Origin of the sequence: Shewanella loihica PV-4 (genome assembly GCF_000016065.1) — a bacterium.
Classification (GTDB): domain Bacteria; phylum Pseudomonadota; class Gammaproteobacteria; order Enterobacterales; family Shewanellaceae; genus Shewanella; species Shewanella loihica.
The window spans coordinates 3,629,787-3,860,472 of sequence record NC_009092.1; the positions used below are offsets into that span (position 1 = coordinate 3,629,787).

Consider the following 230,686-nt stretch of genomic DNA (forward strand, 5'->3'; position numbering starts at 1 on the left):
GGAGGCATGACAGTCTTGCAACTCTTGATGGAAGACAGCAGTGCGCTGCCTTTCTCACAACTGATGCAACAATTGATACTCAAGCCTTTAAATATGAGCCAAAGCTCATTCGAACTGGCACTGCCAAATGAACTCCAGAGCCAAATTGCAAAAGGATACGATAGCAAGCAATCCATGATTGAAGGGGGCTACCATCTCTACCCAGAGAAGGCGGCAGCAGGTCTATGGAGCACACCCACCGATTTAGCAAAATTTATGATAGCCCTGGGTAAAGCCTACCGCGGCGAGGATGAAACTTTGCTATCACAACAATCAGCCAAAACCATGTTAACCAGAGTGCCCGGCGCGGGTGGAACAGGCATAGGAATAGATGGTGAAGCAGACGCTTTTCGCTTTAGGCATAGCGGCGGAAACGCCGGATACACCTGCTATGCAGTTTCCTTTGCAAATTCGGGACGAGGCTTCGTTGTGATGACCAACTCGGACAACGGCTTTCAATTAATCCACGAAATATCCAGAGCCGTATCGGAGGCTTATGGTTGGCCTCCAATGTGGATGCGTGAATAGTACCCTTAACGTCTCGCTCCTTTTAACCAAGACCACTAAAGCCAGCTACTCCACAATTACGTCACTGGCGATGATAAGACAATGAAGATTGGGGTTTTCGCCACGGAGTTAACAAAGGTCAATGAGCAGTGAAAATCTCGAACTGAGGCAGTATTATCAAGCCTAAGCAGCAATTAGCGCGATGAGGCCGTGCTGCTGTCCTATTAAATTAGCAACAGCCACCAACCGGCTTTTTATCTCTAGTTCTATGCCTGTGCCACGCTCAAGCAAGTCATCAACGGCGATGAAGGCGATAGTCATCAGGCGGCTGTTCTCATAGTGGTAGGCGTAACCCGGTTCGACGATCCAGCTCTCTGAGATTAGCTGCTCGGCCTTTTCATCCAAGGTTCTGACCAGGTTGAAATCGAAGGTTAAGACATGGTCTTCTTTACCATACCAGTCTGCCTTAAGCGCCTGAAAGTTAATCCACATCTCAAGCTTGGCCAGTAAAGGCTTAAGTGAACTCGAAAATCTGTCATCGGCTGTGATGGTGATGGTGATGGGGAATCCTTGCTGCATGGCCCTCTTTACCTCTTGCGTAAGCTTTTCGCTTACTTTACCCGCCAGCTTGCTCTTATTCTTGGCTGCCGGAAATGACCTCGGTCTGTCGATAGGGTTTGATTGTGCTGGTGAACCGCCTCATATGCAATGGTAAAGACCAAAACCCAGAGCGCAATCTCCCACCACACCTTGTTGAAATTTAATGGTTAAGTTACTCTTGCAACGCTAATAAACCATGGGGATGGATAGGGTTTGCAAGGGATTCTGAGCTACTACAAACAGTGCTTTGCGCACGACAGCGCCGAGATCAACCTCTGGTCGTGTCATAAGCTGGCCGAGCAAGATCAGCTGCTGCTACAGGGTGAAGATGAGCTTGCCAGTGGCTTCCTCCCCCGTCTCCCCTTGCCCCACACCTTAGCCTCGACGTTAATGAACCGCAGCGCCCTCTATCTGCGTGAGCGGGTATTGCTGCATTGCAGCCTGTTCTTTAGCGGCACCTTAGAGCTCAATGGCGAGAGGCGTAAGGTGGTTACACCGCTGCTCTATCGCGAGTGCCAGATACAGGCCGATGGCGATGAGATCTTTCTGCAGGCCAGCGAGTCATTAACCGGCCAAAACCCATTTACCATCAACGAGGCGCTACTGGAAAAACTCGTGGTGGAAGGCCATAGCCTGACCCAGGATCTGCGCGATAACCCCACCGACGTGAGCGGCTGGATAGCCTGGCTGCGCGCCGGACAAGCCGATGTGGATGCCACCCAGCTACTGCATTTTCCCAAGCTGATTGATGAAGAGGTATTTGAAGGCTTAAGGCGCAAACGCAAAGGCTTTCTGGTAAGTCGCAGCCAGCTGGTGCTGGCCGAGCGATCCCTGGCCAGTCGCGGCATACTGCATGAACTCGACCTATTGATGGCGACACCAGATCTTTCCCCGCCGCTACAGGCCCTGTTTGCCGAGCAACAGCCATCGCCCCAAAGCAAACGACAGGTCACAACCCAGCAAGATTGCCTGCCGGGACTGCTGAGTAATGCCCAGATGCAGGCGCTGAATATCGCCGCCAACCACACCCTAGGGCAGATCTCAGGCCCACCCGGCACGGGCAAAAGCTACACCATAGCCACCATAGCTGCCGAGCAGATATTGCGCGGCAAGTCGGTGCTGATCGCCGCCCACACAGATGTTGCCGTGGACGTGATAGCCGATAAGTTGCAGCAACAGTTTCAGCTGGGCAGCAGCCTGATCCGCGCCGGTTCGCCGCAATTTATCAAGCAGCTCAAGTCCCAGGTGGACGACATGCTCAACGGCATTCATCCCGTCGCCAACAAGAAGGTAACTGACATCGCGCTGCAGAAGGCCTACAAGCAGCTCGAAATAGTGACCAGACAGCAAGCCAAGCTGGAACAGAGCTTTACCCGCCATTGCAAACGCGCCATAGGTCGCGGCCAGAAGCTGGCGAGGCTCGAGCAGCAAAAATCCCGCTGGCGCCTGCCCTGCTATAACTGGTTCTATCGCGGCGGCATTAGGCGCTTCTCCCGCCAGTGGGAGGTGCTCGACAGCTTAAATGGCCTGATAGCGCAGAAAGAGAAACTCAGCCTTGAGTATCTACAGCTGGCCACAAGCCACAGACAAAGCCGCCTGCTGCAAAACAAGCGCAGCTCCCTGGTTAACTTTGCCAAGGCGATACGGGCGCGTCAGTCGGCGAAACAGCTGGAGGCCTTCTACAACACGGACTTCTCGGCGCTGCAGCAGACCTTTCCCATCTGGTTATCCAGCCTCGCCAACCTGCACAGGGTAATGCCCCTGCAGCAGGAGATGTTCGATCTGGTGATCATCGACGAGGCCACCCAGGCCAATATTGCCGAGTGTCTGCCCGCCCTGCAGCGCGCCAAGGCGGCGCTTGTGGTGGGCGACAGCAAACAGCTGAGACACTTCTCATTTCTGTCTCGCGAGAAACAAGCCAGCATTCAAACCCAGCTCGGTATAGCACCGGACAGACGCGGACTGCTGAGCTATCGCGATGCCAGCATGCTCGACCTAGTATCTGGCTCGTTGAGCGGCCAGGCCCAGGTTGCCTTTCTGGACGAGCACTTTCGCAGCAAGCCAGAGCTTATCCAGTTCAGTAATCAGGCCTTCTATCAAAATGCCCTCAAGGTGATGCAGCACAGGCCCTGCACCAGCTCGGGACACTTGCACAGAATTCAGGTTGATGGGATGCGCGACGCCAAGGGAGTAAACCTCCTCGAGGCCGAGGCCTTGATGGACAAGCTAGCCAAGCTTATCGAGGAACAGGCCGATGCCTTGGTGCCCTCTAGCATCGGGGTGCTCTCCTGTTTTCGACATCAGACAGAGTATCTGTCGAAGCAGATCATAGCCCGGTTCAGCCTGGCACAGATAGAACGTCATCAGCTGCGGATCGCCACGCCTTTTGGCTTTCAAGGCGAGGAACGCGACATCATGCTGCTCTCCTTCAGCGTGACTGCACAAGACAGTCGCGCCGCGGCCTACCTTAACCGCGCCGATATGTTTAACGTGGCTATCACCCGCGCCAAACAGGCCCAGTGGCTATTTTTGTCATTGGATGAAACGGCGCTGCCTAACAATAATCTGCTGGCCAAATACCTCACCTCGGCGACCCAGTTTGAGGCCAAACACAACTATGTCGATGCGTTAGATGAGTTTGGTCAGTCGGTGACCCAGGCGCTGGAGGCAAAAGGCATCACAGTGTGGCGTGCCTACCATATGGCGGGGCTGGAGCTGGATATCCTCTGCCGTTACGGCGACCAGTATCTGGCGATAGACTTAATCGGCTATCCCGGCCCCTGGGAGGACTTCTTCGAGGTTAACCTCTACAAGCTACTGCAGCGCGCCGGCGTCAGCCTGATGCCGCTAAGCTACGGCCTGTGGAGCCAACAGCAAGCCCTGTGTATCGACCACATCTGTAAGCAGTTCGGTATAGCGCCAACCCAAGAGGTCGCTTGAAGAAAATTCAATTGCCCACAGCCAGTTAATACCGCAAGGTTAGGTTTTTAGATCAAATGGATAGTAAGTATGTCAAAGGGAATGACACAGCTTAACCGGATACCTCTACCGTTTTTATTATCGGCGTTATTGCTGACTCTATCACTGACCTCCACACTCGTTTTAGGGCTGCCAGAGGGTGCGGCAAACCTAGCCATCCCCTGCTTGGAAAATACCTACTTACAGGATCCCCATATGGAGGCTCCCTGCACAAAGGACGTGATCGATAACACGGCAAACCTCACCGATCAGAATGATGCCATGCTGGAGAGCGGGCAAGAGGTCCATATGGTGAGCGAAATCGAGCTCACCTTAGCTAGCAACGGAATTGATAGACAAGCCACACCGCAAATCAGCGCCGTCAAATTCCTCTCCGCCACCATGACACTTAGTTGTGATAGCGACTGTGACACCATGGACGGCCTGAACCGTCACGGCGGGCAGCTATTTACCGCCTTTAACCGTTACCTCGCCTACCTGCCTCAGCTTAATCTGGTGAGTGCCAAGGACTACAAGCTAGAAGACTCTAAGCTAAAAGGCTTTGAGCTAGAAGGCGATAGCGAGTCGCTGCTTATCCGCATCGGGCAAAGCAAGACAGAAATATCTAACTTATTAGCGGCGAACATTCAGAGCGAAATTAACGAAGGAAACCAACCCAGAGTTTACGTCAAACTCCTTGGCGAACATGACTTAGTACTCCACCTCAAACTCATGCTTACAGGCAAAACCTGGTTAATCGCAGAGACCATTGAAGAGGGCTTGAGAAGCACAGAAACAGTTGAAGACGGCTTGAGCCTAGCAGAGCAACTGCCCTTGATTAACTTCAGTCAGAGCGAGTATGAGGTCTTTCATCAAAACAGGCCTTGGGCGGAGCATTTTGTAATGAATCAAATCCGCCTAAACCAATGCTGGCACAGAACAATCGCCGCGACACGACTCGCCCCCGACGGCACCACCACAACCCAGGACAGAGACGTCGTCACCTGCAACTATCAATACCGATAACGGCTCAGTCGCGCACAGCTATAACGAAGCCGCACAGCGCTAACGAATATAAAAAAAGCGAACCACGTGGGTTCGCTTTTTTATTTTGGTCAGTGTTAAGACACATCCCAAATGACGTTACTGCCGAAGATAAGACAAGGAAGCCTGCTGTTTTCGCCGCGCAGTTGACTCTAGTCAATGAGCAGCGAAAACAACGGGATGACGCCGTGCTATATAAACTGATTAGCCAACAAAAAGCGAACCACAAGGGTTCGCTTTTTTATCAGTTAGTCGATCACATAATTGCGTCGCTGACGAAGCTAAAGCAAGGCGGATTGAGAGCTTTCGCGCGCAGTTGACTCTAGTCAATGAGCAGCGAAAACAACGGGATGACGCCGTGCTATATAAACTGATTAGCCAACAAAAAGCGAACCACAAGGGTTCGCTTTTTTATCAGTTAGCTAATCACATAATTGCGTCGCTGACGAAGCTAATGCAAGGCGGATTGAGAGCTTTCGCGCGGAGTTGACTTGTGTCAATGAGCACGAAAGCTGAGATTCAACGCCGCAGTAGCGAGTCCAAGCAGCAATTATTTGTAATCGTCAATCGGTGCACATGAGCACATTAGATTACGGTCACCGTACACGTCATCGATACGATTCACAGTCGGCCAGAACTTGTTAGCCTTAACCGCAGCCGTTGGGAACACGGCCGTTTCACGGCTGTATGGACGTGAGTCGAACTCGCTGTCCATGATATCGGCCATGGTGTGTGGTGCGTTGTGCAGCGGATTGTTGTCCGCTGGCCACTCACCGGCTTCAACCTTAGCGATCTCGCCGCGAATAGCGACCATGGCTTCGATGAAGCGATCCAGCTCAGCCTTAGACTCAGATTCTGTTGGCTCGATCATCAGGGTACCGGCAACCGGGAAGCTCATGGTCGGCGCGTGGAAACCGTAGTCGTTCAGACGCTTAGCGATATCCATCTCGGTGACGCCAGAGGCTTCTTTCAGCGGACGCAGGTCGATGATGCACTCGTGCGCTACGCGGTCATTACGGCCTGTGTAGAGCACAGGGTAATGGGCAGACAGCTTCTTCATCACATAGTTAGCGTTTAGCAGTGCCATCTGAGTAGACTGTCTCAGGCCCTGGTAACCCAGTAGCTTGATGTACATCCAGGTGATAGGCAGGATGCTGGCGCTGCCGTATGGCGCTGCCGATACCGCACCGTTGTTGTCTGACTCACGACCATGCTTAACCACGGCGTGACCGGCAACGAATGGCGCAAGGTGTGCTTTAACGCCGATTGGGCCCATACCTGGTCCGCCGCCGCCGTGTGGAATGGCGAAGGTCTTGTGCAGGTTAAGGTGCGACACGTCTGCGCCGATTGAACCAGGTGAAGTCAGACCTACCTGAGCGTTCATGTTGGCACCGTCCAGGTATACCTGGCCACCGTGCTGATGGATCACTTCACAGATCTCGCTGATGGTCTCTTCGTACACACCGTGAGTCGATGGGTAGGTCACCATGATACAAGAGAGGTTTTCGGCCACTTCGGCAGCCTTAGCCTTAAGATCTTCCATGTCCACGTTACCCTGTTTGTCACAGGCGGTAACTACGATCTTCATGCCAGCAAGCTGGGCAGATGCAGGGTTAGTACCGTGGGCAGACTGAGGGATCAGACAGACGTTTCTGTGGCCTTCACCGCGAGACTCGTGGTACTTCTTGATAGCCAGCAGACCGGCGTATTCGCCCGAAGCGCCCGAGTTAGGCTGCATGCACATGGCGTCATAACCTGTGATGTCGACCAACCAGTTTGATAGCTCTTCGATAAGCTCGGCATACCCCTGGGCTTGATCTTGCGGGCAGAAAGGATGCATATTGCCAAATTCTGGCCAGCTCACAGGCATCATCTCGGTTGCAGCGTTCAGCTTCATGGTGCAAGAACCCAGTGAGATCATCGAGTGGTTCAGTGCTAAATCTTTGTTTTCCAGACGCTTGATGTAACGCATCATCTCAGTTTCGCTGTGGTAGCGATTGAACGTTGGATGCTCAAGGATAGCGTCTTGGCGTACCAGCTCGGCTGGAATTGAGTTGCTGCCATTAGCGATGATGTCGGCATCGATTGCCGCCACATCCAGCCCATGACCTTCGCCCAGTACGATATCAAACAGCTGCGCCACATCTTCACGCGTGGTGGTCTCAGCCATGGCGACACCTAAAATGCCGTCGCTGTCTATACGCAGGTTAACTTCACCGGCAATGGCGCGAGCCTGCGCGGCGGCGCTGTCGGCAACCTTGAAGGAAACGGTATCGAACCAAGTATTATTAACCAGCTCAACGCCTTTCGCTTTCAAGCCAGCGGCAAAGATGTCGGCCAGACGGTGGATACGATCGGCGATGATCTTCAGGCCTTGTGGGCCATGGAATACGGCGTAGAAAGAGGCCATGTTGGCCAGCAGCACCTGTGCGGTACAGATGTTTGAGTTAGCCTTTTCGCGGCGGATATGCTGCTCACGAGTCTGCATCGCCATACGCAGTGCGCGGTTGCCGCGGGTATCTTGAGACACACCGATAATTCGGCCTGGCAGTGAACGCTTGTGTTGGTCGCGAGTCACGAAGAAGGCGGCGTGTGGACCACCAAAGCCCATTGGTACGCCGAAACGCTGAGCGCTACCGAAGACCACATCGGCGCCCATTGAGCCAGGCGACTTGAGCGATACCAACGACATGATGTCGGCGGCAACAGTCACGACGGCTTTCTTCTCTTGCAGCGCGGCAAACAGCTCGGTGAAGTCGGTGATTTGACCATAGTGGTTGGTGTATTGGAACAAGGCACCAAACAGCTCATAGTTAACCGCTTCGCTGGCTGGGCCAACCACGATTTCGAAACCGAAACATTCGGCGCGGGTCTTCACCACGTCGATAGTCTGTGGGAACACATCGTCGGCGATGAAGAAGATGTTAGCTTTCTTCGCCTTAGAGACACGCTTGGCCAGCGCCATGGCTTCGGCGGCTGCGGTGGCTTCGTCCAGCAAAGAGGCTGAAGCCAGGTCAAGACCGGTAAGATCCATCGACAGCTGTTGGAAGTTAAGGATGGCTTCCAGACGGCCCTGGGCGATCTCTGGCTGGTATGGGGTATACGCCGTGTACCAACCTGGATTTTCGAATACGTTACGCTGAATCACGCTTGGCACGATAGTGCCGTAGTAACCCATGCCGATGTAGCTCTTGAACACCTTGTTCTTATCCGCGTACTTGCGAATTGAGGCAAGGCCTTCGGCTTCGCCACAGGCGCTGCCAACGGCAAGATCGCGTCCAAGACGAATCGACTCAGGGACTATCTGCTGTGTCAAATCTTCTAAAGATTCTGCACCAACGAAGTTCAGCATCTCTTGCTGATCTGCGCTGTCCGGGCCGATATGACGACGGATAAATAGTTCGTGCTGCTCTAACTGAGTGAGGGTTTCAGTGGTCATGATTAACCTAGTTCCATATTTGCCAGTATCCTAGCTGTAGGGGGCTGGTGTTACCGGTCTCGTTGTTTGATGTGGTTCTACTTCTCGTTATCGGCCTGCATATTGCGCGGGCTTATAACGAACGAAGCCCCATCTCTTTGCGATATGGGGCTTCGTAGGCATCGACAATTACTCTTCGTCGATAACCGCTTGATAGCCTTCGGCATCAAGCAAATTGTCTAGTTCGCTCAGGTCGCTTGGCATGATGCGGAAGAACCAGCCATCACCGTATGCGTCGCTGTTAACCAGCTCAGGAGAATCTTCTAGCGCTTCGTTAACCGCTACCACTTCACCTGAAACGGGTGCGTAGATGTCTGAAGCGGCTTTAACCGACTCGGCTACCGCGCAGTCATCGCCGGCGCTAACACTGTCGCCCACTTCTGGCAGCTCAACGAATACCATGTCGCCTAGCAACTCTTGGGCGTGCTCACTGATACCAACAGTGTATGAACCGTCTTCTTCTCTGCGGATCCATTCGTGTGAAGAAGCGTATTTCAATTCAGTCGGAATATTGCTCATTATTTTTGTTCCTTGTTCCGTAGTGCTAAATTTTAAAAACTAAGACTGTATAACCACTCAAGCGCCTGTCATTCGACTGGGTCAGCCGATATTTTAGCAGCTTTGGCCCGAGTTGCTTAGGTAGAGCAACCCGGCCCCGCTATTGCCCTTTTGGCAGCCTGACGGCTAAACAGGGATAACCCTTATCAAACAGTTAGAAAGCCTGCTTACCGTTGCGCACGAAGCTAGGTGCGATCACTTTAACAGGGACGCGCTTCTTACGCATCTCTACTTCTGCGACATCGCCAACAGAATTTGGCACCCGGGCCATGGCGATTGAGTAGCCCAGAGTAGGAGAGAAGGTGCCGCTGGTGATAGCGCCCTGCTGCTCAACGCCGTCTGCGTCGGTGAAGAAGACTGGCATGCCGGTGCGCAGTACGCCCTTGGCTTCCATCACCAGACCAACTAGCTTATCTGTGCCGGCGGCCTTGATAGCGGCTAGCGCTTCGCGGCCGATGAAGTCACGGTCTTCAGGTTCCCAGGCGATGGTCCAGCCCATGTTGGCCGCTAGCGGGTTAACGCTCTCGTCCATATCTTGGCCGTACAGGTTCATGCCTGCTTCTAAACGTAGGGTGTCGCGGGCGCCCAGACCGCATGGCTTAACGCCATTGTCTAGCAGGGCTTGCCACAGGGCTTCGGCTTCAGCCTCGGGTACGATGATCTCGTAACCGGCTTCGCCTGTGTAACCTGTGGTTGCGATGAAGAGAGAGCCAGACTGCACACCGAAGAAAGGCTTCATGCCTTCAACCGCTGCGTTTTGCTCGTCGGTAAATACCGCCGCCGCTTTCGCCTTAGCGTTAGGACCTTGAACGGCGATCATCGCCAGCTCAGGACGCTCAGTGACAGTCACGTCATAGCCTTTAACTTGCTCGGTGATCCAGGCGAGATCTTTCTCGCGAGTGGCCGAGTTCACTACGATACGGTAATGGGTGTCGCTGAGATAATAGGTGATCAGGTCGTCGATAACGCCTGCATTGTGGTCTAACATGCCACCGTAGAGTGCCTTACCCGGCACCTTGAGTTTGGCGACGTCGTTGGCCAGTAGCTTACGAAGAAAATCACAGGCCTCAGCACCCGTAACATCAACTACTGTCATGTGAGACACGTCAAACATACCTGCGTCTTGACGCACAACATGGTGTTCTTCGATTTGAGAGCCGTAGTTTAGCGGCATGTCCCAACCGTGAAAGTCGACCATTTTGGCGTTAGCTTCTAGGTGCTTGTTAAAGAGTACAGTTTTATTAGCCATTATTATCTCTTCTTTTTTTGCCCTTTTCGGGTCTTACCTGGCGGTGCCTCAGCGCTAGGGCATGATTGATGAAATGGGGCAAAGGCCGAAAGGGTCGGTCAAGCACTATCTTGTCATCAATAGGCGGTAGCGAAGCAGACGGTCATGGTGAACCGTCTCGAACTGACACACCTGAACCTAGGGTACGTAGGGCCAGGATGTGATTGCAAAGATGAGTTTTTGCATCAATTGCGTCGAATAAGATGCATCAACAAATTCTGTTTTAAGATACGCGCTTGGTATCAAAATGCGGCGAAATTATACCTTGCGTCACAGTTTTGTATACAAGAGAATTTTCTAATCCGAACCATTTTCCCATTACTTTTTCTCATGTTTAAAATGTAGTTTTTTTACATGAGAATCCGTATATCAAATCAAATGATGTCAACCACTTGTATTTAAAAACAAAATGATAAGGTGCCGCATTTTTCCCGAGCTTATTTACACAACTCAGGCAAGCGGGTTTTGTTACCCATAGCCTGTTGCATAAACAGTGTTTTCACAGGAGAAAGGTTATCCACCAGATTGAGACCCAGATCCCGCAGGGCTTTTTTCACCGGATTACTGCCTTCGAACAGCCGCTTGAAGCCCTCCATCGCCGCGATCATCTCCAGCGCGTCCGCCTTACGCCAACGCTCTAACGGACGAAGATTGGCATAATCGCCGAGATCCTTGCCCTTGGCCTTGAGTTCGCTCAGGGTCTCGATAATGGCGGCGGCGTCCAAGAAGCCCAAGTTAACCCCCTGGCCTGCCAGCGGATGTATGGTGTGGGCCGCATCCCCCGCAAGCACCAGACGGTGACGGGCAAAGTGACGGGCATAACGCATCCGCAGCGGGAAGGCCTGGGGCTCACTCTCCAGCGTACACATGCCCAGCTTACCGTCGAAGGCGGCGGTCAGGCTGCGTTCGAACTGCACCTTGTCCCCCTCCAGCAGCGACTGCGCCTTGGCAGGAGGCACGGACCAGACGATAGAGCAGAGACTTGGCTCAAACAGCGGCAGAAACGCCAATGGGCCATCACTTAAGAACACCTGTCTGGCGGTGGCATTGTGCGGCAGCTCGGTGCGGATCGAGGCGACAATGGCGTGATGACCATAGTCCCAGAAGGTCATAGGGATCTTGCACTGCTCGCGCACCCAGGAATTGGCACCATCGGCGCCAATCACCAGTGCCGCCGACAGGTTGTCGCCGTTATCCAGGGTCAGCCAGGCCTCACGCTCGCCAAAGGCTATCTTCTCCAGACGGTGATTTTCCAGGTGGGTGATTTCACTTAGCTCACCGGCACGGGTCGCCAAGGCATGGCTGATGTTGTCATTTTCTATGATGCTGCCCAGGGTCTGCTCGCTGATCGAATGAGCATCGAAACCTATCTTGCCCAAGCTATCCTTATCCCACACCGCCATCTTCTGATAGGGGCCGACGCGAGACTCGTCGATATAGGCCCAGGCCCCCAGATGGGTAAGTAATCGCTGACTCGCCTTGTTGATGGCGCTGACTCTTAATCTGGCCTCACCGGATACCGCCTGGGTTTCGCCGGCATCGATCACCACGACTCTCAGCCCTTCCTGCCCAAGGCCGATGGCGGTTGCCAGCCCGACCATGCCTCCGCCGATGATGGCAACGTCATAGGTTTGTGTACTGAACATATAGCGATCCTTTATCCAAGTTGGCTGGCTGATTGAGGCGATTTCCACCCCATGGCTTTGCGGGCAATGGGCGTCTTGAGCGGCGGACACCAGGAAAGCAGACGCAACCCCAGGTTACGACCGGCCACCAGGGGCCAGTGCTGATTCGAGAAGCCGCGCACTAAGAATTCGACATTGGTGATGGTGGTGTCACGGTCTTGCCGGCGACGGCTAAGGTATTCATGGGTCAGCTTGGCGCCGCCGATATCCTCGCCGCGTTCGAGCGCCTCATCGACCACCTCGAGCAGACAGACGAGATCCCTCAGCCCCAGGTTAAAGCCCTGGCCTGCGATGGGGTGCAGCGTCTGCGCCGCGTTGCCGATAAATACGGTGCGCTGATAGATGGGGCGCGCCATGTAAGAGAGCTTAAGCGGATAGGCGTAACGCTCACCCACATCGATAAAACGCCCGGCGCGGTGACCAAAGGCATCTTGCAGCGCATCTAAAAACGCAGGTTTCTCGGCGCCCAGCATCAGCTCGGCATGCTCTGGCGCCAGCGCCCATACCAGGGAGACTCTGGATTGCCCATCCACATTGGCCATGGGCAGAATCGCCAGCGGGCCGCTGTCGGTGAAGCGCTCATAGGCCCACTCTTGATGGGGCTTGTCGGTGAGCACGTTGGCCACCACGGCCACCTGCTCAAAGTCCACCTGCTCCAGCGGCAGCTTAAAGTCCTGCCTGACCTTAGAATGTAGACCGTCGGCAGCCACCACCAGCTTGGCGCTGAGGGCAGTGCCATCGTCTAGCATCAATTGCTGGGCATCGACGCCGGCGACAATACTGGCCACCTTGGAGGGACAAAACAGGCTGACATCCTGTTGCTCCAGCAGGCTAAATAGCTTGGCACCGACACGCTCGAGTTCCACCACCTGACCCAGGTAGGGCAGATGAAAATCTTTGGCGTTGAGGGTCGTCATGCCGAAATGGCCGCGATCCGAGACATGGATATTCTCGATGGCCGTGCCCAGGTGGGCCAGCTTAGGCCAGATGCCGAGACGGGTCAGCTCGAAGATGGAGCCCTGGGCGATAGCGATGGAACGGGCGTCGAAACCCGGATGGCCGTCGCCGGGACGGTTGGCCTCGATAAGGGCGATGCGCAGCACTTGCTGGCGTTTCTGTGCCAGGTTGGCCAGGCCCAGGGCCAGGGTGGCACCGGCCATGGCGCCGCCAACGATGGCGATATCAAACTGCTTAGGGTCAGACGAAGTGGTCATTCACTTTCTCTTTCTGTGGCAAGCAGTTAAATCTGCTCGCCCCGATAAATGCAGACAATATTAATGAATCATGGGGTCTTGATCTTTGATCTCACTCGGCTCGGGGCCAAATTCGGCGTAACAGAGTAGCGCCGCCATGCGAGCAAACTCCATCAGCTCTATGTAGGCCGCCTCGGACTCTTCATCTTCGGCCACATCGAACTCCACCTGAGCGATCTCGGCGAGATCTTTAATCACCTCTTTTACGTCGCTCGAGGCGCGATTGAGCTTAGGCTGCGCCATGGCGATGCCCGTCAGGAAGCTCTGCACCCAGAGAGAGAGCGCCTCGACCCGCTTGCTCAGGGTCTCCTCCTCTTCCGGCGCCATAGGCGTGAAGCCGAAATCGGCATCTGTGATGCGCGCCAGGGTGTCTTGATAAAGCTCTTCCAGCAGCTGCACCAGAGAAGGCGGCGGCAACTGACCATCGTTGATCAGTTCGAGCAAGGGCTTGATCCACTCGCTCTTGGCCTGACCCACGCCACCGCAGATAAGGCCCACCAGGGAACCATGGACTTCAACGGGATGTTGGGCGATATCGGCGGCATTGAGCTCGGCCAACAGAATTTCGATGCGTAAAGAGGGAGGGGTTGCCATAAGGTGTTCCAATCATAATTTCACTGTGGACATGCTAGCAGATCTGGCCTGCGCGACCAAGCCAAAAGCTTTGTTCTACCACCAAGTTAGGCCTTGGATGACTATGGCCTGAGCCAGTAACTGCGCACAATTCATCCAGGGCAAAGCATTCAGCGCTAAGCTATTGGTTATCTAAACAACATTTAATCTAACAAAGCGTTATTAAGGCCCCAGTGTTATTGCACTTTCTAGGGCAGCCCGATATAGTCCGCTCAACGACAGGATAAAAGGATCTACATCGCAAATGAGTAGCCATGCTATCGAAATTAGCTTATTGGGCCGCACCTACTCCATCGCTTGTCCGATAGGACAGGAAGATGCCTTGCGCCATGTGGCCAACAAGCTGGAAAAGCAGCTGAGTTCCCTGCGTGCTCGAACCAACAACCTTAGCCGGGAAGAAATTGCCATCATGGCGGCACTAAATATTGGCTATGAATTGTTGGAAGAACAGAAGAAGAATCAAGATTATATTAAGCAGATGGATGACAAGATCGGTCTGCTGCAATCGACCTTGGAGAGTGCGCTGGTTGAGCGTGCCACAAAAGACGATTAAACTGTAATTACGCGTGAGGCGAAGCGATTTATCACGAATATCGCCGCCCGACCGCTAAGGTCGATACGCAACAATTTTGCTCCCTGTGGTGTGCGTGAGTCGGTTATGTCCCTGTGCCGATATTTACAAACTCAGGGTGAATGTTTTGATGACATTGCGCAAGCTCGGCGCGAACCGAGAAGCCTTAGGATTTGATCATTTACCCGCCTTGAACCTACGGTTCAAGGGCTACACCGGTAACGGCATCTTGGGGAGCAATTCAAATTAGAGAGGCTGAAAGGTATAACACTTTTCGGCCTTTTTTATATCCTCATCAAACTCGCGCCAACCCGTTAGCTAAATTGCCAAGCAGTTGAAAGTGTAATGACAACAGAGATAGACTGCCCACATCAAAGCAAACTCGATAATACCAATCACGGTAAGTAAGTGATCAGAAGTAGCGTGGGAAAAACGGTAGAGAACAAGGCAAAATTTTTCGATAAGTTGTTATTCTACAATCAAAAATAATAACGCCGTTATCGGGCGTTTTAACAAGCTAGCATGATCAGTTATTTACTACGATTGGTATAACTGCCTTCACTGGAGTAGGGACATTGAAACCAGCCTTCGCGCCGAGCACCGCCAATCAAGAAAATCGTCAGGCGATTAGAAATCAGATCCGCAGTGCGAGACGGGCGATCCCCGAGCAGACCCAGCAGCAATTTGCCCAGGAGGCGGCCAGCAGACTGATGGCGGTGATTAGTCAGCGTCAGGCCAAGCATGTGGCGCTTTATCTGACCAGTGATGGCGAGCTGGATACCCAGCCGCTGATTGAAACCCTGTGGCAGGCAGGGGGGAATGTCTATTTGCCGCGTCTGCACCCCTTCTCACGGGGCAACCTGCTGTTTTTTAAATACCATCCCACCAGCCACCTGATCCAGAATCGCCTCAAGATCTGGGAGCCCAAGCTCAACATCACAGAGATGATCTTGCCCCAGCATCTGGATGTGATCATCACTCCCCTGGTGGCCTTCGATGAGCAGGGAAATCGTATGGGAATGGGCGGCGGCTATTACGACCGTTGCCTGAGCGACTGGCAGCTTAGGGGGAAACCCTACCCCATTGGCTATGCCCATGATTGCCAGCGAGTCGAATCACTGCCCACCGAGCATTGGGATGTGCCCCTGCCCATGATAGTGACTCCATCGGCTACTCACACAAGTTAAGGTAAAATTGGCAAGCGGGCTATTGGCTGCTCTGCGACTTTTGCTGCCAATAGGCGTTGTGCTCGAAACCATGGCTGGCCAGAATCTTGGTCAGCTCGCCGCTGCGATGCAGCTCAGCCAGGCTCTGGTTAAAGTCGGCTAAAATCTGCCGGGCATTAGGAAGATGCTTGGCCACCCCGATATGAAACAGCTCCACGCTCAAAGGGTCTCCCACCGGCTCAAGCTTACCGTTATATTCGCTGCCGGGGCGTTCGATAAGGTAGCGGGCGACATCCTCACAGATCAGCACCAGATCCACCCGACCGGCCAGCAGTTTCCTTAGGTTCACCGCATCTGAGCTGGCGGCCTCGGTATTCAGGTTAGCTTGACCGAAGGCCACAGGGTTGGCATAGCCGCGGCCGATACCGATAAGATAGGGCTTGAGATCCTTGATATCGCGAAAGACAATCTTGCTGTCGCTGCGCTTATACAGGCGAATTGAGACAGATAACAAGGGGTCGGAAAAGTCGATCCACTGCTCCCGTTCGGGCCGATACCATACGCCTATGATGAGATCCGCCAGCTCCCGCTTAATAAGCGTTTGGGCGCGAATAAAAGGGTAAAACTCATGGGACAGCGGATATCCCGCATGTTCAAATACCGCCTCCACCAGGTGGTACACCACGCCCCACTCGGACATCTGCGGCGAGTAGAAGGGCGGATAATCGTTAGACACGCTAATCAGTGGCGTTTTCGCCATCGCCGGCAGTTGATGCAGCTCGCTATGTCGCTCTCCGTCGCTGGCCATGGCCTGGGCGCAGAGCAACATCTGCCACAAGGCTAGCCCCACGACTAGGCTCATTACTCGCCAGATTTGTTTCAGCCAGCCCAGACGAGACATAAGTAGCCTAAGTGCACTGATGCCCGGCGCCAATCGAAGCGAACCAAAGTCTTTGCTCGGGCGAACTTGAGCAGAATGACAAGCTGTAACCATCTAAGCTTTTCCAGCGAATTAACAAAAGGATAGTTCACATTTTAGTCTAGTTTTTACCGGCTCGTGATGCTGCAGGCCCTAAGTGATGGCAAACTCAAGTTAACTCAGCAAATTAATCAGGCTATCCACTCGGTCCACTTTGAAAGCCTTAGGTTTACGGGCTAAAGTGTGCAGAGACTTTTTGCACTGGCGGCCAAAGGTTTTCTAAGCCACAAGGCTCTTCGCCATTTGCCGCCAGGCGCTTCACCATTAAAGGATGAAACAATGAAGATTAGCGCGCGACTCCTCCCCCTTGTTCTGCTCACCCTAGGCGCCTGCGCCCAACAGACCAGTCAGGCACCCGAACCTCAGACAGAAGCGCAGGCCTCACAAGCGTCAGAGCCTCAAGCCGCTCAGACTATGCCCCTTGGCGACACCAGCCGTAACGCGCTGGATTGGCCGGGCCTCTATAAAGGCACCCTGCCCTGCGTCGACTGTCAGGGGATCGCCATGAGCCTCAAGCTTAATGGTGACAACAGCTATCAACTCTCTCAACAATATCTTGGCAAGCAAAACCTTGGTGAGCAAAACCTTGGTGAGCAAAATCAAGCAACCGATGTCGTCCTTGAGGGGCAGTTTAGCTGGAATGAGATGGGCAGCAAGATCACCCTAGATAGCAAGGCCAGAGGCATGAAGCTTCAGGTGGGCGAGAATATTCTCTTTATGCTGGACGATAAGGGGGAGCGGATTAAGGGGGCGCTGGCCCAGCAATATCAATTGTTGAAAGCCAATTGATATTGCCTGTCAGACTTAATTTGATTTACACCAGAGATTGACGCAGGGGGTATCGCCCACATTGACCTCAAATCCGGGGCAATGGTTGGCGAAGTATTTGGCCTCCTGACAGGAGGTCATCTGCAGACACTGCTGGCGGGCATCGCAGCTAAACACCACATTCTGCAGCTTCTGCTTACCCACGTAATACTCAGACCCAGGGGGGAACAGCCCCTCCGGCGGTTTGATATCCACATCGGCCGAGTAGTCATAGTTGACCATAAACAGATAGAGCAGATTACCAAAGGCGATCGCCAGGGCCACCAGACCAACCTTGACGCGCCAGCTGATGGCATCTTCGCTGTCAAACTTATCATGGGACTCGAAAGGAGAGGTCAAGGTGATAGGATTACCTAGGTCTATCTCGCCCTTGGTGACCTTAGTGCCGCGCAGCGCGTCTTTCCACTGACGATACACCACAGATTCACCCTCTTTAGGCATGTGTTCATAGGGGAGTAAATTGATGCCAAAAATTCTGAGTTCGTCCGATCCGTCGTCCGGGGCGATGAAACCTACCCTCTGCTCCTGATTCCAACGAACAAGCGTTCCTCGCTTAGCTCTAATATCCATATTCCTGTCCGCCTTGAAAGCCTTTCCTGGGAGGCGGCTACCTTCCCAAGCCGCTGTAACCTGTTTAAACCATTCAGGGTATCCAACCCAAAACCGTTAACAGTTACGTTACACTTCTCTATCAATATAATTAGCTTTTCATGGTACGGCAAGTATGATTTTGTAGCATCTTTGTCTGGTTTTTATACCTGCCAGTCGATAGGCGCCTCGCCAGAGGCCTTTAACAACTCGTTGATTTTTGAGAAGTGTTTACAGCCAAAGAAACCTCGGTAGGCAGAGAGCGGTGAAGGGTGAGGCCCGCTCACCAGATGGTGCTGCTCCGCCTGGATAAGCTTGCTCTTCTTCATGGCGTGGCCGCCCCACAGCACGAAAATAATCGGGCGCTCCTGCTCATTAAGCTGCCTCAAGGCGTTGTCGGTAAAGGTCTCCCACCCCGCCTTGGCATGGGAGTGCGCCTTACCCTGCTCTACCGTGAGTACAGTATTGAGCATCAAGACGCCCTGCTCTGCCCACTTCGCCAGATAGCCATGATCTGGGATCTCAAAGCCATCGATATCACTGGCCAGCTCCTTATACATGTTCACCAAAGATGGCGGCACCTTCACCCCGGGCTGCACCGAGAAGCAGAGGCCGTGCGCCTGGCCCTCGCCGTGATAAGGGTCTTGACCAATCAACACCACCCTAACCTTATCCAGCGGCGTTAGCTCGAAGGCGCTAAACACCTGATCCTTTTCCGGATAGATCGCCTTACCGGCATCGCGCTCACCTTGCACGAAAGCCTGCAACTGGCCAAAATAGGCTTGCTTGGCCTCCTGGTCAATAAAATCTTGCCATTGGCTGATCTCTGTCATAGCTATCTCTTTATATTTTTTCGAAAAAAACTTAGAATCGAGTGATATTTACGGTGTTATCCGGCTCATGCAGAGCAAAACGCCACATTCAAGCTTACCGAGAGTAGTCTCTGCATACCCAAGAGGTTTTACGATGTCCTTGGCGCATAAACGCGGTTTTACCCTTATCGAACTCGTGGTCGTTATCATAGTGCTGGGGATCCTGGCGGTGACCGCCCTGCCAAAATTTATCAATCTCTCCCAGGACGCTCAAGTCGCCAGCGTCAAGGCGACCGGCGGCGCCTTCAAGTCCGGTATCGACATGGCCCGCGCCGTCTGGGCCGTTCGCGTCGGCTCAGGCCCGGCGGAAAACCTCAAGACCTTCGGTGACGACGAAGCCGGCGAGATGGATTTTAACGCCAATGGCTGGCCGGCGCAGCACTACTTTACCGATAACGAGGCCTCGCCGCAGCTGGACAACGTAGAAGATTGTATCTCGGTGTGGGAGACAGTGTTTCAGGGCGACGAGCCCAGCGTCTCACGCAGCGATGCCCAGACGAGCACAGATTATAAAGCCAACTATATCAGCGTGAACCAGTGTCGCTACAACCTGAGCGACAATCAAAACCTCGGCATCTACTATGACTCACGGGATGGCCGGGTGCTGGTCGACAGCGATCCCGCCAGTTAACCCTGCGGCGCGCATTGGGATTGGCGATACAGATCCCATTACCTCTAAATCTATGCTTCATTAACGGCTAATTTACGTTACTATGCCAGCATACTATTGACCTACCTGTGAGCATGCGCATGTCAGAACAGCAAAAAGAAACCACTATTTTTCAGTTAGCCGACAAGTTTATCGCCTTAGCCAACGAGCTTAGCGCCGAGGAGCAGGATATCGCCAAGGTAGGCACCGCCCTGCGTTTCGCCGCCGCCCGCTTCAACGCCTTCGAGGCCGCGCTGAAATCTGCCGACCTTAAGGCAGAAAAAGCCAACGCACTGGAGTGGTTTACCAAAGAATACAAGGATATGTTGAACGATAACCTAGACGATCATATCGACAATCCCCCATCGGCTCAGCAAGAGCCAGCCAAAGATGACGCCGTTCAGGTCTTTAACGGCTAGTCTGCTAATCGACATAGCCAGATAAAACAATGCGGCTAAGGAATATTCCTTAGCCGCATTTTTATGACTTCTTCAAAGCTTATGCGAATTAAGCAAAGCCTATTGCCGCTAGAGGGTCACCAGCACCCGCACCGCCAGCAGAATCAACACCACGCCAGAGAGCTTGTCGATCAGCGCCGCCTTCTCCCTTAGCTTAGGCAGTACGGATTTGTGCGACAGCAAGAACGCAATCAAGGTATACCAGAGGCCATCGACCACCAGCGGCGTCAACACGATAAGCGACTTGCCCCACAGCTCGTCGGCCACCATCACAAACTGGCTGAAGAGCGCCAGAAAGAACAGCATGATCTTAGGGTTAAACAGCGAGATGGCAATGCCATCGCGGGCCGCCGTCAACCAATCTGTCGACTTACCCGCCGCCAGCTTGTCCGACATACCGCCCTTGGAGCGCAGCGCCTGCACGCCGATATAGGCAAGATAGAGGGCGCCGAGGATCGCTATGCCATTGAACACCAGTGGGGCCTGTTTAAGCAGCACCGCCAGCCCCAGCAGGGTCACCAAAGCGTAGACACCTATGCCAATGGAGTGCGCCCAGGCGCAGACGATGCCGTTGGCCCGGCCACCGCCCAGGGTATGACGCACCACCATGGCCAGACTCGGCCCGGGCGACATGGCGCCCAAACAACAGATGGCCAACAACCCCAGCCACGCACTAAAACTCATCTTATCTCCTCGCTCTCCTGATTAGTCCGCCTGATAGAACTGGCGAATATCCTTAGCCAGCGCCTTTAGCGACGAGGGCTCAATATACATCATATGGCCCGCCTCGTAGTAGTGCATCTCCACGCGGCTATTGTCTATGCCGTTATCGGCCAGGGTGTTTTCGGTGGCGAAGAAGGGGGTGGCAAAATCATAGTAACCATTGGCCACCAGGATTCTGAAATCCTTGTTCTCACGCTGGGCGCGACCGAGATAGGGGGCGACATTCACATAGTGCATCTGCTTACCGCTGATGTTCCAGTTCCAGCCACGGTTAACGTCGACCGAGAGCACGTTAAAGGGACGGGTGATCTTCACCCCGAGATCCTGATACAGATATTGATGAATCGCCGCCGTGTAGGCGCCATCTATGCCATAGCCAGATGGGTCGGCATCGGTACGCTCGCCGCCGCTGTCATAGTCTACGCCCAGATAACGACTGTCCAAACGCCCCACGGTGCGATCTTCATCCCTGAGCAACTGCTTGGTATAACGGCTGGCGCTGACTCTCAGATTCACCCTGTCCAGGTAATCCTCTGTTAGTCCGGTAAAGCGTGCCAGCTGTTGGCGCACCGCCTGGTATTGAGCTTGGGGCAAACGAGTACCCTTAAGCAGCGCCAGGGCATAATCGTTCATCGCAAACTGACGCGCCGCCTCGACGAAGGCGCTCAGCCCCATCGCCTTATCGGTCGCAGCAACCCTGTCATGGTAGAAGGCGGTGGCCGCCATGGTCGGCAGGAAGCCAATGTAAGGCTGATTGTTGCCGGGCTGATAGCGGGCATGGCTAAAATCGAGAATCGATGAGATCAGCATGACGCCATTGACCGAAATATCTGTCCAGCCAGATTGCAGCTCGTCCACCAATGCCGCGGCGCGGGTGGTGCCATAACTCTCACCGGCGATATACTTGGGCGAGTTCCAGCGGCCATGTTCAATGAGCCAGCGACGAATAAACTCGGCAATCGATTGGGCGTCCTCTTTCACCCCCCAGAAGTCCTGGCCCTTGTGTTCACCCAGCGCGCGGCTAAAGCCTGTGCCCACGGGATCGATAAACACCAGATCCGACTTATCCAGCATGGAAAATTCGTTATCCACTAAGTGATAAGGCGCGGCGCCATCGTCCTGGGCATCACCCGGCACCACCACACGCTTAGGCCCAAACAGTCCCATGTGTAGCCAGAGCGAGGCCGAGCCAGGGCCGCCGTTAAACACGAAGGTCACGGGGCGTGGCTGACTGGCCTCGATTTTGGTGCGCAGATAGGTGACCGAGAAGATACTGGCCAGCGGCTTGTCCTTGTCATCTTCTAAGATGGTTTCCGAGGCGATGGTCTCATAGTGCACCCGCTCGCCATTGATCTTTACCTGACCCGTGGTTTGATAGACCTTGGCCTCTGGCGCCTGTGCCTCTGTCTTGGCAGGCTTGCCGTTAGACTTCTCCTGAGCCGCCTGACCGGGAAGGCTCAGAAGCAGCAGCGACAGGCCAGCCGCCCCCAGCAATTGCTTGGAGAGCTTGAGTCGCGATAGGGAATGAGTCAAATGATTGTACAGATTTAGACCTGAGTGTCGCCGCGTAAAAATATCAGCCATGGAGCGCGTCCTATTATTGTTATTGTCGATTTTGGCCGGTCAGCTTACAAAGAATCCCAAAGCGTCGCAAAGCATCAATTGCAAACAAATTTTTCACGTTCAGTGAAGGGCCGCTAGTGAATCGACGGCCCTTGTCGTGCCCCGCTTAACTCTCCAGCCTCAGGCTAAGGCCCAGCTCGCGCATATGCTTCTTCTCCCGCTTGAGATCCTTAAGTAGCAGGTCCACCCGCGCACTCTGCTCGGGCAGCAGCGCCAGTTCATTGGTGTCCAGCGGCGCGCAGCTTAGGCGCAGGCTCTGAGCGACCCGGCCGAGATTAACCAAGATGGCGAGGCGCAGCAGACACAACAAGCGCACCATCAGCTGGCGCCGTCCATCCGGCAGGGCGTTGAGCTGCTCGAACTGCGGCTTCTTTCGCTGATTGCCAATAAGCAGCGCCAGATCCTGCTGCAGATCCTGGCTAAAGCCCGGCAGATCGCTGTTGGCTATGATATAGCCGCCATGCTTATGGTGGGAGCGGGAGTTGATGTGTATGCCTATCTCATGCAGGGTCGCGGCATAGGCCAGCAGCCTCGCCTGGGGACGGATCTCCCAGGCATCGGCCACCGACTCGAACAGCGCCATGGCGCTTTTACACACCCTGGCGCCTTGAGCCATATCCACATGATAGAGCTGAGCAATACTGTCTACGGTGCGATGGCGCACATCATGATACTGACCTATCTGCGCCAGCTCGTAGAGCACGCCTTCACGCAGGGCCGCCGGGGTAAAGCTAAGCTGCTGGATCTCCAGACGGCGAAAGAAGCTGAGCAGAATGGCCAGCCCCGCCGGCACCAGTATGATGCGCTTGCGATCGATATTGGCAAAATCTAGCCTGTCCACATGACCCGCCTCTATCAGGAAGCGCTTGAGACGCTTGAGCTGACTCAGGGTCACGAGGGCATAGTGGCCGGGCTCGATATCGCTCTCTTGTGTCTCTTCACTGGCACCCTCACCAGCCAGCCTCTCCCACCGCGCCAGTTCCGCCAAGGCCTCGCAGATCGCCTTGACCGAGCCAGAGCTACCCAGCACCAGCTCCCAGTCAGCCTCGAAATATTCCTTGGAAAGCGAGGAGAACTGCCTGTCGGCAGCGGCCTGAGCGGCACGAAAGGCCGCCGTGGTCAATGTGCCATCTTCGAAGAAGCGCTCGTTAAAGCTGACGCAGCCGCAGCGCAGGCTGGAGAGTTTCACCGGCTGGTGTTTCTCGCCAATCACCACCTCGGTGGAACCGCCGCCAATATCGATTACCAAATTATTGCGCGCCAACACCTGACTCTGGGCGATACCCGAATAGATAAGCCTGGCCTCTTCGTGGCCGGAGATCACCTCGATGGGAAAGGGGATGATCTTCAGCGCCGCCTTGAGAAACTTGTCGCGATTCTTGGCGACTCTCAGGGTATGGGTCGCCACCAGACGGATCTGAGTCTCAAGGAGATCGGAAAAACGCTGACCGAAGTTTCTCAGGCATTCTAGGCCGCGGGCCATCGCCTCGTCAGACAGGTAGCCCTCGGCGTTGAGCCCCTGAGCCAGACGGACCTGCTCCTTCTCCCTGTGGAGGATCTGCAGACTGCCGTCCTGCTCCCTGGCAATCATGAGATGAAAACTGTTTGAGCCCATGTCGATAGCGACAAAATGGCGTTGTGTGACTAAGGCCAAAGTTCCTCCAATAGGGGCTAGCTGGCGGCCAGCAGTGGATAGTTGGGCTTAGGCTCGCTCGATGTCTCTTCGGCTTTGATGCGCGCCTTGGCCTGTTTCTCATACTGGCTAAGATATTGATGTATGGCGATTTGAGATCTTACCTTACGCTTATTGCCGCGGCCGCGATAGGGGTTACTCTGATCTTGGTTGATGATCCTCGCCTTGGTGTTGTCCCCCAGCTGCAGCTGCAGTATGTCGATGATCATCTGCTTCAGATCAGGATCATAGATGGGGGTACTCACCTCGATGCGGCTGTCGATGTTGCGGCTCATCCAGTCGGCGGAGCAGAGGAACACCAGATTCTCGCCGCCGGCGTGGAATACCATGACGCGAGAGTGCTCCAGGAAGCGATCCACTATGCTGATCACCTGAATGTTATCGCTGATCCCCGGGATCTGCGGCACCAGTGAACACATGCCGCGAATGATCAGCTTAACGCCGACCCCTGCCATGGAGGCCTCATATAGCTTGTTGATCAGCTGCTCGTCCACCAGGTTGTTGAGCTTGAGGGTGATGGCCGCCTTGCCGCCACAACGTGCGTTAAGGATCTCGCGATCGATAAGCGCCGTCAGCTTCTGCCTGGCATCGAAGGGGCTGACCAGCAGGTGCTGGAAGTTGTCGCGTCGATACGGATGCTCAATCAGGTCGAACACCTGCTCCACCTCCCGCGCTATCTCCTGATTGGCGGTAAACAGCGACAGATCCGTGTAAACCTTGGCGGTGCCCTCGTTGAAGTTGCCCGAGCCGATATGACAGTAGAGGCGGGTCTCACCCTGCTCTTCCCGGCCGATGAGGCACAGCTTGGAGTGCACCTTGAGGCTAGGGATACCATGATGCACCTTGACCCCGGCCTCGGCCAGGATCCGGGTCCATTCTATGTTGTGCTCCTCGTCGAAGCGCGCCCTAAGCTCGATCACCGCGGTCACCTGCTTGCCGTTCTTCACCGCGTCCATCAGCGAGTGCATCACCCGCGACTTCTTGGCCACCCGGTAGAGGTTGATCTTGATAAACTTCACCGCCGGGTCGTAAGCCGCCTGACGCACCATCTCGGTAAAATGAGAAAACTTATGGTAGGGATAGTTGAGCATGATGTCGCCGCGGGCGATGGCATCGAAGCTATTGCTGCAACGCTGGAAACCTGCGCTGTCCAGTGCCGGCAGCTTAGCATTCTCCAGATACTTGCGCCCTGGGTTGGGGAAGGCGATGAAGTCCTTGAAGCTGTGATAACGCCCGCCGGGCACCAGACACTCGGTGGAACTGATCCCCAGCTGCTCCTTAATCATCGCCAGCATATGCTCCGGCATCTGTCTGTCATACACAAGGCGCACCGGCTCGGCGGTGAGGCGCTGCTTGAGGCCGCGGGTCATCTTTTCCAGCTGGCTCTGGTCCAACTCGTCGGCAATATCGAACTCGGCATCGCGGGTCAGCTTCATCGAATAGGCGTCGATAGACTCATACTCGAAGAAGGGCGAGAGCAGGTCATCCAGGCAGTGACGTATGATGTTATCTAATAAGATCAGATACTTCTTACTCATAGGCTTGCCGGTAGGCAGCTCGACAAAACGGGGCACGTTCTTGGTCGGCACCTCCACCAGGGCGTATTGGCGTCTGTCCTTGCTGTGCAGACAGACCGCCAGGTAGGTGGCGTTGTCGGTGAGGTGTTTCACCATAGACCTGTTATTGCCTATGATCAGCGGCGCAATATGACGCTTGAGGTGGTCACGAAAATAGACCCTCAGCCACTGGCTGTGAAAATCACTCAGCTGCCCCTCGTTGATAAGCAAAATGTTGCGGCGGATAAGCTCGCGCATCAACTCGGTATAGATGCTATCGAAGCGCTCCTGCAATGCCAGCACCCGGGTCTGGATCTTGGCCATCAGGTGACGGCTATTGCTACGGCCATCTTGCAGGCTCGACAGCATGATGCTGCGGCGCACCTGGGCGACCCTGACCCTGAAAAACTCATCCATGTTGCTGGAAAATATCCCCAGAAAACGCACCCGCTCTACCAGCGGTACCTCGCTGTCGCAGGCTTCTTGCAACACGCGTTCATTAAACGACAACCAGGACAGTTCCTTGTCGATAAACATCTTGTCGGAATTGGGAGACACTCGACTACTCCTTTGAGCGCAGGGAAACGGCGGCTTCATTGCATCTTTGCCACACCACAGGCCAGCGCGAGGCGATTAGCGTCGGGCGCAAGCTATCGGCAGGGCGTAAAAAGAATTTCCATTAGCAGCAGATTACTTCAGTAGGATGTCATATTTATGACAAGCTCCCTTTAGCCTATGTGCTATCGCGATCGGGATAAGCTTTTGAACTTAAGAGGGTTGCATAGAGTCAGAAGGGGTATCATGATGGCGCGGCAAATCCTCTGCTACACCCGGATAGCAAGCTGTGCCCAAAGACCTAGCAAACCTAGGCAAAACCCATCATCAACCACTCATCACAAACCATAGGACACCAGGCATCACAATGAACAACATCTTACTGGTCAGCGCCCTCACCCTAAGCCTGCTACTCGGGCTATTTGTCTGGCTCAGCTACAAGAAGCTCAAGGGCAGCCAGATCCCAACGGGTGTCTTGGCAGTGCTGCTGGTGTTTGCGCTAATCAACGGCGCCGTGAGTTATTTTATTGCCCCCAAGGCCGGCGATGATGCCTATAAGCAGCTGGTGTGGCAGTCGCTAAGCCCAAATGCTATCCCAGACCAACTGGCCCAGGGCAAGACGGTGTTTGTGGATGTCAGCGCCGACTGGTGCAACATCTGTAAGGCCAACAAAGACAGGGTGCTACATCAGGCCGTGGTGGTTGAGCGGCTAAAGGATAAGGATATGGTGTTGATGCGCGGCGACCTCACCCAGAGCGATGCCAGGATAGAGGCCTACCTGGCTCAGTATCAGGCCTATGGCGTGCCCTTTAACATCGTCTACAGTCAGGCTCACCCCGATGGCTTAGTCCTGCCAAGAGTGCTGTCAATCGATGATCTGTTAAGCGCCCTGCCTCCGCGCGACTAGCCTGATGCTTGATAAAGTTGCGGAATTTCCGCAGGTTTATGCTCAGCGCCCTGCCTCCGCGCGGCTAGTCGCCAGCCAGACTCAAACAAAAGCAAAAAAAGAAGGCTGCAAGGCAGCCTTCTTATCATTTCAATTGCTAGCGCCTAGTGATTTTAATCACTAACGCCTAGGACGCCGAGATTAGAAGCGGTAGTTCACGCGACCATAGTAGTAGCCACCGTTGTAATCGAACGGGCCACTCTCATAGTAGATCGCACCTAGCTCACCACGGGTACCGTCTTTGAGCTTCTGCGCCTCCTGATCGAACAGGTTGTTGGCACCGATAGAGACAGTCAGGCTATCGAGGAACTGATAGCTTAGCTCCAGATCCACGGTCACCGCAGAATCGGCCATCTCAGAGCCCCAATCCGAGGTATCGTCGGCGTGGGTCGCATAGTACTCACCGAAGTAGTTACCACGCAGCGACATGCTGAATCTGTCCCAAGACTGCGCCCAGGTCAGAGTCGCACGGTGAGCCGGAATACCATCTTCTAGACGACGCACCTTACCCTCATCTGTGGTATTTGGGTTGTACTTGTCGACGCTAGTATCAGTCCAGCCATAGGCCAGGCTGAACTTGGTATCGCCCGACAATAGCTGAGTGTCGTATGAGGCCACCAGATCGATACCCTGAGTCGTGGTATCGAAGTCGTTGGTGTAGTAAGTCACCGCAGAAATAAGCTCAGGGAACTCGACACCGGCGGCGCGCAGCGCGTCATAGTCTTTCGCCTCAACTTCAATCTGGCTTGACTGCGCGATACGGCCTGTCACCTCGATGTTGTAGTAATCCAGAGTCACGAAAAGATTTTCGTGCTCGAACACGGCGCCGAGGGCGTAACTGACAGACTCCTCAGGCTTAAGCACCTTACCGCCATAGAAGGCCGACAGCGGATCGGTTGGCGGCGCGATAAAGGTCTGGATCAGGTCACCGTTAACGATGGAGGTCTGAGTGTTGACCACGTTCTCCTGACCCACGGTCGGCGCACGGAAACCTGTGCTGTGTGACGCGCGGAAAGAGAGATCGTCGGTAGCCGTGAACTGAGCAGTCAGCTTGTAGTTCAGGGTGTCACCGAAGGTAGAGAAGTCCTCGTAACGCAGCGCGGCGCCAAGCAACCAGCGCTCGCCCAAATAGGCTTCCATGTCGGCATAGACGCCTATGTTGTTACGTGAGTTCTTACCAGCAGACTCTGGGCCGAAACCCTTGAAGCCGTGAGAGCCGATGTTGAAGCCCTGGTCGGCGTATGGGCCGGCAATCCAAGAGGCTTCTTCGCCCTGAGTGATCTCGAACGACTCTTCGCGCCACTCGAAACCTGTCGCGAAGCTGATATCTTCGACGCTGCCCAGGGTGAGCATGCGCGAGAAGTCCAGGTTAACCGTGGTCTCGGCCTGCTCATAGGCACCGGTTTCAAAGTCGGTCGGTGTGTCTAAGCCCAGTGACGGGTTAAGCGAATTCTTCAGGCTGAAGGTCGACTTGTTGTTACCCATACCCGCGCTGAAATCATAGTTCCAGGCACCGAGCTCGCCTTTAACGCCGGCGAAGAAAGAGGTGTCTTCCACAGTACCGGCAAACTGCGGCGTATAACCGCCAGGACGCAGCTGGTTCATAGCGAAACAGTTAGGATCGGCCAGCATCGCCTTGTAGGCATCTGTCTCGAGCACGTTACCGTCGCTACCATCTGCATTCTTTGGAATTGGCACCACGGCACAGGTAGAAGGATCGCCATTGACCGCACCCACCAACAGGGTTTCACCGCCATCTAACGAGTAGACGTTGCCGCGATTGTGGGGGTTACGATAGTAGAAACCACCGACCACATCGCGCGAAGAGAGGTTACCAAAGGCGTACAGACGCGCATTGTCGTTGATGTCGTAGCCAGAGTTAAGGAAGAAGCTGTAGTCATCCTTGATCTCAGGGTTACCCCATACCTGGGCAGGGTCTTGGACGAAGGTGTTGCCCTGCTCAATCAGGTTGGCCGCATCCGGACGCTGCATGCTGCGGCTGGTCGCATCGGCATTCTTATATTGCAGACTGAGGTTCACAAACCCAGCGTCTGACAGAGGGAGTCCCACGTTGGCATCGATAGTGGTAGTGGCACCGTCGCCCTCATAGTATTCGCCTTGGCCGACCGTGATAGAGCCACCTTCGGCATCATCTTTAAGCACAAAGTTCATCACACCCGCGATGGCATCTGAACCATATTGCGCCGCCGCACCGTCACGTAGCACCTCTACTTGTTTCAGCGCCGCACTCGGAATGACCGAGATATCCGGGCCCTGGGCACCATCGTTGATGCCACCGCCCTGGAAGGCGATCACCGAGGCGCGGTGACGACGTTTGCCGTTGACCAATACCAAGGTGCTGTCTGACGGCAGACCACGTAGGTTGACCGGACGGATCAGGGTTGCCGCATCACTGATGGGCTGGGCACGGGAGTTGAAAGAAGGCACAGTGGTGACCAGCATGTCGATCATGTCGGTAGAACCATTCTTCTTCAGATCATCGCTGCTAATGATATCGATAGGTACCGGCGAATCGCCGATAGAGCGTGGCGCAGAACGTGTTCCCACCACGGCAATTTTTTCAATATTCTGAGACGCTTCTGCCTGCTGATCATCGGCCAACGCCTGTGTACTCGCTAACGACCCTGTCAATGCCAAAGAGATGGCAAAACTCAGCGCACTGACGCCGAAACCTTTATTTTTATGTGTTGTCATCATTTTTCCCGCATAGTTTTTTTTATATTTCGCCATCATTCGCGTCTTTCTCACACGAACCACCACAGGCATACCCCAGAGTGAAATGAATACATTTCATTTACACTTTTATAACAAACAAAAAATAATTGCTAATACTAATTGGTCTAATTTAGACGAGAGCAGAAGACACTAGCAGACTAAAAATCGAACAAATACGTGGCGTTCACGATAAAACTCCAAAAAGATTAATCATTAAAGCTCAAACAGTTTCGATTAAAGCAAATATTCAAAAGATGCGAAAAACGTTAACCGACGATTAACATCTACCTCTAAGGAGATAGCAAAGTGGTCTTCTAGACAGGCGCTCTAGCATTAGTGCCAGAGCAGCTAAGATAGATTAGCGAAATATCGTGGAAAGGCTTGATGACGCCATTCAAGAAAACGGGCTAATATAGGGGCTAAGTGAGAGGTTAGTTTAAATGCTCATTTAAAGGCTGAGCGACATTTAGTGAATGACTTTTCTAAAGACTTACTAAGAGTCACTGTTAGAGAATGGCTCTCCACGCCTAGCATACGGGCCTCATATTCAGAGTGAGATAGCACGACAATCATTGCCAGCAAGGAGCGGCGAACATGGCTTGTAAACATCCAAGGGTCGATGATGCCCATGTGGACTTTCTACCCGAGAACAAACTGCTGCTCAACGCGGTAGGCGAAGGGATCTACGGCTTCGACCTAGAGGGCAACGCCGTCTTTATCAACCCTGCCGCCGAGCGGATGACGGGCTGGAAGGCCGAGGAGCTGCTGGGTAAGAACATCCACGACTGTCACCACCACAGCCACGCCGATGGCAACCCCTATCCCCAGGAAGAGTGCCCCATCTACAACACGCTGCACGACGGCATTGCCCGGGAGATCAGCCATGATCTCTTCTGGCGCAAGGACGGCAGCAGCTTTCCGGTGCACTACACCTCGACCCCCGTCTACAAAAACGACCGTCTTATCGGCGTGGTCGCGATATTTCGCGATATTAGCATTCAGAAGCAGACAGAAGCCTCCCTCAGGGAGGCACTGAAACAGGTACAGGCCCTGTCGGAGAAGCTGGCCAACGAGAATGACTACCTGCTCACCGAGCTGGCCAGCCATCGTCAGGAGGTCAATATCTCGGGCGAGAGCGAGACGATACAGTCGCTGATCCAGCAGATAAAACTGGTGGCCAACACCAGCAGTACCGTGCTGATTAACGGCGAGAACGGCACAGGTAAAGAGTTAGTGGCCCGCAACATACATGCGCTCAGCGATCGCAGCGATCAGCCCCTGGTGAGCGTCAACTGCGCCGCCTTCTCCCCCACCCTGCTAGAAAGCGAGCTCTTCGGCCATGAGAAGGGCGCCTTCACCGGCGCCACCAGCCGCCGCAAGGGTCGATTCGAGCTGGCCCACCAGGGCACGCTATTTCTCGATGAGGTGGCCGAGCTTTCCCTCGAGGCCCAGTCTAAGCTGCTCAGGGTGATCCAGGAACAGGAGTTCGAGCGAGTGGGCAGCAGCACTCCCATCAAGGTGGATATCCGCCTGGTTACCGCCACCCATCACGATCTGCTTAAGCGGGTTGAACAGGGGCTGTTCCGCATGGATCTCTACTATCGCCTCAATGTGTTCCCCCTGCATGTGCCGCCCCTGAGGGAGCGGCTGCAAGATATTCCACTACTGGTCAGCGATATCCTGCTCAACCTAAACCATAAGCTGGGCAAGAAGATCAAAGGGGTCAGCAAGCAAGGCATGCAGCACCTGATGGCCTATCACTGGCCCGGCAACGTGCGTGAGCTGCAGAACGTTATCGAGCGTCAGACTATTCTCTGTCACGGTCAGATCCTGCAGATCCCGGCGCTACAGGCCGAGCCGCAGCCCCAAGACAAGGGGGAGTTTCAGACTCTGCAGCAGGTGGAGGCCGCCCATATCCGCCGCACCCTGAAGCGGCTCAACTGGCGTATCTCTGGCCCCAACGGCGCCGCCAACCTGCTCGGGCTGCCCGCCAGCACCCTAAGATCCCGCATGCTCAAGCTGGGGATCAAGCGTCCGGCCTAATTCAATCTTGAGTGATCGCATACAAATTAGCGATATATCGCCAAAGCACGATATATCGCCAATCACAAATAGGTCAATTTGATTAAACTCACATAGTTTCAAACACTTATTAAACGACAAAACTTGGTTCCCAACTTGCATTGGCTGTCGGCAATTCCCCTAGCAAGAGTTTGGAAAGCCAATGAGTCAAGATCTCAGCAGTACAGAGAACCCAATCGCCACCAAGGCCGCCCTGGGCCAGGCCATCCCCGTGACCAACCTGCCGGTGCAGCGCGGTAAGATACACATAAAAGAACAGAAGGGGCGCTTTCAGCGTCTGCGCACCGGCCTCAATAGCCTGCTGATCCTCTTCTTTTTCCTGTTACCCTTCATCCCCTATCAGGGACGCCAGGCGATCCTCTTGGATGTGGAGCGCCAGGAATTTCACTTCTTCAACCTGACCCTGTGGCCGCAGGATTTCACCCTGCTGGCCTGGCTGTTTATCATCGCCGCCTTCGCCCTCTTCTTCGTCACCGTCTTCTGGGGACGCGTCTGGTGTGGCTACCTCTGCCCTCAGACCAGCTGGAGCTTCGCCTTCGTCTGGATAGAGCGGCAGATTGAGGGCAACAGCAACAAGCGTCACGCCCTGGATAAGGCTCCCTGGAGTCTTGAGAAGGTGCTTAAACGCGGCGCCAAGCATCTGGCCTGGGCACTAGCGGGGCTGATCACCGGCTGTGGTTTCATCGCCTACTTCATCCCGGCCAGCGAGCTCTATCCACAGATCTTTACCCTAAGCGCCAGCTTCTGGGTCACCGCCTGGGTCTGGTTCTTCGCCCTGTGTACCTACCTCAACGCAGGCTGGATGCGTGAGCAGATGTGTCTGCACTGCTGTCCCTACGCCCGCTTTCAGTCGGCCATGTTCGACGCCAATACCCTGACCGTCTCCTATGACGCCGCCCGCGGCGAGTCTCGCGGCCCGCGAAAACGCAAACAGGCTACCGATCTCGGCGACTGCGTCGACTGTAATCTGTGTGTCGATGTCTGCCCCACAGGGATAGATATTCGTAACGGCCTGCAATATGAGTGCATCAACTGCGGTGCCTGTGTCGATGCCTGCGACCAGACCATGGATAAATTCGGCTATGACAAGGGCTTGATCCGCTACGCCAGCGAGAACGAGCTGCAGAAGAAGGAAGTAAAACGTTTTACCTCCTTCAAGTTTGTCGGTTATGGCATCGCGGTGATCATCATGCTCAGCGTGTTCGCCCTGGATCTCTATCGTCACCAAAGCATAGATCTCAACGTCATCCGCGACCGCCAGAGCCTCTACCGCGAGGTGGGTGACGGCCGCATCGAAAACAGCTACACCCTGAAGATCCGCAACAAGACCCAGCAGGATCATCAGTACCTTATCAGCCTAAAAGACACAGGCAACCACGGCTTCGCCAAGGAGACCTCACAGCAGGTGTTGATCAAGGCTGGTGAGCAGCTGAGCTATCCGGTAACGGTGTTCGAGCAGAAGCAGGCGGACTTTGTCGGCGCCAAGCTGCAGAAACAGACCATCGCCTTTACGGTCACCAACCTGAGTAACCCCAAGGAGAAGGTCTCCCAGGCCAGCCCCTTCTTTAGCCTGAGCGCCTTCTAAGGGTGCAAGTCTGCCTCGGTGGTGTTACTTGCCACCGGGGCCGACACTTATATGCACGTTTCCCCAATCGCATTCACGCCTCACTCTTAATCCCTCTCCCAATACCCGATAATAACGGCCCCATCAGGTCAGACCAGCACGGTTTTGTCACGCTATAAAAATAGCGATATTAAACAGACAGATAAGTGTTAAACGATTGTTTTATTTTAGGCCGACAGAGGTTGACCTTGGACGCGTTTTAGCACAGTCTAAACACCTGTTTGATTTTTAGCTGCGCCCAAGAATACCGACAATAATAAGCAAAGGAGACGCGTCCATGGCCTATGACTCACATGCCCATGTAGATCTGCAAAAATATGCATCACTGATCGATCTGATCGAAACGGCCGCCGAGCGCTATGGCGACAAGACAGCCTATGTGTGTCTGGGCAAGGCCAGCAGTTTTGCCGATATAGAACGCGACTCCCGCTACTTTGCCGCCTACCTGCAGCAACACACTCAGCTGGAAGTGGGCGATAAGGTCGCCATCCAGCTGCCCAACATCACCCAGTTTGTTATCGCCGCCTATGGCGCGCTCAGGGCCGGCATGATACTGGTCAACACTAATCCCTTGTATACCCAGCGAGAACTGATCCACCAATACAGAGACTCGGATGCCAAGGCCTTGGTGGTGCTGAGCGATCTGCTGCCCACGCTGGAAACTGTGATCCCCGAGACCCAGATAGAGACGGTTATTTCTACCCACCCGCTGGATCTGATAGCAACCCAACCCCAGGCCGACAGCCAGCTCGCCCACATAGGTTTTAACCAGGTATTGGCCCTGGGCAGCCAGGCCGAGTACCGCCCGGTAGAGGTCGCGCAGCAGAGCCTGGCGGCGCTGCAATACACGGGCGGCACCACGGGCCTCTCCAAGGGCGCCATGCTGAGTCACAGCAACCTGCTGGCCAACATGCTGCAGGTGCAGTCGCGCCTGGCCAGCAAGTTTGTCGAGGGCGAAGAGATCTTTATCGCGCCCCTGCCCATCTACCATATCTATGCCTTCATGGTGAACTTCGTCTACTTCGAGCAGGGCGGATGCAGCGTACTCATCCCCAACCCGAGAGACATCAGCGCACTGATTCAGACCATGTCCCAGCATCCCTTCACCGGCTTTGCTGGCCTCAACACCCTGTTTGTCGGTCTGTGCCATCAGCAGTCCTTCCAGGCGCTGGACTTTAGTCACCTCAAGATCACCATCTCTGGTGGCACGGCGCTCACTCAGGCGGCGGCCAGCATCTGGCAATCTACTACGGGCTGCACCATCTCCGAAGGTTATGGCCTATCGGAAACCTCGCCCGTGGTCTCCCTCAACGCGCCGGGGCTCGAGTGTCTTGGCACCATAGGTCGCCCGGTGATCGACACTCAGGTGAAGATCCTCGACGCCAGCGAGCAGGAGGTGCCTCAGGGTGAGATAGGCGAGCTGGCGGTCAAGGGGCCACAGGTGATGAGCGGCTACTGGCAGAAGCCAGAGGAGACCGCCAAGGTGATGACCAGCGATGGATTCTTCAAGACAGGGGATATCGCCCTCGCCACTGAAGATGGCATGCACAAGATAGTGGATCGCAAGAAGGATATGATCATCGTCTCCGGCTTCAACGTCTATCCTAACGAGGTGGAAGATGTGCTGGCCGCCCATGAGAGCGTGCTGGAATGCGCCGTAATTGGCGTCGACGACAGCCGTAGCGGCGAGGCCGTCAAGGCCGCCATAGTGCTGCGAGAACCTGAGCTGGCAAACGATGCCACTAAGCAGGCCCTGCTCGAACATTGCCGCGCTCAGCTGGCCGCCTATAAGCTCCCCAAGATAATCGAGTTCATGCCCGCACTGCCGAAATCGACCGTGGGTAAGATACTGAGACGTGAGTTGAGGAAGTAGTCGGCTAAATCAGCGGCTTTGAGTCGAAAGGCCTAAAAAGGGCGCCTTCTCGGGCGCCCTTTTTTATTCAACCCATCATTCCCATTCCTAGATCTTGATTAAAGAGCCCTATCTATTACTCCCAGCTTTCTATTACTCCCAGCTATCTATTACTCCCAAATGAGCGCCTGGGTATCGAACCCCAGCTTCTCTGCTTGGGTGATAAAGGCTTGTCTTACCGACTCATCCACCTCGGGCGTGCGCGCCAGCAGCCAGAGATAGTCGCGATTAAAGCTGGTGATGAAGGCGTACTGATAATCTGCATCCAGACGGTAGATCACATAGGCGCCATAGAAGGGACCGAAGAAGGAGACCTTGAGGTGGCCAATATCGGGCGACTCGACAAAGTAGGCCTTACCCTCGGCGGTTTTCCAGCTTTGTGATTGCGCATCGAAGCCGCGATTGACCACACTCACGCCACCATCGCCCCGCAGTTGATACTCGGCGGTTACCTGGCTCAGGCCGCGCTCGAAGCTGTGATCGAGCCGGGCGATCTCATGCCAGGTGCCCAGGTATCTGGAGAGCTCGAACTCCTCCACCGGCGCTATCCCCTTGGGCGCGCTGGTACAGGCCGTTAGCAGGGTTAACAGACAAATAAGACAAAAGGTGACAGGCCATCTCATCGCGATACTCCACTCATTGAGGTGTATTGGAAAATCAATTCGTTAAATTAATTCGTTAAACTAATTCGTTAAATTAATTCGTCAAATCAATACGCAGGGATCTCGCCTTAGGTTCACAAGCACTAACGCTCTCCTGTGATAATGCTCTCCTGTAATAAAGCTCTCATGTGATACAGCTCTCCTGTGATAAAGCCCGCCTCCCTATCGCACTTTATTTAGGCCATCAAGGGCTGAACCTCCTAAGCGTTAGCCCACTCACAAAGTACAAATTTTAACCAACAAATCCCTGCATTCTGTGCGAGCACTCCTTAGAATAAATAAAACCATTAGAAAAAACTCATTAAAAGGTTTACTCAAGATGCGACCCTTAACTCTACCCTTAGCTTTTTTACCCTTCACCCTCGTTGGCCTTATGCTCAGCGGCTGCGGCGGCTCCGATGACACCAGTCCACCAGAGCCACTCGCCACAGGTACAGTGAGTATCGCCCTGTCCGACTCTCCAATGAGTCAGGTCAGCCGGGTCGAGCTGGTGCTCGATAAACTGGTGATGACAGATGCTCATGGTCAGGTACACACTCAGGATATGGCCCAGCACAGGTTTAACCTGCTGGACTACCAAGGCATGGATAGCCACAGGGTGATCGACGGCCTGGAACTCCCCGCAGGCCAATATCACGACGTACACTTCACCTTGGTTAATGGCGATCAGGCCCAAGGCTGCCTCATCGAAAACGGCCAGGGCCAGCACCCGCTGATGATACAAGATGGCCGCCTGCCCATGGCAAACTTCACCCTGGGCGAACATCAGCACCTTAACCTGACCATGGAGATCGACCTCTACCAGTCAATGCACCTCTTAGACGGCCAATATCAGCTGTCTCATCACGGCATCTACTCCATCGACGACGCCACCATGGGGCACATCTTCGGCGAGATGGACCCTCAATGGATCGCCGATTGTGAGACGCAATACGCAGCGAGTGCCCCCGAGGGCGGCCAGTTCTACCACATGGCCTACCTCTACCCGAGCGAGGTGACCAGCCTGGCACAGATGGGCGATATAGCACAGAGCCGAGACGACGGCCTCTTCTCACCGGTGGCCATCTCCCCCATACGCCAAGACATTAATGGCAACTGGTTCTTTGCCATGGGCTATCTACCTGCCGGCAACTACCGAGTGGGTTACACCTGCCTCGGGCACCTGGACGATCCTGCCCAAAACGATATGACTCAGGGAGCATTTAAGCTGTTTGAAGATGGCGGTGAGATCGCTGTGGAAGATGGCGGCAGAGAAACCCGCCATCAGTGCGGTGGTGGCCACGGCGGCCATAGAGGCTAGCTCATTTTAGGAGTTAAAAAGGGCAGATTAAGCCAGTCTGCCCTTATCTCGCTCTCTTGTCCTAGGCTTCTTCCGAGAGTAGCTGCAGGCTGGCGAACTCGCGGTAGAGGCTGTTGCTCTGCATCAGCTCGCCATGGGTACCGCTGGCGATCAGCTCCCCCTTATCCATCACTAGGATGCGATCGGCGTTGAGCACGGTTGCCAGGCGATGGGCGATGATCAGTGTGGTGCGCCCCTGCATCAGCACATCCAGCGCCTGCTTCACCTTCTGTTCGCTGACCGCGTCCAGGGCACTGGTGGCCTCATCCAGCAGCAATACCGGCCTATCGGCCAATATCGCCCGCGCGATGGCGATACGCTGCTTCTGCCCACCAGATAGACGCACGCCGCGCTCACCCAGATAGGTCTGATAGCCCTCGCTAAAATCAGCAATAAATTCATCGGCGCGGGCGGCGACGCAGGCGGCCTGCACCTCTTCTAAACTGGCGTCGGGGCGGCCGTAACGCACATTTTCCAGCACGCTAGTGGCGAAGATCACCGATTCCTGGGGCACCAGGGCATATTGCTGGCGCAGATCCTGTGGTCGCAGGCTGGCGATGTCGATACCGTCCAGGGCGATCACCCCGCTGTCCAGCACATAGAAGCGCTGCAACAGCTCAAACAGGGTACTCTTGCCGGCGCCGCTCGCCCCCACCAGGGCCACCCGCTCGCCGGGGGCGATATGCAGGCTCAGGCCACGGATCACTTCGACGCCAGCCTGCGCTTCCATCTCCTCAGCACTATCGGCACTGGCCTGAACAGGATAGCTGAAACGCACCTGCTCTAGGCTCAGCTCGCCGCGCACCTTTGCTGGCAAGCTGACTGGTTTTGGCGCCAGAGGAATATCGATAGGCGTCTCCACCAGCTCGATAAGCCGCTCCGTCGCACCGGCGGCGCGCTGGATCTCACCAATCACCTCGCTGATGGTCGCCACGGCGCCCGCCACCATCACGGCATAGAACATGAAGGCGGAGAGCTCGCCCGGGGTTATCGCCTCGCTCATCACATCCTTGGCGCCCACCCAGGTGATCAGGGCGATGGCGAGTATGCTGAGAAACATCACCAGGGAGATGAGGATGGCGCGATACTTGATGCGCCCCCTGGCCGCCTCCATCACGGCCTCGACCCGCTCGGAAAACAGCTGTCTGTCGCGGTCTTCATGGCAATAGGCCTGCACAGTGTGGATCTCGTGCAGCGACTCATCCACATAGGCCCCCAGGTCACCCACCCTGTCCTGGCTTTTACGCGACAACTCGCGCACCTTACGGCCAAAGAAGAAGATAGGCCCCAGCACCAAAGGCACGGCCAGCAACACCAGGGCGGTGAGTTTAAGGCTGGTGATCGCCATCATCACCAGGCCACCCACTACGGTAACGCTGGCGCGCAGCGCCATGGAGAGGCTGGAGCCCACCACAGATTGCAACAGTGTGGCATCGGCGGTGAAGCGGGAGATCACCTCGCCGGTGCGCAGCCTGGCGTAGAAACCGGGCGACAGCTTGAGCAGATGGTCATAGACCTTGAGGCGGATATCGGCGCTTACCCGCTCCCCAAGCCAGGTCATGAGGTAGAAGCGGCAGAAGATGGCGGAGCTGCTCAGGGCGGTGATGCCAATCACCAGCAAGATGATCTCGTTGAGCCGCTCGCCATTTTCCCGCAGGAAGCCCTCATCCACCATGAGGCGCACCCCCTGCCCCAGAGACAGCCAGGCCAGCGAGCCGATAAACAGAAACACAATGGCGGCGATCACTTTGCCGCGATAGGGACGCAGGAAACCACCTATCCAGGGCAAAACGGCTTGCTTAGCTCCTGGTCGCTTAGGTTGGGGGGCTGACCGCTTAGGGCCGGAAGCTGCGTCATGAGAGGCGGATGAGAGAGGTTGAGACAAGCTGGCATTCCTTTTCGGCAGCGGTATCAGGCTTGGCTAACAGAATAACAAAACCCGCCGGGAAAAGCGGGTTTTGTTTGTTTGCGGAGATTAATCGGTGGGGATCTGACTAGAACCAGGTCAGACCGATACTGATCACTATGCCTGTGATGATCAGCTGCATCAGGCAGAAGCCCATAATATCCCGCGCCTTAAGACCTGCGATCGCCAGCACGGGCAGGGCCCAGAAGGGCTGGATCAGATTGGTCCAGGCATCGCCCCAGGCCACCGCCATGGCGACCCTTGCCACATCTGCGCCCAGCGCCTCGGCGGCGGGCAACATGATAGGTGCCTGCACCGCCCACTGGCCACCACCGGACGGCACGAAGATGTTAACGATACCGGCGCTGATGAAACTCCAGAACGGCAGGCTGTCGGCGCTGGCGATGGCCACGAACCCCGACGAAATACTCTGAGCCAGACCCGACTGCACCATGAGCGCCATGATCCCCGCATAGAAGGGGAACTGGATCACTATGCCGGCGCCGCCCTTGATCGCCTCATTAAGACTGGTCAGCAGGCTGCGAGGCGTCTGATGCAGGATGATGGCGAGGAACAGAAACAGGTAGTTGACGATATTCAGGTTGAGTTTACCACCGGCAGCGAAGAAGTATTGCCCCAGGTAGACCAGGCCTGCCCCACCCACGGCCCAGGCCAGCAGGCGGCTATTTTCCAGATAATCCGCCGGGCGGGTGATCGCCTCGGTCTCGACCTCGGGCTCAGCTAGCTTGTCCCTGTCGACATAGATGCTCTCATCATCGCTTGGCAACATGAAGCGGTTAACCAGGGGGATCAGCACGAACAGAACAGCCACCAGCGCCAGGTTAAAGCCGGCGAAAATGGTATTGTCTGTGGCTATGATGCCTATCTTGTCCTCGGCGAAATGCCCCTTGGTGGCTATGGTCAGGGGAATCGAACCCGCCAGGCCGCCGTGCCAGACCACGAAGCCCGAATAGGCACTGGCCACCAGCAGGCGATAATCCACCTTCACCTGACGCGCCAGCGCCTTGGCAAACAGGGCGCCGACCACCAGGCCGAAGCCCCAGTTGATCCAGCTGGCGAGCAGCGACACCAGAGTCACTAGTATGATCGCCTGGGGCGCACTCTTGGCCAGGGCGGCGATACTATCTAGCAGGCGTTTAATGGGCGGCGAGCTGGCCAGCATGTAACCGGCCACCAGCACCAGCAACATCTGCATCGAGAAGCTGAGCAGCGCCCAGAAGCCTTGGCCCCAGTAGGTCACCAGTTGCAGCGGGCTCTGTTGCTCCACCATCATGGCGGCGACAAACACCAGCAGAGTGAGGAGTAAGACGAAAATATAGGGGTCGGGCAGATAGCGGTCGACCAACTTGACCAGAGGTTTTGCGGCCTTATTAAGCATGATCTTGTCCTTGATAGCAGGGTATTATTATTGATTGAATTTGCCACAGACAGGTTAAGCGATATCTTAACAAAATCATACTCATACTATGGTATAGGGGCAGAGGCCGTACCAGAGGCTAAGCCTGTGTCACCCTATGGCGCGACTCATGTTATAGTGGGGCCAACATTCATCAGCTTAAGACCTTATGGCGCAGCAGATCTCCAACGAAACCAAAGATGAGGCGATGAAAATTGCCAAGGCCACCCAGAAACCGGGACAAACCAAGGAGCAGACCAAGCTTATCGCTCAGGGGATAGAAAAGGGGATTGCCGAATACAAGAAGCGCCAGAAGAGCAAGGCCAGAGACAGGGACAAGCAGCGCAAGCAGGTCCTCAAGGAGAAGCAGCGTCAATCGACAGAGCCAATGGACGACGGGTTACAGGCCGCGCCAAAAGCCAGCAAGCTGCCCTGGCTACTGCTAGCCCTGAGTTGGCTTGGCTTCATCGGCCTCTACCTGCTGAATCACTAGTTTCATCAATCCAGTAGGTATCAGCGATCAATCTGGCCTCGGCGATCAATTTAGCTGCAGCGATCAGTCCTGCTTCAACGATTGGGTGATGGTTTCGATGTTATTAGCCACCCAGGCCTTGTCGATAGGCCCCCAGTCGCTGAGGCGATAATAACCGGCATTATGACGCTCGCCATCTTGCACAAAAGTGCAGCCGATACCTATATCGCCCATGGCGGCAATGGCATCTTGCAGGGTGCGCCTCGGCATGCTGGTGGCCTTGTTCAGCGACAACAGGTTATGCTGCTCACTATCGATCAGATGGGCCAGATAGAGCTTTCTCAGGAAGGCGATTTTTTGCTTAGATAACTCGGCGCTCAAGGCATCCTCTCTCAACATGGTTTTTATTATCTTGTAACATAAAACAAGCGTCACAAACAGGTGCAACTGGCTGACAACCAAAGGAAAGATGTTATAGTCAGCCAATAGCCAACTTTCGCAGGATAACAAATGGAAGATGTGACTCCTCAAATTTCGGCATCAATGCAGGCCAGGCGCCGGCTGGAGCAGCCAGACTGGATCGCCATAGATGAAGTGCCACTGACACCACTGGAACAGGCCTATCTGCATCAGGTGCAGATAGAAAACCTGCTGATCTTCACGCCGCTGCTGATCATAGCGCCCCTGGCCGCGATACTGCTCAACCTGCCGGGCAGCCTGATCATCGCCCTGGTGACGGGCATACTTATCTTGGCTGGCATCGTCAGCTATTGCCGCTATCGCTACGCCCTCTCTATCGCCTACGGCGTGTTCGATCACGAGTTCATCATGCAGAAGGGATTGATTTGGCATAAGAAGATCGCCCTACCCTATACCCGCCTGCAGCATGTCAGCTTGTCTCAGGGCCCGCTGGAGCGCTATTTTCATCAGCACACCCTAAAGTGCTTCAGCGCAGGTAGCGGCAGCGCCGAGATTAGCCTTCCAGGCCTGGGGGACGACACGGCCGAGCCACTGCGTAAGCATCTGCTGGCCAAAGCTTCCCAAAAACAGGCCTCCCAGAAGCAAGCTGCCCAAGAACAAAACTCACTGAAACAGGCATCGCAGAATCAAGCCCCCGACGGGCGCGAGGATTAACCCATGAGCACACGCTTCGCCCAGTGGGCGAGCCTGTCTCCCTGGTCGATCGTCAGCTTCAGTGTCGGCAGCCTACGCCAGCTACTCACCAATGGTTACGCGCTGATCCCCCTGGTCTACACCGGCTGGCAGCGGGGATTCAACTCCCCCTGGCTGCTGCTGGTCGCCGCGGGTCTGGTCATGATCACCCTGACCTATGCCAGTCTGCAATGGGCCAAGTATCGCTATCGACTCAGCGACGCCAAGCTGGGGATCCGCCAGGGATTGGTGTTTAAACGCGCCCAGGAGATCCCGCTGAACAAGATTCAAAATGTGCGACTGGAGCAGCCCCTCTACTTCCGCCCGCTCGGTCTCTACAGCCTGGTGGTGGAGACGGCCGGTTCCAAGCAAGATGAGGCTGTGCTGGCCGCGGTCAACTATCGCCAGGCCATGCAACTCAAGAAACACCTGTTTGCCTCCCAGTCCCAACTGCAAGGTACAGAGACTATCTATCCCGATGGCGAGACCATGGCGCCTGCCAGTGAGCCGCAGCAAGCGGGCATGACGGCCACTACGGCAAGCGCGCAATCCCGGCGTCAGGGCGAAGGCCTAGTGGTGGCCAAAGATCTTAAGGATCTGCTGATCTTCGGCTTCTATCAGAACAACCTCATCTGGCTCTCGATAATCTCAGGCTCCATCATAGGCCAGGTAGACTGGGAATCACTTGGACAAACCAGCATGGTGCAGGGAGCCTGGCACTGGTATCAGGCCAATATCGCCACCGGACTTATCTATCAGATCCTGGCGGTAGCGGCCGCGCTAATACTCCTCTACCTACTGCTCTCGCTCATCTCTATCGCCTCGGCCGTGCTTAAGTATTACCCCTATCGCCTCAGCCTGCGTCAGGGAACGCTGCATCGAACCGGCGGCATACTGGCAAAACAGCAAGATGCGCTGCGCCTGCATAGGGTGCAGATGGTTCGATTCGAGCAGCCCGTCATCGGCAGGCTTATCGGGCGCTGGACGGTACATTTCGAGCAGGTAAAAGGCAATGAAGTGGAGCAGCTCGCCAAGCGCCACCTGCTGATCCCCAGCATGCGCCGTGAAGATATCCCTCAGGCCTTCGGCCGATTCGATAGCCTGGCGGCCAAGGCCAACACCCTGCCCGCCAGTTATCAGGGGATAAACAGCGGCTGGCTTTGGCGCCGCGCCATCCCGCTGGCACTGCTTCCCGTGGTGATGACCCTTATCCTTGGCCTCAACCCCTTTACCGAACTGGTCGCCGGCTTCACCCTGGTGGCGCTTGTTGGCCTCTATCTCAACTATCGTCAATGGGGCTATCGCCTGGAGGGGGATGACTGCTGGATCCATACGGGTGCGCTGGGGCAGACCTGGCGACTGGTCCCCCTGAGTAAGACCCAGGATGTCTGTATCTCACAGACGCCGGGCCAACGGCGTAACGCCTTGGCCACCTTGCACTTAGGCCTGGCATCAGGCCCCCTGGTGATCCCCTATATTCCCCTCAAAGAGGCTAGATTGATTGCCGAAACCGCGTTAAGTTTGACCAGAGAAGATCCGAAAAACTGGATATAGCTAAAGCTGGATATAACATAACTGGCTATAAGGCTGGAAAGAAGGAGCAGAGATGAACAGGATAGCCCACACGCCAGACGACATCATTCGCTTCTGGTTCGAGGAGATTGAACCTAAAGCTTGGTTTGTCAAAGACCTCGCCTTCGACAAGGTGCTTCAGACCCGCTTCGGCGAGCTGCTCACCCAGGCCAAACAGGGCGAACTCTACCACTGGCGCACCACGCCACAGGGGCGCCTGGCCGAGATTATCGTGCTGGACCAGTTTAGCCGTAACATCTACCGGGATACGCCAGAAGCCTTCGCCGCCGATCCCATGGCGCTAACCCTGGCCCAGGAAGCCGTGGCCGCCGGCACAGACAAGGCGCTGCAGCCTAAACAGGTTCCCTTTCTCTACATGCCCTACATGCACAGCGAGTCGCAGGCAATTCACGAGGTCGCCCTGATCCTGTTTAATCGTGAGGGCGCCGAGAACAACCTGGCGTTTGAGCTGCGCCACAAGGCGATTATCGACCGCTTTGGACGCTATCCCCATCGCAATGCCATCTTGGGACGCGAGTCCACCCAAGAGGAGCTGGCGTTTCTCGCCGAGCCTGGCTCAAGTTTCTAACTTATCCAGCGAGTCATTCCCCATTCGGGCGTAAGGAGTACCCATGGAGATCACCCTCACCCACGGCCTGTTACTGGTCGTCACCGGCTTTCTGGCTGGCATAATCAATACCCTGGCCGGCGGCGGCTCCAACCTCACCCTGCCCGCACTCATGGTGATGGGCTTGCCCGCCGAGGTCGCCAACGCTACCAACCGGGTCGGGGTCACGGTGCAATCGATCACCGCCCTGTTAGGCTTTCACAAGCATGGCAAGTTAGATACCCAGGACAAGGGGCCGATACTGCTGCCCACTATACTTGGCGGCTTTATAGGCGCGGGCCTGGCCGCCTACGCCCCCAGCACACTGATTAAACCCCTGCTGCTAGGCACCATGCTGCTGATGGCGCTCATCATCTTAGTGCGCCCCGCCATCATAGCGCCCGAGCTGGGCACGCCGGTCAACCGGGTCAAGAACACGCCCAGCTCCTGGTTCTGGCTGACTCTGGCCGGGATCTATGGCGGCTTCGTGCAGGCGGGGGTAGGCTTCGTCTTGCTGGCGGCCCTGGCGGGCAGCCTGAGATATGATCTGGTGAGGGCCAACGCCCTCAAGGTGTTCTGTACGCTGTTCTTTACCCTGGCTTCCCTGCTGGTCTTCATCAAGGAAGATCTGATCCTCTGGCTGCCAGGGCTCATCCTAGCAGCAGGCACCATGGTGGGCGCCCATCTGGCGGTCAAGCTGGCAATCAAGGTTAGCCCCAAGGTACTCAAGTGGTTTCTGTTTTTGATGACACTCTGCGGCAGCGTCGCCGCTATGCTTAGTGACTAAGAGCTTAGCGATTAAGGGCTCTTGCTGGATCACTCCAGCCAGTCGATCATGAAGCTGATGGCGCCGGCGTTATCGCAGCGCCATACCCTCACCCGCACCGAGGGTTTGAGTACGCCGGGAGAAACCTCGAGCCGTTTCCAGTCTGGTAGGGTAAACAGCCCGCCATTGAGCCGCATCTGCTCAAGCGCGTAGGCGATATCCAAGCGCTCCAGGGTACCGTCTACGGTGCGAATGCCGAAGGCTATTTGGGTCTCGCTCCTATGATAGTTAAAGACTTCGCCCTGCCATGAGGTCAGCTGGTCACGGCCACAGGGCACGAAGTCGGGGGCACTCAGTCGCTCCGCCAAACAAGGACTCCCCCACAAACAAAGGCCTATGGCGAAACACCATAGGCCCTGTTTCAAAAGTGATTTTTCCATGAGACTAGTTAGACGGCCAGCGATAGGCGCCACTTAAGGTATCGGCGCGCTCAGACTGGCCCTGGGTGAACTCGACCATGCAGCTATCGTCTGTGTAGTCCATGAAGTTGTAGATGGGGTCGTCCCCACTGTCACGCCGACAGGTGTCACGTCCCGAGGGACAACCATAGGCCGCCGAACGCTCGGCCGGGGTATCGGAAACCTGGTCACCGCCATTACAGCCACCCTGGAAGGTATGATACAGGCCCAGCCAGTGGCCGACCTCGTGGGTCGCGGTATCGCCTTCGTTATAGGGCGAAGCCGCGCCGCCCGGCAGCGATTGATTGAGGATCACCACGCCATCGTCGCTAGGATTGCTGGCATAGTCCGTGGGAAAGGTCGCCCAGCCCAGCAGGCCACCACCAGGATTAGAGACATAGATGTTGAGGGTATCGGCGCCGCCCTGGCGAAGGGATTGTTTCATCGCACGCTCGGCGCTGGTGCCCGGCCCCGCAGTGTACCAGGCATCGTTTTCTGTTTTTGTTGTCCCCATCAAGGTGAAGCTGAACTTGGTATCGAAGCCGCTACCGCCACCTGCGCCGGCGAAGGCGTCATTAAGTACATTCATCTGCTCCGTAACCAGACCAGACACATCGCCGTCGCCGCTACTGCTCAGGATCAGATGGACATAGACGGGAATATTATAACCCACGGCCGTGTAGTTACCGCCCGTGCCACCATCACCACCGCCGCCACCGCCGCCGTTGCCATTACCCACACCACTCGGCTTCTTGAGGGCCTTGAGATGCTCATTCAACATCTTCACCTCGAGATCCGAGGGGGTACGGGTGCCGCAGCGCAGGAAGGCGGCGTTACTGTTGGCATGCTCGAAGGCCGGGGTTGAACTCGTCTTAGCCTGCTCTTGACCAGCAACAGCTTGACCCGCGAAGGCCAGGGCGCCTGCCGACATCAGCAGCAAGCCAGATACTCCAATTACGCTTTTTCTCATGGGTGCCTCACCTTAAAAATCTGATCCAGTTCACACCTCTGAGTATAGAAAAAGCCGACGAACTTGCTAATGCAAAGGCCGAAGCGGCCGCCAGGCATGAAAAATCAGTCTTTTTCTTTACATTCGACACAAAAGTAAATGATAACCATTCCCATTTAAAATCCTGCTTTTTTTGTATATCCTTTGTTGCGTAAATTTGGTTGGCGTGCCAAGTCCCCAGCGGTCTTGCACCGCTCCTCACTATTCTTCTTTTGCTAAGATGACGACAGATCATGAAACTTAAGCCTATTTCGCTCGCTATCTTCTGCGCCCTGAGCATGGCGACTATGCCAGGCCACGCAGAGAATCAAACTGCTCCACTAGACAATGACAGCCAACAGGACAACCTGAACATCGAGAAGATCGAGGTTCGCGGCCGTTATGTGCAGGGCTACAATGCCCACTCGGTCGGCGGCGCCTCGCGCCTGGATCTGGCCATCATAGATATTCCACAGTCGGTGTCTGTGATCACAGATGCTCAGCTGGACGACTTCCAGCTCAACGACATCAACAGCGCCCTGGACAGCGCCACCGGCATCAATGTCGAGCGCATCGAGACGGACCGCACCTACTACACGGCCCGCGGCTTCGACATCACCAACTTCCAGATCGACGGTGTCGGCCTGCCACTGACCTCAGGCAACAACCACGCCGACGAAGACACCGCCATCTATGATCGCATCGAGGTGATCCGTGGCGCCAACGGCCTGATGACAGGTGTGGGTAACCCCTCGGCCACGGTCAATTTCATTCGTAAGCGTCCGACCTCTGACAATCAACTCAAGCTCCAGGCCAGCTATGGTAGCTTCAACAACGCCAGAGTCGAGGCCGATGCCAGTGGCCGCCTCAACGACAACTTCGCCGCCCGCGTGGTGGCGGTAAAACAGCAGAAAGACTCCTACCTCGATCGCTACGAGACAGACAAGAGCGTGCTCTACGCCTTCATCGAGGCCAACCTGAGTGACGACACCAGCCTGTCGGTCAGCCACAGCTACATCAACAACGATGCCACAGGTAACAACTGGGGCGCCCTGCCGCTCTACTACACAGACGGCAGCCCAACCAACTACGACAGATCCACCAACACCTCGGCCAACTGGTCGAACTGGCAGGTGATCAAGAACAACACAGTGGTAGAGCTGAGCCACTACTTCGCCGACGATTGGCGCCTGCGTGCCACCTACTCCCACAAGAGCACGGATGAAGATACCGAGCTCTTCTACGTCTATGGCACCCCCGACAGAGAAACCGGCCTTGGCCTCACCGGCTATGGCAGCGAATACGATCTGGATGAGAGCCATGATCTGGTGGATCTCTATGTCGACGGCGAGTTCAGCCTGTTTGGCCGCGACCATCAACTGGTGGCCGGGGTGAACTACGCCAAGGTAGACTATATCGACACCTCGCTATACGACTACACCACGGGCAACGGCTTCCCGGCCATGCCAGATCTCAACGACTGGGATGGCAACACGCCTAAGCCAGTTTTTGCCGACAGCCCACGAGGCAGTGACGTTAGCGCCAAGCAGCAGGCCGCCTACTTCACGGGTCGCTTTAACCTGTTCGACGGTTTCCACTTCATCGCCGGCGGCCGCTTCAACAAGTGGCAGGCCGAAGGCGTCTCCTACGACAAGGTGCAAGACGTGGAAGACAGCCAGTTTATTCCATACCTGGGCGCCGTCTATCGTATCACCCCTGAGCTTGTGGCCTACGCCAGCTATACCGAGACCTTCAAGTCGCAAACCGAGATGGATATCGACGACAACCTGCTGGCCCCCGTGACGGGTGAGAGCAAGGAGATAGGCTTCAAGAGCGAGCTGTTCGACGGCCGCCTGATCGCCAGCCTGGCCTACTTCGACATCCAGCAGGTCAACCTGGCGGTGCCCGATCCCCGCACCGCCGATCTGCCGCCGACCGACCAGCGCTACATAGGTGCCGATGGCATCAACAGCAAGGGCTATGAGTTTGAGGTAGCCGGTGAGGTGTTCGACGGCCTCAACCTGAGCCTGGGCTTCACCGACTTCGACATCGATGGCAATGACGACAACGCCAAGATTGTCGCCGCCTACACCCCGAGTCGCCTGCTGAAGTTTGCCGCCACCTATGACGTGGCCGCCATCGAAGGCCTCTCTGTGGGGATGAACATGCGCTGGCAGGATGATATCTACCGCGATCAGGGCGTGGTCGGCGACGGCTTTGCCAATGCGGGCGAGGCGATCATCACCCGCCAGGGCGCCTATGCCATCGTCGATCTCATGGCCCGCTATCAGTTTAATGACAATCTGCAGCTGAGCCTCAACGCCAACAATGTGACCGACGAGAAATACCTCAACAGTCTCTATTGGGCCCAGGCTTTCTACGGCGCCCCGGCGAACTACAGCGCCACCATTACCTGGAAGCTCTAGACTTGAGTTAAAAGCTAACAGGCACTAAAAAGGGCATATCGCCGACGCGATATGCCCTTTTTATTTGTCTCAATTATTTGTCTCATCCTAAGCAAAGGCTTGAAAGGCTAGGCTTGAAGGCCAATGCTAAAAACGAGCATTGCGATTATACCAGCTCGGCCAGCATCTCATCTGAGTAAGTCACCAGCGGCTGTCTGTCGCGCACCCTGACCACATAGTCTGGGTTAGCGATGAAGGGGCGACCAATTGCCAGCAGATCGAAGCGACCATCTGCGATGGCCTGCGCCCCTGTCTCGGCGCTGTAACTGCCTACCCCCACCAAGGTCTGGCTGTAATGGCCGCGCACATAGTCCGACACTCGCCCGCCGAGATACTCGAAGGTCAGGGCATCATCGAAGATCCCCACATGCAGGTAGGCCAGCTGGCGAGACTCCAGCTGATTTAAGAAATAATCGAACACGGCGCGATCCCGGCTGTCGCCCTGCATGTTGACATAGGCGCCCGGCGACACTCGCAGTGCGGTGCGCTCATTACCGATACGATTAACGATGGCGTCCACCACGGCCAGCGGGAAGCGCGCCATATTCTCCGGCGTACCGCCAAACTCATCATCGCGGCGGTTGCTGTCATGGTGCAGGAACTGATCGATGAGGTAGGCATTGGCACCATGGATCTCGACGCCATCGAAACCGGCGTCTATGGCATTGGCCGCCGCTTGGGAATAGTCGGCCACCAACTGCGCAATCTCATCTGTGGTCAACGCCTTAGGGGTCTCATAGGCCAGCTCACGCTGACGCGGCACTGTGCCTTCAATCTTCACCGCCGACGGCGCGACCGTCTGGCCACCGAAGAAGTGTGAGTGTGCCACCCGGCCCGTGTGCCACAGCTGGGCGAAGATCTTACCGCCCTTGGCATGCACGGCGCTGGTCACGCGCTGCCAGCCCTGGATCTGCTCTGGGGTAAACAGGCCCGGGGTATTGGGATAGCCCTGACCATCGGGGCGAATGATCACCGCCTCGGAGATGATAAGCCCGGCATCGGCGCGGCGAGCATAGTAGTCGGCCATCGCCTGGGTTGGCACCAGGTCATCGTCGGCCTGACAGCGAGTAAGTGGCGCCATCAGGATCTTGTTGTTAAGGGTAATACTGGCATTTAGCGCATAAGGCTGAAACAGATCGGCGGTCATAATCGGCTCTCTTTCTTGAATGAGCGTTCAAGATACTCTCAGTCAAAAAAGGATTCAAGATCTTTTTTGAACGTTCATTCAAAATTGAGTACAATCCCATTTATCGCCCCAACAAGCAGCCAAAGAGTAAGATGCGCAACGCCGAATTTGATCGCCAGCAGGTACTGAGACAGGCCATGAATGCCTTTATCGACAAGGGCTACGCCAAGACCAGCATGCAAGATCTCACCAAGGCCACTGGGTTACACCCTGGCTCCATCTACTGCGCCTTCGACAACAAGCGCGGCCTCCTGCTGGCGGTGATAGAACAATATGGGCAGGACAGAAAAGCCGAGCTAACGGCCTGTTTCGGCTCGGCGCTCCCCTTCCCCGAGCAGCTTAAGCAGTATCTGGCCGGCATAGTCGATGAGTGTCAGTGCAAGGATACGCCCAAGGCCTGCCTGCTGACCAAGGCGCTCAACGAGGTGGCCGAGCAAGATGAGATGATAAGAGATGCTGTGCAATCGCATCTAGAGAGTTGGCAGCAGGCGCTGACGACCCAGTTTGAACAAGCCGTCGACAGGGGAGAACTTAAGGGAGATGCCGCTCATCTGGCGCGCTATTTCGTTATGGGGATCTTTGGGCTCAGAACCTTTGCCCATACCAAGCCGGCGCCAGAGGTATTGCACGCCCTGGCGGACCAGCTCTATCGCGACACCTGCCGCGGCTAGACTATTTCACCACCATCACGGGGCACTTGGCTTTATTGGCCAGCTCCTCTGCCACGCTCGGATTCAACAGGTGGGCGAGCCCGGTATGACCATGGCTGGCGACCACTATCATGCCTACATCGTTCTCTTCGGCATCGAGCAATATCTGACCTAACACACCGCCGGTACGCACCTCGCTGCGCACCTTGAGATGGGGCGGCATTCTAATCTGCGCGTCCCTGACTATCTCACCTAGCTTGCCGTTGGCATAGGCATGCAGGTGCTGCTCCAGTTCCTCATTACTCTCCACCACTATCCCATAGTTATGGGCGCCGTAGGGTTCACTCACCACATGAACGATACGCAGATCCACGCCATACAGCGTCGCCATCTCGATGGCATAGCCCAGGGCGTGAGAGGCCGTCTCGGAAAAATCCGTTGGGCACAATATTTGACGGGTACGCATATTCACCTCCTCAGTTCAGGCGCTCGTATCCCTTTGTGACAAATGCAAAAACTAAGCTGCGTCGTCAGCTGTTCTCGATAGCCGTTCGCGACAACTAAACTCGACATACATTCTCGACAGGCATTCTCAAAAGCCATTCTCGACTAGCATTGACCGACGACGGGCTTATAAACCAGGACCTTCGCCCCGACTATTTGACCACCAGCACCGGGCACTTGGCGCGGTTCGCCACCGCCTCTGCCACATTGGTATGCAGAAAATGAGACAAGCCTTTACGGCCATGGCTCGCGATCACTATCATGCCGACATGGCTCTCTTCGGCCTCGGCTAAGATCTCGGTCACCGCGTCGCCGCGACGTATCATGGTCTCGATGGGCAGATTGCTATCGAGCTTGGCCAGCAGGGATTTCATCTTCTCGGCGGCGGCATCTTCCATGGACTGGGCGAGCTCCTCCGGCGTGATGGCGAGGATCTGAAAATTCTCATCCCCCATGGGCTGCTCGACCACATGAAGTAAGCGAAATCCCACCTGATACAGGTTGGCCATCTCGATGGCATAAGAGAGGGCATGGGAAGCCGTTTCAGAAAAATCTGTCGGGCATAAAATTTGACCATTTCTCATCTGTTACTCCTTACCATTCGCTTTCTTTAAGCATAGCGGATAAAAGTGACACCGGCTTGACAGAAATCGCTTGTCTGGCAGGACTTTCTCCGCTTTTCTCTGAGCTGATGCAGGCCCTTAGTTGCGCTGGTAAAAGCGGCTAAAAAAATCGTCACTAATATTAAAAACCACGGCTAATCCCCAAAAGCTCGCCAAATCCCCAAAACCGCGCCTAATACTCATAGCCAGTACTCAAAACCAGTGCTCAAAATCAGTACTCAAAACCGTTACTGGCGATAAACGAAGGGCTAGCCATTAACACAGCCAGTCGAGTGCATCGCGTTTATCCTCGAAGAACTTAAACTCGCCCGGGGTAAACCAGTTTGCCACCCGGGTCGCCCACTCCTGTAGCTCCCCCTGCCCTATGATGGCCACCCGCTTAAACTCCTTACCGTGTTTCAAGCCCAGCTTAAGGTCGTCCCAGGCCGCATGCAGCGACAGGCCATCGAGCTCTGTGATGTCGATAAGCGCCACGATTTCAGGCGTCTTTATGCCGGCCAGGGCTGACTCCAACAGCGGCGTCATCTGCTCATAGTCTTCGTGGGTCAACTTGCCAACGGCCTTGAAGGCGAGATAAAAATCATCCTGACTGCGCTCTATGCCTATGGCGATACCATGTAGATTGCTGCTCATATCAAGCTCCTGTAATCCAAGCTAAAAGGGCCTATTTCATTTTAGATTTCCAGCCCCGCCACCCACTTGATCCAGATCACATTTTTCACCGCTATCGGACAATATTTGACCTGGGCCGTTTTACCCCCTAACATTAGACCGACTAATCAGTCGGTTTTTTAAGGTTGGCCCACTGACCTAGCCTCATAGGCCAACTAACACAGGTGACTATGCGGCGTTAAACTGAGATAGACAGGCGCCCAAAACGAGTAAGGATAAGCACAATGAACATGCCCGCAAACCTAGATGTCGGCCAAGGCCTCAACCAACTGCTGGCGAGGCAGAAGGCCAGCTTCCGTGAGCAAGGCGCCCCTTCGAGGCTGCAACGCGAGGCCCAGCTTATCGCCCTCAAGCAGGCGCTGCTGAGCCATCAGCAGGCGATCGTCGAGGCCCTCAATGCCGACTATGGTCACAGATCTCCTGATGACAGCCGCATCTCAGACATCATGCCCTGCGTCAACAACATCAACTACACCCTGAAGAAGCTCAAGGGCTGGATGAAGCCGAGCCGTCGCCACGCGGGCATACTGCTGGCGCCCGCCAAGGTGGAGGTGCAGTATCAGCCTCTGGGCGTTGTCGGCATCATAGTGCCGTGGAACTTCCCCGTGATGCTCTCCATCGGTCCCTTGATCACCGCCCTGGCCGCTGGCAACCGCGCCATGATCAAGTTGTCTGAATTCACCCCAGAGACCAACAGGGTGCTGAGGCAAATGCTGGCTGGCCTGTTCGATGAGACCCAGGTGGCTGTCGTCGAAGGCGAGGCCGAGGTCGCCGCCGCTTTCTCGGCGCTCCCCTTCGACCATCTGCTGTTTACCGGCTCAACCACGGTTGGCCGCTATGTGATGCGCGCCGCCGCCGACAACCTTACCCCAGTCACCCTGGAGCTGGGCGGCAAGTCGCCGGTGATCATAGCGCCAGACATGCCGCTGGATACCGCCGTGGAGCGAATGATCTACGGCAAGTGCCTCAACGCCGGGCAGATCTGCGTCGCCCCCGACTATGTGCTGCTGCCCAAGGGCCAGAGCCAGGCCTTCGTGCAGGCCTTCATTAACAGATTCAAGCAGATGTACGGCGAGATAGGCCAGAACCCCGACTACGGCGCCATCATCAATCAGCGTCAGTTCGATCGCCTACAGGCTGTGCTGCAAGACGCCATCGACCTAGGCGCCCAGGTAACCCCCACCAGCACAGAAACCATGACGCCAGGCAGCCGCAAGCTGCCGGTGCAGCTGATAACCGGAGTTAACGAGCAGATGAAGGTGATGCAGGAGGAGATCTTCGGCCCACTGCTGCCCATCGTCGAATATGACAGCCTGGAGCAGGCGATCGACTATGTGAACGACCGCCCTCGCCCGCTGGCCCTCTATATCATGAGCTTCGATAGCGATACTCAGCAGCGACTGCTCAACCAGACCCACTCGGGTGGTGTGTGCATCAACGAAACCGTGTTCCATGTGGCTGCGGACGATGCCCCCTTCGGCGGCATTGGCCCTTCAGGCATGGGCCACTACCATGGCAAGGAAGGCTTCCTCACCATGAGCCACGCCAAGACCATATTAAGCCGCGGCAAGCTCAACACGGGCAAGCTGGTGCATCCTCCCTATGGCAATGCCATTCAGCAGCTGCTGATGAAGCTGTTTTTACGCTAACGGGCAGGCGCAGATGACAGCAAGCAGCAAACGCACCAAGAAACAGGCCATCCTAGAGACCGCCCTGCAGTTGTTCGTCAGTCAGGGCTTTCATGGCACCAGCACGGCCACCATCGCCCGCGAGGCGGGGGTCGCGACAGGTACCCTGTTTCACCATTTCCCCTCCAAGGAGCAGCTGCTCGAGCAGCTGTTTCTAGGCGTAAAACAGGAATTTGCCGACGCCATACAAGCGAGCGTCAGCAGCCGAGGCGACCTCAAGCAAGATGCCGAGCAGCTCTGGTTTGCGGCGCTGACCTGGGCCATGGCCAATCCGCTCAAGCAGGCGTTTTTTCAGCTCTACTCCATGTCACCCACCGTCGAACAGTCGGTGCGGGATCAGGCGATGCACGGCATCCTAGGCTTTATTGCCGAGTTGATCCGCCAGGGCCAGGCAAGCGGCGAGCTGGCCGAGTATCCCATTGAGCTGATGCAGGACAACTGCCACGGCCAATACCTGGCCGCCACCCGCTACTTTGTCGACCACCCGGAGCGTTGGCAGCAAGCCCATGAGCGCAGCGCCAGCTTCGCCCTGTTTTGGAATGCGATGGCGGTGCGGTGAATCACTCCAGCCAATCGGCAAAGTGTGCTAACAGATGGTCTATAGCCATTCGCGCCCGCATAGGCAAGAAACGACGATTTTGATAGACAATCCAGCTGGTGATCCCCCGATTCCAGTATGAGGACAATACAGGTACCAGACTGCCCTTGGCTAGCGGCGCAATAAAGCTACTCTTAGGCAGGTAGGCAATACCCAGGTGTTGCTCTGCCGCCGCAATCACGGCAGGCACATTATTACTGCGCCAGCGTCCCTCGACCTTAATGCTCAGCTCGCCGTCCCCTTGCTGGAACAGCCAGTGATCATTGTTCGAGATGATGCAGCTATGCAGTCTAAGATCCTGCGGCGTCTTGGGAATGCCAAACTCAGCCAGATACTGAGGACTGGCCACGGCCATCATGTCTCGATTCGCCAGCTTACGCGCCACGAGCCCCGAATCTTTAAGCGCCCCAAAACGAATGGCGAAATCGATACCCTCTTCGACAAAATTGACCATACGACTATTGAAGTCCATCTCTATCGTCAACGCTGGATGCTGCCTTGCAAAGTCAATCAATACCGGCGCAATATACTGCTCAGCAAAGGCACCTGCGGCACTGACTCTCAGCGTGCCGCTCAACTGCAACTGCTGCTGGGTCACCTCCTCATTCGCTTGCCTAAGTCCCACCAACAGATTCTGACACTGACGATAATAGCCCTGCCCGGCCTGAGTCAGACTGACACTGCGCGTAGTACGCGCAAACAGGGCGCAGCCCAAACGCACCTCGAGTCTTGCCACCTGACGACTGACATGACTGGTAGAAAGTCCCAGTTGACGAGCCGCCGCAGAGAAACCGTTAGACTCGGCAACCGCTATAAATTCGACAATTCCCTCAAAGCTGTCCATGAACCACCATTATTGCTATATAACAATATTAATTTGCCACCTAGCAGGATTATCACCACTCAAGGGAAGAATTACAATGAGTCCACTTTCAGTAACAGAGACATTGCATCATGAAAAAAGTACTTATTTATTTGACGAACCACGCGACCCTAGGCGATACCGATGAGGCCAACGGCACCTTCGCCCCAGAACTCACCCACGCCCTGCATGAGCTATTAGCCGCAGGTTTGGATTATGATCTGGTGTCAATTAACGGCGGCAAGGCTCCCCTGTACGGCACAGATATCGAAGGCGATGAGATTAACGCCTCTATGCTGCAAGACGCCGCTTTCATCAGCCGGGTCAACAACACCATTCCAGCCTCACAGATCGACATCCAAGAATACAGCGCCATCTACTACCCCGGCGGATTTGGTCTATTGTCGGATTTAGCCCATAACCAGGAGGTTGCTCGTCTCAGTGCGGCGCACTACGAAAATGGCGGCGTCATAGGCGCGGTCTGTCATGGGCCTGCCGGCCTGCTCCCCATCACCTTGAGCACAGGGCAAAAACTCATTGCCGATAAGTCTGTCACCGGCTTTACCCGCGAAGAAGAGGTCGACTACGGTACTATCGATAAAATCCCCTTCCTGCTCGAAGAAGCCCTCACCCGCAGTGCCAAGCGCTATAACAAGGTGCAACCCTGGAATGCCTTTGTCATAGAAGATGAGCGAGTCATTACCGGGCAAAACCCTGCCAGTGCTGGCGCCGTTGGTAAGGCGATAGCCGCCCACTTAGCTTAAGCGCAAAGCGACACTCATGGTCGTTTCAATGGCCAATTCAATGGCTAATTCAATGGCCATGAGTGCCCGGCTTCGCTCCCCTGACAGATTATTTGATGTTAGTATCAGCAGCTTAATCCCATTGATTTGCCGCGATAATAACAACTATTGAGGAGCGCAATATGCCTGTGCAAATGCAACGACGTCAGCTACTAAAAGCCTTGGCCGCTGCCGGTCTGTTAACTCAGTTATCGCCCCTGAATGGCTGGGCAAAAACCGCAGGGAAGCCCCTCTATATCGATGGCCTCTCCTTTTTGCCGGAGGACTTAGCCGATCTCGGCGCGTCAAAGCTCGATGCCTACCTGTGCGACATATCCGCCATCGAGGCCATAGAACAGGCCGATGGCACCACCAACTACAAACGCACCTACAACGCCTGCGTCAAAAGCATCGGCGAGGCCCTAGCCAGGGTAAACGCCAACCCAGACAAGCTACTACTAGGGCGTAGCGCCAAGGATATACAAACGGCCCATGCCAGCGGCCGCACCGCCGTCTTCTTCCAGATCCAGGGGGCAGACTGCGTCGAACAGAGCATAAATCAAGATCTCAACCAGGTGGATGAGTTTTATGAGCGCGGCCTAAGGGTACTGCAGCTTACCCACCACTACGGTAACCGCTTCAGCGGCGGCGCCCTGGACAACGATGGCAAGCAGGGACTCGACCTGCCGCTCACCAAGGCCGGCCATCAGCTGATCCACAAGCTCAACAGCAAGCGGATGCTGATCGACGTCAGCCACTCCAGCCCTCAATCGGCGCTAGACAGCGCCAAGGCCAGCCGTGCGCCGATAGTGCAGAGCCATGGCGCCGTGCGCGCCATCGTTAACCATGCCCGCTGCTCACCCGACGAGGTAATCAAGGCAATTGCCGACACCGGCGGCCTGTTCGGCGTCTTCATGATGACCTTCTGGCTCACCACTGAGCAAACGCCCACCACAGACCACTACCTGGAACAGCTCAAACATGTGGCCAATGTCGGCGGCATAGACGCCGTGGCGATTGCCAACGACTACCCGCTGCGGGGCCACGAGAAGCTCTTGGAACTCAACAACGACAACGCCGAAGGCGTGAAACAATATGTCGAGTGGTGGCATAGCCTGCGAGCCCGCGGCGTACTAGGCTTCGACCACGACCCCAAACACGTGGTGATCCCAGCGCTTAACCATATCGAGCGCATGGAGCGTATCGACAACGCTCTGGCCCGCGCCGGATTCAGCAGCGGCGATCGCGCTAAAATAATGGGCGGGAATTGGCAGAGGGTGTTGACCGAGGTACTAGGCTAGTTCCTTTGACCCAGGCTGGTTACTCTAACCTAGGCTGGTTACTCTAACCTAGGCTGGTTAGCAGCCAGCCTAATGACGCTTTCTTAAAGTTTCCTTTTAGAACATCTACCCGATTTCGTATATGAAAGCCATCCTTTAACCAAGACAGCATGGTGTATCAATTGCCTGCGGCAGGTGCAGTGCATGGAGGCACCAATGTCGTGATCACATGGATGTGAATGAACGACCTACTGTGCAAACACGCTTTTGGCACGCAGCAAGTCCATCCTTGGATGCTCTGCGAAATCATCCCTGATTTCGAAGGCCAAAAGCCTGTTTACACCCAGTTATCCATCTCTTCGATTAAACGACTTGGGAAAATTCCGGACATTTCCAATGTTAGATTTTTTGTTCTAACCCACTTAGCTCGAATTTATAGGGGTAGCACCTCGCTACCGAGCTCAAAATTGTTGGCTAAATTTAGCGAAGAATGAGCGCAAGCCAACTGTTTTGCGTCCACTTTAAGCGCCTTAATTAGCTTTTCATATGTACCTCTGAAAACCATCGCAGTCTTTGAAATAACTCGGATTCTCCCAATTATTTCTGTCATTCACTTCTTTTTTAAGGCGATTCATATCTATTACCTCTGAATTTGGATACTGCTGATAAATATAGAAATATTCTTTTGTAACAGACCGATTTTTATCAGGACCATAAAAGCAAAAACTTAAACCACCTTTGTCAGCGCCTTTTGGAAAACTATGCCCATCAATAATAAGTTTATCAAAAAAAATAGAACCACCATTAATGGGAATACTATCCACTTTCGTCACACCATTAATGCTAACTGAAAGTAAGCTTTCCTTTTCTAGCCAAACTTTAATAGTTGCATTGTCTAATTCGCAAATACTTGTATCTATTACTCCTGGATATATAACACCTTTAGCTTCGAATTCTTTCCTGACAGCTATAGGCAAACCCTTTGTATCTTCGTCATATAATTGTTCTGGTTGATTAACATACTCAAATTTGAAAGTTACATAGTCTAATGATTTATAGCAGCTTTGAAATATAAAAGGCACGCCGTAATCGGCATAAGAAAAGCTAGGAATGATAGTAGTTATGCAAATAATTAGAAGTATAAACCTCATCATTAAACTCCTTTTATGTTGATGATGTCGTTTGAAAAGCCAACGTCACGTTAAGCAGACAAAAATTGTGGATTATATGTGTAACAAAGCGAATATAATACACTTTATTCTTAATTTAAAAATCTTGTCATATGTCACTAAACTTGGAGCTAATTTCACCCCATGCCTCTAAACTTTTACTTAAACATTCATAGGCATCAGACAAATATTCTTCATCTTGGCTTATTATGCTTGCTTTTACTTTAACGCAATCACCATTGGAAGGTGTTATAAAATACTGACCATCAAGTTTCTGAATCATAGAAACTGTTTCTTTATTTATTAATATAGTTTGGATTACTGATAGTTTTGCATATTTTTTACTACGACTTTTATTAAGAGTTTTATGTTTTAGCCCATTTGCCACATCTGAACATAAAAGCAAACTATGATAAGTATTTATTTCATCTTCAATAGTTTTCTTTTTTACTTTAGAGTTTGACGCTAGTAACTGCTCAATAAGATGATCCTTAATAGACCAACACCATAAAAATGCTGTTTCAATATCATCTTGAACATGCTGAAGCGGCTTAGAACCATCAACGATGAAAGTAGAACTTTCAAAGTCTACAACTCCAACGGGCCATTCCATATCCAATGATTTATTCATGAAACGAGAAACTTTTTGTCTAATATCAATACTCAATCAAACCTCCATAACACATAACTGCTTATTAGTGTGCGTGCGCGTTTACCTCATTAGGCCAGTGACAACGCGCAATGTTAACTGATTGTATTGTAAAGAAGTTATCACTTTTACTTCAAATACACCATCCAGAAAAACGCGCATGCGCTTTTCCAAACCTTCCGCATAACGAGCCTAAGGCTTTGAACTTTACAGTTTTTTACTCCTCAAGCTGCCACTTATAAATAACAAAGTGGCAAAGATGCACTGAGTTTTCCCCTCTATCGACGACAAATGAGGTCAAATCGAAGAGACGTTGAATACCGAGTGCAGATACGCCAGTGACCTTCGGTTTCAGGGATGAAACCGCAGAGCGGCCAGGGATGGCGAACAGCGTGTCACGGGTGTATCTGCACATCCCCCGCCGGGCAGGCGTTAGGTAGCAATGAAGGTTCAACCTTCAATTCACTCAATAAATTCACATACCGTGAAATGCCAAAGCATTAACCCCTTAACCACCGTGGCAAACAACCAATCCCACGATACACTGAAACTAATATCGCTAAGAGATTCAACGCAGAAGATTAACCATGCCCCAACAACCCTGGATACGCCTGCTGTTACTCACCTCGGTCACCATGCTGGCCTTTGCGGCCAACTCGCTGTTTTGCCGCGAGGCCCTGGCATCGGGCAGCATCGGCGCAGCCAGCTTCACCCTGATACGTATCGCTTCCGGCGCCCTGGTTCTGGGGATACTCGCATCACGTCATATTCGCGCCGGCGAGCTTGGTGGTAACTGGCTGTCGGCAACGGCGCTATTTGGTTACGCGGTCGCATTCTCTTTTGCCTACAACAGCCTAAGCGCCGGCACGGGTGCCTTGTTGCTGTTCGGTGCAGTGCAGATCACCATGATCCTCTACGGTTTATGGTCGGGCGAGCGGATAAATCGAAAACAGATGATAGGCGCCCTGCTAGCTGGAGCGGGATTGGTATGGTTAGTGCTGCCGGGCGTAAGCGCTCCGCCCTTAATAGGCGCCATGCTGATGATAATCGCCGGGGTTTCCTGGGGCGTCTACTCCCTGCTAGGTCGCGGCACAAAGCGTCCCACATTGGCCACGGCGGGGAATTTTATTCGCGCGGTGCCCATGGCCCTGGTGCCTTTTGCCCTGCTCTCTAATTCAGAGACGATCAGCGCCACCGGGATTGGCTACGCCGTGGCCTCAGGCGCCCTCGCCTCGGGGCTGGGCTACGCCCTATGGTATTTAGTCCTGCCATCTCTTTCTGCCGTCACCGCCGCGACCGTTCAGCTCAGCGTACCCATTATTGCCGCCTTCGGCGGCTTCATCTGGATCGGCGAGGCATTCACAAGCAGACTCCTGCTCGCCTCCATCGCCGTCCTCGGCGGCATTGCCCTGTTTGTCATGAGTAAACAATCCTCTCACGTAATAAAAGACAAGTAGCCAAGAAGACACAACCTTTAATTGCCCTAATAAAGTGGCTGCAGCGAATAAGAAAACCTCTTAGCCACAACTGATGAGATCAAATCGAAGAAACGTTAGATAAGATGGTGTAGATACGTCTGTGACCTTCGGTTTCAGGGATGAAACCGCAGAGCGGCCAGGGATGGCGTAAAGCGTGTCACAGAAGTATTTGCACACTCCCCGCCAGACAGGCGATAAATAGCAGCAAAGATTCGGGCTAAGGTTTCCTTTCCTTATCGTTTCTCAATACCTAAATAGATACAGTCAATGCATACAAGCTATCGGAAGACTGCACTAACCTCTTTCGCAGCCTAAACTCTTTATTAGCTGATTTTTCCTAAAGCGCTGCGCCTAAACCAGTAGAAACAATATATCCAGCCAACCGGCGGCATAAAAACATTTAGGATGCACGTATAAAAAACAACCAAAGAAAGATTGTTAGAAATGCCTTTTGCATATCTAATTGTCAGATAAATAACGATAAGAGCAAGAACCAAATACACTTGCCCCCAAACAGTTGCGTTTAAATCCATTCGACTTAACACTCCATTTTCTAAACTGCGCTTAATTATAAGATGCGAAATATCCTACTTAGACAAACTTAAGACTCTAGGTTCGAATCATACAAGCAATTTGTTTCTTTGCTAACTTTGACTTTTCATTGGTAGAACCTCGGCGCTTTCATTATCGAGCAAACTCAATACACTCTCATAACCATATTTGGGCTGCCAGCCGAGCTCATGCTGTGCCAGGCTTGAATCATACACACGATCGAGCGATTGTGGCATGCTCCAACCTCGAACCGCAAAGCTCTCGGCAAGCCCCGGTATCGCCTCTCGAATAACATCATTGGCATCTCGATAAAGCCTTTCACAACATGCTTTGCTAAAGGGGGTCTTACCGGAAATGATGTAACGCCTGAATCCCGACAACCTACGCTCCACGGCGCAGGCATGGGCACGGGCAACGTCTCGAGCATCTATGCCGCGGGTCAAACGATAGACAGCCATTAAGTTCACCGGTTCAGGAAAACAGCGCGACATCTGCAGAACCGTGACAGGTAAATCAAACGAGCTTGAGATATTTTCGAGTAACTGCTCAGCCTTAATCTTTGAATGATGATAGATCGTCTTAGGCCTTGGCATCACAGTTTCATCAACCCATCCAGCACGTCCTGCGGGAGTTGACGCAAAACCATAAAGGGCAGTAGTGCTGGTGAATACAAAGTGTTTGATCCCCTTTTTTACCCCCATCAGAGCCAACTGCTCTGTCGCTTTGATATTGATCTCTTCAAATTCATCACCTGGTACCAACCCAACATGGGGCGCATGCAGCGCCGCGGTATGAATGATCACCTCGACACCTTCTAACGCTTCTGCCAATAAGGCAGTGTCACGGATATCTCCGACAACATCAGCGGTCGAACATGGTGTCCTATCGATTCCAACAACTTCATGCTCTTTCATTAGGTGAATATAGATGGCCCGACCGACCCTACCCGCAGTACCTGTAACTAAAATTTTCAACTTTGCTGCCTATTTGAATACAGGAAACCATTCTAACAACGAAAAGCCTAATAGTACGAAATCCCAAACGCTTAACCCTTAAATGGCAGAGTTAAAGCCTGATCTAAGAGGTAAAACTTCCTGTATAGATGCATCTGCGAACGTCGATAGCAGGGCCACCGGGGATAAGTTCCCCATAAACGTAAGTCCCTATACAAACACCAAAGCCTTCCATCCCTGGGCTTTGGCATAAGTGTTCCAGACACAAATCCCCTCTTTGGCCTTCCTTGGCCACCGGGGATAAGCATATCCCTATACAAAAAAGCCACGGCGGTGGCCGTGGCTTTCAGCGGTGGCTTCCTAGCCACCTTTTGGAGTGTTAACTATGTTAGTAACCGGTTGATATTGATTAAGAAATATTAGTGTTTCTTAGCGTAATCAGCGGCTTGTTCACCGGCTAGGCGACCAAAGGTGATGATGTCAGAGATAGCGTTACCACCAAGACGGTTTGCACCGTGAACACCACCAGTCACTTCACCCGCGCCGTATAGGCCTGGAATCACCTGTTTCTTGGCATCCATTACCTCGGCCTTAGTATCGATCATCACGCCGCCCATGGTGTGGTGAACACCAGGAGTCACTTCGATGGCATAGTAGTTACCTTCGTTCAGTGCGCGTGGCAGGTTAGGACGCTCGAAATCGGCATCTTTACCACTGGTCACGAAGCTGTTGTAACGAGCGACAGTCTCGGTCAACGCCTTACCATCGATACCTTCCAGCTTGCCTAGTTTCTCCAGACTATCTGCGCTAGGTGCTACGCCCAGGCCGATATACTTGTCGATCTTCTTCAGTGACTTACGTACTGAATCATCGAAGATCAGGTAAGCAGACTTACCAGTTTGCTGAAGGATTGCCGCAGCCGCCTTGTCACGAGTAGTGATCTCGTTGACGAAGCGCTTACCTTCACGGTTAACCAGGATAGCGCCGTTACCACGAACCGCTTCGGTCACCATCACACCACCTTTAACAGATAGGGTTGGGTGAGCCTGGATGTATTCAAGGTCTTTCATCGCCGCGCCAGCGTTTGCTGCTACGTCGATACCGTCACCGACTGCACCTGGTTGGTTAGTCGATACGAAGCCTTTCAGCTTAGGATCCAGCTTAGACACGCGTTCGTTGTTCTTAGCGAAACCACCGGTAGCCAGAATCACTGCATCGGCTTTCACCCAGTAGTAACCCTTGTACATACCCTTAACCAGGATACCTTTCACCTTACCGCTGTCGTCTTTGAGGATCTCAACGCCGCGAGTGTTCATGCGGATATCGATGTTGCGCTTAACCGCGTTATCGTAAAGTACTTGTACCACGTGTGCGCCAACACCGGCACCACCTGTAGGACGGTGCGAACGGTTAACAGAAGCACCACCCATACGGCCTACGTCGCTTAAGTCGGCGCCCATGCCAGTCATCCAGTCGACAGAGCCTTTTGAGTGAGAAGAAAGGATCTTAACCAACTCAGGATCGTTGATGTTACGGCCACCTTTCATGGTGTCTTTAAACATGATCTCTGGGTCATCTTTGATGTTTTTCGCTTTTTGCTGATCGGTCCAAGCGGCGTTCATACCACCGGCTGCCAACTTGGCGTTACCGCCGATAACCGGCTCTTTCTCGATCAGAATCACTTTAGCGCCATTATCGTGGGCCGATACTGCGGCAGAGAAACCTGCGCCGCCTGAACCTACAACCACTACGTCAACGGTATCGCGAGGTGCGCTAGCAAGAGCCGCTTGACGTTCTGCCTTGTCTTTCGCCAGTTCGGCGATAGTTGGCTCGTGACGTTCCCACTTCTTGGCATAAGGCATGTTGAAATCGAAGCTATGGCAAGAGTCACAGTAGACCATAGATTTTTCGTGTGCGCTGTGGCAAGAAGTACAAGAAACATCACCAGGGAAGTGAGAATCGTGGGCGTTGTAGTGTTCATGCTTAGTGCTTTCAGCCACTTCCGCTAGGGTACCGTGACAAGAAACACACTGAGCATTTTCATAGGTCAGGCTGTCGTTTGATAGCTCACCATCTGCTTGGTGACAGCTATCACACTCTTGGTTTTGGGCGTGGAAATCAGCCAGGTTGTCGGCTGCCATGGCGTTGCCCATGAATCCGGCTGTGCCCATCAATGTGGCTAGACAAACCGCAAGTTTCATCTTTTTCATCTTTGCTCCCCCTTCTAAACTTACAGGTTTAACCCGCTGAATTTAGAAGCACTTACATTATATTTAGATTAAAGTGGTTCACACTTCACTTTAGAAGAAAGCCTTAACCGGTATTGATGAGTACCTCGGGCTTTCACTATCGCTCAACTAAATGATTAACCAGGAAAGAGAAGCCAGCAATCGCGCCACCGCTTTAGGCTTCAGAAATGACACCTCAATCACAGCCCTCAAGATCGCCTATGCAAGTATGCATAATCACAAAGAGGTATATGCAAAAATACATAGCCCTGTGAGATCCCGGTCACGCAGCATTTCTACTGGGATTGGGTTAGATAAGAAATCGCTAATTCGCGTAATACAGCACAGTTTATTGCTGCGGAAAATTGTAGTATTTCAGCATGAAACGCTTACTGCTCTGCCTTATCTTCTTCAGCTTTCCCGCACTATCGCAGGAGAGTATCGTCTTTGGCGTCCACTCGAAAACTGCGCCGCTGGAGTGGCGCAACAACGGTGTGGATCAGGGTTTCAACATAGAGTTGATGCACAGGATCGGCCAGCTGACCGATAAGCGGATCATCATTCGCCGAAAGAGCTTTCAACAGCTGGTGAAAGATGTGCACAATCCGGGCAGCGACATCGACGTGATCGCCGTGGTCAGCCCGGTAAACCTGGATCGCAAGCTCAGCCAGTCCGATCCCATCTACGCCACCCACGCCAAGGCCTATACCCTGCAAGGCAAGGCGCTGATCAACAGCTGGACAGATCTGGTGGGCAAGCGGGTCGCCATCAAGAAGGGCGCCTTCGTCGACGTCTACCTGTCGGGCTACCCACAGAAATTCAACCGTGTCGATGTCGACCTGTATGAGACCGGCTTTAAGCAGCTGATCGAGGGCGAGGTCGACGTCGTGATCGCCGAGAGCTTCGTGGCCCGCCGCCTGCTGCCCCTCTACCCCTCGGTGCGCAGCTCGAGCGATGCCCTCATCTATGGCGCCTTCAACTTCGTCTGCAACGGCAAGAAAGCCGCCTTGATGCAGGAGATCAACGACGCCCTGCGCCAGCTCAAGCTATCTGGAGAGTATGACCGCCTGGTCAACAAGTGGTTTGGTACCGGCCGCGAGAAGGTGGACCTGACCTCCACCGAGAAGCGCATGTTCTCCCTGGCTATCCTGGTGGCCATCGTCTCGGCCAGCGGCATGATCTATACCGGCTTCATCAGCGCCAGCCTGCGCAGACGTAAGAAGGCCCTGGACGCCGAGCTCATTCAACGTCGCCGGGTCGAGGCGGAGATCTCCAACATCTCCAAACAGTTTCAGTCGGTATTAGACGGTATTCCCCACGGCGTGACCATAGTCAACCGCGAGCTGCAACGCCTGTGGAGTAACGACAACAATGTGCATCTGCTAATCTCTGAGGACTTCCATTACATAGACGATCAAGCCTTCGATCTCAGGCCCGCCGTGCTGCAGGTGCTCAACGAGCAGAAGTCGCTGATTGCCGACATGATGTATCTGGAGCAATATTGGCAGCTACAGATCCACCCCATCGCCAATGATCAGGTGGTGGTGCTGCTCGAAGAATCCACCGAGCAGCACAAGCTACGTCAGGCCAACGAAGAGGCCAGCCGTTTAGCATCGCTTGGGGAGCTGTCTGCCGGCATCGCCCACGAGATCAACAACCCGACTGGGCTGATCCTGCACGCCATCTCGCTATTTTCGGCGGCCATCAAGGACCTAAATCCGGCGGCCAACTATTATCAGCAGCAGAACCCCTTCTGGCAGATCGCCGGGCTCGCGCCAAGCCAAGCCATGGAGGAGATGGCGGTGAGCAGCGACACCATAGAGGAGGCCGCCAAGCGCATCAGCCGTATCGTCAACGATCTCAAGCGCTACGCCCTGCCTAACCTCACCCAAGATCATACGCTGGTCTGCCTCAACGAGGTGGTCGAGGTGGCACTGCGGCTCACCGCTAACCAGACCAAGACCCGGCAGGTGACTAAGCTGCTGCACCTCCCCAGTCCGAGGATCATGGGGGATGCCCAGCAACTGCATCAGGTGTTGATCAACCTTATCCAAAACGCCTGTCATGCCTGTGCGGCCCACGAAGGCAGCATTCAGATCAGCACCCAGGTGAGTCAGGGGCGGGCCCTGATCAAGGTCAACGACAACGGCTGCGGCATGGACAGCGCCACCCTAAAGCGTATCACAGAGCCCTTCTTCACCACCCGACGCACCGAGGGAGGCAGCGGCCTGGGCCTGTCGGTCTGCAGCCGTATCATCAAAGAGCATCAGGGTCAGATGCAGATACACTCGGCGCCCGGTAAGGGCACCCGTATCCAACTTAGTTTTGCCTTGGTTCAGGAGTAGCAACAACAGATGAAACTTGCACGCAATATCCTATTGGTCGACGACGAGGCCTCCTGGCTGCGCACCCTGGCGGTGACCCTCAACCGTCTGGTGCCCGAGGCAGAGATAGACACCTGCGTCGACAGTCGCCAGGTACTCAATCGCCTGCAGGTGGGCGACTATGCTCTGGTGCTGCTGGACCTCACTATGCCCTTCCACTCAGGTGAAGAACTGCTAGGGATGATCCGCGCCGAACACCCCAACACCCGGGTGATCATAGTCACGGGCGTCAACGAGGTGGATACCGCGGTGCGCTGCATCAAGCATGGCGCCTACGACTACTTCATCAAGACAGACAATGTCAGCGACCTGGCCCATACGGTGCGCCGCGCGCTCGAGGTGGTGGGGCTTGAGCGCAACTATCTGCATATCAAGGAGCGCTTTCTCAGCCGCACCTTGGACAACCCCAAGGCCTTCAACAACATACTCACCTGTGAACCGGTGCTGCTGGATCAGTTTCGCTATCTCGAGGCCGTCGCCTTCAGCCCAGAGCCTCTGTTGATCCACGGCGAGAGCGGTACCGGCAAGAGCGAGTTTGCCCGCTCCTGCCATCAGCTCTTCAGCCCTGAGCAACCCTTCGTCAGCCTCAACCTTGCGGGCATCAACAGCGACACCTTCGAGCTTAAGCTGTGTGGCCGCCTTAGTCATAAGCCAAACGGTGAGGTCGATGCGGTTACCGGCATGCTCCATCAGGCAGGCAGTGGCGTGCTTTACCTGAGCGAGATAGGCGCCCTGCCCCTGAGCGCCCAGATCACCTTGCTGGAGCTAATCGAGAGCCGAAGCTACTCGCCCCAGGGCAGCGACAGCCGTTTCCCCATCAAGTGTAAGTTTGTGGTCTCGACCCAGGACGATCTGCTGACCCTCAACAAGGCGGGTGAGTTTCGCAGCGATCTCCTCTACCGCCTGCGCGCCCATAAGATAAGGCTGCCGCGCCTGGCCGAGCGGCCGCTGGACATCGCCATGCTGATCAACCACTTCATCGCCGAGGCCGCCGAGGAGATGTCCCTGAGCGCGCCGCAGCAACCCAGGGATCTGGCACCTAAGCTGCTGGATTACGACTTCCCCGGTAACCTCAACGAGCTCAAGGGGATGGTGTTCGATGCCGTCAGCCGCAGCGACGGCGTTACCCTCAATATCTCCCCCTTCATGGAGGCGATAAAGGAACATAAGTCGCTGGACGCCGCCCCCGGGGATCACATCATCTTCCCTAAGTCGCTGCCCACCCTGGCACAGATGAATCAGGCCTTGATCGACGAGGCCATGAGCCGCACCGCCAACAACCAGACCGCCGCCGCGCAGATACTGGGGATCAGTCAGAGCGCTCTCAGCCGGCGCCTGACCAAGGGGCAGGAACACTAGCCCAGCCCAATAGGCATAAAAAAAGCCTCTCATCATGAGAGGCTTTTTTCATTTAAAGGTCTTAGGCCGTCTGCTGCTGACGCGCTTCTTCTTGCGCCTCGTCATGGGCATTCTCTGTGGCGTCGACTATGGTGAGCACGGCGGCGTCACCCACGACGTTACAAGAGGTCAGTACCATGTCGATCAGTCTATCCAGCGCCGCGACAATCACGAAGGCCTCGACTGGCAGACCCATCTGGTGGATCAGCACGCCGATCATCACCATGCCACCGCCTGGCACGCCGCCGGCGCCAACAGACAACAGGAAGATGCTAAACAGCAGGGCGGGCAGCTGATCCATGGCGATAGGAGCGCCGAAGGAGTTAGCCACGAAGAAGATGGCGATGGTGATATAGATAGAGACGCCGCCCATGTTCATGGTCGCCCCCAGCGGCACGCCGAAACCGGCCACGGCGCGCTTCACGCCCAGCTTCTCGGTCAGGGTACGCATGGTGACAGGAATGGTGGCATTCGAGCTGGCGGTCGACAGAGAGAACAGAATCTGCTCCTGGGTCTTGGCGCGGAAGGTCTTAGCAGACACAGGGGTAAACAGGCTCACCGCCCAAGGGTAGACCACGAAGATCCACAGGAGTAGCAGGCTTAAGATCACCACCAGGTATTCGACCACGCTGAGAAACAGGCTCGCCTCCAGGGTCGCACCCAGCTTAAACATCAGCGCAAACACACCGATAGGCGCCAGCTGCATTACCACGCCGATAAGCTTCATCATCAGCTTGTTGCCTTCCATAAAGCCCTGTTGCAGTAGCGGCACGGCACCATTCATCGCCTTGATGACACCACCGACCAGCAGCGCCATGAAGATCACCTGCAGCATGTTGCCCGAGGTGAAGGCGGCTACCGGGTTACTCGGCACTATGTTGACGATCAGCTGCATCAGGTTAGGCAGCTCGGTAGCAGTGATCTCGGCGCCCGTGCCCCCCGTCATGTCGACCCCGAGTCCCGGCTTAAGCAGTAGGGCTACGGTCAGGGCGGCGAAGATGGCCACCAGGGTGTTGATGATGTAGAAACCGAAGGTCTTGCCGCCGAGGCGACCAAAGCTCTTGAGATCGTCGAGCTCCAGCACGCCGCAGACGATGCTGACGAAGACCAGGGGCACCACCATCATCATGATCATGTTGACGAACATGGTACCTAAGCCTGAAGCGACCTCGACCAGGGTGCCGGAGAAGAACCCGACATCGGCCAAGAAATATTGAATGATGCTCCCCAGAATCAGGCCAGAAAAGAGGCCGATAAAGATGCGCGTAGAAAGTGATTTAGTCATATGCTTGCCTTGTTTTGTTGCGCATCTATCGTGCGCTTTTTTCTTCTCCATCTGACGTGGAGATAGTGATGAGAGCCGTGGCTCTCCCGTTACTGGTCAGTGATAGTGGATCATGCTAGTGATAATTTCAATCACAATCTGGGCAAGTTAACAGACGCAAAACGGCAACCACAAAGCCATACAAAGAGCAAGGTAATGATTTTTATGATTAAAAAATTAGATAGGTGAATTTAGGCCAATCGGCAAGTTTTACTTGTTAGCACAAAAAGCCAACAATAGGTTCACAAAGACGGCACACAAGCCAGTGAAACACGCCAACAAGAGCAAATTCAACGAGATTAAAAACTGGTTGATAACGAATTTTTAGTGATAGTCATTACTCACAGGCAGGGACTAGTGAGATCCACTAGGCACAGGCGAAAACACAGCAGATAGCCAAGAAGGCAGATAAACAAAAACCGCTAAACCAGCATTTTTATAAGCTACTGATTTAACGGTTTTAAGTGATTTTTAGCATCAGATAGCAACCGGATAAGCAGTCACTACATTAGTTAACACCTGATCACGGCTAATGCTTAATCTTGAGCTTAGGCCAACCACAACTCCACGTCACGTATGATGAAGTTGCCGCTATACACAGGATGGCGCTCACCTATGGGCTCAAGTTCGAAATAGCGTCTATGCTCCTCGGGCAAGCCCTCGTAGCCGCAGATCACCTGATACAGCCAGCTCTCCGTATCCCAGCTGAGCGACTTGGCCTGATGATAGTCCAGCGCCGATTGTCTCAGCCCAGAGTCGATCACGGCGCAGAAATACTCATCCACCGCCAGCTTGAGCGGATTGTCGGGAATATCGAAGTCTTCCGCCTCCACCAAGGCGAAGGGCACGTCATGATCGCGCATCACAAGATCGCGACCGGCGCGGCTAATGCTCTTGATCTGTGACACCATGGCCAGCAGCTCGACCTCCTGCGCCGTGTTGGTCACGTCCACCGCCGCCGGTGCCAGAATCGCCTCGGCGCGGTTAAACAAGGTCGGCAGCTGCTTGTGACTCACATGATCCGCCACCTCATAATCTGGATGCATATCCGTGTAGAGCAACCAGCCCTTGAGCAGACGGGTACGTCCCTGGATCTGACGGAATCGTCCCAGCAGCTCCAGCAGACGCCCCTGCACCACGCTAAGCTCCTGGGTACAGTCGCTCAGGGTCTCCTGCAAGCGAGTCACCAGCAGCTTACGCAGCTCGCGGATATCGCCGGCGATCTCACCCAGCTCGCTAAACTGGAACATCTCCAGGCCGTTGAGCAGCTCGGTCACCTGACTCTGGGCCAGCTCGTTTTCACGTATCTTGGCGTTGATGGTACCCACATAGCCGAACTCGTTGTTGATACGGCTCCAGAGCACACGAATCGAGTATTTCAGCCCCTCGGTGAAGCTGTAGACCTGCTCGCTGAGATCCGCAAGATAGGCCTCGCTGGCGCTGTAGTCGGCGGCCTGACGGGCTTCCTTATAGTGATCGGCAAGGGTCTTGATGGTGGCCAGGGATGAGCCCACGTTGGCATCTATTTGACGATTGCGCTCATCACTCAGCACCTCTTCCAGCAGGGCGCGCACCGAGCGTTTCAGCCTCAGCCCCTGTTCGCCCTCGGGCTGCCACAGAATATCCGCCTTACGCAGCTTGTCGATGGCTCCGGCGCGCTCGCCCTCCTCGGTCACAGAGCCGGAGAGGTAGACATCCATGATGAGATCCGCATGGCGCCCCAGCTGCTTAAGTAGCGTGACCCCCGCCTGATGTAAGTTGCTACTCATATCAGATCAAGTCCCTCTGGGTTGCGGTTTCCGCCTGGGCCTCCAGGCTAAGTCCTTCGGTTTCATCGATGAAGCGGATCACCTCGTAGAGGTAATCCAGCTTGCCGGTGGCGATATAGATCTGCTTCTCCTGGTTGGGACGCAGCAGATATCCCAGCTCCACTAGACGCTTAAACACCAACTTTATCTGCGCATCTACCTGGGTAGAGCTGGAGCCAAACAGGCGATAGTGACTGATCTTGGCCAACTGTTCGCGAAACGCAGGAGTATCTTCGATGCGGGTCTGCAGCTCGTTGAGGCGCACCGCGGCTCCTTCGGACAGGGGCGCATCCTGGCCGCTGGCCTCCTGTACCAGCACCAACCACTCCACCAGAGGGATCAGCGCATGGCAGATATCGCGAAACTGACTGGAGATCACCTTACGCTCATCGTCACCCAGTTGCAGGTAACCGCAGAAGAACACCTCGCCCTCCCCGGCCGAGGCCAGGGTGCGATTGATCTGATTCAGGTATTGCTCGACATTATCACGAGTGGCCTGCGACTTGAGTGCGCGCCAGGCGTCTTCGTTACTGGTACGGCAGATAAACTCGCCACGCAGCAAGGCTTCGATCAGGGCGCCCTGGCCCACGAGTACGGTTTGTGTGCTACTGCTCATTTACACAGCCTCCTTGGCAAAACGCTGGCTCAGCTTATCGGCAATGGGGTTAACTTGTGGCTTAACCACTTGTAATTTCTTGGTTTGCTTGTTGATGATGTATCTGTTGGCAAACAGGTTAAGCACCTCAGACTCAGGGTTCGGGAAGGCGCCCAATACCGAGATATTGTTGTTCTCACAGGCATCGAAGATCTTCTTCACGTTGCCGTGGTGCAGGGTGCCCAGCTCGTCGATCGGCCAGTGAATGGTCACGTCGGCGCGGCCACGCAGCAGACGGGTGAAGGCCAACAGGAACTTACACAAGATCAGGTAGGCCATACCATGGCTCGAAGACTCGTTGAGCTGGCGGTCGGTGCGGATCACTAGATCACTGTTACCCTCCTTGAGGCGCAGTTCGATCTCCAGCAGCTTGGCGATACCGCCGGTCAGGGCGGCGCGGCCAATAATATCCAGGGCGCGGCGCATGCTGCTGGTGTAGTGCTCGTCCGGCAAGTCGGCGAAGCCCTCGGCCTTCCACTGTTTAAATGCCTTGACGAACTCCTCCAGCTCGGGCCAGAACTCCAGCTCGCTGATGCGCGAACGGATGCGCACCGCCGACTCGCTCACCCCGTCGAGGAACAGCTCTTCACCCACCTCGCGGGTGATGCGGGCACTCTGGGAGGCGATGCGGCGGTCGATATCCGCCAGCACGTCGTAGAATGCCGTCAGGTCGATACCGAAGTTACGCCCCTGCTCTCTCAGGCCCATGATCGCCTGAGGCACCATGACGTTGAGCAGCTGCTCCAGTTGCGGTACCAGCTTGCGATAGTCCAGCAGGCGAATGCCCTTGTCGTTGACGAAGCTAGACTCCTCGCGGGCGCGCTCCCAAGTCTCTGACAGACTGGAACCCGACTTGCTGGCGATCACCGAGTCGAAATGCTCGATATACTGCTTCACCGAGCCCATCAACTGGTCCCGGCGCAGCAATAACTCTTCGCCCTGACGCAGACGCTCGGTGAGACCACCTTGCATCTCATCCTGGCTCGATGGCAGTTTCAGCTCGGCCAGCTTGCGCATCACGGCGCGCAGCTTGGTCAGGTTCTCCGAGGCCTCCACCTGGATGGCGTCAGACTGTTTGCGCTCGCTATCATATTGCTGACGCTGATGTTTAATCTCGTTGGCCTTGGTGGTGAGCTGTTGACTCAGCTCGGTCACCGCCATCTTGACCTGGCTCAGTTCGGTCTGCAGCTTAGGCTTGCGCGCGAGCCAGGTGTGTTGATACCAGTCGTCGAAACGCAATACTTCGCTGCGGCGCTGCTCCGCCTTGCTGATGCTGCTCTCCAGATCGCGGATCTCCTGCTTGAGCTTGACTATCTTGGCTTCGTCGACGCCGCGGGATTTCAGCTCATCCTTATACCACTGCTCGCAGGCCTTCTGCTCCGTCTTGGCCGCATGACGGCGATCGTTAATATTCTGCTTCACCTGGGAGAGCTGAACATCCAATGCACCAACCACTTCCTGCCAGTAGGCCTTCTTCTCCATGCGCGCCTCGAGCGCCTGCTCGTTTTGCTCATCGATCCACTCCTGGTGCTGAGCCTTGAGCTGTTTCATCTCGCTGTCGAGACGGGCAAGACGCTTCTGCGAATCTGCCTTGCGAGCGCTCAGCGCCTGATTGATCTTCTCCTGCTCGGCACGCTTCTCGTCAAACAGGCGGCGCAGATCGTCGCGGCTATTTTTGTAGGCCGTCTTGGCGAAGGTGAGTTCGCGATTAAGCTTATCCAGCTCGGCGTTGATGGCTACCAGGGCCTCTTCTGCCTCGGCCTGTAGCTGCTTGGCATTGGCCAGCGCCTCCTCGGCCTCACTGTAACGGCCCCTGAGCTCCTGCTCCGAGGCGGCATATTCTGGGGTGGTCAGCGCCTTGAGATCCAGCTCGACGCCGCAGAAGCTGTCGCCGCCGGCCGACTTGGCAGGGTGCAGATCACTGCGATGTAGTAGTTCAGGGTTTATCAGCTTGCCTATGCTCTCCTCCCAGCCGTCGACCTCCTTGCGCAGGTACTCAAGCAGGGTATGAGACTGAGGGAAGAGCACCTGATGCAGCTCATCCAGCGCGCCCTGACGCTCGATGACCCTTAGCCCTGCCTGTCTCAGGCTCTCGTTGGCCTGATCCCGCTTGGCTCTGAGCTTGCGCTCCTCGCCTGCCAGGCGATCCACCATGGCGTTGCACGCCTCCTGCTCCTCGTCGGCGCGGGAGATGCGCTCATCAAACACCGCCAGGGTCAGCTTCTCTTCTTCGCTGTAGGTGACGCCGTTGACCTGCATCTGCAGCTCGGCCGCCGTCAGCTTGAGCTGGTATTCCTGCTCGTTGTGCTTGGCGCGGCCCGCCTCCATCTGCTCACGCCAGCTTTGCTCGAGGGCGGCCAGCTCCTCACGGCCCACCTCCTGCTGCTTGTCTCTGGCTTCACGATGCTTATCTTGTTCCTTATCTAGCTGCTCCAGCTCGCGGTTGAGGTTCTCGCCTATCTTGCTGCGACGGGCGTTGTAGGCCGCCTCGATATCCTGGTGCTTCTCGGTTTGCAGCTTATGACGCTCGGTCAGGTTCTCCAGGCTGGCACGCCAGCTGGGCAGCTGCTCAAGATCCAGTTTGGCCTGCTCGATATCGGCATCGAGAAAACCTGCGTGCTGATCTTCTATGATATCCAGCTCATGCTCTATCTTGGCCACGTCGCCCTTGGCGGCAGAGAGATCCAGGTTAAGCTCGTCGCGCAGCTCCTTCCACTCGTCGTCGAGCTGACGCAGCTTGTTGCCGAGATCTTTCGAGCGCTGCTGATTTAGCTCCTGACGCTCTATCTCCTGGGCCTCATCCTTGCCATAGCCGCGCTTCAGGCCGGCCAGACGCTGCTCCGCGCTCAGCAGTTGGTTAAACTCCTGCTCCAACTTGTCAAATTCGGGGCGGATCTGCTCGAAGCCCTGGATCAGCTGGCTCTCGCGGATCCAAGCCTCGACCCGCTGCGGGTTGAGGCGTGAGCTCGGCGGGTTAACCCCATCCTCCTCCAGGATGGCGGCGATCATCGACTTGATGGTCTCCATCTTGCCTTCTTTGGAGTGCACCGCCTTGGCCAACTTCTCTATGTGGCGCAGCGTGTGTTCGTGCTGACACAGGGAGAACTGGCGGGCGTAGGCCCTCAGCTCGCTGCGGTTGCTGCCGGTGCTTAGCAGGGTGCGATCGTTTTGGATGATGGCGCGATATTCGCGGGTATTTAGCAGGTTGGTTACCGCCACCCCGGCGCGTTTCATCTCACGTCCCAGCTCGGCCATGTTATGGCAGAGAATCGACTCCCCCTGCTGTGACTTCACATAGTCTTCCAGCTCAAAGCCTTTGCCGATGAAGCGATAGTTGACGCCCTTGCCATCACCGGCAGAGGCCAGCACCGCCTGGGTCAGCAGGCCATCGTCGCGGCGATACTCGTAGATAATGTAGCTGGAATCGTGGGGCAGATACCAACGCTCGAAGCTGTCACGGGTCGAGGGCACGACGCGGCTGGGGTATTCGCCGTAAAACACGGGCACCAGACGCTGCAAGGTGGTCTTGCCCGAGGCGTTGGTACCACAAATGTTGGTGTGTCCATCGAGGGCGAGTTCCACAACGCCGGGGAGGTGCGTATTGATCAGCACGATACGATTTAAGCTTGGCATCTCTTTCCTTATCCAAACGAGCTTGTCGGCCGCCCAGCGGGGCGAGCAGCAAAGGGGAATAGCAAAACAATCCCACTAAAGTAAAACAAAGCTATCGGCTTGGCAATCTGGCCCGGGACTTGGGTGGGATAGTCGTTTAAAAAGCGTGCGTAACGCCCGATTTCAGGCGGTTTTCACGGCAGGAATGAAGAAGACGGCAAGCATAAAGAGAACGAGTGATGTTCAGGATCCGCTCGTGGCGAATGCCAATGGCTAAATGCTTGGAACAGAAAATTGAGAGCTGGGAGCTGGGAACAGGAAATGGAGAACTGGGGCCACAATTCAGGCGTCGTGAGCAGAAATAGAAAGGGCCGACCAGCGTCGACCCTAACTTAGATTTTCAATTCAGTATTTCAATTCAGCATTTCTACTCTGCATTTAGCACAGATTAGTCGGCTTGCTGATAGCCGATGCGGCGCGCCTCGTAGCGAGCCACCATCTCATCCATGCTCTGGGCTTCCAGTGGACGCAGGCCGCTAAGCACCAGCGTCTTCTCGCCGGTACCCACTAGCTTATCGCCGCAGTGCAGCTCAAATTTCAGGGTCACGTCGCCGCGCTTACCGTCGATGGCCAGATTCTGCTCCACCAGGTTGAGGGCGATACTGTCAAAGTCTAAGGTATGGAGATCAAATGACATGCTCTCGTAGATCACCAGAGGACGGGCCGGGTTGATCATCATGCCGTGCTGCTTCATCAGCGGCACCAGCACATGGGTAAAGTTGAGCCCGGAGAAGGCCACATAGCTGCGCACGAAGGATTCTGTCTGCACCTCGCACAGGGTCGACTCGCCGCTGCGGCTCACGCTCAAGTATTGCTTATCCTTGTCATCCAGGATGGCGAAGCTGTCGCCTACCGCATCGGGAAACACCAGGTTGACGCCGCTACCGACCATGCCCTCGAAACGAAATGTCATCTTCTGGCTCAGCCCATATTGTCCCAGCACCAGGGCGAATAGCAGATCTCCGGGAACGCAGAACTTCTTGGCATCGACATCGTGGATGGGGTTAAAGTCCTGTGCGACACCCTTGGCGAATTCACTCGCCTGCTGGGCTGACACAGAGACTAGTTGCTGTGCTTTATTAAAATAAGGACTTAGAAACATATCGGCTCGTCAATCAGGGTTATGTTAAAGATGAGATAAAACATTCGTTATAAATTTAAGGAGGCACAGTCTATAGCAAAACCCGCGAAACACATCTCCGATGACTTGAAGAGCCCCAGGTTTTGCTACGAAGCTAGGCCAAAAGATCCGCTATTTCCCTGCTGCAGCGCTCCTATCCCTCTGACTCACACTGGCTTTTGCCCATCCACTCACTCCCCCAAACTGTGCCTCAAGCTGTACCTCAAACCATACCTCCAGCTGTGCCTCAAACCAGAGGCAAGACTGCTTGTCTATCCAAAAAAATCCACTAAAGCTGCAAAAAAGATAAATTTTTTAAAATTAACAATGTCAGTCAATGTCAAGGTAATAAACCCAGAGAAAATCACACCAAGCCATTGTTATAAAACACTTTTAAGTGGCAACCGCTCTGCACAGCTTGGGTGCAAACCCCTTTACCTTGACTTTACATTTGTTGATCTTAATCAAAAAACTTAATGATAATAGTTTGCATTACGATACCTAGTTGATAGAATCGCCAGCAATTAAATAACCCTGACAAAACAACTGGGAAGAGAAATGATGAAGAAAACGCTAATTGCCGCAGCACTGGTCAGCGCATTCGCTAGCCAAGCCGCTATCGCCTCTGATGAGACTCAAGAACTGCGTAAAGTGATCGAACAGCAACAGAAAGTGCTGAAAGATCTTGAGAAGCGTCTGGAGCAAACTGAGCAGCGTGTAGAGAAGACAGCCGACGCCGTTGAAGAGAGCAGCTCAGCCAAGAGCGCGACAACTATCGGTGGTTACGGTGAACTTCACTACAACAACATCACTGACAACAAATCAGGTAAAGACAAGAAAGAGTTCGACTTCCACCGCTTCGTGCTGTTCTTCGGCCACGAGTTCACCGAAAAGACACGTTTCTTCTCTGAGCTGGAAGTTGAGCACTCTATCTCTGGCGAAGGCCAAAACGGTGAAGTCGAGCTAGAGCAGGCTTACATCGAACACGATTTCAACGACATGCTGACTGCTAAGGCGGGTCTGTTCCTGATGCCAGTGGGTATCATCAACGAAACTCACGAGCCACCAGCATTCTACGGCGTTGAGCGTAACCCAGTTGAGAAAAACATCCTGCCTGCCACTTGGTGGGAAGCGGGTGCCAACCTGAACATCAAGGCAGCCCCAGGCCTGGCCTTCGACGCAGCGGTCACCTCTGGCCTGAACGTTGGCGACGACTACAAGATCCGTGGCGGTCGTCAGAAGGTTTCTGAAGCGAAAGCCGAAGATCTGGCTTACACGGCACGCGTTAAATACACCGCCGTTCCAGGTCTAGAGCTGGCTGCAACTGTGCAGTACCAATCTGACCTGACTCAAGGCCGTGGCGATGTCGATACCGCTTCTGCGACCCTGATGACAGCACACGCTATCTACACCATCGAAAACTTCACCATCAAGGCACTATACGCTCAGTGGGATATCGACGGTAAAGAAGCCGAAGCACTTGGCCGTGACAAGCAGAAAGGTTACTACATCGAGCCTTCATACCGCTTCAACGAAAGCTTCGGTGTGTTCGCACGTTACAATGCCTACGACAACGAAGCCGGTAACGGTGTTGACTCAGAGATCACCCAGACTAACGTCGGTGTGAACTACTGGTTGCATGAAAACGTTGTCTTCAAAGCCGACTACGAAAAAGTTGGCGGCGCGAAAGATGCCGACGGTTTCAACCTAGGCGTTGGCTACCAGTTCTAAGCCAATAGCCCATATCGCAGTGCTCAACGCTCCCTTTGAGCACTGCCTATGGCTAAGGTACTTCCCGAGGTGCCTTAGCCATAGTAAAAGGAATCAGTAAAAACAACGGATTATCCCACAGGCCTCATCCACTCTTGCTACCGGGTCAATCGATGAAAGCTCTCTCTGTTAAGCTCCTACTTGCCTCACTCTTCACCGCCTTCTGCGTGCAGGCCGCCAGCATCTATCAAAGTAACGAAGACTTTATCAGCCAAGCCTTTGCCGCCCCTATGCCCAAGGCCAAGGTCTACTGGCTAGAGGATAACGACAAGCAGGCGATCGAGGAGATCCTTGCCCACAAATTCAATAAGATGCGCCTGCGCTACTGGCAACAACAAGGCGAGACCGTCTGGATCCTCGAAGAGATAGGCAAAGAATCCCCCATCACGGTCGGCATACATGTCAAAGACAAGGCCATAGCGCAGACCAAGGTACTGGTCTATCGTGAGAGCCGCGGCGACGAGGTGCGTCACAAATTCTTCACCGACCAGTTTAAGCAGGCCAGGCTCACCGAAGATCACCAGCTGGATCGCAAGATAGACGGCATCACAGGCGCCACCCTGTCGGTGCGTGCCCTCACCAAGCTGTCACGCATCGCCCTCTACCTGGACGACAAGGTCAATCATTAAGCCCCCATCGAGCTGCTTAGTTGGTGTTATCCCTATGGCTGTTATATGATGGCCAGCGAGCAGGCGAGCCCTGCTCTTTTCGTATCCAACAGGCTGTCAGCGCCGGGCATCCATGAGTCTGCTTGCGGCCGCGCGCCAGATAAATAGTCAGAATAAAGAACGCCATAGATGACCAATAAGCCCCGCCATCCCCATCGTAAACCCCTGTGGCAGAAACTCGCCAAGATCTTCCGTCCCTGGCACAGACGCCTAGGGATCGCCAGCGCACTCCTGGTGGTCATGGTTGCCGTCAGCGGCGTCTTGATCAACCACAGCAACGACTTCAAGCTAGATACCGCCCACGTGCATCAGGGCTGGCTGCTGGATCACTATGGCATCAAGGCCCCTGGCCAGGTCGCCATCTATGCCAGCGAGCCGCTACTGGCCACCAGCGATAACCTGCTCTGGCTAAAGGACAAGCCGGTCCTGGAGGCTCAGGGGCCGCTGCTTGGCGCCCTCGCCTATGGCGAGCACTATGTGGCTATCGACGCCCAGCACCTCTACCTACTAGACCGAGATGGCGCCCTGCTGGAGCAGCAGAGCCGCGCCACCGGCCTGCCCCAAGACCTGCGCGCCCTGGCGCTGTTACACACGGGCGACGCTGGGCAGCTCTGGCTAAATACGGCGTCCGGCAGTTATCTTAGCGATAGCGATCTCATCGAGTGGCAAGAAGCGAAGCCTCTGGTGGCGCTTGACTGGCAGACCCCGCTTGCGGACGCCAGCAGTGAGGCGATTAGTAAAGAATTGTCACTCAAGGCACGCGCCATGCACCTCAGTTGGGAGCGCGTGCTGCTGGACCTGCACAGCGGCCGTATCGTCGGCCTGCCCGGCTCGCTGATGATGGATCTGGTGGCGCTATGCCTCATCTTCATGGCGATCTCCGGCCTCTATCTGTGGCAGCAGGCCAAGCCCCGCAAGCGCAAGGCATAAAGCAACACAAGGTATAAGGCAGTAGATAGAATAAGACGGCGGCTAACGCCAGTCCTTTAAAAGCCGCATCTTAACAATAAAAAAGCTCACCTAAGGTGAGCTTTTTTATTGAGGCGCTATGGCTAGGCGGCCTTAACCGCCCATCAACTTCTGCCACCAGGAGAGGGGCTCGCCGCAGTTCTTGGCCGGGCGATAGCTCTCAGCCAGGGCTGGCACCGCCACCACATTGCCGCAGTTGCCCTGTTTGGCGACACCCGTCTTGGCATCGAAATAGCCAGACACCACGCCATTGACCGGCGTGCGTCTCAGGCTGATAGGCGCGCGCTGCTTGAGGAAGGCCTGGTAGACGGCCATGGCGCCGCTGCTGCCATAGAGGCTGGTCTTGCCGTTATCGTCCAGCCCCACCCAGACGGCGGCCACGTTACGCTCGTCGAACCCGGCAAACCAGGAGTCGCGGGAATCGTTACTGGTGCCCGTCTTACCCGCCAGGGTTACCCCAGGGAAGGCCTGGCCCAGCTTAGTTGCCGTGCCCGACTGCACCACCTGAGTCATGGCGTGTTGCACCAGAAAATCGCTGGCAACAGAGATCGCCTGATCCGCGCCGCGTTGACTGGCCGATAGAGGCTGATTGTCGGCATCCAGCACATGGGTCACCGCATTTAGCTGACGGTAGCGGCCATTATCTGCCAGAGTCTGGTACACCTGCGCCACCATCAGCGGCGAGCCATTGACGGCCCCCAGCAACATGGACGGATACTCTGGGATGGTCTCGTCCCAGCCCGACTTGGCCAGGGTGGTCGCCACCGCGTCTGTACCTATCGCCATGCCGAGGTTCACCGTCGGCACGTTCATCGACTTCTTGAAGGCGGTCATCAGCGGCACCTCGCCGGAGAACTGCTTGTTGACGTTCTGTGGCGACCAGGTCTTGCCCTGGGAGTTGGTAAGGGTGATCGGCTCATCCTTCAGCGGCGTCGCCAAGGTGTACTTGTCACCGTGGGTCAGCGCCGTAGCATAGACAAAGGGCTTGATAAGCGAACCGATAGGACGACGGATCTCCACCGCGCGGTTAAAGCCCTGATAGCTTGGCACCTTGTCGCCCACCATGGCGGCGATACCCGCCGAGTACTTGTCGGTCACCACCATGCCCACCTGCAACGCCTTGTCACGCTGCTCCAGGTTTTTCATGGTCGAGCGCACCGCCTGCTCCGCCGCCTCCTGGGCCAGGGGATCTAAGGTGGTGTAGACCTTGATGCCCGACTGCTGGAGCAGGCTATCACCGAATCGACGCGACAGCTCACCGCGCACCACGGCGAAGAAGGCTGGCAGTTTCTGATGCACAGGCTTGCTCGCCTTACGCACCCCAAGGGGGGATTCGACCGCCGCCTTGTATTGTGCCACCGGCAGCTGGCCCGACTCCATCAAGAGGCGCAGCACCAGATCCCGTCGCTCCTGAGCCCGCTCGGGGAAACGCCAAGGGTTGTAGTAGGAAGGCCCCTTTATCGCCGCCACCAGGAAGGCCTGCTGCGGCAGAGTCAGCTCGGCGATCGGTCGGCCGAAATAGAACTGAGACGCCAGCCCCATGCCGTGCACGGCGCGGGACTTGTCCTGGCCCATGTAGACCTCGTTGAGGTAGGCCTCGAGGATCTCATCCTTGTCGTAGCGAAAATCAATAATGATCGCCATCAGGGCTTCCCTGAGCTTACGTATGATAGAGCGCTCGCTGGAGAGGAAGAAGTTTTTCGCCAGCTGCTGAGTCAGGGTCGAGCCGCCTTGTACCGTGCGTCCGGCGCTGATGTTGACCATGGCGGCGCGTATGATGGCAAAGGGATTGACGCCATGATGTTCATAGAAGCTCCTGTCTTCCACCAGGATCAGCGCATCGACGATCGCCTTGGGTATCTTGTCTGTGGCCACGAACAGCCTGTCTTCACCATCGCCGGTGATCATGCGATCCAGCAGCACGGGCTCGAGGTGGAACACCGCCAGCTCGCGATGGTCACTGCTGCGGGCCACCGAGGCAACCCCTTGGCTGTCGAAGCTGATCATCATCCGCTGGGCTTCCTGAGATCCCTGAGGATGGAGGAAGGGGCGGCGCCAGAGATCCACCTTGGTCTTGGAGGCGGAAAACTCGCCCACCTGACGGGGATTGGCCACCTTGCGATAACCCAGCAGCTTAAGCTCGGCGATCAGCTGATCGTGGCTCACGGCCGCGCCGGGATAGAGGGCCATGGAGCGGCTAAATACCTGCGCCGGCAGATGCCACTTCTGCCCCTCAAACTTGCGGGCGATGATCTGATCCAGGTAGATGCTATAGATGGTCATGGCGGCAAACAGGATAAGACCGAGCTTCCAGCTCAAAGACCAGATCCTACGGCCCCAACCCGGCCTCGCTGTCGCGGTACTCTTGCTCGCCGACTTACGCTTAGACGATTGGCTATTGCCCGCCTTACTATTAGTCGACTTGCGCGGTCTGCGTGGTGTTGGCGTCTCTTTATTCGTCATCGTGTTTCCAGTCAAACAGCTAAGGGGCTAGAGCCCCTTAGCTGACATCTTTTTCTTGGTTAATTTGGTCGGCAAGGTGTTGGCGGGATCGTCCGGCCACAGATGCTTAGGGTAGCGTCCCTTCATCTCTTTCTTCACCTCGACATAGGGGCCGGCCCAGAAGTTGGCCAGATCGGCAGTCAGCGCCAGCGGTCGCATCGCCGGCGACAGCAGCTCCATGGTCACCACAAGTTGCCCCTGGGCCAGCCTGGGGCTCTCGGCCATGCCCAGCGCCTCCTGCAAACGCACACTCAGCAGCGCCCGCCCCGACATCTCATATCGTATCGCCGCCCGAGTGCCCGTCTTCATGGGCCAATGGCTCGGCAGCGCCTCGTTTAATATCTGTTGTTGTCCCCACTCCATCTGGTTGTGGAGCAAGGTATAGAAATCCAGTCCCTTGAGCTGGTTCAGGCGGCGCACCCCGTCAAGATAGGGGCCAAGCCACTCAGGCAGCGTCGCGAGCAAGGCCTGATCACTCAGATCCGGCCAATCGCCTGCAAGAGCGAGCTTACTCGCCAGGGCAACGCGCAGGCGAAGCTGTTCCACCTTATCATCAAATCCCAGCAGGGAGAGCCCCTTGGTGCGGATAAGCTGATAGATGGCCTGCTTGATCGTCTCTTCATCAAGGGTCGCCAGCGGGCGCTCACCCAATATGATAGCGCCGATGCGCCGCTGAGTTAACCCGTAAAAACGCGCCTTCTCCTCATCCCATCCGGTCTCAACAACTGACTTCACCTGACTGGCCAGCGGTCCGTCAAACAGCGCGGCATCCAGCTTGGCCGCCAGCAGAATACGGCCGCTGCTCTGGCCTTCACTCTCCTGAAAATCGGCGACCACCAGCCAAGGTTCGCCCTGCAGGGCATCGTCATCATTGAGGGCAACACCTGCGCCGCAGGCAAGCTGATACCCCTTGGCGCCCCGGGCCTTGGCGATGCGATCGGGAAAGGCTAGCGCCAGCAGGGTTGCGATATCCTGGTCGCGACTCTCGCCGATGGCCTTGGCTATCTGATTGCCTCGAGCAGCATTCATCCTGGCCAGATATTGCTGCGCCAGCTTGGCAACTTCGCCGCCTCTGGCATCATTCAGATAACGGCTGATATCGGCGCCGCGTCTCGCCAGAGCGCGCGATTCCAGTAGCGCCGCCAGCACGGCGGCAAGGGGCAGGTAATAGGGAGCATCAATGCCGTCCAGCTCTTTGGCGGCCAGCAGCATGTGGGCCAGACGCGGATGACAGCCAAGCCGATAGGCGGCGCGGCCATGGGCCGTTATGCGTCTGTCGCTGTCCACCAGCGCCAAGGCTTGCAGCAGATCCGAGGCTACCGTCTCGTTAGCCTCGGAGGGGGGCGAGATCAACGGCAGCGCATCGAGGGTATTCACGCCCCAAAAAGCGGCATCCAGAACTGCGTTGGTTAAGTCCCCATGGAGGATCTCAGGTTCATCGGCCTTGAGCAGGCGCTCATGCTCCTGCTGCGGCCAGAGGCGGATACAGTGTCCCTCACTCAGACGACCGGCGCGGCCGCTACGCTGAGCCGCCGACGACTGGCTGATCCGTTTGAGCGACAAGCGACTCACCGCCGTCTTAGGATTGAAGCTGGCCTGACGCTTGTAGCCGGCATCCACCACCAGGCGGATATCTTGGATGGTCAGACTCGACTCGGCCACATTGGTAGAGAGCACCAGCTTACGCATCCCAGGCGGTGGCGGCGCGATGGCGCTGTCTTGCTGGCTCGGCGGCAGGGCGCCATAGAGAGGAGTAATTAAAAACTGTTTAGGGTCGAGCCGCTCGCTTAATAGCATCTGCAGTCTTGCAATCTCTCGCTGGCCTGGCAAGAAGGCCAGCAATGAGCCCTCTTGATGCTCGGCCACCGCCTCGACGATCACCTTGGCCATGTGCAGCAACCAATCCTGATGGGCAGGGCTTGGACGATAGCTCAGGCTCACGGGAAAACTGCGCCCCTCACTCACCAGGCTGGCCGCATCTGGCATCAGGGCCTGTAACGGCAGGCCGTCCAGGGTCGCCGACATGGCAAGGATCTTAAGATCCTCACGAAACGAGGCCTGCACCTCCAGCGCCAATGCCAGACCCAGATCTGTGGTGAGGTGGCGCTCATGGATCTCATCGAAGATGATCAGGCCATAGCCGCTAAGCTCAGGGTCCTGCTGGATCATCCGAGTTAATACGCCTTCGGTCACCACCTCGAGGCGGGTTTTGGCGCTCACGCTCGACTCGCCGCGCACCCGAAAACCTACCGACTGACCCACGGGTTCACCCCGCCTGGCCGCAATAAAGTGCGCCACGCTGCGCGCCGCAATGCGTCTGGGCTCCAGCATCAAGATCTTCCCCTCAATCTCAGGCCAGTCGAGCATGGCCAGGGGCAGCGCGGTCGACTTACCTGCGCCGGTCGGCGCCTGCAAGATCAGCTGGGCATTATCCGCCAGCGTCCGCTGGATCTCGGGCAAGAGTGTCTGGATAGGGACTTGGTTAAATTCTTGAGTAGCTACTTGGTTCAAAGGGCGCATTCAATCGGCAAAAACTGGCGACAGTTTACTAAAGATGGCGGCAAAGCTAAACAGACGAGTCCCCGCTGGGGGCTCGTCCCAGGTTAATATCTCTTAACCTTCCAGCACCCGATACCAGTGCAGGCCTTCACCCGAGGTCAGTGAAGTGAGCGACTCGGGACGCGCGATGCCGTAGCCCTGGCCAAACTCGACGCCCAGTTTCTGCAGATGTTTTGCCACCTCGACCGACTCGACAAACTCGGCCACTATCTCGAACGCCATGTCGCGGCCCAGCTGGCAGATGGCGGCGACGATCGCCTGATCGGCGCGATCCTCGCACAGGTGTTGGATAAACTGACCATCGATCTTCACATAATCCACGTCCAGCAGCTTAAGGTAGGCAAAGCTTGAGAAGCCAGAGCCGAAATCATCCAGCGCCAGCTTACAGCCCAGAGGCTTCACAGTGTTGATCAGCCCGGTGGCATGATCCAGCTGACTCACCGCCGCCGTCTCGGTGATCTCGAAGCAGAGCTTACTCACCAGTTCGGGCTCGCCCAGCAGGCGCATCTCCAGCCAGTTGATAAACTCGCTGTCGCTGATGGAGAGCGCCGACAGGTTCACCGACACCATGGAGAGAGATTGCCATAGCGCTAGGTTTTCACTGCCCCAGCGCAGCAGCTTGTCGATCACCCAGCGATCCAGCTTGGCCGCTAGGTTAAAGCGCTCGGCGGCGGGCAGGAAGATCCCCGGCGGAATCAGCTCGCCCTCGGTGGAGCGCATGCGCAGCAAGATCTCCAGATGCAAGCCGTCGTCACTAGCGTACAACGGCTCTATGGGCTGATAGAAGAGCTCGAACCTGTCGTTGGCCAGGGCGCCGACGATATCCACCGAGGCGCTCATCTCGGTATTGAGCTTCTCCACCACAGGATCCTGGGTGCTATAGAAGTACCAGGCGTTACCGCCCTTCTCCTTGGCGAGACGACAGGCGGCGCTGGCGCGGCGCAAGAGATCAGAGACAGAGTCGACCTCGCTCTCGCAGCGGGCCAGCCCCATGGAGACGCTCACGCTATGGCTACGCCCCTCCCAGCTAAATTCGTGGTTGGCCATCGCCTGACAGATACGCTCGGCCACCTGCTCGGCGATCTGCACATCGATATTGGGCATTAGTATGCCAAACTCGTCACCACTGAGGCGGGCGATCACATCCTCCTTGCGCACCAGCTGACTCAGGCGGGCGGCGAGCTGACACAAGAGTTGATCGCCGGCCCTGTGGCCGCTGACATTATTAACCACCTGGAATCTGTCCAGGTTGATGAACCCCACAAAGGTAGAGCGCTCGCACTGGCAGGGGTTGGCCAGGTCATACAGGGCCTCGAAATAGGCGCGATTGGGCAGCCCGGTGAGCGGGTCGAAATTGAGCGAAACACTGTGCGCCTCACTCTCCTGAACCGGCTCGCCCACAGGCTCCACCAGCATGAGGATGGGGCCGTCTTCACCGGACAGGCAGAGGAAGGTCACCTTGGCCTGGGCATCATCGGGGGCGTATTTCAGCGGTACCTCACAACTGGACTGCTCCAGCACCTGGTCTCGCACCAGCGCCATGGTGTCCAGCAGGTGTTTCTGCTCTCGCTTGGGTACCAAGGTCTCCACCTTCTGTAGCGTCTCCACATGCAGACTCTCGGCGGCGCTCTGGTTGTAACGTATCACCCTGTCATCCACGCCGATATGCACGCAGGGGATGGGCAGGCGATAGAGATGCTCGATACAGACCAGCTCGTTACTCTTGGCATTTAAGCGCTGGCGCGCCGCCTCCTGCGCCAGGCCCAGCAGGCTGCCGGCCAGCAGCAGGTTAAGACGAATCGCCTCTAGCCAAACACCGTCACAGTCGTAGCGATAGGCGCCGAAGATATAGTGCCTCTCTCCGCCCACGGGCAACAGCAGGACGCTGCGGATCTTGGCCTGATTCAGACGCAGGCGGCTGTCCTCGTCGTCGATAACGGAAGCGACATCTTCGACGATGGCAGGTTCACGCAGTGAGGTATAGGAGTGTAGATGACGGTTGTTAGCCACCCGGCTGAGCAGCATCTCGGCGTCGCGCTTGCTGAAGATAGAGGCATCGGACTGGTACATGGCTTCGATCTGCACCGGCAGACGGCCCTTGCCAATACGTAACAGAAACAGGCCATCACACTGATTGCTGGCGGCAAGTTGCTGCAGGATAAGTTGCAGCTCCTCTTCCAGATCGTGTTCGCATAAAAAAGCGAGCGTCTGCTCGAGCGATTGGGATCCCTGTTGCGTATCGGATGACATATACTATCTAGTCCTTAGATTGGCTAATCTGATACAAACACTGATTATAGTCAGAAATCATAGGATTACCCTATGGATTAAGTTGTAAAAGCTAGCTGAGAGTGACTATAGGTTATATTTCACTTTTTCGACGACATTAGCGAAATAAGTCGCTTTAAAATCAAGCCTGTAGAAAGCTTAACTCGTTGCATTTTTGTAACACACTTTAACCTTTTTCGGCAACCAGGGGATAGCCAATGAAACGACTCTTTCTCGCCATCGCCCCCGATGCGGCGCAGCTGGAGCAACTGACCCAGTTACAGGCGAGCTTAGACGGTGAGGGACGCCTTGTCCCCAGAGACAATCTGCACATGACGCTGGCCTTTCTCGGCCAGTGCAGCGAGGCCCAGCAGGAGGCGCTGAGCGAGTCCCTCGCCCGGCTCGCCCATCAACGCCGTCTGCCGACATTTGAGGTGACGCTCAACACTCTGGAGCATTGGGTTAAACCCAAGATCCTCTGCCTCAAGGGCGCGGCGCGGGATCCCGGGCTTATCAGCCTGTTCAATCAATGCCAACGTCTGGCCCAGCAGCTCGGGTTACACACCAGCGAGCACAGCTTCACGCCCCACATCACCCTGATGCGTAAGGCCAAGATGCTGCCCGAACTCAAGGCGCCCAGCCTCTCCCTCAGCGGCCATGCCCTGCATCTGTATCACTCTCAGAGTAGCGAGCAGGGGGTGCTGTATAAGGTATTGGCTTCCTGGCCGCTCACGGCCCCAAAAGCATAAAAAAACGCGCCAATTGGCGCGTTTTTCTCATTCACTACAGCTTAGTCCTGCAGCAGCTCGGCGATGGTCAACACGCCATGTGCAGTTGCCCCGGCGGCCCACAGGCCGTTAGCCGTATCGGCGAAGGCCGAGGCGAGATCCATATGCAACCACTGGGTGTCGTCAGACACGAAACGCCAGAGGAAACCGGCGGCATTTGAGGCGCCGCCCGCGCCGCCGCCTTTAACAGGACGGCTGTTGGCGGTATCGGCATAGGCAGATGGGCACATCTCTTTGTGCCAAGGCTCAAGTGGCAGCGGCCATACCTGCTCAGCTACGGAGGATGCCTTCTCCTGAGTGCGGCTGATCAGCTCACGGCTCGGCGAGAAGATGGCGTTGTAGGAGGTGCCTACCGCCATCACGGCGGCACCGGTCAGGGTCGCGGCATCGATCACCAGAGGCGCACCGGTTTCACAGGCGGCCTGCAGACCATCGGCCAGCACCAAACGTCCCTCGGCATCGGTATTAACCACCTCGACCGAGACACCATTCTTATAGGTGAGGATATCCCCCAGCTTGTAGGCGCGGCCGCTGATCAGGTTCTCGGCGCAGCAGAGGAACAGCTTGATACGCTTGTTCAGGCCAGACTTGATCGCCAGACCCAGAGCCGCGGTCACGGTCGCCGCGCCGCCCATGTCGCACTTCATCCCCAGCATGCCTTCGGAAGCCTTGATGCTGTAACCACCCGAATCGAAGGTGATCCCTTTACCAACCAAGGCCGCCGACACAGGAGCGTCTTCGCCCAGCGGGTTATAGTCCAGCTCCAGCAACGCAGGTGGACGCTCGCTGCCACGACCGACAGAGTGAATGCCGATCCACTTCTCTTCCAGCAGGGCTTCCCCTTCTATGATGCGGTAGCTCACCTTGTCGCCGCCTACTTTCGTCAACCACTGGGCCGCCTGGTTAGCCAGGGTCACTGGGGCGAGGTTTTCAGGAGTCTCGTTGATCAACTGTCTGGCGAAGGCCGCGCTGTCGCGTCTGTCGTCCAGCACCTTCTTGACGGCATCGTCGCCGGTCCAGGCGATCTTGCCGATCTGCTTGGCGGTAGCGAACCCCTGGGCGAAGGCCCACTGAGTGTGAAGATCCCAAAGCGCGCCCTCGAGCGCCACTTCGTTGATCCCCTGACCACGTAGCTTACGCCCCGCCTGCTGTACCTGGCGTAGCTGATCCCCCGCCTGCAGATGGATATTGGCCTGGCCCGCCGTAAAGGTCACATCTGCGCTGCCCCAATGGGCCGCAGGGGCGTCCTCGGTCAGATAAATCTTCATCACGTCGCTCATAATTGTTCCTTGTCAGTACAGAGAGTGGCGAGGCCTTAGGGCCCGCCTAATAATGCAGCCAAGTATAACGCCAATCCCCCTGCTTTATCTAACCCCCTCACGCTTATCCCTAAGGAAGGGGCATGGCAGGAGAAGGTTACAGGAACGACTTCAGGTCGCCGCGACAGCCCACCACCTAATAGGGTAGAATCTTTTCGCTCTAGATGGGCTCTCAAGCAGGTGACTCAAGATAGCCGCTCAGGGTGTGATCGCAGGCTCTGCCGCTAAAACCTAAGGCCCAATAACCTTGAGACGCAAAACCCTCGCATCAATATAAGTAGAACAACAAGGTCGACAAGATGATTTTTATCCCCCCATTCGAACAGGGAAAGTTACTCAGACGCTACAAGCGCTTCCTCGCCGACGTACTGCTAGATGACGGCACTGAGATCACCATCCACTGCCCTAACACGGGCTCGATGCGCAACTGCCTGTTTCCCGGCGAGCGGGTCTGGTTCTCTACCTCAGATAATCCCAAGCGCAAGTATGCCCACACCTGGGAACAGGCGGCCTCAGATGAGGGCCACATCATAGGGATCAACACTGGAAGGGCCAACGCCCTGGCGGCCGAGGCGATTGAGGCTGGGGTGATAAGCGAGCTGACCGGCTACGACCGCCTGCGCCGGGAGGTCAAATATGGCAGCGAGAACAGCCGTATCGATCTGCTGCTCGAGAGCGAGGATAAACCTGCCTGCTATATAGAAGTCAAAAGTTGTACCTTATTAGAGCAGGGCCAGGGATACTTCCCCGATGCGGTGACTACACGAGGCCAGAAACACCTGCGCGAACTGATGGAGATGGTCAAGCAGGGACACAGGGCCGTGCTTTTATTTGTGGTGCAACATACTGGGATAACCACTGTGGCAGCGGCCCGCCATATCGACCCAGAGTACGCCGAACTGCTGACTCAGGCACACCAGGCCGGGGTGGAAATTCTCGCCTACAGCTGCGAACTCTCCCCAAGCGCCGCCAAGCTGATTAAATCCTGCCCTGTCAAGTTGTAAATAGACGGTAAAAGTTGAATTAATGCGTAATAGAGGACATAGTCAAAAGATAAACTCATGGCAGCTTAAAAAATTTGCGTGGTATATCAGATTCTGATATAGATATCGGCCTTTAATAAAAGACGCCCTACAACGCAAATGATTAACAGGAGATGCGTTATGCCTGAAGGCACTAAAAAACTTGGCGTGCTCGCTATCGCAGGTGTAGATCCTTACCAGGAAAAACCGGGTGAGGAATATATGAATACCGCTCAACTGGGTCACTTCAAAAAGATTCTCGATGCTTGGCGTAGTCAGCTCCGTGAAGAAGTGGATCGCACCCTGAATCATATGCAAGATGAAGCGGCTAACTTCCCAGACCCTGTCGACCGTGCGGCTCAGGAAGAGGAGTTCAGTCTTGAACTACGCGCCCGTGACAGAGAGCGTAAGCTAATCAAGAAGATTGAAAAAACATTGCAGAAGATCGAAGACGACGATTTCGGTTTCTGTGATTCATGCGGTATCGAAATCGGTATCCGCCGTCTCGAAGCCCGTCCAACGGCCGACCTGTGTATCGACTGTAAGACGCTCGCCGAGATCAAAGAGAAACAGATGGCCGGTTAAGCTGGCGAGAAGCGGGGCTTAGCCCCGCTTTTTTGTATCCAGTCGCCCCGATGAGCGACATAGAAAGTGTGAACAAAGGTTTTGCCGTGATCCCCCAAGCAGACCCCTCCCTCTCCCCCGATAACCCAATGCAAATCGACAAGCCCTATGTCGGCCGTTTCGCGCCCTCGCCCTCCGGTCCACTGCACTTTGGCTCGCTCATCGCCGCGCTGGGCAGCTATCTGCGTGCCCGCGCCGAGCAGGGACAATGGCTGGTGCGCATCGAAGATATCGATCCCCCCAGAGAGGTAAAAGGTGCCAGCGACCTCATCCTCAAGACCCTGGAGGCCTACGGCCTGCATTGGGATGGCGCCGTGCTCTACCAAAGCAGCCGCCTGGATGACTATCAGGCTAGGCTTAACAGCCTGCTGGCAGAGGACAAGGCTTACTACTGCCAATGTACCCGCAAGCAGATCCAGGCGATGGGCGGCACCTACGATGGCCGCTGCGCGATCCGCACAGCTAAACATACAGCAGGCGCTATCCGCATCCGTAACACGCTTGCGATAGATCATTTCGATGATGAGCTGCTGGGCCCTATCCGGGTCGAGCCAGAGTTTGCCGCCGAGGACTTTATTATCAAGCGCCGCGACGGCCTCTACGCTTATCAACTGGCCGTGGTGATGGACGATGCCTTTCAGGGGATAACTGAGGTAGTGCGCGGCGCCGACCTGCTCACCTCCAGCGCCCGCCAGGCGACCCTGTTTAATTTATTCGATGACAACGCGCCTAAGTGGCTTCATCTGCCGCTGGCCTGCGCCGAGCCTGGGATGAAACTCTCGAAGCAGAATCACGCCCCGGCCATAGATCTTAAGGCGCCCCAGGCCAGCATCAACGCCGCGCTCGCCTTCCTGGGCCAGGCCCCCTGCGATATCGATAGTGTCAAGACCATGCTGGCCCAGGCCGTGAGCCAGTTCGAATTGAGCCGTATCCCGCGCCAGCAGGAGATCATACTTGCGCCGGGCGCTTAAGCACCGTAAAAGCATAAACCTAACCGCCGTCACGAAACCCGGCCAGACGAGCAGAGTCCGGGTATACTCTTTGACCCATAATTGAGTTATGATAGCGGCCTAATTTTAACCCTGACTCAAGATCCAAGTTCGAGGTGTCCTATTTTTCGCCGTATTAGTCAATTCTGTAAGCAGCTTTTTGAAGACAATCAAAACACCACAGAAACCACACCAGCGGGACTAAGCCTAGAGATAGTTGCACGTAAACATCATGCAATCTCTCGCCAGCACATTAGCGAAAACGCTATTAAGGTACTCTATCGTCTGCACAAATCTGGCTTTAAGGCCTATTTGGTGGGCGGCGGCGTGCGCGACATCCTCCTAGGACTCGAGCCCAAGGATTTCGACGTGGTCACCAATGCCACGCCGGAAGAGATCAAAAAGCTATTTCGTAACTGCCGCCTGGTAGGGCGCAGATTCCGTCTGGCCCATATCGTCTTCGGCCGCGACGTCATCGAAGTCGCCACCCTGAGGGGACACCATGTAGACAGCGGCGAGAAGATCTCTAAAGTCAACGCCGAGGGGCGCCTGCTGCGCGACAACGTCTACGGCACCATAGATGAAGACGCCGAGCGCCGCGACTTTACCGTCAACGCCCTCTACTACGACATCAGCGACTTTTCCATCCACAGCTATGGTGGCGGCCTGCAGGATCTCGAGTCTCGCACCCTGCGTCTGATCGGCGACCCGCAGAAACGCTACCGCGAAGATCCCGTGCGCATGCTGCGCGCCGTGCGCTTCGCCACTAAGCTGGGGATGAGCATAGACAAGGCCGCGGCGCAGCCGATCTCCGAGCTGGCCCCCCTGCTAAAAGATATTCCAGCCGCCCGTATGTATGAAGAGGTGCTTAAGCTCTTCTTCGCCGGTCAGGCCCAGAACAACTACGTCATGATGCGCGACTTTGGCCTGTTCGCCCCTCTCTTTCCCCTGGTGGATAACCTGCTGGAGGAAGATCCTAAGGGACCGAGCCACAAGATGGTCAAGGCGATCATGCGCAACACTGACGAGCGGGTTGAACAAGATAAGTCGGTCACTCCGGCCTTCTTCTACGCCGCCATGCTCTGGTACCCCCTCAGTCAGCGTGCCGATGATATCGCCCTGGAGAGTGGCCTGAGCCAATATGACGCCTTCTACGCCGCCATGGGTGATGTGATGGAGCAGCAATGCCGCACCATCAGTATTCCCCGTCGCTTCAGCACCCCGGCCAAGGATATCTGGCAACTGCAACTAAGGTTCGAACGCAACCAGGGCACACGTGCCTTCAAGTTCATCGAACATCCTAAGTTCCGCGCCGCCTATGATCTGCTGCTGCTGAGGGCCGAAGCCGAGGGTGGTAACCTGGCCAAGACGGCCGCCTGGTGGAAGAGCTTCGTCGAAGGTAGCGAAGAGCAGCGCAGCGTCATCGCCCGCAGCACCAACAAGGGTAGCCGCAGCCGCAACAATCGCCGTCGTCGCAGCCCGAAGAAGACACCTAAAGCCGAATAATGAACACCGTCTATGTCGCACTGGGGGCCAATCTCGCGTCCCCTAAAGCCCAACTGGATCAGGCCTGTCAGGCACTGAAGGCCTTGGCAAGCGACGGACAACTAAGCGTCTCCCCCTATTACCAAAGCGCCCCCATGGGTGATGTGCCGCAGCCCGACTACCTCAATGCCGTGGCTCGCTTTACCACCACCATCGCCCCACTGGCGCTGCTTGATGCCCTACAGGCGATCGAGAACGAACAGGGTCGGGTGCGTGAGGTACGCTGGGGCGCCAGAACCTTAGATCTGGACCTGCTCCTCTATGGCGACTGGCAACTGGATATCCCGCGTCTTCAGGTGCCGCACTACGGCATGAAGACCCGCAGCTTCGTGTTGCTGCCCCTATTGGATCTGGCCCCAGATCTCATTCTCCCCTGCGGCACCAAGCTGACTTCACTGATCACCGAGGAACTTAAGAGACAAGTTCAACAACTCGGCCCGGATCATTGAACTTAAGCCCCAGTTAGCTTATAAAGCACACTACTGCTAAAGCTCACTACAGCCCAAGCAGAACTCTTTTTTAAATCAAAGTTAAGACCAGCATTATGTCTAAGATAACCAGCTCTACCCTGCTGAAATTCAAGCAGGAAGGTAAGAAGTTCACTGCACTCACCGCCTATGATGCCAGCTTTGCGGGCGCCTTCGACAGCGAAGGGATCGACGTCCTACTGGTGGGCGACTCGTTAGGCATGGTATTGCAGGGACACGACGACACCCTGCCGGTCACAGTCGAAGATATCGTCTACCACACCCGTTGTGTGCGTCGTGGCATCAAGCGTTCACTGCTGATCGCCGACATGCCCTTCATGAGCTACGCCACACCAGAGCAGGCGATGACCAATGCCACCGCCCTGATGCAGGCTGGCGCCAACATGGTGAAACTCGAAGGCGGTCACTGGCTGCTGGAAACCGTCACTAAGCTGACCGAGCGCGGCATTCCCGTATGTGCCCACCTGGGACTCACCCCGCAATCTGTGCATGTCTTCGGCGGCTTCAAGGTACAGGGCCGTGACGCCGACAACGCCCAGCGCATCATAGATGAAGCCAAGGCGATCGAGGCGGCCGGTGCCCAGCTATTGGTGCTCGAGTGTATCCCGGCCGCGCTGGCCAAAAGCATCACAGAGGCCCTCACCATTCCCGTTATCGGCATTGGCGCAGGCGCCGACACCGACGGTCAGATCCTGGTGATGCACGACGTGCTGGGGATCTCCAGCGGTTACATCCCACGCTTCTCGAAGAACTATCTGGCCCAAACCGGCGAGATCCGCAGCGCCATTCGCGCCTATATCGAAGAGGTCGACACTGGCGTCTTCCCCGCCGCCGAGCATACATTTAGCTAAGAAAGGTTGCTGTAACATGTACACCACCCAAGATATCGCCGCGATCCGCACCCAGGTGCGTCAGTGGAAACGAGCCGGCGAGACAGTGGCATTCGTGCCCACCATGGGCAATCTACACCAGGGGCATATCACCCTGGTCACCGAGGCGCTTAAACGCGCCGATCACGTGGTGGTCTCCATCTTCGTAAACCCTATGCAGTTTGGACAGAACGAAGATCTGGATGCCTACCCCCGCACCCTGGCCGCCGATCAGGCCGCCCTCGAGGCCGCCGGTGCCGAGCTGTTGTTTACCCCGACACCGGCCATCATCTATCCCAAGGGGATGGATAAGCAGACCTTTGTCGAGGTGCCTGGCCTGTCTGAAGAGCTCTGCGGCGCCAGCCGTCCTGGGCACTTTCGCGGCGTCGCCACCATAGTCTGCAAGCTGTTCAATATCGTACAGCCGGATGTGGCTCTGTTCGGCAAGAAAGATTTTCAGCAGCTGATGGTGATCAAGGCCATGGTGGAAGATCTGTCTCTGCCTATCGAGATCGTCGGTGTCGATACCATACGTGAGAGCTCTGGCCTAGCCATGAGTTCACGCAATGGCTACCTGAGCGAGGCGCAGAAGCAACAGGCCGCTCAGCTTAAGCGCACCCTGGATGAGATGGCCGAGGCAATCGCCAAGGGTCAAGCAATCCCTAATGTAGTGCGGCACGCTCAGGAACAGTTGCACCAGGCTGGGTTTAAGCCAGATTATCTGTCGGTGCGTAACGCCGCCGATCTGCGTGAAGCCCAGGACAGCGATAAACAGCTGGTGATCCTGGCCGCCGCCTTTATGGGCAGCACCCGCCTGATCGATAACCTGAGTTTCGAACGCGCTTAAGCCCTGCACGTCCGAATTTAGGACGTCATTAAGCCTAGAAGGCTCTTAAACTTGGCGCATCTTTAACCTCTAATTTCGCTTCTCTGGCCCAATGCCTGGGAAGCGATTTTTCATTTTAGGCTCACTTTTTACTCAATTCTTTCTCCCAAAACTGCCCCAAAACAACTCAAAATGAGGTCAGCTTGATCATCTAAGTCCTTGGTCATGCACCAATTCTGATCGGCCAATCGGTCGAAAATGCCGCGAGTTTCAGAAATAAAATTACTTATTTGAGCGAAAGCCAATAAAGTGACCTGGATCCAGATCACCTGCATTTCATTTACATGCATTTCAAACGAATTGGCATCCATTCTGGCTAACTTACTGAAATTAATTGGTAATACCTATTTACCAAAAATAGCGAGCTCCTACAGGCGCTCAACAAGGTGATCTGGATCACCAAGGGCAATTTTCCATCGCTAACTGATTAGATTCTAAACTGAAATTATCCGATCAGATATTTCCACTTTTGAGACCTAATTAGAGTAATTACTCTTAGTAAAATCCCATTTCTAGCTAAAAATCGTCATATTTCTTTCAAATAGTTATAACGGCCCGCTCCGACCAGTGATAGAGATCACACTTTAGGTTTAACTGGTCAGACAAAGTTCACACCCATCTAACCCCATCTCACATAATCAGCACATAATGATCTAGATCATATTTGCATTTGGTGAATTAGCGTTTATTACGCATCAAGGATGAAACGATTCCATTTGGGAATAGCTTCCGACAACACAGGATGCTGCATCGGACGAGTCAGCATCGACAACAACTAAAATAACCAAGTAACGACAGTAAGAGGCAATCATGACCCTACTTCAACTACTCGCCAGTTTGACGCCTGTAATCAGCGTTATGCTATTTTTGGTGCTACTCAAGATGCCCGCATCTCGCGCCATGCCCATCTCTATGGTAATGACAGGTCTTGCCGCCGTCTTTATCTGGCAGATGGATACCACCATCTTAGGTGCCTCTGTGGTCGAAGGCCTACTCTCGGCCCTGACTCCACTGAGCATCATCTTCGGCGCCGTGTTCCTGCTGAACACCCTGAAGTATTCGGGTGCCATGGACACCATCCGCGCCGGCTTTACCAACATCAGTGGTGATGCCCGCGTGCAGGTGATCATCATCTGTTGGTTATTTGGTTCATTTATCGAAGGCTCTGCCGGTTTCGGTACCCCAGCCGCCATCGGCGCGCCGCTGCTGGTACTGCTAGGTGTGCCGCCTGTGGCTGCCGCAGTGGTTGCCCTGATCGCCGACTCTACCAGCGTCTCCTTCGGCGCCATCGGTCTGCCAGTTCTGTTCGGTATGGAGCAGGGTCTGATGCAAGGCGGTGTAAGTATGGCTGCCGACCAGATCGCCCAGCACGGCACCAGCTTCGCCGACTATGCCCAGTTTATCGCCCTGCACATGATCACTATCGATCTGGTGACAGGTACCCTGATCCCGCTGGTTCTCGTCTCTGTACTCACCGGCTTCTTCGGCCGCAACAAGTCGTTCAAAGAGGGTCTGGCGATCTGGAAATTTGCCCTGTTCGCCGGCTTAGCCTTTACCGTACCAGCCTGGCTTATCAACTACTTCGCCGGTCCAGAGTTCCCATCGGTTATCGGCTCTCTGGTTGGTATGGCGCTAGTGATTCCTGTGGCACGCAAAGGCTTGCTACTGCCTAAGACTCCTTGGAACGATTTCGCCGAAAACGACAACCAGACTCAGGCTAAGGTAGAGACCAAGGCGCAGTTCTCTCAGGTTGCCGCCTGGACCCCTTACATCATCATGGCTGGCCTGCTGGTACTGTCTCGCACCGTGGCGCCACTCAAGGCCTGGCTCACCAGCTTCAACATCAGCTGGACTAATCTGCTGGGCACTGAGCTGAAAGCCGGTTTCGCGACCCTGTACGCGCCTGGCGCCTTCTTCGTGCTGGTTTGTATCCTGGGCTTCGTGCTGTTTAAGATGAAATCGCCAGCGATCAAGGAGTCGATCACCGTCTCTTGCAAGTCTATGCTGCCGACCATCATCTCCCTGGGCGCCTCTGTGCCTATGGTGAAGATCTTCCTTAACTCTGGCACCAACGAGGCGGGCCTGCAGTCTATGCCGGTTGCCTTGGCCGACATGCTGGCTGGCTCTATGGGCGCCATCTGGGCCTGGATGTCACCGATTGTGGGTATCTTCGGTGCCTTCCTATCGGGCTCAGCCACCTTCTCTAACATGATGTTCTCTGGCCTGCAGTACAGCGTGGCCGACAACATCGGCATGAACCACGCGTTAGTCCTAGCCCTACAAGGCATTGGTGCCAACGCAGGTAACATGATGTGTGTCATGAACGTGGTCGCCGCCGCTACCGTGGTGGGTATGGCTGGCCGTGAATCAGAAATTATCCGTAAAACCATGCCCGTCGCTCTGGGTTATGCCTTGATTGCAGGTACTATCGCTACCCTTTGGGGCGGTCTATAACAGATAACTCGAGAAAGGCGGACGTGATGAACCCGCCTTTCTGTGGGTCGAATTAAAGAGTAATGTTATGTCGATTAATTATTCAGCAGTAGTCGCAGATTTACGCGCCAAACTCGGTGATGAAGCCGTCTCAGACGATGCAGTGCGTCGTTTCGCCTGGTCCACCGACGCCAGTTATTTCCGTATCGTGCCAGAGGTGGTGGTACACGCCGAGACTCTGGAAGATGCCCGTGACACACTCGAAGTCGCGCGCCAGCACAATGCTCCAGTGACCTTCCGCGCCGCCGGCACCAGTCTCTCAGGCCAGGCCATCGGCGAAGGTATCTTGTTGATCCTAGGTCACGACGGCTTCAGAAAGATCGCCGTCAGCGAGGATCACAACCAGATCTCACTCGGCGCGGCCGTTATCGGTGGCGACGCCAACCTGGCGCTTAAGCCATTCAACAAGAAGATTGGCCCGGATCCGGCCACCCTGGCCTCGGCCATGGTAGGCGGTATCGTCTCTAACAATGCCTCGGGCATGTGCTGTGGCACGGCCCAGAACAGCTACCAGACCATAGCCTCGGCCAAGCTACTCTTCGCCGACGGTACCCGTCTGGACACAGGCTGTGAGCGCTCAAAAGAAGCGTTTCGCGAGTCTCACCAGCAGCTGCTTAGCGAACTGACCGATCTCGCCAAGCTCACCGCCAGCAACCCGGTACTGGCCGATCGCATTCGCAAGAAATACTCCATCAAGAACACCACAGGCTACAGCATTAACGCCCTGGTGGACTTCGAGGATCCGTTCGAGCTGATCAACCACCTGATCGTCGGCGCCGAGGGCACCCTGGCCTTCGTCGAAGAGGTCACCTACAACACGGTCGATGAGGCCAAGTTCAAGGCCTCGGCCATGGCGGTATTCTTCAACATGGAAGATGCGGCCCGCGCCATTCCGCCAATCAAATGCGACAGCGTCGCGGCCGCCGAGCTGCTGGACTGGGCGTCGATCAAGGCGGTCACTGGCAAGAAGGGGATGCCAGACTGGCTGAGCGAGCTGCCAGAAGGCGCCGCCATCCTGCTTATCGAATCCCGAGCCAACGACGAGGCGACCCTGGATGCCTACACCCAGGATGTGATCGCCAAGCTGGCCCATATCGAAACCGAGCGTCCTATCAGCTTCAGCCGTGACCCCGAGGTCTACAGCAAGTACTGGGCGATGCGCTCTGGCCTCTTCCCTATCATAGGCGGCGAGCGTCCGAAGGGCACCTCGGTGATCATCGAAGACGTGGCCTTCGAGCTGGAACACCTGGCCAATGCAGCCACAGATTTGACCGCCCTGTTCCACAAGCATGGCTACCCTGAAGGGGTGATCTACGGCCATGCGCTGGCGGGTAACTTCCACTTCATCATCACGCCGACCTTTGCCTCACAGGAAGATATCGATCGCTTCCACGGCTTCATGCAAGACGTGGCCGAGATGGTGATCAACAAGTATGACGGCTCCATGAAAGCCGAGCACGGCACAGGCCGCGCGGTAGCACCATTCGTCGAGATGGAATGGGGCGCCGATGCCTACACCCTGATGAAGCGCATCAAGCAGATCTTCGATCCCCAAGGCCTGCTAAACCCTGGGGTGATCCTCAACGACGACGCCAACGTGCACGTCAAGAACATCAAGCCATGCCCTGTGGTCGACGACTTTGTGGACAGATGTATCGAGTGTGGCTTCTGTGAGAAGACCTGTCCGACCTCGGCGCTTAACTTCACTCCGCGTCAGCGTATCGCCACTCTGCGTGAAATCGCCCGCCTGGAGGCCTCTGGCGACAAACAGGCCGCCGAAGAGATGCGCGCCGCCGCCAAGTATGACGTGGTCGACACCTGCGCCGCCTGTCAGCTCTGTACCATCGCCTGTCCGGTAGACAACAGCATGGGTCAGCTGGTGCGTAAGCTGAGAACCCCATACATCACCACGACCGAACAGAAGGTGCTGGACTTCCAGGCCAAACACTTCGGCGCCGTCAACCAGGTGATCAGCACAGGTTTCGACGTGCTCAGCATCATCCACAAGGTCACAGGCGACAGCGTCACCAACGGCCTGATGAAGGTGGGCCGAATGGTGTCCAAAGAGGTGCCTTACTGGAACCCAGATTTCGCCAAGGGCGGCAAGCTGCCTAAGCCAAGCCCAGCCTCGCCAGACAAGGAGACTGTGGTCTACTTCCCGGCCTGTGGTGGTCGCACCTTCGGCCCGACCCCGAAAGATCCCGACAACCGCACCCTGCCAGAAGTCGTAGTCACCCTGCTGGAGCGCGCCGGTTACAACGTGGTCACCCCAGACAACACCCGTCACCTGTGCTGCGGCCAGATGTGGGAATCTAAGGGTGACTTCAAGAACGCCGACGCCAAGCGTGACGAGCTGATCGATGCCCTGAGCGCCCTGAGTGACAACGGCAAGGTGCCTGTGGTGGTGGATGCACTCTCCTGTACCTACCGTACCCTGACAGGCAACCCTAAGGTGGAAATTACCGATCTGGTCGAGTTCATGCATGACAAGATCTTGCCTAAGCTGACCTTTACCAAGAAGGTCAACGTGGCACTGCACCTTGGCTGTAGCGCCCGCAAGATGAAGCTTGAGCCTAAGATGCAGGCCCTGGCCGATGCCTGTAGTAACGGCGTTAAGCTGCCAGAGGGGATCGAGTGTTGTGGTTACGCCGGCGAGAAGGGCTTGTACAAGCCTGAGATCAACGCCAGCGCCCTGCGCAACATCAAGAAGCTGATCCCGGTCGATATCAAGGAGGGCTACTACGCCAACCGCATGTGTGAAGTGGGTCTGACCCAGCACAGCGGCATCTCCTATCGCCACCTGGCCTATCTGCTGGAAGAATGCAGCCGCTAGGCAACCGATTTAAGGTTTAGATAACCCCACCCAAGCAAACTCCGCGGTGTGACATCAGCTCACATCGCGGTTTTTTATCTCTGCCCTCCCCGCATTCGAGTACAAATCACCTTACTCATACAACCTAAGTCATGCAAAATACTGGTGTTATTCCAAGAGTTGCGCCATAGTAATAGCTGACCATACTGAGCTTAATATCCCAATAAGTTAGCGACCTAAGCTTGCCGGTATGGACGCCAAAATGAAGTAAAATGACATAAAGTTAGCTAAAGATTCGTTACACAAGAGAAAGGGACATGAGTCGTCGCGGCGACCGCTCAGCTTACGATGCCGCCTGGACTCGACGCAGATAGAGGAATTATCGCTCCATGGGAAAACTGCTCTTAGCCATCGCACTCCTGTTGCTTCCCGGCCTTAGCCACGCCAGCAGCATATACAAGTGCATCAAGGGCGACAAGGTGGTGTTCAGCCAGACCTCCTGCCCGAAAGAGTTTAAGCAGCACCATATCCAATACCAACTCGGCATCACCACGGAAACCGACAGCGACAAGCCCAAGGAGAAGGTCGACCCTCTGCAGGCGCTGCTCAACAAGCGCACCCTCTCCCAGGAGAAGCTGTTACAGCTGATCGACGCCGAAATCTACCGCCTCAAGCAGGAAAACAGCTATTATGAGATCCTAAGGGCCAGCGAGAAACAGAAACTGGATCGCAAGCGTTACTGGCAGAAACAGGCCAAGGATGACCCTGAGTTTCTCGCCAAGCTCGATGAGATGAACCGCTACTTCGACGGCCTGATTAAGCTCAACGACGACGCCATGCTCATGCTGCAGCAACACAAGCTGCGCATCACACAGGCGCCCGAGCAGGAAGAACAGAAAGAGCAGGAAGAGCAGCCCGACAGAGGCGCCCCTCAGGTAGTACAACACTAACTAGTAGTGCAAAATTCGCCGTACAAGATGAGTAGCGCGGCATCAGCCCGGCAAGATTAGTCGTACAAGATTCGCCGTGAAGCACTGGCTTTGACAGATTAGCCTTAAAACGTTAACACATTCTTAATTTGCGTAAGTCGCGAGGTCGCCATGAACAAGACCCAGTTGAGCCTGCTCGTTATCGGCCTGCTTCTGCTGGGATTCTATCTGCGCCAAACCTTCTTCACACCTGCCTATGACTCCCGCGAACTCAATATCGACAGCTTCGTCGACCATGCCCAATACCTGACGACCCAGAGCGAGGTGATCGCCCCCCTGCTGTGCGCCAAGCTCGCCATCGATATGGGCTTTTCCATGGACCAAGAGGAGGTCAACAGCGAGCTGCGACAGACCCTCAAGGCCTATGACGACGACAAAGACGCGGCGCTGTATCTGTTTATCTATGTCAAAGGCTATGCCTTCGGCCTGGCCCATGGCATAGAGGACAAGCCCGGCGCCTACTTCCACCTGGGCTGTAACCAAAACCATCCCGAGGTCGAGATGCCACCGGAGCAGACTCAGATATGACTCCCCACTGGCCACTACTGCTCAAGGTCGCCAGCGACAAGCAGCTGATGCTGTTAGAGAGCCTGGAAGAGTGGCTCGCCGAGCGCGATCACCTAGAGGCCGAGTTCCTGACCCTTATCGACAGCCAGGGCATCTGCTACCACTGCCAAGATGGCGCTCTACGCCCCTCGGACGAGAAGATAGCCCTTTCACAGATAGTCCAATGGGTCAGCGATTATGCCTGCCAGAATGGTCACTTCTGCAGCGCCAAGATAGGCGCCGACAGCCTGGCGCAGCTGTTTGAGATGGTGCGCTATTTGGAAGATAACTAGTCGAAGCACGCCATGCATTAAAGAATACAGCCATAAAAAAGCCCCACCAAGGTGGGGCTTTTTAGTTGGGTTTGTCTGTCATGAACCAACTAGGTTCTCAAGCCTATGCCACGGCTGATCAGGTAGTAGGCCACCAACCAGAGTCCGGCGCAGAAGCCGACCATGATAGCCACCGACAGGCCGATACTGATGTCGGCATACCCCAGGAAGCCATAGCGGAAAACGTTGATCATATAGACCACAGGGTTGAGCTGCGACACCCCCTGCCAGAAGCTCGGCAGCAGAGTCAGCGAGTAGAAGACGCCGCCCAGATAGGTCAGCGGCGTCAGTACGAAGGTGGGCACTATGCTGATGTCATCATAGCTCTTGGCAAACACGGCGTTGATAAGCCCGCCCAGGGCGAACAGGATAGAGGTCAGCAGCACCGTCAGGGCCACCAGCCCTGCGTGATGCAGGCTGATATCCACGAAGAACATGGCCACCAGAGTCACTATGGTGCCGACACACAGGCCACGGGCGACGCCACCGCCCACGTAACCGGCGATCATCACATAGTGAGGCACGGGCGCGACGATCAGCTCCTCCAGGTTACGCTGGAACTTGGCGCTGAAGAAGGATGATGCCACGTTGGAGTAGGAGGCGGTGATCACCGACATCATGATGAGGCCGGGGGCGATAAATTCCATATAGCTCACACCGCCCATCTCGCCGATGCGCTTACCCACCAGGTTACCGAAGATCAGAAAATAGAGGGTCATAGAGATCGCCGGCGGCACCAGGGTCTGCACCCAGATACGGGTGAAGCGGGTCACCTCCTTGATCAATATGCTCTTAAAGGCGGTAAAGTAAACGTGCTTCATGTTCATGCTCGAGCTCATACTTTGCTGCCTCCCTTACCTTGCTCCACCAGCTCCACAAACAGCTCCTCCAATCGGTTAGCCTTATTACGCATAGACAACACCTCTATCCCCTGCTCGGTGAGCTGGGCGAACACGCTGTTGATGCTATGGGCCTTCTCCACATCCACCTCTAATGTGTGTGGGTCGGTCAGGCGACAGCTGATCCCCTCGAGGGTCGGCGCCTCGTTGATGTCGGCCTTGAGGTCGAACACGAAGGTCTCCATGTTAAGGCGGCTGAGCAGGGACTTCATGCTGGTGCACTCCACCAGCTCGCCCTTGTCTATGATGCCTATGTTGCGGCACAGCATCTCGGCCTCTTCCAAGTAGTGGGTGGTCAAGATGATGGTCACCCCCTGGCGGTTAAGATCCGTCAAGAAGGTCCACATGGAGCGTCTGAGCTCGATATCCACCCCGGCGGTGGGCTCATCCAGAATCAGCAGCTTGGGCTCGTGCATCAGGGCGCGGGCGATCATCAGGCGGCGCTTCATGCCGCCCGAGAGGGCCCGTGACGGGCTGTTACGCTTGTCCCACAGGTCCAGCTGACTCAGGTACTTCTTGGCGCGCTCGAAAGCCACCTCGCGGGAGACGCCGAAATAGCCGGCCTGATTGACCACTATCTGCTGCACAGTCTCAAACTGGTTGAAGTTAAACTCCTGGGGCACCAGGCCGATGGACATCTTGGCCAGCTCCAGCTGGGTGTCGATATCGTGTTCGAACACCTTCACCTTGCCGGAACTCTTCTGCACCAGGGAGCAGATCACCCCGATCGTGGTGGACTTGCCGGCGCCGTTGGGGCCCAGCAGGGCAAAGAAATCCCCCGCCTCGACCTTAAGGCTGATCCCTTTTACCGCTTCGACACCGCCCTTGTAGGTTTTTCTGAGCGAGTCGATAACTAAAGCATATGGCTCTTTGGTCATTAGTGACTTCCGTTATCCTGATCTTGAAATTGGTATTGCTATTGATATGAAAAAACAAAAACTCCCGCACAAAGCAGGAGTTTAAAATCTTAACGACGGCGCGATTAATCTAGGGGTACGACTTTAGCGATGTAAGGCAGGTTGCGATACTGCTCGGCATAGTCGATACCATAGCCGACGATAAACTCATCGGGAATGGTGAAGCCGATAAAGTCTACCGGTACATCAACCTCGCGGCGCTCTGGCTTGTCCAGCAAGGTGCAGAGGGCCAGGCTCTTAGGTTCGCGCAGCAATAGCATCTCGCGCACCTTGTTCAGGGTATTACCCGAATCGATCAGGTCTTCGACGATCAACACGTCACGGCCTTCGATATCCGACTGCACATCCTTTAGGATCTTCACGTCGCGCGAACTGGTCATGGCGTTGCCGTAGCTGGATACCGACATGAAATCGATCTCAACGTGGCCCTTGATGCGGCGGCAGAGGTCGGCCATAAAGACCACAGACCCCTTCAGCAGGCCAACCATTAGCAGGCGTTCGCTATTGGCGTAATGGGCATTGATCTGCGCTGCCAGGATATCCAGTTGTTGTTCAATCTCATCTGCCGAGATCATCACTTCGGTAGTGTGTTTCATACTCTTCTCAAATTTGTGTTAATTGTCGCGGTTGTCGGCACTGTGCTTATCATAGCCCCAACGCTTGGTTAACCCGTGGTCGACACCCAGATGGTCTAAGATCCGAGCGACCATGAAGTCTACCAGATCTTCAACCGATTTGGGATCATGATAAAAGCCGGGAGCCGCCGGCATTATGGTGGCGCCGAGGCGCGACAGGGACAGCATATGCTCTAAGTGTATGCTGCTAAAGGGGGTTTCTCTGGGCACCAGGATCAGCTGACCCCGCTCTTTTATCACCACATCGGCGGCCCGCTCCAGCAGGCTATTGCTCATGCCGGTGGCCACCGCCGCCAGGGTGCCGGTACTGCAGGGGCAGATCACCATCTGCTTGGGCGCCGCCGAACCAGAGGCCGGTGGCGAGAACCACTCCTCCTTGCCCAGCACATGCAGCTCACCGGCCGCCTCATTGCCGCGCTCGGCAAACAGCGCCAGCAACTGGGCCTTGGCCTTGTCACCGTTAGCGCTGAGCTGCAGCCCATGTTCGGTCGCCAGCACCACGCGCGCCGCGCTGGAGATCATCAAAAACACCTGATAATCCGCCATCAACAGGCATTCCAGCAGCTTGAGTCCGTATGGCGCCCCGCTGGCGCCGGTCCAGGCCAGGCTGATCGCCTTGGCCCGCTTGGGATAATTCATATCACTCTCTATGTTGAAGACCCGAGTCTAACCCTTACTGGCTAGACTCAAGCCTTGATCTCTTCCAGCTTAGCCAGCAGCTTGCCGTGTAGGCCGCCGAATCCACCGTTGCTCATCACTATGATGGTGTCGCCGGGCCTTGCCGCCGCAGTCACGCTGTCCGCCAGCTCATCTATCTGGTATAGCACAGTCACAGGCAACTCGGCCTTGGCCATGGCCGCTTCCACGTCCCAGTCGATATTGTCAGCCTGATACAGGTAGGCGGCATCGGCCAGCGCCATAGAGCCCGCCAGGGTATCCTTGTGCACGCCGCGTTTCATGGTGTTAGAGCGCGGCTCCAGCACCACTATGATGCGACCTTCACCCACCTTGGCGCGGCAGCCCTGTAGCGTGGTGGCAATCGCCGTCGGGTGGTGAGCAAAGTCGTCATACACGGCGATATCATTGACAGTGCCAATCAGCTCCATGCGACGCTTTGGCGGTGCGAAGCGGGTCAGCGCCTCGATAGCCGCCGCAGGCTTGACGCCCACGTGACGGGCCGCGGCGATCGCCATGGTGGCGTTTTCCACGTTGTGCTGACCGATGAGTGACCAGTCGAGCACGCCCTGGGACTCACCATCGAAGAAGAGCTCGAAGCTGTGGCCATCCTCGCTCAGCAGCTCGCTATACCAGCCTGGGCTGCCCGCCATCAGGTTATAGGTCTCTTGCTCGCTCCAGCAGCCCATGTCGATCACCTCGCGCACCGCGTCGCTGGCGGATGGCCAGATCACCTTGCCCTGACCCGGTACCGTACGTATTACGTGATTAAACTGACGCTGGATCGCTTTCAAATCATCGAAGATATCGGCGTGATCGAACTCCAGGTTATTGATCACCAGAGTGCGCGGCTGATAGTGGACAAACTTGGAGCGCTTATCGAAGAAGGCGCTGTCATACTCGTCCGCCTCCACCACGAAGAAGGGGGAATCCCCCAACCGCGCCGACACACCGAAATTTTGCGGCACGCCGCCAATCAAGAAGCCTGGCGCATAGCCGCAATCTTCTAAGATCCACGCCAGCATGCTGGAGGTCGATGTCTTGCCATGGGTGCCCGACACCGCCAGTACCCAACGATTGGTCAGAATATGCTCGGCCAGAAACTGTGGCCCAGAGGTGTATTTCAGGCCACGATTGAGCACAGCCTCGACACAGGGATTACCGCGACTCATGGCATTACCTATCACCACCAGATCCGGCGCATCGTCCTCGTTTTGGCCCAGCTGGCTTGGGTCGAAGCCCTGGATCAGTTCTATCCCCTGCTCCTCGAGCTGAGTGCTCATGGGTGGATAGACGTTGGCATCGCTGCCCGTGACCTTGTGACCGTTAGCGCGAGCAAGGAGTGCGAGACCACCCATAAAGGTGCCGCAGATCCCTAAGATATGTACATGCATGGGGTTGGCTCTGGATAGGAATAATCTGGGGGTTATTCTAACGATTCGTGTCACCATTGTCAGTTAACAATGGTTTAAATAACGTTTTGATGACTAACGTCATGTTGATGGTTTATCCAAACTTCGTTTGGGATGGCAGGCGTCAAGAGTGCGGCCTTACGGCCGAATACTGATTTTCCAAACTCCGTTTGGAGATGAAAGTCGTGGAACTCCATTCCACACTAAGGTAGGTGTAGCCTTTCGGCCTGAATTACGTTTCCAAACTTCGTTTGGATTAATGTCGTGGGATTCCATCCCACACCTGCGGTGTGCGGCCTTACGGCCGAGGTAAGTCGTGGAACTCCGTTCCACACCAAGGGCAAGAGGGGGATCTCCAGCAATCCCCCTCTTGCATCTCCCCGTGCCGCCTCAGACGAAGTTGTGATCCCTACGCGGCTATTTGAAAATGACTGACGCTTCCGATGGGGCATCCAAGCCCCCCGAAAGCTAGCCTCACATCCATGTGAGTCTCACGCCATTTTCTGCTATCCACTCCGGCAACTTCGATGGGGACTTGTCGTAGCCTCTACCTGCAACCTCACTAACTAGAACAAACTTAACTCTGACCCAACTTTTCATTTATAAGTATCATTAGTGATCGGGCGAAACGCCGCATTAAGGTGTGAGCAGCGCTTGCTATACTTGAGCGAAGCGAAAACGCCAAGCGTTGCGAATCACTCTTAAATGCTTTGTTATAGCGTTCCAAAATGGACAGCGAACGAACTAGATGCTTTTATACAAGCATAAAGGAACACACCATAAGAAGACAAAACACTCCCAACACTCAAAACATTAACGAAATTACCTGTTTTTCGCCATTCTCTCGCATACGAAAATTGAGCTAGATAAGTGGTCCCAGTTGCGAATGCCGCCAAAAGCACACCAATGCAAAACAACAAAATTGAGTGGGTTAGAGCATTTGTAACTAGCTTGGTTGAACCTTCAGTCCATATTTTTCCAGTAAAGGCTAGCAACGCAGCCGCTGCACCACCATTTATGATCATGCTAGATTTTAAAGCAGCTTGTCCCGCAGTGATAACAGACTTAAACATTTCGATACTGTGGGAGGTCATATTCTGAGACGCCGCTATATTTCTAGCGTTATTCGCCTCAAATTCCTTCAATAAACGTTCATGCTCAAGTTTGTTAAACTCCCCAACTTGTTCGGCTCTCTTCTCTAGTTGAGCCATGAAGTTATCCATTGCTTCAATTGAAACCGATGTTTCGCCTGCTTGTTTTGTATTACCAAGAGCCTTTCTAACTTCCTGAATCACTTCTTTTGACTTCAACGATTAACCTCATAAATCAATGTAAGCTATAACGCCAAGCTAAGCGGCGCGCGATAGCGCGTCCTTGCTTGAGCGCCTTGTTAAGCGTTTTACAGCTAACGCAAAAAAGTAAATTGTCATTACATGAATGATCATTTCATAATGCGTCAAATCATACGATCCTTCACCATCAGAGCTAATGCACCAGTGCAAAACTGGGACAGGCCCTATAAAGCCTTGATACATCCACAGGCGCCACCAAAAAGCCGACACTACCAAGCATGTAACCATGCCGAAAGAGTAGATTGTAAATTGCTTAAGGACTTTACTCATATTCACTTTTGACGCTTAACGCCTTTAGCAGCGGCAGCGGAGGCTGTCCAGCCAGCGCGCTCTTTGCGCTGGCGATGCTGGCTAAACTTGTTATAACTTTTATTTTTACTTTCACTTAACTAAAGCACATATTTGAGCAGCTATATTAACAAGCTCTGTTTTGTGTTCAGAATTTTGGGGGTTATAGTTTAAGCCCATTTCCTGAGAAACAATACGTTCTAGCAATATAACTAATTTTTCCTTGTCAGCGATCAACTCGAAAATTCTTTCAACGTAACTAAGATACTCAACCCTAGCTATATCTTTTGGAACTTCAATCGGGTTCCATTCAGTTAATATATTATTTATTTCTTCGGCTATTTCCATATCGGCTTCAGGCTTCAGGCTTCAGAGTGAGTTATAACGCTTCAAGAAGGGGCGCCGGTTACGGCGTCCCGCTTGCTTGACTTGTTAGGTGCTGGTGGATTGAGGCTAAATACTCTACCACTTTCTTATAATTTTCAGGAAAACGACAGTAGCCCACTGAAACCACCTCGAACTCATGTGTTTTTATGTACATGTTATATGAGAGTCCATCGCAAATAAGACCAGACGCATCCTCTGGATATTGTTTCTTCCAGTTTTGTACGCCGTACATTTTTAGAGTTTCGACAATTTCCTGAGTCTTACCGTTGGTTAGCTGCATTGAGTAAAATTCAGGGACAAACGGAAGCACATTGTCTTTCTTTTCATCATATTTGTAATGAGCATCGATATGGATGTACTTTCCATTCTTGATATATGTCTGGTGGTCATATGCCCCGAAAAAATCTGACTCCTTGAAGTTCATTTGTAGGTCTTGAGCAGACGCAACCAAAGGAAGGAACATTAAGATCAAAGTTCGAATCATGTTTTACACCTAACGCTTTGCTAAGGGGCTGGCGCCACTCGCCAGTCCCACGGAGCCAGCCTTGGCTGGCAAAGTAAGCTTGAGCAACTGGTTAGGTGCTAGCATTGCCTTCCTCCAATAAAAACAATGTATTATCATAAATTTCATATTTTTTATAGAGGTAAGCATTCGCACCAGAATGATAAAACACTGTTACCAAATCATCTTGAACCTGAATCGTAATAGTGTGCCCATCTATACGGTCAATGATCACGGGTTCACCTAGATATAGAACCAAATAATGACTATAAGTAGGCATTTCATCTGCGTAGTCCGGACTGTTTGGCTTAAACATCAAACGAACACACTCAATCCTTCCTAAGCCAGCTATTTCAGCAGTGGCGGATGCTTCCGTAGCATAGAATCCGCTTGTAGGCACAGCTATCGAAATAGCACTAAACAATACACAAATTAGTAATAAGGTGATATTTCTCATTGAGCACCTAACGCCGCAATTTGCGGCTGACGAAAGTGGAGGCCGAAGGCCAGAGCTTTTGGCAGTCCACCAACATTGCTTTGTTAGCTTTAGGTTTTTGCCTGGCAATAATTGTCATGGATTTTTTGTAAGCTCAGCAATTAGTATCCACAAATCAGATACAGGTGAAATCACGTCAACATAAACCCAACAAAACAGTGATATAATCAGGCATGCCCAACCAATATGCACATGATATTTATAAGTTAAGTCACTAAACCCTTCTCCTGATAAAATTTGTGAGTAGGTATAGCGAAGTAGAAAAGTAAAGGCGAAGAGAAAGACAGGGATAATCACCCCCCAGTAATACTTGGCATTGCCTTCATACCCCAAAAATAGCATGGCCCCCAAAAACAATGAACTTGTAGCTAGCATGAGGTAAATCGGCTTCCCGGCAAGCCAACTTAACTTTGGTAAAAACGGTAAAACAGAAAAAAGATACCTTCTTGCTCTTTTATTCTTCCGTAGAAGAAAAAATTGCAAGCCAAATAATAGAAACATTGGTATACAGCCGCCCAAAAGCATTTCTAGCCACCAATCTTCAATAGATATGAATTTTTTAGCTAGTTCATCAATTGCTTCGTATCTTTCGACATATCTGTTTTCTATAGCTTTTTTACTAAACCAAAAGCCAGCGATTGTGAATGCGAGTGTTGTGAAAATCGTAATCAGCCAAAATTTTATTGTTCCTATAGTTTTTATTGCTTCGAATATTTTTTCTAAAATCTTCACTGGTGATTCCTACTTACTCGATTTCCGCTTTTGAAGCTAACGCCCAATTAAGGTGTGAAGCACGCTACCACGACACTTAATTTGACCACCGTAAACACTGAACTTAACCCAAACCTAAAATGCCAAGCGTGCTGAATCACTCTTAAATTGTTTGTTATATATCATTAACTCCGGACGTTTTTGTAATGAAGAAACTAAGTTTCCTCTGTAAATCTTCATTTACCGAAATTGATTCTTCGTATGCTGTTATGTGATCGACATCACATTCATGAACACCATGGTCTATGTTGTCGTTAAGACGCTTAGCTTCTTTCAGTGCATCGATTAACTCTTTATCCATTAGAGCTTTGTACACTTCCAGCGCATATTCTCGTTTTTGGTCAAACTCCTTGTAGACGTTAGGATCAGGTTTGTCCTTTGGATCTGGAGCATCATCTAAACGACGACTTGCGTACTCTTCTTGGAGGTAGAACTCAGAAGCTTTTATTACCATTGATAGAGATTTACTTAGCCCAAGTAAGATTGGTTTATTAATATCCCACAGCCTATCTTTCCTTTGCTGTCGAATCGAGCTGAAATGGATGATAGTTGCGACCACCGTCGCCGCAGCAATGATAAAATTTGTTACCACCGATAGATCAAACTTAACATCACTGACCAGAAATAATACGAATGATACGAAACCGACAAAGAAGCCGATAACACAACCAATTAAAAACTTAAACACCGATACTCCAAAAGATATATAACAGCTTATTAGTGCGCATGCGCGTTTATCTCGTTGGACCAGTGAAAACGCGCACAGTTAACTATCTGTATGTAATGAACTTATCAGCATATTGCCAAATATACCATCTGCAAAAACGCGCATGCGCGTTTTCCAAACCTATTATCTCAAGTAGTCAACACATAACTGATTGATAAAAATGAATTATACGGATTAGTACGTGTATAAACGCGCAAAATTATTTCACTATTTTCCTTGATATTCGGAAATACCAAATAACACTGTATAAATAAACAGCGCATTAGAAATGAGGTAATCATGAGTCTAAAAAGCCCATTTCTAATCGGTGTTCAAGAAACAATGCGTATGCGTGGTTACAGTATTAGGAATAGTCGGGTCAGAGTAAACTTTTACTTACTTGCTGCAAATGCCGGTTGTAGCTACAACAGATCCCCATCGAAGTTGCCGACGACTCCATGGATGCAGGAGTTAGAGCGAAGCAGGATGCCAGAGCCGGGATGCGTAAATGAAAATGCCGTATAGCCATCATGGACGATGGCTAAGACTCGGAGGGACAGGAGTCCCATCCGAGTCGTTAGGCGATTTTTATTGAAGCATGAGGATCACAACTTCGTCGGGGGCGTCAGGGTGGATGCAAGGGCGAAGGTCATGTCAATGACCGTTTTGAGCGCGAGGCACGGATGCCGAACTGGCTTTTTACAAGGAAGTACTTGGCGAGGACGAGCAGTCCTCCTTGCCCGCGTGTGGGATGGAATCCCACGACGTTAATCCAAACGAAGTTTGGAAAAAGAGCAAACAACCATAAGACTTTAATTCCCCTGGTGTGGAACGGAGTTCCACGACTTACCTCGGCCATCAGGCCGCACTCCGGCCCCGTTATAATTTCCGCTCTAGCTTCCTCAGGGTATCCAAGGTCACCTGCAGCGCCTCGGCATCGATCCCTTGGGCACAGGCTTCCGCCCAGGGAAGCTGTTTCTGCTCTAGCTGCTGCAGCACATCCACCCCCTTGTCGGTGAGTAGCAGTAGTTTGGCCTTCTTGTGTTGCGGGTTATCGGCCAGGGCAATGAAGCCTAACTCGACCATCTCATTAGCCAGGCGTTGCACGCCCTGACGACTCTGGCCCATAGAGTGGGCCACATCGGATACCGTCATGGGATTACCGGCGCGGCCGAGCGCCCCCAGCACCTTCCAACGGGCGCTGCTCATCTGCACATCCTGAGTGAGCTTGTCTCCTTCGGTCGTTAACTGGCCGCTAAGCTTGAACACCTCTAAGACAATTTCGGTAAATAATCGGCCTGCTGGCGATGCTTTCATGAAAAATCTCTCCAGAACAATTTGACAGCATAATGTCAAATATGACAATGTGCTGTCAAATATGACAATATGCTGTCAAATGTTGACAACTTGTTGTCATACTCTACCCCAAAAGACGACAAATAGCAGTCGAAAAAATTCGCCCGGAGGCATTATGAAAAAAACACTACATCTGTTTGGCGCCATCACGGCAACGACCTGCATAGCAAGCTTCTTCCTTGCCACAATTTTGGTTGAACTCTTCGGCAGCGTTGAGCAGATAATCACGGTCAAGCAGCTGATTCTCATGCCCGGCCTCTTCATCTTGATCCCCGCCATGATGGTTACGGGCGTGACGGGCAATATGCTAGGCAATAAGGGGAGAGTCTTAGGGGCTAAACAGCGTAGGATGAAACTGGCGGCAGCCAACGGCCTACTGATGTTGTTGCCCTTGGCAATAGTGCTCGCCCGCATGGCCAGTGCCCAGGAGTTCGACAGCCTCTTCTTCAGCCTGCAACTGCTTGAGCTATGCTGCGGCGCCGCCAACCTCTATCTACTGGGACTCAACGCCAGAGACGGCATGAAGCTCAGTGGCCGCCTTAAGCAGAAAAAACTCACCAGTAACGCACTTTAATGGAGGATCACACCATGTCTGCACCCGTCACACTCATCAACCCCTTCAAGGTTCCCGCCGACAAGCTGGAGGCCGCCATCGAATATTGGGAAGCCCACCGCGATTTCATGGCCCAGCAACCCGGCTACCTCTCCACTCAGCTGCACCAGTCCATAGACGAGGGCGCCACCTACCAGCTAATCAACGTCGCCATCTGGCAGAGCGAGGCCGACTTCTACCAGGCAGCGCAAAAGATGCGCCAGGCGCTAGGCCACGTCCAAGTAGAAGGCCTCTGCGGCAACCCGGCACTCTACCGCGTCATCAGAACCTAAACTGAATGAACCGAACTCAAGCCATAGCTCCAAACGCTGGTTGTGGCTACAACAGATCCCCATCGAAGTTGCCGAAATGCGTAGATGAAAATGCCGTATAGCCATCATGGACGATGGCTAAGACTCGGAGGGACAGGAGTCCCATCCGAGTCGTTAGGCGATTTTCATTGAAGCATGAGGAACAACAACTTCGTCGGGGGCGTCTGGGTGGATGCAAGGAGGGCGAGGACGAGCAGCCCTCCTTGCCCGGGTGTGGAATGGAATCCCACGACGTTAATCCAAACGAAGTTTGGAAAAGAGCAAACAACCATTCCCTTGGTGTGGAACAGAGTTCCACGACTTTCTCGGCCGTAAGGCCGTATCCATCCCAACGAGGGAAGCTCCCCTCGACGCTAATCCAAACAGAGTTTGGAAAACAAGTGAACGTCTGCATTCATAAAAATATCAACCACTTCCCTAAGTGCCTATACTGCAAGTACAATGATAACTCTTAGGATAAGTTGGCAAGACCAAAGGAAAGGCGATGACACTGAAGGAAGATGTCAACAAGCTCACTCAGGCCCTGGAGGCGATGCAATCACAGCAGGCATCGGACCGCGCGGCGCTCACGAGTCAGTTAGCGGAGTTTAGCCAGCAGCTGGCCGAGCTCAACGCGCGGGTAAATGCCCTTGAAGGCTACGACCAGGCCGAACATCCAGAGCAGACGCAATCGACGACTGCGCACACAAATTCTATAGATTCAACCTCTGCATCGGCGCCTAGCCACTCAAGCCAATACTTGCCATGGCAGACTCAGCCAGAGCAGTTAAAACCAGAGCCGTTACAGTCTGCGCAGCTAGAGTTAGAGCAGACACCGTCACCCCAGCAAGGCGAACTCAGCCAGCAGGCCGATACCAGCTATCGCCACGACGCCTGGCAGCGCCAGCCCCCTCAAGCAGAGAAACAGGCTAAAACTCAGCCTTCGGCTCGCTCAACGATAACCACAAAACAGAAGGCCGCCACTCCAGGTATTGGCAAACAGCTGGCTAACTCGGTGGCCCAGCTACAGGGCTCTTTGGGCCAGCTGGTTAATTTGCTACTCGGCCCCTTCGGCGGACTCGGCGAGCAGGCCAAGGCCTTCTATCAACACTATCAGGCCAAGGGACAGGGCGCGGTATTTCTGATGACCCTCGCGGGCATTATCACCCTGACCCTGGGCTTTGGCTACCTGCTGCAATACTCCATCAACCACTGGTTCTCCGAGCTTGGCAAGGCCATGCTAGGGCTTATCACGGCCAACAGCGTGATCGCCGGCGGCCTGTTTATCCGGCGGGCCAGGCCCGGTATGGAGGACTATGCCTCGGGCATAGTCGGACTCGGCGTCATCTTAAATTACCTCTGTATCTATTTCCTCGGCCCCTATTTTGAGCTGATCCCCGAGAGCGCCGCCTTCTCGCTGATGCTGGTCAACACCCTCTTGGGTTACGGCCTGGCGATGAAGCAGGAGACTAAGGTGGTGGCCATCATCGCCCTGTGCGGCGGCTCGCTGGCGCCGCTTATGCTGCTCGATGCCAGCCAGGCGCCACTGCTCTATCTGCCCTATTTGCTTATCATAGGCGCCTGCTCCCTGGTGCAGAGTCACAGGCTAAACTGGCCCGTGCTGATAGAGATCACCGCGCTGCTGCATATCGCCTGCGTGCAGCTACTGAGCTTCTTTCTGTTTCTGCCGCTGGCGCCCATCGACCCCATGGCCATGCTGGCGCTGGGGTGCATCAATGCCCTCTTCTATCTCTATGGCCTGGGTAGCCTCTGGCTCCAGACCAAGCGGGAGCCCAGTGCGCGCCTGCTCATGGTGCCCGTGGCCATGCTCTGTTTCACCCTCTATACCCTGGGGGAGTTCACCCACTACGCCGGCGAGCTGTTCGCGATCAACGGCGCCATCTGCACCCTGCTCTATTGGAAGATACGGCGCGATAGCCTGATCGCACCGCTGATGCTGGCCGCGGCCGGGGTGTTCGCCGGGGTGGCGGCGCTCTACCTCATCAGCGCCGATCTCCTTGGCTTGGTGCTGTTGATCGAGGCACTGCTGCTACTCTGGCTCGGCGCTAAACATGATTTTATCGCGATTCGCACCGAGGCCTATATCCTGTTGGCGATGGGCCTTGGCAGCAACCTGCTGACCCTGTTCGACAGCCTGGCAGTGAGTCACCGCAAGCTGGGTGGCGCCGCGGGAATGACAGATAACCTTATCCTCATTCTCACACTTTGCATCACTATGGCACTAAGCTGCGCAGCCTGTTATCAGGCGATACGCCTGATTGATGCCCTGGGGGATAGGCTTGCCGGGATGGAGCGACTGCTGCGCCGCGCCCTGCAGGGCGTTTTGGGTCAGCTGCTGGCGATCACCGCCCTATTTATCGGCTACTGCTTGAGCCCAGACTTCTATCTCAACGGCCTGCCACTGATCGCCTTGATGCTGCTCTACCTGGGTAAGCGAGACGGGCTGCGCTTTACCGAGATCATGGCCTGGTTCTGGCTACTGCCGCTAGGCGGCCTCATCATGCTGGGCATGCTAGAGGCGGGCAGCGTCAACTTTGCCCAGCAGCCTCTCAACGCCAAGCTGGCGCGTATCGAGCTGTTCGGCAGCCTGCTGCTGGCCTACAACTGGTATAAGCGATACACACCTCAGTCGCCGCTGCTAAGTCTGGCCTACTATGCTCAGCTCATCTGTTACCTGGCGCTGCCACTCCTGCTGCTGCCTAAGGTGCTGCGCAGCTATCTGGAGCTGCTCCCCATCTACCTCTGGCTGGCCAGCGCCATGGCCCTTGGCCTCGCGAGGTTCGTGCGCCACCGGAGTCTGGTGATCGAGACGCAAGTGTTATGTGCCACGGCCATGCTGTTCACCGCCATTAGCTGTCTGGACAATCAGTGGCAGGGGTTAATCGCCCTCGCCATAGGCGCGCTGGCCCTAGGCACAGTGCACGGCCGCTATGAGCAAATGAACCGGCACTGGCGCATATTACTGCGCTTCCCCTGGCAGTTGAGTCCCTTCTATTTTGCCTTGGTCCTGGCCGTTGCCGTGCAGACCCTGTCTGGGCTTATCGCCCCGGGTTGGTCCCTGGTATTCCTGGCGTTGACCGGCTACTTTGCCCTGCTGGTCGAGCGTGACAACGCCCTGGGCAGACGTTTCGCCAAGGCGCTGAGACCCGGCTACGATCTCGCCTATGGCCTGCTACTCTTGCTGCCGCTGGCGCCCATCATATTGCACGGCGATCGCCCCCTGGGGCTGGACATGAGCAGCCTGCTGTTTAGCCTCAGCGAGCTGGGCATATTGGTGGTGCTCGCCTGGTATCTCAGGGGCAAGCGACTCGGCATAGCGTCCCACAAGAAGCTGCTGCCCAAGCCCGCCCTGCTGTGGGGCTGGCACAGCCTGTTGGCGGTGAGCTATTTCCTCTGGAGTTATCAGCTGGGGGATCAGGTAGCCGCGCCTGTCAGCAGCATCCTGTTGGTGAGCCACGGCAGCGCGCTCATGTTCCTCAGCCTGCGACCGCAACAGACCAGCCTGATACGCATGGCGGGGATCCTCTTCGGCCTCGCCTGTCTCAAGATATTGTTTATCGACATGGCCTCCTTCGTGCTGGTGCAGAAGGTGGTCGCCTTCATCGTTATCGGCATTATGCTGCTGACGGTGGCCTACTTCTATCAGAAGCAGAAGAACCGGCTGCAGGCTCTAGGCTAGAGGTTAAAGGTTAAGGAGTTAGGTCGATGCCAAGATTACTGGCATAAAAAAGAGGAGCCTAGGCTCCTCTTTTTCACTTTAGCTTCAAGCATCTTGGGTCATACCCGAAATGCTTGTTTGGCCATACTTTTGACCTTTTTAATTAGCCATCTTATGCAGCCATATTAGCTCAGACGCGCCATGGCCTTACGGCGACGCAGCAGTGCCAGCGGCAGCAGGCCAAGCAGACCCAAGCCTAAGGCACCACCCGAGCTCGACTCAGGCTGCACAACCTCAGGCTGAGGCGGCGGTGTCGGCTCGACGCCATCAGATTCTACCGTCAGCATGAAGCTGGTGCTGGCGGCATCGCCACTGTGCTCGTTATCGCGCACGGTCACAGTGACAAGGGTGTCACCGTGGAAGTTGGCCTCTGGGATCAGGGTAAAGCTGTTGCCCTGCACCTCGGCCGTGATGTGCTCGCCTGTTACCTCTACCGTGTTCGGCACCTTGTTGGCATCGATATAGCTTACCGTCAGCCCTTCCAGCGGCGTGTTCTCGGCCACGACCTGATCGGCAATCTCGGCGATCTGTATGTTGCCTTGGACGCTGATGGCGTGGGTGAGCTGAATCGACGGTGCGCCTTCCAGGTCATAATCCAGCACTATGTCTTGCACCGTACCTGTCGCCTCAGGCTTGATCACCGCCTTGAAGTTGACCTCCATACGGCTCTGCTCAGGTCCCACATAGTCGAAACAGACCACGAGATCGTCGGCTAGCACCTCATCTAAGTTATCGAAGCCCAGCACCTCATAGAGACCGCCGCCCTTGGCGCCCGCCTTGGTCGACCACTGAGTATCGAAACCTTCGAGGAACACGGCACCCTTGGCCAGATCGGCACCCAGGTTGTCGTAGGCATAGATGATCTCGAACTGACCCGGACGGTCGTCGATGCCGCTACGCAGAATCGTTTCGAAATCATACTCTTCGCCTGTGTTCTTATCGGTCACGTTATCGAACTCGAGGAAGAGTAGATCTCCAAGGTCTGGACGCTCCTCGGCATACTGAGAGGCAATGGTCAGTCCCCACGGATCTTCCCAGTGACGACGATACTTACCTTCGAAGCTGCCACGCCAGAATGGCGCCAGCGCCTCGACCAGGAAGCCTGGACCACGGTGCAGCATCATGTACCAGTAACCCGTGTTGAGCTGCATAGCTCCTACGGTATGCATGCGCAGATAACCGGCGTTCGGCTGGTTGTACAGCTCGAACTTGGCGCCTTCCTTGTAGAACAACCAGTCGATAGGCACATCGAAGGCGCTGCGATAGTCGCCCACAAACCAGTCGGCCAGCGGCTGCATCTTAAACTCACCGAACAGGTCGATATAGCCACCGGTCGAGTACTCGTCGATCATCGGCGTGCGACACATCTTGTCGGTCAGGTTAGTGGTCATCTTGTACTCGCGCTGTACGTCGCGGGTGGATGCCTGCATGCCTGTCAGGGTAAAGCCGCGCTCATCGGCGGTCACCGCCTGAGTCACCTGATCGTTGTTGGTGGTCAGGGTCGCAGGTGCCAGACGCATCCCCTCAGGCAGTTGCAGGGCAAACTGGTACTGACGGTCCTGAGTCTCCATGTTGGCGGCGATCTTCAGGCTGATATCCACCACATCCATGCTACGTGCCTTGTCCTGGCTCACTTCCCAGGTCACCGCATCGTCGGCGCGGCGGATATCCAGGGCGGTGAAGCCCAGGGTGCCCTCGGCGCCCGGCATGTTGCCGAGGTCGAAACCACCATAGTAGATATCACCGGCCTGGGTCTGTGGCAGGTTCCAGTTGATGCCGATCTCATAGTTACCGTTGCCATCGTGCGAGGCTGGACCCGTGATGCTCAGGTTACCGCGATCGTCATCTTCCATGATGATGGCGTAGCCTGTATCCACGTCCACTTCACCCTGACCATAGGCCATGGCGGTAGCAACCCAGTAAGTGCCGGGCGCCGGGTTTTCCAGGCTACAGTAGTTATGCTCCGCCTGACTGGTTGAGAGACAAACGGTTTCCGCCGAGTATTCCGCCTTGATGGCGCTGCTGTCGGCTTCGCTGTCTGGCACGAAGGTGCCGTTGTCGTTCTCATCCAGACCCACAATCACAAACGGATGAGGCGTGGTGTAGCGAGGGTTGAGATCCTCGAGGGTGCTCACCACTCCTGCCTTCTGCACCTCGACCACCAGACGCTTGGCGCCCTCGGGTACCGTGATGGTGCGGATATCCCAGCCCTTCTCGATATAATCCTGACGCAGGAAAGGCCCCACGGCGGTCAGACGATTGCTATACACCTCTGGCTTCACCGGGCCGTAGAAGCGCGGCGTCAGCTGGCTGTAGGCATCGGTATTCACCGTCAGGGTTTCTGTGCCTTGATCCCTGGTGATCTCGAAATGATGTGACACGGGCAGCTGCTCGCCACTGGTGGCCACCACTACGGGCATGTGCACCTCTGGCGATCTGTCACCCTGCTCCTTCAACACCACCTGGCCGTTGAAGAAGGTGTCCTTGTTGAGCACAGCATCCCACGGGCCGTCGGCCTCTTCGGGATCTACCTTGATCTCTATCTTGCTCGGCGGTGTCGCCGTCACGATAATGCTCTGGGTCTCACCCGCCTTGAGGGAGAACTGCGCCGGCGATACCGTCAGCTCGAAGCCCTCCTCCTTGCCGATACCCTCAACCGTCCAGGTACCGTCACGGGTCGCCTTGACCGTACGCATCCAGCTGCAGGTGTCGGTGCACTCCATCTCCACCATAGAGGGGATGTTAAGCCAATTCACCAGGCCGCCGTTGCTCGGGTCGGCATTGCGGTAGTTTTCGACAGTCTCATCCATCAACAGGCCGGTGTCTGCGGCGCGCGCCACGTTGATCGCCCCTGCCCCGGCCATGAAGTTGTAGTAAGGCTCGATCAGCTGATAGCCGGTGTTGAGCATCACTGGGCCCGCCGTTAGCATCAGCGCCGATTGGATCTCAGCCGGCGTCCAGTCTGGATGGATCTGACTCAGCAGCGTCATGGCGCCGGTCACATGAGGCGTCGCCATCGAGGTGCCGCTCATGAAGGTCCAGTCGGAGGCCGTCGGCGAGTAGGTGAAGGGTTGATCGTCGGCGTTGGCCGCATAGATGTCGACACCCGGCGCCGTCAGATCCGGTACCAGAGTGTTGTTGGTGCGGCTCGGCCCCATGGAGCTGAAGGTCGCCAGGTTGTTGCCCAGCTCAGCGTCCAAGTAATAGTCGTTGCTATAGTCTGAGATGGTCGCGCGGGCGGCTTCGCCGTTACGGTTTACCCAGTTACGCAGCTTGTAGCGCTCGGCGGCCTTGATCTGAATGCCGGGCAGCACGAAGTTGTCCGCCACCAGGTTGTCCGCCGAGTAGCTGATGTTTTGCAGGATGAAACCACCTGCGCCACCGGCCGCCACGTTCTTGGCCTTGTCGACGCGAGCGATGTCGCCGCGCTCACACACCACGATCTGATCGCTGGTGAAGGTACCGGCAGGGAAAGGCGCATTACAGCTGGCGGCGTTATAGCCATCGTTAAGATCCGGGTCGGCATATTTCTCGGCCATCACCACCTGGCCCGTAATACCACCGGAGAAGCTCTTACCCTGCATAGGCGCGGTTGGCGCGCTTACCCCTTCGAACTCACCTAGGGTCTTCACCCCGGCGTCGAGCTGACGATCATGGGTGCTGGCACCTACGGTAGTCACCCAAGGCGAGCTGTGATCCGACGACCAGTAGGCGCCGTTGTTACCCGCCGCCACGGCGACAGAGATCCCCGCCTCACGGGCCGCCAGGAAGGCAAGCTCCATGGGATCGGCCCAAGGCAGAGACTCGGCGCCGCCGATAGAGAAGTTGATGGCATCGACGCCATCGGCTATCGCATCTTCAAATGCAGACAGGATCGCCGACTCGGGACAACCCGCATAGGGGTCGCCACTGCCACCTGGCCAACAGACCTGATAGGCGATGATATGGGCGCGGGGCGCCACACCACTGGTTTGTGGGAAGTTAAAGGGCACATTGATGCCGTCGCTGGTCGCCTCGCCGCTAAAGGTTTGCAGCGGGGTGTCGGTCAGAGTATTACCCGCGACCGTGCTGGCGGTGTGAGAGCCGTGGCCGTTATAGTCTTCGCCATTGGCCGGGCGGATCATCACGGGGCGGCCGCCGGTTTGAAACTCGGGCGCCGCATAGATATCGGTGATCTCAGGATAGGAGTGCAGACCGATAAGCTTGTTGTTACACAGCTCTGGCGAGTCGACACAATCGCCCACGCCGTTGTCGGCGCCGAAGGGGTTAGTCGTGGCGTAGGCCTCATCGTCGGCAAACGCCGGGTGATCTGTGTTGATCCCCGTGTCTATGATACCCACGACCATACCCTCACCCTTGGCGGCCAGGCTGCCCGAGGTTGCCGTGCCCTGCCACACCTTGTCGGCGCCGATGAACTCGGGGCCACGGTCGGTGCGCAGCTGGAACACGCGGTTAGGCGAGATGCGGGTGACGCCACGCTGATGAGACATCTTGATGGCATCTTCCTGGGTCATCTCCACCACCATGGCATTGCTCGCCAGGGTGAACTGCTTAGTCACCTTCACCGAGGCGCCGGCCTGACGGGCGCTGGCGATAAACTTATCCTGCTTGGACACCAGGTATTGCTTGTAGGATTGAGCCGAGGCGGTATTGACCGCGACTCGGCCCTTGGCGATCACTGAGCGGTTTTTGGGCGCCGTGGTGGCGGCGTAGCCCGGCACGTCACCGGCATAGGTGGCGAGCGGCTCGGCATCGAGCTGAACGATATAGGTCTGCACCCCGCTGGCTTTTTCCGATGGCGTGAAGATCTCCTCAGGCGTGCGCGCCTTCTTGACGCGGTTGATCTGCCCAGGTGTGCCCAGGTAGACCTCGCCACTCAACTCGAGTTGACGTTCCTCGTTGACCCGCTGAATATCTTCGGCGGTAAAGGTCGGGGTGTAGAAGCTGGTGCCAGGCACCTTCTCCATCCCCGGCTGAGCGATGGCAATCGAGCCCGCCCCGGCGAGATAGAGCGCGGTCAGGCTGGCGACGGCGCTTCGCTTAAACATTTGTTGGGTACGCATTGATATTCCTTTGAAATCATAAGCTTATTATTTTTCATGCATTTACATGCGCATTAGGTATATCAAACGACGGCAAAGAAAAACGTACCTTTATGTAACATTTGGGCTACATCTGTGCGGGTATATAGCCTTCAATTTCCCCGCAACATTTGGCCTTGGAAACCCCTAACCTTCTCCCAGAAATAGTCACTCAAGCTAGGCGAGGCTCACCGCGCAACAGCTCCGACTAACAAGCCTGCTGCCGGCTAAACAGATCCTCTAGCCTCAGGGAATTCAGCTCACGGCGATCTGTCCCCTGCACCCGCGGCCCACAGTCACTCGCCCCTAGGTGTATCTTTTTGTTACAGAAACCCTGGCAAGGTGGCTAAAACTCTGTGTTGTCAGGCTTAGCTGGCGATTTAGCAAAAGGTTAACCACAAGTTAACTGTGATGTGATCCGCAGAATTTTTAACCAACTTGTGCTACAAGGATCGTTCAGCAAATGGTTAATTTTTAAATATAAGATCTATTACTTTTGCCTGTTAACGCCATCGAAAACTGCCGATAGAGGGATATTGTCATGCTGAAGAAAGTGAGCCGACTCGATTACTATACCCTGCAGGTATTTATCGGACTGGTTGAGCTGAAGAGCGGCAGTGCGGTGGCCGAGCGATTGCGTACCACTCAGTCTAAGGTGAGCCGCAGCCTGACCTGCCTGCGGGAGGTGCTGGAGGACGAGCTCTTTATCCGCCAGCAATATGGCTTCGAGCCCAATCAGGTCGCCCTCACCATCTATCCCATGGTCAAGACCATAGTGGAACAGTACGACAAGATAGTGGCCGCCACCATAGACAAGGGTGCCGAGCCCTATCAGCTCTGTGTCGCCACCTATGAGCAGTGGTCGCTGATGGCGATGAACTGTGTGCACAACACCTGCCACTGTATCGAGGGCGGCGTCAGCATCAATATTCAGCCCTGGACCGATAAGGTCAATCAGCGTCTGTGTCAGGGCAAGGTCGACTGCAGCATCTCCACCGAGCCGATTAATCACCCCATGGTGAACAACTTTAAGCTGGGGGATATCACCCATTTCTTCATCGTCGCCCGCCGTGACCACCCTATCTTAACCAGCGACGATCCCTTAGCGCAGATGTTTAACTACCATATCGCCCTAGTGAACACTCACCTGCAGGAGCAGGAGCCCCACCCCATAGAGCTGTATGCCAAGGCCAGGCAGATAGAGATCCGCGTGGCCCTCAAGAGCCCGAGCCTGAGGATGTTGGTGGATCATGTGAGTCACAGCGAGGATATCGCCCTGCTCTCCTCGGCCATGTCGATGAGCTATTTCGAGAATCGCGACGATGTGGACTATCTGGATATCTCCAGGATCTGGCTGCAGACCCGAGATCTCGAGACCGAGAGCTACTATCTGCATTGCCACAAGGGGATCAAACCAGAGCTAGCCAACTGCCTGCGCCGGGTACTGACGGAGAAGCTGATCGAGATGCAGGCCCACTGCGATCAGGTGGCTCAGGAGCGTACGCCCCTCGCCCAGCCGAGCATAGCGCCAGAGCCTTCAGCATAAGCCCTTAGCCAGAGCCCTTAGCATAAGCCTTTAGCCAGAGCCTTTAGTTAGCGCCGCAATAAGGCTGCGAATGAACCAGTAGGTTAGTTGCTGCCTGTGCTGGTACTTGTTGTAGTGCCTGTTATTAGTGCCTCGTATTAATGACAGTGTTAGTGCACGTTCTGACTGATCAGCTGACCTATCTCCTGCTTCAACCAATCCAGATGGGCGGCGCTGCGACCGCTACGACTCAACATGTAGAGCCTAGGATAGGGCTGATCTTGATAGAGGCGCGCGGTATCCATGCCCGACAGGCAGCACACATGCAAGCCGGGTAGCAGCTCGCTATGCTCATACACCCTGCTGTAAGGCAGCAGGCTCACCGTCTTGTCGTCGGATAGATAGCGATACAGCTGATTAAACTCCAGCCCCTCACGTCCCAGATCCACAGGTGCCAGATGACAGCTTAGGCGCTGCTGAGTGCAGTAGCGCTGGAAAGGATCCGGCGCCTGCCTGTCCAGCTGACCGAAGGCGCTCAGGTAGGGATAGTTGGCGATGTTGGCCAGGCTGATCTCCTGCTGCAACAGGGGATGCTTGAGGGAGCAGAGCAGATACAGGTGGGTCAACTGCTTGAGGGGCGTGATGGTGAGTCTGTCGTCCTGCAGCGCCTTGTCCGAGGACTCGCTGACGATCGCCAGATCGATCAGTCCCTGGGCCAGATCTTCTTGCAGATCCACAGAGCCGGTGCGCAGCTCATAGCTGATAGGCAGCTGCGCCTCGTTGATGGCGCCGCTCAGGCGTTGGGGCAGTTCGGCGATCAGGAGGTCACTCACATAGAGCACCATCATCTGGCTCGCGGCCAGATCGTGGCAGCTCTCCAGCTGATGCAGCTGTTCACCACACTGCACCAGGGCCTTGACCAGGGGATAGAGTTGACGGGTAAATTCGTTGGGTTCTAGGCCATGTTTCTTACGGATGAACAGGGGATCGTTAAAGATCATCCGCGCGTGTTGTAGACAGCGACTCACCTTGGGCGCGGGTATATTCATCTCCATCGCCACCGACGAAGCGGAATGCTTTTCATACAAATTAACTAATATATTGGCGCTCAGCATATCTAAACTATCTAGAGTCATATTTTTCATTTCAAAATACCTCTCCCGACATCGAATATACCCATTCAGAGTATAGTAAATATATTTAAGCTGACAATATCTTTATTCGATATTAATAAAACAAATAAAATAGATCTTGATCATATTTCTAAATTTCAAGCATTTACAAAAAACATTGCAATGGCTTAATTTTCATGCAAAATATCTTATAAACCCCGCCAACATTCAGATATTCAACAATTAAAAAACACATATCTAATTATTGATTATCTACAAAATGAAATAGCTAAATATAAGTATCTGACCAAGGGCTAAATTTTAATAATCCGATTTCAATAATTATTGTAAATAAATCCCATAGCGTAATAATTAAATCGAGAGTTAAAAATGAAAATAACCTTGGAGGTTTACTATGAACACCACCGCGACCGTTATTTTAAGCTATGCATTTATGTACTTTGTTTTGTTCATCATTTGTCCTCTCGTCATCGTGACCTTCGTCATGACGTGCATCAAGTTCTTTAGATCAAGCGAGAATCAGCTGGTCGATGCCGCCGTAAGCATCAAGCCTCACTTGCTCGACAAGGATTCAATGCACTTTTTGAAAGGCTTAAAGGCCATCGCCGCCAACCGCTACGATGTCCTTTACGGAGCGTCGCTGGTGAATGTAGTCGACTTAGATGACTCCCTCAGGAACCACGAGGAGGTGCAGGACTTCATGGAGCACTGTCACCTGGATTACGTGGTCGTCGACAACGAATCTTCTGCGGTCAAACTCGTGGTGAGCGACCCTGCGGCCAGCTCTCCAGAGCAGATGAAGTTTGTCGAAAAATGTTTGGATTACATAGGGGTGCAGCTGATTAAGCTGGACAAAGACAAGCATTGCGACGAAGCCTTGCTGCGCACCGCACTCGCCGCCTGATGAGTGTCTCTCACCGCAACGCCCAATGAGCGTCAAACCGACCACTTGACGCTCCTCTTCCCCACAACGTCATGCTCACTGAGGTGTAAGGATGCATTATGTGTCAAATTACCCCTTGTACTACTCTGCTGCTGGCCAGCGTCCTAACACTTGGCCTAGTGGGCCTAACGCCCAATGCCTTAGCCGCCGACGAGCAAGCCAGCCGCAGCTGTATCAAGTGTCATAAACGCAATGGCCAACTCGAGGGCATACACGCCAGCCCTGGCCTAGCCATTCTCTGTCAGGACTGTCACGGCCCCAAAGGCAGCCATCCCAAGAAGGGATCGACCATCATGACCTTTGGGCCCGATAGCCCCTTCTCGGCTCAGCAACGCGGCGCCGTCTGCCTGACCTGTCACGACCATCAGGCCTTGGGTGAAGTCGAATGGACCCACAATGTGCACGCCAATCGCCTTGGCTGCGATCAGTGCCATAAGCTTCATCCCGAGACGGACCCTATGTTGTCGCTCGATACGCAGCAGCATAGCCAGCTGTGTGTCGGCTGCCACAAAGTCGAACAATAGGAGGCCTGTGATGCAAGTTTCTAAACGCCAATTTCTCAAGGGGGTTGGGGCCCTACTGGCCGGTGTCTCTGTGTATGGTGCCACCCGCACGCCCCAGGCCGATTCCCTACTCCAGCCCGAGCAGGAAAGCGAGATCAAATACGCCATGGTGCATGATGAGAATGCCTGTATCGGCTGTAACGCCTGCGTCCAGGCCTGCCGTGAGGTCAATCATATTCCCGAGGGCGTCACCCGGGTGAAGATAGAACGTAAGGGGCCCTTCGGCGAGTACCCAGATCAGAGCTACCGCTTCAGCCGTGTCTCCTGTCAGCACTGCGAAGCCGCGCCCTGTGTAAGGGTCTGCCCCACAGGCGCCGCCTATATTGACAAAGAGACGGGCATAGTCGCGGTCAATAGCGACCGCTGCGTGGGCTGCCAGTATTGCATCGCCGCCTGCCCCTATCAGGTCAGGTATATCCACCCCGAGACCCGCACCGCCGACAAGTGCGATTTCTGTCAGAAGAGTCGCCTGGCTCAGGGGCTTCAGCCTGCCTGTGTCGAGGCCTGCCCTACCAAGGCACTGACCTTCGGCAACCTCAAGGATCCCGAGTCGGATCTGGTCAAGCTGCTTAAGCGCAAGCCCAGCTACCGCGCCAAGGTGGACCTGGGCACCCGGCCTAAGCTGTTCCATATTCAAACCATAGATGGGGAGATAATGCTATGAGTGCTTTTCATTTCGAAGGCCTGGTATGGCATTGGCCTATCGCCATATACCTCTTCCTCGCCGGACTGTCAGCTGGGGCGGTATTTTTCGCCATCATGCTGAAACATTTCAAGTTATCCCATGAGGCCTGGCATTCGCCCTTCGTGCAGGCGGCGGCCATCATAGCGCCTGTCGCCGTGTTTGGTGGCCTGGGGATCCTGGTATTCGACCTCACCCGGCCACTGGATTTCTGGAAGATCTTGGTGTTCTACAACACCAGCTCTGTGATGTCCATGGGGGTACTGGTGCTGATGGCCTATCAGCTGGTGCTGTTTGCCTGGATAGCCTGCGTCTTCCAGCGCCGCATCACTCAGCTGCTGGGCAAGCGTCTGCCTATCGCCAACCGGCTGCTGAACTGGCTGGTGAAACAGGAAGCGGCAATCACCGGCGTCTTGGTGATCCTCGCCATCTCGCTTGGGGCCTACACCGGCTTCCTGCTGTCGGCGCTGATCGGCTTCCCGCTGCTGAATAACCCGGTATTGCCGCTGCTATTCTTGATCTCCGGGCTCTCCTCCGGCGCCGCCGCGACCCTGCTGGGTGGTGTGCTGCTTCGAGGTAACCCCAATGGGGTCGAGGTGCGTTTCATCCATGGCATAGAGATCCCGTTGATTTTAGTGGAGATTGGCCTGCTGTTTACCTTCTTCGCCGGATTGATCCTCTCTGGCGGTCAGAGTCAGGTTGCGGCACTCAACGCCTTGGGCTTCGGCTTCTGGGGATGGATCTTCTGGGCCGGCGTGATCGGTATAGGCCTCACCCTGCCACTGGCCTTCAACCTATGGATGAAAGTGTCGGCAGATCGTAAGTTCGCCTATGTGGCGGTCACCGCCAGCTTCAGCCTGATAGGGGTGTTCTTGCTGCGCAACTTTATCCTCTATACCGGCCAGATGACGGGGATCTAATCCCCGCTGGCCATTCAATCACGGGCGTCGTCTGCGCTGATCAGGTGCAGCGGCGCCCCGTCACTCAGGTAAGCCTCATCCACCTGATCCAGACCGTTGTAGCGGATCATATGGCGTATGCCGTCGATATAGGCCTGACCTCGCTCGGAATATCGCTCCAGGGTACCCGCCAGCACCAGGCCTGTGATCGGTTTGTTATCTGCCCGCAGCTGCGCCCTCAGGCTTCTCAACGACTGATAGGCGGCGTTAGTATTAAGGTTAAGCAGATAACCCTCCACCGAGGCCAGCGGTGTGTCGAAACGCGCCAGGCCATAGTTGCCCAGCTCCTTACGTTGTTCCTTTGGCTTCATCCCCTTGCCACTATAGTCCCACTGGCCGAAGAAGGCGTTACCCTCGACGGTAAAGCGAGAGGTGGCCCAGCCACTTTCCTCCGCCGCCTGGGCCAGCACCAGAGAGGGCGGCATGATGTCGACCCTCACTAAGAGCTGCTGACGCTGCTCCTCGGTCAGGCTGCCGCTCTCATCGGTTAACAGGCGATACTTGCGGGCCAGGGCCAGCAGCTCGGGGGCATCCGGCGCCGCCTGGGCGATAGTCTGCCGCTCCAGCAATATCTGCTCATTGGCTACCAGGATCAGCGGCGCCATCAGACGGAAGAACACCATCTTCTTCAGCTGCACCGGGATCTGCGACGAGGTCTTCTGCCAGCGCTCACTCACCGCCTCGAAGGTGAGTCTGGGCACCTCACGATTGCCCGCCTGCCAACCGGCTTGGTTATACCCCAGACTATCGAACAGGGCAATCAGCTCATCGAGGGAGTTAAGCACCACATCCTTGGGCGCCTTGGTCGGCCTCGCCTTAGAGACAGTCTTGAAGCTGGTTTGGGTCTGCTGACTGTCAGCCGGGGTCGCCAGCTCGCCGGCGTTTGCCACCGGCGGCTCCATCCCGGCGGCGGCCAAGGCAGGAGACAGGGCGCCCGACTCATCGCTTGGGCGATACCAGAGCGCCCACAGTATCAGCAGCGAGGCAAGCAGGAGTAGCAGAGGCAAGGCAATCTTGAGACGGCTATCACTGGGCATATAGGCTCCTTTGGCAGATAAGACGAGAGACATTAATCATCAATGTTAATGCCTACTCTAATCCATCTTTCGATGCACGTCTTTAGCCAAGCTGTCGAGCAAGGCGCCGCTCCTTCACCTATACCGATACTCAAAATTACACTCACACCCACATTCCTAAACCTCAGTATCGACACAGAATTTATTCATACTAATCATTAAAAGATCATCTGCTTAATTAAATAAATCTTTTATTAACTAGAGCCAGAAAAATTAAATCCTGTACAATTAAGTTCTGCCATCAAATATTTAATGTTCAAAAACCCAAAACCACATCTTTAAAACCAGCTACAAAAAGATGCACAAACTTATATCACAAATTATTTCTAATTTAGAATCACCCGGAAGCTAACACCTAACGGTAAACAACTAGATAATAAAAAGTTAATAAACTTTACATTAAAGACCGCAATCGAAAAATGAATGTGACAAAGACCGCAATATTGAGGTTAATGTTATTTTCATATTGAATAAAAATTATCGGTTTCATACATTGAATATTCGTCTCGAATTTAAATGTATCACTTTGTATCAAGTTGGTGGTATATCAATTCTCACTTAGCTGGTTATATGTTGAAACAAGGATCTGTCACACTATCGAGCTTAAGCCTGTTACTTGGGCTACTGGTACTCACTCAGCTGAGCGGCGGCCTAATGGCAAAGCAACAAGCCAGCAGTACCAGTCAAAGCCTGAGCTGCAGCGCCATCCAGGGAGATCGCCTGGCCACCAAGGAGGTCGCCCCTGCAAGACAAAACGCAGGTTTATCTTCCTGTTGGCACCACACATATCAGCAGCTATTTCCCAGCATGCCACCGCTAAGTGGCGAGACCCACGAAAGTCAGGGCAACGGCATGACACTGACTGTTGTGATCTTCTGCCTGTTATTTCTCTCTGCCGGACTGCCTGGTTACGGGCAAACGAAATACCGTACCCCAAAATCTATTATCGAGTGCAGCTCTTTATTAATGAGCTGGATTAAACCTATTAAGGGCACTCCATCTTAGCCAACCAAAATACCATTTTGACTCGCGTAGACAGATAGCGCTGAGCCACTATTTATAACGCGATCAATTTTGACGGACAAACCTAGCCGCCAACCAAGCTATTTCTTTTAATTTATTTTAGATGAGGTTTATTTCATGCCTTATGCACACTCACGCCTGTCGAGTGCGAACCCTTGCGCGCCTATTTTCTTGCCCAAACCAACCATAGGGAAAATAGCCATGTGGAAAAAGACAATTTGGAAAAAAACCATGCGAGAAAAAACGGCGCAGCAAATAACAACATCTCTGTGCTTCATATTGGCTCTGCTGCTTTCGAATCAGGCATTCGCCGATAATGAAAACGTCGCCGCCGCCATAGACACCAAGCGCTCCCATTGGTCCGGTTATCTCAGTGCCAGCGTCGCCAGCAACACCTTCGAGCAGTCGGCCCCCAGCTCCTACCAGGCCCTCAGTGCCAGCGGCAGGATAGCCTACCGCGACACCTGGGGCAGCATACGTCTCTCCAGCGGTGGCGAGGTGGAGACGCGGCATAACCAGAGCTATTTCTACGACACCTTCTTAGAGTATCGCACCCCGTCCAAGGCTCTGGGCAATGACTGGAGCTATGTGGGCAGCGCCGGGATCTATCTGCCTACCGGCCATACCAGCAAAGAAAACAAGTTGAGGGCCGCCCCTAGGTTGGCTGGCTATCTCTTCTACCGCCCGAACCAAGACTGGAACTTCTATCTCTCACCCCGGCTTAAATATAACGCCTATGAACATGAGATAGGCCGTCACGGCGAGCACTTCATCGAGCACAGCATCAGCCTGCTGGCCGATGCCACCTGGCAGTTCATCGACAACTGGTACCTGGATGTCAACGCCTCCTACACCATGAACAAGCCCTTTAACACCAGTCGTTACGACAACCGTTTCACCATCAGCGAAGAGATCGGCTGGTCCTTTGCCCCCACTTGGGTGGCGGCCATAGGCCACAACAACAGCGGCTATTTCTTCGACCCGGATCGCGGCCCGTCCCACAGCTTTACGCTCTACGACGAACGCAACTCCGTGTTTTATCTATCGATCACTAAATATTTATAAAAAGCACTTATAAATTAAACAACTAGGAGAGGTTTCAATGTACAAGAGCACTGTCGCCATCGCCATATTGAGCGCGATAGGATTAAGCGCCTGCGGCACAGACGAGCCGTATCAGGAGGTCAAGAAAGATGAGCGGATGATCGCCGTCAAAGACTTCAAAGATGCCACCACCAGCGGCGCCGCGGGGGATCAACTTACCTCCTCGACCACCACCGGCGAACTGGCCAGCAAGCAACCCGAGCGACTCTTTCTCTACACCCGCAGCCTGGGTGAGGCACCCCGCTACTCGGCCCCCATCCATGGTTTCTCTCAGGGAGAAGCCAAGCTGGTAACCCTGCGGATGACGGAAAACGGCATCCAGCTGCGTCAGATCGACAGAGACAACATAGGTCTGGACCACGACTCGCGCTTCGATAACGAGTACAACAAGGCCCCTGTGCTGACCATTCCCGGCGACTACATCGACTTCCAGTGCCAAGAGGACAACTGGGGCGACTGTACCAACCGCGAAGAGGAAGTCACAGATCGCAACATCACCTGGGATCAGAAGAAGTTCTTCATTCCTAAGTTTGAAGGGGCGCAGATCGCCGAGGAGAACTACACGGATCTGGTCACCTTCAAGCAGTGCACCACAGAGACAGAGTCGGCCCACCTAGTAAAAGATGGCAACTGGGAAGGCTATGAGATGGACTTGGCCAAGGGGGTGCTCAACTTCGAGATCGAGCACACCTATCAGGCCAATCCCGCCTGTTTCGGCAAGTTCTTCAAGGGCAGCTTCGACAACCTCTCCTTCACCACCACGGAATATATCTCTGTCGTGGCCCTAGATCAGTTGGCCAGCAAGGACTTTGTCACCATCCCTTATAGTGAGGATGAGAACGGCACCTTCGGCTTCTTCCGCACCCAGCATGAATACCGTGACGGCAACAATGCCGATGGTAAAGATGGCTATGTGCGCCAGTACCTCAACCATTTCAACCCCAAGAAGGAGGCGATCACCTACTTCTTGAGTAACAACTTCTTCGAGCCGAAGAATCAGCCCTTCCTGGACGCGGCCAAACAGAGCATTACCGCCATCAACATCCAGAACAAGCTGTTCGAAACCGGCCTGCCGGAGCTCAAGCTGGCCCAGGCCAACGAACGCAGACACGGAGACTTGCGCTACAGCAACATCACCCTGTTCGACGAACCGTTAGATAACGGCCTGGCCGGTTATGGCCCCTCTGCCGCCAACCCGCTCACCGGCGAGATCGTCAGCGGCCGGGTAGACCAATACAGCGCCAACCTGCAACAGGGCTCGACCCGCTACTACCGCAGGGTGCAGCTGGACTACAACCGCGGCATGCTAGACCCTAACTCGGTCAAAGATCTTACCGGCGTTGACTACACCCCATCACAGGAAGCGGTCGATCGCGCCAATCAGGTAGCGGCCAACAAGCTCATTGCCGAGCAGAACAGTCAGAGCCAAGATCCTATGGTGCAGCAACCGCGCACCGAGGCCCAGCCCCAGACCATCATCCCGGATCTCTCCACAGATGATGCCAGCAACGCCCCCTTCGAGGAGCTGGTCAATCAGCAGAACAAGACCGAAGCCTTCTGGGCCGAGCATAATCTGATGAGTGTGGATCAGGCCTTCGGCCTCACAGGCGGCGCCCTGCGCGAACTGCCGCGCGGCATTCAGGGTTATGAGATTGACTGGAAAGACACTCAGTTCTGGGTCGATGGCATCGTAGGCGGCAAGCTGAAGGATATCGAAGCCATGCCCACCAGCTTCCAGGCGGATCTGGTAACTAAGCTGGCAGCTCAGGCCTTTGCCGGTACCCTCACCCATGAGCTGGGCCACACCCTTGGCCTGAGACACAACTTCGCCGGTAGCCGGGATCAAGCCAACTTCTTCAACGAAGAGGAGATCGCCAAGTTCAGCCAGGCCTTCAGCGAGGCGGGTTACCCGCATCTGACGGTCAAGGCCGATTTCTCCAGCCAGATGGACTATAACGCTGACCGTTTCGCCACCACCTTCCAGAAATACGATCTGGCGGCGCTGCGCTTCGGCTATGGTCGTCAGGTAGAGACCCAAGATGGCAGCCTGGTATCACTCGAAGCGGCCGATGCCAAGCGCCGCGAGGAGCTACGCCAGGGTAATATCACGGGCGAGATCCAATATGGTGCCCTGCATCAGATAGGCAAAGAGCACGACCTGCGTTACTTCGCCTTCTGTACCGACGGCCATGTGACCCTCAACTCCAACTGTAACCGCTTCGACGCCGGCACCAACAACGACGACATAGTGCAGTACTATATCGACAGCTACCACGACAGCTATGACACCATGAACGTGCGTCACAACCGTCAGACCCTGTTCGAAGATCATATCCTGCCTTACACCATCAATCGTCTGCGAGGCTTTAGCGACATACGTCAGTTCGTCGAAGACACGGCCACGGTTGAGGAGCTATTTGCCTTCGATCAGAACGAGCTGGCCGAGATCTGCCCAGGCCATGAGAACTACTGGTTCTGCGCCTCGCAAAGGGCGGTGGAAAAGGCGGCCGATACCTTCCTTACCGCGGCCGGTCTGAGCGACATCTACCTGCATGTCACCTATCGCATGAACAGCGATGACAGCCGCGCCCTGACCAAGGTGCACTCGCTGGAAGATATTCTGACTCGCCTCTATCGTCTCAATGCCGGCAAGCTGGATGAAGGCTTCGAGCTGGGTCAGATCATCACCGCCTACGAGCAAGCCCCTGAAAAACTGAAAGAGCTGCTGCTCAAGGCCGATATCGTCGAGGCCTACCAGGACCTGCTCTACGCCGATGTCAGCGCCAACAAGGGACGCCTGCTCAACGGCGTCAAGGCCCCGGCATCGAGCCCGAACCATCCCTATGTCAACGAGCGTGACGTACTGGGCATGTGGCCCGATAAACTGCTGGCGATGCGTCAGCTGCTGACCCGCAAGTCGCCTCGCAGCACCACGGGCCGCACCTACTACGCCCTGGCTGATTATCCTAAGGTGAAGGATCAGCTCGAAGGCATGCTGTGTCAGATGACGCTGGGCAACACGGTTCAGGAGATCAACCAGTACCTGACCAAGCCTGTGCTGAGCGACAGCTGTAAGGCAGTAGACGCCAAGTACTATGTCAACGACGTCGATTATGCCGACCAGCATATCGAGGCGCTTCCTAGCTACGCAACCTCTCTGGGACGCTACTTCGGCTTCCCCCAGAGCAGCTATGAGATGAAGGGTAAGAGCAACCTGCTGCAGATGATGCTCAAGCAGGTGGTGCTGGCATCACGCGACAGCGACTACCGCGGCGAAGAGAAGGCCAGAGTGTGGCGCGAGTATGTGGGCATTCATCTTGCCAGCGACGCCGTTGCCGCCAGCAAGCAGATCAGCCTGCAGGGCAAAAACTATGTGGCGACCGAAGAGAACCAGCTGGCTCTCATGCTGATCGACCAGATAGACACGCTCAAGGCACTCATCGCCAGCTCACCCGATCTGATGAAGCATCAGATGAACAGCAAGGGTGAGACCTTCCAGCAATTGGTGGTCGACCCCATCATCGCCCGCAATGAGCGAGTGATCACTTACCTGCCAGTGCTTTAAGCCAGCAGATATCGTTCAGCAATAGAAAAAGAAGCCGCTCGTCGGCTTCTTTTTTGCTTTAGGGCTAATGAGTTAGCCATGAACCTTAGCAAGTGAATTCTTGTTAAGTTTCGTAGCTCGCCTTCCAAATCTTTACCTAGCGGCCACCACGCCTGGGATGCAACATCTGTAGCAAAATGTATCATCTTGTTTAGACAGTTGTTTCACTACCCAATAATGGTTAACTTATGCCTGACAAACGTAAAGGAGAGCCCCTTCGATGGAGCCCGATGAGCAGCCATCTAATCAGTTAGCCAACACAGAGCCATCGGCAGAGACAAGTGCCGAGCCAACGGCCGATATAAGTGCCGAGCAAACGGCGGACCTGATCGCCAAGCTAAAAGCCGAAAATGCGGCGCTCAAACGCGAGAACGCCAAGTTAACGCTGCTCAACGATCGCGCCGAAGAGAAACTCTTTGCCGCACTCGATGGCAACCGTCTCTGCCTGTGGGAGCAACATCTTCCCAGTGGCAACCTGACCATCTTCAACATGCGGTGGGGCGAACTGCTGGGCTTTAGTCGCGAAGAGCTTGCGGCCCATGTGGACAGCTGGAAACAAAATCTGCATCCGGAGGATAAGGAGTGGGTGATAAAGGCCTTCGAAGATCATGTAGAGGGCAAGTCTGATTACTATCAGGCGGTGCACCGGATGATCCACAAGGATGGCTCGGTCACCTGGGTGTCCGATCGCGGCCGTATCGTCGAGCGCAAGCCGGATGGTACGCCGCTACGTATGATGGGCACTCACATGGATATCACCCAGGAGAAGCGCTACGAGCAGGAGCTGTCTGAGCTGGCCCACTGCGACCCTCTCACCAATCTGAGTAATCGTAAGGCGATCACCCTGGCATTTGAGGAGCTGTATCAGCGAGGCAGGGGCAGCATCTTCTTCATCGATCTCGATGGCTTTAAGGAACTCAACGACAAGCTGGGCCACAAGTTTGGCGACCACCTCTTGGTCCATGTGGCCCACACCCTCAGGGGCGTCATAGGCACTCAGGCCCAGATCGCCCGTCTCGGCGGCGATGAGTTTTTGATTCTGCACCCCAGCCAAGACCAGACCCTGCTCAGTGAGCGAGCCCAGTCGCTGTTGGATGTCTATCGTCAGGCGATCATCTTAGAAGGCACTGAGGTCAAACTCGGCCTGAGTATCGGCATCTACTGCTTCACCCCGAGCGATGACTTTGCCAGTGCCTGCGAGTTCGCCGACGCGGCGATGTACCGGGTCAAGGCCCAGGGCAAACACGACTACCTGTTCTGGCAGGCCGAGCAAGCGGCCGAGGGCTAATCGCTATACTCATCTGAAGATTTTTCTTACCCGAAGATTTAACTTACCTGAATATTTAACTTACCTGAGCACCTTGCTCAAGAACGCCTGAGTGCGCGGCTCCTGGGGCTGACCGAACAGCAGCGCCGGCACATTACTCTCCACCACATAGCCGCCATCCATGAAGATCACCCTGTCGGAAACGTCCTTGGCAAAGCCCATCTCGTGGGTGACAATCACCATGGTCATCCCCGCCTGAGCCAGCTGTTTCATCACATCCAGCACGTCGCCCACCATCTCGGGGTCCAGCGCCGAGGTGGGCTCGTCAAATAGCATTAGCTCAGGCTTCATCGCCAGGGCCCGGGCGATGGCGACCCTCTGTTTCTGTCCGCCAGACAGGCTGGCGGGATAGGCGCTCGCCTTGTCACTCAGTCCCACCTGGTCCAGCAGGCGCATCGCCTCGCTATCGGCCTCGGCCTGGGTCATCAAGCCCAATTTCACCGGTGCCAGGGTGATGTTTTGCTGCACCGTCTTATGGGGAAAGAGGTTAAAGTTTTGGAACACCATACCCACCTTCTGCCGCAGCTTGTCGATGCAGGCATCTGGCGCGGTGATCGACTGACCATCGATCACTATCTCCCCCTGGGTGGGTTGTTCCAGCAGATTGATGCAGCGCAGGAAGGTACTCTTGCCGCTACCACTGGGGCCAATGACGCTCACCACCTCACCCCGGGCGATCGACTCGTCGATCCCCTTGAGCACCTGGTTGTCGCCGAAATATTTATGCAGATTGCTAATCTTAATCACTTTGCTTAAGCCTCTTCTCAAACTTCGACAACATAAAGGTGAAGCTATAGGTCAACGCCAGGTAGATGAGTGCACAGGTAAACAGGGGCACGCTGTCTTCGAAGGTGCGGCTACGGATGATCTCGCCCGAGCGCATCAGATCCACGCCGCCGATGAAGCCTATCACCGCGGTCTCTTTCAAGAGCACGATAAACTCGTTACCCAGGGCGGGAAGAATGTTCTTGATCGCCTGAGGCAGGATCACCTCCTTCATGGTCACCGCCTGCGACAGGCCGAGGGAGCGCGCCGCCTCCGTCTGCCCCTTATCCACCGCCTGTATGCCGGCGCGGATGATCTCAGAGATGTAGGCACCGCTGTTGAGGCCGAAGGCAATGATGGCCGCGCTCACCTTGTCCACATCCCAGGTGGCCAGCACGATAAAGTAGAGGATCACCAGCTGCACCACCACTGGGGTGCCGCGTATCACGCCCACATAGAGGTTGGCCGGCCAGCGCAGATACCAGCGGCTCGACATCTTCATCAATGTGGTGGCTACGCCTAGTATGGCACCCAAGATCATGGCGAACAGGGTCACTATCAGTGTCACCTTTAAGCCATTGAGGATCAGGTAGATACCTATGAGTCCATCTTCACCTATGGGCGTAAACAGCGAGGAATTGATTGCATCTAACATGGCGGCCTACTTCATATGTTTGGCGAGCAGGGCGTCGTATTCACCATTCTGCTTCATGGTCGCCAGCGTCTTGTTAATGCTGGCCAGCAGCTCGGGCTGGCTCTTGGCCACGGCGAAACCATAAAACTCTGGGGGGAAGTCCAGGCTGATAAGCTTAAGCTCAGGGTTCTTGGCCAGGTAGTTGGCGGCCGGCTCGCTGTCGAACAGCACGAGATCCACCTTGCCGTTCTTAAGCTCCATGATCGCTTCGAAGCCGGTATTGAAGGCGGTCACCGACTGGGTGTACTTCTTGGCCATCATGTCGGCGGTTGAGCCCAGCTGCACCGCGAAGTGTTTACCGGTGAGATCCGCCAGGCTATGGATGCTGTCATCCTGCTTGTTGACCAAGACCACCTGGGTCGCCTCGTAGTAGGGCTCGGAGAAGTCGACGCTGGCCTGACGCTCTGGGGTGATGGTCATGCCCGAGGCGATCATATCTATCTTGCCGGCGTTGAGGGCCACGATCAGCGAGTCGAACTTCATGTTCTCCACCTTGAGCGTCTTGCCCGCATCCTCGGCCACCTTGCGGGCCAGATCGATATCAAACCCCATTACCTGATCGCCGCTGACACCGCCCACATATTCAAAGGGCGGAAAGGCCGCATTGGTGCCTACCACCAGATAATCTTGCTCTTTGCCACAGCCACTCAGCAGCAACAGGGCCGTAAAACCGGCTAACAGGATAGATTTGTTCATTATTTACTCTCTTACCAGGAATATTCGCTCAATTGGCCACGACTATAGGCAGCCCGACTCACACAGTCAATACTTATGCGATAAAAATGACTATTTAGTCATTTCGTTTGCTTTTTATTAACATAAACTTGCCTATTAGTCAGTGTAGCTCGGCCAGCCCAAAGCGGCGCCAAGCCAAACTTGCAGACTTGCACCAATGCAAGCCATGGCGGCACCAAGTTGGTGAGCCCTGTGCGCGATGTCACATTTGTCAGACGCAAACACAAACCACCAAAACCCATTTAAATCAATCGATTAATGATCTTTGAAAAAGTTGGCACAGAACTTACATATTACTTTTTAGGTAGTCGCTGGGGCGGGCAGAATTGCCAAAGGTAAATGAAGTACCACCCCATAAGGAGTTGTAGATGAAACCTTGGTTAATGGCGGTCAGCCGCTTCGAAGATTGGCAGTTTATCTTTCACCTCGGCATCAGCCAGTGGGATGTCGAATAGGCTAACACGCGGATTCATCCATAAGGAGTCACAGATGAGTACAGTATCTAAGAGTATCACCCCTAAGATGGCAGAGCGGATCGTCGCCGAAGTCAAAGGAAACAACTGCCTGCTATCGGATGTCGCCAAACAGTTTGGCGTCTCCACCAAGACGGTCTACCAACTGGTTCGCCAGAGTGAGCAGCAAGGCGGGCGCGTGGGCGTGCTGCGCGCCGAGATCGACCGACTCACTATGCAACTCAATCAGCTCATGCGTGAACTCAAGCTTATCCAGGGATAAGCCTCTATTCACCAAGAGCTAAGTCGAATCACCAAGAATGAAATCGATTCGCTAAGGGCTTAATCGATTTGCTAAGGGATTAATCGAATCGCCAAGGGCTAGGGAAGGCAAGATAACAAGATGGAAACAGAATAAGTGGTCTGCAGGAAGCATGTGATTTCAGGTTAGAGGGCAGCAAACATAATAGCCTAAGTCGAGGGCCAGAGACCGACGACGGGCCTGAATCGCAAAACCATTTAAAAAGAGGTGTTTTACAGGTGGCACCTCTAGGGAAGATGCAAACGAGTCCCACAAGGACTTATTCGCAACTTCCCAAGCGCTCCCCCAAAGGCGCTTTCGCCTGGTGATAGGCAGGATGCTCTATCACCAGGTTTTTTCTTTTAAGTGAAGCCTCTCCGACAGCCCCAAAAAATTTTCAGTTTATTTAACCCCTTTTCAGAAATCCTGCGTCTATATGCTCAAACAACCGATTCTTATCTACTGATTTGTCACTATTACGTGCGTTTGGAGTATTCGATGAAAAAGACCCTGATTGCCACCCTATTTGGTTCATTGGTTTTCACCGGCAGCCTGCTTGCTTTACCTAACGCGGCCGCCGCAGAGCTAAACTTCCCCCATATCGAAACCGTCGGTACCAGCGAGCTGGTCGTCAAGGCCGACATGGCCGAGCTAACCGTCGAGGTGGTGACTAAGGCCGACAACCCGGCCAAGGCCAAGGCGGGATCAGACAAGGCGGTCAGCGACTTCCTGGCCAGATTAGCCAAGGCGGGGATCGCTCGAGACGATGTTCAGAGCGCCAACCTGAATCTACGTCCCGACTATCTGTACGACCCTGAGACGCGCACCAACAAGGAGATTGGCTACCTCGCCAGCCGCCAGGTGGTGGTCACCCTAAGGGCACTGGACAAGCTCAACGACCTGCTCGACAGCGCGTTGCAGCAAGGGATCAACCGCATCCATCAGATCAACTTCAAATCCAGCAAGGAGGCCGAGATGATTGAACAGGCCAGGCTGATGGCGATCAAGGACGCCAAGCAGAAGGCCGCCGCCCTGGCCGAAGGCTTCGGTGAGCGTCTGGATGGCGTATGGGAGATCCGCTATCAGGCTCAGGGAGCGGTGCGTCCCATGGTGTATAAGATGAGCGCCGCAGCCCGTGGTGATGTGGCCGAGAGTTATCAGGAGGCCCAGACCAGCATCAGCGATCGCGTCGAGGTGATCTACCGCCTCAAGTAATGGCTCATAAAAGGCTTAGTCGATACAAGACATGGCTCATATAAGACATGGCCATACAATCCATGGCTCATACAATCCATGGCTCATACAAGGCTTAGCCCTTCAGGCCCGCTGGCTGACACCGGCGGGCTTTTACATGTGTTATGCTCAGCTAAATCCCAGTAACTGAGCCTTATCCGCTATCCCCATGTCTACACTCAAACGCCTGTGCCATCTCTTAAGCCTAGCCCTGTTACTCGTCGTCCTCTCCGGCTGCTCAGATAAGCAGACAAGCCAGCCACCGCAGAGCCTCAAGCGTCTGGTGGAGGACAATCTGGTGGCTGGGCTACTGGCAGAGGATGCCAGCCTGGCCGTCACATTGAGTCGAAGTCGGGATCTCAGCGTCTGGAACCTCCCCGAGGGCAAGCAGCGCTTTCACTGGCCGGCTAACGCCTTCGAGCATCCGGGTTATCAGCTGGCCTTGTCGGGCAACAAGCGCTATCTGGCCTATGGCGGCAAACGCCAAATTACCCTGATAGATATCCAGCAGGGCAATATCCAGCTGACCTGGCAGGTCAACGGCTTTGACGACTACGCCAGCATCTCGACCCTAGCACTCAATCAGTCGGGCAGCCGCATCGCCATCGGCATGAACGAAGGCAGCGTGATCTTGGTGGATTTCAAGGCGCAGCAGTTTTCCCTGTTTAAGCAGCACGACGCCGAGGTGGCCTTCCTCGCCTTTGGCGCCTCGGATGAGCGCCTGTTATCCGCCGGCCATGATGGCAAGGTGCTCTGGTGGGTCAGTGGCAGCGGCGAGATAATAAAGCAATTATCCCTGCCCCAACGCATCACCAGCCTGGCGTTTGACGAGGCCGATAGGCGCCTCTTCTTCGCCGACAACCTGGACAATCATCAACTGCTGGCATTCGACACAGGTGAGGCGCTGAGTGAACTGAGCTACTTCGAGCGCTACCGCTATTTTCGCCGCGCCCGCTTCATTCACAGGGGCGATGAGTTGATCACCGCCACCTCGAAACAGACTATCTTTCGCTGGCAGGTCGCCACCGGCAAGGAGCTAGAACGCTGGCAGCTTACCCCCTTCTCCATGGGCACGACCGTCATGGATATGGTGAGCTATGGTGGGCAGCTCATCACCCTCAGCTCAGACGGCGCCTTAGAGTACTGGGAGTTAGGCTCTGGAAATTAAGCACTGGGAATTGAGTTAAGCACTAGCCCTTAGCTGTCGCTATTGAGCCCAAGCCGCTTGGCCAGGGGCTCTATGGCCGCGCCCTGCAACAGGATTGAGAAGAGCACGATGAAGAACACCAGGTGCACCATCTCAACCGCCCCCTCGACACCGGCCGCCGCTGGGATCAGCGAGAAGACGATAGGTGTCGCCCCCTTGAGACCTATGGAGGAGATAAACAGCCGCTTCTTCCAGCTCGCCTGACGAAACGGCAGATAACAAATCTGCACCGCCAGCGGCCTGGCCACCAGCATCAGCAACGCCGCCGGGATAAGCGACAGGAAGAAAACACTAAACAGGGTCTGGGGGAAGATCTGCAGCCCGAGTATGATGAACATCAGCGACTGCGCCAGCCAGGAGAGGCTGTTAAAGAAATGCCGCGTCACCTCCACGCCCCGACGTATGCCGTTGCCCATCACCACGCCACACACATAGGAGGCGATCAGGATATTGCCGCCGGCCAGCTCGCTGCCATAGGCCGCCAGCACGAAACTGGCGAGCACAAACACAGGGATCAGGCCATATTCCTCCAGATGTATGCTGTTCAGCGCCCACACCGCTAGCCTGGCCACCACGAAAGCGACGCCTATCCCTAAGGCGATCTGCAAGCCTAGCATCTGGCCTATTGCCCAAGGTGATACCGGCGCATCCGGCGCCAGAGCGATACCTGTGAGTATCATCACCATCACCAGGGCGACCGGGTCGTTGGTGGCCGACTCGAACTCCAGCACAGTATCCGTGCGCTCCTTGAGCTTGAGCTTCTTCGACTCCAGAATCGAGAACACGGCCGCGGCATCGGTCGAGGAGACCACGGCAGCAAACAACAGGCAGATCACCAGGCTCCATTCCGTCAGCGGATAGAGGAGCGCCCCCAGAATAAGCGTGGTCAGCAGTACCCCGAAGGTTGCCAGCACCCCACCCTCACGGTAGGCCAGCTTAATGCTCTCCGTCTTGGTATTGATGCCACCGACGAAGACGATCATGTTGAGAGCGACCGCCCCGACCGTGGAGGTCAGGGTGAGGTTATCGTAGACAAAATTAAACTCGCCATTGCCCAGGCTCAGGCCCACGCCCATGAAGATCAACAGACTGGGCAACCCCAGGGTCTTTGAGGGGTGATGCAACAGGATCCCCACGGCAATCAGCGCGGCGATCCCTAACAAGATAACCTGGTAGGACATAGGTCTCCTTCTGGCAGATGAATAGGCTGGGACAATCAGATTTGCCCCCCTATTTTAGCAGAGGATCTATTAATTGGAGATGAGTTAAATGATTGATTAACTGTTTTTAATTGAAAAAAAAGCCCGAACTGAGTCGGGCTTACTTATCGCTATTTGGCCTTGGATGCCAGATAGGGTTTCACCAGCAGGAAGACCCCCACCAGCAGGAAAGGAATACTCAGCATCTGACCGGCGCTCATGGTCCAGTCCTGGGCATACGCCGCCTGCTTCACCTTGACGAACTCTATGGCAAAACGGGCACTGAACACCCACACCAGGAAGAGGCCGAACAGGGCGCCCTGCTTCTGCTTCATCTCTGTGGTCTTGTAGATAGCCCAAAGGGCGATGAAGATGCTCAGGTAGGCCAGCGCCTCATACAGCTGGGCCGGATGGCGCGGCAACATGTCCACCCGCTCGAAGACGATGGCCCAGGGCTTGTCGCTCGGCACCCCGAGGATCTCAGAATTGACGAAGTTGGCCATGCGCACGAAGAAGCCGAAGATGGCCGTGGCGATCGCCAGCCGATCCAGCAGGAAGAGGAAAGGTAGCTTCATCTTGCGATGATAATAGTAGAGCGCCAGGATCGCCCCCAGGCCGCCGCCATGGCTGGCCAGGCCGCCTTCCCAGATCGCCAGAATCTTAGCCGGGTGCGCGAAGTAGTAGCTGGGATCGTAAAACAACACATGGGCCAGACGCGCGCCCACCACTATGCCGATAACGCAGTAGATCAAGAGGTTATCCAGTGACTCCACATCCAGGCCTTCGCGCACATAGATGCGTTTCATCACCTGAAAGCCCGCGAAGATCGCGCTAGCAAACAGGACGCCATACCAATGTATCGTCAGCCCCATGAAAGAGACCAACACAGGGTCCATATTCCAAATAAAGTGATCCAAAAACCTAAACTCCCTCGCCTGAGGCCGACTGGCCTAGTGAATAACGCTGCTGACAGGCAGTTTTACGCGCTTCGACTTGGTTATTCAAGGTCTTGTGGCGATTTTCAACATACAGATACAAAAAAGCCCGGGAGAAATCTCCCAGGCTTTTGGTGATGGTTCGCAAACCCGGGGAATTTAGTCCCCAGCTCGCAAACAGGAGCGAATTAGTCCACCAGGCTCTCGAACAGCGTCTTAAACTTGGCCAGCCCCTCGGCCATGATCTCATCGCTGATGGTCAACGCCGGCAGGAAGCGGATCACGTTGCCATAGAAGCCACAGGCCAGCAGCACCAAGCCATGGGCCGCGGCGTTGGCGATGATCGCCTGGGTCAATGCCGTGTTGGGCTGCTCAATGTCACCGTCGATCACCAACTCCATGGCGATCATGGCGCCTTGATTGCGCACCTCGCCAATCAGCTGTGGATATTGCTCCTTGAGGGCAGAGAGCGCCTGATTGAAGCTGTCGCCTATCTTAACGGCGCGCTCCACCAGCTGCTCCTCTTGCATCACCTCGAGCACCGCCAGCGCCGCCACGCAGCCCACGGGTGAGCCGCCATAAGTGCCGCCAAGGCCTCCCGGCAACGGCGCGTCCATGATCTCGCTCTTACCCACCACGGCCGCGAGTGGGAAGCCACCGGCGATCCCCTTGGCCATGGTCATCAGATCCGGCTCGACGCCCGCGTGTTCACAGCTGAACATCTTGCCGGTACGGCCAAAGCCGGTCTGGATCTCATCCATCACCAGCACGATACCATGCTGATCGCACAGTGCCCTGAGGGCCTGTAAGAATTCTGGCGGCGCGGCGTAAAAACCGCCCTCGCCCTGCACAGGCTCGACCACGATCGCCGCCACATCACAAGGAGCGATATCCACCTTAAACAGATGCTCGATCGCCTTGAGGGAGTCTTTCACGCTCACGCCATGGAACGCCACCGGATAAGGCGCGTGGAAGATATCCCCGGCGAAGGGGCCAAACTGATGCTTGTAGGGGGTGATCTTACCCGTCAGCGCCATGGTCAGGTTGGTGCGGCCATGGAAGCCACCGTTGAAGGCGATAACGCCGCGACGCCCTGTGTGGGCCCTAGCGATCTTGACGCAATTTTCCACCGCCTCGGCGCCCGTGGTCACGAAGATCGCCTTCTTGTCGCTACCGCCGGGGGCGATGCGATTAAGCTGCTCCGCCAGCGCCACCGCCGACTCGTAAGGGTTCACCATCACACAGGTGTGGCTGAAGTTATCCAGCTGCGCCTTGACCGCCGCCACCACCTTGGGATGGCTATGACCCGTGTTACACACGGCGATCCCTGTACCGAAGTCGATGTAGCGCTTGCCTTCGACATCCCACAGCTCGGCGTTTAACGCCCGCTCCACATAGACGGGATAGGCGTTCCCCTGTCCCCTGGCGATCGCCTGTACCTTACGCGCCTGTAATTCTGCGTTGCTCATCGTCTCTATCCTTATTTCTACTTATCCAGGCCACCGAGGCACAGGTATTTAATTTCCAGATAATCGTCCAGGCCATACTTGGAGCCTTCACGGCCGTTGCCCGACTGCTTCACCCCGCCAAAAGGTGCGGCGGCGTTGGAGATGATCCCCTCGTTGACGCCCACCATGCCATACTCCAGCCCCTCGGCGACGCGGAAGATGCGGCCGATATCCCGGGCGTAGAAATAGGCGGCCAGGCCATATTCGGTATCGTTGGCCATGGCCAGCGCCTCAGCCTCGCTATCGAAGCTGATGATAGGGGTCACGGGGCCGAAGATCTCGTTGCGTGCCAGCGGCATCTCGTTGGTCACATCTGTGACGATCACAGGTGCCAGGAAACTCTCGCCCAGCTCACTCGGCTGGCCGCCGGTTACCAGCTTGGCACCGCTTGCCACTGTGTCATCCACCAGCTTAAGCACATTCTGCACTGCATCCTTGGAGATCATGGGGCCGACGGTCACGCCATCGCCCAGGCCATCGCCCAACTTGAGATTGGCCACGGCGGCGGTAAATTTTTCGGTAAAGGCCGCGGCAACTCCCTTCTGCACAAAGATACGGTTGGTGCAGACACAGGTTTGCCCGGCGTTGCGATACTTGGAGATCAGGGCGCCCTGCACCGCGGCGTCGATATCGGCATCGTCGAACACGATAAAGGGCGCATTGCCCCCCAGCTCCATGGAGACCTTCTTCACGCTGGTCGCGCACTGAGCCAGCAAAATCTTGCCCACGGCGGTAGAGCCGGTGAAGGTGAACTTAGCCACGTCCGGATGCTGGGTCAGCACCTTGCCCATGCCCACGGCATCTTCGCCCACCACTATGTTGAACACCCCGGCAGGAATACCTGCGCGCTCTGCCAGCTCGGCCATCGCCAGGGCCGACAGCGGTGTCAGCGGAGAGGGACGTGCCACGAAGGTACAACCGGCCGCCAGCGCAGCCGCCGCCTTACGGGCGATCATGGCGTTGGGGAAGTTCCACGGAGTAATAGAGGCCACCACGCCCACAGGCTGCTTGATCACCAAAATACGCTTGTCGTTAGCAGGCGCCGGAATAGTGTCACCATAGACACGCTTGCCCTCCTCGGCGAACCAGTCGATAAAGGCGGCGCCATAGGCGATCTCCCCCTTGGCCTCGGCCAGGGGCTTACCCTGCTCCAGGGTCAGCAAGCGGCCCAGATCTTCCTGGTGCTCCATCATCAGGTTGAACCATTTACGCATCAGGGCGGCGCGCTCGTTAGCTGAACGCTTAGACCACTCAGGCAGTGCCCGCTTGGCGGCCAATATGGCCTCCTGGGTATCGTCGAGACTGGCGTCAACCACCTGGGCGATCACCTCCTGGCTGGCCGGATTCACCACGTCGAAGCGCTGCTCGCCCACCGTCCATCTGCCGTCGATATAGGAGGAAAGTTTGATTAACTGAGTGTCTTTAATTCCCTGCATAACAGTTCCCTGCATAAATAGTTTGAATCTAAAGGGCTACGCCTGAGCTTGAATCAAGACGGGCGCGCTAATTTCTCTATTGAATAGCAAAACTAACTCGGGTTAAATACCAAATATTCAACAAAAAGTTTGAAGCTTATAAAACTAATGAGCAAACAGTCCATCATCCCTAAGGCGATCACCGAATACGATCTCAGATTACTGCGCATCTTTCGCACCGTGGTCGAGAATGGTGGCTTCGCCGCCGCAGAGAATGAACTCGGGGTCACCCGCTCCACCATCAGCGTGCATATGTCCAACCTTGAGAGTCGCATGAAGCTCAAGCTGTGTAGCCGGGGACGGGGCGGATTTGCCCTCACGGAGGCGGGCCAGGCCGTGTATCACGCCTGCATCGAACTATTCGATTCCCTCAACGATTTCTCGATGTTTGTTAACAACTTGGGGGAAGAGTTGATCGGCGAACTGGTGATCCTCTGCGCCGATCAGCTGGACTACGGCATGCAGCAGAAGCTGGCCCAGGTGATCGCCTACATACACGAGCGTCAGCCCCAGCTGCACCTGATTCTTGATGGCGAGGCGCTGCACCAGATAGAGAAGTCGCTGCTACAGGACAAGGCCCATGTCGGCCTCTTACCCAGCTATCAACAGATCCAGGGCCTCAACTATCAGACCATCTTCAGCGAGCCCATCTACCTGTGTTGCAGCGCCAAGCATCCCTATTTTCATCTGAGCGACAAAGAAATCAGCGCCGAGATGCTGGCCAAGACCCCCTCTATCCACCCAGGTGTCGATATAGACCCCGAGGGCAGAGAGCAGCTCAAACGCCTCAACCTGTCGGCCAAGGCGTATCAGTTTGATACTCGTAAAACCTTAATTCTATCGGGTTGCTACATAGGTTACCTGCCCCTGAGCTACATTCAGGAGGAGCTGAAACAGCAGGAGATCAAGATCATTCACGGGGATGAGGCCTGTTACCAGTTCAACCTCTCCATGGTGGTCAAGCAGTCGGCGCGTGAGAGCGCCAAGGTAGAGCTGCTGACCCAGGCCTTCAATGAGGTGTTTGGCCTAGAGCCGGGCAGTGAATCAAAAAAGGCTGCGGCCACACCTTAGATCTCCCCAAGATATAGACCACAGCCAAGATGTCTTATGACCATCAACAGCAATATCTAATCAAACATTAAATATAATCAGCGGCCATCCCGGCCGCGCAAGCACAAACAATTTGATAAAGGGCCCCACGCCTCAAATGGTGCAGGGAGCGTGAGACGCAGGGCCAGGACTCGCTTTACGTTTTGATTAACCCATTAAATACCCAGGGTAAACTTATACTTGATATAGAAACGGGTATCGGTCAGATCCTCTCCATTGTCATAATCCACAATGGCGTGTCTTGCCCGCACACTTAAGCCTTTCATCAAACTATCCAGTGAATAGCTAACCGAGAAGTTGGTTTCGCGAAAGTCACTGCCCGAGGTCTCAGGCACATCGAAATCCCCATAGAAGACGTAGGCGCTCAGCCCTTTTGCCCCCAACTTATCGAAATCGTAGGCCACTCTCAGGGCATTGACCGTCTCGTTGGCACGGGCCGATTGATTAACCTGCTGGATCACCACCTTGTCATCACCCCAAGGGGTCAACACGGTATCGTCCCCTGTCTTGGCATACATATAGGTGAGGTTTAATCCGGCATATTTCACGCCGAGGTGCGCGCCATACTGATAGGTATCCAACTCACCGGCGGTCTCCTTGCCAGAGGACTGCTGGGTCAGATAAGAGGGAGTGACATAGAGGTTGGCATCCCCGACATTCATCGACAGATTCAGCTTCACAAAGGTCTGATTGAAGACATCTTCCATGCGGTAGTGCCAGAGATCGGCGGCCCCTTTCACGCCATCGAACTGCAACTTGTATTTACCGCCCAGGGCATAAACAGGGTTATCGGCGACTTCTACGACCCGACCTGTCGTGCGTCTCACCTCGCTGGCGACAGCCTCTGCCACTGTCACAAATTGATTGTCGAACCACCCCATAGAGTCAGTGATATAGAGGGCCGAGAGGGTGAGATTATCGACGCTATTGTTATAGGCGGTAAAGCCACGGAAGGTGCGGGGAATGGCGCGGATATCATGGGGGTTCATCATAGGGGTACGCAGCTCTTGCGCACCATATTTAAACTTAGTGTTCCACCACTCGCCCTGGATAAAATACTCCTGCAGGCGGTTTACGTTCTCGTGATTCGGTCCCACCAGGCCATAGAAGCTATCCGAGTCATTGGTCCACAAGGAGTTGGCCGAAGCAAAGCTGGTGCCTATGCTGATGCCATTGACGGCGGCGGTGTTGTAATAGAAGAGTCCACCCAGCGAGGTGTCATGCTTGGTATTGGTGTCTCCGTCGAAATCACGGGTAAAGTCGAAGAGTCTCAACTCGCCCCGCAAGCTGCCTTGACTGAACATCTGATCTAGAGTGGTGTCGGCGGCAGCCGGTAGCGCAATAGCTGACATCACCAATAGCGATAAATAGTTTTTTTTCATCATCTTATTTCCCTGTCTCTCGAATAAGTCCGACATCAAGCAGACCTTTGAGAGAATCATTCTTTTGTCGTTATTCGTCGCTGCGCAGCAACATCAAGCCTGAGGTCACCCTTATCCCTTAGGTGACACTCGATTACATAACGCCAATAATTCAACGTTATACGTTAAATGTACGACATTTGAATTTGACGGTATATTGCATCGATTGAGATATGAACAGTCGCTCACGGATTTATGTAAAGTGGGGAAAGGGTCACTTTTGTGATAATCAATTGTTAAAAATTGCTAACGCGACTATTGAATTTTTGCGGCCGGGGCTGCTAGGGGAAATAGTGGTAATTCAGCATGAACTACTCAGAAGATGGCTAGCTATGATATAATTTTCATCCACTTAATTTTATGGAATTTATCTTGAACACTTTTCAGCCAATCAAACAGGTCAAGGCCTCTGAAGAGGTGTCTAACCAGCTCAAGCAAGCCATTTTCCAGGGCAAGTTTAGTGTCGGCGATAAATTACCCTCAGAGCGGGAACTGATCGAAAGTTTCCAGGTGAGCCGCACCGTGGTGCGCGAAGCGATCAAGAGTCTTGAAGCGAAAGATCTGGTAGAGATCAAACAGGGAGCCACCGGCGGCGCCTTTGTAAAAGCCCTCACCTTCGAGCGCCTGAGCAACGACTGTAAGGATCTCTTCTTTCTCGGCCAGATGTCGTTTAACGAGATCTGCCAGGCAAGATTGGCCATCGAGCCCATAGTGGCCGGCCTCGCCGCAAAATACTGTACCCAAGAGCAGGCCACTCAGCTGCGTGAAGCCAATGCCCATGAGAGCGACAGCCTGGCCTACCCAGAAACGGTATTTCTGCGTAGCCGAGTCCATTATCTGTTGGCCGACATGTGCCAGAACCGATTCCTGATGGCGATAGACAAGTCACTGATCCAACTGGTTGCCTCTATCGTCCAGCAATTTCAGCCCGATACCGACAAGATACACCCGGCGGGCCTGCATAACTCTATCGTAGATGCCGTCATCGCCGGCGATGAAAAAGCGGCCGAAGAGGCGATGCGTAGCCATCTCACCGAATTTATCGGCCTGTTAGCGGGAATCGAAGAGGAATACCGCAACAGCCGCTAGTCAATGGTTTGAGCCTTGATGGCGTCTTTACTCAAGACGCCAGCCTAACGCTAAAACTTCTCCAGCAGCAACTCGTCGAAATCCTCTGGGCCGGTATTAAGCCCAAGCTCGGCGATACGCGCCTTAACTGCCTCTAATTCCTTATCGACCTGGCTCAGGGTCAATGTGTTGTCGTCCAGCAGATACACCAGTTTCTGGCTGCTGAAATAGAACACCTGTATGGTGAGGGCGTCGATGTCGTTGCGCTCGCCCGCCTGCTTAATCTGCTTAAACTTGCGGTAGATGCGGTTCTGCAGCGCCTTGAGCCGCGACACATAATAGATCTCGCGAAAGTACGCTTTGTGGCGCTGTTGGTAGAGCCCCAAGGCGCAGATGCCAAAGCCGATCAACACGCCGAAGAAATTCAGGTGCAGGTTGCCGGTCGACTCGCCGCTGACCACCTCCTGATTGCCAAACAAGGCGATCAACAGCTGCCCTGATACCAGAGACAGCAGGGCTAAACTGGCGAGAAACACCGCAATCACCCGATTTAAATGCTGGCGATAACGCGCCTTATCCACCTCGACTAACATCATTTTTTCGATTTCCAATCCGTTTTAGCCTAAGGAAGGTACGAATAAGTCCCGTGCTTGCTCTGCGTGTGCTTAGAGTGGATAGATGCAAGGCACAGTTTGTAGCGAATGGCCCTAGTCCTTCGCAAGAACTGTAACGCAGCAAATACCACTGTAATCCTCGCCCTGCGGGGCTTTGATAGCAACACCATTCCGGCGTTATTCAACTTCAGCAGGCCTCGGCATGCCCTCAGTTGAATGCCTTGAACTGTCGCTGCTATCAAAGCCAGAGCTGTGCGACGACTTGTTCGCACCTTCCCTAACATGAGGCGCAAGCCTAGCATGAGTAATAAGTTAAGTGACAGTTTTAACACGATAAAAAATTTGATCTCTCGGCTTAAGCTAGGCAAGTTAATAACTTGTTACCGCAAGATGTTAACAGGCTTGTCAGAGGATTTAACAGCAACCAAACATTTAGCAGTAAAAACATCTAGACGTCTAAATTGACAGACATCTTTCGATCTCATATCCTCTCACCTATTGAGATGTCCCATTTCGCAAAAAAGCGAGATGTTCCAGCTAGGAGGGCAAGGGAACGAGCATCCAGTTTTAATGACACGTCTCCACGGGGACGTTTAGCGAGAAGAGAGAGCGTTTTGACAACACCAACACAAACCACGGCCCCCAAGGCATCGTTTATCGCCCTACTGCCACTATTCCTGTTTCTGGCCCTGTTTATCGGTGCCGGCGTCTATTTCCAGAGCCAGGGCGTCGACTTTGCCTTCTATCAGCTGCCGAGCGTGGTCGCCATCCTGCCCGCCATCATACTGGCGCTGCTGATCTCGAAAGAGAAGCTGAACCAGAGCATAGAGACCTTCATCGGTGGCATAGGCCACTCCAACATCATCGCCATGTGTCTCATCTACCTGCTGGCAGGTGCCTTTGCCTCTGTGGCCAAGGCCACTGGCGGCGTAGATGCTACCGTGGCGCTGGGGCTGTCGCTTGTGCCCTCGAACCTACTGCTACCCGGTTTCTTCGTGATCGCCGCCTTCATCGCTACCGCCATGGGTACCTCTATGGGCACCATAGCCGCAGTCGCTCCCATCGCACTGGGCGTGGCCGAAGAGGCGCAGATCGATCTGGCGCTGATGGCCGGGGCCGTGATCTCGGGCGCCCTCTTTGGTGACAACCTGTCGATCATCTCTGACACCACCATTGCCGCGACCCGCACCCAGGGCTGTGAGATGAAAGACAAGTTCAGAGAAAACCTGATCTTCGCCATTCCCGCCTCGCTGATCACCCTGGTGGTGTTCACCCTCGCCGGACAAGGCCAGGCCGATGTGGCGCCGCAGCAGATAGATTTTCTTAAGGTTATCCCCTACCTCACCATCTTGGTACTGGCGGTCGCCGGGCTGAACGTGTTCGTGGTGCTGACCGTGGGCATCTTGCTGGCAGGCATCACCGGCTTTGCCACTCTGGACTACGGCCTGATCCAGTTTGGCAAAGATATCTACGCGGGCTTTAGCAACATGCAGGAGATCTTCATCCTCTCCATGCTGGTCGGTGGCCTGGCGGCCCTGATGCAGCAACAGGGTGGACTGGCTTTTGTGAGCAAGCAGATTGAGAAGCTTATCGTCCGCTTCTCCAGCGCCAAGGGCGAGGCCTCGACCCGTGCCTCTGAGCTGGGCATGGCAGGCATAGTCGCCCTGACCAACACCTGTGTGGCCAACAATACCGTCTCTATCGTGGTGACCGGCGATATCGCCAAAGATCTGGCCGAGAAGCATGAGGTTACCCCTAAGCGCGCCGCCAGTATCTTGGATATCTTCTCCTGTATCATTCAGGGCTTGATCCCATACGGTGCCCAGGCGCTGCTGATCGCCTCCACCTTCAGCATCAGCCCGCTGCAGGCGGTTGCCCACGCCTGGTACTGCATGATCCTCGCCATAGTCGCCATCGCCATAGTGGTGCTGCGCAAGCGTCACTAAGCTGAATTGGTGCGCCCTGACCATGGGCGCACGGATCAATTTGTGACAATCCTCACCTTAACAGTTCCACTCTATGGGGGTTTTCACTTAAACTAAAGCCATAGGGATATAATTGCGACGCAGTGAATTAGGTTAAGCATTTACTGAAATTAGCCATGCGTCGAAACGAAAGGAGTACCAAAAATGTACTCCTTTTTTATATTCAAAAAATAACAATAAATGGCATCGCTATGGCCCTACACCAACCCATAAACTATGACCTGCAGCGCATGGTGGTCTTCACCATTCTGACCGGTGCGCTCATCTCTGCCCTCGGCATCTCTATCTCCCTGTTCGCCAAGTTTCAGGTGATGGGACTGGAGGCCTTTAACCAAAGGCCGGATCTGCTGGGCAACTATGTGGACTCCCCCCTGGCCTATATCTTCAACATGGGGCTTATCCTGGCAGGCTCGTGCATACTGCTGGCCATGTATGGACTGTTGCAGCTCAAGCTGGGGCACTTTGGCAACTATATTGCCTTCGCTGGCTTTGTGGTGGGGGTGACCATCATCCTCATCGGCATCTACCCGATCAACTACCTCAAAGAGCACAGGCTGTTTTCCACCATCTTCCTGATCGCCACCATCATCCTCTATTTCCTGACCCTCTCGGCCAGGGTCAACCATAAGGCAATCTGTTCGACGCCGCTGTTTATCGTCAGCGCCCTGGGCCTGACGGCCGCCAGCAGCCTGGCCCTCATGGTAGATTGGGGGATACTCGACTTCGCCCCCTGCAGCCACCACGACGGCTCTATTTGCGGCGTCGCCTTTGCCATGTGGGCCCAGACCAATCTGGTGATGATCTGGTGTGTCACCCTGGCGCTAACCATCAAGAAGCTCGCCAGACACAGCTATCAGGACAACCTGATCAGCCAAGTCTCGGCCCACGGCTAGGCGCGTCGATGCGCCTCGCCCAGTATCTGGCCTTAACTGGCCGCTGCTCGCGCCGCGCCGCATCAAGACTGATCCGCAACGGGCGAGTCAGCCTGGGCGATCGGCTCGCCAAGCACACAGACAGCATCGAGCTGATAGAGACCCCCACAGGTACACAGGCATCACTCAGCGTCTGTGTCGATGGCGAGCCTCTGCCCCCCATCGCCGACAAGGCCTACTGGATATTCAACAAGGCGGTGGGGACAGACTGCCGCCTGCTGGCAGAGGATACAACCAGCTTGATCCATCTGCTGCCACGGCAGCCGCGTCTCTACCCCGTGGGACGGCTGGATAAAGACTCCAGGGGGCTGCTGCTACTCACTAACGATGGTGAGCTGACCCAGCGCCTGATGCACCCCAGTTTTGCCCACCACAAACGCTACCATGTCAGGCTAGACAGGCCCTTCGATGATGATTTTGTGGTTAAGATGGCAGCAGGGGTCAGCTATAAGGATGTCACCACACAGCCCTGTCAGGTGACTCGCCTAGGCCAGGACAGCTTCGAGATAGTCCTCACCCAGGGACTCAACCGCCAGATCCGCCGCATGAGTAAGACCCTCGGCCACAAGGTAATAGACCTTAAGCGCGTCGCCATCGAGTCCTTAACCCTGGGCGATCTGCCAGAAGGCGAGATGCGACCGCTAACCCAGGCCGAATTAGACGAGCTTTGGTGCGATCTTGCCTAACCGCCTATAGCCAACTCTTAGCTAACTCTTAGCCGAATGCCAACGCAATGTAGTCAGCCAGCTGTTAGCCAGCACTTCATCTAAGCTCCTCTCGCCTAAGCTCTCACCATTCGCCTTTCACCTTTCACCTTTCACCTTTCACCAAAGCCAAGCCAGAGCCCAAATCCAAGCCCAAACCCAAGCCAGCTCAAAATTTAAGCAATAACTAAAGTAATGGTTAGTGCACCAGCTTGCAGCATCCACTTGGCCACTCGCACTATTACCTCTGCTCACAACCAAAACATAAGCAACTGTTTTAATTGTAATAAGCTAACTATCTGTATAGTTGCGCTCAAAATCACACCGTTTTGTGAAGCACAGCAAAGATGTCACCTTTAAGGCTTTCGACCAATTATCATATGTCATACATTTAAAAGGCGGAGTTTGAATTTGGTTTCCCAAGTTCGCCGCTAAATTGAGTTAAAAAAATAAATATCATGGGGCAAAACCCAGTCTGGTGCCTTTCCCTAGCCAGTCAAAGCGCGCAAGACAAAGGCATCAAAGGAGTATGAGATGAGTAAAGAGTATCCACAGAAATCGAAAGAAATTGACCAATACACAGCCAATGTCCTGCAACATGGCATCTCACGCCGGAGCTTTCTGACCCGCGCCGCCATGGGCACGGGCGGGTTAGCCTTCGCGGGTATCGCCGGCACGGCAAGCGCCTCAGAGGCGCCTGGCCAAGAATACGCACAGATAGGCAATGCCTCGCTGGAGTTCATGCCTAAGCCCAAGCCAATCGCCGACAGCGAGATTGCCTCGACCCAGACCTTCGATGTGGTGGTGGTTGGCGCCGGCGCATCGGGCGTACCCGCCGCACTTTCAGCCAGAGAGAATGGTGCCAGCGTTGCTGTACTGCAAAAGCAAGCCATAGTCGTTTCTCAGGGCAACACAGGTTCAGGCCTAGACCTTAACAAGTGTGACAAAGCCGGTGTTGAAGCCCTGGTTAACCGTCTAATGGCGGATAACGCTCACCGCAGCCACCCTGAACTGCTCAGAAGCTGGGCTTATAACTCAGGTGAAGCGGTGAAGTGGGTACTTGACCGCGCCAACAAAGGTGGGGCTAAGGGTGTAGACCAAGGCACTAAGCCACAACACGGTATTCATGGTATTACTGAGCACTCGCTGGAATTCGTCACCTCATACTTCGGTCCTAAGCCATACACCGCGGGCGACGGTATGCGCGCCCTGGCGAAAACCGCTGAAAAAGCCGGTGTTAAGTTTTTCTTCAACACCCCTGCACAACAGCTGATCCAAGATGAAACCGGCAAAGTGATCGGCGTTATTGCGCAAAACCGTGATGGTAAGTACCACAAGTTTATGGCAAAGAAAGGTGTCATTCTTTCTGCCGGCGACTACCAGAACAATAAGGCGATGTGCGACTTCTTTATCCCTGATCTCAAGAACTTCGAACGCAAGCAGATGGATCGTACCGGCGACGGTTTCGCCATGGCCTACTGGGCGGGCGGCGTGATCGAGCCTGCGGGTCACACTAAGATGCTTCACGACTTCGACGCGGGTCCGGCGGCAATGTGTGATATGCCATTCCTGGTGGTTAACGGTAAAGGTGAGCGCTTCGTTAACGAGCAGGTAGAAATGTCATTAATGAACAACTACCTACGTGACGAAGTTAACCAAGGTCGTTACAACCAAATCTTCGACTCTAACTATATGGAACAGTCAAAAGACTGGCCTGGACATGCATACACGCCTGAAGAGTTAAAGCATTACATGCCAGAAGTTGAAGGCGAAAAGAAAGGCGTTTACCCATCTCAAATCAATACCTTTGTTGCTGACACGCTAGAAGAGTTGGCAGAGAAACTCGGTTGTGATCCTAAGACTTTCGTTAAAAACGTTAAGCGTTACAACGAGCTATGCAAAACAGGTAAAGATGACGACTTCGGCAAGGCCCCAAGCAAGATGGCGCCTGTACTAAAAGCGCCTTTCTACGGTATTCACCGCCGCATGCGTATCTCGGCTATCACCTCTGGCGTTCTGGTTGATGCGAATCATCAGGCATTGGATGCAGATGGTAAGCCAATCGGTGGCCTGTTCATCGTCGGCAACATGGGCGGCGGCTTCTACGGCGGGGTCGACTATCCATTGACAGTGTTTGGCCTCTCCTTGGGTCGCTGCTACACCTTCGGTTACCTGACCGGCAGACACGTGGCCAAGTTATAACAGGCTGAATCTATTACGGATGCCCGAACATAGGGCCATCTTGCAAATGATAGAATGGAATAGAAAATGAAAAACGTAAAATTAATCAATATGATACTAGCCGTTGCCTTGAGCTTATTTGCCAACGCAACATTTGCCAAAGAATTGCCACTACTGGATCAGACCCACCTGGAAGCCGGCATTAAGTGTGCGAGCTGTCATGGCAAGGCCGAGCCTCGTCAGGCCGTGACCATGATGAAGTGCGTCAAGTGCCACAACACCCAGAAACTGACGAAGAAAACGGAGAACTTCAAACCGACCAACCCCCATAAGAATCGCCACTTCGATACAGAAACGGATTGTACTAACTGCCACAAGGTTCACCAGAAATCTGAGAACTATTGCACCGGCTGCCACAATCGATTCGATTTCGTGGTGCCCTAGCAGGCTGGGTTAAACAAGCATCTCTGTAAGCAAAACCACCTTGCTAAGAGGTGGTTTTCCCCTCGAAAAAGGCGAGCCACTCCCCCAAACCCCATCATCTTCCCTATCCCTTAAGACCGGGTGAGTGACGCGCCTTTTATCAAGACACGCGCTTTATCAAAGTGTGTTTTATCAAAGTGCGCTTTATCAACTTTCGCATGGCAGCCAGTTGCCTGCAATTCACCAGCTGCCCATCACCATACTAGCCATATCCCAGTTGAATCCCCTGGATTAGTGACGGGTCACATTCCCTGTCATAAGCCAGCGCTATAGTGATTATTGCGCGAGAAAACGATATAAAAATAAAACTCACTAGGGGGTTACATGACATCGACAGAAACGAGCAAGCCATTCACAGAAAAGCAGCGCGGATTTTGGCTAAGCGCCTTCTTAGTGCTGATGTTTATCGCCAATCCGCTGACCGCCATCACCTACTTCGCCAATCCACAAGCCATCACAGAGATCTACCCCAGCGCCAGCACCGGCATACTCTATTTTCTCGGAGTGATGAGCCTGGTGAATGTCGTCCTGGCCGCCATGATCTGGCGATGGCAGAAGCTAGGCGTATATGGTTTCTACTGCGTCATCGCCATCGGATTTTTCATTAACCTCTATATCGGCATTGGCGTTATGGGCTCATTGACTGGGCTGCTCGGCGGCGTGCTCGTCTTCGTGACCACTAAGAAACGATGGGAACATTTTTCTTAAGCACTAGCCTGCTTAAGGGAGCTTAGCTGGGGGGCTTTGATGGGGGGCTTTGTTGGGTGGATAGTCGCTAGAGTAACTTCCGGCTTAATTCGTATTGGGTTGGTGATTGAAGGTCGAACCTTCATGGCTGTCTATCATCTGCGGTGGGCTTAGGTGCAAACACGTTTTTGGCACGGTGTGCACCTTTGACTTGCATCGATGCTAGAGAGGCTGTTGAAGGTCTTACCTTCATCGCCATCTAACGCCTGCCCGGCGGGTGCAGTACATGGAAGTACCAATGTCGTGATCACATGGTCGGTGATGCTCCCTGCATCAGGCCGACATTCTCCATATCCCTATGGGTCAGATATGAAAGAACGACGTATGTGCAGATACGCCTGTGACACGCTGTACGCCATCTGACCTCCAAGGATGGAGGAAATGCCAAAATATGTAGGGAACATATTTGGCCCTGGCCGCTCTGCGAAATCATCTGACCTACATGGATGTAGGGAATGCCGAAAAATGTCAGGAACATTTTCGGCCCTGAAACAGAAGCTCACCGGCGTATCTACACTCGGTATCCAACGCCTCTTCGATTTGGCTTTACTGGTATCTATGAGCTCTTTGTCTTTGTTTCTTGATGAGGTATTTGTTAGTGATGCAGTTCATGGACTCAGGCATGGAATAAAGCTAGGCTAATTTGGCGATTAATGGGTTAATTGAATAAGGCTCTGCGATGATAAAAAAGATAACACTTCTTACCTCTGCATTATTACTCACGGCTTGTAGCTCGACCTATCAACACTCGGCGCTACAGGCCCCCATTGCCAAGTTAGATCCCGCCAAAGGCGTATTAATCGCCATGCCCAAAGATGGCTGGTATGGCAACCAGGAATATCGTAACTCAGGCCGAATGACCGCCAATGCTGTGCGAAGCGCCTTCTCCAAATACACCAGTAAGGTCAATATAGCGGCCGATTGCCTGGATGATGACTGCCTAAAACAGCTCGATGCCAATCAGTTTGGCTACTTTGTCAAACCTATCATTCTTCACTGGGAAGACAGGGCAACCGAATGGTCAGGGATCCCTGACACCATAGAGATTCAGCTTATCGTCTTGGATGCGCAGACCAAGCAAGAGATCGCCAACGCGTCATACACTGGCAAGAGTAAATGGGCCAGTTTCGGCGGCGATCATCCGCAGGATCTCCTACCTGAGCCCACCAATGAGTTTGTGAGTAGCCTATATAAGTAGGCTGTTGATTGTGTGATTTATGACTTGGCGTCGGGCTGAATGCTTGTCTAAAGGTGTTTGAAGGTCATGCCTTCATGGCAATCTATCACCTGCGGTGGGCTTATGTGCAAACACGTTTTTGGCACGCTGTGAATATATCCCTATACGCTTCACGGCGGCGTCCATGCCGCCGAGAGCCAAAAACGTGTTTACACTCGGTATCTAACGTCTCTTCGATTTGGCGGTATTTCATGTGGAAACGGATCAAAAATCTAACTTAGTTTTGCCCCATAACGAATTTCACACTAAGCCGTCCTTCGAATTCCCTCGATCCTTGTTAAGCAAATTTTAGTAATAATACTGAGTGCCCATTGAACAAAGTCCATTCCATCTCTTATATGTATGGCAATCGTATTTTTCCAAAGTTATAAAATATGAATACCTTTTCTTTGGAAGAGTAATATCATTTTGTCCCGATAATATCTATAAGTGTCCATATAGCCACTTTTGTGGCTATATCCCCTTGCATAAAATGGCTCCACAAAAACAATTCTGGAGCAATAATATGAAAATCACTCAAATTCGTAACGCAACTCAAATTATCAACTATGCAGGGAAACGATTCCTTATTGATCCAATGCTGGCACCAAAAAACACTTATCCGGGGTTTGGCGGGACAGTGAACTCTGATTTGCGCAACCCAACGGTTGAGCTGCCACTCTCAATTGAAGAAATTATTAATGTTGATGCTGTGCTGCTGACCCACACTCACCCAGATCACTGGGATGCAACCGCTGTCAATGTGATCCCTAAAGACAAGCTGATTTTTGTACAACACGAAGGTGATGAGCAAATTCTGCGTTCTCAAGGTTTTACTAATCTCCAGATTTTCTCTGAAGAGACCGACTACAACGGCATTTCTTTCACTCGTACTGCATGTCAGCATGGCTCTGACGCTGCTTACGAAAATAAGGAACTGGGAGAAATGCTGGCTGAAGTAACCGGCGTCATACTATCTCATTCAGATGAAGAAAAGCTCTATCTGGCCGGAGATACCATCTGGACACAGACGGTAGAAGAAACAATGAAACGTGAACAGCCAGACGTGATCATTCTGAATACCGGCTGGGCTCACGTGATTGGCTATGGCCCGATCATCATGGGTAAAGAAGATGTATTAAAAACGCACGTTGTTCTTCCTCAGGCAAAAATTGTTGCTACTCATATGGGCGCAGTAAACCACGCACTCGTGACGAGACAGGAGCTTCGCGACTATGCAGAAATCAATTTACTGACTGATTTCGTGTATATCCCGGAAGATGGTGAGACTGTCATTCTGTAGTTTCCAATTGCAATATGTGGGGCTACCATCAGTGGTAGCTCTGCAATCAGGTTTAAGCAAATGTCTTCCAGAATTCTATCTCCTAAAACTCAATCTACCGAAGCAATGCAGCACGTACCTAATGTTTCGGTCATCGTTTTTAATGGATTCAGCCCGTTTCATATTTCTGTCCCAAGTATCGTGTTCGGGCGTGATACTCTGAATGAAGCCTTCTTCAACCTACAGTTTATTGCGGGAGAGGAAGGTTCAATTATGTCTGATATAGGGATGGAGATTCACGCCCGAGCCAAGCTCGATACACTGGAGAAGGCTGACATAATCATTGTTCCTTATTGGCGGACGGTTGATGAACGACCAAATGATCAGCTAATTGAGGCGTTACGTCTTGCTCATGAGAGAGGAACATTGATAGTCGGTTTGTGTCTTGGTGGCTATGTTCTGGCTTTCGCTGGGTTATTAGATGGAAAGCGTGCCGCAACTCACTGGGAACTAGAGCAAGATTTCACTCAACGTTTTCCGGAAACGTTACTCGATACCAATGCGTTATATGTAGAAGATGGTGGAGTGATTACATCCGCTGGCACCGCAGCAGGTATTGATTGTTGTTTGTTCGTTTTCCGTAAATATTACAGCAGTGCAATCGCGAACCGTATTGCCCGAAGAATGGTGGTTCCACCATATCGAGACGGAGGGCAAGCACAATTTATTGAACAACCCATACCGATAACAACATCCGATTTACGCATCAATGAGTTGATGGAGCGAATTAGAAACGATATTGGTCACAAGTATACTCTCGATGAACTCGCGGAGTCAGTGATGATGACTCGCCGTACCTTTACCCGTAAATTTCATAAGGCAACAGGGATGGCCTTTGGAGAATGGCTGGCTTCTGAGCGACTCAACCTAGCTCAGGAGCTGCTTGAGTCTACTGATCTAACCATTGAGCAAATAGTGACTAAAACCGGATTCAGTTCGGTGTTTATCTTCCGTGATAAATTCAAAGGACGTTATGCGGTCACTCCAAACCGTTGGAGAAAAACGTTTCATGAGCAGAAATAAGTATTGGCCTTAGTCAATATCATACGATTCGTACTGGATTGGTACTAATCTTGGGGAAAGATCACTAGCAATGTGTATTTTGCAATACCAAAAATAATTCATCTAAAGCTAATTTCCCCCCCATACGGAAATGTCCAAAAGTGATTTTTTTCTCACCTGATGATCCATTACGGCTAAATCGAAGAGATGGATAACTCAGTGTAAACATGCTTTTGGCCTTCGAAATCAGGGATGATTTCGCAGAGCATCCATGGATGGACTTGCTGCGAGCCAAAAGAATGTTTGCACATAAGGCCTGCGGCAGGCAATTAACCACAGTAACGGTTAACGCTAAAGCATGGCTAATTGAATTCAAACCACGTCAGGCCACGTCGAGCCAATAGGCACATTTCAATACATCACGAAGAAACCATCAGCACTAGATAACAAAAAAGGGCCTAGATTCTCATCTAAGCCCTTTTGACCTTAACGCTGACTAGATACTAAAAGCATCCCACCAGCGCCTCCACTAATCGCTGGAATTAGTGAACAATCTCCATTTCTGCCAGCAGGTTGTCGGCGTGATCCAGATACTTCATCACCCATAGCATGTAGCGGCTATCTACCTGGATAGAACGGTTGGTGTCGGTATCGTAACCCCAGTCGCCGATGATTGACTCATAGACGCCGTCAAACAGCAAGCCAACAAGCTCGGCGCGGCCGTTGAGGGTTGGTGAACCTGAGTTACCACCTGTGGTATCCAGGGTCGACAGGAAGTTCACCGGCACAGAGTCGATAGATTTCACATAGTAGTCACCATATTGCTTCTGCTTGATCAGCTCAAGCTGCTTCTTAGGCGCGTCGAACGGATCTTCACCCGTGTCTTTAGCCACTATGCCTTCCAGGCGAGTGAAAGGTACGGCAACCAGACCATCTTGTGGCGAGTAGCCCTTCACATGACCCACGGTCACACGCAGGCTAGAGTTGGCGTCGGCGTACACCGGCTTACCCAGCTCCTTGTTGTAGGCGATGATGGCATCCATATATTGAGGACGCACCTTCATCAACTTGCCATACAGCTCCTTCTCTTTCTTCTCCTGGGCCATATCAGTGTCATACATGGCGACGGCAAACTGAATGAAAGGATCTTTAGAGGCCTTGAAATCGGCTACCGACTTGTCCATCCAGGCAAGACGAGTCGCCTTGTCGCCCAACTCGGTCTTGGCGTACATCTTATCCAGTACCTTGCTCAGCTTGGCGGCGTCGAACTTCTTGCCGATGCCGAATGCCTTGTCCAGCTCAGGGATACGCTCTTCGCTAGGCAGCTTGGCGTAACGGCTCAGCAGATCCAGTACCACGGCCTTATCCACACTCGGTGCATAACGACGGTCGATACGCTCAAGGCCCGACTTGAAGCGGGTCATGTCGCGATCCTGATAACCAGGCTCACGCGCCATGTCGTCCAGCTGCTTCTCGTTAGCCAGACGGTAGAGGCTACGGGCAGTCGGCAGCATAGTGGTGTAACCGATATAACCTAAGATGATGTCGCGAGCCTGATGCTCCTGACTCTCTTTGATCAGCTTGTCTAGCTCGGCCATGGTTTGACCATACTGGGCCTGACGCTTGCTGTCTTTATTGATCCAGGCAGTCAGCGCCGCCTCGCGAGCCTTGCGATCGTCGAGCATGGTCGACTTGCCATAGAACTCGATCATCGAGGTGAAGTTTTTGGCGTAGTTGGCCAGACCGGCGATCAGGCTCTCATACTTGATGCGCTCGTCGCTGCCCTCAGGCGCGGTTTCCTTGATGATCTCGATGAAGCGTTCACGCAGCATCTTGCCTTCCGGATAGGCCCACTCAAACTGGTTTTCCACCTCGTTGGCGGTGCGGTAACGGTTGGTGCGACCCGGGTAGCCGGCAACCATGACGAAGTCGCCATCGCTCACGCCCTTGGCAGACACCTTAAGGAAGCTCTTAGGCTCGTAAGGCACGTTGTCTTTGCTGAAATCAGCAGGCTTGCCATCTTTTGACACATAGCCGCGATAGAAAGAGAAGTCACCGGTATGACGTGGCCACATCCAGTTGTCGATGTCGCCGCCGTATTTACCTACGCTAGCCGCCGGGTTATACACCAGACGCACGTCGCGGATCTCAAGCTGCTTAACCAGATAGTATTCCAGGCCGCCGTGGAAGCTGTAAACCTGACAGCGGTAGCCATCATCTGCCTCACACTGGGCAACCAGTTGCTTCTCTTTGGCTTCGATGCCCTGATAGAAGTCGTTGCCTACCTTGTTTTCCAGGCCGGCTTTCACCTCACCGGTCACATTGGTCACGGCTTCGGTGACATAGATGCGTGAACCTGGGGTAGCGGGTAGCTCTTCGCCGTAGTTCTTCGCCAGGAAGCCATCTTTTAGCAGGTTCTTCTCTGGAGTCGAGTTGTATTGAATCGAGCCGTAGGCACAGTGGTGGTTAGTCACTACCAGGCCCTTTGGCGACACGAACGACGCGGTACAGCCACCTAGGCTGATCACGGCGTTCATGGGGAATTCGGTGAGTTTAGAGATAGATTTGGCGTCGATTTCCAGCCCTTTGGCCTTCAGCTCATCTGCCATGGCAGGCAGTTGATAGGGCTGCCACATCCCCTCATCGGCGTGAGCGCCGAAGGCAGCGGCGAGCGCCACTGACACGAGTAACTTTTTCATTTGCTAAGTCCGTTTTATCGTTATAAAAATTTTTATAATACCCAATGGTCTTTTAAGTCCTCAGCGCATGAAGCCTTAAAAGCCCTACAAAAAAGTCGGGCAATGGCCCGACTTTATCATAAATTCTTGAGTAACAAACAGCTTAGCAAAATAGCGAAAAGGTAAGCAGGTATTTCCAGCAATCCCCTGCCCCTTCGCTTAGGCGCAAATTGTCAGCCTCTTTTTACAGCGCAACCCAGAGCTGGGCGGCGATAATCACCAGACCTACCAGCGCCGACGCGGCTAATGCAAACTGACCACCACTCACCTGGTAACCGCCCAGATTTTGCTTACGCTGTCCCAGCGCCATGGCGATAGGCAGGAAGATGATCATCACCACCAACGGCAGAGCCGCGAAACCTAATACCTTAATGAAACCATCAGGATAGTAGAGGGCGCACAGCAGTGGCGGCACAAAGGTTATCAACCAGGTCTGCAGGCGACCCAGCAGGTTGTCTCTGGCGCGGGTCAGCTCGGCAATATAGTCGAACAGGCTCATGGTCACCCCGAGGAAAGAGGTTATCAGCGCCAGGTTTGCAAACAAATCGATACATTGACGTAAAATGTCTGAGTGAGCGATACCCTGCAGCGCCGACACCAGCTTAGGCAGAGAGCCCTCGAAACCGTACACGGTCGCGCCGCCCACAGTGCCCAGGGTCACCATCAACCAGAGGATGTAGCACACCAAGGGGATGGTCGAGCCAATCATGAGTACCTTACGCAGCGACATGGCATCGCCATCCAGGTAGCGCACAATCGTTGCGATACAGACGTGGAAACCGAAAGAGGTAAACACCACAGGAATAGCCGCCAGCCAGAGGTTACCCAGCTCGCCCTTAGACACCAATTCGGTGGCCGATTCACGCAGGATATAGCTTGGGCTGACTTCGGGTAGCAGGAAGAGCACTACGATGACAAACAGGGCTACCATGGCGCTAAAGAGCACACGTGAGACCTTGTCGATCCAGGAGACGCCGATGGCGATGAAGCCACCGAACACCAAGGTAAAGATGAGTACCGCCGCCTCGTGGTTCACCTTTATCCCCAGCGGTTCGAAGCGAGACTCCAGCAGGGAGGAACCGCCCATCAGATAGACCATGGTCAGGGCAAACAGCAGACTCAAGAAGGAGCCGCCCTGGATCAGCTGGCCGACCTTGCCTAAGGTCTTGCCCGTGATGGCGTGGACGTTCAGCCCCACACCGGCACGTAAGTTAATCTCTAACATCAACAGAGAGGTATAGATAGATACCCCCCAGATCGCCACTAATAGTAGTAAGGCTGGAATCGTCCCCAGTGAAGCAGTTGCCAGAGGCAAGGCCAACATGCCTCCCCCAATTGCGGTCCCCGCAACGATGGCAATAGAGCCAAGCATTTTTAAGTTCACAAAATTGTCCTGTCTTTATTTATTATCTCTTTTTGGAAGGTCAGATTTAGAACGACTGCGAAGGCGGGAATTAGTCATGAAACACACTAAGCGATAGCCTCCTAACCGAACTATGGAACTCTGCCCTAGTACGTGTCGGGTTGGCCTCAACAGCTTAGCTTTTACTATCTTACGATCTAGCTAAGCCCCTGAGGCTGCCTAAATCGGTAACAATATCGATAGGTATGTTTCATCACTACCTTTACTCTATAAATTTGACTGTTTGGCACATTAACAGAGCCACAGGCGGCGCACAAGGTATGCCGCCTGATCGGATGCAAGTTTGTACAAAGGCGTAAAAACCACGAAACAAGCTGTCTACAGAGTGATCACCCAAGCGAGCAGGCACCTCCTTGCACCTCAAAAGGATTTGGGTATAATGGCCGCCACTGCTTCAGGGGAGTAGCTAACAAGGCAAAGCCATTTGCCTTGAGTGAGTGTCAACATACTTGGCCACATGCCATGGTACTCACGGTAAGGGGAACACCTCTTACTCTGCAAGACCTGAGCACGGTTACCGTTCATTCATTAGGGGGCGGCGGATCGTGCTTGGAATTTTTGCCCCCTTAGGAACTATGATGGAAGCATTACTCGCCTCAACCTTCACTGTCGCTATCGCCGAGATAGGTGACAAGACCCAGCTGCTGGCACTTATCCTCGCCGCAAGATTCAAGAATAAGACCGCGATTATCCTGGGGATACTACTATCTACCCTGGCAAACCATTTTGCCGCCGCCTGGGTTGGCCAGTGGGCTATCAACTGGATAAGCCCAGAGATGGCCACCTATATCGTCGCCTTCTCCTTCTTCGCCATCGCCCTCTGGGTTCTGGTGCCCGACAAGGTCGATGCCGAAGAGAGTCGCTTCTATCAGATGGGCCCCTTCATCGCCACCTTCATTCTCTTCTTCCTCGCCGAGATGGGCGACAAGACTCAGGTTGCCACAGTCGTGCTGGCTGCCAAGTATGACGCCCTGCCGCTAGTGGTACTGGGCACAACCCTGGGGATGATGATCGCCAACGTGCCTGTAGTGATCGCCGGTCACTTCAGCGCCGAGAAGCTGCCGATGAAGTGGATCCACCGTGGCTGCGCCGCCCTATTCGCCCTACTGGGCGTGGCCACCCTGCTCTATTAAGTTAAGGCTGCTCGGCGCAGGACGTTAGCCCTGCTGGATAGCAAAAAGCCAGTGATTCAGATCACTGGCTTTCTATTTTCAGGCTGTACACGCCTGGTTATCTACAAGCTTAACTTACAGACCTTACTTAAAGACCTAAGCCCTGCTTGATGCGTTGACCATAGTCTTCATCAGCCTTGAAGAAGTGAGCCAACATACGCTCCTGCACGTCCATGCTCGCCTGACTCAGAGAGCCTGAGATGGTCGCCGCCAGTCTAGCCTTCTCGTCTTCTGAGAAGATGCGATACAGGTTACCCGCCTGGGTGTAGTCATCCTGGTCATAACGGCTGTAACGGTCGGCTTCACCATCGAGTCTCAGCGCTGGTTCTGCAAACTGTGTCGGCTCCACCAGGGCAGACTGAGTGCTGTTCGGCCCATAGTTGGCGCTGGCATCGCCGCCCGTCTGACTGCCGCTGAAGGGGCACTGGGTTCCCGCCATGGCGCCGCCACGCTGATGATGGTTTGCCTGAGTCGCATGAGGGCAGTTTACCGGCAACTGGTTATAGTTGGCGCCGATACGGTAGCGCTGGGCATCGGCATAGGCAAACAGACGCGCCTGCAACATCTTGTCCGGCGAGGCGCCTACGCCTGGCACTAGGTTACTCGGGGCTAAGGCCACCTGCTCCACCTCGGCGAAGTAGTTCTGCGGCAGACGGTTAAGCTCTAGCACGCCTATCTCGATCAGCGGGTAGTCGCCATGTGGCCACACCTTGGTCAGATCGAACGGGTTGATGTGATAGGTGTTGGCATCGGCCTCAGGCATGATCTGCACATTCACCGTCCAGCGCGGGAAGTTAGCGTCCTGGATAGCCGCCACCATGTCACGCTGTGACGAGTCGGGATCGATCCCCTTAAGCTTGTCCGCCTGCTCGTTGGTCAGGTTAACCACGCCCTGCTGTGACTTGAAGTGGAACTTGACCCAGAAACGTTCTCCCTTGGCATTCCAGAAGGAGAAGGTGTGCGAGCCGTAGCCGTGCATCTGACGATAGTTAGCCGGAATACCACGGTCTGACATCAAGATGGTGACCTGATGCATCGCCTCAGGGTTAAGCGACCAGAAGTCCCACATCGCCTGTGGATCTTTCAGGTTAGTCATAGGGTTGCGCTTCTGGGTGTGGATGAAGTCCGGGAACTTGATGCCATCACGCAGGAAGAAGGTCGGGGTGTTGTTACCGACGATATCGTGGTTACCGCGCTTGGTGTAGAAACGCAGACCAAAACCACGGGGATCGCGCTCGGCGTCGGCCGAACCCATCTCGCCGCCCACGGTCGAGAAGCGCACGAAGGTCTCCGTCTGCTTGCCTTCGCCGTTGAAGTGGTCGGCGATGGTATAGTCGCTCAAATCTTTGGTCAGGGTGAAGGTGCCATACACCCCCGTGCCCTTGGCGTGGACGATACGCTCGGGAATACGCTCACGGTTAAAGTGCGCCAGCTTCTCGATAAGGTGCCAGTCCTGTAGCAGTAGCGGGCCGCGCTCGCCGGCAGAGAGAGAGTTTTGATCGTCCGCAATAGGTGCGCCATTTTGGCTGGTTAAGTAGTTGGTTGTCATAATTCGCTCCATCCTGTTTAGCTTGTTGGGCCCTCGGCTCGGGTCTTAGCCTGGGTAAAAATTTAGGTATTAGTTTAGGTATAAATTTAGCTTTTCGTTTACGCGGCCTGGTCAGCTCAACCAGTCTTCGATAACATCAAATATTGTGACCATAGCTCTGCTCCAAATTAGCTCTACTCCAAATTAGCTCTGTTCCTCTAAACGCTCATTTCAAGCACTCATTCCAAGCGCTCAGGTTAAGCGCTAGGCCATTGAGTTAAGTGACTCGCTTAGCGATTAACTTGTCGATGTAGCAAGATTAGTCGAGTCTCAGAGAAATATAAAACGATTAAAACTGATAACTTTAAACTGATTTTTAGATTAAGGTTTAGTTTCTAAATTAGATTCCTAATTAGATGCCTAATCTGTATGCGCTTTACGAGCCGAGCTAACTAATGAGTCAGCCTAAGAGTGATTGGTAGAAACGAGATAGAAATGAGAAAGAAACGAGATAGAAACGAGGTAGAAACGAGATAGAAACGATGCAGATACCAAGGCAAGGCGAGAGATAAACAGAGACACAAAGCCGGAAATCAGAAAAGAACAGTGAGCGGAGAGAGTTAGCTAAATAGATAGAAAATCAGATGACAGGGTTTTCGCCGCGATCTTAGCAGCGGGGAGTAAGCGTCAACACTCGCGCTTATCGCCCCGCTTAGCCTGAGTTGGCTCAGATCAGCTGTCTTTGTCCAGCTTGACCTTGGCGACCTGATACAGCTTCACCAGATAGAAGGCATCGATCAGCACGATGAAGAAGTTCACCAAGGCCACAGGCAGGGCGCCGATGGCCAGGCCGTAGGCGACAAACAGGGCGGCGCCGATCAGGTTCCACCAACGCAGCTTCTTGATATTTGACATCATGAGGGAGATGGCGACCACCACAGAGGCCAGATAGCCGACCCATTCCCAAATTGTTGCCGTTTCCATAGGCACTCCTTAACCCTTAAACATATCTTCCCTAATTATGGCACCGGGCTGCACAAGTGGCAGCCAATCTGACTAAATTATCTTACTAATTCAGGTGCATGTCAGATGCATGCGAGCTGTACGCCAGAGCCGTGCCGCTCCTGGCGTCCAGCCATCAGACCATCGCCTGACGCTTAACCACTGCCGCCGTCATACGTGAGATACAGCAGAGCTCACCGGCGCTGTTGTGGATCAACACCTCCCACACCGAACTGCGTTTGCCCAGGTGAACCGGCTTGGCGGTCGCCGTCAGGATGCCGTTGCGCGACGCCTTAAGATGGTTGGCGTTGATCTCCTGACCGACACAATAGTAGTTCTCAAAATCCACCACGAAGTTGGCCGCATAGCTGGCCACAGTCTCGGCCAGAGCCACATTGGCGCCGCCATGAACTATCCCCAAGGGGTTGTGCACCGCTGGCGAGGCCGGCATGGTCGCCTTCATGTAATCGTCGCCAATCTCGCTGATGGTGATCCCCAGGGTCTGCATCAAGGTGCCTTTGCCATGCATTCCTGCGTCCATCTTGGCGCAATCTTCCAGGGTAACGGGTCTAAACCAAATGCTCATGTCTCATTCCACAACGATCAAAAGTGACATTTAGTCTACTTCGTCACATGGCAATAAGAAATAGGACAATAAGAAATAGGGCATTAGGATATTGAAGCATAAGGAGCTGAAACCGCCTTGCGAGGCATGCTGCGTTGAACAGACGAGGGTGTTAAGGCGTCACCTGGAACACACTCTGGGGTTGGCCTTCATCCGCCCTGAATTGTTAGTCTCGTTTGCCGCCAAATTGGCCGCATCAAGTGGGTTTGTGTGACGAATGAAGGCCTAGGGTGACTGGTAACGCTGACGCCGAATCAAAGGCTCTTAATCAAAGGCGCCGTATCACGTTGTCGGCACATTGCTTGGGCACTTGGGCCTGGCCGATAACGCGCGACAGTTTATCCTGAAAATACAAATTAACAAGCCCGATGAGTGAGGGAAAAACAGAAAAATATCACAGCGTTATCTGAGCCGCAGAAATGGCGAGACGGCGCTACACAAAGCAAAACAGCCGCTAACAAGGCGCTAAACTTGTGGCTAAACAGATGAAACAGAACCGAGTGACATCAGCTACAGGCTTAAAGACTAAATGACACTAAGGCGAAACTGACTAGACGGTAAAATGCAGGCATAAAAAAAGCCAGCTGGGGAGAACAGCTGGCTTGGGAGAGACTTGGCAGACTAGTTGCGGCGACGCAATCCGGCCAGTCCAAGTAACATCAGTCCTAGATAACCCAGTGAACCGCCGTCATCCTTTTCTTCCGGCTCAGGCTTAGGCTCTGGCTTAGGCACTGGGTAGCTTAGCGCCACGATCACAGGGTCGTGATCCGATGCAGAGAAAGCATTCTCAGACTTGGCAAGCTCACCTGTGTATTTGCTGCCGTATTCGAACAGGTTCGATTCGACCGCGTTGATGTGCCAGTCTTGAATATCCAGTACGCGCTCGGCCAGGCTAGTGTTAGCCAAAGCGTGGTCCAGGTTACCCAACTCGCCGTTGTAGCTGTATGAGTAAGTATCTGGGCCATGAACCTTGGTATTTAGGTTGATCAGGCCATAGCCCTTCTCAATCTTGCTACCTTCACGCTCATATACCTTGCCATCTAGCGTTGTCCAAGAGGCGGTCATGATGTCACGATCGCTGTTTGCGGCATCGAAGTCGGTCAATACGCGGATAGGATCTTCTTTGCCGTAGGCGTTCATGTCGCCGATCACTAAGAGATCACCCTTCACGTCTTGCAGCGCATCACCAATGACCTTAGCGGCCGATACACGGAACTCGTTACACTTGCCCTGAAGATCCGCTGGATCGCTGTTGTCTTCATAGTTAGCCCAATCTTCGACACAACCTGAGCCCTTAGACTTGAGGTGGTTCACAACGACAGTTAACTGCTCGTCATGGATCTTGAAGGTTTGACCTAGGCTGTGACGTTGATACTTATCGAACGCTGGGCTGAGTTCCGCCTTGTCGCCTTCGCCGCGAGTCACTACGCCTGCGGTAGCGTGTTGCTCAGGTGTGGCGATCAAGAAGGCATCACCACTCGGTGTCACCTTAGCGGCGCGGTACAGCATGCCCACAGTGATAGCATCGCTACCGACAAACTTACCTTGGTATTTATCGGCATCGTTGATCTCGACGAAGCTATAGGCATCGGCATCGCTGAGTTCGGCATTTAATGCATCGAGTAGGTTTTGAATCGCACTCTTCTCGCCAAAGCCGTTGTTACCTATCTCCATCAGGCCAACGATGTCGGCGTTCATGGCGGTGATGGCATTCACTATCTTAGTGCGTTGCAGCAGCATCTCTTCTTCGGTGTTAGCACCACGGTTATCGGCAGGCGTATCGTCACCACCAACCGCATTGTTGAAGAAGTTCAGTACGTTGAAGCTGGCTACACGGATATCACCCTTAGTGGCAATGGCTGGTGCATCGCTGCGATCATCGCCGCGAATGAAGTCACCCGCCACGATCTCGTTGGTTGCCACCAAGCGGTATTCGTTATAGCTGTAGCTCACCACACCTTGAAGGTTAGTCAGTTGGTCGCCAACACGGATATAACCGTTCTCGGCATTGAAGGTTGGGAAGTAAGGGACTTCGCCATCTTTCGCCTTATAGTCTGACTCGATAAACAGCTGGTTAGCGCGGTTTTGTGCTTCCAGCGCAATCGCTTCATCGCTCATCGCTGGATAGAGCTGGGTCGCCTTCATCAGCGGCGCCTTGTGGGACAACATCATGTTGTTACGACGGGCGGCGTAATCATAGCTGAAGGTACGGCTGACTTTCATGTCGCTACCGGCATCGAGTACCACATGCATGCCTTCGAAACGCTCTAGCGCATCACCCAGGCTCTCGCCGTCGGCCACATAGAAAGGTTGAGCAGCAGGCGCGCCTACGTTCTCACCTACTTCGATCTTCTTGTCGGCCTTGATATCGACTTGGGTCAGGCCATAGTATTCTTTCACCAGACCTTGAACACAGACTTCAACGCCAGGCTGGATCTCTTCGCCGGCCGCTTCGCCTAAGAAGACAAAGATACCGTCAGAAGTGTAAGGCGAGTTGTCACCCTCAACTTCTTGCAGGTAGAAGCCCTTGAACAGGCTGTCGCCACGAGCGGTTACCACACCGCGAATCGTCACTTCCTCTTTAGAGGCATACTCGCCGTCGGCGATCAGTGGGCTAGACTTGCCTGCACCCTGAACGCTGTAAATTGGTGTGATCTTAGCGCCGGTGCAGGTGAAGGCTGGAGCTTCAGGTTCGGTTGGTGCGCTGGCACCATCTAGGTTACCCAGGCCGGTAAAAGTATCGACAGGCAATACTTTCCACTGGCTTTCGACGAAGACGTTTGATGCAACAAGGGCATCTGTGTTGCGCTGCATAGTGACGTTCATGCCCCAGCCACTAGGCGTAGGCACGGCACCTATGATGTCTACCACGGCACCGTCTTTGACCAGTGCTACGGCATCACCGCCGTTGAAATAGAGATTACCCGTGCTGCTGTCGACATCGCTATCCAGGGCGATTTCGGCACTTGGGTGTAAGATCACTTTGAGCTTTTTGGCATCTATGGTGAGACCGTCTAGGGCGACCATATCTAAGGCATTGGTATCGCCATCTTTGTAGCGCACCAGCTTGTAGCCGGTAAGATCTAAGGCGGCGTCGCCTGAATTGTACAGTTCGATCGCCTTATTGTTGCTGTTGCCTTCAACATACTCGCTGATCAGCAGGTCGGCTTTCGCAGAAACGGGCAAAGCCGCGGCTATTGACAGTGCAAGCACTGACAACTTTTTAACATTATCCATTGTTCAACCCCATTTTTATAATAATGCCGCTAATTTTTATTAACGTGCGGCGAGATTGTTACAGAAGTGCTCAAGCCGATTTGTGACGAAGATCACATTCCAAAATAGCGAACATTATGTTTATAAAATACGGTTAATATCTGTACAGCAAATGGCATACATATTAGTAAATTGTGATTAAGCGATTGGTTTCACGGCACAAAACATGAGGTCGCCAGGATTCATTCGTAATGGGATTAGATAATTTCAAGCAAAACAATAGATAAGTTTGAGCATTCAAACATCCAGCACCAAGCCTGATTAGTGCAAATGCTCAACGATTTTACAAACCATGGTTTTATTTTAAGGTCAATTTAACCTTTCTACTGGCAACAAGGTGAAATGTCGAAAGTGTGACAAGCCGCAACTTGGACTGGCGGGGAATCCGATGCAATTCAAACCAGATTCAGCCGCCTGACAAAGTTTGTAAGCTAAATCCAGGATTTAAAGCCAAGGCGTCAGGCAAATGCCAGCAGCTAATGCTACGAGCCGGTGCTACTAGTCGGTGCGACGAGCTAATGCCAAAAGCAGATGCCAAAGCGAACCTCAAAGCCTAGCCCAAAGCCTAGCTCCAAAGCCCAGCTCAGCAGACACTGAGCTTGCTTGGGTATGAAGGATTAATAGATTAACAAAACTCGAAGTGACAGGCGTTTGCCTGCGACCAGCGCAGCAGCTCGACCCGATTACGAGACTGAGTCTTGCGGAAGATAGAGGAAATATGGGCCTTGACCGTGTGCTCGCTGATACATAGGCGATCGGCGATCTCCTTGTTGCGGGCACCGCTGGAGACCAACTGTATGATGGTGCGCTCACGAGTGGTGAGCTTTTGCAGCATGGCGACCATATCCTGGGTCAGCTCTACGCCACTGTCCTGGCGACTCACCAGCTGACGAAACACCTTAGAGATCAAAGGTCTGTCATACCACAGCTCATCGTTGACCATCTTACGCAATCCGGTCAGCGAGAGATCCATACGCTGATCGGAAAACAGCAGGCCGCGCACCCCGAGCAGCAGGGCAGATTCCGGCTCCAGGCTACCGCGTTCGACCTGATAGAGGGCGATGGGCACATGGGGTAATAGACGCGCGACAATCAAGGGCACGCCCTTGCTGTCCAGCGCCGCGCCCTTCTGGGCAATGAGGTAGAAACTGTTACGATCCCGCTCCGGATCCAGGTCGCTGACCTGACGGGCGATACGTGTCTTTAGGCCTATCGATTCAGCCAGAACGGCCAGATGGCACGGTGTTGAATCTTGGTGTAGAAAAACCAGTTCATCAATTTTACTCATACGCTTCTCTCCCTGAAAAGCATCTCAATGCAGTTAACCATATGTGAGTAAGCTATCCCTGTTATTGATCTTTATGAACTTCATTCCTCCTAGTCATAGATACCACTTAATTTATCCATTTATGACTAGTAAAAAAGTATGTCAGCTATATTAACTAACTCTAGTGAGAATAGTTATCACTATTAGTTATATAAAGCTAACTCATCACATCATTAGCATATAATAATGCTTCTGATGTGATAGGCAAGCTACAGATTATTATTGCTTTTTCAGTTTAAGCAGCAGTCTGTCATGCCAGCGTGAAAGCAGCATCACGCTCGCTAGGGCGCCAATAAGCGCCATCCCCATGTCAGACTGGGTGTCCCACACATAGCCCTGGGTCCCCAGGAATGCCTCGGCATCTTCACCCGTTGCCAACGCGACCCACCACTCGATCAACTCATAAAATGCCGACAGCGCCAGGGCGAAACAGCAGACCAGGAAATTGCACCAGGCCCCCTGCTTCACCACTTCGAGGCGCAGAAACACCTCACGGGCCAGCAGCGCGGGAATAAAGCCCTGAGCGAAATGGCCCACCTTGTCATAGTTATTGCGCTCGCTGCCCATCCAGTCGGCTATGGTGTCGAACAGCGGCACCTCGGCATAGGTGTAGTGCCCACCCACCATGAGAATAATGGCGTGGATCAGAATCAGGCCGTAGGCCAGAGAGGTGAGTGGAAACTTCTTGCGGGTCACAAAGAGGATAGGCAGGGCGATCAGCGCGGGAGCAACCTCTAAAAACCAGGTAAAGCTATCTTTTGGTTCTATCCCTGACCAGATCAGCACGGCGAAGAAAATTGTGAGCCACACGGTGCTTTTATTCAAAATAAGAACTCCTTAGATGATATTGTTTTAATATCAGAATAATAACTTTAGCCATCTAGCCCTCCACACTGACCAAAAAAGGTGCTATTTTGTGGAGGCATTGACAGGCAACAGATAAAAATCACCACAAGAACAGGGCTTGTAGACCTTTCTGGGCGCATTTTTACCAAGGTTTAAAGGGCTTTGCGCTAAAACGCTTGCTCTGTGTAGTCATTCTACACAAGTCAGCCGGAAACCGTATAGCTTCCAAATAACCTTGCCCGACTGGGCTCGGCGTCCTGCCATCCGTAGAAGCTCATCGTCTCTGGCCCCAGGCCAATAGCGAGACGACGAAGATTCATTGGTATCAGGCCACAGAGCGAAAGCCGAGTAGAAATTGTCCCCGAGAGCGATACTCACCTAGCAACAATTGAGCAAGAGGGTACCTAAATCATGGCGAAACATTCGCTGGACAAGGATAAGATCAAGATCCTGCTGTTGGAAGGCGTCCACCAATCTGCGGTAGATGTATTCAAGCGTGCAGGTTACAACAACATCGAATATCACAAGGCATCACTGGGGGAAGAGGAGCTGTTAGCCTCGATTAAAGATGCTCACTTCGTTGGCATCCGATCCCGTACCCAACTCACCAAGGCCGTGCTGGACAAGGCTGAAAAGCTGGTCAGCATAGGTTGCTTCTGTATCGGCACCAACCAGGTTGATCTCGCCGCCGCCGAAAAACTGGGTATTCCGGTCTTCAACGCGCCGTTTTCCAATACCCGCTCCGTCGCCGAGTTGGTACTGGGTGAGATCATCATGCTACTGCGTGGTATTCCACAGCGCAACGCCCTGGCCCACCGTGGTGGCTGGCTCAAGAGCGCCAATGGCAGCTTCGAGGCCCGCGGCAAGACCCTTGGGGTGATTGGCTATGGCCACATTGGTACTCAGCTGGGGATCCTGGCCGAGACCTTAGGCATGCGCGTCATCTTCTTCGATATCGAAGACAAGCTGCCGCTAGGTAATGCCCAGCAGATCCACTCGCTGGAGCAACTGCTGTCCCTCGCCGACGTGGTGAGCCTGCACGTGCCAGAGACGCCGCAGACCAAGAACATGATCGGCAGCAAAGAGCTGGCGGCCATGCGTCAGGGCAGTATTCTGATCAACGCCTCACGCGGCACTGTGGTAGATATCGACGCCCTGGCCGAGGCGATCCGCGGCGATCATATCGTCGGCGCCGCCATCGACGTCTTCCCGGTCGAGCCTAAGTCGAACGACGACGAGTTTGTCAGCCCACTTCGCGGCCTGGATAACGTCCTGCTCACCCCACACGTGGGCGGAAGCACCCAGGAAGCTCAGGAAAATATCGGTATCGAGGTGGCAGGCAAGCTGGCGAAATACTCAGACAACGGCTCGACCATGACCGCCGTCAACTTCCCTGAGGTATCGCTGGCGCAGCATAAAGACACCTCGCGTCTGCTGCATATTCACCACAACCGTCCAGGTATTCTGATCAAGATTAACCAGGCCTTCGCCGAGAAAGGGATCAACATCGCCGCCCAATACCTGCAAACCACCGCAGAGATTGGTTACGTGGTAATGGAGGTCAACTCAGATCAGGCCGATGAGGCGCTGGAAGAGATGAAGGCGATCGACGGTACCATCAGGACCCGTCTGCTGCACTAAGACGGCCCCGTGTTTGGAAATAAGCGTCGCGAAAAAAGGCATCACTCTGTGGTGCCTTTTTCTTTTACAAGGCTTTCTTTCACGATTCAGTCTCTCGACCACTCGGCAGAATCTGGCACCTCAAGCAATACATAGGATATGATGCGCACAGTCGGCGGCCCTGCAACTTGGGCTCATCTTGGACTCATAAACGGAAATCGAGCAATCATGGATAAGCAACGCGTGTTAGTCTCACTGGTGATCACGGCGCTGATACTGTTTGGGGCGGCGCTCGCTATCCGCGGCGGACTTAACAGCTACCAGAGCCTGCTCAGCTACGGCTGGCAGGAGACTCAGGCCAAGGTGCTGACCAATCATATCGGCCGGTTTCGCCCCAGCGGCGCCCGTCACGGCACCGACTTCTACCTGGCCCAAGTCGGCTATGAATATATCTGGCAGGGGATAAAACACCGTGGCGAGTTACTCTATCCAGATTACAGCGGCGATCGCACCCGGGAAGACGCCGAGGTGCGTCTGGTGCCCTATGGCATCGGCCAGTGGGTCCCCGTGTATCTCGACCCGGACGATCCACGCCAGTCGCGACTGATTAGGGGCGTTAAGCTCGAGCAGCTTGGCGATATTATCCTTGGGCTGGCGATTGTCCTGTTTGGCCTGTGGAGCCTGAGAAGCTCGCGGCACCGTTAATCGCGAATCAGTTTGGCGTGCCATACCAAAAGCATTTAAGGATCATAATTTTAAAGATTGGCCTGCATCATTTGAAAGATTCCTCCCCTGGCCCCTTTAAATTTTTCCCCGCGCCCCTATATTGATGATAATGAGCCCTTAGCCGGGCAACCCCAAATCTGCCCATTCGCCCAGGAACATGATATGACGCTTACCGTTTCTCAACCTCAGTGGCCCCTCAATGAGGCGCAACCCGCCATCGTTTTCAGCCAACTCTCCCATCTCGGCCTTATCTCTGTAACCGGCGAGCAGGCACGGACTTTCATCCACGGTCAGGTGACCACAGATATCACCTCCCTGGAAGCAGATCAGTGGCGCTGGGGCGCCCACTGCGATCCTAAGGGCAAGATGCTAGCAAGCTTCAGAACCTTCGCCCATCAAGATGCCCTGCTGATGATGATGCCAAGAGAGACCCTGGCGCTCGACCTGCCGCAGCTACAGAAATATGCCGTGTTCAGCAAGGCAGAACTGGTCGATGCCAGCGACGACTGGTGTTTATTTGGCGTCAGCGGCGAGCAGGCCCTTGCCTGGATAGCCCAGGCCTTCGGCGAGATCGCAGCCGAGCTCACCGAGATCCCAGGCGGCGTCATCCTAAGAGACGGCGAACGCTACATCATTGCCGTCAAGTGCGATACGCAGGCTGAGCTGCTGGCCAAGATTGACCAGCCCATCTATGATTTCAGCGCCTGGCAGGCGATCGAGATCGCCGCCGGTCTGCCCAACCTCTATGCCCGTCATCAGAGCCAATTTGTGCCGCAGATGTGCAACGTGCAGGCGGTCGATGGCATCAGCTTCACCAAGGGCTGCTACATGGGTCAGGAGACCGTGGCCCGCATGAAGTATCGCGGCGGCAACAAGCGCGCCCTCTATATCGTCCAGGGCTCCGCCAGTGTGACGATCGATGACGACAGCCAGCTCGAGATGAAACTGGAAGATGATGAAGGTTATCGCCGCGCCGGCACCATTTTGGAAGCCGTGCAGCGTGACGGTCAGCTGCTGCTGAGCGCCGTGTTGCCCAACGATACGCCGTTAACGGCTCAGCTGAGAGTGGCGGGCGATGAGGCATCAGTTCTCACCCTAGCACCACTGCCCTACTCCCTGGATGAAGAGTAAGATCTGATTTCACCAAAAAGGCGCCAATGGCGCCTTTTTTAATGCACTTTCCTATTATCAATCACTCAGTGCCTAATGCTCAGTGCTTAATGCTCAGAGCCTAGTGCTCAGTGCAACTGACTACTGATCACTCCTTATCCTGATGGCTGTCGCGGATCTTGACCGCCTCATCGACGATCGCCTTGAAATGGCTCACCAGCTCGGGGTCGAAATGCTTACCCGCCTCGCGATCGATCAGCGCCAGGGTATCCTCCACGCTCCAGGCCTGTTTGTAGGGACGAATCGAGGTCAGGGCATCGAACACATCGGCAATGGCCACTATGCGCCCCTCGATGGGGATCTCTTCGCCGCTCAGCCCCTTAGGATAGCCCGAGCCATCCCATTTCTCATGGTGGGTCAGGGCTATGCGCCGCGCCATCTCCAGCATGGGATCCGGATGCTCGCCGATGATCTCGGCGCCTATCTCGGCGTGACGCTGCATCTCTCGCCACTCCTCATCGTCTAACTTGGCGGGCTTCTTCAAAATAGCGTCCGGCGTGCCTATCTTGCCGATGTCGTGCATGGGCGAGGCGTTATAGATAAGCTCACAGAAATGTTCCGACATCCCGGCCTCGCGGGCCAGCAGACGGGCGTAGTGGCTCATGCGGATAACATGCATCCCGGTCTCGTTGTCCTTATACTCGGCGGCGCGGCCCAGGCGGCGAATGATCTCGAGCCGGGTCACCTCCAGCTCACGGGTCCTGGCCTTCACCTCCTGCTCCAGCAGGCGTTTCTGATCGTACAGCGACAGATGAGTCTTCACCCTCGCCTTAACCACGGGGGCACTGACCGGCTTGGTGATATAGTCCACCGCCCCCAGCTCGAACCCTTGGGTCTCGTCGGCCACGTCGGTCAGGGCGGTGACGAAGATCACCGGAATGTGCGCCGTCAAAGGCTCTTGCTTGAGCCGCTTACACACCTCATAGCCATTCATGCCCGGCATCATCACGTCGAGCAAGATGATGTCAGGCGCGCTCTTGCCTGCGATCGCCAGCGCCTTAGGCCCGTCGATCGCCACCTTCACCTTATACTCATCCCCAAGAATACCCACTAAGATATCGATATTCTCCGGGGTATCGTCCACAACCAATACCGTGGCTTTCTCCATCAATCCCTTCTCCAGTTGCACCCTGTGATACTCAGCTGTTTGAGTATAGTTCCTTCACGCCTAAGGCCCCGCTATCCGCCGAGGCGGCGCGCGGCCAAATCTTGCTACCCTGCTTTGTCATACGCCCCAAACGACTATCACGATCAGCCAGCTCACTCACACTTAGTCACTGCTTAAAGCCTAGCCATGCGTAAAGCCTAGCCAATTCGTAAAGCCTAGCTAAAGATCTCCTCCACCAGCTCGATCGCCTCGTCAAACTGATAGGCGTTCACCATGTTGAGCACGGGCGCAATCTTGTTGGCCAGCGAGGTTGGCAGACGATCGCGGATCGCCTGTAGCTTCTCCACCGCCTCGGCGTCCGCCTCCTCCAGCATCTTGAGCAGCTCCTTAATGGCGGCATCCAGCTCCTGGGCCGACATGGGAGGCGCATCGGCAGTCGCCCCCGCCTCGGCGCCATCTTCTTGCGGCAGCGTCTCGGCCCCGGTCTGACTGAGCCAGTCACCTATGGTGGTGCACAGGCTGTCTAACAGCTCGCCCATCTGAGTCAGCGCCTCAGTCACATCGGCCTCGATCGAATCGCTGAGAGTCTGCTCCACCTGCTTGGCCAGGGCCACCAGCTCGGGGCAGCAGAGGTTACCGGCCACCCCTTTGAGGGTGTGGGCGTAACGCACCGCCTCCTCCTGCTTGCCCTCACGCTGTGCGGTGGCGATAAGCTCCGCGCAGCGGGACTGACCCGTATAGAAACGCTCGAATATCCGCCGGTAGAGACGCGCCGAGTTCTGCACCAGCTGCAGCCCCTTATCGATATCCAGCGCCGGGTGCTGTGGCCAATAGGCATCCTGACTGTGTTGATCAGTCTGCTCAGTGCTGGTCTCCTCTATGACCTGACTGTCATCCCCCAGGTATTCCAGCAGCGTCTTATAGAGCAGCGACACCTCGATAGGCTTGGCGATATGGTCGTTCATACCGGCGCGCAGGCACATCTCCTTATCCCCGGCCATGGCGTTGGCCGTCATGGCGATCACCGGCAGGTCTGCCAACTCGGGACGCTTACGCAGCTCGGCGGTGGCCTGATAGCCATCCATTACCGGCATCTGACAATCCATCAGCACCAGATCGAAGCTCTGCATGGCCAGCTTCTCCAGCGCCACCTGACCATTCTCGGCGATCGAGAGGATCACCCCCACCTGCTCGAGAAACTCGCTGGCCACTTCCTGGTTCATCTCGTTGTCTTCCACCAACAGGATGCGCTTGCCCTTGAGCTGCGCCAGCAGGGCAGGACTTACCTCACTGCCCTTGCGCCGCACCGGCATAGCGCCTTGCTTGCCCAGGGCCGACATGATGCCGTCCAGCAGGCGCGAGGCGCTGATCGGCTTAGTGATATAACCCGAGATCTCCGCCTGCTCCGCCTTGTCGATAAAATCACCGTCGGCATGGGCCGAGACGATCAGCGTCTTGGGCGGGTTAGTGCGCTCGCTCAGCAACCGCCGCGCCGTCTCCAGGCCGTCCATCTCAGGCATGCGCCAGTCGATCAGCGCCACCCCATAGTCGGTCTCCTGACAGCGACTCAGCGCCTCGGCACCGCTGCGCACCGTATCCACGGTAAAGCCCATGCTTTCGAGAGTGCTGCGCAGAATATCCCGGGCGGTGGCGTTGTCGTCGGCCACCAGAATCCGCATTCCTTCCAGCTCCTGGGCCACCTTGATCAGCTGATTGTCGGCGACCTTGAAGCGCACGCTGAAGAAGAAGGTGCTGCCGTTGCCGAACTGACTCTCGACGCCGATCTCGCCGCCCATGAGTTCCACCAGCTGCTTACAGATCGCCAGCCCAAGGCCGGTGCCGCCATACTTGCGGGTGGTGGAGCTGTCGGCCTGGCTAAAGGACTGGAACAGCTTGCCGCGCTGCTCCTCGGTGAGGCCTATGCCGTTATCGCGCACGCTGAACTTGAGCAGTATCTCCTCATCCTCGCGCACCAGTTGGCTGATCGACAGCATCACCTCGCCCTGCTCGGTAAACTTGATGGCGTTGTTCATCAAATTGATCAACACCTGACTGAGTCGCAGCGGATCTCCCACTAAGTGGCGGGGAATGTTAGGCGCCACGGCAAACAGCAGCTCGAGCTGCTTGTCGGCGGCCTTGACCGAAAACATGTCGCTGAGATCTTCCAGCATAGTGTCGAGCTGGAAAGGCACTGCCTCGATATCCAGCTTGCCCGCCTCTATCTTGGAGAAGTCCAGGATGTCGTTGATGATCCCCAGCAGCGACTTGGAGGCGCGGTCGATCTTCTCCACATAGTTCTGCTGCTTCTTATCCAAACTGGTCTGTAGACACAGCTGCGACATGCCGATAATGGCGTTCATCGGCGTGCGGATCTCGTGGGACATGTTCGCCAGGAAGTCGCTCTTGGCCTTGCTGGCGGCGTCGGCCACATCCTTGGCCTGGGTCAGCTCCTCGGAGAGCAGCTTGAGGGAGCTGATATCCGCCATGGAGAGCACGGCGGAGCGATATTCCCCCTGCTTGTCGGACAGGCCTGTCATGTTGACGTCCATCCACCTGGCCTCGCCAGCTTGGTTGAGCAGGCGGATCTCCAACTTGACGCTGTCGGCGCCGTCGCCCATCAGGTGTTTAAAGCTGTTCTTAGCCTCGAGCCCCTGCTCAGGATCCTGATAATCGAAGAAGAGACTGCCCTTGAGACGCTCGATCGGCAGCTGCAGGTATTGGCTGAACTGCTCGTTGCAATCTAAGATAACGCCGCGATCGTCGACATTGACTATGCCGATACCCGCGTTATCGAACAGGGCCCTGAAGTGCGCCTCGCGCTTGGCCAGCTCCCTGTCCATCTGCTTGCGCTCGCTGATATCCATCAGGTAACCGTTCCAGACTATGCTGCCATCGTCCTGACGGTCGCCCCTGGCCCCCGCTTGTAGCCAGCGCTGCTCGCCGGTGGGGTGTTGGTAGCGAAACTCTTCGATCCACTTGAGCCCAGAGGCGCTCTCGCCGGAGAGGGCGCGAATGATGCGGGCCCGCTCCGACTCTATGATGCAGTCGGCCACCAGGTCGAAGTTCGCCAGCAGCTGATCCCGGTGGAAGCCCAGGGTGGTGATGCAGGCGCGGGAGAGGAAGGTGAAGTAGCGCTGATCGTTGGCTATCCAACGCAGCTGATAGACGGTGTTGGGAATCGACTCAGTGATCGTCTCCAGCTGCTGCTGGGACTGGGCAATCTTCTCTTGGGCCAGTTTGCTCTGGGTGACATCCTGTATGCTGCCATCGAACCAGAGGGCGTTGCCCTCATCGTCATAGCTGGCCTTGCCCTTCTCGTGCACCCAGCGTAGGCTGCCATCCCTGTGCTGAATACGGTATTGCACTTCGAAGCTCTGCTGCTCGGCGATCCCCTTGTTGATCGCCGTGTCGGTGGCTTCCCTGTCCGCCTCCAGGATCAGGCTGGCAAAGACCCGTTTCTTGTTCTCGATAAAGTCGGCGGCGGGATAGCCGGTGATCTCGGCGATGTTGTCGCTGACATACTCCATCACCCACTGCTCGCCCAATCGGGTACGGTAGACGGCGCCGGGAATATTGCCCACCAGGCCACGGAAACGACTCTCGCTGTCCTTGATCCGCTTGGCGGTAGCCAACTCTTCTGTCATGTCCCGTATCGAGGCCGCCACCTGGCGCAAACCGTCGCTGTCGGCGGGTAGCAGCCCCAGGCTAATCTCCACCGGAAACAGGCTGCCGTCGGCCTTCTTTGCCTTGAGCGTCTTACCCAGCCCCAGGCCCATGCGACGATCCACCCCTTCGCCGATAAACTTGGCTCTTAGGGCCTCATGATGCTTGACGCTATCGGGCACCAGCTGGTCGACATTCAGCGCCAGCATCTGCTGGGCATCATAGCCAAACAGCTGCTGGCAGCGACTGTTGCTGAAGACGACTTGGCCCTGCTCGTCGACGATCAACATAGCCTCGGGCGCCGATTCCAGCACGGCGTTGGACCACGCCGCCGCCGAGAACTGTTCGGTCACATCGTTAAACAGCATCTCGATGGAAAGCAGCTCGCCGTTGTCCGACAATAGCGGCTGCATGAAGAGATCCAGGCGACGCACACTGCCGTTGGCGGCGATCATCTCCACCTGATGGGGCGGCACACTATTGCCCTGCAGGGCGCTGTCCATGTACTCCCAGTTCGCCTCGTTGATGGGGTTGTCGGAGAACATCCGCTGATATTTACGCTTGAGCAGATCCGGGCTGACCCCCAGCACCTTCTCGACACCCGCAGAAACCTGGGCTATCTGACCATCGGGCTCCAGCGAGCAGTAGAAGGACTTGTCGCTCATGCCATCGATCAGCTTGGCGAAACGGTTACCGCGTGAATCCAGCAGCGCTTGCTCGCGCTGGGCCAGCACCTCGGCCAGCTCGTTAAACTTGTCCGTTAGGGTCTCCACCTCGGTCACCGCGCCCCGGGTGCCTTCGATATGTTTGGTCTTACCGGCGCCGAAGGCCACTATGCCGGCGGCTAGGCGCTCGATGGGCAGTGACAGGCGTCTGGCGGTGAGATAACCCGTCAGGTAAAGCACGGCAGAGATAAGCAGCAGGGTCAGCACTAGGGAGGAGAGCCCCATGTAGAGCTGATGGGAGAGCTTGTCCTCCTGGGTCATGATCACCACCCGCCAGTTGAGCTTAGGCACCACGCCTACGCTGGCGAGATAGGCCTGACCATCGGCGGCCAACATGCGGCTGTTCCCGGATTTGGCCGACTGGAGTAGGGTGATGAAGTCGCCGTTGTCATTTGATGGGGCGAGCCACTTATCTGTGCCCTGAGACATCAGCAGCTGCGCATCCTTGTGGTAGATCAGCCGCCCCTTGTCATCCAATACCAGCATGCGATCGGCATCGATCCCCGCCATAGCTGGCAGGGCGTCCAGGGCCAGATCCACAGTCACCACGCCCCAATAGGGACTCGAGGGGCCGAAGGGGTGGGAGAAGGTGATCATCAAGATGTTACCGGCGCCCTCGTCGAAATAGGGCAGCGACCAGTAGCCCTGGGGCTTGTCTATCGCCTCGCTCCACCAGGCCCATTGGCCGTCGGTGTAGTCATAGCTGTCGGCGCCGATATCCAGGAACTTCACCCCGTCCTGATCCCGGTAGACATAGGGGGCATAGGGCTGTTGATTAGGTGTCAGGCTGGGGCGAAAGGCGATGGCGCTGGCATAGAAATCGCTCTGGCGCTCCAGGCGCCGGGTCAGCAATGCCTTGAGCTCACCATCTTGATGGACCAGCTGATCGCGACTCATCTGGCCTAAGAGATCGGCAAAGGTACGGGTATCCTCCTCGGCGAAGGAGAGAAAATGATGCACCCTGCTGGCCACCATCTCGGCCTGCTTCTCGAGATCGCCATAGAGGTAGCTCTCTTCGGCCCGGTAGTTAAACCAGGCGATCAGGCTCAATACCATGGCCATGATGGCGATAAGGGGTAAGGCAATCTGTACGATTATCCGGCTACGAAAGGTACGAAGTCTGCTCATGTCCATATTCCACAGTGCAATCGGCTTAGCGGCGCGCAGGCCTGCCACGGCTCACCCACTCAGCGCCAGTTTCATGACTGACTAAGTAACGGGTAAGCTCACCCACTTCCGTGTCTGCCTGGGGCCGTTTTCCGACACGAAAGACTCTGCTCTTCAAATAGTGAAAACTTGCTAACTTCATGATGAACCAGAAAAATACTTGCTCATTAAATCACCTTGCCCATCGACAATCAACCAGTTAGCGCGATCTTTACCTTTGGTCGAACACTCGATTAAACAGGTGAAAAATAAGCCGCTTTTCACCAGCCCCTGAGCCGCCATCTGAAAGTGAAAATCCAACATCAAGTGCACGAGGTTTCACCACCATAGATCCTTTGCTCGAGACGCTACGTAAGTAATAAGTATAACCCTGTGTTTAGGGGCTGGTTGGCAGTTGCAATCTGCTATCGATAGGGTTATCAATGGGTTTACTGGGCTATTGATTTAATGGGCTATTGATTTAATGGGCTGTGGCTTCAATGAACAATGCCTTTAAAGGAAAGCCTGCCGCAAGCCAACTTCAGCGCTTGGGCGATCAAAGAATAAGGACAGGCAATGACGAGTGTCGCGACCCTGAGCGAGATCTCAAAGGGCTTTAACGACGGCGATAAGTTTCATCTTGTGCTGGACAGGCTCGACCTAGAGCTCGCCCTCGGCGAGACGGTTGCCCTCACCGGCCCGAGCGGAAGCGGCAAGAGCACGCTACTCAATATCATCGCAGGATTCGAGCGCCCCAGCAGTGGCGCCCTCACCCTATTAACCCAAGATACCCGAACCTGGGACGACAGCCGCTGGAGCCAGTTCAGACACCACCAACTAGGCGTCGTCTTCCAGCAATTTAACCTGCTCACCCCGCTCAATGTCGAAGACAACATCGCCTTTCCCCTGCATCTGCAGGGAGACGGCTGGAACGCCTGGTGCGATCACCTGGTCGACGCACTCGGGCTAAGGCCCCTGCTCAAGCGTCACGTGGAGGCCTTGTCTGGCGGTCAACAGCAAAGGGTGGCCATCGCCCGGGCCCTGGCCCACAAGCCAGCATTATTGCTGGCGGACGAACCCACGGGCAACCTGGATCAGACCACTAGCCTGGAGGTGATGGCGCTTATCTGCGACTTGGCCGCCGAGCACGACACCAGCATCTTAATGGTGACCCACTCCATGGAGTGCGCCGCCTTCATGCAGCGCCGCTGGCACCTGGATCTTGGTCGGGTGCATGAGTAGCCTAGTTGTTAACAGTCAGGCGGGCGGCGTAAAGGCGCTGCTGCGCGCCACCCGTCTTACCCTCAGGGTATTCGCCGCCCACTATAAGAAGGCGCCGCTGCAGGCCGGAGCGATACTGATCGGCATAGTGCTGGCGGTCACCCTGCTGACCGGCGTCAGGGCCACCAACGAGAGCGCCATCGACAGCTATGGCCAGGCCAGCGAGCTGCTGAGTGGCCAGGCCAGCAATCTTGTCACCCCGTTGCCGGGTAAGGCACTCTCTGATTCCCTCTATTTTGACTTGCGAACCCAGGGGTTCCACCACAGCCTGGCGGTGCTTCAAGGCTCGGCCCTGGATAGCGCCCAGCACCGCTGGCAAGTCACCGGCAGCGATCTTATCGCCGCCCTCTCTGCTATAACGCCAAGTAATAGCGACAGGCCGCAAACAGTCGAGCCATCAGATAGCAAGATCCCCATGAGCGGCCCCCTACCCTTGGCGGCCATGCTGGCGGGCGAGCCAATTGTGGTGATGAGTGAGGCCAACGCAAAACGACTGCAAGAGCCCTGGCTCAGCCTCAACGACATGCGTCTGAAGGTGATGGCGGTCGATGAGAGTTACCAGCTAGGCGATCGCCTACTGATGGATATCTCCCTGGCCCAGCAGCTACTGGGCAAGCCGGGCGAGCTCAGCTACATCGCCCTGTTTGACCCGCCCGGCGAGCATCAACAGCAGCTTCTTACATCCTTACTCACCGGCCGGGGCGAGCTGGTAGAGAGCGATAACGGCGAGGCGATGAAGGCCCTCACCAACAGCTTTCATCTCAACCTCACCGCCATGAGCCTGCTGGCCTTTATCGTCGGCCTGTTTATCGCCTATAACGGCGTGCGCTACAGCCTGCTCAAACGTAAGCGGCTGATCATCCAGCTGCAGCAACAGGGCGTGCGCCGCGCCGCCATCATGTTCGCGCTGGGGCTGGAGCTCACCCTGCTGGTGCTGTTGGGCTCACTCATCGGCTTCATCCTCGGGCTACAGCTGAGCTTTTGGTTGCAGCCTATGGTGTCTGTCACCCTGGAGCAGCTCTATGGCGCTAACATACTGCCGGGAAGCTGGCGCTGGCAATGGCTAGCCCAGGCTAGCCTGCTGACCCTGATCGCCGCCCTGCTGGCCTGCGGATCCCTGTTGAGGGAGCTGCTCAATCAGCCCCTCGCCCAGAGCAGCGGCCAGCTCAGTCAGCAGCGCAGCAGCCAGCTGGCGCAGAATCGCCTCATGCTATTGGCCTGCCTGCTGGGCATCATGACCCTTATCCTGATGCCGCTCAGCCAAGACTATCGATTCACCATGACGCTGCTGGGTCTGGTGGTGATCGCCATCCCTCTGGCCCTGCCCTATCTGCTCAGGCAGCTCATCGGCCTGCTACAGAAAATCAGCCCCAAGGGGCTTATCGGCTATCAGATCAGCGAGACCCGTGAGCTGCTGGCGCCGCTGTCGCTCGCCATGATGGCTATGCTGCTGGCGCTTACCGCCAATATCGCCATGAACAGCCTGGTGGGGAGCTTCGAGATCACCCTCAAGCAGTGGCTGGATGCCAGGCTGCATGCACAGCTCTACCTGCGCCCACCCGCCAGCCAGATGGCCGAGGTGGAGAAGATGCTGAGCCAGGCCCCCGAGGTGACCGGCCTCTACAAGCAATGGCTGCTCAAGAGTCACTACCAACAGACGCCCATCTTCCTGCTGACCCGGGATCCCTACTCCATCGAGCACACCACCATCATCAAGCAGGCGAAGCCGGATCTGTGGCGAGATTTTTTCTCGGCCGATCCCGAGACTAAGCCACTCGCCCTGATCAGCGAGCCCTTCGCCATCAAGCAGGGTAAGCAGCTGGGGGATAAGATACGTATTGCGGCCCTGGGCGAGACCGAACTCACCATAGGTGCCATCTATTATGACTACGGAAATCCCTACGGCGAGGTGATCATCCCGCCATCTCTGTGGCGCAGGGCTAATCTTGGCGAGACGCCCTTGAGTCTGGCCCTCACCCTGAGCACTGACGTGACCCGGTTTAGCCAGCAGATCCAGACGCGCTTCCAACTGCCAGACGCGCTGGTCTACAGCCAGGAGAAGATCAAGGCCCAGGCCATCACCATGTTCAAGCGCACCTTCTCCATCACCCAGGTGCTTAACAGCCTGACCCTGATGGTGGCCGCCATCGGCCTGTTCAGCGCCTGTTATATGTTGACCCAGGCGCGCCTGGCGCCTATCGCGCGCCTCTACGCCCTGGGGGTCAATCGTCGTCAGCTGGTGTGGCTGGTAGTTGGCCAGATGCTGCTCATGGTGCTACTCACCTGTCTGGTTGCCCTGCCGACGGGCGCCCTGCTGGGGTACCTGCTGATCCATAAGGTGACCCTGCAGGCCTTCGGCTGGACCATCGCCATGGTGTGGGACTGGCTCGCCTACCTCGAGCTGGTAGGGCTGGCGCTGCTGGCCAGCACGCTGGCACTCGCCTTCCCCCTCTATCAACAAACCAGACGCCCCCTGGTGTCGAGCCTGCAACGGGAGGTCATATGACGCGCCGGCAACACCTTGGAATGATCGCGCTAATGCTAACGACCCTCTTGCTACCTAGCCTTATGCTACTGGGCTGCGACGCGCCCAAACCGGAGTCGAAAGGCATGGGGGATCTCATGGGCTCAGGAGAAGGAACAGACACAGACGCAGAGCAAAGCGGCTACACCAAGGTGATCCCGGGGAAACCACTTAGCTTTCCTAAAGATCATCTGGCCCACGACGACTTCCGGCAGGAGTGGTGGTATCTCACCGCCAACCTCACCACAGACACGGGCGAACCGCTTGGGCTGCAATGGACCCAATTTCGCATCGCACTCTCTCCTAGTGCACTCGAGTCACCAGAGTCTCCTGGCACAAAAGAGTCGCCGACTTCAGAAACGCCAAAACCAGAGAAACTAAAGCCAGAGAAACCAAAGCCAGAGAAACTAAAGCCAGAAACATCTTGGGCAACCAAGCAGCTCTACATGGCCCACAGCGCGGTCACCACCAGCGAGATCCATAAGGCAAGCGAGCGCTGGTCCAGGGCCCATCCCAAGCTGGCGGGGACAAAAGCCTCACCGCTCAGCATAGCCCTGGATGACTGGCGCTGGCAGAGCGAAGGAGACGATCTGTTTCCGGCGACACTAACGGTTAACAGCGACGACTTTAGCTATCAGTTAACGCTGAGTAGCCGCGCGCCGTATCAGCGACAGGGGGATGAGGGCTACAGCATCAAGAGCGCGGATGGCGAGGTGGCCTCCTACTACTACAGTCAGCCCTTCATCGCGATCACCGGCAGTGTCACCCTAAATGGCAAGGTTCACAGCGTCAGCGGGCAGGGTTGGCTGGACAGGGAGTGGAGCTCGCAGTTTCTCACCCGTCAGCAGCAGGGCTGGGACTGGTTCGCCCTGCGCCTCGACGATGCCTCTACTCTGATGCTGTTTCAGCTCAGATCACAGCCGCTCAGTTCCCAAGACAGGCCCTTTTTCAGTGCACGGCGCATGTTCGCCGACGGCAGCGGCCGCAACATAGCGAGCAGTGGCATCAGGATGAAAGCGACTGAGTGGCAGAAGATAGACGGGGCCAACTACCCCATCGCCTGGCAGATAGCCATTCCCGGCGAGCAGTTGAACCTCAACATCTCGCCCCTCAATCCAGACAGCCTGATGCCGCTGAGCGTGCGTTACTGGGAGGGCCCAATACAGGTAAGTGGCTCCCATCGAGGCCAAGGCTATATGGAGCTGACCGGCTACTAGCTCTAAGTGCGCCCTAGCGAAAAGGGGAAAATCTGACTAAGGCAGCGGCCTGCGCTTCTTGCCGGTCCACATGGCCCGCACCAGATTCTCCCTGTGGGCCAGGCTGCCGACAATCACCCCGGCGATATGCACCACAATCAGCGTCAGGCTAAAGTTGGCGAAAAACTCATGCACCTCCTCCAGCGCCCCATCGGGCCAGGTGGCCACAAAGGTGGCGGCCAACGGGCCATGGCCTGTGGTGGCGTAGAGCGCCATGCCGGTCAGCGCCGTCAGCGAGACGCAGACGATCAGCGCCACTATCATCAGGCCGCCGGCAGGATTATGTCCCAGATAGTCTTTAGCCCTGCCGGCGAAGAGCTGCTTAAGATACTCCATCGCCTGGGCCGGAGGTCTGACAAAACTGCTGAATCTGGCATATCGAGTTCCCACCAGCCCCCAGATAATACGTAGCGCCAATATACCTAAGATGATATAGCCGCCGTAGCTGTGCACCAGCATCCATTCATCCTCACCCTCGGTGAGATAAGTCAGGGTAAACAGCAGCACCAAGGACCAGTGAAACAGACGAATAAACAGATCCCATACGGGGATCTCCCGCATATTTTCCTGTGTCATAGCAAGCTCCCTCCCGGGCAAAACCCAAATCACTAAATTAGCGCCAGCCCAACTAAGCTTGGGTTTTCGCCGCAGGGGCAGATATCACCTTCGCCCCTCTTTTGGTTATACGCCCCGATGCCAAATTGAGCAAATTAACGACTGTTAAGGTGTTTAAAAACCTAAGTTGTCCAGCCCTAAAAACTGTTTAAATTTCGAACTGAGAGGCAGGTCACACGAAAAACTTTGATCTCGATCTACAAAAGCTCCAGTTACCTCTCAAGAGGTATACCCCTATCAAAAGCAAGGATTAGACTGAATCCTATCCTAATGCGGCCAAGTCCCTAAATATCGCCAATATCCCGGGAAGCAAGGCCGCCACAGAAGGGTTAACCCATGACACAGGAATATCATGTGACCAGCCTGGTGGTACACGCCGCCCCCGGCCAGGTCGCAAAAGTTACAGAGGATATCAACGCCCTTGCGGGTGCCGATATTCACGCCGTCACCGACGAGGGTAAGTTCATCATTACCCTGGAGGGGGCCACCCAAGGTGCGATCCTCGATAACGTCGAAGCCATCAACGCCCTTAGCGGGGTGTTATCAAGCAGTCTTGTCTATCACCAAGTTGAACCAATAGAAGAAAAGAGTGAGGAAACACCATGAGCATTAGCCGTCGCGAGTTTCTAAAAGCCAACGCCGCAGTTGCCGCTGCGACCACGGTTGGCGTCACTCTGCCAGTGAAGATCGTTGAAGCCGCTGAGCAGAATGACAACATCAAGTGGGATAAGGCCCCCTGCCGTTTCTGCGGCGTGGGCTGTAGCGTTTTGGTCGGCACCAATAACGGCAAAGTCGTTGCCACCAAGGGCGATCCAGAAAGTCCGGTCAACAAGGGCCTTAACTGTATTAAGGGCTACTTCCTGTCGAAAATCATGTACGGTAAAGACCGTCTTACCACGCCGCTGCTGCGCATGAAGGACGGCCAGTATGACAAAGAGGGTGAGTTCACCCCGGTCAGCTGGGACAAGGCCTTCGACACCATGGCCGAGAAGTGGAAAAACACCCTCAAGACCAAGGGCCCAACCGCCGTCGGCATGTTCGGCTCTGGCCAGTGGACAGTATGGGAAGGCTACGCCGCCTCTAAGCTACACAAGGCTGGTTTCCTCACCAACAACATAGATCCAAACGCCCGCCACTGTATGGCCTCTGCCGTGGGTGGCTTTATGCGTACCTTCGGTATCGACGAGCCCATGGGCTGTTACGATGACTTAGAAGCCGCCGATCAGTTTGTGCTCTGGGGCGCCAACATGGCCGAGATGCACCCGATCCTGTGGGCACGCCTGTCAGACAGCCGCCTAAGCAAGCCGAACAGCCGCGTGCATGTGCTGTCGACTTTCGAGAACCGCAGCTTCGATCTCGCCGACAACCCTATGGTGTTCCGCCCTCAGTCTGATCTGGTGATCCTCAACTTCATCGCCAACTACATCATACAGAATGGCGCGGTAAACAAAGAGTTCGTCAGCAAGCATACTAAGTTTGCCCTGGGCACCACAGATATCGGCTATGGACTGCGTCCAGACCATCCGCTGGAGAAGAAGGCCAAGAACCCAGGCAACGGCAAGTCGACCGCCATCAGCTTCGACGAGTACGCCAAGTTCGTCAGCACCTATACCCTGGAATATGCCGCCAAGATGAGTGGCGTCGAGCCTGAAAAACTCGAGACTCTGGCCAAGGCTTACGCCGATCCAAGCGTGAAGATCATGAGCCTTTGGACCATGGGCATCAACCAGCACGTACGTGGTGTGTGGGCCAACAACATGCTCTACAACATCCACCTGCTGACAGGTAAGATCGCCACCCCAGGTAACAGCCCATTCTCGCTGACGGGTCAACCATCAGCCTGTGGTACCGCCCGTGAAGTGGGTACCTTCGCCCACCGTCTACCGGCCGACATGGTTGTGGCCAATCCTAAGCACAGAGCCGTCACCGAGAAGCTGTGGCAGCTGCCGGAAGGCACGATCCCGCCTAAGCCCGGCTTCCACGCCGTGCTGCAGAGCCGTATGCTCAAAGATGGCAAGCTCAACTGTTACTGGACCATGTGTACCAACAACATGCAGGCCGGTCCTAACATCAACGATGAGATCTACCCTGGCTTCCGTAACCCAGACAACTTCATCGTGGTCTCGGATCCTTACCCAACGGTTACCGCCATGGCCGCCGACCTGATCCTGCCGACCGCCATGTGGGTCGAGAAGGAAGGTGCCTATGGTAACGCCGAGCGCCGCACCCATATGTGGCACCAGCAGGTGAAGGCACCCGAAGGCGCCAAGTCAGATCTGTGGCAGCTGGTGGAGTTCTCTAAGCGCTTCAAGGTGTCAGAAGTCTGGCCCGCCGAGCTGGTGGCCAAGAAGCCTGAATACGCCGACAAGACGCTCTTTGATGTGCTGTTTGCCAACGGAGTGATCAACAAGTTCCCCACCTCAGACTGCAAGGGCGAGCTGAACGACGAGTCGGAAGCCTTCGGCTTCTACCTGCAGAAGGGTATCTTCGAAGAGTACGCCCAGTTTGGTCGCGGCCATGCCCACGACTTAGCCGACTTCGACACCTACCATGAGACCCGCGGCCTGCGCTGGCCTGTGGTCGAAGGCAAGGAGACGCTGCGCCGCTTCGTCGAAGGTAGCGACCCCTATGTCAAAGCCGGCGAAGGCTATAATTTCTATGGTAAGCCAGACGGTAAGGCGGTGATCTTCGCCCTGCCTTACGAGCCTGCCGCGGAAGAGCCTAACGCAGAATACGATCTCTGGATGTCGACGGGCCGCGTGCTCGAGCATTGGCATACAGGGTCTATGACCGCCCGCGTACCCGAGCTGTACCGCGCCTACCCAGATGCACAAATCTTCATGCATCCGGACGACGCCAAGGCCCGTGGTCTTAAGCGTGGTGATGAAGTGGTCGTGGCCTCGCCTCGCGGTGAAGTCAAGACACGTGTTGAAACCAAAGGCCGGAACAAACCGCCACGAGGCGTGGTATTTATGCCATTCTTCGACGCGCGCCAACTGGTCAACAAGTTGTTACTGGACGCCACAGATCCCCTCTCGAAAGAGACGGATTTCAAGAAGTGTCCGGTAAAAGTGATGAAAGCCTAAAGCGGTTCATCGAACCCTTTAATCGCTTGAGTCAAACATCAGATATAAAGAGCTAGATATGAGCCAGGTCAATCGCAATAGCAAAGCCAAGGGGGTCAACCGCCGCCAGTTCTTAGCCACTACGGCTAAGGCGGGCTGCGCCATGGGCCTCTTGGGATTGGGCGTCAGTGGGGTTGCCAAGCAATCCTCGCACCTTGATCCTATGGCGATTCGACCGCCTGGCGCGTTAGATGAGCAAGATTTCTTGTCGGCCTGTGTACGCTGCGGACTCTGCGTACAGGCCTGCCCCTACGACACCCTGAAACTGGCGCGCTGGTTTGAGGGTGCGCCGACGGGCACGCCCTATTTCACGGCGCGCACTGTGCCCTGTGAGATGTGCGAAGATATCCCCTGTGTGAAAGCCTGCCCCTCTGGGTCGCTGGATCACGCCTTGACCAATATCGACGAGGCCAAGATGGGGATAGCGGTACTGATCGACGAGAAAAACTGCCTCAACTTCAAGGGCCTGCGCTGTGACGTCTGTTACCGCATCTGCCCCTTGATCGACAACGCCATCACGCTCGAGCGGCAGCACAACCAACGCAGCGACCACCACGCCATGTTCCTGCCCACGGTCAACAGCGACACCTGTACCGGCTGTGGCAAGTGTGAACATGCCTGCGTGTTGGAAGAGGCGGCCATTAAGGTATTGCCTGCCCATATCGCGCTCGGAAAGACGGCAACCCACGATACCTATATCAACACCGAAGAGACCACGCTTGAGATGTTAAACAAGGGGCTCACACTATGACAAACGGCATGAGTAATACGAAGATGAAGACGCCAGGTGCGGCTCAGACACGTTTCGCTCAGGCGGCGATAGACGAACTGGGCTGGTGGCGCGCCCACAAGTTCCTGTTCCTGCGCCGTGCCAGTCAGCTGTGTGTGCTGCTCACCTTTGCCATCGGCCCCTGGATGGGGCTCTGGGTACTCAAAGGTAATCTCTCCTCCAGCGAGCTGCTGGGCACTATCCCGCTGTCAGATCCCCTTGTGACCCTGCAAGTGCTGATGACGGGACACCTACCCGAGACCGCGCTGCTTGTCGGCGCGCTGCTGATCGCCCTCTTCTACCTGCTTGCGGGTGGACGAGTGTTCTGCAGCTGGGTCTGCCCGGTCAACCTGGTCACCGATGCTGCGAGCTGGCTAAGGCGCAAGCTACGTCTGCCCCGCACCGCCGAGATGCCTAGAAACCTGCGCTACTACCTGCTGGCCCTGGTGCTGTTACTGCCCCTGGTCACAGGGATCACTGTGTGGGAATGGGTCAACCCAGTGCCTATCCTCTATCGCGCCCTACTGTTTGGCGCCGGTAGCGGCCTGTGGATACTGGCGATGATCTTCTTGCTGGATCTCTTCATCAGTGAACGGGCCTGGTGTGGTCACCTGTGTCCCACAGGCGCCCTGTTTGCCCTGCTGGGCAAAGCGAGCCCGGTCAAGGTATCTGCGGTCAATGCCAGTGCATGCGACAACTGCATGGATTGTTTCGAGGTCTGCCCAGAGCGGCAGGTGTTGAAGCCCGCCCTCAAGGGCGACAATCCCATGATAGTCGACAGCGATTGCACCCAGTGCGGCCGATGTATCGATGTTTGCGCCCAACGCGTTTTCCAGTATCAAAATCGAATTGCCCTAAAGGCGGAGAACAACCAATGAAAAAAGTACTCACTTTAGTCGCGCTGATGGCGCTAGGTGCCTGTTCCGGTCAGCAAAGCAAACCTGCGGCCGAACCCGTGAACATCAGTTCACTCGGAAAAGGCGAGATCACCGCGGTTCGCGCGGCCGACGAGATGCCAACCTATCCTAAGAAGGGTCAGGCCATCGAGCGTGGCTTCGTCCACCAGCCACCGCTGATCCCCCACAAGGCGGACTATCAGATCAGCATCAAGAAGAATGGCTGCATGACCTGTCACAGCCCAGAGAAGGCCAAGCGCATGAAGGCGACGGAGATCCACTCGTCGCACATCCTGGCCGACAGCAAGCTCAACTATGAGTATTTCAACTGTACTCAGTGCCACGTGCCACAGGCGGAAAACAAGCAGAAGTTGGTTGAGAATAATTTCTCGAATCAATAGGAGTTTAAGTTCGGGTCTTGCATACTTGAATATTTGACGCTGCAAACAAAAAACCACCCGATAATGGGTGGTTTTTTATTGCCTGGCGGCAATAGGGGCACGATTATTTACGGTAGGCGGCATTGTGACTTACTTGGTCAGTTTCAGTTCATACCTTCATGGCAATCTAACGCCTGCCCGGCGAGGGATGTGTGACAACACCTCAAGGACTAATGTTCGCTATTTAGATTGGTATCACTGAGCGTCGCTATCATTGGCTTAGTAGATTTGAAGGTCGCACCTTCGCTGTTACCTAACGCCTGCCCGGCGGGGGTTGTGCAAGCACTCTTTTGGCACGCCGAGGTTCCGTCCCTGGAGGCTTCACGGCGGCGTCCATGCCGCCGAGAGCCAAAAGTGTGCTTACACCTGTATCTAACGTCTCTTCGATTTAACTTCATCTGTTGCTGTCTTTGCTTGGGTATTTAACCCGGTTGATTTTTCCCGCTTCGCACCCATTTAAATTGAGACAGTGAATTGATAGGTTAGGCAAATGGAATTTGTAGGGCGATTAGGTGGCTGGGAGCCGCTGTTATGCTATCTGCTGGCGGGCTTTATCTTTATCCTGCTTCTGTGGGGGCTGTCGAGGTTAATCGGCTGGGCCAAGGGGATGCCCGCCGGGGCCTACCTCGCCTTGGCGCTGTTTCCTTTAATTTCGCTGTTTCCCATCCGCCAAGTGAGATCAAGAAACTACAGCGTATCAAACAAGAAGAGGTTAAACGGGAACAGGAGTCTGGCGACCCGGCTGGCGATGATCCGCCCTCGGGTGCTTTGTAATTAGCAAGTTCAAAACAGCGTCTGTTTAGCAGGCGCGAATGGCATAAGGAGTATGTGTGAAAATCTACGGCGATCTGCAGTCTGGTAACTGCTACAAGGTGAAGTTGTTGTGCGCCCTGCTGGGCATTGAACATGAATGGATTCATGTGGATATTCTCGCGGGCGATACCGGCAATAGCGAGTTTCTGGCCAAGAATCCCAACGGCAAAATCCCCCTGCTCGAACTCGATGATGGCCGCTGCCTGTCAGAATCCAACGCCATCTTGAACTACCTCGCCGCCGGCAGCGAACTCCTCCCCCAAGACCGCTTTGCCCTCGCCAAGGTGCAGCAGTGGCAGTTCTTCGAGCAATACAGCCATGAACCCTATATCGCCGTGGCACGCTTTATCGCCAAATACCTCGGCTTGCCGGACGATCGCCGCGCCGACTATGAGTCGAAACAGCAAGGCGGCCACAAGGCGCTGGCGGTAATGGAAGCCCAGCTGCAAGAGACACCCTATTTAACCGGCGAGCAGCTGACCACGGCCGACGTCGCTCTGTATGGCTACACCCATGTAGCCCACGAAGGCGGATTCGACCTTACCCACTACCCGGCGATTCAAGCCTGGCTTAAGCGCATCGCGGCGCATCCCAAATATGTGGCGATGGCCTAATGTGGCTGTGGTCTAGTGTGGCTGTGGCATAAGCATGTAAGAATGGCCGAAACGGATAAGGGACAATAGATGACACATAAGGGAAAACTCTTCTTTTTCTGCGGCAAGATGGGCGCGGGTAAGTCGACCAAGGCGAGGCTCATCGCAAATAAAAACGGGGCGCAGCTATTGTCAGAAGATGAATGGTTAGCGGCCCACTTCCCCAATCAGATTGAGTCGTTTGATGACTATATTCACTACTCAAGCCTCATCAAGCCCTTCATCAGAAACCATGTGGCCCGCCTGATAAACCTAGGCACTAACGTGGTGATGGATTTTCCCGCCAATACCAGAAAGCAGCAGTGGTTTCTCTCGCTCTGCGGCGAGTTAGCTTGCGAGCATCAGCTCATCTATCTGGATCTTAGCGATCAGCAGTGCCTGGCTCAAATAGACAAACGGCGCCAGGAGCAGCCCGAGCGCGCCCGCTTCGATAACGAAGCCGTGTTCCATCAGGTGACGCAATATTTTGAGCCGCCGACTGACGATGAGGATCTGAATATTTTGCTGGTCGCAAAGGAAGATTAGATTTGAAGTAAAAGGGTGGCCCCCTTTATTTGCTTTAATCGAATTTGGCTGCATTTTAATTTATTGAAAGTATTTGAGGGTCGTACCTTCGCTGCAATCTGTCGCTGTCGCCTGCCCGGCGGGGGATGTGTGACAACACCTCAAGGGTTAGTATTCGCTATTTAGATTGGTATCACTGAGCGTCGCTATCATTGGCTTAGTGGATTTGAAGGTCGCACCTTCATGGCAATCTAACGCCTGCCCGGCGGGGGTTGTGCAAGCACTCTTTTGGCACGCCGAGGTTCCGTCCCTGGAGGCTTCACGGCGGCGTCCATGCCGCCGAGAGCCAAAAGTGTGCTTACACTCGTATCTAACGTCTCTTCGATTTGGCCTCATTGAGTGCCATTGAGACAAGTTATTCTTTTTAAGAAAAAACGTACAAACATGTGACAGAACTTGTTGATTGCTACCTAACCAATAGCTAATGTGTAACCAATCAAGGACAGAGCTAGGCCTACTCGACTCAAACATCGACCACGCCATTCAGGGAAGGAAAAGTCAACCACCATGCACCAACCGACGCCCTAAAAAGTTTACTCTGCCCCCATTTATTTCATGCTTGGTGCCCTACTTTACAAGGTAGCGTACCTTGCAAGGTCTCACGAATAAATTGTTATATGCTTTTGGTGCTTATAAAGAAATGGAAAATTCTAATATCTCAGAACATTGGTTTATTAATGCAATTTCGCTTTCAGTTGCATTGGGTATTACTCAGAGCATTTTCTGGTCGCTAGGCATAGATATTGAAGTCGGTTTTACTTTTGATTATTTGATTTCTTTTGTTGGTAAAGTTGCTTTAATTTCGGTGTTTTATTACCTTTTTCTAAAGTTGTTTAGTTGGCTTTATTCGTAGTCTTAAGTCACGCATCTAACAAGCGCTTCAACAGGACAAAACACTGGTTGGCTCCTACGCTGCGCTCCGGATTATAGCCAACCAGTATTTACCCATTAAGGCAGGCGTTATCCCACAGAAATTTTGATTCGATAGCCAAATTTGAGAGCGGTTAACCTAACGGGCCTGTGTTCATAACAAGCTAGCTTTGACAGGATGATAACTGCCAAATGCAGCTCAATCGAAGAGATTGATAACTTGGTGTAGGTACGGCTGTGACCTTCCGTGACAGGGATGTCACGGTAGAGCCTACAGGGAGTGTACTTGCGGCGTGTCACAGCAGTACCTGCACGAAAAGCCTGCTGCCAAGCAATTCAAAACAATGAAGCATTGGTCTTCAGCAGGCAAGATTCAATTCCAAAAGGCCTTGGCCTACCAACCTCACCTCAAATACTTAGCGTACCCAAACACAGCTAAATCGAAGAGATGGATAACTCAGTGTATGCGCGCTTTTGGCCCTCGGCGGCATGGATGCTGCCGTGGAGCGTATAGGGACATATCCACAGCGCGCCAAAAGAGTGCATGCACACTCCCCGCCGGACAGGCGATTGATAAACCATGAAGCTATGGTTTAAAGCTCCCATCCAAGTACCTAAGTCAGGTAGATGCAAAAACATCAAAATGAAGCAAGGGTTAACGCTACAACGCTTTGATGGACACCAAACCAAAGGTAAGGAACAGTCCCATAGAGAGCGACTAAGGCTCCCCTTTAGCCAACTTCAACTCCACCACATTCCCTTCGGGGTCGTTAATATAAAGGGAGCGCCCAAACCCTTGGGCCCCGTATCTTTTGGCAAACCCTTCGGTAGTAATGCCTTGCTCATTAAGATAATCCAGCAGGGTCTGCTCCTCCATGGCCTCGATGAGCAGGCAGATATGGTCGACGTTGCGGCCATCTTGCTGCGGCGGCCCACCACCGAGTCGCCCCAGGGGGCTGTCGCAGGTGACGATATCGATGAGCGCATTGCCCGCACGCAGTTGAGTCAGCCCCTCCTCGGGAAGTTCTCGCTCGATGACGCAACCGAGCACGCCCCGATAGAAGGCCAGCATGGCAGGCAGATCTGTAGTGCGAAACACCAGATGATCTATCCCCAAGATCGCTAACATAGTCCCTCTCCTCTGCTTATCTCCTGTGTTTATCTCCCCATGAGTATAGCCCGCCGCTAATTGTCACTGACAGTCGTGGCGAGCTAGTCTCGGCTAACCGTTTCGGCCAATAGTTGTAGCTAATATTTTTGGCCAAGCGCCCACTCCGGGTAATTGGCGGTAGGCTTAAACGCAAAATTGGCGTAGCTTGTCATTATCAGGTTCCATGGAGATAGGTGATGAAACACGGTAAGCACGACGCACAGCTGTTAAAACTGGCCCTGGAGATTGGCGTTGGCTACGCCAAGAAACGTGGCTTCGCCGATTTCGATAAGGGGATCTCCCCCAAAGACAAGGTGGAATGCATCTACCGCCTGCTGGTGCAGGATAAGCTGATCCAGCCCCTTGCGACCGACAAGGAGGATGGCCCCAACATGAAGCACAAGCTGATTTTGTGGATCCATCGCCAACTACCCGAGGAGCATCCCCTCAAAGAGTAAAGTATCTTACTAAGCTCGAAGCCATTGATCTCTATCAAGCCTTAGGCCGATTCCCGGCAGCGAGGGCCGAGATGAGCTATAGATCTAGCATCACCTCAGCCTAACTGCACAAGGAGTTTTCGTGGCCGTGCCAGGACTATCGCGTCAAGCGGCGGCCGAGCGGCTGGAACAATATGGGCCCAATTGCCTGCCCAAGCCGGCAAGACTCAGCTTCATCCGCCTGTTTATTCTGCAGTTTAAGAGCGCCTTCATCTATGTGCTGCTCGCAGCCTTCATCGCCTGTCTGCTGCTCGGCCAGATCCTCAACGCCATCTTCATCTTCGCCGTGCTCATGCTCAACGCCATCATAGGCACAGTGCAGGAATACTCGGCCCAGCAGGCCGCCGACGCCCTGAGCAAGATGGTGCCCTCCCAGACCAAAGTGATCCGCGACGGCCACCCCAAGATGGTGGACAGCCTGAGCCTGGTACCCGGCGACTATATTCTGCTGTCCAACGGCGATCGCATCGGCGCCGATATCAAAATCGAAAAGCATAACCAGTTTAAGGTGGACGAATCGGCCCTCACTGGCGAGTCTGTGGCGGTCAATAAGACAGATCTCGCCTTCGCCGGCACCCTGGTCACCCATGGACGGGCCGAGGGCGAGGTGATCGCCACCGGCGCCCGCACCCAGATAGGTCAGATAGCCGATCTGGTTCGCCAGGGCGGTAGCGCCAAGCCACCGCTGATGCAGCGTATCGAGCGCTTCACCCTGATCATCGCCATAGCCACCTTAATCATCATCGCCCTCATCTTCGGCCTGACATTGCTGCGGGGCGCGGATCTCTCCCAGGTGTTCCTGCTGGGGGTCGCCTTGGCGGTCTCAGCTATTCCCGAGGGGCTACCTGCGGCCATCACGGTGGCCCTGGCCATAGGTATGAAGCGGATGTCCCAGGCCAATGTGATAGTGCGCAAGCTGGTGGCGGTGGAGTCTCTCGGCTCCTGCACCTATATCGCCTCGGATAAGACGGGCACCTTGACGGTCAACGAGATGACCATCAGCCAGATCAGCCTGCTGTCGGGTGAGCGCTATCACGTGGCGGGCACAGGGCTGACGCCCACAGGCCTGGTGCACAAGCATGGCCATGGGGTGCCAGTATCAACCGCACGGGATCCCGAGCTGCACCGCCTTGCCCTCACCGGCGTGCTGGCCAACGAGGCCCACCTTAGCTTCGAGGCCAAGCAGAGCCATGGCGATCAGATGCATGCAGACGGCGACGGGGTCGATCTCGCCTTCCTAGCTTTGGGCTATAAGCTCAATCTCGAGATGGACAAAGCCAAGCAGCCACCGCAGGAGCAGCTGTTTGCCTACGAGTCGGAGAACCAGTTCAGCGCCAGCATCAACCAGATAGAGGGGCGCTCCGTCATCTCGGTCAAGGGCGCGGTGGAGAAGCTGCTCACCATGTGTCAGCTGGATGCGCAGCAGACTCAGGCTGTGTTGGATGAGACCCACTGGCTGGCGCGCCACGGCTACCGGGTGTTGGCGCTCGCCAGCGGCGAGGTCAGCGACCCACACCATCCATTGGCAGATCTGGATTTTCTGGGTTTAGTAGCCATGAGCGATCCCCTGCGGGAAGATGCCATCGAGGCAGTGGCCCTGTGTCAGCAGGCACAGATCAAGGTGGCGATGATCACCGGCGACCACCCTGTGACCGCCCTGGCGCTGGCGCGTCAGCTCAAGCTGGCCAACGACCAGGATGGGGTGATCACCGGCGAGCAGCTCACCCAGGTCCAGCAGCAGAGTCTGGCCGAGTTCGATCATCTCATCGCCAGCCACAGGGTATTTGCCCGGGTACAGCCCAGGCAGAAGATGGAGATCACCGAGTCCTTGATCCGCCAGGGCGAGTTTGTCGCCATGACGGGTGACGGGGTCAACGACGCCCCGGCGCTGAAGCATGCCCATGTGGGCATTGCCATGGGCCTCAAGGGCACGGATGTGGCCCGCGAGAGCGCCGATCTTGTGCTGACCGACGACAGGTTCAGCTCTATAGTCAAGGGGATCATCGAGGGGCGCATCGTCTACAACAATATCCGTAAGGTGATCTACCTGCTGATCAGTACCGGGGCCGCCGAGCTGCTGCTGTTTATCTTAAGCGTGCTGTTTGCTCAGCCTATCCCACTGTTTCCGCTGCAGATCCTCTGGCTTAACCTGGTCACCAACGGCGTGCAGGATGTGGCGCTGGCCTTCGAGCCCGGCGAAGGCCACGAGATAGACCAGCCACCGCGCCGCCCCAGCGAGCCCATCTTCGATCGCCTCATGCTGGAGCGGCTGATCGTCAGCGCCCTGTGGATGGGCATAGTCGCCTTCGGCCTCTTCTCCCTGGTGCTGGCCATTGGCAGCAGCGAGAACGACGCCCGTAACCTCACCCTGATGCTGATGGTGCTGTTCGAAAACGTGCATGCCCTCAACAGCCGCTCGGAGCGTAACTCGCTGCTGCGTATGCCCGTGCTGAGCAATCCGCTGCTGCTGTTTGGCATCATACTGGCTCAGGGAATCCATATAGGCGCCAGTTATACGCCCGGCTTGAGCCAGGCGCTGGGCATTAGCCCTATCGGGCTGGGACAATGGCTGATGCTGCTGAGCGCCGCCTCGACCCTGTTATTCATCGATGAATACCATAAGCGTCTCTGGCGTCAGCAGCACAAACCTAAGGTTAGGCAGGCAACAGCTGATCGTCAGCTGGAATAATCAACACATTGCTGCGGATGCGGGTCAACATGGCCTCGGCGGTATTGCCTATGACCATGCCCATCAGCCCCTTGCGTTGGCGAGCGCCCATCACCAGATAGGCGGCCTTGAGGCGACAGGAGAGCTCGTAGAGGCAAAGATCGGGATCGCCCGCCAGGAAATGTACATGCTCCTGATGCAGGTCAATCTCGTCCAGCTGAGGCTGATACCTGTGATAGGCGTCCTTCACTAGGGTGCGGGTGTCGATAAGGTCCATATCTCTTAAGATCTTAGGCACGCGTATGATGTAGGCCAGATGTAGCTGGCAGTCCATCGCCTCTGCCAGCTGGCGACCCTGTTGAATGACGCACTGGTTGAGTTTCTGTTTGATGGGGTTGTCGCTGCCCAGATCCACCGCCATCAACACGCTGCGGGCACGCTGCAAGGGGTTGTCGCACAGCATCATCAACGGGATGCGCACATGGCGGATCAGCTGCCAGTCCATCGGCAGATAGTGAGTCTTGTGATGCACCGCCTTAACCATGAGGTCGAACCCATGACGAATGGAGTGATGACAGGCATGTTCGAACAGATCTTTGGTCCACACGCTATGCACGGCCACGTCTTCCGCCTTGAGCGCCTTAAGCTTGGCGGCGATCTCCTCGCTGCGCTGATTCATCAGGGCCACCTTGGCCGCCGCACCCAGCCTGGGATTGTAGTACTCCTTACCCGCAAAGGATTCGTAGCTGTAGGCAAACACCTCTGCCTCCTTCTCCAATACCCTGGCCAAGGCGATCCCCGTCTCAATGGCATCGGCCTGCTGCTCGGCTTTCTGGGAAATAATAAACACCTTGTCCATGGTTACCTCCTGTCGGCAAGTTTCCATTTGAGCTTAGTCACACTCCATGGGTTACGCCTTGATCTCGGTCATCAAAATGATCAAGATCACATTATCACCACTCTCGGGGAGTCGCGCCTGTTATGGCCATAGATAACTTCGTCTTATCCCTGTGTTTGATCCTGCTCTTCGGCCGGGTGCTGGGAGAGGCCTTCAAACGGCTGCAACTCCCGGCCGTGGTCGGCGAGATCCTGGCGGGGATCCTCATCGGCCCCAGTCTGCTGGGCTGGATAGCCCCCCATGAAACCCTGGCGGTGATGGCCGAGCTGGGGGTGATCCTGTTGCTCTTCTCCATCGGCTGCGAAACCTCCATCAAGCACCTGTTTCAGGCGGGCAACAGCGCCGCCGGGGTGGCTCTGCTGGGTATCGCCCTACCCGCCGTGGTCATCGGCCTGGTGTGCCTGCTCTATCTGGATCTCCCCGGCTTTACCGCCCTCTACCTGGGCTGCGCCCTGACCGCCACCAGCATAGGCATATCGGTGCGGGTGATGGCCCAGGCCAAACAGTCCCAGAGCCAGGAAGGTCACATCATACTGGGCGCCGCAGTGATCGACGATATCGCCGGGGTGATCCTGCTCAGCCTATTGTTTAACTTTGCCAGCTCGGGTGAGGTGGGGCTTATCCCCAGCGGCCTGTTAATCCTCAAGATAGTCGGCTTCCTGCTGCTGGCACCGCCTATGGCGCGCCTGCTGCTGTATCTGTTTCGCGCCGTCAAACCCAAAGAGGAGGAGACAGGATACGAGGCGATCGTCACCATGATCCTCATCTGTCTGTTTGCCTGGCTGGCCCACGCCCTGCACGCCCCCGCCCTACTCGGTGGCTTCGCCGTCGGCCTGGCGCTCAGTCGCCAATTTATCTCGCCCCTCAATCGTTACCTGCAAAACCCCTTCGCCTTCACCCACGAGATGGAGGTCGAATCCAAGCCCCTGGTGGATATCTTCGCCCCCATCTTCTTCGTCTATGTGGGAATAAGCTTAGATCTCAGCCAAATAGATCTTGGCTGGAGCGGCCTGCTTACCCTGCTGATGCTCTCCTTGTTGGCGATTATCACTAAGATGATGGCGGGGCTGAGGGTGCCAGGTCACCTGCGCACCAAGGCGATTGTCGGCAGCGCCATGGTGCCCAGGGGCGAGGTAGGCTTAGTGTTTGCCGAGATGGGGCTGCAGATGGGGATCATCTCGCCAAAGCTGTTTACCGAGCTGGTGCTGATCATCGCCATCACCACAATTGCCGGCCCCCTGCTACTCAAGTGGACGCTGGCGAAAGACGATAAATAGACAGTAAGTAGAGGGTAAGCCTCAGGCAAAAAAATACCCGCCAGAAGGCGGGTATTTAGCAGCTAGCGTCTTAGGTTAGACAGGAGAGACCACGAAGAGTAGCTCGCCCTGTGAAACCTGCTGACCATTGCTGTTCAGGATACGCTCGATGCGGTACTGCTTATCCTCTGGATAGAGCACGGCACCCTGACGGTTGAAGCCAGCCAGTGTCACCTGAGAGAACATCTTCATCGCTTCGGTCAACGCCAGTGTCTGATCCACAGTCACTATGTCGCCTTCCTTAACGAAGTCGGCTTCACCCGGCGCTGGAGAGGTATAGAAGATACCTGCACCCTGAGCCAGAACCTTAAGCTCGTTACTCTCACCCACACGCAGCGACTCGGTATCGACGCCTACAGTCTCTGCGGCGGCTTCCATCTCGGCGATCAGCGCTGGAATATCCAGCTCAGCCATGAAGCGTGGCAGGTAGTTGGTGTCGTATACGCCTTCGTTGAAGGTGCCATCTTTCAGGATACGAGTCAGCAGTGGGATGTTGGTCGCGATGCCCTTGATCACTACTTGGTTTGCCAGGTAGTCATGCAGCTTGTTGATCACATCCTCACGGCTCTCACCACGGCAGATGATCTGAGCGATCAGGCTGTCGTAGTATGGTGAAACCTCTTTGCCTTCACCGGCGATAGAGATGATCTCGATATCGTCACGCTCTGGGATCACACACTCGGTGATCATGCCTGGATGTGGCAGCAGTTGCAGTACGCCGTTGCTGTCCAGTGCGGCCTTCTCGGCAGTCACACGAACCTCGATGGCGTAGCCGATCTCTTGTGGCTCAAGATCTTCTATTGAACGACCGGCGGCGATGTCGAAGCCTGCGCTCACGATATCGATACCTGAGGTCGCCTCGGTCACAGGGTGTTCAACCTGCAGACGCGTGTTCATCTCCATGAAGTAGACTTCGTTGGCATCCAGGTTGTAGATGAACTCTACGGTACCTGCGCCCATGTAGTCTGTGGCGTCACCGAGGGCGCGGGTGTATTCCATCACCTGCTGCTTCAGCTCTTCTGGCAGCATGGTAGAACCAGACTCTTCGATCACCTTCTGGTTGTTACGCTGTACCGAACAGTCACGCAAACCCAGTACCTTGGTGTTGCCAAACTTGTCACGCAGCAGCTGCACTTCGATGTGACGCAGTGAGGTCACATACTTCTCTAGGTAGAGGTCGCCGTTACCGAAGGCCGCAGCCGCTTCGGTAGAGGTCTTCTGGAACAGAGAGATCATATCTTCTGGACGTTGAACGACCTGGATACCCTTACCGCCACCACCTTGTACCGCCTTAAGCAGCACAGGGTAGCCGATTTCGTTGGCCACGTTCACCGCCTGCTCGGCATTGGTCAGAATACCGTGGCTGCCAGGTACTACTGGCACATTTTGCGACTGCGAGGTCTTAATCGCGTTCGACTTGTTACCCATAGTCGTCATTGAGTGCACACTTGGACCGACGAAGTTAACGCCGTTGTTCACACACAGGGCCGCAAACTGCGGGCTTTCCGACAGGAAGCCGATACCAGGGTGCAGCGCGTCGACTTGCTCATATTCGGCAACCTTCAATACCGAGTAGGCGTTTAGGTAACTCTCGTCTGAGGTGTTACCACCGATACAGACCAGCTTGTCGTTTTCGTTCAGCATGTCGGCCGGTACTGAGGTCATGTCAGGATCTGACGCCACCAGTACCACCTTGATGTTGTTGTCGTGTGCCTTGCGGATCAGTTTCACCGCAGTACAGCCACGGGCGTGCACCAGTACCTTATCGATCGGCTTCATCAGCTGACGTGGATCGTCCTGTACCAGCTCTTCCTCGGTGATCAACATCTCAGGCACCAGGGTCGAAATGGCGTTACCAATCACATCCACTACCTTAGCCGTTGGCTTAGGCATCAGCGGATCGATACTGCTGAGCTGATCGTCGATAGTGTCGCTAAATGGGTTGGTGACCAGGGCGTTCATGGCGCCAGGTACCTTAGACAGATAGTTCGACAGGGTCGAGGTAGACGGCAGATACGCAGGGACAACCATCTGACCGGCGAACGGCATGTTGGTGCCAGAGAAGTAGTAAGTCTGTACTAACGGGTGAGTCACGAAGCTCGCCTGTGCACCACCGGTACAGTCACCGAAACCAAACATCAATACCGGCAATTCGTTATCACGAACGAAACGGGTAATACGGTCGTTCACTACCGCCATAGAGAAGAGCGCCGCAGCACCTTCTTTGGTCTGCATACCGCCTGAGCTGATAAAGCAGATCACCGGCAGCTTACGCTTGGCACACTCGATCAAGAGCGCTGAGAACTTCTCGGCAGAAGCCATATCGAAGGCACCAGCCTGGAAGGCGGTGTTAGACACGGCCACACCAACGCGCATGGTTTGTCCATGGTGCTCGAAGTCCGCAGTACCTGTGATCAGGCCGCAAGGACGGATACCCTTGTCTAGCGCGTCTTCGATAGAGAGACGGAAGCCTGGGAAGTTCAGCAGGTTAGCCGACATCTTGTCGCCGTTTAGCTCTTCAAACTCGGTGAAGAACTTGGCAATCACATTTTCCCAGCTCATCTTACCGGCGCGCTTCTCGTCACGCAGTACCTTCTGGATCAGAAGATCCTGATAACCCATGGTCAGACGGTTCCAGAAGTCTTTACGACGACCGATACGCACTGGGTTGATGGCACCCGTGTACTCGCTGCTCTCCTCTTCGCTGGCGAAGTATTCAGGCAGCAGACGCTCGAAGAAGTAGGTCAGGATAACGAACAGAGAGTCGTTAAGCTGAGGGAAACCGACACTCTTCCACTGCTCAGTCTTGGTCAGCAGATCGGCGCGGTTAGACTGAGACATGAAGTACTTCAGCCACTTGTAGAACTTGTTCTTATCGTTAGCGGTATCTTGCTTAGAGATAGCGCGGTCAATAGAGTCATGTAGCAGGCCGTCAACCGAGGCGCGCGACAGGCTCTTAGACATCATGGCTTCTTTCGCGATAGAGGCAAGGTTACCCACGACGTTGTCGTACAGCGCGTTGAAGATCAGGATGTTATAACATTGCCAGATGAAGTCTTCGCGCAGCTCTTCGTGCACGATCACATCCAGAACCGTCAGCTGGTTCAGCTCAGGCCAATCTGCCTGAGTCACCTCGTCTGGAAGGCTCTCTAGATAATGGATTAGCCCCTTGAAGTTGTTCTCGGCGTTGCTCTTCCATCTGTGGTACAGCGACCAGCCGATGTTGAACAACAGCGCCTTACGGGCCTTCTTATAGTTTTGCTTCGGCTCACCCAGGATGAGACGAGTCAGCATGTTACGCTCTGTAGAGACTTCGTCACGCTTGGCGGTGAAGTTGCTCCACAGCTTGTTCAGCTCTTCGTCGTATACCAGTTTATCTGGGCTCGACAGCCAAGACTGGAACACCTTGTCCTGTTCCTGCTGAATACGCGCCAACAGATCACCCTCAGGCACACTCACCTTAGACAGGCGACCATATTGCTCCTGTGAGATCGAATGGATACGGCTACGCAGCGTCAGGTAACGCAGGTAACGGTATGAGCTACCAAACAGGTTGAGGTGCATGGTGGGGTTGTTAGCCACCGACAGTTCGGCGTGGTGCTCAAGCGCTTCGAGGTTCTTAGAAGGCTCAAGGAAACGGTGAAGACTGCGGTCGTAGTGCTCACGCAGATCCTTAGATTCGCGTACAAACTGTACCGCCGCATGCTCAACGGCCTCGATGCTGCTGATGATAGCGCGGCGTAGGTTGTGCTGACGCTCATCCTTGTCAGATGGCGAGAAGTCGATGATGCCATCGATACAACCTGAGGTGTACAGCTCCTCTGGTGACACACCTACCGACTTAGCACACTCCTGCCAAGAGAGGTTGTACTTACGCGCAATGCTCTGTAGACCCTGTGGCTGGATGGTGTTGAAGATACCGTCACGTAGCGACAATAGAATGTTAGCCGCAGCCAGTGGAATAGCACCACCAGAGTAACCGGCACCGATAACGATACCTACGGTAGGTACGTCGACGTTAGCACTCTCGGCAATCGCCTTAGAGATGGTGTGCGCCTGGTTTTGGCTGTTGGCTATCTCCCCCGCATCGGCACCCGGAGTGTCGATGAGGTAAACGATAGGCATTGAAAGCTCGGCAAAATGACGAATGGCCGTGCAGGCCGCCAGGTGATGCTCTGGCATCCAGGCACCATTACTTGTGCTACGTTCCTGGGCGATAAAACCTATGCGGCGAGTACGAGATCCAAAATTCAGTTCGATCTCGGCACTATAAAAAGGCCCCATATGTTTTTCGACAATTAACTTGCCTTTCAGATCCGCAATCACGCGCTTGGCGCCTGGGCGGCTCTTGTCTAAGGTAGGTTGAATGACTTTGGCCACGTAGCCGTCAACATCCAACTGTTCTAACTCTTTTAAGTTAGCTTGAATTTCATCGTCGCTGAGCAGACCCTTGATCTGCTGTGAAAGGCTCTGCTTACTATGCTTAGGAAACAGAGAAAAATCCTGTGCCAAATGTTCAGCTTGAAGAAAAAGCGGATCGGCTGTTTGAACCTGAGTCGTGTTTGTGGGCTGATTGTTGCTGGTCATCAATAGATCCTCTGCTTTAGCCTCTAAAATTTTTAGCCCATAAATATAGCTTTGTTATAGGGTCAAATGCTATTAAACTGGCTTAGACGCTTTGTTCCATATTTGAGACAGTGATAAATAATGCCAGATTTAAACGGTATGATGCTCTTTGCGGCCGTCGTTCGCGCCAAGGGTTTCTCCCAGGCTGCTCGCAATACGGGCATGCCAAAATCAACCATTAGTCGTAAGGTGGCTCAGCTCGAAGAGCAGCTAGGCGTGCGCCTGTTGCAACGCGATACCCGCAATCTCAGCCTGACTCAGGTTGGAGCGCTTTTTTACCAGCATTGCAGTAGTATTAGCGATGAAATCGAGGCTGCCAAGGCAACCATAGAAAATACGCATAATGATGTATTTGGTTCACTGCGCATCGCCATTCCGGTTTCCTTCAGTCAGGAGCTTATCGCCAGCCTCTGTAGCAGCTTCATGCGCCTCTACCCCAACGTGGATCTCGACGTCCAATTTACCGACAGTGATGTGGGCCTAGTGGGCGAAGGCTATGATATCGCCATCAAGTATGGGCCGCTGCAATCATCCGACTTAGTCGCCCGCCTGCTGTTTGAGCGTCAACCCATACTGGTGGCTAGCCCTGGTTATCTCAAGGCCAACGGCACCCCGGCGACACCTCAGGATCTCAAAGAGCACAGCGGCATACTGCTGGGGACCTCGCGCTCGGCCCCCATCTGGCCCCTGGGCAAGGGGGAGCGCAAGACCATGGTCAACTTCAAGCGTAAGGTGAGGGTGAACAGCGCCATCATGGTCAAACAACTGGTGCTGGACGATTTCGGCATCGCCATGCTCTCTAATTCAGTATGTAAGAACGAGCTGGCCGGTGGCAGCCTGGTGCCGCTACTGCAGGAGTGGCCGATGGAGCCCTTCAAGGTCTATGGCGTCTATTCCAGTCGCCGACAGCTGGCCACCAACATCAGCGTCTTCCTGGATTTCTTCACCAAGCGCTTCAACAGCCACGAGTCGCTTCAGTCTCTACTCATGTAGCTAACCTCTGCTGATATGGGCCATCTCCGCTGACATAGGTTCTCACATCCAGCCCTTGGCTTTTAAGAGATGCTTCACCACCCGCTTACGCAGCGCTAAGTCTTTATCTGAGGTGATATCCATATTCATGGCGAAGAAGTAAGTGTTCTCTTCGCGCTCGAGCCAGCCGACCCACCATCCCAGTTTCTGCCCCTTGCGCACACCATAACCCGTCTTGGCCCTTAGTACCCAATCGCCGTTGGCCTCGTTAAGCATCATGGTCTTAACGATGCGCTGACTGCGCTCTGACAGGGGAAGTCGATTGTGATACAGACGCCTAAGGAAGTGCACCTGCTCGAGAGCCGATATCGCCAAGTCACCGTCGAGCCAGAAGCTGTCCAGCCCGCCGCCGATATTTGCGTTACCATAATCGAGATTTTCCAGCCCACTGGCCATACGCTCGGCCCCCAGCTGCAACGCCAATTTTTGATAGATGGGTACCACGGAATACTTCATCGCACCAATAAAGTTATGGTCGCGATTCCAGGGGCTATATGTGCGTTTCACCCCGTCCCAGGCAAACCGGCTATGCTCATCTTCTACTATCCCCGCCTCTAGCAGCAATAGGCTGTGGGGGATCTTAAAGGTGGAGGCAGGAATATAAGGATGCTGGCTGCGGGCGGCGTCGTTAGTCAGCAGCTTCCCCCCTTTATCATCCAGCAACACCATGACGCCTTTCGCACCCACGGCATCGAATACCGCCTGTATCTCACCATCCAGCCTGAGCGCCCCGGCCGACTCTTGCTCTGCCGCCGGTTTATCAGGCCCAGTTTGAGGTACTGCCGCCGCGCCGCCAGCCCAACTTAACAAGGCCAGGCTGAGCAGCCCCAGATACCCCAGCGAACAGAGTAGCCGATAGCCTAAGCCAGCACTAATACCAGAACCTAGACCACAACTAAGACCGGAACGAAAGCCACAACTAAGACCAGACTCCGAGCTAACCCGCATTTTCATCTTCCCCCCCACTAATCCGCATAAAATCCCTGCCTCGAGTCTAGCAACTTGCCCCTGCGCCCGTGGGGGCAAACTCATGATGATTTGTGTCAAGAATCTGGCATTTTATCAAGCCATCTCAAGTCTTTATTTGCAGACTGTTGTCGTGCATACTCAGTTGTTGACTATAATAAATTCAAATTGATAACCACCCTGAGCCATCATTGCCCAACATCAGCCTTAGGCTGAGTGTAAGGTTAAGAGGTTTTTGCAAAGGAACCATGTCATGCGTAAAACAGCCATAGCCCTGGCGATGACCAGCTTGCTGAGTAGCAGCGCCTTCGCCGCTCTGGATCTCGAAGAACTGCGCCTCCCCAAGGCAACCCAGGCCATGCCCGACGTCGTCAACCGCTATCAAGCCCTGGTCGATAGCTTGGACGACAAGTATCGTCAGCAGAAAGATGAACTCATCATGACACAGATGGTGGCCCACCAAGGCGAGCGCCTCTGGCAACAGGCCGTGAGAGACGTGCAATCCGGCGGTCAGGACGACAGATCCCTCTACTGGAGTCGTCTGGCGATGAAGAAGACCCTTAAAGAGTCTAAGCCCGCCTTTAACATGGCCGACTGGCAGCGCAGCATATTACTCAAGGCGGTAGAGAAATCTTCCCGCGGCTTCAGCGACATCCACTTCGATGACGACAGCCAGATCCGTATTCTGCTCACCGGCTTCGATCCCTTCTTTCTGGATCGCAACATAGATCAGAGCAACCCATCTGGCTTAACCGCGCTGGCCCTGGACGGCTACAAGTTTAGCGTCGACGGCAAGAAGGCCCAGATAGAGACGGTAATGATCCCGGTGCGCTTCGCCGACTTCGATCAGGGGATCATCGAGTCCCTGCTCACCCCTGTCTATCGTGAAAACAGCGTCAATGCCATCTTCACCGTCAGCATGGGCCGTGACGACTTCGATCTGGAGCGCTTCCCCGGCCGCAACCGCAGCGCGGCAGCACCCGATAACCTCAATGTGCTGACCGGCGCCACGGCCCAGTCACCACAGGCGCCTATGTTCGATGGCAAGCCACTCTATGGCCCAGAATTCGTCGAGTTCTCGCTACCTGTCGGTGCCATGCAGTCGGTCAAGGGCAAGTGGAAGATCAATGACAACCACACAGTGACCACGCTATCGAGAGGCGAGTTCGACGCCAGCTCGCTGAGCGAGCTGCAAAACACGACTCAGGTCAATGGCTCGGTCAATGGCTCGGGCGGCGGTTACCTGTCCAACGAAATCTCCTACCGCGCGGTGCTTCTGGGACAGCGTTTCAACAGCGGCATCAAGGTCGGTCATATCCACACCCCAAGGGTGAAGGCCTATGAGGCAGAGACGGAGATGGCGATCGTTGATCAGGTCAAGGAGATGGTCAAAGCCGCAGCAACCCGGCTATAATCACTCCTCCTGAAAACGCCCGCTCTCTTGGCGGGCGTCTATCACCTAACGCCTAGGGCCTGTTGACCATTCATGTTTCGACGATTGCAATCCCTGTTTCACACGCCTCCGCCAGAATCATCCAGGCTTACCTCCAAAGCGTCTAAATCAAAAACGTCTAAGCCTCCAGCAAACAGTACCGAGCTTAACGCGCATCAGCAGCTTATTCTCGAGGCCGTTGAATCTTGCTATCAAACGGCAGAGGGGCAACTTAAGCGCGACTTTCAGCGCCCCGAGGTGAACTTCAAACTCAGGGGCAAGAGCGCCGGCACCGCCCATCTGCAGCTCAACAAGCTGAGGTTCAACCCTGTGTTGTTAGAGGAAAACCTAGATGAGTTTATCCGGCAGGTGGTGCCCCACGAGATCTGTCACCTGCTCGCCTATCAGCTCTATGGCCGGGTCAAACCCCACGGCAAGGAGTGGCAGGCCTTGATGGTGAAACTCTATGGCCTGACCCCCAGCACCACCCACAGCCTGAATACCGACTCTGTCGCCGGCCGAACCTTCGACTATCGCTGCCGCTGCGGCGTCGTGCCGCTGAGCATTCGCAGACACAACAAGGTGCAGCGCCAAGAGACCCAGTATCGCTGCCGCCGCTGCCATGAGACGCTAAGCCTCCTAGATGGCACAGACGGCGAGGCATGATGAATCCGGCTTAACTTGCCTGATCTGAGTCGATTCCCGTAGAATCGGCTTGAATTAGGGCGCCATATTCAGCGATACAAGATGAGTGGGCGCCATCATATAAGTTGCCACCAAGCCGGCCAAATAGAGAGCGCGGCAGAGATAGGCGACGAATTTTTATTTTTAGGGAATAGATGTGCTAACTACCTCATTGAGTTTGAGGCCGCTGCTGCGCGGCGCCTTGGCGTTGCTGGCGCTTGGCTTTACCACGGGCGCCCTCGCCTCCCATCCCACCAGTTTTAATCAGGCCAAGCAGGTCGCACGCAGCATCTACAGCGAGGCGCTACCGGCCAAGAGCTTCTACTGCGGCTGCGACATCAGCATCTCGGGCAAGTTGTGGCAGCCCGACTTCGAGCGCTGCGGCTATCAGGTGCGTAAACAAGAAAAGCGCGCCAAGCGTATCGAGTGGGAACACATAGTCCCCGCCTGGGAATTTGGCCACCAGCGCCAGTGCTGGCAAGAGGGCGGTCGCAAAAACTGCGGCAAGACAGACAAACAATTTAAGAAGATGGAGAGCGACCTGCATAACCTGGTACCCGCCATCGGCGAGGTCAATGGCGATCGCAGTAACTTCCGTTTCAGCCAGTGGAACGCCAAGGCTGAGCAATATGGCCAGTGTGCCATGGTGGTCGACTTCAAGGGCAGAAAGGTGGAGCCTCCCAGCCAGACCCGCGGTCAGATAGCCCGCACCTATCTCTATATGCAACAGGCCTATGGCCTCAAGATCGCCAAAAGTCAGCTAAAACTGTTTCAGGCATGGGATAAAAGCTATCCAGTTGATACTATTGAGTGCCAGAGAGACGCCGCCATCGCGGCCAAACAGGGCAACCACAACCCCTTTGTCCAGGCCCAGTGCCAAAAACGGACAGATACCCAGCGTATCGCGGAGTAATGCATGAGAATTCCAAGGATCTATCAGCTCGGCAACTATGACCTTAACCAGCAGTTGATGCTGGACGAGGAAGCCGCCGGCCACGTCGGGCGCGTATTGCGCATGGGCGCCGGCGAGCAGCTCGAGCTGTTCAACGGCGATGGCCACAACTACCTGACCGAGATCGTCACCGCCAGCAAGAAAAATGTCGAGGTGCGGGTCCTATCCAAGGAGGCGAACGACAACGAGTCGCCCCTCAACCTGCATCTGGGTCAGGTGATCTCCCGCGGCGATCGCATGGACTTCACCCTGCAAAAATCGGTCGAGCTGGGGGTCAATACTATTACCCCACTGTTTTCCGAACGCTGCGGCGTCAAGCTGACCGGCGAGCGTCTGGAGAAGAAGATCCAGCAGTGGCAGAAGATAGTGATCAGCGCCTGTGAACAGTCTGGCCGCAGCACGGTACCAGAGGTGAGACCGGCGATGCAGCTCGACGACTGGTGCGGTGAAGCCACCCAGGCCCTCAAGCTCAATCTGCACCCCAGGGCCGACCATGGTATCAATGGCCTGGTGATGGAGACTCCAAGGGTACGTCTGCTGATCGGCCCCGAAGGCGGACTGTCGCCCCAGGAGATCGCCATGACAGAGACCCATGCCTTCACCGACGTGCTGCTCGGCCCCCGCGTATTGCGCACCGAGACCGCCGCCCTGACGGCCATCAGCGCACTGCAACTTAAGTTTGGCGACCTGAGCTAAAAGGCTCGGCCCTTAGCATTAACAAAAGGAAAGATGAGATGATAAAGCTTGGCATAGTGATGGATCCCATCAGCGACATTAACATCAAGAAAGACTCCAGCTTCGCCATGTTGATGGCGGCGCAGTCGCGCGGCTATCAGCTCTATTATATGGAGATGCAAGATCTGGCCATGGTGAACGGCGTGGCCATGGGTAACATGCGTCGCCTCACGGTGAAGCAAGATCCCCAATCCTGGTACCAACTGGAAGAGGCCGTCGATACGCCGCTTGCAGATCTCGACGTGATCCTGATGCGTAAGGACCCGCCATTCGATACTGAGTTCGTCTACGCCACCTATATGTTGGAGCGCGCCGAGGAGCAAGGCACGCTGATTGTCAACAAGCCCCAGAGCCTGCGCGACGCCAACGAGAAACTGTTTACCGCCTGGTTCAGCGAATTTACTCCAGACACAATCGTGACCCGCGATGCCCAGCGCATCCGCGCCTTCTACCAGGAGAAGGGCGATATCATCCTCAAGCCGCTGGATGGCATGGGCGGCAGCTCTATCTTCCGCGTTAAGGCACAGGATCCTAACCTAGGGGTGATCATCGAGACCCTCACCAACCATGGTCAGCAATATGCCATGGCCCAGGCCTTCATTCCGGATATCACCGCCGGCGACAAGCGCATCCTGGTGGTAGATGGCGTCCCTGTGCCATACAGCCTGGCGCGTATTCCCCAGAAGGGCGAGACCCGGGGTAACCTGGCCGCCGGTGGTCGCGGCGTCGCTCAGCCCCTGTCTGAGAGCGACTGGGCCATCGCCAACGCCATCGGCCCAGAGCTGAAGAAGCGTGGCCTGATCTTCGTCGGCCTGGATGTGATCGGCGACAAGCTCACCGAGATCAACGTCACCAGCCCGACCTGTATCAGGGAGATCGAGGCCGCCTTCGACGTGGATATCACAGGCATGCTGATGGACGCCATCGAGGCCCGTGTCGGTCGTTAATCTGGAGCCAAGATGAAACTAACCCGCTTATGTTCCCTCCTCTGCCTGGGTGCCGCGCTGGTATCGGGCAGCCTCTGGGCCGACAACCTGCTCGGCCCGCAGACGGCGCCGAGTCGTCCCAAGAATATCGTTATCATGGTGGGCGATGGCATGGGCCCTGCCTACACCAGCGCCTATCGCTACTATCAGGACAACCCCAACACCCAGGAGATAGAGCAGACGGTATTTGACCGCCTCTTGGTGGGCAACGCCAGCACCTATCCTGCGCCCGTCAGCGGCTATGTCACCGACTCGGCGGCGGCCGCCACCGCCCTGGCCACAGGGGTGAAGACCTATAACGGCGCCGTGTCGGTAGATATCGATAAGCGCCCTGTCCCCACCCTGCTGGAGCTGGCCAAGAAACGCGGCATGAGCACAGGCGTGACAGTGACCAGCCAGATCAACCACGCCACCCCGGCCGCCTTCTTGAGTCACAACGAGAGCCGCCGTAACTATGAGGCTCTGGCCCAGAGCTACCTGAGCACAGATGCCGACGTCATGCTCGGCGGCGGTCAGAAATATTTTTCTGACAAGCTGATCAAGCAGTTCGAGGCCAAGGGGTATCGGGTACTCAAGGATTCAGCCCTGCTGGAGGGTGTAACCCAACCTAAGGTGATGGGTCTGTTCGCCGACGTACAGCTTCCCTGGGCGATCGATGAGCCGGAGGCCAGACGCCTGAGCACCATGACCGCCAAGGCGCTGGAACTACTCTCCCAGAACGACCAAGGCTTCGTGCTTCTGGTAGAAGGCAGCCTGATCGACTGGGCCGGTCACAACAACGATATCGCCACCGCCATGGCCGAGATGCATGAATTTGCCAGCGCCATCGAGGTGGTCGAGCAGTATGTGCGTCAGCATCAAGATACTCTCTTAGTCGTCACCGCCGACCATAACACCGGCGGTCTCTCAATCGGCAAACAAGGCGAGTACCGCTGGGACAGCCAGATGCTGCGCCAGATAAGCGCCAGCCCGACACAAATCGCTAAGCAGGCATTGGCCCTGGACGAGTGGCGAAGCGGCGTGAGCGGCGCCCTAGGTTTTACCCCGAGCGATGACGAGTTTAGCGCACTGGATAACGCCAGAATGCAGGGCGAGCAGGTGCTGACCACCCAGCTTAAGAAGCTAATTGACCAGCGCTCCAACACAGGCTGGACCACGGGCGGTCATACGGGAGTGGACGTGCAGGTGTTTGCTGCCGGCCCGGCCTCATCTCTGTTTGCCGGCCATCAGGACAATACGGATATCGCCCATAAGCTGATCAGTCTGCTACCTAAAGCGGCTAAAGCTAAGCCAGAAGCTAAACAGGCTCCTGCTAAGCCTCTAGAACCTAAGGCGGCTAAGCCTGTAGAAGCTGAGCCTGAAGCGGCGCCGCAGGAGACTGAGGTGAAAGTTGAGGTTGAGAGCAAGGCCAAGGATCTCATCGACTCACAGGTATTGCCGAAAGAAGATGTGAAACCGGCTGCCGAGGGACAGTCTGCCGCCAGCGACTCTAACGCTAAGAAGATGGACGCCAAGCAGACGCTACAGCAAGCAGAAGATCTGCTTAGCGAGGGCGCCGAGAGTCAGTCCGCCGCCCCCGTGTCTCAGGTAGACAATCAAGACTAAGCGCTACTTTTCACTAGCTACTTATACTAGCATCACGCGCTAGCTTATCCTCACTAGCTCCCCTGCCTAGCCAACTTAGGTTGGGGAGCCTGGCTGATGGGCCACAAGCGAGTCTCCTCTATCTCCTGCAACACCTTAAACACCGACGCCACATCCAGTGGCCGCGAGAAGTAGTAGCCCTGACCTAGCTCGCAGCGCTGACAGCTGAGGCACTCCGCCTGCTGCTGAGTCTCTATCCCCTCTGCCACCACCTGACGCCCCAGGTTATGGGCCAGCTCGATCACTGTGGTGATGATATGGGCATCGGCCTCACCATCGAGCACATTGGCGGTGAAACAGCGATCTATCTTCAAGAGATCGAAGGGCAACTGCTTGAGATAGCTCAGCGAGGAATAGCCGGTGCCGAAGTCGTCGATGGCGATCCTCACCCCCAGCGCCTTGAGCGCCGCCATGGCCGCCATGGCCTGCTCTACCTGCTCGATCACGCTCTCCTCGGTCACCTCAAGCAGCAGGGACTGAGCCGAGATCTGCTGCGCCTCCACCTCCTGGCGCACCACGTTAAGCAGATCAGGGGCCAGGAAGTGTTTGGCCGACAGGTTGACCGCGATATAAAGCTCGGGCCAGCCGGCCGACTTGAGCTGGGCGACTAACTCCGAGGCCTTACGGATCACATAGTTACCCACCTCGATGATCGCCTCGCTATGCTCGATATCGGGAATGAAATCCCCCGGCATGATGAGGCCGCGCTCGGGATGGAACCAGCGGATCAGCGCCTCGAAGCCGCGTAGCCTGCCCGAGGGCAGCTCGACTATGGGCTGCAGGAAGAGCACCAGCTGCTCCTCGTTGATGGCCGCCCCTATGCTCTGCTCTATCATGAGGCGGTTATTGGCCTGATGTAGCATCTCTTCGCTGAACACCCGGTAGTTGCTGCGACCGGCACTCTTGGCCTGATACATGGCCAGATCCGCATGCTGAATAAGCTCCTCCGCCCTGAGCTGCGAGGTGTTGCAGTAAGCCAGGCCAATACTGGTGGTGACGATCAGCTTGTGACTGCCCAGCACAACGGGATGCTGCAGGGCCGAGAAGATCCTGTGGATCACATTGCTCACCTCCTGCTCGTCGCGCACCTGCCTGAGCAAGATAAGAAACTCATCGCCCCCCTGACGGAACACAGTATCCATCTCGCGCACGCTATTGGTCAGCCTGGCGGCCACTATCTTGAGCAGTTCGTCCCCCTGAATGTGCCCAAGGGTGTCGTTGATCCGCTTAAACTCGTCGAGATCCAGGAACATGAGCACCACACAATCTTCCTCGCTGGCGATACAGGCGATGGCGGTCTGCAGTTCGTGGTGCAGCATGGCCTTGTTGGGCAAGCCCGTCAGGGTATCCAGCATGGCGAGCCGCTCAAGCTCATGGGTGTACTCGTCCACCTCGTTTTCCATCCCCTGCATGTTGTCGGCTAGCTGTCGGGTCGCCAGATGGATCAGGTCCACCTCGTCGGGAAACCAGGATGGCTTTCTCGGCAGGCTGGTGCGTACGCTGCCAAAGTCGTGGTCCGCCAGCAGGGGCAAGAGGCTGGCGTGGCGCGCCAGGCTGACGACTGGCGACCAAGCCACTAACAGCACCAGACCGGCGGCCAAGATCAGCCCCACCAGCAGGGTGCCAACCATCCCCAGCTGAAAGGTGGATAGCATCTGCTGCCACTGCTCCAGACTCATCAACACCACTATCGCCGGAGCATTTTCCACCTTATCCAGCGGGAAGGACCACACCGCCCAGTGGCTGCCCTGATAGCTATAAATGCCTTCTCCGAGGGAGATCTGCTGCCAGGAGTAGCTACCGGCCATGTGACTCAGCAGGGCGAAGCTGCTGGGGCGGTTGCTGATACTATAAAGATGACGCCCCCACAGAGGGCCTGGCTCGGCGCCGCGAGACTGGGCGCCTAACACCGCCAGCTCGATCGACTTGTCGGTGCGAAAATGACTGATCACCTCGGTGAGCGCCGACTCGAAGAAGAACAGATGGGGCTTGCTGTTCACCAAGGTCGGCACCAGCACCTGGATCACACAGTCCTCGACACACACCACCCTGGAGGTGAGTTCATAGGAGGCCTCACTCTGCATCAGCCACTGGAGATCGTCCTGAGAGTGTGGCTCGCCCGCGTGGGCCAGTCGTTCACCGTTTAGCTGATACAGGCCGAAGCCCTTGAGATCCCAATAGAGCTGTACGTCGGGCCAGTTCTCACTCAGCAACAGCTGATAACCCTCGGCACCATCATCGCCCTTGGCATTGGCCACAAACCCAAGCTGCATCGCCGCCTGCAGCGAATGTTCCACCGCCGTGCTCATGGAGAAGGAGAGGCTCTGGGCCAGCTTGTCCCGCTGGGCCTCCAGTAACATCTTCTGCTGGTTCAGTAGCTGCTGGTAGGCCAAGGTACAGATCACCCCACCCACCAGGGTCAAGATCAGAATCACCGCGATGAGGAGTTTCCATTTGATACTCAAGAAGCGATTGGGGTGATTCACTATCATGGGATCACCACTGGAACTTGTAGGATATTTCGATGGCAAACAGCGACCAGTCCTTGTCCTGCACCGCCGGATTCGGCAGCAGGATAGGCGTCACCCAGGCGGCGCCGCGTACCTTGTGGTATTCCGCCGCCACCATCCAATCTTTCGCAGGCAGCCAGCGGGTCCCAATGGTCCAGTCGTGGGCGTAGCCGAAGTAGCCGGGCAGCCCTCGTTCGGCCAGCTTGTCGCCATCTGGGTCCTTCTCATCCTGTACCTGATGATCGTAGCGAACAAACACCTCGACATCCCCCGGCAGATAGCCGCGCACATCCAGGTAGTAGCCATAGCCCCTCACCTCATAGATGCCCAGCTCAGGCGGCACAAACACCCCGCCCACATAGCGATCCCAGTGCAGGTATTCGCCGGTAAATTCGAGGAAGTTAATCCGGTACTGGGCCGACACTATCCAGTGTTTGGATCGCAGGCTGCCATCGGCAAAAGGTCCCCCCAGATGGGACTGATAACGACTCTTGGCGTCGAAATAGGTGAGCCCTAGCCTCAGGCTGTCGTCCTGATACTCGAGATCCGCGCCCCAATAGCCATCGGCATCGAAGCGGCCAAACTCCTCTGAGCCCACCACGTTACGGGTCAGATCGTCAGAGGTTTGTGCATCCCCCAGAGTCAGGTGCCATTCCAGTGAGCCGTCCAGCAGTGGATGGCCACCAAACAGCTCGCCGCCAGTGATATGCAGCAGGGCATCACGAAGATAGTCGCTATAGACAGACTGGGGCAGCAAGATCCCCGGCCGGGTAAAGGAGACATCCCGGGTACTGGTGTAGAAGCCGGCCTCACTCTTAAACAGACCGCCCCTGGCCCCCACATACCCCTGATCTAAGATGAACTTATACTCGGCAAACAGATAGTCGGCGGAGAGACCTGACTCATCCAGGTTCCCCCACTGGCGATAACGGGCGGCCCCCGCCACACGGAAGTGCTCATCCGGCATCCAGGAGAGGTGCAGCGCCGCCTCGGTGACATCGAAAGTGTCTCCCGACTCGCCAACGATAAACTCGCTGCCATCGGCTGAAATATAGCCCTGACCGATAAAGCCATTGACCTGCCATTGATTGCTTTGAGCCTGTGCGGCAAGGGGCAGGCAGAGGGCCATCGGCAAACCTAAGATGCCTGCCAATAGGGTTAAGCGACTAGTGCTCGGCTTCATCTTGTCCTCCTTGACGCTCGATACCAACCTCGACGGCCAGCGCGCCGCCACCACCAGACACATAGCCTATTGCCCCGGGCGTGCTGGCCACCTTCTCGCGCATCTGCGCCTCGGAATCCAGGGTGACCGGCCGCTCGCCGACGCCGGAAAACACCAGGCGGTCCCAGCGATGACGCAGCACATAGGGCATCATTTCCAGCTGCTGATAGCAAAATTCTTCATGTATGGGGGAGTTGCTGGGGAGGACGAAGACCTGGATCTTCTGACCGTCGGACCAATAGAGCTTCTGCATGGCGAAGATCAGCTTGAGATCTTTCGGGGTGATGTCGGCGATCTCCACAGAAGAGTTGACGATCACCTGAGCGGCGAAAACGTTAGCGCAACAAAGGCCCAGTAGGCACATCCATGTCGACAATCGCCGCATCCTCGCTCCTCTATCTCCTATAGACCTCAGTTATGCGCCAAATCTCACATAACAAAGGATATTTATCCTCTAATGAGATATAGCTTAGGCAAGAATCGGCAAACTGGCATAATAAATGTTACTGATAATATAGTGGCTTGGGCTATAATTGCCGCAAATTCCCCTTTGGCCTGTGGTTGCGCGTGTTATCTAATCCTTCTCAAGTCGTCCTAAGAAATATCGAACTGTTTGAATCAAAGAATGTTTTACTCATCAATCATGAGTGCGATCTTCTGGCGACGGCCCTGTTGGAAGATGCCGCAAAAGTCACGACTCTGGCCCTGGATTTCAACCATTTTCAACGCATCAAAAGCCATGAAAATGCCCGTCTGCAGTGCCATTTCGGCCATCAGCTGCCATCGACGCAAACTTTCGATGCCGTGGTGCTCTTCTACCCCAAATCTAAGAGCCTGGCACCCTACCTGCTCAACCTGGCCGGGCGCCATCTGATCCCGGGTGGCGAGCTGGTGATCGTCGGTGAGAAGAAGGGCGGCATCCGCTCTATCACCAAGCAGCTGCCTGACTACTTCGATGGCGGCATCAAGCTAGACAACGCCCGTCACTGCATGCTCTACAGCAGCAGCCTGCTAAGCGAGGCGCCAGAGATCAAACTCAGCGACTGGGTCAAAGACTATGTGCTGAGCACGCCGCAGGGGGAGCTGACCATCTGCAACCTGGTGGGCGTCTTTAGCGAGAAGCGACTCGACGAGGGCACAGAGCTGCTGCTTGAGCACCTGCCCACACTTAAGGGGCGCGTGCTCGACTTTGGCTGCGGCGCCGGGGTGATCACCGCCGCGCTGCTCAAGGCCAATCCAGATCTCGAACTCGAGTGCGTCGACATCAACGCAATGGCGCTGGCCTCCTGCGAGCTGACCCTGGCGGCTAACGGCATGCAGGCCAAGGTCTATGCCTCGGACGGCCTGACACAGACCCAGGGCATGTTCGACGCCATCATCTCCAACCCACCGTTTCACGATGGCTTGGACAGCACCACAGAGATAGCGACCCGCTTCGTGCAGGAGAGTGAGGCCCAGCTTAAGTCTGGCGGTATTTTTCAGATAGTGGCCAACCGCCACCTGCCCTACAGTGACACCATAGCCAAATTCTTCAAAACCGTGAATGTGGCTGCCGAGAACAACAAATACAAGATCTACGCCAACCGCAAGGCGTAACTTGCTAAAAAAACACTGTTTAATCTGTTGTTTAACGCCGGGATCGCCCGACTTTTTTCGCACGAGATCTCATTTCAATCATGCGCTTCATCTACATCATAAAATAGGGCTTCATAGGTCAAACTTTATGCTGTTATACTCGGGAGAATACTAACTAAAATAATAATTAACCTGCGGAAATCTCTATGCTGGATCCTGGACTGATAGAACTGAGTAGTGACGGAAACTTAGCCGAATTAAAAGTCATTCCCAATACCCATGGCCCACTGACGGTGGATGCCATTCTCGAACTGCTCACCCTCCCCGAATTTTGCCAGCTTTTCCCCCGTAAGAATGTTATCGAAAAGGCCGTCGCCCAGGTCAACAAGGTCATCGGCCAGGACGATGGTCAGTATGAACTCTTCTTCGAGATCGCCGAGCGCCGCGACGCCGAAATAGCCATCACCCTCAGCGACGACAAGATGAGCGCCGAGATGACGCTCACCGCCCCCTGGGGGGGCAAGTCACTGACACTGCAAGATATCTTAAGGGCCCTCAAGGCCGAGCAGATCAGCATGGGGCTGAGCAAGGTCAAGATAGAGGCTCTGCTGGCCAAGCTGCCGACCCTGGCCCCCGGCGAGAGTTGCAGCGAGGTGTTCGCCCACGGCAAGCCCGCCATCAATGGCACCAACGCCATCGTCGAGCGCAAGGTGCCGCTGGCGAGGGAGCGTCTGCTGCAACCCCAGGAGCGCGCCGACGGCACGGTGGACATGCGTAACCTGGGCGAGATCATCATGGTCAAACCCAACGACAAGTTGATGGTTAAGATCCCCGCCACCGAAGGCACTAAGGGCTACAACGTTCAGGGTGAGCCGCTACTGCCGATCGCAGGCAAAGATCTTAAACTCACCGCGGGCACGGGCGCCGAACTACTGGAGTCCGACCCCAATGTGTTAGTCGCCACGGTCGCCGGCCAGCCGGTGGAGACCAAGACAGGCATGCAGGTCGATGACGTGCTGCAGATAAAGGATGTGGATATCGGCTACGGCAACGTCGACTTCAAGGGCAGTGTCTTGGTTACGGGCGACGTGCATGAAGGCATGGTGGTCAAGTCCACCGGTGATATTACCGTGATGGGCTTCGTCGACTCGGCCCAGCTGATCGCCGACGGTGACATCACCGTCAGCAAAGGGGTGATCGGCCGCCAGCTCAAGGAAGATCAACTCTCCACCAAGCTATCTGCCAAGGGGCAGATCTCCGCCCAGTTCGTACAATACTCTGAGCTGCAGGCCGAAGGCGACATCCTGGTCACCAAGCAGCTGCTGCACAGCCACACCCAGACAGCAGGGAAACTGATCGTCAGCGATGCCAACGGCCGCCGCGGCGACCTGGTGGGCGGCGTGGCCCAGGCCGATAAGGGGGTCAAGGCGGTGATCATTGGCGCCACGGCCGGTACCCGCACCGAGGTGTTCTGTGCCATGAAGTGCGGCGAGCTGAAAGAGGAGCTCAAGCAGCTGGATCACGGGATAAAACACATGGTGGTGGCCAAGCTCAATATCGAGGCCAGCCTCAACAAGCTGCCCCCCAAGGCCGAATGGCAGGACGACGCCCTCATGGTCGAGCAGGTCAAGGGGATGCTGGAAGAGAAGCGCCGCATCACCGAGGAGTGGTCCCGGGAGGAGCAGGAGTTCAACGCCATCAAACAGGAAGTGGAAAACTATTATCAGGAGTACCGCATCGAGGCCTGCAAGCATATCTTCGCCAACGTCGAGCTGCATATCGGCCCGGCCTTTAACCGCACCCAGCGCGAACACGGCCCCTGCATAGTGGTCAACGAAGGCCAAGAGATCAGCTTCGACTACAGCAATCGTAAGTGATCTCAATTGATTAGACGACTAAGGAGGCCCGGCAAAATTGTCGGGCCTCTTTTCTTTGCCATGGCTTTACAGGCATAATCCCCGCCAGATAGCGGTAACGGATAACGGAAAACACGTGGAACTACTGAGAATAGACTGTTTAGGCAAAGAGTTGCGCCTTGAAGGCTCACTTGCCGGTTGGCAACAACTCTTCTGGGACAATCAGCTGGTGTCGGTCAAGGAGGCCTGTGCCGAGAACCAAGGGCTGAGAAACCACGAGTTTGAGTTAAGCCGCCACGACCCGCAGCAAGAGACGGTGCAGAAGATCCCCCTCACCCTGGAGGTGGACCTCATCTGGCAACCCTTCACGCTCAACTATCGCCTGCTGAGCGAAGACGCCGTACTGAGCGAAGGCAGCCGCAACGCCAAGGATATCGAGCGCCAGACACCGGTCACCCCAGTTAAGGCGCCACAGAAACTGAGCCTGGTGGGCCTGGCCTCCTTGGGCTTTAAGCTGCTCAAGAGCGCTAAGGTGATCAAGGTGGTGCTGGCCGGTGCCAGCGTGGCCGCCTACTCCTGGCTCTTCTCCTTCCAGTTTGCCCTGGCGCTGATCGCCTGTCTCATGTTCCACGAGTATGGCCATATTCGCGCCATGAAATATTTCGGCATGAAGACCAAGGGGATCTACCTCATCCCCTTCATGGGTGGTCTTGCGCTCAGCGATGAGAAGATCAACACCCGCTGGCAGGATGTAGTGATCTCCATCATGGGGCCCACCTTCGGCCTCTTGATGTCGATAGCGGCCCTGGTCGCCTACTGGATCACAGATAACCCGCTGTTTGCCGGGCTTGCCGCCTTCAACGCCCTGCTGAACCTGTTCAACCTGCTGCCCATATTGCCGCTGGATGGCGGCCATATCCTCAAGAGCATCAGCTTCTCCATGAATAGCCTGATGGGGCTGGTCGCCTGTGTGGCCGGCGCCGCCATCGGCGTCTTCATCAGCTATAGCCTGGGGCTTGCGTTACTGGGCTTCCTGCTGCTGATCGGCAGCCTGGAGATCGTCTTCGAGTGGAAGAGCCGTCACCAGAGCCATCTGCTGCCGCTGGACAGATACGGGCAGATCTTCTCTACCATCTGGTATCTGCTGACCGTCGGCGCCCTGGTCGCCATCATCTGGTACCTGGCCGGTAGCGGCGATAACATGCTTGGGCTGCCGCTCAAGATACTGCAGAGCTAAGTCATCTAAGAAGCTCAACCTCTATCGCCTCGCCCTCTTTGAGGGCGGGGCCCCCTCAACAAAGCAGCCTTCCTAAGAAAGCCAGTCCTTCTCTTTCTACAGTCCCATCCCAAACAAGGTGAACAAAAGGTAAATTTTTTCACATTTTTTCGCCAACTCATCGCCAAGCCAACGGCAAAAATATTTATTCAAATAAAACAGATAAATAAACAAACAAAAACTAGCCGTTAATTGACCTTTTTTAGTCAAAAAAACAGCAAATATAGGTATTTTCCGATCCCCACCTAGGGACATTTGCGGATATTTTTAAAAGTTACAATAACGTTACAATCGATACATCATCAGAGGATGACCAAGAGCAAATAGATAAAATTTTATTTAAAAACAGATAGTTTTTTTGAGGTGCAACATGATTAAGTCCATATCGACAGGTAGAACACAGCAGGGTTATTTCAGCCCGGTTGAAAAACAGATGTTCGGCGCTGCGTTACTGGCCGACCCCGACACCTCAAGCCCATTCTCCGATGTACTCAGCATTGCAGAAAGTGGATGTTCAAGCAGTTTGCTACAGCAACTCACCAGCGTCACCAAGCGTTTTCGCCACCTCAAGCCGGAGCAATATCTGCTGCGCCAACAGGACCAGTTTGACTCGCTGTTTGTGGTCAAGAAGGGCGCCCTCAAGAGCTATCGTCTGACCCCGGAAGGCGAAGAGATAGTGACTGGCTTCTATATGGAGGGCGACGTCATAGGCGCCGGCGGCTTGGGTAACCACAAACACTTCTACTCTGTGGTGGCGCTGGAACCTTCGAGCCTGTATGAGATCCCCTTCGCCAAGTTGCTGCAACAATCCGCCATGGAGCCGATAGTGCAGCAGCTGATGCTCAAGCTACTCAGTCAGGAGATGCAGGCAGATCAAAGCCTGAGACTTATCCAGCTTAAGCAGGTCAAGGCGGCCATCGCCTCGCTGATCCTCAACATCGCCAACCGCCTGACGGCAACCCAGATCACCCTGCCCATGAGCCGAGTGGATATCGCCAACCTGTTGGGGGTTGCCTCGGAGACCGTCTGCCGCGAGTTCACCCGCCTGCAGAAGCAGGGGCTGCTGTCGGTCAACCGTAAGCATATCGTGATTAACGATCTTCCCCAGCTGCAGCTGGCGGCGGGCGGAGATTGCTACTAAGCAATCATTCATCAAAAACTAAGGCACCCATCTGGGTGCCATTTGGTGCTTCATTTTAGTTAATTTAAATTGCCTTTCGGGGCTAATTAAAGTGCCTTTTGCGGCTAATTAACGCCTTTCTGCGCTAATTTAAAGTGCCTTTGGGCACTAGGCCATAGATAGCTCTGACAT

At 55.0% G+C, this 230,686-nt stretch carries 181 protein-coding genes, 1 other RNA gene and 1 pseudogene (2 of these 183 only partly in view); 99 read left to right on the forward strand and 84 right to left on the reverse strand.

Features of this window, described 5'->3' with window-relative positions; genetic code table 11:
• Positions 1–567 carry the 3' end of a serine hydrolase domain-containing protein gene (locus SHEW_RS15815; protein WP_011866854.1) on the forward strand. 630 nt of this gene lie to the left of the window's left edge, so the window shows 567 of its 1,197 coding nt (coding positions 631–1,197); the start codon falls outside the window, past its left edge; its stop codon occupies positions 565–567.
• 162 nt (positions 568–729) lie between these two features.
• Here the strand turns inward: SHEW_RS15815 and SHEW_RS15820 are convergent, their stop codons facing one another.
• Positions 730–1,125, reverse strand: a complete 396-nt coding sequence (locus tag SHEW_RS15820) for a hypothetical protein (RefSeq protein WP_011866855.1) — start codon at positions 1,123–1,125, stop codon at positions 730–732.
• Positions 1,126–1,359: 234 nt separating this feature from the next.
• Here SHEW_RS15820 and SHEW_RS15825 point away from each other — a divergent pair, with 234 nt between their 5' ends.
• Both SHEW_RS15825 and SHEW_RS15830 read left to right on the forward strand, forming a co-directional pair.
• A complete protein-coding gene (locus SHEW_RS15825; RefSeq protein ID WP_011866856.1) occupies positions 1,360–4,086 on the forward strand; it encodes a DEAD/DEAH box helicase in 2,727 nt (908 codons plus the stop codon).
• Positions 4,087–4,320: 234 nt separating this feature from the next.
• Positions 4,321–5,130, forward strand: a complete 810-nt coding sequence (locus SHEW_RS15830; RefSeq protein ID WP_011866857.1) for a hypothetical protein — start codon at positions 4,321–4,323, stop codon at positions 5,128–5,130.
• 568 nt (positions 5,131–5,698) lie between these two features.
• Here the strand turns inward: SHEW_RS15830 and gcvP are convergent.
• The 6 genes from gcvP to SHEW_RS15870 all read right to left on the reverse strand — a co-directional run bounded on the left by gcvP (position 5,699) and on the right by SHEW_RS15870 (position 14,004).
• Positions 5,699–8,587 (reverse strand): aminomethyl-transferring glycine dehydrogenase, encoded by a 2,889-nt coding sequence (gcvP, locus tag SHEW_RS15840; RefSeq protein ID WP_011866858.1) that lies wholly within the window; start codon positions 8,585–8,587, stop codon positions 5,699–5,701.
• 168 nt (positions 8,588–8,755) lie between these two features.
• Positions 8,756–9,145 (reverse strand): glycine cleavage system protein GcvH, encoded by a 390-nt coding sequence (gene gcvH / locus SHEW_RS15845; RefSeq protein WP_011866859.1) that lies wholly within the window; start codon positions 9,143–9,145, stop codon positions 8,756–8,758.
• A gap of 193 nt (positions 9,146–9,338) precedes the next feature.
• The gene (gene gcvT / locus SHEW_RS15850; RefSeq protein ID WP_011866860.1) at positions 9,339–10,433 is read right to left on the reverse strand and encodes a glycine cleavage system aminomethyltransferase GcvT; all 1,095 of its coding nucleotides are present in this window, start codon (positions 10,431–10,433) and stop codon (positions 9,339–9,341) included.
• Positions 10,434–10,909: 476 nt separating this feature from the next.
• Positions 10,910–12,118, reverse strand: coding sequence for an FAD-dependent 2-octaprenylphenol hydroxylase (locus SHEW_RS15860; RefSeq protein WP_011866861.1), 1,209 nt, complete (start codon positions 12,116–12,118; stop codon positions 10,910–10,912).
• A gap of 11 nt (positions 12,119–12,129) precedes the next feature.
• Entirely contained in the window at positions 12,130–13,371 is a 1,242-nt protein-coding gene (gene ubiH, locus SHEW_RS15865) for a 2-octaprenyl-6-methoxyphenyl hydroxylase (protein ID WP_011866862.1), read from the reverse strand.
• A gap of 60 nt (positions 13,372–13,431) precedes the next feature.
• Positions 13,432–14,004 (reverse strand): UPF0149 family protein, encoded by a 573-nt coding sequence (locus SHEW_RS15870; protein ID WP_011866863.1) that lies wholly within the window; start codon positions 14,002–14,004, stop codon positions 13,432–13,434.
• 283 nt (positions 14,005–14,287) lie between these two features.
• Here SHEW_RS15870 and SHEW_RS15875 point away from each other — a divergent pair, with 283 nt between their 5' ends.
• The 3 genes from SHEW_RS15875 (at position 14,288) to SHEW_RS15880 (ending at position 15,801) form a co-directional block, all read left to right on the forward strand.
• Positions 14,288–14,596, forward strand: coding sequence for a cell division protein ZapA (locus SHEW_RS15875; protein WP_011866864.1), 309 nt, complete (start codon positions 14,288–14,290; stop codon positions 14,594–14,596).
• A 77-nt stretch (positions 14,597–14,673) separates the two neighbouring features.
• Positions 14,674–14,854: non-coding RNA, 6S RNA (gene ssrS, locus SHEW_RS20440), on the forward strand.
• A gap of 335 nt (positions 14,855–15,189) precedes the next feature.
• The gene (locus tag SHEW_RS15880) at positions 15,190–15,801 is read left to right on the forward strand and encodes a 5-formyltetrahydrofolate cyclo-ligase (RefSeq protein WP_011866865.1); all 612 of its coding nucleotides are present in this window, start codon (positions 15,190–15,192) and stop codon (positions 15,799–15,801) included.
• Positions 15,802–15,820: 19 nt separating this feature from the next.
• On the opposite strand, the gene SHEW_RS15885 is transcribed toward SHEW_RS15880, so the two are convergent.
• A complete protein-coding gene (locus SHEW_RS15885; protein WP_190272395.1) occupies positions 15,821–16,642 on the reverse strand; it encodes a substrate-binding periplasmic protein in 822 nt (273 codons plus the stop codon).
• A gap of 396 nt (positions 16,643–17,038) precedes the next feature.
• Here SHEW_RS15885 and SHEW_RS15890 point away from each other — a divergent pair, with 396 nt between their 5' ends.
• On the forward strand, positions 17,039–17,548 hold the full coding sequence (locus tag SHEW_RS15890) for a copper resistance protein NlpE (protein WP_011866867.1): 510 nt from the start codon (positions 17,039–17,041) through the stop codon (positions 17,546–17,548).
• 15 nt (positions 17,549–17,563) lie between these two features.
• Here the strand turns inward: SHEW_RS15890 and SHEW_RS15895 are convergent, their stop codons facing one another.
• On the reverse strand, positions 17,564–18,157 hold the full coding sequence (locus SHEW_RS15895; RefSeq protein ID WP_011866868.1) for a cold-shock protein, DNA-binding: 594 nt from the start codon (positions 18,155–18,157) through the stop codon (positions 17,564–17,566).
• A gap of 182 nt (positions 18,158–18,339) precedes the next feature.
• Complete coding sequence (gene ung / locus SHEW_RS15900) at positions 18,340–19,008, reverse strand: uracil-DNA glycosylase (protein WP_011866869.1); 669 nt, start codon at positions 19,006–19,008, stop codon at positions 18,340–18,342.
• Positions 19,009–19,141: 133 nt separating this feature from the next.
• Here ung and SHEW_RS15905 point away from each other — a divergent pair, with 133 nt between their 5' ends.
• Together SHEW_RS15905 and SHEW_RS15910 are read left to right on the forward strand one after the other, a co-directional pair.
• Positions 19,142–19,678, forward strand: a complete 537-nt coding sequence (locus tag SHEW_RS15905) for a type II secretion system protein (RefSeq protein ID WP_011866870.1) — start codon at positions 19,142–19,144, stop codon at positions 19,676–19,678.
• 119 nt (positions 19,679–19,797) lie between these two features.
• The gene (locus SHEW_RS15910; protein WP_011866871.1) at positions 19,798–20,115 is read left to right on the forward strand and encodes a DUF3144 domain-containing protein; all 318 of its coding nucleotides are present in this window, start codon (positions 19,798–19,800) and stop codon (positions 20,113–20,115) included.
• Positions 20,116–20,223: 108 nt separating this feature from the next.
• Here the strand turns inward: SHEW_RS15910 and SHEW_RS15915 are convergent, their stop codons facing one another.
• From SHEW_RS15915 to ppk1, 4 genes are all read right to left on the reverse strand, one after another.
• Positions 20,224–20,838 carry a LysE family translocator gene (locus SHEW_RS15915; protein ID WP_011866872.1) on the reverse strand — a complete coding sequence of 205 codons (615 nt, stop codon included), beginning with the start codon at positions 20,836–20,838 and terminating at the stop codon, positions 20,224–20,226.
• Positions 20,839–20,859: 21 nt separating this feature from the next.
• Positions 20,860–22,461 (reverse strand): S10 family peptidase, encoded by a 1,602-nt coding sequence (locus tag SHEW_RS15920; protein WP_011866873.1) that lies wholly within the window; start codon positions 22,459–22,461, stop codon positions 20,860–20,862.
• 145 nt (positions 22,462–22,606) lie between these two features.
• Positions 22,607–24,115, reverse strand: a complete 1,509-nt coding sequence (locus tag SHEW_RS15925; protein ID WP_049766588.1) for a Ppx/GppA phosphatase family protein — start codon at positions 24,113–24,115, stop codon at positions 22,607–22,609.
• A 56-nt stretch (positions 24,116–24,171) separates the two neighbouring features.
• Positions 24,172–26,307 carry a polyphosphate kinase 1 gene (gene ppk1 / locus SHEW_RS15930; protein ID WP_041406706.1) on the reverse strand — a complete coding sequence of 712 codons (2,136 nt, stop codon included), beginning with the start codon at positions 26,305–26,307 and terminating at the stop codon, positions 24,172–24,174.
• Positions 26,308–26,671: 364 nt separating this feature from the next.
• Here ppk1 and SHEW_RS15935 point away from each other — a divergent pair, with 364 nt between their 5' ends.
• Complete coding sequence (locus SHEW_RS15935) at positions 26,672–27,211, forward strand: thioredoxin family protein (RefSeq protein WP_011866876.1); 540 nt, start codon at positions 26,672–26,674, stop codon at positions 27,209–27,211.
• A 180-nt stretch (positions 27,212–27,391) separates the two neighbouring features.
• On the opposite strand, the gene SHEW_RS15940 is transcribed toward SHEW_RS15935, so the two are convergent.
• Positions 27,392–29,968 (reverse strand): TonB-dependent receptor plug domain-containing protein, encoded by a 2,577-nt coding sequence (locus SHEW_RS15940; protein ID WP_041406707.1) that lies wholly within the window; start codon positions 29,966–29,968, stop codon positions 27,392–27,394.
• Positions 29,969–30,580: 612 nt separating this feature from the next.
• Here SHEW_RS15940 and SHEW_RS15945 point away from each other — a divergent pair.
• The 3 genes from SHEW_RS15945 to SHEW_RS15955 all read left to right on the forward strand — a co-directional run bounded on the left by SHEW_RS15945 (position 30,581) and on the right by SHEW_RS15955 (position 35,565).
• Entirely contained in the window at positions 30,581–32,029 is a 1,449-nt protein-coding gene (locus SHEW_RS15945; protein ID WP_011866878.1) for a sigma-54 interaction domain-containing protein, read from the forward strand.
• Between the two features lie 181 nt (positions 32,030–32,210).
• Entirely contained in the window at positions 32,211–33,653 is a 1,443-nt protein-coding gene (ccoG, locus tag SHEW_RS15950; protein WP_011866879.1) for a cytochrome c oxidase accessory protein CcoG, read from the forward strand.
• A gap of 316 nt (positions 33,654–33,969) precedes the next feature.
• The gene (locus SHEW_RS15955) at positions 33,970–35,565 is read left to right on the forward strand and encodes an AMP-binding protein (protein ID WP_011866880.1); all 1,596 of its coding nucleotides are present in this window, start codon (positions 33,970–33,972) and stop codon (positions 35,563–35,565) included.
• 149 nt (positions 35,566–35,714) lie between these two features.
• Here SHEW_RS15955 and SHEW_RS15960 read toward each other — a convergent pair whose 3' ends face one another.
• The gene (locus SHEW_RS15960) at positions 35,715–36,227 is read right to left on the reverse strand and encodes a lipocalin family protein (protein WP_011866881.1); all 513 of its coding nucleotides are present in this window, start codon (positions 36,225–36,227) and stop codon (positions 35,715–35,717) included.
• A gap of 358 nt (positions 36,228–36,585) precedes the next feature.
• Between SHEW_RS15960 and SHEW_RS15965 the strand changes: the two genes are divergently transcribed.
• On the forward strand, positions 36,586–37,566 hold the full coding sequence (locus SHEW_RS15965; protein ID WP_011866882.1) for a DUF4382 domain-containing protein: 981 nt from the start codon (positions 36,586–36,588) through the stop codon (positions 37,564–37,566).
• A gap of 61 nt (positions 37,567–37,627) precedes the next feature.
• Here SHEW_RS15965 and SHEW_RS15970 read toward each other — a convergent pair whose 3' ends face one another.
• Both SHEW_RS15970 and SHEW_RS15975 read right to left on the reverse strand, forming a co-directional pair.
• Positions 37,628–39,490, reverse strand: coding sequence for an ABC transporter transmembrane domain-containing protein (locus SHEW_RS15970; RefSeq protein WP_011866883.1), 1,863 nt, complete (start codon positions 39,488–39,490; stop codon positions 37,628–37,630).
• 109 nt (positions 39,491–39,599) lie between these two features.
• Positions 39,600–40,910: a short-chain fatty acid transporter gene (locus tag SHEW_RS15975; RefSeq protein WP_011866884.1), complete on the reverse strand. Its 1,311-nt coding sequence runs from the start codon at positions 40,908–40,910 to the stop codon at positions 39,600–39,602.
• A 187-nt stretch (positions 40,911–41,097) separates the two neighbouring features.
• On the opposite strand from SHEW_RS15975, the gene SHEW_RS15980 reads away from it, so the two are divergent.
• Positions 41,098–41,421, forward strand: a complete 324-nt coding sequence (locus tag SHEW_RS15980; RefSeq protein ID WP_011866885.1) for a DUF2956 domain-containing protein — start codon at positions 41,098–41,100, stop codon at positions 41,419–41,421.
• A gap of 63 nt (positions 41,422–41,484) precedes the next feature.
• On the opposite strand, the gene SHEW_RS15985 is transcribed toward SHEW_RS15980, so the two are convergent.
• Complete coding sequence (locus SHEW_RS15985; RefSeq protein ID WP_011866886.1) at positions 41,485–41,799, reverse strand: winged helix-turn-helix domain-containing protein; 315 nt, start codon at positions 41,797–41,799, stop codon at positions 41,485–41,487.
• A gap of 111 nt (positions 41,800–41,910) precedes the next feature.
• Between SHEW_RS15985 and SHEW_RS15990 the strand changes: the two genes are divergently transcribed.
• From SHEW_RS15990 to SHEW_RS16005, 4 genes are read left to right on the forward strand one after another with little or no spacing between them, the layout of a single operon-like run.
• Positions 41,911–42,534 carry a PH domain-containing protein gene (locus SHEW_RS15990; protein ID WP_011866887.1) on the forward strand — a complete coding sequence of 208 codons (624 nt, stop codon included), beginning with the start codon at positions 41,911–41,913 and terminating at the stop codon, positions 42,532–42,534.
• A 3-nt stretch (positions 42,535–42,537) separates the two neighbouring features.
• Complete coding sequence (locus SHEW_RS15995) at positions 42,538–44,106, forward strand: PH domain-containing protein (protein WP_011866888.1); 1,569 nt, start codon at positions 42,538–42,540, stop codon at positions 44,104–44,106.
• Positions 44,107–44,158: 52 nt separating this feature from the next.
• Positions 44,159–44,713 (forward strand): DUF924 family protein, encoded by a 555-nt coding sequence (locus SHEW_RS16000; RefSeq protein WP_011866889.1) that lies wholly within the window; start codon positions 44,159–44,161, stop codon positions 44,711–44,713.
• A gap of 43 nt (positions 44,714–44,756) precedes the next feature.
• On the forward strand, positions 44,757–45,518 hold the full coding sequence (locus tag SHEW_RS16005) for a sulfite exporter TauE/SafE family protein (RefSeq protein WP_011866890.1): 762 nt from the start codon (positions 44,757–44,759) through the stop codon (positions 45,516–45,518).
• Between the two features lie 29 nt (positions 45,519–45,547).
• On the opposite strand, the gene SHEW_RS16010 is transcribed toward SHEW_RS16005, so the two are convergent.
• Both SHEW_RS16010 and SHEW_RS16015 read right to left on the reverse strand, forming a co-directional pair.
• Positions 45,548–45,865: a hypothetical protein gene (locus tag SHEW_RS16010; protein WP_041406708.1), complete on the reverse strand. Its 318-nt coding sequence runs from the start codon at positions 45,863–45,865 to the stop codon at positions 45,548–45,550.
• A gap of 76 nt (positions 45,866–45,941) precedes the next feature.
• On the reverse strand, positions 45,942–46,925 hold the full coding sequence (locus SHEW_RS16015) for a zinc metalloprotease (RefSeq protein WP_011866892.1): 984 nt from the start codon (positions 46,923–46,925) through the stop codon (positions 45,942–45,944).
• Positions 46,926–47,197: 272 nt separating this feature from the next.
• Here SHEW_RS16015 and SHEW_RS16020 point away from each other — a divergent pair, with 272 nt between their 5' ends.
• Entirely contained in the window at positions 47,198–49,369 is a 2,172-nt protein-coding gene (locus tag SHEW_RS16020) for a TonB-dependent siderophore receptor (RefSeq protein ID WP_011866893.1), read from the forward strand.
• A gap of 145 nt (positions 49,370–49,514) precedes the next feature.
• Here the strand turns inward: SHEW_RS16020 and SHEW_RS16025 are convergent, their stop codons facing one another.
• Positions 49,515–50,555: an alkene reductase gene (locus SHEW_RS16025; RefSeq protein WP_011866894.1), complete on the reverse strand. Its 1,041-nt coding sequence runs from the start codon at positions 50,553–50,555 to the stop codon at positions 49,515–49,517.
• Positions 50,556–50,686: 131 nt separating this feature from the next.
• Here SHEW_RS16025 and SHEW_RS16030 point away from each other — a divergent pair, with 131 nt between their 5' ends.
• Positions 50,687–51,265, forward strand: coding sequence for a TetR/AcrR family transcriptional regulator (locus SHEW_RS16030; RefSeq protein WP_011866895.1), 579 nt, complete (start codon positions 50,687–50,689; stop codon positions 51,263–51,265).
• Between the two features lies 1 nt (position 51,266).
• On the opposite strand, the gene SHEW_RS16035 is transcribed toward SHEW_RS16030, so the two are convergent.
• The 3 genes from SHEW_RS16035 to SHEW_RS16045 all read right to left on the reverse strand — a co-directional run bounded on the left by SHEW_RS16035 (position 51,267) and on the right by SHEW_RS16045 (position 53,004).
• A complete protein-coding gene (locus SHEW_RS16035) occupies positions 51,267–51,710 on the reverse strand; it encodes a universal stress protein (RefSeq protein WP_011866896.1) in 444 nt (147 codons plus the stop codon).
• A 190-nt stretch (positions 51,711–51,900) separates the two neighbouring features.
• On the reverse strand, positions 51,901–52,332 hold the full coding sequence (locus SHEW_RS16040; RefSeq protein WP_011866897.1) for a universal stress protein: 432 nt from the start codon (positions 52,330–52,332) through the stop codon (positions 51,901–51,903).
• 294 nt (positions 52,333–52,626) lie between these two features.
• The gene (locus tag SHEW_RS16045; RefSeq protein WP_011866898.1) at positions 52,627–53,004 is read right to left on the reverse strand and encodes a SpoIIAA family protein; all 378 of its coding nucleotides are present in this window, start codon (positions 53,002–53,004) and stop codon (positions 52,627–52,629) included.
• Between the two features lie 263 nt (positions 53,005–53,267).
• Here SHEW_RS16045 and SHEW_RS16050 point away from each other — a divergent pair, with 263 nt between their 5' ends.
• Positions 53,268–54,692 (forward strand): coniferyl aldehyde dehydrogenase, encoded by a 1,425-nt coding sequence (locus SHEW_RS16050; protein ID WP_011866899.1) that lies wholly within the window; start codon positions 53,268–53,270, stop codon positions 54,690–54,692.
• A gap of 13 nt (positions 54,693–54,705) precedes the next feature.
• Positions 54,706–55,290, forward strand: a complete 585-nt coding sequence (locus SHEW_RS16055) for a TetR/AcrR family transcriptional regulator (RefSeq protein ID WP_011866900.1) — start codon at positions 54,706–54,708, stop codon at positions 55,288–55,290.
• Position 55,291: 1 nt separating this feature from the next.
• Here SHEW_RS16055 and SHEW_RS16060 read toward each other — a convergent pair whose 3' ends face one another.
• Positions 55,292–56,173 (reverse strand): LysR family transcriptional regulator, encoded by an 882-nt coding sequence (locus SHEW_RS16060; protein ID WP_011866901.1) that lies wholly within the window; start codon positions 56,171–56,173, stop codon positions 55,292–55,294.
• A gap of 110 nt (positions 56,174–56,283) precedes the next feature.
• On the opposite strand from SHEW_RS16060, the gene SHEW_RS16065 reads away from it, so the two are divergent.
• Together SHEW_RS16065 and SHEW_RS16070 are read left to right on the forward strand one after the other, a co-directional pair.
• A complete protein-coding gene (locus SHEW_RS16065; RefSeq protein ID WP_011866902.1) occupies positions 56,284–56,955 on the forward strand; it encodes a type 1 glutamine amidotransferase domain-containing protein in 672 nt (223 codons plus the stop codon).
• Between the two features lie 161 nt (positions 56,956–57,116).
• On the forward strand, positions 57,117–58,274 hold the full coding sequence (locus tag SHEW_RS16070; protein ID WP_011866903.1) for a membrane dipeptidase: 1,158 nt from the start codon (positions 57,117–57,119) through the stop codon (positions 58,272–58,274).
• Positions 58,275–58,795: 521 nt separating this feature from the next.
• Here the strand turns inward: SHEW_RS16070 and SHEW_RS16080 are convergent.
• Complete coding sequence (locus tag SHEW_RS16080) at positions 58,796–59,407, reverse strand: hypothetical protein (protein WP_150099977.1); 612 nt, start codon at positions 59,405–59,407, stop codon at positions 58,796–58,798.
• Between the two features lie 124 nt (positions 59,408–59,531).
• The gene (locus tag SHEW_RS16085; RefSeq protein ID WP_011866904.1) at positions 59,532–60,089 is read right to left on the reverse strand and encodes a hypothetical protein; all 558 of its coding nucleotides are present in this window, start codon (positions 60,087–60,089) and stop codon (positions 59,532–59,534) included.
• Between the two features lie 569 nt (positions 60,090–60,658).
• On the opposite strand from SHEW_RS16085, the gene SHEW_RS16090 reads away from it, so the two are divergent.
• Positions 60,659–61,528: a DMT family transporter gene (locus SHEW_RS16090; protein WP_011866905.1), complete on the forward strand. Its 870-nt coding sequence runs from the start codon at positions 60,659–60,661 to the stop codon at positions 61,526–61,528.
• 344 nt (positions 61,529–61,872) lie between these two features.
• Here SHEW_RS16090 and SHEW_RS20445 read toward each other — a convergent pair whose 3' ends face one another.
• The 3 genes from SHEW_RS20445 to SHEW_RS16100 all read right to left on the reverse strand — a co-directional run bounded on the left by SHEW_RS20445 (position 61,873) and on the right by SHEW_RS16100 (position 65,264).
• Positions 61,873–62,082 (reverse strand): hypothetical protein, encoded by a 210-nt coding sequence (locus SHEW_RS20445; protein WP_011866906.1) that lies wholly within the window; start codon positions 62,080–62,082, stop codon positions 61,873–61,875.
• Positions 62,083–62,193: 111 nt separating this feature from the next.
• Positions 62,194–63,075 carry an NAD-dependent epimerase/dehydratase family protein gene (locus SHEW_RS16095; protein WP_041406711.1) on the reverse strand — a complete coding sequence of 294 codons (882 nt, stop codon included), beginning with the start codon at positions 63,073–63,075 and terminating at the stop codon, positions 62,194–62,196.
• A gap of 398 nt (positions 63,076–63,473) precedes the next feature.
• Positions 63,474–65,264 (reverse strand): flavocytochrome c, encoded by a 1,791-nt coding sequence (locus tag SHEW_RS16100; RefSeq protein WP_011866908.1) that lies wholly within the window; start codon positions 65,262–65,264, stop codon positions 63,474–63,476.
• 398 nt (positions 65,265–65,662) lie between these two features.
• Here SHEW_RS16100 and SHEW_RS16105 point away from each other — a divergent pair, with 398 nt between their 5' ends.
• Positions 65,663–67,627 (forward strand): ATP-binding protein, encoded by a 1,965-nt coding sequence (locus SHEW_RS16105; RefSeq protein WP_011866909.1) that lies wholly within the window; start codon positions 65,663–65,665, stop codon positions 67,625–67,627.
• 9 nt (positions 67,628–67,636) lie between these two features.
• On the forward strand, positions 67,637–69,025 hold the full coding sequence (locus SHEW_RS16110; protein ID WP_011866910.1) for a sigma-54-dependent transcriptional regulator: 1,389 nt from the start codon (positions 67,637–67,639) through the stop codon (positions 69,023–69,025).
• Positions 69,026–69,086: 61 nt separating this feature from the next.
• Here the strand turns inward: SHEW_RS16110 and SHEW_RS16115 are convergent, their stop codons facing one another.
• The 5 genes from SHEW_RS16115 to SHEW_RS16135 all read right to left on the reverse strand — a co-directional run bounded on the left by SHEW_RS16115 (position 69,087) and on the right by SHEW_RS16135 (position 77,625).
• Entirely contained in the window at positions 69,087–70,349 is a 1,263-nt protein-coding gene (locus tag SHEW_RS16115; RefSeq protein ID WP_041406712.1) for a dicarboxylate/amino acid:cation symporter, read from the reverse strand.
• A 587-nt stretch (positions 70,350–70,936) separates the two neighbouring features.
• Positions 70,937–72,157, reverse strand: coding sequence for a hypothetical protein (locus SHEW_RS16120; RefSeq protein ID WP_011866912.1), 1,221 nt, complete (start codon positions 72,155–72,157; stop codon positions 70,937–70,939).
• Position 72,158: 1 nt separating this feature from the next.
• Positions 72,159–72,812, reverse strand: a complete 654-nt coding sequence (locus tag SHEW_RS16125) for a condensin complex protein MksE (protein ID WP_011866913.1) — start codon at positions 72,810–72,812, stop codon at positions 72,159–72,161.
• Entirely contained in the window at positions 72,813–76,484 is a 3,672-nt protein-coding gene (locus tag SHEW_RS16130; RefSeq protein WP_011866914.1) for an ATP-binding protein, read from the reverse strand.
• 427 nt (positions 76,485–76,911) lie between these two features.
• The gene (locus SHEW_RS16135) at positions 76,912–77,625 is read right to left on the reverse strand and encodes a DUF3581 domain-containing protein (protein WP_011866915.1); all 714 of its coding nucleotides are present in this window, start codon (positions 77,623–77,625) and stop codon (positions 76,912–76,914) included.
• 579 nt (positions 77,626–78,204) lie between these two features.
• On the opposite strand from SHEW_RS16135, the gene SHEW_RS16140 reads away from it, so the two are divergent.
• The 3 genes from SHEW_RS16140 to SHEW_RS16150 all read left to right on the forward strand — a co-directional run bounded on the left by SHEW_RS16140 (position 78,205) and on the right by SHEW_RS16150 (position 81,011).
• Complete coding sequence (locus SHEW_RS16140; RefSeq protein ID WP_041406713.1) at positions 78,205–79,374, forward strand: porin; 1,170 nt, start codon at positions 78,205–78,207, stop codon at positions 79,372–79,374.
• Positions 79,375–79,526: 152 nt separating this feature from the next.
• Positions 79,527–80,042 carry an FMN-binding protein gene (locus tag SHEW_RS16145; protein WP_011866917.1) on the forward strand — a complete coding sequence of 172 codons (516 nt, stop codon included), beginning with the start codon at positions 79,527–79,529 and terminating at the stop codon, positions 80,040–80,042.
• 168 nt (positions 80,043–80,210) lie between these two features.
• Positions 80,211–81,011 carry a PepSY-associated TM helix domain-containing protein gene (locus SHEW_RS16150; protein WP_011866918.1) on the forward strand — a complete coding sequence of 267 codons (801 nt, stop codon included), beginning with the start codon at positions 80,211–80,213 and terminating at the stop codon, positions 81,009–81,011.
• Positions 81,012–81,143: 132 nt separating this feature from the next.
• Here the strand turns inward: SHEW_RS16150 and mrcB are convergent, their stop codons facing one another.
• The 3 genes from mrcB to SHEW_RS16165 all read right to left on the reverse strand — a co-directional run bounded on the left by mrcB (position 81,144) and on the right by SHEW_RS16165 (position 88,361).
• The gene (mrcB, locus tag SHEW_RS16155) at positions 81,144–83,513 is read right to left on the reverse strand and encodes a penicillin-binding protein 1B (RefSeq protein WP_011866919.1); all 2,370 of its coding nucleotides are present in this window, start codon (positions 83,511–83,513) and stop codon (positions 81,144–81,146) included.
• A gap of 27 nt (positions 83,514–83,540) precedes the next feature.
• Complete coding sequence (hrpB, locus tag SHEW_RS16160) at positions 83,541–86,072, reverse strand: ATP-dependent helicase HrpB (protein WP_011866920.1); 2,532 nt, start codon at positions 86,070–86,072, stop codon at positions 83,541–83,543.
• 93 nt (positions 86,073–86,165) lie between these two features.
• Entirely contained in the window at positions 86,166–88,361 is a 2,196-nt protein-coding gene (locus SHEW_RS16165; RefSeq protein ID WP_011866921.1) for a putative bifunctional diguanylate cyclase/phosphodiesterase, read from the reverse strand.
• Positions 88,362–88,597: 236 nt separating this feature from the next.
• On the opposite strand from SHEW_RS16165, the gene thpR reads away from it, so the two are divergent.
• The gene (gene thpR, locus SHEW_RS16170; RefSeq protein ID WP_011866922.1) at positions 88,598–89,128 is read left to right on the forward strand and encodes an RNA 2',3'-cyclic phosphodiesterase; all 531 of its coding nucleotides are present in this window, start codon (positions 88,598–88,600) and stop codon (positions 89,126–89,128) included.
• Positions 89,129–89,169: 41 nt separating this feature from the next.
• Here thpR and pepB read toward each other — a convergent pair whose 3' ends face one another.
• Positions 89,170–90,447: an aminopeptidase PepB gene (gene pepB, locus SHEW_RS16175; RefSeq protein ID WP_011866923.1), complete on the reverse strand. Its 1,278-nt coding sequence runs from the start codon at positions 90,445–90,447 to the stop codon at positions 89,170–89,172.
• A 338-nt stretch (positions 90,448–90,785) separates the two neighbouring features.
• Between pepB and sfsA the strand changes: the two genes are divergently transcribed.
• The 7 genes from sfsA (at position 90,786) to panC (ending at position 96,870) form a co-directional block, all read left to right on the forward strand.
• Positions 90,786–91,490, forward strand: a complete 705-nt coding sequence (sfsA, locus tag SHEW_RS16180) for a DNA/RNA nuclease SfsA (protein WP_011866924.1) — start codon at positions 90,786–90,788, stop codon at positions 91,488–91,490.
• A 159-nt stretch (positions 91,491–91,649) separates the two neighbouring features.
• Positions 91,650–92,093, forward strand: a complete 444-nt coding sequence (gene dksA / locus SHEW_RS16185; protein WP_011866925.1) for an RNA polymerase-binding protein DksA — start codon at positions 91,650–91,652, stop codon at positions 92,091–92,093.
• A gap of 128 nt (positions 92,094–92,221) precedes the next feature.
• The gene (gluQRS, locus tag SHEW_RS16190) at positions 92,222–93,103 is read left to right on the forward strand and encodes a tRNA glutamyl-Q(34) synthetase GluQRS (protein WP_041406715.1); all 882 of its coding nucleotides are present in this window, start codon (positions 92,222–92,224) and stop codon (positions 93,101–93,103) included.
• Between the two features lie 81 nt (positions 93,104–93,184).
• Positions 93,185–94,627, forward strand: a complete 1,443-nt coding sequence (pcnB, locus tag SHEW_RS16195) for a polynucleotide adenylyltransferase PcnB (protein ID WP_011866927.1) — start codon at positions 93,185–93,187, stop codon at positions 94,625–94,627.
• Positions 94,627–95,115, forward strand: a complete 489-nt coding sequence (gene folK, locus SHEW_RS16200; protein ID WP_011866928.1) for a 2-amino-4-hydroxy-6-hydroxymethyldihydropteridine diphosphokinase — start codon at positions 94,627–94,629, stop codon at positions 95,113–95,115. Before pcnB ends, folK begins: the two co-directional genes overlap by 1 nt.
• Positions 95,116–95,210: 95 nt before the next feature.
• Complete coding sequence (panB, locus tag SHEW_RS16205) at positions 95,211–96,005, forward strand: 3-methyl-2-oxobutanoate hydroxymethyltransferase (protein ID WP_011866929.1); 795 nt, start codon at positions 95,211–95,213, stop codon at positions 96,003–96,005.
• A 16-nt stretch (positions 96,006–96,021) separates the two neighbouring features.
• Positions 96,022–96,870 carry a pantoate--beta-alanine ligase gene (gene panC, locus SHEW_RS16210; protein ID WP_011866930.1) on the forward strand — a complete coding sequence of 283 codons (849 nt, stop codon included), beginning with the start codon at positions 96,022–96,024 and terminating at the stop codon, positions 96,868–96,870.
• 128 nt (positions 96,871–96,998) lie between these two features.
• Here panC and SHEW_RS16215 read toward each other — a convergent pair whose 3' ends face one another.
• Positions 96,999–97,220 (reverse strand): hypothetical protein, encoded by a 222-nt coding sequence (locus SHEW_RS16215; RefSeq protein ID WP_041406716.1) that lies wholly within the window; start codon positions 97,218–97,220, stop codon positions 96,999–97,001.
• A 499-nt stretch (positions 97,221–97,719) separates the two neighbouring features.
• Between SHEW_RS16215 and SHEW_RS16220 the strand changes: the two genes are divergently transcribed.
• The 5 genes from SHEW_RS16220 (at position 97,720) to SHEW_RS16240 (ending at position 104,042) form a co-directional block, all read left to right on the forward strand.
• Positions 97,720–99,363, forward strand: a complete 1,644-nt coding sequence (locus SHEW_RS16220; protein WP_011866931.1) for an L-lactate permease — start codon at positions 97,720–97,722, stop codon at positions 99,361–99,363.
• Positions 99,364–99,430: 67 nt separating this feature from the next.
• Positions 99,431–102,235: an FAD-binding and (Fe-S)-binding domain-containing protein gene (locus SHEW_RS16225; RefSeq protein ID WP_011866932.1), complete on the forward strand. Its 2,805-nt coding sequence runs from the start codon at positions 99,431–99,433 to the stop codon at positions 102,233–102,235.
• 368 nt (positions 102,236–102,603) lie between these two features.
• On the forward strand, positions 102,604–103,164 hold the full coding sequence (locus SHEW_RS16230) for a hypothetical protein (RefSeq protein ID WP_011866933.1): 561 nt from the start codon (positions 102,604–102,606) through the stop codon (positions 103,162–103,164).
• A 150-nt stretch (positions 103,165–103,314) separates the two neighbouring features.
• Entirely contained in the window at positions 103,315–103,731 is a 417-nt protein-coding gene (locus SHEW_RS16235; protein ID WP_011866934.1) for a hypothetical protein, read from the forward strand.
• Complete coding sequence (locus SHEW_RS16240; protein WP_011866935.1) at positions 103,728–104,042, forward strand: DUF4144 family protein; 315 nt, start codon at positions 103,728–103,730, stop codon at positions 104,040–104,042. The genes SHEW_RS16235 and SHEW_RS16240 overlap by 4 nt, the downstream gene beginning before the upstream one ends.
• Before the next feature lie 89 nt (positions 104,043–104,131).
• Here SHEW_RS16240 and SHEW_RS16245 read toward each other — a convergent pair whose 3' ends face one another.
• From SHEW_RS16245 to SHEW_RS16300, 12 genes are all read right to left on the reverse strand, one after another.
• On the reverse strand, positions 104,132–104,902 hold the full coding sequence (locus SHEW_RS16245) for an ABC transporter permease (RefSeq protein ID WP_086023637.1): 771 nt from the start codon (positions 104,900–104,902) through the stop codon (positions 104,132–104,134).
• 14 nt (positions 104,903–104,916) lie between these two features.
• Complete coding sequence (locus tag SHEW_RS16250) at positions 104,917–105,858, reverse strand: ABC transporter ATP-binding protein (protein ID WP_011866937.1); 942 nt, start codon at positions 105,856–105,858, stop codon at positions 104,917–104,919.
• A gap of 104 nt (positions 105,859–105,962) precedes the next feature.
• Complete coding sequence (hpt, locus tag SHEW_RS16255) at positions 105,963–106,493, reverse strand: hypoxanthine phosphoribosyltransferase (protein ID WP_011866938.1); 531 nt, start codon at positions 106,491–106,493, stop codon at positions 105,963–105,965.
• 18 nt (positions 106,494–106,511) lie between these two features.
• Positions 106,512–107,171, reverse strand: a complete 660-nt coding sequence (locus SHEW_RS16260) for a flavin prenyltransferase UbiX (RefSeq protein ID WP_011866939.1) — start codon at positions 107,169–107,171, stop codon at positions 106,512–106,514.
• A gap of 47 nt (positions 107,172–107,218) precedes the next feature.
• The gene (gene mpl, locus SHEW_RS16265) at positions 107,219–108,601 is read right to left on the reverse strand and encodes a UDP-N-acetylmuramate:L-alanyl-gamma-D-glutamyl-meso-diaminopimelate ligase (RefSeq protein WP_041406718.1); all 1,383 of its coding nucleotides are present in this window, start codon (positions 108,599–108,601) and stop codon (positions 107,219–107,221) included.
• A 731-nt stretch (positions 108,602–109,332) separates the two neighbouring features.
• Complete coding sequence (locus tag SHEW_RS16270) at positions 109,333–109,929, reverse strand: hypothetical protein (protein WP_011866941.1); 597 nt, start codon at positions 109,927–109,929, stop codon at positions 109,333–109,335.
• A 423-nt stretch (positions 109,930–110,352) separates the two neighbouring features.
• On the reverse strand, positions 110,353–110,607 hold the full coding sequence (locus SHEW_RS16275) for a hypothetical protein (protein WP_041406719.1): 255 nt from the start codon (positions 110,605–110,607) through the stop codon (positions 110,353–110,355).
• 58 nt (positions 110,608–110,665) lie between these two features.
• The gene (locus tag SHEW_RS16280) at positions 110,666–111,130 is read right to left on the reverse strand and encodes a hypothetical protein (protein ID WP_011866942.1); all 465 of its coding nucleotides are present in this window, start codon (positions 111,128–111,130) and stop codon (positions 110,666–110,668) included.
• Between the two features lie 91 nt (positions 111,131–111,221).
• Positions 111,222–111,605, reverse strand: coding sequence for a hypothetical protein (locus SHEW_RS20750; RefSeq protein ID WP_150099978.1), 384 nt, complete (start codon positions 111,603–111,605; stop codon positions 111,222–111,224).
• A 114-nt stretch (positions 111,606–111,719) separates the two neighbouring features.
• Entirely contained in the window at positions 111,720–112,376 is a 657-nt protein-coding gene (locus tag SHEW_RS16290; RefSeq protein ID WP_041406721.1) for a hypothetical protein, read from the reverse strand.
• A 154-nt stretch (positions 112,377–112,530) separates the two neighbouring features.
• A complete protein-coding gene (locus tag SHEW_RS16295; protein ID WP_011866943.1) occupies positions 112,531–113,103 on the reverse strand; it encodes a hypothetical protein in 573 nt (190 codons plus the stop codon).
• A gap of 897 nt (positions 113,104–114,000) precedes the next feature.
• Positions 114,001–114,438: a MarR family winged helix-turn-helix transcriptional regulator gene (locus tag SHEW_RS16300; RefSeq protein ID WP_011866944.1), complete on the reverse strand. Its 438-nt coding sequence runs from the start codon at positions 114,436–114,438 to the stop codon at positions 114,001–114,003.
• Positions 114,439–114,592: 154 nt separating this feature from the next.
• On the opposite strand from SHEW_RS16300, the gene SHEW_RS16305 reads away from it, so the two are divergent.
• From SHEW_RS16305 to SHEW_RS16315, 3 genes are all read left to right on the forward strand, one after another.
• Positions 114,593–115,051, forward strand: coding sequence for a hypothetical protein (locus SHEW_RS16305; protein ID WP_011866945.1), 459 nt, complete (start codon positions 114,593–114,595; stop codon positions 115,049–115,051).
• A 14-nt stretch (positions 115,052–115,065) separates the two neighbouring features.
• Entirely contained in the window at positions 115,066–115,362 is a 297-nt protein-coding gene (locus tag SHEW_RS16310) for an antibiotic biosynthesis monooxygenase family protein (RefSeq protein WP_011866946.1), read from the forward strand.
• Positions 115,363–115,885: 523 nt separating this feature from the next.
• On the forward strand, positions 115,886–119,080 hold the full coding sequence (locus SHEW_RS16315; RefSeq protein ID WP_011866947.1) for a DUF2339 domain-containing protein: 3,195 nt from the start codon (positions 115,886–115,888) through the stop codon (positions 119,078–119,080).
• A gap of 164 nt (positions 119,081–119,244) precedes the next feature.
• Here the strand turns inward: SHEW_RS16315 and SHEW_RS16320 are convergent, their stop codons facing one another.
• On the reverse strand, positions 119,245–124,182 hold the full coding sequence (locus SHEW_RS16320; protein ID WP_011866948.1) for a S8 family serine peptidase: 4,938 nt from the start codon (positions 124,180–124,182) through the stop codon (positions 119,245–119,247).
• A 559-nt stretch (positions 124,183–124,741) separates the two neighbouring features.
• Between SHEW_RS16320 and SHEW_RS16325 the strand changes: the two genes are divergently transcribed.
• On the forward strand, positions 124,742–125,746 hold the full coding sequence (locus SHEW_RS16325) for a LysR family transcriptional regulator (RefSeq protein ID WP_011866949.1): 1,005 nt from the start codon (positions 124,742–124,744) through the stop codon (positions 125,744–125,746).
• A gap of 149 nt (positions 125,747–125,895) precedes the next feature.
• Here the strand turns inward: SHEW_RS16325 and SHEW_RS16330 are convergent, their stop codons facing one another.
• Positions 125,896–126,870: a LysR substrate-binding domain-containing protein gene (locus SHEW_RS16330; protein WP_011866950.1), complete on the reverse strand. Its 975-nt coding sequence runs from the start codon at positions 126,868–126,870 to the stop codon at positions 125,896–125,898.
• A gap of 562 nt (positions 126,871–127,432) precedes the next feature.
• On the opposite strand from SHEW_RS16330, the gene SHEW_RS16335 reads away from it, so the two are divergent.
• The 4 genes from SHEW_RS16335 (at position 127,433) to nrfD (ending at position 129,966) form a co-directional block, all read left to right on the forward strand.
• Entirely contained in the window at positions 127,433–127,762 is a 330-nt protein-coding gene (locus SHEW_RS16335; RefSeq protein ID WP_398350090.1) for a PDDEXK family nuclease, read from the forward strand.
• Positions 127,763–127,860: 98 nt separating this feature from the next.
• The gene (locus tag SHEW_RS16340) at positions 127,861–128,325 is read left to right on the forward strand and encodes a cytochrome c3 family protein (RefSeq protein WP_011866952.1); all 465 of its coding nucleotides are present in this window, start codon (positions 127,861–127,863) and stop codon (positions 128,323–128,325) included.
• A gap of 10 nt (positions 128,326–128,335) precedes the next feature.
• Positions 128,336–129,028, forward strand: a complete 693-nt coding sequence (locus SHEW_RS16345; RefSeq protein ID WP_011866953.1) for a 4Fe-4S dicluster domain-containing protein — start codon at positions 128,336–128,338, stop codon at positions 129,026–129,028.
• The gene (gene nrfD / locus SHEW_RS16350; protein ID WP_011866954.1) at positions 129,025–129,966 is read left to right on the forward strand and encodes a cytochrome c nitrite reductase subunit NrfD; all 942 of its coding nucleotides are present in this window, start codon (positions 129,025–129,027) and stop codon (positions 129,964–129,966) included. The genes SHEW_RS16345 and nrfD overlap by 4 nt, the downstream gene beginning before the upstream one ends.
• Before the next feature lie 14 nt (positions 129,967–129,980).
• On the opposite strand, the gene SHEW_RS16355 is transcribed toward nrfD, so the two are convergent.
• Complete coding sequence (locus SHEW_RS16355) at positions 129,981–131,042, reverse strand: glucosaminidase domain-containing protein (protein WP_011866955.1); 1,062 nt, start codon at positions 131,040–131,042, stop codon at positions 129,981–129,983.
• Positions 131,043–131,651: 609 nt separating this feature from the next.
• Here SHEW_RS16355 and SHEW_RS16360 point away from each other — a divergent pair.
• From SHEW_RS16360 to SHEW_RS16375, 4 genes are all read left to right on the forward strand, one after another.
• Positions 131,652–132,086, forward strand: a complete 435-nt coding sequence (locus SHEW_RS16360) for a hypothetical protein (protein ID WP_041406723.1) — start codon at positions 131,652–131,654, stop codon at positions 132,084–132,086.
• Between the two features lie 249 nt (positions 132,087–132,335).
• Positions 132,336–133,169, forward strand: coding sequence for a hypothetical protein (locus SHEW_RS16365; RefSeq protein ID WP_041406724.1), 834 nt, complete (start codon positions 132,336–132,338; stop codon positions 133,167–133,169).
• A 37-nt stretch (positions 133,170–133,206) separates the two neighbouring features.
• Complete coding sequence (locus tag SHEW_RS16370) at positions 133,207–136,773, forward strand: zinc-dependent metalloprotease (protein WP_011866958.1); 3,567 nt, start codon at positions 133,207–133,209, stop codon at positions 136,771–136,773.
• A 259-nt stretch (positions 136,774–137,032) separates the two neighbouring features.
• Positions 137,033–138,100 (forward strand): diguanylate cyclase domain-containing protein, encoded by a 1,068-nt coding sequence (locus SHEW_RS16375; RefSeq protein ID WP_011866959.1) that lies wholly within the window; start codon positions 137,033–137,035, stop codon positions 138,098–138,100.
• Between the two features lie 60 nt (positions 138,101–138,160).
• Here the strand turns inward: SHEW_RS16375 and SHEW_RS16380 are convergent, their stop codons facing one another.
• From SHEW_RS16380 to SHEW_RS16390, 3 genes are read right to left on the reverse strand one after another with little or no spacing between them, the layout of a single operon-like run.
• Positions 138,161–138,886: an amino acid ABC transporter ATP-binding protein gene (locus SHEW_RS16380; protein WP_011866960.1), complete on the reverse strand. Its 726-nt coding sequence runs from the start codon at positions 138,884–138,886 to the stop codon at positions 138,161–138,163.
• Positions 138,879–139,559, reverse strand: a complete 681-nt coding sequence (locus tag SHEW_RS16385) for an amino acid ABC transporter permease (protein WP_011866961.1) — start codon at positions 139,557–139,559, stop codon at positions 138,879–138,881. Before SHEW_RS16385 ends, SHEW_RS16380 begins: the two co-directional genes overlap by 8 nt.
• Positions 139,560–139,565: 6 nt before the next feature.
• On the reverse strand, positions 139,566–140,294 hold the full coding sequence (locus tag SHEW_RS16390; protein WP_011866962.1) for a basic amino acid ABC transporter substrate-binding protein: 729 nt from the start codon (positions 140,292–140,294) through the stop codon (positions 139,566–139,568).
• Between the two features lie 528 nt (positions 140,295–140,822).
• On the opposite strand from SHEW_RS16390, the gene SHEW_RS16395 reads away from it, so the two are divergent.
• The 3 genes from SHEW_RS16395 (at position 140,823) to SHEW_RS16405 (ending at position 143,487) form a co-directional block, all read left to right on the forward strand.
• Positions 140,823–141,068: a hypothetical protein gene (locus SHEW_RS16395; RefSeq protein WP_011866963.1), complete on the forward strand. Its 246-nt coding sequence runs from the start codon at positions 140,823–140,825 to the stop codon at positions 141,066–141,068.
• Positions 141,069–141,584: 516 nt separating this feature from the next.
• On the forward strand, positions 141,585–142,301 hold the full coding sequence (locus SHEW_RS16400; RefSeq protein ID WP_011866964.1) for an oxidative stress defense protein: 717 nt from the start codon (positions 141,585–141,587) through the stop codon (positions 142,299–142,301).
• 187 nt (positions 142,302–142,488) lie between these two features.
• Positions 142,489–143,487: a WD40 repeat domain-containing protein gene (locus SHEW_RS16405; RefSeq protein ID WP_011866965.1), complete on the forward strand. Its 999-nt coding sequence runs from the start codon at positions 142,489–142,491 to the stop codon at positions 143,485–143,487.
• A 29-nt stretch (positions 143,488–143,516) separates the two neighbouring features.
• Here SHEW_RS16405 and SHEW_RS16410 read toward each other — a convergent pair whose 3' ends face one another.
• From SHEW_RS16410 to SHEW_RS16425, 4 genes are all read right to left on the reverse strand, one after another.
• Positions 143,517–144,707 carry a potassium/proton antiporter gene (locus SHEW_RS16410; protein ID WP_011866966.1) on the reverse strand — a complete coding sequence of 397 codons (1,191 nt, stop codon included), beginning with the start codon at positions 144,705–144,707 and terminating at the stop codon, positions 143,517–143,519.
• A 149-nt stretch (positions 144,708–144,856) separates the two neighbouring features.
• Positions 144,857–145,621 (reverse strand): prolipoprotein diacylglyceryl transferase, encoded by a 765-nt coding sequence (lgt, locus tag SHEW_RS16415; protein WP_011866967.1) that lies wholly within the window; start codon positions 145,619–145,621, stop codon positions 144,857–144,859.
• Between the two features lie 227 nt (positions 145,622–145,848).
• Positions 145,849–147,129, reverse strand: coding sequence for a 4-aminobutyrate--2-oxoglutarate transaminase (gene gabT / locus SHEW_RS16420; protein WP_011866968.1), 1,281 nt, complete (start codon positions 147,127–147,129; stop codon positions 145,849–145,851).
• A gap of 17 nt (positions 147,130–147,146) precedes the next feature.
• A complete protein-coding gene (locus SHEW_RS16425; protein ID WP_011866969.1) occupies positions 147,147–148,604 on the reverse strand; it encodes an NAD-dependent succinate-semialdehyde dehydrogenase in 1,458 nt (485 codons plus the stop codon).
• 147 nt (positions 148,605–148,751) lie between these two features.
• Between SHEW_RS16425 and SHEW_RS16430 the strand changes: the two genes are divergently transcribed.
• Entirely contained in the window at positions 148,752–149,714 is a 963-nt protein-coding gene (locus SHEW_RS16430) for a LysR family transcriptional regulator (protein WP_011866970.1), read from the forward strand.
• 194 nt (positions 149,715–149,908) lie between these two features.
• Here SHEW_RS16430 and SHEW_RS16435 read toward each other — a convergent pair whose 3' ends face one another.
• Positions 149,909–151,138, reverse strand: coding sequence for an OprD family outer membrane porin (locus SHEW_RS16435; protein ID WP_041407439.1), 1,230 nt, complete (start codon positions 151,136–151,138; stop codon positions 149,909–149,911).
• 408 nt (positions 151,139–151,546) lie between these two features.
• Here SHEW_RS16435 and SHEW_RS16440 point away from each other — a divergent pair, with 408 nt between their 5' ends.
• The gene (locus SHEW_RS16440; protein ID WP_041407442.1) at positions 151,547–152,263 is read left to right on the forward strand and encodes a FadR/GntR family transcriptional regulator; all 717 of its coding nucleotides are present in this window, start codon (positions 151,547–151,549) and stop codon (positions 152,261–152,263) included.
• A gap of 50 nt (positions 152,264–152,313) precedes the next feature.
• Here the strand turns inward: SHEW_RS16440 and SHEW_RS16445 are convergent, their stop codons facing one another.
• Positions 152,314–152,838: a DUF3087 family protein gene (locus tag SHEW_RS16445; protein ID WP_011866973.1), complete on the reverse strand. Its 525-nt coding sequence runs from the start codon at positions 152,836–152,838 to the stop codon at positions 152,314–152,316.
• A 632-nt stretch (positions 152,839–153,470) separates the two neighbouring features.
• Here SHEW_RS16445 and SHEW_RS16450 point away from each other — a divergent pair.
• From SHEW_RS16450 to SHEW_RS16490, 9 genes are all read left to right on the forward strand, one after another.
• Positions 153,471–154,802: a Na+/H+ antiporter NhaC family protein gene (locus tag SHEW_RS16450; protein WP_011866974.1), complete on the forward strand. Its 1,332-nt coding sequence runs from the start codon at positions 153,471–153,473 to the stop codon at positions 154,800–154,802.
• 230 nt (positions 154,803–155,032) lie between these two features.
• Positions 155,033–155,734: a DUF998 domain-containing protein gene (locus SHEW_RS16455; protein ID WP_041406726.1), complete on the forward strand. Its 702-nt coding sequence runs from the start codon at positions 155,033–155,035 to the stop codon at positions 155,732–155,734.
• 8 nt (positions 155,735–155,742) lie between these two features.
• Complete coding sequence (locus SHEW_RS16460) at positions 155,743–156,459, forward strand: 23S rRNA pseudouridine(2604) synthase RluF (protein WP_011866976.1); 717 nt, start codon at positions 155,743–155,745, stop codon at positions 156,457–156,459.
• A gap of 552 nt (positions 156,460–157,011) precedes the next feature.
• Positions 157,012–158,679, forward strand: coding sequence for an FAD-dependent oxidoreductase (locus tag SHEW_RS16465; RefSeq protein WP_011866977.1), 1,668 nt, complete (start codon positions 157,012–157,014; stop codon positions 158,677–158,679).
• Between the two features lie 66 nt (positions 158,680–158,745).
• Positions 158,746–159,102 carry a cytochrome c3 family protein gene (locus tag SHEW_RS16470; RefSeq protein WP_011866978.1) on the forward strand — a complete coding sequence of 119 codons (357 nt, stop codon included), beginning with the start codon at positions 158,746–158,748 and terminating at the stop codon, positions 159,100–159,102.
• 363 nt (positions 159,103–159,465) lie between these two features.
• On the forward strand, positions 159,466–159,849 hold the full coding sequence (locus SHEW_RS16475; RefSeq protein WP_011866979.1) for a hypothetical protein: 384 nt from the start codon (positions 159,466–159,468) through the stop codon (positions 159,847–159,849).
• Between the two features lie 718 nt (positions 159,850–160,567).
• Entirely contained in the window at positions 160,568–161,086 is a 519-nt protein-coding gene (locus SHEW_RS16480; protein ID WP_011866980.1) for a DUF4823 domain-containing protein, read from the forward strand.
• A gap of 544 nt (positions 161,087–161,630) precedes the next feature.
• Entirely contained in the window at positions 161,631–162,407 is a 777-nt protein-coding gene (locus SHEW_RS16485) for an MBL fold metallo-hydrolase (RefSeq protein WP_011866981.1), read from the forward strand.
• A 60-nt stretch (positions 162,408–162,467) separates the two neighbouring features.
• Complete coding sequence (locus SHEW_RS16490; protein ID WP_011866982.1) at positions 162,468–163,469, forward strand: GlxA family transcriptional regulator; 1,002 nt, start codon at positions 162,468–162,470, stop codon at positions 163,467–163,469.
• 521 nt (positions 163,470–163,990) lie between these two features.
• Here the strand turns inward: SHEW_RS16490 and SHEW_RS16495 are convergent.
• The gene (locus tag SHEW_RS16495) at positions 163,991–166,147 is read right to left on the reverse strand and encodes a S46 family peptidase (protein ID WP_011866983.1); all 2,157 of its coding nucleotides are present in this window, start codon (positions 166,145–166,147) and stop codon (positions 163,991–163,993) included.
• A 223-nt stretch (positions 166,148–166,370) separates the two neighbouring features.
• A complete protein-coding gene (locus tag SHEW_RS16500; RefSeq protein ID WP_041406728.1) occupies positions 166,371–167,570 on the reverse strand; it encodes an aromatic amino acid transport family protein in 1,200 nt (399 codons plus the stop codon).
• 617 nt (positions 167,571–168,187) lie between these two features.
• On the opposite strand from SHEW_RS16500, the gene SHEW_RS16505 reads away from it, so the two are divergent.
• The gene (locus tag SHEW_RS16505; protein ID WP_011866985.1) at positions 168,188–168,742 is read left to right on the forward strand and encodes a TMEM165/GDT1 family protein; all 555 of its coding nucleotides are present in this window, start codon (positions 168,188–168,190) and stop codon (positions 168,740–168,742) included.
• Positions 168,743–168,869: 127 nt separating this feature from the next.
• On the opposite strand, the gene katB is transcribed toward SHEW_RS16505, so the two are convergent.
• From katB to SHEW_RS16535, 6 genes are all read right to left on the reverse strand, one after another.
• Positions 168,870–170,330 carry a catalase KatB gene (gene katB / locus SHEW_RS16510; RefSeq protein ID WP_011866986.1) on the reverse strand — a complete coding sequence of 487 codons (1,461 nt, stop codon included), beginning with the start codon at positions 170,328–170,330 and terminating at the stop codon, positions 168,870–168,872.
• Positions 170,331–171,041: 711 nt separating this feature from the next.
• A complete protein-coding gene (locus SHEW_RS16515; RefSeq protein ID WP_011866987.1) occupies positions 171,042–171,293 on the reverse strand; it encodes a YgjV family protein in 252 nt (83 codons plus the stop codon).
• Between the two features lie 154 nt (positions 171,294–171,447).
• The gene (locus SHEW_RS16520) at positions 171,448–171,897 is read right to left on the reverse strand and encodes a PaaI family thioesterase (RefSeq protein ID WP_011866988.1); all 450 of its coding nucleotides are present in this window, start codon (positions 171,895–171,897) and stop codon (positions 171,448–171,450) included.
• Positions 171,898–172,557: 660 nt separating this feature from the next.
• A complete protein-coding gene (exeM, locus tag SHEW_RS16525; RefSeq protein WP_011866989.1) occupies positions 172,558–175,173 on the reverse strand; it encodes an extracellular exonuclease ExeM in 2,616 nt (871 codons plus the stop codon).
• Positions 175,174–175,837: 664 nt separating this feature from the next.
• A complete protein-coding gene (locus tag SHEW_RS16530; RefSeq protein ID WP_011866990.1) occupies positions 175,838–176,500 on the reverse strand; it encodes a helix-turn-helix transcriptional regulator in 663 nt (220 codons plus the stop codon).
• A 258-nt stretch (positions 176,501–176,758) separates the two neighbouring features.
• Positions 176,759–177,364 (reverse strand): DUF2238 domain-containing protein, encoded by a 606-nt coding sequence (locus SHEW_RS16535; protein ID WP_011866991.1) that lies wholly within the window; start codon positions 177,362–177,364, stop codon positions 176,759–176,761.
• 432 nt (positions 177,365–177,796) lie between these two features.
• Between SHEW_RS16535 and serA the strand changes: the two genes are divergently transcribed.
• The 3 genes from serA to ygfZ all read left to right on the forward strand — a co-directional run bounded on the left by serA (position 177,797) and on the right by ygfZ (position 180,862).
• Positions 177,797–179,026 (forward strand): phosphoglycerate dehydrogenase, encoded by a 1,230-nt coding sequence (serA, locus tag SHEW_RS16540; protein WP_011866992.1) that lies wholly within the window; start codon positions 177,797–177,799, stop codon positions 179,024–179,026.
• A 207-nt stretch (positions 179,027–179,233) separates the two neighbouring features.
• The gene (locus SHEW_RS16545; protein ID WP_041406729.1) at positions 179,234–179,710 is read left to right on the forward strand and encodes a DUF3592 domain-containing protein; all 477 of its coding nucleotides are present in this window, start codon (positions 179,234–179,236) and stop codon (positions 179,708–179,710) included.
• A gap of 183 nt (positions 179,711–179,893) precedes the next feature.
• Positions 179,894–180,862 carry a tRNA-modifying protein YgfZ gene (gene ygfZ, locus SHEW_RS16550; RefSeq protein ID WP_011866994.1) on the forward strand — a complete coding sequence of 323 codons (969 nt, stop codon included), beginning with the start codon at positions 179,894–179,896 and terminating at the stop codon, positions 180,860–180,862.
• Between the two features lie 127 nt (positions 180,863–180,989).
• Here ygfZ and SHEW_RS16555 read toward each other — a convergent pair whose 3' ends face one another.
• Positions 180,990–182,009, reverse strand: coding sequence for a response regulator (locus SHEW_RS16555; RefSeq protein WP_011866995.1), 1,020 nt, complete (start codon positions 182,007–182,009; stop codon positions 180,990–180,992).
• Positions 182,010–182,224: 215 nt separating this feature from the next.
• Positions 182,225–187,531 (reverse strand): PAS domain S-box protein, encoded by a 5,307-nt coding sequence (locus SHEW_RS16560; protein ID WP_011866996.1) that lies wholly within the window; start codon positions 187,529–187,531, stop codon positions 182,225–182,227.
• Positions 187,532–188,119: 588 nt separating this feature from the next.
• On the opposite strand from SHEW_RS16560, the gene SHEW_RS16565 reads away from it, so the two are divergent.
• From SHEW_RS16565 to SHEW_RS16575, 3 genes are read left to right on the forward strand one after another with little or no spacing between them, the layout of a single operon-like run.
• A complete protein-coding gene (locus SHEW_RS16565; protein WP_011866997.1) occupies positions 188,120–188,785 on the forward strand; it encodes an ABC transporter ATP-binding protein in 666 nt (221 codons plus the stop codon).
• Positions 188,778–191,330 carry an ABC transporter permease gene (locus tag SHEW_RS16570; RefSeq protein WP_011866998.1) on the forward strand — a complete coding sequence of 851 codons (2,553 nt, stop codon included), beginning with the start codon at positions 188,778–188,780 and terminating at the stop codon, positions 191,328–191,330. The genes SHEW_RS16565 and SHEW_RS16570 overlap by 8 nt, the downstream gene beginning before the upstream one ends.
• A gap of 32 nt (positions 191,331–191,362) precedes the next feature.
• Positions 191,363–192,565 carry a lipocalin-like domain-containing protein gene (locus tag SHEW_RS16575; RefSeq protein WP_223294733.1) on the forward strand — a complete coding sequence of 401 codons (1,203 nt, stop codon included), beginning with the start codon at positions 191,363–191,365 and terminating at the stop codon, positions 192,563–192,565.
• Positions 192,566–192,601: 36 nt separating this feature from the next.
• Here SHEW_RS16575 and SHEW_RS16580 read toward each other — a convergent pair whose 3' ends face one another.
• Positions 192,602–193,180: a cytochrome b/b6 domain-containing protein gene (locus tag SHEW_RS16580; protein ID WP_011867000.1), complete on the reverse strand. Its 579-nt coding sequence runs from the start codon at positions 193,178–193,180 to the stop codon at positions 192,602–192,604.
• A gap of 375 nt (positions 193,181–193,555) precedes the next feature.
• Between SHEW_RS16580 and SHEW_RS16585 the strand changes: the two genes are divergently transcribed.
• From SHEW_RS16585 to SHEW_RS16620, 8 genes are all read left to right on the forward strand, one after another.
• Entirely contained in the window at positions 193,556–193,825 is a 270-nt protein-coding gene (locus SHEW_RS16585; RefSeq protein ID WP_011867001.1) for a chaperone NapD, read from the forward strand.
• Positions 193,822–196,305 carry a nitrate reductase catalytic subunit NapA gene (gene napA / locus SHEW_RS16590; protein ID WP_011867002.1) on the forward strand — a complete coding sequence of 828 codons (2,484 nt, stop codon included), beginning with the start codon at positions 193,822–193,824 and terminating at the stop codon, positions 196,303–196,305. Before SHEW_RS16585 ends, napA begins: the two co-directional genes overlap by 4 nt.
• A 58-nt stretch (positions 196,306–196,363) precedes the next feature.
• Positions 196,364–197,095, forward strand: a complete 732-nt coding sequence (gene napG, locus SHEW_RS16595) for a ferredoxin-type protein NapG (RefSeq protein WP_011867003.1) — start codon at positions 196,364–196,366, stop codon at positions 197,093–197,095.
• An 8-nt stretch (positions 197,096–197,103) separates the two neighbouring features.
• Positions 197,104–197,991: a quinol dehydrogenase ferredoxin subunit NapH gene (gene napH, locus SHEW_RS16600; protein WP_223294734.1), complete on the forward strand. Its 888-nt coding sequence runs from the start codon at positions 197,104–197,106 to the stop codon at positions 197,989–197,991.
• Positions 197,988–198,410, forward strand: coding sequence for a nitrate reductase cytochrome c-type subunit (locus SHEW_RS16605; RefSeq protein WP_011867005.1), 423 nt, complete (start codon positions 197,988–197,990; stop codon positions 198,408–198,410). Before napH ends, SHEW_RS16605 begins: the two co-directional genes overlap by 4 nt.
• 529 nt (positions 198,411–198,939) lie before the next feature.
• Entirely contained in the window at positions 198,940–199,227 is a 288-nt protein-coding gene (locus SHEW_RS16610) for a hypothetical protein (RefSeq protein ID WP_011867006.1), read from the forward strand.
• A gap of 52 nt (positions 199,228–199,279) precedes the next feature.
• Positions 199,280–199,876: a glutathione S-transferase family protein gene (locus tag SHEW_RS16615; protein ID WP_011867007.1), complete on the forward strand. Its 597-nt coding sequence runs from the start codon at positions 199,280–199,282 to the stop codon at positions 199,874–199,876.
• 69 nt (positions 199,877–199,945) lie between these two features.
• On the forward strand, positions 199,946–200,440 hold the full coding sequence (locus tag SHEW_RS16620) for a P-loop nucleotide/nucleoside kinase family protein (RefSeq protein WP_011867008.1): 495 nt from the start codon (positions 199,946–199,948) through the stop codon (positions 200,438–200,440).
• Between the two features lie 1,627 nt (positions 200,441–202,067).
• On the opposite strand, the gene SHEW_RS16625 is transcribed toward SHEW_RS16620, so the two are convergent.
• A complete protein-coding gene (locus tag SHEW_RS16625; protein WP_011867009.1) occupies positions 202,068–202,478 on the reverse strand; it encodes a VOC family protein in 411 nt (136 codons plus the stop codon).
• A gap of 218 nt (positions 202,479–202,696) precedes the next feature.
• On the opposite strand from SHEW_RS16625, the gene SHEW_RS16630 reads away from it, so the two are divergent.
• On the forward strand, positions 202,697–202,957 hold the full coding sequence (locus SHEW_RS16630; RefSeq protein ID WP_011867010.1) for a DUF5062 family protein: 261 nt from the start codon (positions 202,697–202,699) through the stop codon (positions 202,955–202,957).
• Between the two features lie 127 nt (positions 202,958–203,084).
• Positions 203,085–205,685, forward strand: a complete 2,601-nt coding sequence (locus tag SHEW_RS16635) for a cation-translocating P-type ATPase (protein WP_223294735.1) — start codon at positions 203,085–203,087, stop codon at positions 205,683–205,685.
• On the opposite strand, the gene SHEW_RS16640 is transcribed toward SHEW_RS16635, so the two are convergent.
• Positions 205,651–206,523 carry a universal stress protein gene (locus SHEW_RS16640; RefSeq protein WP_041406731.1) on the reverse strand — a complete coding sequence of 291 codons (873 nt, stop codon included), beginning with the start codon at positions 206,521–206,523 and terminating at the stop codon, positions 205,651–205,653. The two genes, SHEW_RS16635 and SHEW_RS16640, sit on opposite strands and share 35 nt — an antisense overlap.
• Before the next feature lie 122 nt (positions 206,524–206,645).
• On the opposite strand from SHEW_RS16640, the gene SHEW_RS16645 reads away from it, so the two are divergent.
• Positions 206,646–207,839, forward strand: coding sequence for a cation:proton antiporter (locus SHEW_RS16645; RefSeq protein ID WP_011867013.1), 1,194 nt, complete (start codon positions 206,646–206,648; stop codon positions 207,837–207,839).
• 75 nt (positions 207,840–207,914) lie between these two features.
• Here SHEW_RS16645 and SHEW_RS16650 read toward each other — a convergent pair whose 3' ends face one another.
• Entirely contained in the window at positions 207,915–212,465 is a 4,551-nt protein-coding gene (locus tag SHEW_RS16650) for an ATP-binding protein (protein WP_011867014.1), read from the reverse strand.
• Between the two features lie 120 nt (positions 212,466–212,585).
• Here SHEW_RS16650 and SHEW_RS16655 point away from each other — a divergent pair, with 120 nt between their 5' ends.
• Complete coding sequence (locus SHEW_RS16655) at positions 212,586–213,497, forward strand: LysR family transcriptional regulator (RefSeq protein ID WP_011867015.1); 912 nt, start codon at positions 212,586–212,588, stop codon at positions 213,495–213,497.
• Between the two features lie 42 nt (positions 213,498–213,539).
• Here SHEW_RS16655 and blaOXA read toward each other — a convergent pair whose 3' ends face one another.
• Positions 213,540–214,346 (reverse strand): class D beta-lactamase, encoded by an 807-nt coding sequence (gene blaOXA, locus SHEW_RS16660; RefSeq protein ID WP_011867016.1) that lies wholly within the window; start codon positions 214,344–214,346, stop codon positions 213,540–213,542.
• A 409-nt stretch (positions 214,347–214,755) separates the two neighbouring features.
• On the opposite strand from blaOXA, the gene SHEW_RS16665 reads away from it, so the two are divergent.
• The 6 genes and pseudogenes from SHEW_RS16665 to SHEW_RS16690 all read left to right on the forward strand — a co-directional run.
• Entirely contained in the window at positions 214,756–215,916 is a 1,161-nt protein-coding gene (locus SHEW_RS16665) for a PA0049 C-terminal domain-containing protein (RefSeq protein WP_011867017.1), read from the forward strand.
• Between the two features lie 72 nt (positions 215,917–215,988).
• Entirely contained in the window at positions 215,989–216,600 is a 612-nt protein-coding gene (locus SHEW_RS16670; RefSeq protein WP_011867018.1) for a SprT family zinc-dependent metalloprotease, read from the forward strand.
• A 196-nt stretch (positions 216,601–216,796) separates the two neighbouring features.
• Positions 216,797–217,531, forward strand: a complete 735-nt coding sequence (locus tag SHEW_RS16675; protein ID WP_398351660.1) for an endonuclease — start codon at positions 216,797–216,799, stop codon at positions 217,529–217,531.
• 3 nt (positions 217,532–217,534) lie between these two features.
• Positions 217,535–218,266, forward strand: a complete 732-nt coding sequence (rsmE, locus tag SHEW_RS16680) for a 16S rRNA (uracil(1498)-N(3))-methyltransferase (protein WP_011867020.1) — start codon at positions 217,535–217,537, stop codon at positions 218,264–218,266.
• A gap of 38 nt (positions 218,267–218,304) precedes the next feature.
• Positions 218,305–219,252 carry a glutathione synthase gene (gene gshB / locus SHEW_RS16685; RefSeq protein ID WP_011867021.1) on the forward strand — a complete coding sequence of 316 codons (948 nt, stop codon included), beginning with the start codon at positions 218,305–218,307 and terminating at the stop codon, positions 219,250–219,252.
• Between the two features lie 12 nt (positions 219,253–219,264).
• A pseudogene (locus SHEW_RS16690) lies at positions 219,265–220,581 on the forward strand (alkaline phosphatase); the annotation flags it as partial.
• A 368-nt stretch (positions 220,582–220,949) separates the two neighbouring features.
• Here SHEW_RS16690 and SHEW_RS16695 read toward each other — a convergent pair.
• The 3 genes from SHEW_RS16695 to SHEW_RS16705 are packed head-to-tail and all read right to left on the reverse strand — an operon-like array spanning position 220,950 to position 225,052.
• Positions 220,950–223,427, reverse strand: a complete 2,478-nt coding sequence (locus SHEW_RS16695; RefSeq protein ID WP_011867023.1) for a putative bifunctional diguanylate cyclase/phosphodiesterase — start codon at positions 223,425–223,427, stop codon at positions 220,950–220,952.
• Between the two features lie 4 nt (positions 223,428–223,431).
• Positions 223,432–224,628, reverse strand: coding sequence for a hypothetical protein (locus SHEW_RS16700; RefSeq protein WP_011867024.1), 1,197 nt, complete (start codon positions 224,626–224,628; stop codon positions 223,432–223,434).
• Positions 224,612–225,052 (reverse strand): type 2 periplasmic-binding domain-containing protein, encoded by a 441-nt coding sequence (locus SHEW_RS16705; protein WP_011867025.1) that lies wholly within the window; start codon positions 225,050–225,052, stop codon positions 224,612–224,614. The genes SHEW_RS16700 and SHEW_RS16705 overlap by 17 nt, the downstream gene beginning before the upstream one ends.
• Before the next feature lie 182 nt (positions 225,053–225,234).
• On the opposite strand from SHEW_RS16705, the gene SHEW_RS16710 reads away from it, so the two are divergent.
• From SHEW_RS16710 to SHEW_RS16725, 4 genes are all read left to right on the forward strand, one after another.
• On the forward strand, positions 225,235–226,263 hold the full coding sequence (locus tag SHEW_RS16710; protein WP_011867026.1) for a methyltransferase: 1,029 nt from the start codon (positions 225,235–225,237) through the stop codon (positions 226,261–226,263).
• A 185-nt stretch (positions 226,264–226,448) separates the two neighbouring features.
• Positions 226,449–228,119: a flagellar assembly protein A gene (locus SHEW_RS16715; RefSeq protein ID WP_011867027.1), complete on the forward strand. Its 1,671-nt coding sequence runs from the start codon at positions 226,449–226,451 to the stop codon at positions 228,117–228,119.
• A gap of 115 nt (positions 228,120–228,234) precedes the next feature.
• On the forward strand, positions 228,235–229,335 hold the full coding sequence (locus tag SHEW_RS16720) for a site-2 protease family protein (RefSeq protein WP_041406733.1): 1,101 nt from the start codon (positions 228,235–228,237) through the stop codon (positions 229,333–229,335).
• A 409-nt stretch (positions 229,336–229,744) separates the two neighbouring features.
• Positions 229,745–230,515, forward strand: coding sequence for a Crp/Fnr family transcriptional regulator (locus SHEW_RS16725; protein ID WP_011867029.1), 771 nt, complete (start codon positions 229,745–229,747; stop codon positions 230,513–230,515).
• 124 nt (positions 230,516–230,639) lie between these two features.
• Here the strand turns inward: SHEW_RS16725 and SHEW_RS16730 are convergent, their stop codons facing one another.
• Positions 230,640–230,686, reverse strand: partial view of a LamG domain-containing protein gene (locus SHEW_RS16730; protein ID WP_011867030.1) — the end only. 805 nt of this gene lie beyond the right edge of the window; 47 of the gene's 852 nt are visible here — the last part of the coding sequence; its start codon lies beyond the right edge, outside the window — the gene reads right to left on this strand; the stop codon is at positions 230,640–230,642.

Coding starts and splice junctions, on each gene's coding strand:
- SHEW_RS16355 (WP_011866955.1), bottom strand. CDS start 131,042: ATGCCCAGTGATAGCCGTCTCAAGATTGCCTTGCCTCTGCTACTCCTG.
- SHEW_RS15975 (WP_011866884.1), bottom strand. CDS start 40,910: ATGCTTAATAAGGCCGCAAAACCTCTGGTCAAGTTGGTCGACCGCTAT.
- SHEW_RS16605 (WP_011867005.1), top strand. CDS start 197,988: ATGAAAAAAGTACTCACTTTAGTCGCGCTGATGGCGCTAGGTGCCTGT.
- SHEW_RS16115 (WP_041406712.1), bottom strand. CDS start 70,349: ATGACTAAATCACTTTCTACGCGCATCTTTATCGGCCTCTTTTCTGGC.
- SHEW_RS16665 (WP_011867017.1), top strand. CDS start 214,756: ATGCGTAAAACAGCCATAGCCCTGGCGATGACCAGCTTGCTGAGTAGC.
- SHEW_RS16495 (WP_011866983.1), bottom strand. CDS start 166,147: ATGAAAAAGTTACTCGTGTCAGTGGCGCTCGCCGCTGCCTTCGGCGCT.
- SHEW_RS16245 (WP_086023637.1), bottom strand. CDS start 104,902: ATGAAGCACGTTTACTTTACCGCCTTTAAGAGCATATTGATCAAGGAG.
- SHEW_RS16000 (WP_011866889.1), top strand. CDS start 44,159: ATGAACAGGATAGCCCACACGCCAGACGACATCATTCGCTTCTGGTTC.
- nrfD (WP_011866954.1), top strand. CDS start 129,025: ATGAGTGCTTTTCATTTCGAAGGCCTGGTATGGCATTGGCCTATCGCC.
- SHEW_RS16430 (WP_011866970.1), top strand. CDS start 148,752: ATGAGCAAACAGTCCATCATCCCTAAGGCGATCACCGAATACGATCTC.
- mpl (WP_041406718.1), bottom strand. CDS start 108,601: ATGCATGTACATATCTTAGGGATCTGCGGCACCTTTATGGGTGGTCTC.
- SHEW_RS16375 (WP_011866959.1), top strand. CDS start 137,033: ATGGAGCCCGATGAGCAGCCATCTAATCAGTTAGCCAACACAGAGCCA.
- SHEW_RS16050 (WP_011866899.1), top strand. CDS start 53,268: ATGAACATGCCCGCAAACCTAGATGTCGGCCAAGGCCTCAACCAACTG.
- SHEW_RS16565 (WP_011866997.1), top strand. CDS start 188,120: ATGACGAGTGTCGCGACCCTGAGCGAGATCTCAAAGGGCTTTAACGAC.
- SHEW_RS15905 (WP_011866870.1), top strand. CDS start 19,142: ATGTCCTTGGCGCATAAACGCGGTTTTACCCTTATCGAACTCGTGGTC.
- SHEW_RS15990 (WP_011866887.1), top strand. CDS start 41,911: ATGGAAGATGTGACTCCTCAAATTTCGGCATCAATGCAGGCCAGGCGC.
- SHEW_RS15980 (WP_011866885.1), top strand. CDS start 41,098: ATGGCGCAGCAGATCTCCAACGAAACCAAAGATGAGGCGATGAAAATT.
- SHEW_RS16575 (WP_223294733.1), top strand. CDS start 191,363: ATGCTAACGACCCTCTTGCTACCTAGCCTTATGCTACTGGGCTGCGAC.
- SHEW_RS16035 (WP_011866896.1), bottom strand. CDS start 51,710: ATGCGTACCCGTCAAATATTGTGCCCAACGGATTTTTCCGAGACGGCC.
- SHEW_RS16395 (WP_011866963.1), top strand. CDS start 140,823: ATGAGTACAGTATCTAAGAGTATCACCCCTAAGATGGCAGAGCGGATC.
- SHEW_RS16125 (WP_011866913.1), bottom strand. CDS start 72,812: ATGAGCAGTAGCACACAAACCGTACTCGTGGGCCAGGGCGCCCTGATC.
- SHEW_RS16120 (WP_011866912.1), bottom strand. CDS start 72,157: ATGAGTAGCAACTTACATCAGGCGGGGGTCACGCTACTTAAGCAGCTG.
- SHEW_RS16715 (WP_011867027.1), top strand. CDS start 226,449: ATGCTGGATCCTGGACTGATAGAACTGAGTAGTGACGGAAACTTAGCC.
- SHEW_RS16325 (WP_011866949.1), top strand. CDS start 124,742: ATGCTGAAGAAAGTGAGCCGACTCGATTACTATACCCTGCAGGTATTT.
- ubiH (WP_011866862.1), bottom strand. CDS start 13,371: ATGACCACTTCGTCTGACCCTAAGCAGTTTGATATCGCCATCGTTGGC.
- SHEW_RS16275 (WP_041406719.1), bottom strand. CDS start 110,607: ATGGAAATAGCCGAAGAAATAAATAATATATTAACTGAATGGAACCCG.
- SHEW_RS16080 (WP_150099977.1), bottom strand. CDS start 59,407: ATGATGAGGTTTATACTTCTAATTATTTGCATAACTACTATCATTCCT.
- SHEW_RS16515 (WP_011866987.1), bottom strand. CDS start 171,293: ATGGAAACGGCAACAATTTGGGAATGGGTCGGCTATCTGGCCTCTGTG.
- SHEW_RS16530 (WP_011866990.1), bottom strand. CDS start 176,500: ATGAGTAAAATTGATGAACTGGTTTTTCTACACCAAGATTCAACACCG.
- gcvH (WP_011866859.1), bottom strand. CDS start 9,145: ATGAGCAATATTCCGACTGAATTGAAATACGCTTCTTCACACGAATGG.
- SHEW_RS16030 (WP_011866895.1), top strand. CDS start 50,687: ATGCGCAACGCCGAATTTGATCGCCAGCAGGTACTGAGACAGGCCATG.
- SHEW_RS16280 (WP_011866942.1), bottom strand. CDS start 111,130: ATGATTCGAACTTTGATCTTAATGTTCCTTCCTTTGGTTGCGTCTGCT.
- gabT (WP_011866968.1), bottom strand. CDS start 147,129: ATGAGCAACGCAGAATTACAGGCGCGTAAGGTACAGGCGATCGCCAGG.
- SHEW_RS16645 (WP_011867013.1), top strand. CDS start 206,646: ATGGCCATAGATAACTTCGTCTTATCCCTGTGTTTGATCCTGCTCTTC.
- SHEW_RS16390 (WP_011866962.1), bottom strand. CDS start 140,294: ATGAACAAATCTATCCTGTTAGCCGGTTTTACGGCCCTGTTGCTGCTG.
- SHEW_RS16300 (WP_011866944.1), bottom strand. CDS start 114,438: ATGAAAGCATCGCCAGCAGGCCGATTATTTACCGAAATTGTCTTAGAG.
- SHEW_RS16560 (WP_011866996.1), bottom strand. CDS start 187,531: ATGGACATGAGCAGACTTCGTACCTTTCGTAGCCGGATAATCGTACAG.
- SHEW_RS16340 (WP_011866952.1), top strand. CDS start 127,861: ATGTGTCAAATTACCCCTTGTACTACTCTGCTGCTGGCCAGCGTCCTA.
- hpt (WP_011866938.1), bottom strand. CDS start 106,493: ATGAAACACACTACCGAAGTGATGATCTCGGCAGATGAGATTGAACAA.
- thpR (WP_011866922.1), top strand. CDS start 88,598: ATGAAACGACTCTTTCTCGCCATCGCCCCCGATGCGGCGCAGCTGGAG.
- SHEW_RS15965 (WP_011866882.1), top strand. CDS start 36,586: ATGCGACCCTTAACTCTACCCTTAGCTTTTTTACCCTTCACCCTCGTT.
- SHEW_RS16315 (WP_011866947.1), top strand. CDS start 115,886: ATGACACTGAAGGAAGATGTCAACAAGCTCACTCAGGCCCTGGAGGCG.
- SHEW_RS16455 (WP_041406726.1), top strand. CDS start 155,033: ATGGCCCTACACCAACCCATAAACTATGACCTGCAGCGCATGGTGGTC.
- SHEW_RS15860 (WP_011866861.1), bottom strand. CDS start 12,118: ATGTTCAGTACACAAACCTATGACGTTGCCATCATCGGCGGAGGCATG.
- SHEW_RS15910 (WP_011866871.1), top strand. CDS start 19,798: ATGTCAGAACAGCAAAAAGAAACCACTATTTTTCAGTTAGCCGACAAG.
- SHEW_RS15935 (WP_011866876.1), top strand. CDS start 26,672: ATGAACAACATCTTACTGGTCAGCGCCCTCACCCTAAGCCTGCTACTC.
- SHEW_RS16105 (WP_011866909.1), top strand. CDS start 65,663: ATGAAACGCTTACTGCTCTGCCTTATCTTCTTCAGCTTTCCCGCACTA.
- SHEW_RS16220 (WP_011866931.1), top strand. CDS start 97,720: ATGACCCTACTTCAACTACTCGCCAGTTTGACGCCTGTAATCAGCGTT.
- SHEW_RS16695 (WP_011867023.1), bottom strand. CDS start 223,427: ATGATAGTGAATCACCCCAATCGCTTCTTGAGTATCAAATGGAAACTC.
- SHEW_RS15820 (WP_011866855.1), bottom strand. CDS start 1,125: ATGCAGCAAGGATTCCCCATCACCATCACCATCACAGCCGATGACAGA.
- SHEW_RS20445 (WP_011866906.1), bottom strand. CDS start 62,082: ATGGATTTAAACGCAACTGTTTGGGGGCAAGTGTATTTGGTTCTTGCT.
- SHEW_RS15870 (WP_011866863.1), bottom strand. CDS start 14,004: ATGGCAACCCCTCCCTCTTTACGCATCGAAATTCTGTTGGCCGAGCTC.
- SHEW_RS15915 (WP_011866872.1), bottom strand. CDS start 20,838: ATGAGTTTTAGTGCGTGGCTGGGGTTGTTGGCCATCTGTTGTTTGGGC.
- SHEW_RS16725 (WP_011867029.1), top strand. CDS start 229,745: ATGATTAAGTCCATATCGACAGGTAGAACACAGCAGGGTTATTTCAGC.
- SHEW_RS16700 (WP_011867024.1), bottom strand. CDS start 224,628: ATGAAGCCGAGCACTAGTCGCTTAACCCTATTGGCAGGCATCTTAGGT.
- SHEW_RS16060 (WP_011866901.1), bottom strand. CDS start 56,173: ATGGACAGCTTTGAGGGAATTGTCGAATTTATAGCGGTTGCCGAGTCT.
- ygfZ (WP_011866994.1), top strand. CDS start 179,894: ATGACGCTTACCGTTTCTCAACCTCAGTGGCCCCTCAATGAGGCGCAA.
- SHEW_RS16090 (WP_011866905.1), top strand. CDS start 60,659: ATGCCCCAACAACCCTGGATACGCCTGCTGTTACTCACCTCGGTCACC.
- SHEW_RS16425 (WP_011866969.1), bottom strand. CDS start 148,604: ATGCAGGGAATTAAAGACACTCAGTTAATCAAACTTTCCTCCTATATC.
- ccoG (WP_011866879.1), top strand. CDS start 32,211: ATGAGTCAAGATCTCAGCAGTACAGAGAACCCAATCGCCACCAAGGCC.
- SHEW_RS16490 (WP_011866982.1), top strand. CDS start 162,468: ATGTCTTCCAGAATTCTATCTCCTAAAACTCAATCTACCGAAGCAATG.
- SHEW_RS16165 (WP_011866921.1), bottom strand. CDS start 88,361: ATGTCATCCGATACGCAACAGGGATCCCAATCGCTCGAGCAGACGCTC.
- SHEW_RS16110 (WP_011866910.1), top strand. CDS start 67,637: ATGAAACTTGCACGCAATATCCTATTGGTCGACGACGAGGCCTCCTGG.
- SHEW_RS16465 (WP_011866977.1), top strand. CDS start 157,012: ATGAGTAAAGAGTATCCACAGAAATCGAAAGAAATTGACCAATACACA.
- SHEW_RS15885 (WP_190272395.1), bottom strand. CDS start 16,642: ATGAGCCTAGTCGTGGGGCTAGCCTTGTGGCAGATGTTGCTCTGCGCC.
- gluQRS (WP_041406715.1), top strand. CDS start 92,222: ATGCAAATCGACAAGCCCTATGTCGGCCGTTTCGCGCCCTCGCCCTCC.
- SHEW_RS16145 (WP_011866917.1), top strand. CDS start 79,527: ATGAAAGCTCTCTCTGTTAAGCTCCTACTTGCCTCACTCTTCACCGCC.
- SHEW_RS16310 (WP_011866946.1), top strand. CDS start 115,066: ATGTCTGCACCCGTCACACTCATCAACCCCTTCAAGGTTCCCGCCGAC.
- SHEW_RS16655 (WP_011867015.1), top strand. CDS start 212,586: ATGCCAGATTTAAACGGTATGATGCTCTTTGCGGCCGTCGTTCGCGCC.
- SHEW_RS16225 (WP_011866932.1), top strand. CDS start 99,431: ATGTCGATTAATTATTCAGCAGTAGTCGCAGATTTACGCGCCAAACTC.
- SHEW_RS16240 (WP_011866935.1), top strand. CDS start 103,728: ATGACTCCCCACTGGCCACTACTGCTCAAGGTCGCCAGCGACAAGCAG.
- sfsA (WP_011866924.1), top strand. CDS start 90,786: ATGATTTTTATCCCCCCATTCGAACAGGGAAAGTTACTCAGACGCTAC.
- napA (WP_011867002.1), top strand. CDS start 193,822: ATGAGCATTAGCCGTCGCGAGTTTCTAAAAGCCAACGCCGCAGTTGCC.
- SHEW_RS16650 (WP_011867014.1), bottom strand. CDS start 212,465: ATGACCAGCAACAATCAGCCCACAAACACGACTCAGGTTCAAACAGCC.
- SHEW_RS15920 (WP_011866873.1), bottom strand. CDS start 22,461: ATGGCTGATATTTTTACGCGGCGACACTCAGGTCTAAATCTGTACAAT.
- SHEW_RS16040 (WP_011866897.1), bottom strand. CDS start 52,332: ATGAGAAATGGTCAAATTTTATGCCCGACAGATTTTTCTGAAACGGCT.
- SHEW_RS16480 (WP_011866980.1), top strand. CDS start 160,568: ATGATAAAAAAGATAACACTTCTTACCTCTGCATTATTACTCACGGCT.
- SHEW_RS16580 (WP_011867000.1), bottom strand. CDS start 193,180: ATGACACAGGAAAATATGCGGGAGATCCCCGTATGGGATCTGTTTATT.
- SHEW_RS16335 (WP_398350090.1), top strand. CDS start 127,433: ATGCACTTTTTGAAAGGCTTAAAGGCCATCGCCGCCAACCGCTACGAT.
- SHEW_RS16215 (WP_041406716.1), bottom strand. CDS start 97,220: ATGGATGCCAATTCGTTTGAAATGCATGTAAATGAAATGCAGGTGATC.
- serA (WP_011866992.1), top strand. CDS start 177,797: ATGGCGAAACATTCGCTGGACAAGGATAAGATCAAGATCCTGCTGTTG.
- SHEW_RS16070 (WP_011866903.1), top strand. CDS start 57,117: ATGCCTGTGCAAATGCAACGACGTCAGCTACTAAAAGCCTTGGCCGCT.
- SHEW_RS16435 (WP_041407439.1), bottom strand. CDS start 151,138: ATGATGAAAAAAAACTATTTATCGCTATTGGTGATGTCAGCTATTGCG.
- SHEW_RS15960 (WP_011866881.1), bottom strand. CDS start 36,227: ATGAGATGGCCTGTCACCTTTTGTCTTATTTGTCTGTTAACCCTGCTA.
- SHEW_RS20750 (WP_150099978.1), bottom strand. CDS start 111,605: ATGAGAAATATCACCTTATTACTAATTTGTGTATTGTTTAGTGCTATT.
- SHEW_RS16470 (WP_011866978.1), top strand. CDS start 158,746: ATGAAAAACGTAAAATTAATCAATATGATACTAGCCGTTGCCTTGAGC.
- SHEW_RS16630 (WP_011867010.1), top strand. CDS start 202,697: ATGAAACACGGTAAGCACGACGCACAGCTGTTAAAACTGGCCCTGGAG.
- SHEW_RS16345 (WP_011866953.1), top strand. CDS start 128,336: ATGCAAGTTTCTAAACGCCAATTTCTCAAGGGGGTTGGGGCCCTACTG.
- SHEW_RS16670 (WP_011867018.1), top strand. CDS start 215,989: ATGTTTCGACGATTGCAATCCCTGTTTCACACGCCTCCGCCAGAATCA.
- SHEW_RS16305 (WP_011866945.1), top strand. CDS start 114,593: ATGAAAAAAACACTACATCTGTTTGGCGCCATCACGGCAACGACCTGC.
- SHEW_RS16140 (WP_041406713.1), top strand. CDS start 78,205: ATGAAGAAAACGCTAATTGCCGCAGCACTGGTCAGCGCATTCGCTAGC.
- SHEW_RS16405 (WP_011866965.1), top strand. CDS start 142,489: ATGTCTACACTCAAACGCCTGTGCCATCTCTTAAGCCTAGCCCTGTTA.
- hrpB (WP_011866920.1), bottom strand. CDS start 86,072: ATGCGCCCTTTGAACCAAGTAGCTACTCAAGAATTTAACCAAGTCCCT.
- gcvP (WP_011866858.1), bottom strand. CDS start 8,587: ATGACCACTGAAACCCTCACTCAGTTAGAGCAGCACGAACTATTTATC.
- lgt (WP_011866967.1), bottom strand. CDS start 145,621: ATGGACCCTGTGTTGGTCTCTTTCATGGGGCTGACGATACATTGGTAT.
- SHEW_RS16385 (WP_011866961.1), bottom strand. CDS start 139,559: ATGTTAGATGCAATCAATTCCTCGCTGTTTACGCCCATAGGTGAAGAT.
- SHEW_RS16475 (WP_011866979.1), top strand. CDS start 159,466: ATGACATCGACAGAAACGAGCAAGCCATTCACAGAAAAGCAGCGCGGA.
- napH (WP_223294734.1), top strand. CDS start 197,104: ATGAGTAATACGAAGATGAAGACGCCAGGTGCGGCTCAGACACGTTTC.
- katB (WP_011866986.1), bottom strand. CDS start 170,330: ATGACAACCAACTACTTAACCAGCCAAAATGGCGCACCTATTGCGGAC.
- SHEW_RS16610 (WP_011867006.1), top strand. CDS start 198,940: ATGGAATTTGTAGGGCGATTAGGTGGCTGGGAGCCGCTGTTATGCTAT.
- SHEW_RS15995 (WP_011866888.1), top strand. CDS start 42,538: ATGAGCACACGCTTCGCCCAGTGGGCGAGCCTGTCTCCCTGGTCGATC.
- SHEW_RS16545 (WP_041406729.1), top strand. CDS start 179,234: ATGGATAAGCAACGCGTGTTAGTCTCACTGGTGATCACGGCGCTGATA.
- SHEW_RS16505 (WP_011866985.1), top strand. CDS start 168,188: ATGGAAGCATTACTCGCCTCAACCTTCACTGTCGCTATCGCCGAGATA.
- SHEW_RS16015 (WP_011866892.1), bottom strand. CDS start 46,925: ATGAGAAAAAGCGTAATTGGAGTATCTGGCTTGCTGCTGATGTCGGCA.
- SHEW_RS16135 (WP_011866915.1), bottom strand. CDS start 77,625: ATGTTTCTAAGTCCTTATTTTAATAAAGCACAGCAACTAGTCTCTGTG.
- mrcB (WP_011866919.1), bottom strand. CDS start 83,513: ATGACGAATAAAGAGACGCCAACACCACGCAGACCGCGCAAGTCGACT.
- SHEW_RS16585 (WP_011867001.1), top strand. CDS start 193,556: ATGACACAGGAATATCATGTGACCAGCCTGGTGGTACACGCCGCCCCC.
- SHEW_RS15830 (WP_011866857.1), top strand. CDS start 4,321: ATGGAGGCTCCCTGCACAAAGGACGTGATCGATAACACGGCAAACCTC.
- SHEW_RS16410 (WP_011866966.1), bottom strand. CDS start 144,707: ATGTCCTACCAGGTTATCTTGTTAGGGATCGCCGCGCTGATTGCCGTG.
- gshB (WP_011867021.1), top strand. CDS start 218,305: ATGATAAAGCTTGGCATAGTGATGGATCCCATCAGCGACATTAACATC.
- dksA (WP_011866925.1), top strand. CDS start 91,650: ATGCCTGAAGGCACTAAAAAACTTGGCGTGCTCGCTATCGCAGGTGTA.
- SHEW_RS15945 (WP_011866878.1), top strand. CDS start 30,581: ATGGCTTGTAAACATCCAAGGGTCGATGATGCCCATGTGGACTTTCTA.
- SHEW_RS16400 (WP_011866964.1), top strand. CDS start 141,585: ATGAAAAAGACCCTGATTGCCACCCTATTTGGTTCATTGGTTTTCACC.
- SHEW_RS16625 (WP_011867009.1), bottom strand. CDS start 202,478: ATGTTAGCGATCTTGGGGATAGATCATCTGGTGTTTCGCACTACAGAT.
- SHEW_RS16330 (WP_011866950.1), bottom strand. CDS start 126,870: ATGAAAAATATGACTCTAGATAGTTTAGATATGCTGAGCGCCAATATA.
- rsmE (WP_011867020.1), top strand. CDS start 217,535: ATGAGAATTCCAAGGATCTATCAGCTCGGCAACTATGACCTTAACCAG.
- SHEW_RS16055 (WP_011866900.1), top strand. CDS start 54,706: ATGACAGCAAGCAGCAAACGCACCAAGAAACAGGCCATCCTAGAGACC.
- SHEW_RS16130 (WP_011866914.1), bottom strand. CDS start 76,484: ATGCCAAGCTTAAATCGTATCGTGCTGATCAATACGCACCTCCCCGGC.
- SHEW_RS16065 (WP_011866902.1), top strand. CDS start 56,284: ATGAAAAAAGTACTTATTTATTTGACGAACCACGCGACCCTAGGCGAT.
- SHEW_RS16020 (WP_011866893.1), top strand. CDS start 47,198: ATGAAACTTAAGCCTATTTCGCTCGCTATCTTCTGCGCCCTGAGCATG.
- SHEW_RS16005 (WP_011866890.1), top strand. CDS start 44,757: ATGGAGATCACCCTCACCCACGGCCTGTTACTGGTCGTCACCGGCTTT.
- SHEW_RS15895 (WP_011866868.1), bottom strand. CDS start 18,157: ATGGATATTAGAGCTAAGCGAGGAACGCTTGTTCGTTGGAATCAGGAG.
- SHEW_RS16320 (WP_011866948.1), bottom strand. CDS start 124,182: ATGCGTACCCAACAAATGTTTAAGCGAAGCGCCGTCGCCAGCCTGACC.
- SHEW_RS16485 (WP_011866981.1), top strand. CDS start 161,631: ATGAAAATCACTCAAATTCGTAACGCAACTCAAATTATCAACTATGCA.
- SHEW_RS16250 (WP_011866937.1), bottom strand. CDS start 105,858: ATGACCAAAGAGCCATATGCTTTAGTTATCGACTCGCTCAGAAAAACC.
- SHEW_RS16150 (WP_011866918.1), top strand. CDS start 80,211: ATGACCAATAAGCCCCGCCATCCCCATCGTAAACCCCTGTGGCAGAAA.
- ung (WP_011866869.1), bottom strand. CDS start 19,008: ATGACAGAGATCAGCCAATGGCAAGATTTTATTGACCAGGAGGCCAAG.
- SHEW_RS16045 (WP_011866898.1), bottom strand. CDS start 53,004: ATGAGCAGCAATCTACATGGTATCGCCATAGGCATAGAGCGCAGTCAG.
- SHEW_RS15925 (WP_049766588.1), bottom strand. CDS start 24,115: ATGGGCTCAAACAGTTTTCATCTCATGATTGCCAGGGAGCAGGACGGC.
- SHEW_RS16620 (WP_011867008.1), top strand. CDS start 199,946: ATGACACATAAGGGAAAACTCTTCTTTTTCTGCGGCAAGATGGGCGCG.
- SHEW_RS16520 (WP_011866988.1), bottom strand. CDS start 171,897: ATGAGCATTTGGTTTAGACCCGTTACCCTGGAAGATTGCGCCAAGATG.
- SHEW_RS16640 (WP_041406731.1), bottom strand. CDS start 206,523: ATGGACAAGGTGTTTATTATTTCCCAGAAAGCCGAGCAGCAGGCCGAT.
- SHEW_RS16460 (WP_011866976.1), top strand. CDS start 155,743: ATGCGCCTCGCCCAGTATCTGGCCTTAACTGGCCGCTGCTCGCGCCGC.
- SHEW_RS16445 (WP_011866973.1), bottom strand. CDS start 152,838: ATGATGTTAGTCGAGGTGGATAAGGCGCGTTATCGCCAGCATTTAAAT.
- SHEW_RS16370 (WP_011866958.1), top strand. CDS start 133,207: ATGTACAAGAGCACTGTCGCCATCGCCATATTGAGCGCGATAGGATTA.
- SHEW_RS16025 (WP_011866894.1), bottom strand. CDS start 50,555: ATGACCGCCGATCTGTTTCAGCCTTATGCGCTAAATGCCAGTATTACC.
- gcvT (WP_011866860.1), bottom strand. CDS start 10,433: ATGGCTAATAAAACTGTACTCTTTAACAAGCACCTAGAAGCTAACGCC.
- SHEW_RS16235 (WP_011866934.1), top strand. CDS start 103,315: ATGAACAAGACCCAGTTGAGCCTGCTCGTTATCGGCCTGCTTCTGCTG.
- SHEW_RS15985 (WP_011866886.1), bottom strand. CDS start 41,799: ATGTTGAGAGAGGATGCCTTGAGCGCCGAGTTATCTAAGCAAAAAATC.
- SHEW_RS15890 (WP_011866867.1), top strand. CDS start 17,039: ATGAAGATTAGCGCGCGACTCCTCCCCCTTGTTCTGCTCACCCTAGGC.
- SHEW_RS16705 (WP_011867025.1), bottom strand. CDS start 225,052: ATGCGGCGATTGTCGACATGGATGTGCCTACTGGGCCTTTGTTGCGCT.
- pepB (WP_011866923.1), bottom strand. CDS start 90,447: ATGAGCGACGTGATGAAGATTTATCTGACCGAGGACGCCCCTGCGGCC.
- SHEW_RS16100 (WP_011866908.1), bottom strand. CDS start 65,264: ATGAAAAAGATGAAACTTGCGGTTTGTCTAGCCACATTGATGGGCACA.
- SHEW_RS16360 (WP_041406723.1), top strand. CDS start 131,652: ATGTTGAAACAAGGATCTGTCACACTATCGAGCTTAAGCCTGTTACTT.
- SHEW_RS16555 (WP_011866995.1), bottom strand. CDS start 182,009: ATGGAGAAAGCCACGGTATTGGTTGTGGACGATACCCCGGAGAATATC.
- SHEW_RS16570 (WP_011866998.1), top strand. CDS start 188,778: ATGAGTAGCCTAGTTGTTAACAGTCAGGCGGGCGGCGTAAAGGCGCTG.
- panB (WP_011866929.1), top strand. CDS start 95,211: ATGTCTAAGATAACCAGCTCTACCCTGCTGAAATTCAAGCAGGAAGGT.
- napG (WP_011867003.1), top strand. CDS start 196,364: ATGAGCCAGGTCAATCGCAATAGCAAAGCCAAGGGGGTCAACCGCCGC.
- SHEW_RS16230 (WP_011866933.1), top strand. CDS start 102,604: ATGGGAAAACTGCTCTTAGCCATCGCACTCCTGTTGCTTCCCGGCCTT.
- SHEW_RS16365 (WP_041406724.1), top strand. CDS start 132,336: ATGCGAGAAAAAACGGCGCAGCAAATAACAACATCTCTGTGCTTCATA.
- SHEW_RS15940 (WP_041406707.1), bottom strand. CDS start 29,968: ATGATGACAACACATAAAAATAAAGGTTTCGGCGTCAGTGCGCTGAGT.
- SHEW_RS15875 (WP_011866864.1), top strand. CDS start 14,288: ATGAGTAGCCATGCTATCGAAATTAGCTTATTGGGCCGCACCTACTCC.
- panC (WP_011866930.1), top strand. CDS start 96,022: ATGTACACCACCCAAGATATCGCCGCGATCCGCACCCAGGTGCGTCAG.
- folK (WP_011866928.1), top strand. CDS start 94,627: ATGAACACCGTCTATGTCGCACTGGGGGCCAATCTCGCGTCCCCTAAA.
- SHEW_RS15955 (WP_011866880.1), top strand. CDS start 33,970: ATGGCCTATGACTCACATGCCCATGTAGATCTGCAAAAATATGCATCA.
- SHEW_RS16260 (WP_011866939.1), bottom strand. CDS start 107,171: ATGAATTATCCCAAGCGGGCCAAGGCGATCAGCCTGGCCTGGACCGGC.
- exeM (WP_011866989.1), bottom strand. CDS start 175,173: ATGGATAATGTTAAAAAGTTGTCAGTGCTTGCACTGTCAATAGCCGCG.